Source organism: Methylophaga sp. F7 (assembly GCF_056863975.1).
This window is the reverse complement of the sequence record NZ_CM166511.1, coordinates 2,430,245-2,660,930: the sequence shown is the minus strand read 5'-3', so window position 1 is coordinate 2,660,930 and position 230,686 is coordinate 2,430,245. Positions and strand designations below refer to the sequence as shown.

At 45.3% G+C, this 230,686-nt stretch carries 232 protein-coding genes, 1 tRNA gene, 7 pseudogenes and 1 riboswitch (2 of these 241 cut by a window edge); of the genes and pseudogenes, 167 read left to right on the top strand and 73 right to left on the bottom strand.

The annotated features are described in order from the left end of the window. Positions 1-401, top strand: the end of a protein-coding gene (locus AC08OG_RS13385) for a DUF4340 domain-containing protein (RefSeq protein WP_482929726.1). Its footprint begins 712 nt before the window's first position; the window shows 401 of its 1,113 coding nt (coding positions 713-1,113); its start codon lies off the left edge, out of view; it ends in the stop codon at positions 399-401. Between the two features lie 62 nt (positions 402-463). Here AC08OG_RS13385 and AC08OG_RS13380 read toward each other — a convergent pair whose 3' ends face one another. Next, positions 464-1,417: a chemotaxis protein CheV gene (locus tag AC08OG_RS13380; RefSeq protein ID WP_292356400.1), complete on the bottom strand. Its 954-nt coding sequence runs from the start codon at positions 1,415-1,417 to the stop codon at positions 464-466. Positions 1,418-1,544: 127 nt separating this feature from the next. Here AC08OG_RS13380 and flgA point away from each other — a divergent pair, with 127 nt between their 5' ends. The 3 genes from flgA to AC08OG_RS13365 all read left to right on the top strand — a co-directional run bounded on the left by flgA (position 1,545) and on the right by AC08OG_RS13365 (position 3,154). After that, positions 1,545-2,249 (top strand): flagellar basal body P-ring formation chaperone FlgA, encoded by a 705-nt coding sequence (flgA, locus tag AC08OG_RS13375; RefSeq protein ID WP_292356398.1) that lies wholly within the window; start codon positions 1,545-1,547, stop codon positions 2,247-2,249. An 86-nt stretch (positions 2,250-2,335) separates the two neighbouring features. After that, a complete protein-coding gene (flgM, locus tag AC08OG_RS13370) occupies positions 2,336-2,650 on the top strand; it encodes a flagellar biosynthesis anti-sigma factor FlgM (RefSeq protein WP_292356397.1) in 315 nt (104 codons plus the stop codon). Positions 2,651-2,665: 15 nt separating this feature from the next. Beyond that, positions 2,666-3,154: a flagella synthesis protein FlgN gene (locus tag AC08OG_RS13365; protein ID WP_292356395.1), complete on the top strand. Its 489-nt coding sequence runs from the start codon at positions 2,666-2,668 to the stop codon at positions 3,152-3,154. Between the two features lie 30 nt (positions 3,155-3,184). Here AC08OG_RS13365 and hemH read toward each other — a convergent pair whose 3' ends face one another. Next, entirely contained in the window at positions 3,185-4,198 is a 1,014-nt protein-coding gene (hemH, locus tag AC08OG_RS13360) for a ferrochelatase (RefSeq protein WP_292356393.1), read from the bottom strand. Between the two features lie 8 nt (positions 4,199-4,206). After that, positions 4,207-5,121: a TIGR01777 family oxidoreductase gene (locus AC08OG_RS13355; protein ID WP_482929725.1), complete on the bottom strand. Its 915-nt coding sequence runs from the start codon at positions 5,119-5,121 to the stop codon at positions 4,207-4,209. A 271-nt stretch (positions 5,122-5,392) separates the two neighbouring features. Between AC08OG_RS13355 and AC08OG_RS13350 the strand changes: the two genes are divergently transcribed. The 3 genes from AC08OG_RS13350 (at position 5,393) to AC08OG_RS13340 (ending at position 8,506) form a co-directional block, all read left to right on the top strand. Beyond that, positions 5,393-6,337, top strand: coding sequence for a YbgA family protein (locus AC08OG_RS13350; RefSeq protein WP_439504180.1), 945 nt, complete (start codon positions 5,393-5,395; stop codon positions 6,335-6,337). A 183-nt stretch (positions 6,338-6,520) separates the two neighbouring features. After that, positions 6,521-7,510, top strand: coding sequence for a histone deacetylase family protein (locus AC08OG_RS13345; protein WP_439504181.1), 990 nt, complete (start codon positions 6,521-6,523; stop codon positions 7,508-7,510). A 105-nt stretch (positions 7,511-7,615) separates the two neighbouring features. Further along, a complete protein-coding gene (locus AC08OG_RS13340) occupies positions 7,616-8,506 on the top strand; it encodes a crotonase/enoyl-CoA hydratase family protein (RefSeq protein ID WP_439504182.1) in 891 nt (296 codons plus the stop codon). 140 nt (positions 8,507-8,646) lie between these two features. On the opposite strand, the gene AC08OG_RS13335 is transcribed toward AC08OG_RS13340, so the two are convergent. Together AC08OG_RS13335 and AC08OG_RS13330 are read right to left on the bottom strand one after the other, a co-directional pair. After that, the gene (locus AC08OG_RS13335; RefSeq protein WP_482929724.1) at positions 8,647-11,223 is read right to left on the bottom strand and encodes an ATP-binding protein; all 2,577 of its coding nucleotides are present in this window, start codon (positions 11,221-11,223) and stop codon (positions 8,647-8,649) included. Next, entirely contained in the window at positions 11,213-12,328 is a 1,116-nt protein-coding gene (locus AC08OG_RS13330; RefSeq protein WP_292356381.1) for an HD domain-containing phosphohydrolase, read from the bottom strand. The genes AC08OG_RS13335 and AC08OG_RS13330 overlap by 11 nt, the downstream gene beginning before the upstream one ends. A gap of 316 nt (positions 12,329-12,644) precedes the next feature. On the opposite strand from AC08OG_RS13330, the gene AC08OG_RS13325 reads away from it, so the two are divergent. Continuing rightward, on the top strand, positions 12,645-13,013 hold the full coding sequence (locus AC08OG_RS13325; protein WP_292356379.1) for a sirohydrochlorin chelatase: 369 nt from the start codon (positions 12,645-12,647) through the stop codon (positions 13,011-13,013). A 50-nt stretch (positions 13,014-13,063) separates the two neighbouring features. On the opposite strand, the gene AC08OG_RS13320 is transcribed toward AC08OG_RS13325, so the two are convergent. Further along, on the bottom strand, positions 13,064-13,282 hold the full coding sequence (locus AC08OG_RS13320; protein ID WP_292356377.1) for a hypothetical protein: 219 nt from the start codon (positions 13,280-13,282) through the stop codon (positions 13,064-13,066). Between the two features lie 657 nt (positions 13,283-13,939). On the opposite strand from AC08OG_RS13320, the gene AC08OG_RS13315 reads away from it, so the two are divergent. From AC08OG_RS13315 to AC08OG_RS13295, 5 genes are all read left to right on the top strand, one after another. Beyond that, positions 13,940-14,296, top strand: a complete 357-nt coding sequence (locus AC08OG_RS13315; protein ID WP_439504186.1) for a hypothetical protein — start codon at positions 13,940-13,942, stop codon at positions 14,294-14,296. Positions 14,297-14,520: 224 nt separating this feature from the next. After that, positions 14,521-15,138 (top strand): hypothetical protein, encoded by a 618-nt coding sequence (locus tag AC08OG_RS13310; protein WP_482929723.1) that lies wholly within the window; start codon positions 14,521-14,523, stop codon positions 15,136-15,138. 224 nt (positions 15,139-15,362) lie between these two features. After that, entirely contained in the window at positions 15,363-15,992 is a 630-nt protein-coding gene (locus AC08OG_RS13305; protein ID WP_482929722.1) for a single stranded DNA-binding domain-containing protein, read from the top strand. A 261-nt stretch (positions 15,993-16,253) separates the two neighbouring features. Next, complete coding sequence (locus tag AC08OG_RS13300; RefSeq protein ID WP_482929721.1) at positions 16,254-16,865, top strand: hypothetical protein; 612 nt, start codon at positions 16,254-16,256, stop codon at positions 16,863-16,865. Positions 16,866-17,011: 146 nt separating this feature from the next. Further along, on the top strand, positions 17,012-17,995 hold the full coding sequence (locus tag AC08OG_RS13295; protein WP_482929720.1) for a kinetochore Spc7 family protein: 984 nt from the start codon (positions 17,012-17,014) through the stop codon (positions 17,993-17,995). A gap of 163 nt (positions 17,996-18,158) precedes the next feature. Here the strand turns inward: AC08OG_RS13295 and ilvD are convergent. Next, positions 18,159-19,831: pseudogene (gene ilvD / locus AC08OG_RS13290) on the bottom strand (dihydroxy-acid dehydratase). A 385-nt stretch (positions 19,832-20,216) separates the two neighbouring features. On the opposite strand from ilvD, the gene AC08OG_RS13285 reads away from it, so the two are divergent. From AC08OG_RS13285 to AC08OG_RS13275, 3 genes and pseudogenes are all read left to right on the top strand, one after another. Further along, on the top strand, positions 20,217-20,516 hold the full coding sequence (locus tag AC08OG_RS13285; protein WP_482929719.1) for a hypothetical protein: 300 nt from the start codon (positions 20,217-20,219) through the stop codon (positions 20,514-20,516). A gap of 5 nt (positions 20,517-20,521) precedes the next feature. Beyond that, positions 20,522-21,235, top strand: coding sequence for a fatty acid desaturase (locus AC08OG_RS13280; RefSeq protein WP_482929718.1), 714 nt, complete (start codon positions 20,522-20,524; stop codon positions 21,233-21,235). Between the two features lie 511 nt (positions 21,236-21,746). Continuing rightward, positions 21,747-23,276 (top strand): annotated as a pseudogene (locus tag AC08OG_RS13275) (PAS domain-containing protein); the annotation flags it as partial. Between the two features lie 321 nt (positions 23,277-23,597). Here the strand turns inward: AC08OG_RS13275 and AC08OG_RS13270 are convergent. Continuing rightward, positions 23,598-23,870 carry a winged helix-turn-helix transcriptional regulator gene (locus tag AC08OG_RS13270; RefSeq protein ID WP_292356362.1) on the bottom strand — a complete coding sequence of 91 codons (273 nt, stop codon included), beginning with the start codon at positions 23,868-23,870 and terminating at the stop codon, positions 23,598-23,600. A 138-nt stretch (positions 23,871-24,008) separates the two neighbouring features. Here AC08OG_RS13270 and AC08OG_RS13265 point away from each other — a divergent pair, with 138 nt between their 5' ends. The 3 genes from AC08OG_RS13265 to AC08OG_RS13255 all read left to right on the top strand — a co-directional run bounded on the left by AC08OG_RS13265 (position 24,009) and on the right by AC08OG_RS13255 (position 26,275). Further along, positions 24,009-25,019, top strand: a complete 1,011-nt coding sequence (locus tag AC08OG_RS13265) for a zinc-dependent alcohol dehydrogenase family protein (protein WP_482929717.1) — start codon at positions 24,009-24,011, stop codon at positions 25,017-25,019. A gap of 293 nt (positions 25,020-25,312) precedes the next feature. Then, a riboswitch (cyclic di-GMP riboswitch) is annotated at positions 25,313-25,399 on the top strand. A gap of 16 nt (positions 25,400-25,415) precedes the next feature. After that, a complete protein-coding gene (locus tag AC08OG_RS13260; RefSeq protein WP_482929716.1) occupies positions 25,416-26,066 on the top strand; it encodes a hypothetical protein in 651 nt (216 codons plus the stop codon). Positions 26,067-26,198: 132 nt separating this feature from the next. Further along, positions 26,199-26,275 (top strand) — tRNA-Arg (locus tag AC08OG_RS13255). Positions 26,276-26,510: 235 nt separating this feature from the next. On the opposite strand, the gene AC08OG_RS13250 is transcribed toward AC08OG_RS13255, so the two are convergent. From AC08OG_RS13250 to AC08OG_RS13240, 3 genes are read right to left on the bottom strand one after another with little or no spacing between them, the layout of a single operon-like run. After that, positions 26,511-27,134, bottom strand: a complete 624-nt coding sequence (locus AC08OG_RS13250; RefSeq protein ID WP_292356356.1) for a DUF502 domain-containing protein — start codon at positions 27,132-27,134, stop codon at positions 26,511-26,513. A 34-nt stretch (positions 27,135-27,168) separates the two neighbouring features. Then, on the bottom strand, positions 27,169-27,633 hold the full coding sequence (gene dsrE2 / locus AC08OG_RS13245; RefSeq protein WP_292356354.1) for a sulfur carrier protein DsrE2: 465 nt from the start codon (positions 27,631-27,633) through the stop codon (positions 27,169-27,171). 4 nt (positions 27,634-27,637) lie between these two features. Continuing rightward, positions 27,638-27,871 (bottom strand): sulfurtransferase TusA family protein, encoded by a 234-nt coding sequence (locus tag AC08OG_RS13240; protein ID WP_318989422.1) that lies wholly within the window; start codon positions 27,869-27,871, stop codon positions 27,638-27,640. 96 nt (positions 27,872-27,967) lie between these two features. On the opposite strand from AC08OG_RS13240, the gene AC08OG_RS13235 reads away from it, so the two are divergent. The 19 genes from AC08OG_RS13235 to AC08OG_RS13145 all read left to right on the top strand — a co-directional run bounded on the left by AC08OG_RS13235 (position 27,968) and on the right by AC08OG_RS13145 (position 45,205). Beyond that, a complete protein-coding gene (locus AC08OG_RS13235; protein ID WP_292356352.1) occupies positions 27,968-29,416 on the top strand; it encodes a beta-barrel assembly-enhancing protease in 1,449 nt (482 codons plus the stop codon). Further along, positions 29,413-29,901, top strand: a complete 489-nt coding sequence (locus AC08OG_RS13230) for a thiosulfate oxidation carrier protein SoxY (RefSeq protein WP_482929715.1) — start codon at positions 29,413-29,415, stop codon at positions 29,899-29,901. Before AC08OG_RS13235 ends, AC08OG_RS13230 begins: the two co-directional genes overlap by 4 nt. Then, positions 29,901-30,218 carry a thiosulfate oxidation carrier complex protein SoxZ gene (gene soxZ, locus AC08OG_RS13225; RefSeq protein WP_292356348.1) on the top strand — a complete coding sequence of 106 codons (318 nt, stop codon included), beginning with the start codon at positions 29,901-29,903 and terminating at the stop codon, positions 30,216-30,218. Before AC08OG_RS13230 ends, soxZ begins: the two co-directional genes overlap by 1 nt. Beyond that, positions 30,215-31,930 carry a histidine kinase gene (locus AC08OG_RS13220; RefSeq protein WP_292401112.1) on the top strand — a complete coding sequence of 572 codons (1,716 nt, stop codon included), beginning with the start codon at positions 30,215-30,217 and terminating at the stop codon, positions 31,928-31,930. Before soxZ ends, AC08OG_RS13220 begins: the two co-directional genes overlap by 4 nt. Then, positions 31,920-32,564 carry a response regulator gene (locus AC08OG_RS13215; RefSeq protein WP_292356344.1) on the top strand — a complete coding sequence of 215 codons (645 nt, stop codon included), beginning with the start codon at positions 31,920-31,922 and terminating at the stop codon, positions 32,562-32,564. Before AC08OG_RS13220 ends, AC08OG_RS13215 begins: the two co-directional genes overlap by 11 nt. Positions 32,565-32,823: 259 nt before the next feature. After that, positions 32,824-34,179, top strand: coding sequence for a sensor histidine kinase (locus AC08OG_RS13210; RefSeq protein WP_292356342.1), 1,356 nt, complete (start codon positions 32,824-32,826; stop codon positions 34,177-34,179). Next, entirely contained in the window at positions 34,176-34,820 is a 645-nt protein-coding gene (locus AC08OG_RS13205) for a response regulator (protein WP_292356340.1), read from the top strand. The genes AC08OG_RS13210 and AC08OG_RS13205 overlap by 4 nt, the downstream gene beginning before the upstream one ends. A 187-nt stretch (positions 34,821-35,007) precedes the next feature. Continuing rightward, positions 35,008-36,786 (top strand): methanol/ethanol family PQQ-dependent dehydrogenase, encoded by a 1,779-nt coding sequence (locus AC08OG_RS13200; protein WP_339640203.1) that lies wholly within the window; start codon positions 35,008-35,010, stop codon positions 36,784-36,786. Between the two features lie 290 nt (positions 36,787-37,076). Next, complete coding sequence (gene pqqA, locus AC08OG_RS13195) at positions 37,077-37,148, top strand: pyrroloquinoline quinone precursor peptide PqqA (protein WP_081443609.1); 72 nt, start codon at positions 37,077-37,079, stop codon at positions 37,146-37,148. Positions 37,149-37,287: 139 nt separating this feature from the next. Then, positions 37,288-38,202 (top strand): pyrroloquinoline quinone biosynthesis protein PqqB, encoded by a 915-nt coding sequence (gene pqqB / locus AC08OG_RS13190; protein WP_292400490.1) that lies wholly within the window; start codon positions 37,288-37,290, stop codon positions 38,200-38,202. Positions 38,203-38,222: 20 nt separating this feature from the next. Next, on the top strand, positions 38,223-38,951 hold the full coding sequence (gene pqqC, locus AC08OG_RS13185; protein WP_292353450.1) for a pyrroloquinoline-quinone synthase PqqC: 729 nt from the start codon (positions 38,223-38,225) through the stop codon (positions 38,949-38,951). Then, on the top strand, positions 38,948-39,232 hold the full coding sequence (gene pqqD / locus AC08OG_RS13180; protein WP_292353451.1) for a pyrroloquinoline quinone biosynthesis peptide chaperone PqqD: 285 nt from the start codon (positions 38,948-38,950) through the stop codon (positions 39,230-39,232). The genes pqqC and pqqD overlap by 4 nt, the downstream gene beginning before the upstream one ends. Next, a complete protein-coding gene (gene pqqE / locus AC08OG_RS13175; protein WP_292353452.1) occupies positions 39,204-40,397 on the top strand; it encodes a pyrroloquinoline quinone biosynthesis protein PqqE in 1,194 nt (397 codons plus the stop codon). Before pqqD ends, pqqE begins: the two co-directional genes overlap by 29 nt. Next, the gene (locus AC08OG_RS13170) at positions 40,387-41,319 is read left to right on the top strand and encodes an ABC transporter ATP-binding protein (protein ID WP_292353453.1); all 933 of its coding nucleotides are present in this window, start codon (positions 40,387-40,389) and stop codon (positions 41,317-41,319) included. The genes pqqE and AC08OG_RS13170 overlap by 11 nt, the downstream gene beginning before the upstream one ends. After that, on the top strand, positions 41,316-42,101 hold the full coding sequence (locus AC08OG_RS13165) for an ABC transporter permease (protein ID WP_292353454.1): 786 nt from the start codon (positions 41,316-41,318) through the stop codon (positions 42,099-42,101). The genes AC08OG_RS13170 and AC08OG_RS13165 overlap by 4 nt, the downstream gene beginning before the upstream one ends. 203 nt (positions 42,102-42,304) lie before the next feature. After that, a complete protein-coding gene (locus AC08OG_RS13160; RefSeq protein ID WP_439504057.1) occupies positions 42,305-42,964 on the top strand; it encodes a protein-L-isoaspartate O-methyltransferase family protein in 660 nt (219 codons plus the stop codon). A 15-nt stretch (positions 42,965-42,979) separates the two neighbouring features. Then, a complete protein-coding gene (locus AC08OG_RS13155; RefSeq protein ID WP_292353456.1) occupies positions 42,980-43,306 on the top strand; it encodes a rhodanese-like domain-containing protein in 327 nt (108 codons plus the stop codon). A 9-nt stretch (positions 43,307-43,315) separates the two neighbouring features. After that, a complete protein-coding gene (locus AC08OG_RS13150; RefSeq protein ID WP_482929714.1) occupies positions 43,316-44,632 on the top strand; it encodes a TolC family outer membrane protein in 1,317 nt (438 codons plus the stop codon). A gap of 21 nt (positions 44,633-44,653) precedes the next feature. Further along, positions 44,654-45,205, top strand: a complete 552-nt coding sequence (locus AC08OG_RS13145) for a hydrolase (RefSeq protein ID WP_439504059.1) — start codon at positions 44,654-44,656, stop codon at positions 45,203-45,205. Here AC08OG_RS13145 and AC08OG_RS13140 read toward each other — a convergent pair. The 5 genes from AC08OG_RS13140 to hemL all read right to left on the bottom strand — a co-directional run bounded on the left by AC08OG_RS13140 (position 45,202) and on the right by hemL (position 50,547). Continuing rightward, positions 45,202-45,402: a DUF1289 domain-containing protein gene (locus tag AC08OG_RS13140; RefSeq protein ID WP_482929713.1), complete on the bottom strand. Its 201-nt coding sequence runs from the start codon at positions 45,400-45,402 to the stop codon at positions 45,202-45,204. The two genes, AC08OG_RS13145 and AC08OG_RS13140, sit on opposite strands and share 4 nt — an antisense overlap. A 308-nt stretch (positions 45,403-45,710) precedes the next feature. Next, positions 45,711-46,232 (bottom strand): hypothetical protein, encoded by a 522-nt coding sequence (locus AC08OG_RS13135; RefSeq protein ID WP_482929712.1) that lies wholly within the window; start codon positions 46,230-46,232, stop codon positions 45,711-45,713. Positions 46,233-46,268: 36 nt separating this feature from the next. Then, entirely contained in the window at positions 46,269-47,780 is a 1,512-nt protein-coding gene (locus tag AC08OG_RS13130) for a B12-binding domain-containing radical SAM protein (RefSeq protein ID WP_439504060.1), read from the bottom strand. A 28-nt stretch (positions 47,781-47,808) separates the two neighbouring features. Then, positions 47,809-49,260 carry an exodeoxyribonuclease I gene (sbcB, locus tag AC08OG_RS13125; protein WP_439504061.1) on the bottom strand — a complete coding sequence of 484 codons (1,452 nt, stop codon included), beginning with the start codon at positions 49,258-49,260 and terminating at the stop codon, positions 47,809-47,811. After that, the gene (gene hemL, locus AC08OG_RS13120) at positions 49,261-50,547 is read right to left on the bottom strand and encodes a glutamate-1-semialdehyde 2,1-aminomutase (RefSeq protein WP_292353461.1); all 1,287 of its coding nucleotides are present in this window, start codon (positions 50,545-50,547) and stop codon (positions 49,261-49,263) included. It abuts the gene before it with no gap. A 129-nt stretch (positions 50,548-50,676) separates the two neighbouring features. Between hemL and AC08OG_RS13115 the strand changes: the two genes are divergently transcribed. The 12 genes from AC08OG_RS13115 to AC08OG_RS13060 all read left to right on the top strand — a co-directional run bounded on the left by AC08OG_RS13115 (position 50,677) and on the right by AC08OG_RS13060 (position 62,141). Next, the gene (locus AC08OG_RS13115; protein WP_292353462.1) at positions 50,677-52,014 is read left to right on the top strand and encodes an ATP-binding protein; all 1,338 of its coding nucleotides are present in this window, start codon (positions 50,677-50,679) and stop codon (positions 52,012-52,014) included. Further along, positions 52,011-52,646 carry a response regulator gene (locus tag AC08OG_RS13110; RefSeq protein WP_292353463.1) on the top strand — a complete coding sequence of 212 codons (636 nt, stop codon included), beginning with the start codon at positions 52,011-52,013 and terminating at the stop codon, positions 52,644-52,646. Before AC08OG_RS13115 ends, AC08OG_RS13110 begins: the two co-directional genes overlap by 4 nt. 332 nt (positions 52,647-52,978) lie before the next feature. After that, positions 52,979-53,746, top strand: a complete 768-nt coding sequence (locus AC08OG_RS13105; protein ID WP_292400459.1) for a DUF3450 domain-containing protein — start codon at positions 52,979-52,981, stop codon at positions 53,744-53,746. Positions 53,747-53,751: 5 nt separating this feature from the next. Further along, a complete protein-coding gene (locus AC08OG_RS13100) occupies positions 53,752-55,104 on the top strand; it encodes a MotA/TolQ/ExbB proton channel family protein (protein ID WP_439504063.1) in 1,353 nt (450 codons plus the stop codon). Beyond that, a complete protein-coding gene (locus AC08OG_RS13095; RefSeq protein ID WP_292353466.1) occupies positions 55,097-55,609 on the top strand; it encodes a MotA/TolQ/ExbB proton channel family protein in 513 nt (170 codons plus the stop codon). Before AC08OG_RS13100 ends, AC08OG_RS13095 begins: the two co-directional genes overlap by 8 nt. An 8-nt stretch (positions 55,610-55,617) precedes the next feature. Next, a complete protein-coding gene (locus tag AC08OG_RS13090) occupies positions 55,618-56,025 on the top strand; it encodes an ExbD/TolR family protein (RefSeq protein ID WP_226074860.1) in 408 nt (135 codons plus the stop codon). Beyond that, complete coding sequence (locus tag AC08OG_RS13085; RefSeq protein ID WP_292353467.1) at positions 55,997-56,704, top strand: energy transducer TonB; 708 nt, start codon at positions 55,997-55,999, stop codon at positions 56,702-56,704. Before AC08OG_RS13090 ends, AC08OG_RS13085 begins: the two co-directional genes overlap by 29 nt. Positions 56,705-56,706: 2 nt before the next feature. Continuing rightward, on the top strand, positions 56,707-57,930 hold the full coding sequence (locus tag AC08OG_RS13080) for a tetratricopeptide repeat protein (RefSeq protein WP_482929711.1): 1,224 nt from the start codon (positions 56,707-56,709) through the stop codon (positions 57,928-57,930). Next, entirely contained in the window at positions 57,923-58,489 is a 567-nt protein-coding gene (locus AC08OG_RS13075) for a class II aldolase/adducin family protein (RefSeq protein ID WP_292353469.1), read from the top strand. Before AC08OG_RS13080 ends, AC08OG_RS13075 begins: the two co-directional genes overlap by 8 nt. Before the next feature lie 80 nt (positions 58,490-58,569). Beyond that, a complete protein-coding gene (gene ovoA, locus AC08OG_RS13070; RefSeq protein WP_482929710.1) occupies positions 58,570-60,717 on the top strand; it encodes a 5-histidylcysteine sulfoxide synthase in 2,148 nt (715 codons plus the stop codon). Beyond that, complete coding sequence (locus AC08OG_RS13065; RefSeq protein WP_318989466.1) at positions 60,704-61,876, top strand: MalY/PatB family protein; 1,173 nt, start codon at positions 60,704-60,706, stop codon at positions 61,874-61,876. The genes ovoA and AC08OG_RS13065 overlap by 14 nt, the downstream gene beginning before the upstream one ends. Positions 61,877-61,937: 61 nt before the next feature. Beyond that, positions 61,938-62,141, top strand: a complete 204-nt coding sequence (locus AC08OG_RS13060) for a winged helix-turn-helix domain-containing protein (protein WP_292400443.1) — start codon at positions 61,938-61,940, stop codon at positions 62,139-62,141. Here AC08OG_RS13060 and AC08OG_RS13055 read toward each other — a convergent pair. After that, a complete protein-coding gene (locus tag AC08OG_RS13055; protein ID WP_482929709.1) occupies positions 62,138-62,710 on the bottom strand; it encodes a Tll0287-like domain-containing protein in 573 nt (190 codons plus the stop codon). The genes AC08OG_RS13060 and AC08OG_RS13055 overlap by 4 nt on opposite strands. Before the next feature lie 345 nt (positions 62,711-63,055). On the opposite strand from AC08OG_RS13055, the pseudogene parE reads away from it, so the two are divergent. The 20 genes and pseudogenes from parE (at position 63,056) to lysS (ending at position 85,900) form a co-directional block, all read left to right on the top strand. After that, a pseudogene (gene parE, locus AC08OG_RS13050) lies at positions 63,056-64,953 on the top strand (DNA topoisomerase IV subunit B). A 14-nt stretch (positions 64,954-64,967) separates the two neighbouring features. Continuing rightward, positions 64,968-67,208, top strand: a complete 2,241-nt coding sequence (gene parC, locus AC08OG_RS13045) for a DNA topoisomerase IV subunit A (RefSeq protein ID WP_482929708.1) — start codon at positions 64,968-64,970, stop codon at positions 67,206-67,208. 53 nt (positions 67,209-67,261) lie between these two features. Next, complete coding sequence (locus AC08OG_RS13040; RefSeq protein ID WP_292400438.1) at positions 67,262-67,732, top strand: DUF3305 domain-containing protein; 471 nt, start codon at positions 67,262-67,264, stop codon at positions 67,730-67,732. Then, positions 67,729-68,190, top strand: a complete 462-nt coding sequence (locus AC08OG_RS13035) for a DUF3306 domain-containing protein (RefSeq protein WP_482929707.1) — start codon at positions 67,729-67,731, stop codon at positions 68,188-68,190. The genes AC08OG_RS13040 and AC08OG_RS13035 overlap by 4 nt, the downstream gene beginning before the upstream one ends. 1 nt (position 68,191) lies before the next feature. Beyond that, the gene (locus AC08OG_RS13030) at positions 68,192-69,727 is read left to right on the top strand and encodes a 4Fe-4S binding protein (RefSeq protein ID WP_482930555.1); all 1,536 of its coding nucleotides are present in this window, start codon (positions 68,192-68,194) and stop codon (positions 69,725-69,727) included. 5 nt (positions 69,728-69,732) lie between these two features. Beyond that, the gene (locus AC08OG_RS13025; RefSeq protein WP_482929706.1) at positions 69,733-70,308 is read left to right on the top strand and encodes a TorD/DmsD family molecular chaperone; all 576 of its coding nucleotides are present in this window, start codon (positions 69,733-69,735) and stop codon (positions 70,306-70,308) included. Between the two features lie 131 nt (positions 70,309-70,439). Continuing rightward, the gene (locus AC08OG_RS13020) at positions 70,440-70,649 is read left to right on the top strand and encodes a Tat pathway signal protein (RefSeq protein WP_292353479.1); all 210 of its coding nucleotides are present in this window, start codon (positions 70,440-70,442) and stop codon (positions 70,647-70,649) included. Between the two features lie 12 nt (positions 70,650-70,661). Continuing rightward, positions 70,662-73,538, top strand: coding sequence for a formate dehydrogenase subunit alpha (locus AC08OG_RS13015; RefSeq protein WP_292353480.1), 2,877 nt, complete (start codon positions 70,662-70,664; stop codon positions 73,536-73,538). A 16-nt stretch (positions 73,539-73,554) separates the two neighbouring features. Then, positions 73,555-74,139 carry a formate dehydrogenase FDH3 subunit beta gene (gene fdh3B / locus AC08OG_RS13010; protein ID WP_292353481.1) on the top strand — a complete coding sequence of 195 codons (585 nt, stop codon included), beginning with the start codon at positions 73,555-73,557 and terminating at the stop codon, positions 74,137-74,139. A gap of 2 nt (positions 74,140-74,141) precedes the next feature. Continuing rightward, on the top strand, positions 74,142-74,321 hold the full coding sequence (locus tag AC08OG_RS13005; protein WP_439504071.1) for a hypothetical protein: 180 nt from the start codon (positions 74,142-74,144) through the stop codon (positions 74,319-74,321). Positions 74,322-74,331: 10 nt separating this feature from the next. Continuing rightward, a complete protein-coding gene (locus AC08OG_RS13000) occupies positions 74,332-75,339 on the top strand; it encodes a formate dehydrogenase subunit gamma (RefSeq protein WP_292400423.1) in 1,008 nt (335 codons plus the stop codon). Positions 75,340-75,672: 333 nt separating this feature from the next. Then, positions 75,673-77,370, top strand: coding sequence for an NAD(P)H-dependent oxidoreductase subunit E (locus AC08OG_RS12995; protein WP_292353484.1), 1,698 nt, complete (start codon positions 75,673-75,675; stop codon positions 77,368-77,370). After that, positions 77,370-79,453, top strand: a pseudogene (locus AC08OG_RS12990) (molybdopterin-dependent oxidoreductase); the annotation flags it as partial. The gene AC08OG_RS12995 and the pseudogene AC08OG_RS12990, both read left to right, overlap by 1 nt. Before the next feature lie 132 nt (positions 79,454-79,585). Then, positions 79,586-80,170, top strand: a complete 585-nt coding sequence (locus tag AC08OG_RS12985; protein ID WP_482930554.1) for a molybdopterin oxidoreductase family protein — start codon at positions 79,586-79,588, stop codon at positions 80,168-80,170. Between the two features lie 240 nt (positions 80,171-80,410). Beyond that, entirely contained in the window at positions 80,411-81,163 is a 753-nt protein-coding gene (surE, locus tag AC08OG_RS12980) for a 5'/3'-nucleotidase SurE (RefSeq protein ID WP_041354362.1), read from the top strand. Beyond that, positions 81,160-81,822, top strand: coding sequence for a protein-L-isoaspartate(D-aspartate) O-methyltransferase (locus AC08OG_RS12975; RefSeq protein ID WP_292400600.1), 663 nt, complete (start codon positions 81,160-81,162; stop codon positions 81,820-81,822). The genes surE and AC08OG_RS12975 overlap by 4 nt, the downstream gene beginning before the upstream one ends. Further along, a complete protein-coding gene (locus AC08OG_RS12970; RefSeq protein ID WP_482929705.1) occupies positions 81,819-82,394 on the top strand; it encodes a YqaA family protein in 576 nt (191 codons plus the stop codon). Before AC08OG_RS12975 ends, AC08OG_RS12970 begins: the two co-directional genes overlap by 4 nt. Position 82,395: 1 nt before the next feature. Then, complete coding sequence (locus tag AC08OG_RS12965; protein WP_292353488.1) at positions 82,396-83,229, top strand: peptidoglycan DD-metalloendopeptidase family protein; 834 nt, start codon at positions 82,396-82,398, stop codon at positions 83,227-83,229. A gap of 88 nt (positions 83,230-83,317) precedes the next feature. Next, positions 83,318-84,395, top strand: a protein-coding gene (gene prfB / locus AC08OG_RS12960; protein ID WP_318989408.1) for a peptide chain release factor 2 whose coding sequence is annotated in 2 segments (ribosomal slippage) — positions 83,318-83,371 and positions 83,373-84,395 — 1,077 coding nt in all. Because the reading frame shifts where the segments join, the coding sequence is not laid out codon by codon here. An 11-nt stretch (positions 84,396-84,406) separates the two neighbouring features. Beyond that, positions 84,407-85,900: a lysine--tRNA ligase gene (gene lysS / locus AC08OG_RS12955; protein ID WP_482929704.1), complete on the top strand. Its 1,494-nt coding sequence runs from the start codon at positions 84,407-84,409 to the stop codon at positions 85,898-85,900. A 689-nt stretch (positions 85,901-86,589) separates the two neighbouring features. Here lysS and AC08OG_RS12950 read toward each other — a convergent pair. After that, a protein-coding gene (locus AC08OG_RS12950; RefSeq protein ID WP_300497071.1) for an IS3 family transposase occupies positions 86,590-87,746 on the bottom strand; the annotation gives its coding sequence in 2 pieces (ribosomal slippage) (positions 86,590-87,506 and positions 87,506-87,746; 1,158 coding nt in all). 487 nt (positions 87,747-88,233) lie between these two features. Here AC08OG_RS12950 and AC08OG_RS12945 point away from each other — a divergent pair. The 5 genes from AC08OG_RS12945 (at position 88,234) to AC08OG_RS12925 (ending at position 91,283) form a co-directional block, all read left to right on the top strand. Next, entirely contained in the window at positions 88,234-88,407 is a 174-nt protein-coding gene (locus AC08OG_RS12945; RefSeq protein WP_482929703.1) for a hypothetical protein, read from the top strand. Between the two features lie 378 nt (positions 88,408-88,785). Continuing rightward, positions 88,786-89,550: an ATP-binding protein gene (locus AC08OG_RS12940; protein WP_482929702.1), complete on the top strand. Its 765-nt coding sequence runs from the start codon at positions 88,786-88,788 to the stop codon at positions 89,548-89,550. A 367-nt stretch (positions 89,551-89,917) separates the two neighbouring features. Continuing rightward, positions 89,918-90,577, top strand: a complete 660-nt coding sequence (locus AC08OG_RS12935) for a DNA-methyltransferase (protein WP_482929701.1) — start codon at positions 89,918-89,920, stop codon at positions 90,575-90,577. Between the two features lie 287 nt (positions 90,578-90,864). Continuing rightward, positions 90,865-91,071 (top strand): transposase, encoded by a 207-nt coding sequence (locus AC08OG_RS12930; RefSeq protein ID WP_482929700.1) that lies wholly within the window; start codon positions 90,865-90,867, stop codon positions 91,069-91,071. Next, on the top strand, positions 91,068-91,283 hold the full coding sequence (locus AC08OG_RS12925) for a TIGR02450 family Trp-rich protein (RefSeq protein WP_482929699.1): 216 nt from the start codon (positions 91,068-91,070) through the stop codon (positions 91,281-91,283). Before AC08OG_RS12930 ends, AC08OG_RS12925 begins: the two co-directional genes overlap by 4 nt. A gap of 91 nt (positions 91,284-91,374) precedes the next feature. On the opposite strand, the gene AC08OG_RS12920 is transcribed toward AC08OG_RS12925, so the two are convergent. Continuing rightward, complete coding sequence (locus AC08OG_RS12920; RefSeq protein ID WP_482930553.1) at positions 91,375-91,461, bottom strand: small membrane protein YohP; 87 nt, start codon at positions 91,459-91,461, stop codon at positions 91,375-91,377. Between the two features lie 412 nt (positions 91,462-91,873). Here AC08OG_RS12920 and AC08OG_RS12915 point away from each other — a divergent pair, with 412 nt between their 5' ends. From AC08OG_RS12915 to AC08OG_RS12900, 4 genes are all read left to right on the top strand, one after another. Further along, positions 91,874-92,206 carry a thioredoxin family protein gene (locus tag AC08OG_RS12915; RefSeq protein WP_482929698.1) on the top strand — a complete coding sequence of 111 codons (333 nt, stop codon included), beginning with the start codon at positions 91,874-91,876 and terminating at the stop codon, positions 92,204-92,206. Positions 92,207-92,534: 328 nt separating this feature from the next. Beyond that, the gene (locus AC08OG_RS12910; RefSeq protein WP_482929697.1) at positions 92,535-93,248 is read left to right on the top strand and encodes a hypothetical protein; all 714 of its coding nucleotides are present in this window, start codon (positions 92,535-92,537) and stop codon (positions 93,246-93,248) included. Continuing rightward, complete coding sequence (locus tag AC08OG_RS12905) at positions 93,215-93,919, top strand: hypothetical protein (protein WP_482929696.1); 705 nt, start codon at positions 93,215-93,217, stop codon at positions 93,917-93,919. The genes AC08OG_RS12910 and AC08OG_RS12905 overlap by 34 nt, the downstream gene beginning before the upstream one ends. Continuing rightward, entirely contained in the window at positions 93,916-94,380 is a 465-nt protein-coding gene (locus AC08OG_RS12900) for a lytic transglycosylase domain-containing protein (RefSeq protein WP_482929695.1), read from the top strand. Before AC08OG_RS12905 ends, AC08OG_RS12900 begins: the two co-directional genes overlap by 4 nt. Before the next feature lie 144 nt (positions 94,381-94,524). On the opposite strand, the gene AC08OG_RS12895 is transcribed toward AC08OG_RS12900, so the two are convergent. Then, positions 94,525-94,986 (bottom strand): DUF3144 domain-containing protein, encoded by a 462-nt coding sequence (locus AC08OG_RS12895; RefSeq protein WP_482929694.1) that lies wholly within the window; start codon positions 94,984-94,986, stop codon positions 94,525-94,527. Between the two features lie 62 nt (positions 94,987-95,048). On the opposite strand from AC08OG_RS12895, the gene AC08OG_RS12890 reads away from it, so the two are divergent. Then, positions 95,049-95,390 (top strand): Fis family transcriptional regulator, encoded by a 342-nt coding sequence (locus tag AC08OG_RS12890; RefSeq protein ID WP_482929693.1) that lies wholly within the window; start codon positions 95,049-95,051, stop codon positions 95,388-95,390. 137 nt (positions 95,391-95,527) lie between these two features. After that, positions 95,528-96,379, top strand: a complete 852-nt coding sequence (locus AC08OG_RS12885) for a PA4780 family RIO1-like protein kinase (protein ID WP_482929692.1) — start codon at positions 95,528-95,530, stop codon at positions 96,377-96,379. Positions 96,380-96,407: 28 nt separating this feature from the next. Here the strand turns inward: AC08OG_RS12885 and AC08OG_RS12880 are convergent. Continuing rightward, positions 96,408-97,753: pseudogene (locus tag AC08OG_RS12880) on the bottom strand (alanine/glycine:cation symporter family protein). A gap of 453 nt (positions 97,754-98,206) precedes the next feature. Here AC08OG_RS12880 and AC08OG_RS12875 point away from each other — a divergent pair. The 4 genes from AC08OG_RS12875 (at position 98,207) to AC08OG_RS12860 (ending at position 102,175) form a co-directional block, all read left to right on the top strand. Further along, positions 98,207-98,782 carry a CatB-related O-acetyltransferase gene (locus AC08OG_RS12875; RefSeq protein WP_292353505.1) on the top strand — a complete coding sequence of 192 codons (576 nt, stop codon included), beginning with the start codon at positions 98,207-98,209 and terminating at the stop codon, positions 98,780-98,782. Positions 98,783-99,071: 289 nt separating this feature from the next. Continuing rightward, positions 99,072-99,749: a methyl-accepting chemotaxis protein gene (locus AC08OG_RS12870; protein ID WP_292400374.1), complete on the top strand. Its 678-nt coding sequence runs from the start codon at positions 99,072-99,074 to the stop codon at positions 99,747-99,749. A gap of 39 nt (positions 99,750-99,788) precedes the next feature. Next, complete coding sequence (locus AC08OG_RS12865; RefSeq protein WP_482929691.1) at positions 99,789-100,487, top strand: class I SAM-dependent methyltransferase; 699 nt, start codon at positions 99,789-99,791, stop codon at positions 100,485-100,487. Positions 100,488-100,702: 215 nt separating this feature from the next. Next, the gene (locus tag AC08OG_RS12860; RefSeq protein ID WP_482929690.1) at positions 100,703-102,175 is read left to right on the top strand and encodes a hypothetical protein; all 1,473 of its coding nucleotides are present in this window, start codon (positions 100,703-100,705) and stop codon (positions 102,173-102,175) included. 139 nt (positions 102,176-102,314) lie between these two features. Here the strand turns inward: AC08OG_RS12860 and AC08OG_RS12855 are convergent, their stop codons facing one another. Next, a complete protein-coding gene (locus tag AC08OG_RS12855) occupies positions 102,315-103,061 on the bottom strand; it encodes a glutaredoxin family protein (RefSeq protein WP_292400367.1) in 747 nt (248 codons plus the stop codon). A 285-nt stretch (positions 103,062-103,346) separates the two neighbouring features. Here AC08OG_RS12855 and AC08OG_RS12850 point away from each other — a divergent pair, with 285 nt between their 5' ends. From AC08OG_RS12850 to AC08OG_RS12840, 3 genes are all read left to right on the top strand, one after another. Continuing rightward, positions 103,347-104,312 carry a zinc-binding metallopeptidase family protein gene (locus AC08OG_RS12850; RefSeq protein WP_482929689.1) on the top strand — a complete coding sequence of 322 codons (966 nt, stop codon included), beginning with the start codon at positions 103,347-103,349 and terminating at the stop codon, positions 104,310-104,312. A 251-nt stretch (positions 104,313-104,563) separates the two neighbouring features. Next, positions 104,564-105,871, top strand: coding sequence for an ATP-grasp domain-containing protein (locus tag AC08OG_RS12845; RefSeq protein WP_482929688.1), 1,308 nt, complete (start codon positions 104,564-104,566; stop codon positions 105,869-105,871). A 245-nt stretch (positions 105,872-106,116) separates the two neighbouring features. Further along, positions 106,117-106,635 (top strand): DUF2141 domain-containing protein, encoded by a 519-nt coding sequence (locus AC08OG_RS12840; protein WP_292353512.1) that lies wholly within the window; start codon positions 106,117-106,119, stop codon positions 106,633-106,635. Positions 106,636-106,820: 185 nt separating this feature from the next. Here AC08OG_RS12840 and AC08OG_RS12835 read toward each other — a convergent pair whose 3' ends face one another. Beyond that, positions 106,821-107,129: a hypothetical protein gene (locus AC08OG_RS12835; protein ID WP_482929687.1), complete on the bottom strand. Its 309-nt coding sequence runs from the start codon at positions 107,127-107,129 to the stop codon at positions 106,821-106,823. 377 nt (positions 107,130-107,506) lie between these two features. Between AC08OG_RS12835 and AC08OG_RS12830 the strand changes: the two genes are divergently transcribed. The 11 genes from AC08OG_RS12830 to AC08OG_RS12780 all read left to right on the top strand — a co-directional run bounded on the left by AC08OG_RS12830 (position 107,507) and on the right by AC08OG_RS12780 (position 117,542). Continuing rightward, entirely contained in the window at positions 107,507-108,493 is a 987-nt protein-coding gene (locus AC08OG_RS12830) for a GGDEF domain-containing protein (protein WP_482929686.1), read from the top strand. A 146-nt stretch (positions 108,494-108,639) separates the two neighbouring features. Beyond that, positions 108,640-109,782, top strand: a complete 1,143-nt coding sequence (locus AC08OG_RS12825) for an endonuclease/exonuclease/phosphatase family protein (RefSeq protein ID WP_292353515.1) — start codon at positions 108,640-108,642, stop codon at positions 109,780-109,782. A gap of 89 nt (positions 109,783-109,871) precedes the next feature. Further along, a complete protein-coding gene (locus AC08OG_RS12820) occupies positions 109,872-110,567 on the top strand; it encodes an NAD(P)H-binding protein (protein WP_482929685.1) in 696 nt (231 codons plus the stop codon). 128 nt (positions 110,568-110,695) lie between these two features. Next, on the top strand, positions 110,696-110,902 hold the full coding sequence (locus tag AC08OG_RS12815) for a ParD-like family protein (RefSeq protein WP_482929684.1): 207 nt from the start codon (positions 110,696-110,698) through the stop codon (positions 110,900-110,902). Beyond that, positions 110,895-111,668, top strand: a complete 774-nt coding sequence (gene map / locus AC08OG_RS12810; RefSeq protein WP_482929683.1) for a type I methionyl aminopeptidase — start codon at positions 110,895-110,897, stop codon at positions 111,666-111,668. Before AC08OG_RS12815 ends, map begins: the two co-directional genes overlap by 8 nt. Positions 111,669-111,708: 40 nt before the next feature. Then, positions 111,709-112,647, top strand: a complete 939-nt coding sequence (locus AC08OG_RS12805; protein ID WP_482929682.1) for a DMT family transporter — start codon at positions 111,709-111,711, stop codon at positions 112,645-112,647. A 300-nt stretch (positions 112,648-112,947) separates the two neighbouring features. Next, positions 112,948-113,523 (top strand): phosphatidylglycerophosphatase A family protein, encoded by a 576-nt coding sequence (locus tag AC08OG_RS12800; protein WP_292353521.1) that lies wholly within the window; start codon positions 112,948-112,950, stop codon positions 113,521-113,523. Positions 113,524-113,641: 118 nt separating this feature from the next. Continuing rightward, complete coding sequence (locus AC08OG_RS12795) at positions 113,642-114,433, top strand: outer membrane protein (protein WP_292353522.1); 792 nt, start codon at positions 113,642-113,644, stop codon at positions 114,431-114,433. 230 nt (positions 114,434-114,663) lie between these two features. Beyond that, on the top strand, positions 114,664-115,977 hold the full coding sequence (locus AC08OG_RS12790) for a diguanylate cyclase domain-containing protein (protein ID WP_482929681.1): 1,314 nt from the start codon (positions 114,664-114,666) through the stop codon (positions 115,975-115,977). A gap of 68 nt (positions 115,978-116,045) precedes the next feature. Continuing rightward, entirely contained in the window at positions 116,046-116,990 is a 945-nt protein-coding gene (locus AC08OG_RS12785) for a CHAD domain-containing protein (protein WP_292353524.1), read from the top strand. Positions 116,991-117,119: 129 nt separating this feature from the next. Continuing rightward, a complete protein-coding gene (locus tag AC08OG_RS12780; protein ID WP_482929680.1) occupies positions 117,120-117,542 on the top strand; it encodes a GFA family protein in 423 nt (140 codons plus the stop codon). Between the two features lie 103 nt (positions 117,543-117,645). On the opposite strand, the gene fabG is transcribed toward AC08OG_RS12780, so the two are convergent. After that, positions 117,646-118,425: a 3-oxoacyl-ACP reductase FabG gene (gene fabG / locus AC08OG_RS12775; protein WP_482929679.1), complete on the bottom strand. Its 780-nt coding sequence runs from the start codon at positions 118,423-118,425 to the stop codon at positions 117,646-117,648. Between the two features lie 135 nt (positions 118,426-118,560). Here fabG and AC08OG_RS12770 point away from each other — a divergent pair. After that, a pseudogene (locus AC08OG_RS12770) lies at positions 118,561-120,875 on the top strand (aminotransferase class III-fold pyridoxal phosphate-dependent enzyme). 19 nt (positions 120,876-120,894) lie between these two features. Here the strand turns inward: AC08OG_RS12770 and AC08OG_RS12765 are convergent. Both AC08OG_RS12765 and AC08OG_RS12760 read right to left on the bottom strand, forming a co-directional pair. Then, positions 120,895-121,722: a DeoR/GlpR family DNA-binding transcription regulator gene (locus AC08OG_RS12765; protein WP_482929678.1), complete on the bottom strand. Its 828-nt coding sequence runs from the start codon at positions 121,720-121,722 to the stop codon at positions 120,895-120,897. Positions 121,723-121,781: 59 nt separating this feature from the next. Beyond that, positions 121,782-123,011, bottom strand: a complete 1,230-nt coding sequence (locus AC08OG_RS12760; RefSeq protein WP_292400330.1) for an APC family permease — start codon at positions 123,009-123,011, stop codon at positions 121,782-121,784. Between the two features lie 246 nt (positions 123,012-123,257). Between AC08OG_RS12760 and AC08OG_RS12755 the strand changes: the two genes are divergently transcribed. The 5 genes from AC08OG_RS12755 (at position 123,258) to AC08OG_RS12735 (ending at position 127,032) form a co-directional block, all read left to right on the top strand. Then, positions 123,258-123,566: a DUF3144 domain-containing protein gene (locus AC08OG_RS12755; protein WP_292353530.1), complete on the top strand. Its 309-nt coding sequence runs from the start codon at positions 123,258-123,260 to the stop codon at positions 123,564-123,566. Positions 123,567-123,874: 308 nt separating this feature from the next. Next, positions 123,875-124,237 (top strand): putative periplasmic lipoprotein, encoded by a 363-nt coding sequence (locus tag AC08OG_RS12750; protein ID WP_482929677.1) that lies wholly within the window; start codon positions 123,875-123,877, stop codon positions 124,235-124,237. A 53-nt stretch (positions 124,238-124,290) separates the two neighbouring features. Next, positions 124,291-125,154: a hypothetical protein gene (locus tag AC08OG_RS12745; RefSeq protein ID WP_482929676.1), complete on the top strand. Its 864-nt coding sequence runs from the start codon at positions 124,291-124,293 to the stop codon at positions 125,152-125,154. 190 nt (positions 125,155-125,344) lie between these two features. Further along, the gene (locus tag AC08OG_RS12740; protein WP_292411465.1) at positions 125,345-126,274 is read left to right on the top strand and encodes an ABC transporter ATP-binding protein; all 930 of its coding nucleotides are present in this window, start codon (positions 125,345-125,347) and stop codon (positions 126,272-126,274) included. Further along, positions 126,271-127,032, top strand: a complete 762-nt coding sequence (locus AC08OG_RS12735; protein WP_439504092.1) for an ABC transporter permease — start codon at positions 126,271-126,273, stop codon at positions 127,030-127,032. Before AC08OG_RS12740 ends, AC08OG_RS12735 begins: the two co-directional genes overlap by 4 nt. 59 nt (positions 127,033-127,091) lie before the next feature. Here the strand turns inward: AC08OG_RS12735 and AC08OG_RS12730 are convergent, their stop codons facing one another. After that, positions 127,092-128,303 carry a cyclic di-GMP phosphodiesterase gene (locus AC08OG_RS12730; protein WP_482929675.1) on the bottom strand — a complete coding sequence of 404 codons (1,212 nt, stop codon included), beginning with the start codon at positions 128,301-128,303 and terminating at the stop codon, positions 127,092-127,094. 422 nt (positions 128,304-128,725) lie between these two features. Between AC08OG_RS12730 and AC08OG_RS12725 the strand changes: the two genes are divergently transcribed. Next, on the top strand, positions 128,726-129,571 hold the full coding sequence (locus AC08OG_RS12725) for an HDOD domain-containing protein (protein WP_292400313.1): 846 nt from the start codon (positions 128,726-128,728) through the stop codon (positions 129,569-129,571). Here the strand turns inward: AC08OG_RS12725 and AC08OG_RS12720 are convergent. Genes AC08OG_RS12720 through AC08OG_RS12710 form a run of 3 tightly spaced genes read right to left on the bottom strand, consistent with a single transcriptional unit; the run spans position 129,568 to position 131,058 of the window. Further along, positions 129,568-130,104: a gamma carbonic anhydrase family protein gene (locus AC08OG_RS12720; RefSeq protein WP_439504094.1), complete on the bottom strand. Its 537-nt coding sequence runs from the start codon at positions 130,102-130,104 to the stop codon at positions 129,568-129,570. The two genes, AC08OG_RS12725 and AC08OG_RS12720, sit on opposite strands and share 4 nt — an antisense overlap. A 4-nt stretch (positions 130,105-130,108) precedes the next feature. Beyond that, complete coding sequence (locus AC08OG_RS12715; protein ID WP_292353538.1) at positions 130,109-130,534, bottom strand: MAPEG family protein; 426 nt, start codon at positions 130,532-130,534, stop codon at positions 130,109-130,111. A 47-nt stretch (positions 130,535-130,581) separates the two neighbouring features. Further along, positions 130,582-131,058 carry a DUF3617 domain-containing protein gene (locus AC08OG_RS12710; RefSeq protein WP_292400306.1) on the bottom strand — a complete coding sequence of 159 codons (477 nt, stop codon included), beginning with the start codon at positions 131,056-131,058 and terminating at the stop codon, positions 130,582-130,584. Positions 131,059-131,399: 341 nt separating this feature from the next. Between AC08OG_RS12710 and AC08OG_RS12705 the strand changes: the two genes are divergently transcribed. After that, positions 131,400-133,463 (top strand): protein-L-isoaspartate(D-aspartate) O-methyltransferase, encoded by a 2,064-nt coding sequence (locus AC08OG_RS12705; protein ID WP_482929674.1) that lies wholly within the window; start codon positions 131,400-131,402, stop codon positions 133,461-133,463. Positions 133,464-133,617: 154 nt separating this feature from the next. Then, the gene (locus AC08OG_RS12700) at positions 133,618-133,977 is read left to right on the top strand and encodes a DUF1622 domain-containing protein (RefSeq protein ID WP_292353541.1); all 360 of its coding nucleotides are present in this window, start codon (positions 133,618-133,620) and stop codon (positions 133,975-133,977) included. 10 nt (positions 133,978-133,987) lie between these two features. Here the strand turns inward: AC08OG_RS12700 and AC08OG_RS12695 are convergent, their stop codons facing one another. Then, positions 133,988-134,341 carry an NlpC/P60 family protein gene (locus AC08OG_RS12695; RefSeq protein ID WP_292353542.1) on the bottom strand — a complete coding sequence of 118 codons (354 nt, stop codon included), beginning with the start codon at positions 134,339-134,341 and terminating at the stop codon, positions 133,988-133,990. 517 nt (positions 134,342-134,858) lie between these two features. Here AC08OG_RS12695 and AC08OG_RS12690 point away from each other — a divergent pair. The 6 genes from AC08OG_RS12690 to AC08OG_RS12665 all read left to right on the top strand — a co-directional run bounded on the left by AC08OG_RS12690 (position 134,859) and on the right by AC08OG_RS12665 (position 139,604). Further along, positions 134,859-135,428 carry a methyltransferase gene (locus AC08OG_RS12690; RefSeq protein WP_439504096.1) on the top strand — a complete coding sequence of 190 codons (570 nt, stop codon included), beginning with the start codon at positions 134,859-134,861 and terminating at the stop codon, positions 135,426-135,428. Between the two features lie 75 nt (positions 135,429-135,503). After that, on the top strand, positions 135,504-136,166 hold the full coding sequence (locus AC08OG_RS12685; RefSeq protein ID WP_292353544.1) for a BUD32 family EKC/KEOPS complex subunit: 663 nt from the start codon (positions 135,504-135,506) through the stop codon (positions 136,164-136,166). Between the two features lie 59 nt (positions 136,167-136,225). Then, positions 136,226-137,422: a BaiN/RdsA family NAD(P)/FAD-dependent oxidoreductase gene (locus AC08OG_RS12680; RefSeq protein ID WP_439504098.1), complete on the top strand. Its 1,197-nt coding sequence runs from the start codon at positions 136,226-136,228 to the stop codon at positions 137,420-137,422. Positions 137,423-137,547: 125 nt separating this feature from the next. Continuing rightward, entirely contained in the window at positions 137,548-138,018 is a 471-nt protein-coding gene (locus AC08OG_RS12675) for an ion channel (protein WP_292353546.1), read from the top strand. Positions 138,019-138,497: 479 nt separating this feature from the next. Next, the gene (locus tag AC08OG_RS12670) at positions 138,498-139,244 is read left to right on the top strand and encodes a hypothetical protein (RefSeq protein WP_482929673.1); all 747 of its coding nucleotides are present in this window, start codon (positions 138,498-138,500) and stop codon (positions 139,242-139,244) included. Between the two features lie 39 nt (positions 139,245-139,283). Then, the gene (locus tag AC08OG_RS12665) at positions 139,284-139,604 is read left to right on the top strand and encodes a hypothetical protein (protein WP_439504100.1); all 321 of its coding nucleotides are present in this window, start codon (positions 139,284-139,286) and stop codon (positions 139,602-139,604) included. A gap of 36 nt (positions 139,605-139,640) precedes the next feature. Here AC08OG_RS12665 and AC08OG_RS12660 read toward each other — a convergent pair whose 3' ends face one another. Then, positions 139,641-140,768, bottom strand: a complete 1,128-nt coding sequence (locus AC08OG_RS12660; protein WP_482929672.1) for a YbfB/YjiJ family MFS transporter — start codon at positions 140,766-140,768, stop codon at positions 139,641-139,643. Positions 140,769-141,033: 265 nt separating this feature from the next. On the opposite strand from AC08OG_RS12660, the gene dsbG reads away from it, so the two are divergent. The 11 genes and pseudogenes from dsbG to AC08OG_RS12605 all read left to right on the top strand — a co-directional run bounded on the left by dsbG (position 141,034) and on the right by AC08OG_RS12605 (position 148,448). Further along, positions 141,034-141,795, top strand: a complete 762-nt coding sequence (gene dsbG / locus AC08OG_RS12655) for a thiol:disulfide interchange protein DsbG (RefSeq protein ID WP_482929671.1) — start codon at positions 141,034-141,036, stop codon at positions 141,793-141,795. 130 nt (positions 141,796-141,925) lie between these two features. After that, positions 141,926-142,594, top strand: a complete 669-nt coding sequence (locus AC08OG_RS12650) for a TlpA family protein disulfide reductase (RefSeq protein ID WP_482929670.1) — start codon at positions 141,926-141,928, stop codon at positions 142,592-142,594. Positions 142,595-142,644: 50 nt separating this feature from the next. Further along, complete coding sequence (locus AC08OG_RS12645; RefSeq protein WP_292353552.1) at positions 142,645-143,436, top strand: SDR family NAD(P)-dependent oxidoreductase; 792 nt, start codon at positions 142,645-142,647, stop codon at positions 143,434-143,436. A gap of 79 nt (positions 143,437-143,515) precedes the next feature. Then, a pseudogene (locus AC08OG_RS12640) lies at positions 143,516-144,618 on the top strand (NADH:flavin oxidoreductase/NADH oxidase). Positions 144,619-144,643: 25 nt separating this feature from the next. Continuing rightward, complete coding sequence (locus AC08OG_RS12635; RefSeq protein WP_482929669.1) at positions 144,644-145,057, top strand: GFA family protein; 414 nt, start codon at positions 144,644-144,646, stop codon at positions 145,055-145,057. Positions 145,058-145,137: 80 nt separating this feature from the next. Then, complete coding sequence (locus AC08OG_RS12630) at positions 145,138-145,974, top strand: 23S rRNA (adenine(2030)-N(6))-methyltransferase RlmJ (protein WP_482929668.1); 837 nt, start codon at positions 145,138-145,140, stop codon at positions 145,972-145,974. A 102-nt stretch (positions 145,975-146,076) separates the two neighbouring features. Beyond that, positions 146,077-146,508: a hypothetical protein gene (locus AC08OG_RS12625; protein WP_482929667.1), complete on the top strand. Its 432-nt coding sequence runs from the start codon at positions 146,077-146,079 to the stop codon at positions 146,506-146,508. After that, positions 146,505-147,062 carry a hypothetical protein gene (locus tag AC08OG_RS12620; protein ID WP_482929666.1) on the top strand — a complete coding sequence of 186 codons (558 nt, stop codon included), beginning with the start codon at positions 146,505-146,507 and terminating at the stop codon, positions 147,060-147,062. Before AC08OG_RS12625 ends, AC08OG_RS12620 begins: the two co-directional genes overlap by 4 nt. Before the next feature lie 165 nt (positions 147,063-147,227). Continuing rightward, positions 147,228-147,623, top strand: coding sequence for a DoxX family protein (locus tag AC08OG_RS12615; protein ID WP_482929665.1), 396 nt, complete (start codon positions 147,228-147,230; stop codon positions 147,621-147,623). An 85-nt stretch (positions 147,624-147,708) separates the two neighbouring features. Continuing rightward, entirely contained in the window at positions 147,709-148,011 is a 303-nt protein-coding gene (locus tag AC08OG_RS12610; RefSeq protein WP_292353558.1) for an MGMT family protein, read from the top strand. A gap of 23 nt (positions 148,012-148,034) precedes the next feature. Beyond that, the gene (locus tag AC08OG_RS12605) at positions 148,035-148,448 is read left to right on the top strand and encodes a VOC family protein (RefSeq protein WP_482929664.1); all 414 of its coding nucleotides are present in this window, start codon (positions 148,035-148,037) and stop codon (positions 148,446-148,448) included. Positions 148,449-148,498: 50 nt separating this feature from the next. Here the strand turns inward: AC08OG_RS12605 and AC08OG_RS12600 are convergent, their stop codons facing one another. Continuing rightward, positions 148,499-149,341: an HDOD domain-containing protein gene (locus tag AC08OG_RS12600; protein ID WP_292353560.1), complete on the bottom strand. Its 843-nt coding sequence runs from the start codon at positions 149,339-149,341 to the stop codon at positions 148,499-148,501. 94 nt (positions 149,342-149,435) lie between these two features. Here AC08OG_RS12600 and alaC point away from each other — a divergent pair, with 94 nt between their 5' ends. Genes alaC through AC08OG_RS12580 form a run of 4 tightly spaced genes read left to right on the top strand, consistent with a single transcriptional unit; the run spans position 149,436 to position 153,616 of the window. Next, the gene (gene alaC, locus AC08OG_RS12595) at positions 149,436-150,614 is read left to right on the top strand and encodes an alanine transaminase (protein ID WP_292353561.1); all 1,179 of its coding nucleotides are present in this window, start codon (positions 149,436-149,438) and stop codon (positions 150,612-150,614) included. A 9-nt stretch (positions 150,615-150,623) separates the two neighbouring features. Then, a complete protein-coding gene (locus AC08OG_RS12590; RefSeq protein WP_292400258.1) occupies positions 150,624-151,934 on the top strand; it encodes a homoserine dehydrogenase in 1,311 nt (436 codons plus the stop codon). Positions 151,935-151,970: 36 nt separating this feature from the next. Beyond that, positions 151,971-153,116: a threonine synthase gene (gene thrC / locus AC08OG_RS12585; protein WP_292353563.1), complete on the top strand. Its 1,146-nt coding sequence runs from the start codon at positions 151,971-151,973 to the stop codon at positions 153,114-153,116. Between the two features lie 2 nt (positions 153,117-153,118). Continuing rightward, positions 153,119-153,616 carry a hypothetical protein gene (locus tag AC08OG_RS12580; protein WP_439504106.1) on the top strand — a complete coding sequence of 166 codons (498 nt, stop codon included), beginning with the start codon at positions 153,119-153,121 and terminating at the stop codon, positions 153,614-153,616. Positions 153,617-153,628: 12 nt separating this feature from the next. Here the strand turns inward: AC08OG_RS12580 and AC08OG_RS12575 are convergent, their stop codons facing one another. The 4 genes from AC08OG_RS12575 to rph are packed head-to-tail and all read right to left on the bottom strand — an operon-like array spanning position 153,629 to position 156,481. Continuing rightward, positions 153,629-153,925: a hypothetical protein gene (locus AC08OG_RS12575; RefSeq protein ID WP_292353565.1), complete on the bottom strand. Its 297-nt coding sequence runs from the start codon at positions 153,923-153,925 to the stop codon at positions 153,629-153,631. Positions 153,926-153,959: 34 nt separating this feature from the next. Beyond that, positions 153,960-155,120 carry a radical SAM family heme chaperone HemW gene (hemW, locus tag AC08OG_RS12570; protein ID WP_482929663.1) on the bottom strand — a complete coding sequence of 387 codons (1,161 nt, stop codon included), beginning with the start codon at positions 155,118-155,120 and terminating at the stop codon, positions 153,960-153,962. Positions 155,121-155,159: 39 nt separating this feature from the next. Beyond that, on the bottom strand, positions 155,160-155,765 hold the full coding sequence (gene rdgB / locus AC08OG_RS12565; RefSeq protein ID WP_292400249.1) for an RdgB/HAM1 family non-canonical purine NTP pyrophosphatase: 606 nt from the start codon (positions 155,763-155,765) through the stop codon (positions 155,160-155,162). Further along, entirely contained in the window at positions 155,765-156,481 is a 717-nt protein-coding gene (gene rph, locus AC08OG_RS12560) for a ribonuclease PH (RefSeq protein WP_292353568.1), read from the bottom strand. Before rph ends, rdgB begins: the two co-directional genes overlap by 1 nt. A gap of 115 nt (positions 156,482-156,596) precedes the next feature. Between rph and AC08OG_RS12555 the strand changes: the two genes are divergently transcribed. Next, positions 156,597-157,460: a YicC/YloC family endoribonuclease gene (locus AC08OG_RS12555; RefSeq protein ID WP_482929662.1), complete on the top strand. Its 864-nt coding sequence runs from the start codon at positions 156,597-156,599 to the stop codon at positions 157,458-157,460. Positions 157,461-157,662: 202 nt separating this feature from the next. After that, positions 157,663-158,913: an OmpP1/FadL family transporter gene (locus tag AC08OG_RS12550; protein WP_482929661.1), complete on the top strand. Its 1,251-nt coding sequence runs from the start codon at positions 157,663-157,665 to the stop codon at positions 158,911-158,913. Positions 158,914-158,989: 76 nt separating this feature from the next. On the opposite strand, the gene AC08OG_RS12545 is transcribed toward AC08OG_RS12550, so the two are convergent. The 7 genes from AC08OG_RS12545 to AC08OG_RS12515 all read right to left on the bottom strand — a co-directional run bounded on the left by AC08OG_RS12545 (position 158,990) and on the right by AC08OG_RS12515 (position 166,903). Beyond that, positions 158,990-160,609: a GGDEF domain-containing protein gene (locus AC08OG_RS12545; RefSeq protein ID WP_482929660.1), complete on the bottom strand. Its 1,620-nt coding sequence runs from the start codon at positions 160,607-160,609 to the stop codon at positions 158,990-158,992. A 325-nt stretch (positions 160,610-160,934) separates the two neighbouring features. After that, positions 160,935-161,228: a hypothetical protein gene (locus tag AC08OG_RS12540; protein WP_482929659.1), complete on the bottom strand. Its 294-nt coding sequence runs from the start codon at positions 161,226-161,228 to the stop codon at positions 160,935-160,937. A 341-nt stretch (positions 161,229-161,569) separates the two neighbouring features. Then, a complete protein-coding gene (locus tag AC08OG_RS12535) occupies positions 161,570-162,124 on the bottom strand; it encodes a VPLPA-CTERM sorting domain-containing protein (RefSeq protein WP_482929658.1) in 555 nt (184 codons plus the stop codon). Positions 162,125-162,411: 287 nt separating this feature from the next. Continuing rightward, positions 162,412-162,963, bottom strand: coding sequence for a VPLPA-CTERM sorting domain-containing protein (locus AC08OG_RS12530; protein ID WP_482929657.1), 552 nt, complete (start codon positions 162,961-162,963; stop codon positions 162,412-162,414). Positions 162,964-163,082: 119 nt separating this feature from the next. Then, positions 163,083-164,156 (bottom strand): ABC transporter ATP-binding protein, encoded by a 1,074-nt coding sequence (locus AC08OG_RS12525; protein ID WP_482929656.1) that lies wholly within the window; start codon positions 164,154-164,156, stop codon positions 163,083-163,085. Continuing rightward, positions 164,146-165,804, bottom strand: a complete 1,659-nt coding sequence (locus AC08OG_RS12520) for an ABC transporter permease (RefSeq protein WP_482929655.1) — start codon at positions 165,802-165,804, stop codon at positions 164,146-164,148. Before AC08OG_RS12520 ends, AC08OG_RS12525 begins: the two co-directional genes overlap by 11 nt. Positions 165,805-165,862: 58 nt before the next feature. After that, a complete protein-coding gene (locus AC08OG_RS12515) occupies positions 165,863-166,903 on the bottom strand; it encodes a Fe(3+) ABC transporter substrate-binding protein (protein ID WP_292400233.1) in 1,041 nt (346 codons plus the stop codon). A 242-nt stretch (positions 166,904-167,145) separates the two neighbouring features. Between AC08OG_RS12515 and gmk the strand changes: the two genes are divergently transcribed. From gmk to AC08OG_RS12475, 8 genes are read left to right on the top strand one after another with little or no spacing between them, the layout of a single operon-like run. Then, the gene (gene gmk / locus AC08OG_RS12510; protein WP_292353576.1) at positions 167,146-167,757 is read left to right on the top strand and encodes a guanylate kinase; all 612 of its coding nucleotides are present in this window, start codon (positions 167,146-167,148) and stop codon (positions 167,755-167,757) included. Positions 167,758-167,807: 50 nt separating this feature from the next. Continuing rightward, entirely contained in the window at positions 167,808-168,068 is a 261-nt protein-coding gene (gene rpoZ, locus AC08OG_RS12505; protein ID WP_292353577.1) for a DNA-directed RNA polymerase subunit omega, read from the top strand. A 6-nt stretch (positions 168,069-168,074) separates the two neighbouring features. Further along, complete coding sequence (locus AC08OG_RS12500; RefSeq protein ID WP_482929654.1) at positions 168,075-170,234, top strand: RelA/SpoT family protein; 2,160 nt, start codon at positions 168,075-168,077, stop codon at positions 170,232-170,234. 44 nt (positions 170,235-170,278) lie between these two features. Beyond that, positions 170,279-170,665 carry a RidA family protein gene (locus AC08OG_RS12495; RefSeq protein WP_292353579.1) on the top strand — a complete coding sequence of 129 codons (387 nt, stop codon included), beginning with the start codon at positions 170,279-170,281 and terminating at the stop codon, positions 170,663-170,665. Positions 170,666-170,692: 27 nt separating this feature from the next. Beyond that, on the top strand, positions 170,693-172,774 hold the full coding sequence (gene recG / locus AC08OG_RS12490; protein ID WP_482929653.1) for an ATP-dependent DNA helicase RecG: 2,082 nt from the start codon (positions 170,693-170,695) through the stop codon (positions 172,772-172,774). A 13-nt stretch (positions 172,775-172,787) separates the two neighbouring features. Further along, positions 172,788-173,339 (top strand): chorismate--pyruvate lyase family protein, encoded by a 552-nt coding sequence (locus AC08OG_RS12485; protein WP_292353581.1) that lies wholly within the window; start codon positions 172,788-172,790, stop codon positions 173,337-173,339. After that, positions 173,339-174,205, top strand: coding sequence for a 4-hydroxybenzoate octaprenyltransferase (ubiA, locus tag AC08OG_RS12480; RefSeq protein ID WP_292400225.1), 867 nt, complete (start codon positions 173,339-173,341; stop codon positions 174,203-174,205). Before AC08OG_RS12485 ends, ubiA begins: the two co-directional genes overlap by 1 nt. Before the next feature lies 1 nt (position 174,206). Beyond that, on the top strand, positions 174,207-175,040 hold the full coding sequence (locus AC08OG_RS12475) for a thermonuclease family protein (RefSeq protein WP_482929652.1): 834 nt from the start codon (positions 174,207-174,209) through the stop codon (positions 175,038-175,040). 4 nt (positions 175,041-175,044) lie between these two features. Here AC08OG_RS12475 and AC08OG_RS12470 read toward each other — a convergent pair whose 3' ends face one another. From AC08OG_RS12470 to AC08OG_RS12450, 5 genes are read right to left on the bottom strand one after another with little or no spacing between them, the layout of a single operon-like run. Then, positions 175,045-175,434, bottom strand: a complete 390-nt coding sequence (locus tag AC08OG_RS12470; protein WP_292353584.1) for a CBS domain-containing protein — start codon at positions 175,432-175,434, stop codon at positions 175,045-175,047. Between the two features lie 18 nt (positions 175,435-175,452). Next, a complete protein-coding gene (locus AC08OG_RS12465) occupies positions 175,453-175,803 on the bottom strand; it encodes a P-II family nitrogen regulator (RefSeq protein WP_292353585.1) in 351 nt (116 codons plus the stop codon). Then, positions 175,800-177,290, bottom strand: coding sequence for a DUF1538 domain-containing protein (locus tag AC08OG_RS12460; RefSeq protein ID WP_439504117.1), 1,491 nt, complete (start codon positions 177,288-177,290; stop codon positions 175,800-175,802). The genes AC08OG_RS12465 and AC08OG_RS12460 overlap by 4 nt, the downstream gene beginning before the upstream one ends. A 45-nt stretch (positions 177,291-177,335) precedes the next feature. Further along, positions 177,336-178,409 (bottom strand): DUF484 family protein, encoded by a 1,074-nt coding sequence (locus AC08OG_RS12455; protein ID WP_292751782.1) that lies wholly within the window; start codon positions 178,407-178,409, stop codon positions 177,336-177,338. A 37-nt stretch (positions 178,410-178,446) separates the two neighbouring features. After that, entirely contained in the window at positions 178,447-179,172 is a 726-nt protein-coding gene (locus tag AC08OG_RS12450) for a ComF family protein (RefSeq protein ID WP_482929651.1), read from the bottom strand. A gap of 33 nt (positions 179,173-179,205) precedes the next feature. Between AC08OG_RS12450 and bioB the strand changes: the two genes are divergently transcribed. From bioB to bioD, 5 genes are all read left to right on the top strand, one after another. Beyond that, the gene (gene bioB / locus AC08OG_RS12445) at positions 179,206-180,219 is read left to right on the top strand and encodes a biotin synthase BioB (RefSeq protein ID WP_482929650.1); all 1,014 of its coding nucleotides are present in this window, start codon (positions 179,206-179,208) and stop codon (positions 180,217-180,219) included. A gap of 109 nt (positions 180,220-180,328) precedes the next feature. Further along, on the top strand, positions 180,329-181,501 hold the full coding sequence (gene bioF / locus AC08OG_RS12440) for an 8-amino-7-oxononanoate synthase (protein WP_292353590.1): 1,173 nt from the start codon (positions 180,329-180,331) through the stop codon (positions 181,499-181,501). Further along, a complete protein-coding gene (gene bioH / locus AC08OG_RS12435) occupies positions 181,491-182,249 on the top strand; it encodes a pimeloyl-ACP methyl ester esterase BioH (RefSeq protein ID WP_292353591.1) in 759 nt (252 codons plus the stop codon). Before bioF ends, bioH begins: the two co-directional genes overlap by 11 nt. A gap of 69 nt (positions 182,250-182,318) precedes the next feature. Next, complete coding sequence (gene bioC, locus AC08OG_RS12430) at positions 182,319-183,140, top strand: malonyl-ACP O-methyltransferase BioC (protein WP_482929649.1); 822 nt, start codon at positions 182,319-182,321, stop codon at positions 183,138-183,140. Then, a complete protein-coding gene (gene bioD, locus AC08OG_RS12425) occupies positions 183,140-183,796 on the top strand; it encodes a dethiobiotin synthase (protein WP_482929648.1) in 657 nt (218 codons plus the stop codon). Before bioC ends, bioD begins: the two co-directional genes overlap by 1 nt. A 3-nt stretch (positions 183,797-183,799) precedes the next feature. Here bioD and AC08OG_RS12420 read toward each other — a convergent pair whose 3' ends face one another. From AC08OG_RS12420 to AC08OG_RS12410, 3 genes are all read right to left on the bottom strand, one after another. Beyond that, positions 183,800-184,459: a glutathione S-transferase gene (locus AC08OG_RS12420; protein WP_292400203.1), complete on the bottom strand. Its 660-nt coding sequence runs from the start codon at positions 184,457-184,459 to the stop codon at positions 183,800-183,802. Positions 184,460-184,545: 86 nt separating this feature from the next. Next, a complete protein-coding gene (locus tag AC08OG_RS12415; RefSeq protein ID WP_292400200.1) occupies positions 184,546-185,145 on the bottom strand; it encodes a PilZ domain-containing protein in 600 nt (199 codons plus the stop codon). Positions 185,146-185,279: 134 nt separating this feature from the next. Further along, positions 185,280-186,689, bottom strand: coding sequence for a PhoH family protein (locus tag AC08OG_RS12410; RefSeq protein WP_292353596.1), 1,410 nt, complete (start codon positions 186,687-186,689; stop codon positions 185,280-185,282). Positions 186,690-187,014: 325 nt separating this feature from the next. On the opposite strand from AC08OG_RS12410, the gene AC08OG_RS12405 reads away from it, so the two are divergent. Continuing rightward, the gene (locus AC08OG_RS12405) at positions 187,015-187,902 is read left to right on the top strand and encodes a mechanosensitive ion channel domain-containing protein (protein ID WP_292353597.1); all 888 of its coding nucleotides are present in this window, start codon (positions 187,015-187,017) and stop codon (positions 187,900-187,902) included. A gap of 34 nt (positions 187,903-187,936) precedes the next feature. Here AC08OG_RS12405 and AC08OG_RS12400 read toward each other — a convergent pair whose 3' ends face one another. Beyond that, complete coding sequence (locus AC08OG_RS12400; protein WP_292353598.1) at positions 187,937-188,194, bottom strand: hypothetical protein; 258 nt, start codon at positions 188,192-188,194, stop codon at positions 187,937-187,939. Positions 188,195-188,325: 131 nt separating this feature from the next. Between AC08OG_RS12400 and AC08OG_RS12395 the strand changes: the two genes are divergently transcribed. From AC08OG_RS12395 to AC08OG_RS12385, 3 genes are all read left to right on the top strand, one after another. Further along, a complete protein-coding gene (locus AC08OG_RS12395; protein WP_292353599.1) occupies positions 188,326-189,279 on the top strand; it encodes an arsenic resistance protein in 954 nt (317 codons plus the stop codon). A 14-nt stretch (positions 189,280-189,293) separates the two neighbouring features. Further along, on the top strand, positions 189,294-189,893 hold the full coding sequence (locus tag AC08OG_RS12390) for an exopolysaccharide biosynthesis protein (RefSeq protein ID WP_482929647.1): 600 nt from the start codon (positions 189,294-189,296) through the stop codon (positions 189,891-189,893). A gap of 90 nt (positions 189,894-189,983) precedes the next feature. Next, a complete protein-coding gene (locus AC08OG_RS12385) occupies positions 189,984-192,206 on the top strand; it encodes a glycosyltransferase (RefSeq protein WP_482929646.1) in 2,223 nt (740 codons plus the stop codon). On the opposite strand, the gene AC08OG_RS12380 is transcribed toward AC08OG_RS12385, so the two are convergent. Further along, on the bottom strand, positions 192,203-192,886 hold the full coding sequence (locus tag AC08OG_RS12380) for a TVP38/TMEM64 family protein (RefSeq protein ID WP_482929645.1): 684 nt from the start codon (positions 192,884-192,886) through the stop codon (positions 192,203-192,205). The genes AC08OG_RS12385 and AC08OG_RS12380 overlap by 4 nt on opposite strands. 85 nt (positions 192,887-192,971) lie before the next feature. Next, positions 192,972-194,036 carry a Vgb family protein gene (locus AC08OG_RS12375; RefSeq protein WP_482929644.1) on the bottom strand — a complete coding sequence of 355 codons (1,065 nt, stop codon included), beginning with the start codon at positions 194,034-194,036 and terminating at the stop codon, positions 192,972-192,974. Positions 194,037-194,411: 375 nt separating this feature from the next. On the opposite strand from AC08OG_RS12375, the gene AC08OG_RS12370 reads away from it, so the two are divergent. From AC08OG_RS12370 to AC08OG_RS12345, 6 genes are all read left to right on the top strand, one after another. Next, positions 194,412-195,134: a ZIP family metal transporter gene (locus AC08OG_RS12370; protein ID WP_482929643.1), complete on the top strand. Its 723-nt coding sequence runs from the start codon at positions 194,412-194,414 to the stop codon at positions 195,132-195,134. 370 nt (positions 195,135-195,504) lie between these two features. Next, entirely contained in the window at positions 195,505-196,359 is an 855-nt protein-coding gene (locus AC08OG_RS12365) for a hypothetical protein (RefSeq protein WP_482929642.1), read from the top strand. Positions 196,360-196,657: 298 nt separating this feature from the next. Beyond that, positions 196,658-197,968, top strand: a complete 1,311-nt coding sequence (egtB, locus tag AC08OG_RS12360) for an ergothioneine biosynthesis protein EgtB (protein WP_482929641.1) — start codon at positions 196,658-196,660, stop codon at positions 197,966-197,968. Next, a complete protein-coding gene (egtD, locus tag AC08OG_RS12355) occupies positions 197,968-198,981 on the top strand; it encodes an L-histidine N(alpha)-methyltransferase (protein WP_292353607.1) in 1,014 nt (337 codons plus the stop codon). Before egtB ends, egtD begins: the two co-directional genes overlap by 1 nt. A gap of 78 nt (positions 198,982-199,059) precedes the next feature. Beyond that, positions 199,060-199,683 carry a polyphosphate kinase 2 family protein gene (locus tag AC08OG_RS12350; protein ID WP_482929640.1) on the top strand — a complete coding sequence of 208 codons (624 nt, stop codon included), beginning with the start codon at positions 199,060-199,062 and terminating at the stop codon, positions 199,681-199,683. After that, positions 199,572-199,934 carry a polyphosphate kinase 2 family protein gene (locus AC08OG_RS12345; protein WP_482929639.1) on the top strand — a complete coding sequence of 121 codons (363 nt, stop codon included), beginning with the start codon at positions 199,572-199,574 and terminating at the stop codon, positions 199,932-199,934. The genes AC08OG_RS12350 and AC08OG_RS12345 overlap by 112 nt, the downstream gene beginning before the upstream one ends. A 24-nt stretch (positions 199,935-199,958) precedes the next feature. On the opposite strand, the gene AC08OG_RS12340 is transcribed toward AC08OG_RS12345, so the two are convergent. Next, positions 199,959-200,429: an Lrp/AsnC family transcriptional regulator gene (locus tag AC08OG_RS12340; protein ID WP_292353609.1), complete on the bottom strand. Its 471-nt coding sequence runs from the start codon at positions 200,427-200,429 to the stop codon at positions 199,959-199,961. A gap of 332 nt (positions 200,430-200,761) precedes the next feature. Here AC08OG_RS12340 and leuA point away from each other — a divergent pair, with 332 nt between their 5' ends. From leuA to AC08OG_RS12315, 5 genes are all read left to right on the top strand, one after another. Next, positions 200,762-202,438, top strand: a complete 1,677-nt coding sequence (gene leuA / locus AC08OG_RS12335) for a 2-isopropylmalate synthase (RefSeq protein WP_482929638.1) — start codon at positions 200,762-200,764, stop codon at positions 202,436-202,438. Between the two features lie 239 nt (positions 202,439-202,677). Next, positions 202,678-203,049, top strand: a complete 372-nt coding sequence (locus AC08OG_RS12330; protein ID WP_482929637.1) for a hypothetical protein — start codon at positions 202,678-202,680, stop codon at positions 203,047-203,049. Between the two features lie 131 nt (positions 203,050-203,180). After that, the gene (locus AC08OG_RS12325) at positions 203,181-203,651 is read left to right on the top strand and encodes an LEA/WHy family protein (protein WP_482929636.1); all 471 of its coding nucleotides are present in this window, start codon (positions 203,181-203,183) and stop codon (positions 203,649-203,651) included. A 126-nt stretch (positions 203,652-203,777) separates the two neighbouring features. Next, a complete protein-coding gene (locus AC08OG_RS12320) occupies positions 203,778-204,068 on the top strand; it encodes a hypothetical protein (RefSeq protein WP_482929635.1) in 291 nt (96 codons plus the stop codon). 476 nt (positions 204,069-204,544) lie between these two features. After that, on the top strand, positions 204,545-206,653 hold the full coding sequence (locus AC08OG_RS12315; RefSeq protein ID WP_482929634.1) for a methyl-accepting chemotaxis protein: 2,109 nt from the start codon (positions 204,545-204,547) through the stop codon (positions 206,651-206,653). 26 nt (positions 206,654-206,679) lie between these two features. On the opposite strand, the gene AC08OG_RS12310 is transcribed toward AC08OG_RS12315, so the two are convergent. Next, a complete protein-coding gene (locus AC08OG_RS12310; protein ID WP_482929633.1) occupies positions 206,680-207,567 on the bottom strand; it encodes an SDR family oxidoreductase in 888 nt (295 codons plus the stop codon). A gap of 548 nt (positions 207,568-208,115) precedes the next feature. On the opposite strand from AC08OG_RS12310, the gene AC08OG_RS12305 reads away from it, so the two are divergent. From AC08OG_RS12305 to AC08OG_RS12280, 6 genes are all read left to right on the top strand, one after another. Further along, complete coding sequence (locus AC08OG_RS12305) at positions 208,116-208,577, top strand: ferritin-like domain-containing protein (protein WP_439503973.1); 462 nt, start codon at positions 208,116-208,118, stop codon at positions 208,575-208,577. A gap of 88 nt (positions 208,578-208,665) precedes the next feature. After that, positions 208,666-209,049, top strand: coding sequence for a hypothetical protein (locus AC08OG_RS12300; RefSeq protein ID WP_292353616.1), 384 nt, complete (start codon positions 208,666-208,668; stop codon positions 209,047-209,049). Positions 209,050-209,323: 274 nt separating this feature from the next. Continuing rightward, the gene (locus tag AC08OG_RS12295; protein WP_292353617.1) at positions 209,324-209,908 is read left to right on the top strand and encodes a hypothetical protein; all 585 of its coding nucleotides are present in this window, start codon (positions 209,324-209,326) and stop codon (positions 209,906-209,908) included. A 199-nt stretch (positions 209,909-210,107) separates the two neighbouring features. Then, entirely contained in the window at positions 210,108-213,806 is a 3,699-nt protein-coding gene (gene metH / locus AC08OG_RS12290; protein ID WP_439503972.1) for a methionine synthase, read from the top strand. A 74-nt stretch (positions 213,807-213,880) separates the two neighbouring features. After that, positions 213,881-214,084 carry a SlyX family protein gene (locus tag AC08OG_RS12285; protein ID WP_292353619.1) on the top strand — a complete coding sequence of 68 codons (204 nt, stop codon included), beginning with the start codon at positions 213,881-213,883 and terminating at the stop codon, positions 214,082-214,084. Between the two features lie 45 nt (positions 214,085-214,129). Next, a complete protein-coding gene (locus AC08OG_RS12280; protein WP_482929632.1) occupies positions 214,130-216,130 on the top strand; it encodes a tRNA(Met) cytidine acetyltransferase TmcA in 2,001 nt (666 codons plus the stop codon). A gap of 289 nt (positions 216,131-216,419) precedes the next feature. Here the strand turns inward: AC08OG_RS12280 and AC08OG_RS12275 are convergent, their stop codons facing one another. The 10 genes from AC08OG_RS12275 to rluC are packed head-to-tail and all read right to left on the bottom strand — an operon-like array spanning position 216,420 to position 223,199. Continuing rightward, positions 216,420-216,881 (bottom strand): permease, encoded by a 462-nt coding sequence (locus AC08OG_RS12275; protein WP_482929631.1) that lies wholly within the window; start codon positions 216,879-216,881, stop codon positions 216,420-216,422. Then, positions 216,821-217,621 (bottom strand): permease, encoded by an 801-nt coding sequence (locus tag AC08OG_RS12270; protein ID WP_482929630.1) that lies wholly within the window; start codon positions 217,619-217,621, stop codon positions 216,821-216,823. Before AC08OG_RS12270 ends, AC08OG_RS12275 begins: the two co-directional genes overlap by 61 nt. Positions 217,622-217,656: 35 nt before the next feature. Next, a complete protein-coding gene (locus AC08OG_RS12265) occupies positions 217,657-218,004 on the bottom strand; it encodes a Rieske (2Fe-2S) protein (RefSeq protein WP_292400166.1) in 348 nt (115 codons plus the stop codon). Positions 218,005-218,006: 2 nt separating this feature from the next. Continuing rightward, positions 218,007-218,861 carry a PfkB family carbohydrate kinase gene (locus AC08OG_RS12260; protein WP_482929629.1) on the bottom strand — a complete coding sequence of 285 codons (855 nt, stop codon included), beginning with the start codon at positions 218,859-218,861 and terminating at the stop codon, positions 218,007-218,009. Between the two features lie 12 nt (positions 218,862-218,873). Next, on the bottom strand, positions 218,874-219,521 hold the full coding sequence (locus AC08OG_RS12255) for an adenylate kinase (RefSeq protein WP_292353624.1): 648 nt from the start codon (positions 219,519-219,521) through the stop codon (positions 218,874-218,876). A gap of 41 nt (positions 219,522-219,562) precedes the next feature. Beyond that, complete coding sequence (locus AC08OG_RS12250) at positions 219,563-220,402, bottom strand: HDOD domain-containing protein (RefSeq protein ID WP_292353625.1); 840 nt, start codon at positions 220,400-220,402, stop codon at positions 219,563-219,565. Continuing rightward, entirely contained in the window at positions 220,393-220,554 is a 162-nt protein-coding gene (locus AC08OG_RS12245; RefSeq protein WP_292353626.1) for a hypothetical protein, read from the bottom strand. The genes AC08OG_RS12250 and AC08OG_RS12245 overlap by 10 nt, the downstream gene beginning before the upstream one ends. After that, complete coding sequence (locus AC08OG_RS12240; RefSeq protein ID WP_482929628.1) at positions 220,554-221,537, bottom strand: S49 family peptidase; 984 nt, start codon at positions 221,535-221,537, stop codon at positions 220,554-220,556. Before AC08OG_RS12240 ends, AC08OG_RS12245 begins: the two co-directional genes overlap by 1 nt. Positions 221,538-221,580: 43 nt before the next feature. Continuing rightward, on the bottom strand, positions 221,581-222,243 hold the full coding sequence (locus AC08OG_RS12235; protein ID WP_292353628.1) for an HAD-IA family hydrolase: 663 nt from the start codon (positions 222,241-222,243) through the stop codon (positions 221,581-221,583). Further along, entirely contained in the window at positions 222,243-223,199 is a 957-nt protein-coding gene (gene rluC, locus AC08OG_RS12230) for a 23S rRNA pseudouridine(955/2504/2580) synthase RluC (protein WP_292353629.1), read from the bottom strand. Before rluC ends, AC08OG_RS12235 begins: the two co-directional genes overlap by 1 nt. A gap of 544 nt (positions 223,200-223,743) precedes the next feature. Here rluC and AC08OG_RS12225 point away from each other — a divergent pair. Both AC08OG_RS12225 and AC08OG_RS12220 read left to right on the top strand, forming a co-directional pair. After that, entirely contained in the window at positions 223,744-226,164 is a 2,421-nt protein-coding gene (locus tag AC08OG_RS12225; protein ID WP_292353630.1) for an Rne/Rng family ribonuclease, read from the top strand. Between the two features lie 16 nt (positions 226,165-226,180). Further along, positions 226,181-226,441 (top strand): hypothetical protein, encoded by a 261-nt coding sequence (locus AC08OG_RS12220; protein WP_014708114.1) that lies wholly within the window; start codon positions 226,181-226,183, stop codon positions 226,439-226,441. On the opposite strand, the gene kdsB is transcribed toward AC08OG_RS12220, so the two are convergent. The 6 genes in view from kdsB to AC08OG_RS12190 are tightly spaced (each overlapping or abutting the next) and all read right to left on the bottom strand, a layout consistent with a single transcriptional unit that may run on beyond the window. Beyond that, entirely contained in the window at positions 226,409-227,167 is a 759-nt protein-coding gene (gene kdsB / locus AC08OG_RS12215; protein ID WP_439503966.1) for a 3-deoxy-manno-octulosonate cytidylyltransferase, read from the bottom strand. The genes AC08OG_RS12220 and kdsB overlap by 33 nt on opposite strands. Continuing rightward, on the bottom strand, positions 227,167-227,346 hold the full coding sequence (locus AC08OG_RS12210; RefSeq protein WP_292353632.1) for a Trm112 family protein: 180 nt from the start codon (positions 227,344-227,346) through the stop codon (positions 227,167-227,169). Before AC08OG_RS12210 ends, kdsB begins: the two co-directional genes overlap by 1 nt. Continuing rightward, positions 227,347-228,327, bottom strand: a complete 981-nt coding sequence (lpxK, locus tag AC08OG_RS12205) for a tetraacyldisaccharide 4'-kinase (RefSeq protein ID WP_482929627.1) — start codon at positions 228,325-228,327, stop codon at positions 227,347-227,349. Further along, positions 228,327-230,081, bottom strand: a complete 1,755-nt coding sequence (msbA, locus tag AC08OG_RS12200) for a lipid A export permease/ATP-binding protein MsbA (protein WP_292353634.1) — start codon at positions 230,079-230,081, stop codon at positions 228,327-228,329. Before msbA ends, lpxK begins: the two co-directional genes overlap by 1 nt. After that, positions 230,078-230,503 (bottom strand): ExbD/TolR family protein, encoded by a 426-nt coding sequence (locus AC08OG_RS12195; RefSeq protein ID WP_292353635.1) that lies wholly within the window; start codon positions 230,501-230,503, stop codon positions 230,078-230,080. Before AC08OG_RS12195 ends, msbA begins: the two co-directional genes overlap by 4 nt. Next, positions 230,500-230,686 carry the 3' portion of a MotA/TolQ/ExbB proton channel family protein gene (locus tag AC08OG_RS12190; protein ID WP_014708108.1) on the bottom strand. It continues 449 nt past the right edge of the window, so only the last 187 of its 636 coding nucleotides appear in the window; the start codon falls outside the window, past its right edge; it ends in the stop codon at positions 230,500-230,502. The genes AC08OG_RS12195 and AC08OG_RS12190 overlap by 4 nt, the downstream gene beginning before the upstream one ends.

The window sequence follows — 230,686 nt, the reverse complement described above, 5'->3', positions numbered from 1 at the left end:
ATATTGCCGGGTCATTATTCCAAATGCGTCTGGAAGATGTTCAGCCAGTTGATGACTTTTCCCGTGGTGATGCTGAGATTGTTAGAGCAGAATTTCTTACTTATGATGGCTTAAAGGTGATTGCTCAGACATCGTTTAATGATGGTTTTTACTTTTCCACGTTCAAAGCTGAATATGCCCCGGATGCTGTGCCTGAAGTACCGGAAGCCATAGCCAGCCTTGATGTGTTAAAAACGCCTGAGCAAGTACAGCAGGAAGTCGCAGAAATTAATGACAAAGTTGAACCCTGGGTTTATCGCTTGGGTGGGTTTGTTGGCAACAACCTGATGCGTGCCAAGGCCGATATGGTGACCGAAAAGGATCAGGTTATTCCAATGCCTGCCAGTGGTTTTGGTCCGTAAGCCGCTATTTTGGAAGTCATAAAAAGCCCCTTAAACGGGGCTTTTTTTATATGTGTATAACCTTACTCTGCTGCGGCCTTATCCTTATCCCGCCATTCTTCCAGTAAGGCTTGAACGGTGATTGCGAGATCATCGGGGGCGAATTTGGCAATAAATTTATCGGCGCCAACCTTTTCAACTAATGCATTGTTAAAGGTGCCACTCATTGAGGTATGCAGCAAAATACGAATATCTTTCAGATTTGGGTCTTGGCGGATAGCCGTTGTAAGGGTGTAACCATCCATTTCTGGCATTTCAATATCGGAAATCAACATAGCGATATGCTTGCTGACATCAATGCCCTCGGCCGCCCATGCTTTTAATTGATCCAATGCCTGTTTGCCATCATTTACGATGGTACAACTGACTCCAATCTGCTCCATGGTGCGACGTATCTGATTGCGGGCAACACTGGAGTCATCTGCCACAAGAATGTGATGTTTATGGTCAGCATTGGCTTCTGCAAAACGAGTCACCAAATCAGCTGAAACCGTGTCATCAATGCCCAATACTTCTGACATGACTTTTTCTACGTCAATTATCTGGATCAGTTCATTGTCAATTTTGGTGACTGCAGTCATGTAATGCGATGAACCTGAAGCACTGGGAGGAGGCAAGATATCTTTCCAACTGACGTTGACGATGCGATCCACCTCACTGACAAGAAAGCCCTGCACGTTGCGATTATATTCAGTGATAATGACAAAATGCTCATGAGGATTCACGACGGGCCTTTTGCCTATACCCTGAGATAAATCAAAGATACTGATGGTTTTATCACGGATGCGCGCGGCACCCCGAACGACTGGGTGTGAATGTGGCATTTGCGTTAACGGAGGACAAGCAATAGCCTCGCGGACCTTAAATACATTTATACCGTAACGCTGGGTGCCTCCCAGCTTGAACAATAAGAGCTCTAACCGGTTCTGACCGGCTAGTTGAGTGCGTTGGTCAATACCATCGATCATGCTTGCCATAAATTTCTCCTGATTACTGCAAGAGTATAACGGCAGTAACGTTCATTTCTGAACCGTAATTATCGGAATGAAATTTGCAGGTCATCAAAGTGAGTTCATTTGCCGTGCATATTGCCGGAGGATTTTGATGTATAAATTATTATGTAGTGTATGTTTAGTGTTAAGTGTCAATTTGTTGACACTTACTGCCCAGGCTGACAATTTACAATCTTTGGCTGATGTGGAGCACACCGCATTCACTTATACTTTAGCCCAGGCGCAGACACGATTTAACAATCCCCAGGTTAGTGTGACACCATTAGATAAACGGTTACGCTTGCAGCATTGTGAAAAAGGGCTGGAGGCATTCAGTAATCGCAATATTGCAACTGCCGGTAATGTGACCGTGGGTGTGCGTTGTCAGGAGCCTGTGGCTTGGACAGTTTATATCCCCTTGCAAATCAAAGTAATGCGACCCATGGTGGTGATTGCCCGGCCCGTTTCAGCGAACCATGTTTTAACAGAACAGGATTTGCGGATTGAACAGCATGATATTGGCAAGCTTCGGCAAGGCTATATGGCAAATATTGCCGCTGTGGTGGGACAGCAAGCGAAATATTCACTGGGCTTGGGCACCGTTATTCAGAAAAATCATTTGCGGCCGCTGAATATCGTAAAAAGAGGTGAGTCAATTGTCCTGGTGGCTAGTGCAGGAACAATGGAAGTCAGAATGCAGGGCACAGCGATGTCTGATGCCAGCCTGGGGGATCGCGTTCGTGTGAAAAACCTCTCCTCAGAGAGAGTGGTCGAAGGTGTAGTAGATGGTCCAGGGGTGGTACGCGTTACAATGTGAAGAAAACTCTGGATCGAATCACATTATATTAAAGTTTTTTCAATTCGATCCGATAAACATTATAGAACCAATATGGAGACATTTTTATGTCGGATATTAATAATATAAAACCACCAACACAGGGTGGTGGAATCAACTCGACGCGAAACGTCAATGTTGAAGATAAACGTACAGAAAACGTATCAAATCAGGTCAAATCGAGTGGTAATAGCTCAACAGACAAGATCAGTTTGACAACCACGGCAACACAACTGCAATCTCTGCAACAGGAAATTGCCGCTTTGCCTGTGGTGGATGAACAAAAAGTGGCTGCTTTACGTGCGGCTATTGAAGATGGAAGCTATCAGGTTGATAGTCAAAAGTTGGCACGGAACATGATTGATTTTGAGGGTAACCTATAAAAAAGGAACCCTCCCATGGCTATGTCACCCGGACAACAATTGCACAGCGTTTTACAGTCTGAACTCAATATTGCCAAACAGTTAGCCGAGTTACTAGTCGCGGAGCGTCAAGCCCTTGCTCTATCGGATATCGTGACCATTACCGATATCAACAATAAAAAACAGCCGTTAATCATGAAGCTCGAACAGTTTAGCCGTCAACGTGATGCGGTATTAATTTCTACAGGCTTCCCTACCGGTAAACAAGGCCTTGAAGCGTTCATTGATAATCAAACGGAAGATGACGCATTGGCGTTAACGCTGTTGATAAAAAATCTAAAAGCAGTTGCCAAAGTCTGCCAGCAAAAAAATCAGGTAAATGGCGGCATCGTCAGTATTAACCGTCAGTATCTGCAGCGCGCTATCTCCGTTCTTCGAGGACGTGATCCAGAGTCGAGTGCTTATGGTCCGGGTGGTGAATATACCAGTGCAGTTGTTCGTCAACCACTAATTGGACGTGTCTGATCCTAGGTGGATATGAAAAATTAATAAGCCCTAAGGCGTTTCACACCACTGGGCTAACAGATCAACCCATACTGGATCATCGTTAAGGCATGGTATCAATTTTAATGAACGACCACCTGCCTCGATAAACACTTCCTCAGCTCTAATCGCAATTTCTTCAAGCGTTTCCAGGCAGTCCGTCACAAATGCAGGACACATGACCAGCACGTTTTTTGTGCCGTTTTGTGCCAGTTCAATCAAACGATCTTCAGTGTTAGGCCCCAGCCATTTGGCTCGGCCCAGTCGGGACTGAAAAGCGACTGAGTAATTGTCCGGATTGAGTTGGGCTTTTTCGGCAAAAGCAGCTGTGGTCGTCATAACCTGATGTCGGTAACAAGTGGCATGAGCCACATGTGGCTTACTGCAACAATCAGCCTGTTGCAGACAATGTTGGCCACTAGGGTCACGTTTCAAAATGTGCGATTCTGGTAAGCCATGATAGCTGAAGAGCAAATGGTCATGTTCTTCCATCAAATAAGGACGGGTTTGCTCAACCAATGCATTGATATAACCTTCTTCCTGATAGAAAGGTGGTTTGATCGTTAAGACAATATCCAGTTTATGCTTGGCGATGACCTGTTTGGCCATTTCAATACAGGTGGTTACGGTGCTATCAGCAAAATGCGGATACAAAGGAACGAAGAAAATCTCTTTAACGCCATCAATCCTGGCAAGTTTTAGCAAACCCGCTTCAATACTGGGGTTTCCATATCGCATAGCCAGCTCTACCGGCATATCAACCTGCTGTTGAACAGCTTTATGTAATTTTTCAGATAATACAATCAACGGTGAGCCGGTATCGGTCCATACACTCCGATAAGCTTCAGCAGAGGCTTTTGGGCGGCTAGGCAGAACAAAGGCACTGACAATAAAGCGCCTTAGCAACCAGGGTAGTTGAATAACATAGGGGTCCATCAGAAACTGATTTAAGTAGCGCCTTACGGAGGGTGTATCAGGCTGATCCGGTGAACCTAGATTTACTAATAAAACGGCACGTTGCGTCATAATAATTATTATTTTGAGTCAGAAGATTTAAGTACGTCGTTAAGCGCACTCTGGATATCAGTATAGAGAAATTCAAAGCCGGCAGCTTGAGCTTTTTCCGGGATTGCACGTTGCCCGCCCAGTAATAAATCAGCCATTTCTCCCATAGATGCTTTCAAAACACAGGACGGCACTCGAAAGAAAGCCGGACGGTTTAGCGCTTGGGCAAGTGCTTTGCTGAATTGCTGATTGGTAACAGGTCGAGGAGCTGCGCCATTATAAACACCTGTAAGCGAACGATTTTCAGCCAGAAATAAAAATAACCGACAGATATCATCGAGATGAATCCATGGCATATATTGCTGGCCGTCACTTATTGGTCCACCCAATCCCATTTTGAAGGGCAGCGTCATTTTGCTCAGAAAACCACCATTTGGTGCCACTACTAATCCAGTGCGAACGATAGCGACCCGGATTCCAAGAGATTCTGCAGACAAAGCGGCTTGTTCCCATTGTTCGCATAATTCATGACTGAACTCTGGTTTGAAACTACTACTTTCGGTAACAATCGTATCGTCTTGGTTTCCATACCAGCCTACTGCTGAGCCACTGATAAAACTATGGGGGAGGCTGGAGCGTTTGGACAATTTATCTATCAGGTCTCGTGTATAGTCGACCCGGCTTTTCAGTAATATTTGCTTACGGGCATCGGTCCAGCGTTTATCAACAATCGGTGCACCGGCCAGATTAATGACTACATCGATATGATGATCTAGCGGTATTGAATCGACGGATTCGAAACACTGCACCTGGGAACCAAGTATTTTAGCTGCTTTCTGACAATTACGACTTAATGCAAAAACAGTCTCGCCATTGTTTAAAAGTCTTTGACACAGCGCTTGGCCGATGAGTCCTGTTGCACCGGTTATTAAAAAAGCCGCCATGATAAATTCCTTTGAATAGTTATGATTATTCCTTGTATAGAGTCATAACAGCTGGCAAAGTTTACCAAGGGCCTGTTGATTTTTCATAACCACCACTGCTGGAGGCTATTTTTTTCGGCCAACAAGGCGGAAATGATGCGATGTAGTTGTTCTACATAAGTCATTTCCAACACCGTAGGGCGGAAAAATAGTCACAACCCAAAGGGCTGGGAAACATCGACAGACCCTGAGTAAAGATAAAACCAAATATTAAGTATTTAACGAGTAATTGATGGGAATTAAAGTCGGAATCAGTAGCTGTTTACTGGGGGAATCCGTGCGATTTGATGGCGGACATAAACATATGCGTTTATGTACCGACAGTTTGTCGCGTTTTTTTGATTTTGTTGCGGAATGTCCTGAAGTGGGTATTGGTATGGGAATTCCTCGCAAACCCATTCGTCTGGTTGGTGATGTGGATGCACCACAGGCAGTAGCCGTGCATGATTATAATTTGAATTACACAGAAAAGTTGACGGCCTTTGGCCAGCAAAAAGCCCATGAACACAATGATTTATGTGGTTATATTTTTATGAAAAACTCACCGAGTTGTGGGTTGTTTCGAGTCAAGGTGTATCAGGATAATGGTTATCCGGCGGCTGAAACAGGACGAGGGTTATATGCTGATGCATTAAAGAAAGCCCATCCATTGATGCCAATGGAAGAATCCGGCAGATTGAATGATCCATTATTACGCGAAAATTTTATCACTCGGGTGTTCGCCTATTATGACTGGCAGCAACTGGTTCGCAGTGGGTTAACCCACCATAAATTGATCAGCTTTCATTCACGTTATAAATATTCCTTAATGGCTCATTCACCGACACACTATGCCGAACTTGGACGGATGCTGGCGGATGCTGGAAATCATGAAATCGAAACTCTGGGAGAACGTTATTTCACTGAGCTTATGACGGTTTTATCAAAAATAGCCTCCCGGAAAACACATACAAATGTATTAATGCATTTGCAAGGCTATCTAAAGAAAAAGCTCTCAAGCTCTGAGAAGCAGGAACTTGCCGACATTATTAACCGTTACCGTACGGCAGAGTTACCACTGATAGTGCCGATCACATTATTAAAACATCATTTCAATAATCATCCAGATGCATATATTGCCAAACAGGCCTATCTGCAGCCATATCCTGATGCGTTGAGTCTGAGAAATACGATATAAATTGTGTACGGAAACTGGAAATCACAGTAAATTGAAATGATTACATGTCATTAATGATAGCGTCGTAAATCCGGTATTAGAAAAAACGCTTTTAAAAGAAGTAGCAGTAGGAATGTATGGTGAAGCGAAGTTGTATCATTTTCTAAAAATAGCTGAGATTGAAGCCAGTTCGGGATATCAGATATGCAGCGTAGGGATTTATTAAAACTCGGTTTATTAAGTACCGTTAGCAGCAAAACTTCAGCAATAAGCCAAACGGCATTGACGGGGCTGGTGTTGGATCCTGGTTTTGCCAAACATCATATTATGCCTCAACACCCAGAGTCTCCTGCAAGATATGAGCGTTTGCGGGATGAGCTGGAAGTCAGTGAGCTGCTATCCAAGGTCACATTGTTAAAACCCAAAAGCAATATTGAATCTGAATTATCGCTTATTCATTCAGCCAATCATGTAGCGTCAATAAAACGTCACGATCCCGAAGCGCATCAAGCTGCAATGTTGGCCACAGGAGGCGTACTGGTAGCGGTTGACGCGGTCTGTAAAGGTTTGCTGGATAATGCTTTTTGTGCTTCAAGGCCACCAGGGCATCACGCAACCAACACCGGAAAGGAAGAAGGGTTCTGCTATTACAATCATGTTGCTATAGCGGCAAAATATGCTCAAAAACGCTATAAGTTAAAACGAATTTTAATTGTGGACTGGGATTATCACCATGGAAATGGCACTGAATGGGCTTTTTATCATGATCCCTCGGTATTGTTTTTTTCAACGCATGACGCCGAAGCTTATCCTGGTACGGGGTCACCAGAGAAAACCGGCACTGGTTCCGGCAAGGGCTTTAATATAAATGTGCATTTGCCCTGTGGTTCCGGGGATGCAGAAATCATCGCTGCATTCGAAGAAAAACTGATTCCAGCGGTAACTGAATTTAACCCCGATTTGATTCTGATATCAGCCGGGTTTGATAGTCGGGAAGACGATTTGTTGGGATGTTATAAAGTTTCCGATCAGGGCTTTATCCAACTGACGGAGATCATGATGCAACTTGCCAAAAAGCACTGTGATGGCAGACTCGTTTCGGTACTGGAAGGGGGCTACAACCTGACAGGTAATGCCAAGGCCAGTGTGGCGCATTTAAAAACCTTGATGCAGATAGTTTCATCTGCTGAATAATTTTTGTGATTAACGGCACAGTTCGTGCTAATCCTTAATTGAAACATTTTAGTGACAAATATCAGTCACTTGTTGATTGGCAGCCCAAGCCCTTTTAAGGAGAAAATGATGAACGCTGTTGTTAAACTCAGAGATGAGAACGAGGCTGGTCTTGACCAGAATCAAGGAAAGCAATATCAACATCTGAATACCTATTATGACCCGACCTATAAGATTGGCTGGTTCATGATGAATGCCGCTCCCAGGCCATGTTTTACCCCTACCTTGCTGAATGAACTTTCGGATTATCTGGCGAATGTAAAAGCTGAGATGCAACAGAGTAATCATGAAAAATATGATTATCTGGTCGTTGGTTCCAGTGTTGATGGTGTGTTTAATCTGGGTGGTGATTTAAACCTGTTTACCTCACTAATTGAAAAACGTGACCGTGAAGCATTGCTGGCCTATGCCATTCATTGTGTTGATATCCTCTACGACAATATGTTCCATTTTGATTGTGACCTGACCACCGTCAGTCTGATTCAGGGTGATGCATTGGGAGGTGGGTTTGAAGCGGCCTTATCGAGTAATATTATTATTGCTGAGCGAGGCGTGAAGTTGGGTCTGCCAGAAGTGTTGTTTAATCTGTTCCCGGGAATGGGGGCTTATACATTGTTATCCCGAAAAGTCGGGGCGGCCAATGCTGAAAAAATGATTTTGTCGGGTGCTTTATATACCGCAGAAGAGCTTTATGAAATGGGCGCGATCGATATTCTGGCCGAAAAAGGTGAAGGTGAGCTGGCTTTATACAAATACATTAAAGCCGCCAAAAAATCTCCAAACAGCTATAAAGCGATGTCACGTATTAAAGATTTATGTAACACCGTGAGCTATGAAGAGCTTGTAGCAATAGCCAATATCTGGGCGGATGCGGCTTTAAATCTGACCAGTAAGGATATCCGGATGATGACGCGATTGGTGAATCGTCAGACTGCCAAATCAAACAGCGAAGTGTAACCTGACTTCACCATCACTGCTGTTTGGCGAGATACATCGAGGTGTCTCGTTGCTTTAAGTTTGCTTCAAAAAACGATTAGTAAGCTATCAGTCATTACTCAGGCTGGGAACACAGCCTAGTGATGAAAAATAAACAGGTCTTAATGATCCGCTTTTTGTGATTGCCCTTGAAGCTTAAGGGCAACTTCTAATTCGGTTAGCGTTTGTGTAAAAGCATGCTCCAGTTTTTCGGTCAGGCGAAGTAATTCAGCTGAGCCAATATCGAAAGGTTTAAATGATTCTCCCTGACGACAAAGCTCAGCAACTTTATTCGCACCTAATTCAGAAGATGAACCTTTCAAAGCATGCAGGCTTTCACGATAGGTCAGATAATCATCATGTGCTGATTGAAGAATCAATTGCAGGTGTTTGGTACCGTCTTCTTTATAACCATTTAGCAGAAGCTGTAAAAAGGCTTCACCGCCCCCTAGCTCAGAAAGTTCGAGCAAAACCTGATGGTCACACCATTGTTCTGATGAAACGGTCGATCGACCGTTAACTTTGCCGGGTTTTACATTGATTTGATGCTCCAGAGCCAGACGGGCAATGGATTCCAGCAATGAACGGGAATCTATTGGTTTGGTCAGAAACTCATTTGCTCCGGCTTCCAGACAACGTTGTTTAGCCTGAGGTGTTGCATCAGCTGTCAGAATGATAATAGGGATATCATGTCCAGTATCCATATAGCGCATGGCGCGGATAACTTCGGTTCCGCTGTAATCTGGCATATTCATATCCAGAATCAGCATTTCAATACTGTCAATTTGTTGACTTAGAACATCCAGCGCCTGTTCGCCACTACTGGCCAGAATTACCTGATGTCCTGCATGGCGAAGTATACCCTCCAACACCTGCTGATTGACCAGGTTATCTTCGGCGATAAGAATATTTAAAGATTTAGCATAGGATTGAGCTGCATAATGTTGAGCCAGGGTGATGACTTTTTCATCCTGAATGGCATGATTGCTCTGTGCTGCGTGGATGGCATTAAATAGAACAGGTTTTTCCTTAACATCATGCACAATCGAAATAAAGTGATGACGCAGTCTTGGATCCTGTTTACTGAAGTCTGATGGATTCAACAGGATCAGCGCGGTATTGGCGAGTAAAGGTTCACCATGGATCATATTGGCAAATTGAATCGGATCGATTTCATGCATACAATCCTGATCAATCATCACGGTTTGATAAGGCGATTGATTCTCTGCTGCTCGAATCAATACTGAAAATGCTTTGGCGGTGGTGTCGACATGTTGGTAATTCACTGACCAGTCATTGATAACAGGTTTAATAAGGTCATGCAGTGAATCGGTGCTTAAAATCAGCATAGGGCTCTCAGATAAAGTTAATTCATTTGGCTCATTGGCAGTGAAGGGCATTTCAAACCAGAACAGGGTTCCTTCACCCACTTCGCTGGTTACCCCAATTTCACCTCCCATCAACTCAACCAGCTCTTTGGCGATAGTAGTGCCTAAACCGGTTCCGCCTTTATTTAATGTATCAGGTGAGATCTGCGTAAAGTCATCAAAGATTCGTTGCAGAGCTTCCTGTGGAATCCCTATCCCGGTATCACTTACTTCAAAGCGAATCCACAAATTTTGATTTGATTTGCGAGTGATTGGTTGAGCTGAAAGTTTAACGGCACCCTGATCAGTAAATTTAATACTATTACCGATAAGATTGATTAAAACTTGGCGTAGATGTTGTAAATCACCATTTATCGAAAAGGGCAGAGCGGGGTCAATATAGCAATTAATGTGTAAGCCTTTACTGATTGCCATTGGCTTTTGCATGCCAATCACACTGTTTAACAGTTGGTGTAAATCAAAACTTTTATCGCTGATTAAAATCTTACCAGCTTCGATTTTGGAGATATCCAAAACATTTTCAATCAGGCTGAGCAGCGTATGTGCTGACGTTTTCATGATTTTAACAAAATCATGTTGTTGTTTATCCAGCTGGGTCTCCGCCATCAGATCTGCAATACCAATTACACCGTTAAGTGGCGTACGTAATTCGTGAGACATATTGGCCAGAAATCGACTTTTTGCTTCATTTGCCTGCTTTGACAAAGCAATTGCAACATGCAGTTTTTTGATCAGAAAAGCTGAATAAAGCGGAATGATAAGTAACAAAAACATCAGACTGTAACCAAATGGTTCATGCTGAGAGTGCTGCCAGTATTCACCATTGATAATGGCAAAGGAAAAACCGATGATGCCCACTATGAGGGAGATGTATAGGTAATTCACGCCATAACGGAAACCATTACCCAAAATCACCCAGAGATATAAAACGAACAAAAAGACACTCTGCTCACCCGCGATCAACATAACAATTGATAGCGCAGTCAAATCCAGCAAAATACCACAGACCCTTCTGATGGGGGATGGCCTCGGGTTGAGAATCAAAGCTACTGCAATGACGACTGCCAGTAAGTAATAGGCCAACGTAATCAGACTTGGCAGGCTGACAATATTATCTGAGAAGGTTCTGTCAGCGCCCCATGGCAAACAAAAATAAATTAATAAAGCGATACCCAGAGTGAGTCGGATTTTGATCGCTTGTTCCGGTTCGCTGTCACCCGTTTTGGGTATTTTATCTAAAAATCGCCCAAGCAGATTTCTTTCCTGTGGCTGTGCATAACGATCATTCATTGCTGGAGATTTAATCAGCATACTCGGCTTGAATTTGCTGGATTGCCTCTATCCGATCAAAAAACGCCTGAACACATCTTGGGTCGAGTTGTGTACCCGCACTTTGCTCAATGTAACGACAGGCATCTTCGTTTGACCAGGCTTTTTTATAGGGCCGTTCCGAAACCAATGCATCATAGATATCGGCGACAGAAACGACTCTGGCAATAAGTGGAATTTCTTCGCCCTTTAACTGAGAAGGATAGCCTTTTCCGTCATAACGTTCGTGATGGTGCAATGCGATGATTGCACCAATATGCATGTATTTCGATTGACTATCAGAGAGTATTTCATGACCGATAGTGGTGTGCGTTTTCATGACTTCCCATTCTTCCGGATCCAGCTTGCCAGGCTTTAGCAGAATGTTATCAGGAATCCCGATTTTACCGATGTCATGCATGGGAGCGGCATATTCAAGATCTTCGCATTGCTGTTCATCGAAAACGCCTAATGCTTCAGCAATAAAACGGGAGTATTTCGCCATACGAATAACGTGATTCCCCGTCCCTTCATCACGGTATTCACCCGCCTTGGCCAGACGAATAATGGTCTCTTTTTCACGCAGAATAATCTGTTCAGTGGCAATTTCTACCTGACGTGCCAACCAATTGGCACGGTCTTCAATGATCAGGTGTTGCTCGTGCATCTGTAAAAGATTACGACAACTGGTACGACATTCAATTTGATCAATGGGGCGGGTTAGGAAGGCAGTAGCCCCGGCATCCAGTGCGTCATAACGCACGGCTTTTTCGCTGACGACGGTAATCATCATGATGGGAACGCTTTGCAAAGCAGGCATCTGGCGCACACGACGAATAAATTCGATGCCATCAATTTCCGGCATACGATAATCCGTTACAATTAAATCGGCCTCATGTTGACTCAGCCATTCAAGTGCCTCAGTAGAGTTACTTAACGCCGTGACGTGAATATTTTCACCAATTTGCTGGACTATCTTTTCTAAAATAGTTCTGCCGGTTGATTGATCATCAATGATCAATACCTCTTTGGTCTTCTTAAGAATGCTCAGTCTCCTTGCTGATTCATAAGGTTTTAAATTGCCAGGACGACCATATTGGTTTGCCAAGACACTTTCCTCATCAAGCTTGCCCTTCCGTCACATCCCTGCTTTGGCAGTTTTATTAACAGAAGTCATATCCTTGAATCCGTGTCTGTTATTTTGTTTAAATACAATCGTTTCTTATTTCCGCATTATGCTGACAGAGTTCGTAGCTGTCCATTCTATTTACGTTTCGAGCGTTCTTAAATGCTTTTTGATGCTCCTCAACAACGACTGGATAGTGTTTTGAATGACGCTCAATTAATTTCAAAGATAATTAATTCTGGCGAGACCGTTTAAACTTTTCACGCATAATTCACATTCAAAAACGGACTATATGTTGATGAAAGCATTATTACTTATTGCCCATGGCAGTCGACGCCAGCGTTCAAATGATGAAGTTATTGCGCTGGCTGAAAAACTAAAAACGGAATGTGCCGAACATTACGATATCGTGCAAGCCGCATTTCTGGAACTTGCCGATACATTGATAGCGGATGGGATTGAAAACTGCGTGCGTGATGGCGCCAGCCAGATAACCGTCTTACCTTATTTTCTAAATTCCGGACGTCATGTAACCGAAGACATTCCTCATGATGTAGATGCAGTTCGTGCTGACTTTCCGAATGTAGACATTCAAATTGCTCAACATATTGGCGCATCAACGGCCATGATCGATATGTTAAAAACTGCTGCGGTAAATCGAGTCTGATATTAGCTAACGTAATGAGGATAAAGCTTTGCCTGAGTTATCTATGGCAATCAAGGTTTTAAGAACCTGGAAGCAATAATCATCGAATCTTCAGATCTCTCACGCTCAACCTGCCAGCCTTGAGCCAGAATATAGTCCAATGCCTGCTGATGACTAGCAAACTGCTTATCTAACGTCTGCCGTTCACCATCAATATTCTGATGAATGATAAAAAAAGGTTCGCTTTCAGAACCAGCTCTTTCAATGCGGCATTGTGGAATGGATGACATGTTATCGCTCCAGTACTCGTCATAATTAAAATCAGTGATCACATTAATATTCTATGAGAACCAGTATAGGCTTTCTGCAAAACTGGTACATCAGCCTTTCTTGTAAACACAAAAGCCCATTCAAAGGGGGCTTTATGTTAAAGCGGATGGCGATTAGTGAGTGCAAACACACACATCACTTCAAAGCCGCAACGCATAGCTAAATTGTCGGGTTGGGTCCACATGTTAATAATTCTTTAGGTGAAAAAAGTGATTATTACACTACGCATCCTACTCTGCGCTCATACTATTCAATAGTGAATCATGCTCTTAGAATCTCGGTATTTTCCTTGTTTATGAGATATTGCATAGGGTCAATTAATAAAAGTTGTTTGTCGTTTTTTGGCTGGTGCTAAAGCATGAATTTTTTTTAATTTCTTTTGAAATAATTACAAAAATGATTAGTAAGGTCATTTTCGATACTCTGTTTTTATAAAGGAAGGCATCAAACTTATATAAGTAACGTATTGAATTTTAAGTATAAAAGTTTTTAAAAATAAATCTTTATCAGCTTGGTATAGTACTTGCGTTATCTACAGTGAAGTACATTGAAACGTTAAAACGTTTTAATTTGAGCTAATTTATTAGCCGAACTTGGATAGATAAAAGGAGAATGAAATGTTTAAAAAACTATTTCTTTCAACTGCTATTGTCACTGCATTTGCTGCAGCTCCTGTTCTAGCAGGTAATCAAAATGATACTAACCCGAATGATCCTGAATGGGAGAGAAAGGGCGACCGAGTCGTCAATACTAATCGGGATCAGAATGGAACCAATCAAAAAAATAATGATAAACACAACAAACAAGATGGAACCACCAAAAATTATGATGATGTCAGTCATGGTGATAAAAAGGTGACCCCTGATCGCAAAGCGTATGACAAAGAAAACCACAATAAAGATAGTATTAAAAATCAGCAGCACCCTGCACATGAAATGGGTGAAGGGGACGAAACTCCCTATGAAGGTCAGTGATTCAAATCTGACCTTGTCCAAATTAAGAAACAATCTTTCAGAAAAATAAGATTAAGCCCAAGGATTACGATTTATCGATTTTCCCTTATTTCAAAGGAATTTCGATATTTATAACGCCTTAAAAGTGCGCTGCAATGGCGAACATGGTTAGGCTTATCATTGCCGTTAACAGCGTTACTTTCTATATTTTTGAGTTTTTCTGATGTATATCCTGGAGGTATTCGATGAAAAATATAAATTTCCTAACATTCACAGCTTTTTCTTTATTGGCAACTCCTGTCATCGCAGAAAACCCTTATGCCAAAGACGACAATAGTTGGATCAGTATTAATGGGGAGGTAACTTCTGTTTCGGCGGATGAGTTTGAGCTGGATTATGGTGATGGAACGATTACGGTCGAAATGGATGATGGTGACCGAGATGCTGATGGCTACAAGCTTTTAAGAGGTGATAAGGTCAGGGTTTCAGGACTTATCGAGGATAGCTTCTTTGAAACTACGACTATAGATGCCAGTAGCGTTTACGTAAAAAATATTGATACGTATTTCTATGCCAGTGCTATTGATGATGAATATTACGGTTATGACGTGGTATCGCCGCTAACCACCGACACCTTTGTTGAAGGTACTATCACCAGCGTAAGCGTTGATGATGAACAATTTACTTTAGACACGGGCCTTCAGATGTTGACCGTTGAGGTAGATGAACTTCTTTCCAACCCACTAGATACTGAAGGTTATCAGCAATTAGAAATAGGTGACAGAGTCAGGGTCAACGGTGAGATTGATTATGACTTTTTCCAAGGCCGTGTTTTTGAAGCAGATTATGTCACTAACATTTAATTGAATCCTTCTTTAAAAATTAAAAATACGAAGGTTGGATTGTCATAACAATGTTGTGGCAATCCTCTTCGTCACTACCTTATAGACTTTTCTTATATTTTTAATTTTAAAAACTATTACCCATCACAGTATTAAATACTGTCGAAAAGAATAGTGTTATTACTTTAAATATTTAAAGCATTTTATATCTTGAAAAACAGAAATTAATTTAAAGGAGTTAGCTTATGAAAATTTCAAATAAACTAACATTTATTGCGTTTACCTTGTTTTCAGCTTCCGCTTTCGCTCAAAATCCGTATGCAAAACCAGATAATAGCTGGATTAGTATTCATGGTACGGTCACATCGGTATCTGCAGATGAATTTGAGCTGGATTACGGCGATGGACTGATTTCAGTAGAAATGGATGATGGCGATCGTGATGCTGATGGCTACAAGCTGCTTAAAGGTGATGAGGTAAGAGTTTCAGGCACAATTGATGATGACTTCTACAAGCTCACCACGATCGAAGCTGGCAGCGTATATGTCAAAAATATCGATACGTACTTTTATGCCAGTCCGATTAATGAAGAAAACTTTGGCTATGATGTGATTTCACCTAGCGTTAAAGACACGGTTATTAAAGGCACTATTACCAGTGTCGACGTAGGTGGTGATGAGTTTATGCTTGATACCGGTCTTCAGGAATTAACTGTAGAAGTTGATGAGCTAGTCTTGAATCCTCTTGATGACGAGGGATATCGTCAACTAGACGTCGGTGACCGAGTGAGTGTGAACGGTCAAATTGATAACGACTTATTTGAAGGACGGGTATTCGAAGCCGATTATGTAACCACACTTCAAAGCGCTTCATAACCCCCCTTCCATTACTGGGATTGTCATTATGACAATCCCTTTTTAGATGTAATTTGCTATTTAGTTCATTGTTATTGATCACAGTAGATTCAGAGGCTGAGTAAAAGAATCTCATCGTATATGTAAATTTTGGAAACGATAGAATTTTTCAAAGTCTGCTGAAAGCGAGAAATGTCCTGTTTTGCAGCGAAATGATTAAGAGGCTAAAAGAATTAAGCACTTATTTAGAAAATATTTGAATGAATATCACGGGGAGATTTTATGCGAAATACTCACATTATGACTCTCGCAGTCTTTGCTCTATTCAGTGCTTCGGCTGTTGCGGAAAATCCATATGCAAAAGAAAATAATAGTTGGATCAGTATTAACGGAGAAGTGGATTCGGTTTCTACCGATCAATTTGAGCTTGATTATGGTGAGGGTAACATCACAGTAGTAATGGAGGATGATGACCGAAAAGGTTATCAGCTTAAAAAAGGGGACGAAGTCAGAGTATCGGGTCTTATGGATGATAATTTCTATAACGAATCTGTTATCGAAGCGGGCAGTGTGCACGTCAAAAGTGCGAATACCTATTTTTATGCTGGAGCAATGGATGAACAAGACATCGATTTCACAGTTATGTCTCCTAAAGTCAAGGATACCGTTATAAAAGGTCACATTACCAGCGTAAACCCGGAGGAAGAGAAGTTTACTATTGATGTTGGAATTCAAATGTTTACGGTGGAAGTGGATGAACTCCGGAACAATCCATTAGATAAAAAGGGATATCCTCAATTAAATATCGGTGACAAAGTAAGTGTTAACGGCAACATGGATAACGATTTATTTGAAGGTCGAGTATTTGAAGCGGTTTCCGTAACTAAAATTTAATTTTTCAGCCGTAGATTGCTGATGTGTTACTCAGTTTAACTGGATATTTATTAGCTATTCTGCCCAATCAAATGGATAAAGCTGATGGGTAGAAAAGAACCAATAACTTGAATTAATGATCTATTTCAAAAAATAAGGAGTTACTTATGACAGACACTACTCTTAATACTGGACCTTATGTCTCCAACCATTCCACCTTGACAGCCATCATTGCTGGCACCGTGGTGGCACTTGGACTAATGGTAATGTTTACGCTTCTCGGCCTGTCAATAGGCATTGCTAGTCTAGAGGCGATTGGAGATGGCCTGGGAATTGGCGCAGCAATTTATATTGTTGTGACCCAACTAATTTCGCTGGCTGTTGGTGGGTTTGCAGCAGCCCGCTTTATGACAACATTTGATATAAATTCAGCTGCATTGGCCGGCTTGGCGGTTTGGGCGTTAACCACGCTTACGGTCGCGTATATGGGCCTCAATGCTGGTACATCAGCCATCAGCACGTCCTCATCTCTTGTGGCGCAGACAGCTAAAACATCAGCTGGGGCCGTGAAAGCTATAACACCGGAAGATATTTCGCTACCAGATATGTCAGAGATATCCGGTTCAATCTCTATGGCCGATTTGCCACCTCAGCTTCAGCAAGCGCTGCAGGAAGCTGGCGTGACTCCCTCGCAACTTCGTGCTGAGGCACGAGAAGCCTTCCGAAATGTGATTAGTCAGCAGGAAATGAACCGGGCGCGATCGCTGGTCACTGCCACACTGTCTGATATCGTGGCGCAGCCCTACACATTCTCGGAAGAAATGAACAATTTATTAGATCGGTTAGTGATTGGTGAAAATGCCGTATTCAACGAAGAAGATCTAAACCAAGCTCAAAACACGTTGGAAACGCGTCTCGGGATCACACCTGCCCAAGCCCAAGAATTAGTAAACGAAGTGCAGGATGTTTTTAACTCAGCTGTGGAAACTTTGCGTCAAACTGTTTCTGAATTACAGGAACAAATAATTGCCGAGGCTAAAGATATTCAGGATGCGGTCGCTGCGGCTGCACTGTGGCTTTTTATTGCCTCTCTTCTCGGTCTTGGAGCGGCAACTGCTGCCGGTGTGTTTGGTCGCCGTTCAGTAGTATAAAATTATGTCACGTTAACTATTTTAAAGATTTGCTGTGACACCAAAATGGCGAATGCAGAATAGTTAGTCAGATCCTTTCTAACCCACTGCACAAATGTGCAGTGGGTTTTGTTTTTCTAGCGGTTTAGAAATTTCGGTTCATGGTTTTCGAATAGAACCCAACTCATAAATTTTTATCGGTAACTGCCCCTTCAGATGCTGAAGAGACGGTTTTGGCATATTTAGCTAAAACTCCGCGGGTATAGCGGGGGGAATTGGTTTCCATGCCAAGCGTCTTTTTTCGATATCGCTATCACTCAAATGAAGGATGATTTCAGCCGTTTCTGCATCAATGGTAATTTGATCACCGTTTTCAATCAGCGCAATCGGGCCGCCATCAAAAGCTTCAGGAGTTATGTGTCCGACTACAAAGCCGTGACTTCCACCGGAGAAACGACCATCAGTTATTAAGGCAACATCATTACCAAGACCTTTGCCGATAACGGCTGAAGTAGGGCTAAGCATTTCCCGCATGCCGGGACCGCCTTTCGGGCCCTCATAACGGATAACGATGACATCTCCTTTCACCACGGTGCCATTCAAAATATCCTGCTGTGCCTCCTCTTCAGAATGAAACACCCGGGCTTTACCGGTAAAACGTAACCCTTCCTTACCGGTGATTTTAGCGACAGCACCCTCTGGGGCTAAATTACCTTTAAGAATGACCAGATGGCTGTCTTTTTTGATGGGCCGGTCAAATGGGCGGATGATGTCCTGACCGGCAGGATAGGGCGCTACATCAGCCAGATTTTCCGCCAGGGTTTTACCTGTTACGGTCAAGCAATCGCCATGTAACAAGCCACGATCCAAAAGCTCTTTCATCAACGGCTGAATTCCCCCGATGGCAATCAGTTCGGACATCATGTATTTGCCGCTTGGGCGCAGGTCAGCCAGTACCGGGACTTGACTGCCGATCCGGGCGAAATCATCTAATGTGAGCTCAACATCCACCGCATGGGCCATCGCCAACATATGTAAAACGGCATTTGTCGAACCTCCCAGCGCAATAAGTGTAGTAATGGCATTTTCGAAGGCCTGGCGGGTCATGATGTCGGTGGGTTTAATGTCGTGTTCGAGCATATACATCACTGCAGCGCCTGCCCGGCGGCAATCCTCTGTTTTGGACAGAGACACAGCTTCTTGTGCCGAACTGTTTGGCAGGCTCATACCCAATGCTTCAATTGCTGAAGCCATGGTGTTGGCCGTGTACATACCGCCACATGAACCCGCACCGGGAATAGCCGTTTTTTCAACTTGCTGCAATTCAGCAGACGTCATATCTCCCCGGGCATGTTGCCCAACTGCCTCAAATACAGAAACAATATCGGTATGACCAGCACCGGGTTGTATCGTACCACCATAGACAAATACTGCCGGTCGATTGAGGCGAGCAAGGCCAATCAGACAGCCCGGCATGTTTTTATCGCAACCGCCAATTGCGATCAGTCCATCAAATCCCTGGCAGCCAGCGACGGCTTCGATCGAATCAGCAATAACTTCACGGGAAACCAATGAATATTTCATGCCAATAGTGCCATTAGCAATGCCATCAGAAATGGTAATGGTGTTGAATATAACCCCTTTACCGCCTGCTTCGTCCGCTCCCTGGCAGGCAAAATCGGCCAGTTGATTAATGTGCATATTGCAGGGCGTGACCATGCTCCAGGTGGAGGCGATACCTATCTGTGGTTTTTTGAAGTCCGCATCATTGAAACCCACGGCACGTAACATCGCTCTGGCAGGAGATTTGCCAGTACCGTCTACCACTATTGATGAATATTTGCGTGTATCTGTCATTGCCTGACCTTTTAAAACGGTTAATAGATAAAACTGACTCTCATCCAATATGAGGAGAGCCCATCACGGAAAATGAAATCCACTTTCATATGATTCAACTTAGCGAAAGACCTTATCAGTTCCTGCTCTAAACAGACAGTTAGAAACTATTCAGATTCACAATGAAGCCATCACTCAACTCCGCATCAAAGCATAGCCAATATTAAGAGAAATGAACTTAGGTTAACAAAAAGGTGGGCGCAAATTACATTGTCAGTGTGCGAAAGCGCACAGACACTTCACCATGAATAAGAGCATGCTGATTCGTGCTTCGAACGTCCAAGCAAGCACCACGTCGAGGCCGCAGCACCCGGTATGTTAAGCCGGACGAGACAGGAACCTGAAAATGAAATCTACAATGAAAAATAACGAGATCTCCAGCGAACCGCGCACCATTATGCGGACCTTGAAAGACTATCGCACACCACGTATCGCCCGCAGTATCATTGAACTGCTGGTTACATTGGTCCCTTTTGCTCTTCTCTGGACGCTATCCTGGGCGACACTGAGTGCCGGACACTGGCTTGGTCTTCTGATCACTATTCCTGCCGCGGGATTTCTTGTTAGGTTATTCATGATCAAACATGACTGCAGCCACGGTGCCTTTTTTCTTCAAAAAGGGCCAATGAATGGGTTGGACGGATAATCGGCGTGTTGAACCTGACTCCCTTCGACTTCTGGCGTCACACCCACAGGCACCATCATGCGCATTCCGGTAATCTCGATCGTCCGCGTATTGGTGGCATCGATACCCTAACGGTTGAGGAATTTCGAGCTTTGCCTCGCAACAAGCGACAACGTTACCGATTCTATCGTCATCCTTTGGTGCTGTTCGCTCTCGGCCCAGCGTATCTATTTCTGCTCGACAATCGACTGCCAGTAGGTTTCATGCGTGCAGGGTGGATGCCATGGCTGAGTACCATGACCACCAATGTGGCGATTCTGGTCATTGTTGCCACGATGATGTGGCTGGTTGGTATCGGCCCCTTCCTCATGGTGCAGTTGCCAATCACGCTGATTGCAGCAACGATAGGCGTCTGGCTCTTCTATGTTCAGCACCAATTCGAGCACACCTACTGGGAGCACGAATCCAACTGGACTTTACAAGAGGCCGCACTGCACGGTAGTTCACACTACGATCTGCCTCGCATTCTGCGCTGGTTCACTGCCAACATCGGGATTCACCATATTCATCACCTCAGCAGTCGAATTCCCTTCTATCGTCTGCCCGAAGTCCTCCGTGATTATCCCGAACTGCGTGAAATGGGTCGTATTACCCTTAAGCAGAGCTTCGCTGCTGTGCGTCTGGTCCTGTGGGACGAGGAGAAGCAGCGACTTGTCAGCTTCAGAGAGGCAAAGGCCTAATCTGACGGGAATACGCTTTGCGCGTAGGGTAAATATGTTAGGTTCGAACTTGCATTTAGGCGTGGTCGGGCTTCGAGTTTATTGGATATTCTCCTATCATATTTCTGCCACCGAAATATTGCTATAAAGCTTTAACCTAAGCGTTAAAGCCAAATCTAAGGTTTATACTGGAAGTGCCCCTGTTATAATTGCTGCCAATTTCCCTATAGCTCAGATGGATAGAGCGTCCCACCTCCTCCAAAAAATATTCCGCTTCATGTCTATGGTGCCGTTATGCATCGTAAAACTATAAAGTTATTAGGTGCTTAGCGTAAAGTCCAGCTAGACTGCTTGAATGACTGATCATAGTTCAACAACACACTTAATTTCCTGCGCTAACAAAAACTCAGAAAACGAACGCAATGAAATACAAACTTTTGAATACATGTATGTGTCTGTCACTTGGTTGTGTGATCTAATTGCGTGTAACCAACGTTAATAGGATACGATTAATCTTTAAGTAGGAGCCATTATGTGGTTTAGTTCGAAAGTAAATCGAAAAGAGTTGGCAGAACAATTAGTTATCACACATCAAACAGCCGCTGTTGTGGTTGATAGTGATCGTAATCTTATCGCTTCCAATCCGGCATTTAGCGAAATAGGCCGTAAACTTAACGGTTTAGACCGCAATGGTGTCTTAAAGTCCTTGATTGATCATTATGATAAAGCTAATAAAACCATTGCTTTTGATGATTTTCATCTACGCCAGCATATTTTCTCGTTGACAATTAAAGGTCTCGAGTCTTGCTCACTTTATCTTTTTGAACCTTTACCTGAGAAACTCTTAGGTGAACAAGCTTGGCAACAACTATTAGCTTTTAGTGAAAATATTTATGCTGTTTTTGATAATCACAATAATTTAGTCACATCCAATATAGATTCGGTTGATGCTGATGAGATGTATTCTGTTTTCGATAGTCCGCAATTGTTGAAGGCTTTGCAAAACGCCATCAAGATTACAGATCGAAAACTTCGCTTATCTGAGAATGATGATTTTTATTATCAAGTAACCCACTCCACTCTTGATTCTGATAGCGGCCCGTTATCAGCTTTCTTATTATCTAAACAAACGCAACTTGCTGACTACAAGCAGTTCGAAATGTTATCCAAAGTAGTAAGTAACACAAGTACAAGTGTATTGATCACTGATAAAAATGGGTTTGTCGAATATGTTAATCCCGGTTTTGAAAAGCTTTCAGGATTAACACTTGCAGAAGTAAAAGGTAAAAAGCCTGGAGTTTTATTACAGCGTGAACAAACTGATACAGACACAATTAAGCGGATTTCTAAAAAACTTAAAGCACGAGAGCCGTTTTATGAAGAGATCTTAAACTTTACCAAAGAGGGTGTGCCCTATTGGATTGTGTTGTCAGTGAACCCAATTTTCAATGAAAAGGGGGAACATACTGGGTTTGTTGGCGTGAGTTCTGATGTCCGTGAAATTAAACGTCTGGTCTTAGAGCAAATCAACCAAAAAGATGCTATTAGCAGTCATTCGGCGGTGATGGAGTTTAATCAAAGTGGGCAGTTCATTTCAGCTAATCAGTTTACTTATGAACAATTAAACATTGTCGACGAAGTGCAAGTGCAGTCATTACTGGGAAATTTGAAAGATCATTTGGACGAGCCTCGCAAACAATTGATCGAAAAAGGTGAACCCACCGCGGTGATGATTAAACTGGCTCATCAAGGTGGTGAAGTAATTTTAGAGTGCATAATCTCAGCAATAACAGATTTAAACGGCAATATTTCTAAGTACATTGTGTTTGGTAGCAATGTCTCTTCTCGAAATAAGCTGGTGGCTGAAACTCATCTTTCTATGTCGAATGTGTTAAGTAAAATTCAAGCCACAGTAAAGACAATAAATGCAGTAGCCGATCAAACTAATCTGTTAGCGCTTAATGCAGCCATTGAGGCAGCAAGAGCTGGTGAAGCTGGACGAGGATTTGCGGTAGTGGCGGATGAAGTGCGCAACCTTTCGAAAAAATCGAATGAAGCAGCGGTTCAAATTGGTCAACTGATTAACGAAACTCAGTCGCATGTTGACGAGCTGGCTTCTTTTTTAAGTGAGTAATGTTTCTATACCGAAGAATATTGGTAGCGTCAGCGCAAAGTTTATTCATTCTCAGCTCAAATGCTTGTCCGACCCGTTAAGCAGGTGATCAAACACTCTAACGCTAGTGCAAATGACGTTTCAATTCAGATTAGGAAATCTCAAAAGCTATACCTAAATCCCTAATACTAATAGTTGAAACCCTGACGATTATAATTGCCGACAATGACCCTTTAGCTCAGATGGATAGAGTGTACTCAAGCCGATTAGCTAAAGATCATTTTCAAGGGTCCAGTTTTTTAGTTCTTCAAGTATTGTCAGGGCATTCAATCCTCTAGCCGCAATTTTGTATTGGACCGCGACAGGTTTGCTTGAGATCACATCTCTGGTGATCAGTTTATTTTCTTCCATTGCCTTCAACCTCTCTGCCAGGACTTTTTTACTGGCCCCGGCAAGTTGTCTCGCAATTTCATTAAAACGCATGGGCTGATCTTTCAGGTGCCACAAAATGGAGCCTGTCCATTTATTACCGATAATTCTCATTCCCCTCTCAACTGGGCAGGGTTTATAACAAGTCTGGTGGTTTTCTCTCATAGTTATTTGTAGGTTACAAAAAGTTAACTGGTTGACTATTGTAACCTGAATGTTAGTTTGTATGTTTAGACAAACTAGAGAGCAGACATGAAAGGTAAATCAATTTTCGTCGAAGCGGGTGGTGGCTTTGATAAAGTTAGCGTAGAAGAAACAGAAACAATCTCGCCAGGTGACAGCGAAATTCTGGTCAGACTTCATGCTAACTCGCTTAATTATCACGATTATGCGGTCGTCAAGGGGCTCTGGCCTGCATCAGAGAAAAGAATACCTATGGCTGATGGTGCCGGTGAAGTAATAGAGGTGGGACCAAACGTGACCGAATTTAAGGTCGGTGATAGCGTTGTGAGTACGTTTTTCCCTTCTTGGTTAAACGGTGAACCAGTCGTTGATGGTTTCTCAACTGTTCCTGGCGATGGAGTAGATGGTTACGCAAGAGAATATGTCACGGCAAAGGCTGAAGCTTTCACCAAGTCACCCTCAGGTTGGTCTCATACAGAATCTGCGACGTTGACTACAGCAGCCTTGACAGCATGGCGGGCTTTGTTCGATTTTAATCAGCTCAAATCAGGTGATACCGTTCTTCTTCAAGGGACTGGTGGTGTATCCATCTTCGCTTTACAGTTTGCCAAAATGGCAGGCGCCAAAGTGATTGCCACTTCATCCAGTGATCAAAAACTCACTAGGTTGAAGGAGCTGGGAGCAGATCATGTGATCAATTATAAAAAAGAACCTAACTGGGGCTTTTTAGCCAGAGAACTCAATGATGGAAAAGGTGTTGACCACGTCGTTGAAATTGGTGGTGCTGAAACATTGGAGCAATCTCTAAACGCTGTACGTATCGCTGGCCAAATTTCGTTAATTGGTATTCTTTCTGGACAGACTTGCGATATAAATATTGTGAAGACTTTTGTGAAACAGGTTAGGCTTCAGGGCGTTCTTGTTGGTAGCAGAGTCCATCAGCAGGAGATGATTAAAGCTATCGAGGCTAATCAGCTAAAACCAATTATTGATCGTACTTTTGCTTTAAAGGATATTGTCAAAGCATTTGAGTACCAAGAAACGAATCAGCATTTTGGTAAAATTTGTTTAGAGTTTTAAATGAAATAAAAAAGCCCTTGAGGTGGGGCTTTTTTAATTTATTAGCCTCTCAACCACCGATAGAATGTTTCAGAATTCGTCGGTCTAAAATAGCCCTGTTATAATTACGGCCGATGTCCCTGTAGCTCAGATGGATAGAGCGTTAAACATTTATCTGTCCAAATTGAGAAGGATAGGGCTGGGATTACATTATTAGCTCTAATAATTAACATCAAAGATTTATTAATTAGTACTAAAGTACAATACTTTTTAATAAAATTTAGTGTAAGTTCGAAAGAGTGATCTAATCACGCTATTTATTATGCCAAACTTGGCGTGAGCCTTGGACGGAAAATTACAGCTGTGCTTTTAAGTAAAGGTATCAGGGCTGGGTTGCATACTTTAAGGAGTTCACCGATGAATAAGATGATAGCTACGATAATCTTCTCATTATTTTCTTTTTCTGCTTTTGCCGCTACAGTCGACATTGATTTGAGTGGGGCTACCACTTCCACCCTTATTGATGCTGATGGAGCAAGTTTCTCACAAACTTTCACAGGTCAGACTGCATCTGGCTCAGCAATTTCAGGTTCCCCTATAGGGCCATTATCACTAACACCAAGTGGAACAATAAGAGTTGTCTCTTTTGATCCAGGTTGCACAGGTTGTGATTCTGGCAATTCACTTCTTACACCCTCAAGTTTTCAGGGCCCATTGTCGATTTTGTTTGATTTTAATGCCGACAGTTTTTCATGGGTGATGGGAAGCTCTGTTGCAGGATCCAATGTTGCTGCAGATTTATTTTCAAATAGTGGTAGTTTAATCAACACAGTACTAATCAGCATGCTGGAAGGGTACAACAAATACTCTATCTCAGGCTTGGGTGCTTTTGCAGGAATTACTTTTAGAGACAATAACGACCCAGCTGGAGTACGTTACATGGACATGTCTTACAATAGTGTTGTCGGAGTCTCTGAAGTTCCAATCCCTGCCGCCGCTTTCATGTTTGCACCGGCATTACTTGGACTCATGGGATTACGTCGAAGAGCAAAAAATAAAGTCGCTTAACTTTATTTCTTTCAGAAAGCCGTGATGATTAATTTCATCACGGCTTTTTTATTTGTATAACTGCCGTTCAACCGACGACTGGTTTGTTTCGAAGTGAAGCCGATCAGCTTGACTGATATAATTGCGGCCGATGTCCCTGTAGCTCAGATGGATAGAGCGTCCCCCTCCTAAGGGGAAGGCCACAGGTTCGACTCCTGTCAGGGACACCAATAATAATCAATAGATTATTTTTGACTGGAAATGAATAATAGCGGGATAGTCATTCGCATACTCCCCATCAACTTTTAGAACCTTCATTTTTTCTATAACAAATTTATCGATTTGTATTAGGTTTATCAGATTCAGAAAGTTGAGGTTGGGAAAGGAATAAATATCCCACTGGGTAATGGATACGGCGCAACTAAGAAAGTAATGACAATTCTTTACCAGTTGCCTTGTGAAAAATTATTTTTCAACAATGATTTTTGGTTGATGGCTTTCTGTTTCACTATCTGAAAGTCCTGCGGTCAGGATCCAGCGCATCGTGTCTTCATTCGACATTTCCAAAGACCGAACCTGATCTCGTGAAACGCAAATTGTATAGCCACCAACTTGATAGCTCATTGGCAGGTATATGGCGACCAGATTATTTTCCTGATCCTCCATGCCTAAAACATGGCTAACGTTATCCTTCACCAGAAAGCCAATCAGCTGAACCCCACCGATGGTGACAGCAACAGCATTGCTGAGACTTTCCTGCTGTTTCTCGCGAGAGAAAAAACGCGTGAAATCTCGTAATGCACCATGAATCGATTTCACCAGCGGAATGCGATCCAGGATGGATTCACCCATATCAAACAGTCGTTTGACCAGCCAGGCATTAACGGCAATTCCAATCACAAAAATCAACCCTATAGCCGCTAATAACCCAAGCCCTGGCCAATAAAAATCATAGGGTAAAATGGCAATCATTATCGGACGTAATGCACGCTCTGCTGTAACAGCCAACCAATAAATAAGATAAAGCGTCAGGGTGACGGGTAACGCTGTCGCCAAACCTTTTAAAAAAGTCTTCCAGACAAATTGCATAAAGCTGTTCCTATTCCAAACCGAATACGGTTATTCAGATGTATAAAGTTATATCGGCTTCGCTGGCAAATTCCAGAAAGGTGGCAGCGCCTCCATGACTGATTCCATCGATAAAATCTGAATTTTTAAAATCAAACAAATCGACAGTCATTTGGCAGGCAATTAATTCAACATCTGACTCCAGACAAATCTCACGTAATTCAGCAACACTGGCAACACCTTTCTTTTTCAATTTGCGTTGCATCATCCAGGTAGCAAAGGCTTCAAGCCCTGGAATAATTTGCACGATACTGGGGACCGGAACAGGCATGGGCATAGCAGGGTTGCCTAAAGGAGAGACTTTAAGAGACATATCTTTCTTAAGCAATTGCAAACCGTAAAAGGTAAAAAATATTTTGGCTTCAAACCCTAGCGCCGCTGCTGTGGAGGCCAGTAGAAATGGTGGATATGCACCATCTAAAGTACCTTTACTTGCAATTATGGCGAGTTTTTTGGCCATGCAGTCATGCCCCTTTTTCGATGATGAAATACAATTTTCCGTCGACTTCTTCACTACTGAGTAGCGGATTACCAGTCATTTTGCAGAAGGCCGGAATATCTTTTAGCGCGCCAGTATCGGTACATATGAGTCGCAATCGCTGAGAGGCTGACATTTCATTGAGCATCTTACGCGCTTTAAGCACTGGAAGTGGACAGTTTAAACCTGATGTATCAATTTCTGTATCAAAATCTGACATACTGATTTCCTTTAAAATATCCGTTCACATGATAAACGCAAGCGGCGTTTTTGTCTTTGCGGAACCGGTCTTAATGAGCCAAGGTCTATAGGCGTTATGAAATATCTTATCGCTACAGTTATATTTTTGATGAGCAATCAAGGCATTGCCCAGGCAAACCTGGATATTGCGTTGCCAGAAATGGGGGACAGTGCGGGTGCTCTGGTTTCGCCTGTGGAAGAATATCAGGTCGGCCAGTCTTTTTACTGGAGCCTGCAGCAATCAGTGACCCTGGTTGATGACCCGGAAGTGAATAGTTATATCAACTCACTTGGACATCGTCTGGTGACCAATAGTGATGATCCCGGTCGTTCTTTCACTTTTTTTGTGGTGCCTGACAATTCTGTTAACGCTTTTGCCGCGCCAGGCGGTTTTATTGGCATTCATACCGGACTGATGCTGACAAGTGAAGCAGAAAGTGAGCTGGCATCGGTCATGGCGCATGAGATAGCGCACGTTACCCAACGGCATATTCTGCGTAATTTCGAACGTTCTAAACGCATGAGTATTCCGATGACCGCTGCGATGATTGCTGCGGCTTTATTGGGGGTGGCTGACCCGAGTGCAGGTTCGGCTGCCATCATGGCGGTACAGGCTGGGAATGTGCAAATGCAACTGGATTACAGTCGGGCACATGAAGCTGAAGCCGATAATTTGGGCATGCAAACTCTGGTAAATGCAGGCTTTGACCCAAATGCGATGCCACGTTTTTTTGAGCGGTTGCAGATTGCAGGTCGCTTCTACGGTGGCGACCAGATTCCGGAATTTCTCAGAACTCACCCAATCACCGTGTCCCGTATTGCAGATGCCCGTGGACGTGCTGCCAATCTTGAACCACGGCCCCAGATAAGAGATACCAAAAAGTTTTATCTGATGCGTGAAAAAGTGCGTGTCATGACATCTGCAAATCTGCGTGAATTGATCAAAACCTATGAAGATAAGCTGAAAGAAAATACAACGGAAGATCAGTCTGTCACTCGATATGGTTATGCCCTGGCATTATTGAAAAATAGCAACTATACCCAGGCTCGTGATGAAATTAATGACTTAATCGATTTGGATGATAATCAGTTAAGCTATCATCTGGTGCTGGCGGATATCGAAATTGCGTTGGGAAGAATGGATGCAGCACTGGCAATTTATAATGATTTTCAGCGGGTTTATCCGGATGATTGGGCGCTTTCTATCAAGCAAGTTCAAGCCTTGTTGAGAGCCAATGAACCGCGTAAAGCGATTACTATTTTGCAACGTCAATTAGATGTCGGTGAATCTTCTGCGGATTTATACAGATTATTGGCCAAAGCTTATGGTGATATGGGACAGAAAAGTAAATCTCATGTCTGGCTGGCTGAGCATTATCATAGTTCTGGTCAGTTGATGCAGGCTGCAGATCAGCTCAGAATTGCAGCAGACTATGCCCGAGGAGATGAATTTGAACTCGCTAAAATCAGCTCACGTTTGAGACAAGTTGAAACGGATATCGCAATGATGGAAGAAATTCGATGAATGATAATTTAGATGAATATCGTCGAAAATTACTAAAGCAATCCATCTCTGCTTCAACGCTGGCTTTGGTAGCGGCTAGTGGTTTAATGGCTCCAAGAATTCTATTAGCACATTGGCCTCAGGATGCTTTCAATGCAGAAACATTGGAAGATGCGATATTAACGTTTCTGGGAGAGGCAGAAGAGGTTAATGAAGAAGCCATTCAATTCACGATTGGTTCTCCTCCTACCTATGCTGTGAATGGAGCCAGTGTTCCGGTTGAAATCAGCAGCAGTCTTGAAAATATTCAACGAGTGGCATTATTGGTGGAGAAAAACCCTTTTCCTCTGGCAATGGCCCTTGAACCCACTTCTGTAGTCAGCTTTCCCTTTAAAACAATGCTTAAAGTCGCCGAAGATTCGGAGATAATTGCCATGGTCAAGGCGGATGGTAAGCTTTACCGAACCAGTCGTTATGTGGAAATTGATATTGGTGGGTGTGCCTGATGACAACAAATTCCAGAGATAGAATACGGGCCAAATTGCTAGAGGGTAATACGCTAATCAGAATTTTACTGTCCCATCCAATGCATACAGGGCGGGGTAAAAACGAGCAGGAAGAGCTGATTCCGGCTGAATTCATTCAGGACATTCGCTGCTGGCGTAACCAGGAAGAAGTGTTAACGGTGAAATGTGGTACGGCAACTTCACGTAATCCTTACTTTGCCTTTCAACTCAAAGGAGGGGAAATCGGAGATACGATCAGTCTTCGCTGGGTGGATAATCTTGGTGGCAAGGGAACAACGGAAACCAAAGTGGTATGAGCCTGAAACTTCGCGCCAATTTATTTTTTGCCATCTTGCTACTATTATCCATGCTGGGCAGTGCCGTAATTCTTATAACCAACGCTAAACGTTCTGTTGAAGCAGAAGTTATCTCAACCATGGATGCAACAGCACACATTATCACCGTCACGCTGGCGGGCGGTACGCTTACTCGCAATACCAGTGTCAGTGAGCACATGCATGAATTAGTGCGTGCATTAAGTGAAATTCGCAGTCTGCATATTTTGTTGTTTGATCGCCAAGGACTGCTTTTTGAAGGCACACCGGAAAAAGAGTTGTCAGTCCAGCCTCCTGCCTGGTTTGTAAAGTTATTGTTCCCAGATCTCACGCCACTTTCCAAACGTTTTGGTACCGGCCATATGGTTATCTATCCTGCTCCCATGCAGGAAATCAGTGAACGCTGGCAGGATATTCGCGCCATTATGGCGCTGGGTATGATTATTTTTGTGGTGGTTGCCTTTTTCATTTATTGGGGTGTGGGCTGGGTAATCAGGCCATTACAACGATTGTTGGATGCATTGGCTGGGTTTGAGCGCGGTGATCTGCACATGCGATTACCCCGTTTTTCGCTGAAAGAAATGGATCAGATTAGCCAAAACTTTAATCGGGTCGGCGATGCTTTGGAACAAAGCACTAACGAAAATCGCCGCTTAGCGATGCTGGTGAAACAATCCGGTGATGCGATACTTTCCTTGGATCATGCCGGTTACATCACTTTTTGTAATGCTGCAGCCGAAAGGCTATTTGCTGATGTACCAAATTTATTGGGTGAATCATTGGCCTCCATGCCCTTTCAGCAAGATCGAAACAGTATTATTGCTGTTTTTAACGGCTTTCAATCAGTGGAAAACCTGGAAACGACACTTAAGCGGCGTGATGGTGAACAGCTTTCACTATTAATATCGACCGTACCATTAACCGAAAATGATGGTTGTGTCGCCGGTATGATTTGTACATTGCGTGATATTACGGAGCATAAACAGGCTGAAAAAGCCCGTGCCCAACTTTATGAAACTCGGCTATTAACCAAGCACATGGATCAGGTGCAGGAAGCTGAACGACGGCATTTAGCCCGTGAACTGCATGACGAACTGGGACAATGTTTGACGGCAATTAAAACCGATGCGGTATTAATTCGTAACCGCTCGGAAGAAACAGATAGGAAAATTTATCAAAGTGCCCAGGCAATTATAGATACCGCCAGTCATATATACGATGTGGTTCATAACATGATAACGCGTCTGCGGCCGAGTCCGTTGGATGATCTAGGGCTGGTGGCTACCTTGCAGGAGAGCATCAGCAAATGGCAACAGCGTCAGCCCGAGATTGCCTTTAATCTAATTACTGAAGGCCAGTTAAATGGCTTTGATGAAGCAACAAATATGACGGTGTTCCGTGTCGTGCAGGAAGCATTGACTAATGCCGTTCGGCACGCTGACGCAGAAAATATTATGGTGAAAGTCATACGCGATAAAACCGAAAATTCAGATCAGTTAAAGATTAATATTCGCGATGATGGAAAAGGCATGGTCGTCAATGATTTTCATTCTGACGTCGATTTTGGCTTGCTAGGCATGCGGGAAAGAGCGCAAAGTCTGGGAGGAAGTTTTGATTTGGAAAGTCAGTTAGGTGCAGGAGTCAACCTGACTATTACCATACCACTGGGGGTAAACGTTCACCATGAGTCTTAATAAAATAACGGTTTTATTGGTTGATGATCATGAATTGGTTCGCGCAGGTTTTCGTCGTTTACTTGAAGATGGTGACAAATTTGACGTAGTAGCTGAAGCGGGTTCCGGGGAACAGGCGGTTCAGGATTTTGCCAAATATCACCCGAATGTGGTGGTAATGGATATTTCCATGCCGGGCATTGGCGGTGTCGGTGCAATTGAACGGATTATTGCCCGTGAACCTTCAGCCAAAATTCTGGTGCTTAGCGTACATGAAGATAGTGTATTTACCACTCGTGCCATGCAGGCCGGTGCATTAGGATTTATCCCTAAACGCAGCGCGCCTGAAGCCATGTTAAAAGCTGTTGAAATGGTTTCTATGGGTAGAACCTGTATTGCTCCGGAAATTGCTCAACAACTGGCAATGCAAAAGTTAACCGGATCAGAAAATCCTCTGGATGTTCTCAGCCAGCGCGAGTTCGAGGTCTTTCGCCTATTAGCCGAAGGTAAGACTGTTAACGAAATTGCCGATATTTTGAATCTAAGCCCTAAAACAGTGGGAACTCACCACACCAATATTAAACAAAAACTCAATGTTTCAAACTCTGCCGAATTAGCCAGACTGGCTATTCGTAGTGGGTTGCTGGAAGCCTGACTGACCGCATTCATTAGACTTATTGCTCACCAATCTGCTGTCGATGAAATAGCGTCTGGATGCTTAATATATCAATTCAGACAGTGCGTTATGAGTTCTCTGTCACATCAATAATGAGTTTTAGGCTGCAGTTCGTTGCCCGCATACTATAATCTTATGGTCTGATGATCTTTCATAGCCTCCAGCAGTGATGGCTCTGAATGATCAACAGAATATTTTCTGTGGTTTTAACGAAGCATTATTATATGGACTTTAGCTTGTGAACCTGATTCTCCAGGTGAATCTCATCATTGTGATGGTATTTGTCATAATGTGCAGTATTGGTGTCAAAAGTACACTTGATGACCTTCGCCTGAGAGTTGACCATGAACTTGAAGTGTCCAATGAGGTTGCAAAATATGCAATAGATGCACAGCTTGCCCGTTTGGAAGCGGACTTATCACAGAAAAACATTCCAATCTCACAATGGACTTCACGGTTTCATTTGGAAGATCTCAAACAATTACAGCACGTCGATATTGAATTAATCGCAAGTGATGGCGAATTACTTGATTCAAACCACCCCCTCACCAGTAATTTACTAACCGGTTTACCTTTATGGCTGGAAAACAGCCTGAAAGATTATCTTGGGCATACTGAAATCATCACGACGCCGATTATGTTTGCTAAGCAGCATATCGGGGATATTGTTATTCGGCCTAATTTCAGTGCCGAATGGGATGATATTAGAACCTATATCAGGAAGTCATTAATGCCATTAATTCTGACTTTTTTGGTTGGAAGTATACTCATTGCAATAATTGCTTCGATAATCCTATTGCCTGTTTCAGAAATGTTGCCTAAGAAAAATAAACAGGCACAACCGTCACGAAGACCATTTGCTTTGCTTCGATTAAATCAATTATTGGCCGTTAATAAGCAACTGAAACTTTTAAAACAACGTTATCTGGATACCGATCAAAAAATTGATGTGTTGAATCAACAGTTAATCACAATTCAAGAAGCTGAACGAAAGCGGTTATCGGCTGAATTACATGATGAGATAGGCCAACATTTGACTGCTATCCAATTCGATTTAAATACGATTAAACACTCTGCTTCTCTGGATGAAGCAAAAAACAGTGCAGCAGCCATTGATTCCGTTCACCGTCGGATGACAACTATTGTTCGTTCGATGTTGCAACGTTTACGGCCACCGGAATTAACGGCTTTAGGGATACATGGTGCTATTTCAGAGTTATTTAATGATTGGGTGATTCGCCATCCACAGCATCATGCGAAACTCAGTATAGAAGGGAATTTCAATGAGCTTGATGAAACCCGGCAATTGACCATATATCGTATTGTTCAGGAATGTTTAACCAATATTAGTCGTCACGCCGGAGCTGAAAATGTTGAAGTAAAAGTCAGTTTAAGTTGCAATAACGATTTAATAGATATAAGTGTAAATGATAACGGAAACGGTTATCATCCGAATAGTTCGAATAAAGGTTATGGTTTAACTGGAATGCGAGAACGAGTAGAAGCGTTGTCAGGAAGTTTTCATATTACGTCAGCACATGGTGATGGATTTACGCTTTCTGCGACTTTTCCAACCCAAGGTAATGCTGAATGAAGAACGAGATCCGAGTTTTACTGGCAGATGATCACGAAGTAGTTAGGTCTGGCCTTGCAAGAATGCTTGAGCGTAATGATGATATGCACATTGTTGGTGAAGCAACCAGCGGTGAACAGGCCTATCAAATGTACACGGAACTTGATCCTGATATCCTTATTATGGATATGAGCATGCCGGGAATTGGTGGTTTGGAAGCGCTTAGACGTATTCTGGTGCGTTATACCAAAGCAAAAGTGATAATGTTTTCCATGCATGAAAACGTTACATTGGCGGTTCAGTCGATGAGTGCTGGAGCTGCAGCTTATTTAGCCAAATCGGGTGACTCTGAGGATATCGTTAAAGCAATTCGCCAGGTGATGGATGGGAAAAGTTACCTAAGTTCAGAAATGGCACAACGTATTGCGCTGCAAAGTGTTTCCGGTTCAGAAGACCCGATACAGCGTTTGACAGTAAGAGAATTTGAAGTATTCCGGTTACTGGCGGAGGGCCATGCATTGGAATATATTGCGGAAACGTTGAATTTAGGTCAGAAAACTGTCGCGAATTATCAAACGATGCTAAAACAGAAGCTCGGATTTCATTCATCTGTAGAGTTAGTGCGGCTTGCAATCAAGTATAACGTCATAAAAAGTCATTAAATTTTCAGTCCTCTACAGGCACTAAACTGAGGAATAATGGGAAGAACTTCCCTGTTCGGGAAAAAATCCCGATATCAGAGTGACTGCTTCCTAATGATTCTCAGGCAAAATCGGCATAAAGTCACAACCTCATGAAAGAACAGCGACGCTGACATCATGAACGATAAAAACTATAGAGGACAACTTTATGAAGCTGAAAACATTATCAATCGCAATGATGGGTTTAGTAGCACCAGGTCTGGTCGCTGCTGATGAACTCATCGATATGCAGAAAAATGCTAATAACTGGGTTATGCCAGCAGGTAACTATGCTAACCAACGTTACAGCGAACTGACTCAAATCACGAAAGACAACGTCAAAGATTTGAACATGGCTTGGTCTTTCTCAACAGGTGTTTTACGTGGCCACGAAGGTAATGCTTTGGTCATGGACGGCACTATGTACGTTCATACAGCGTTCCCAAACATCGTTTTCGCACTGGATTTGAACAACGATGGCGCCATCAAATGGAAATATGAGCCAAAACAAAACTACGATGAAACTGTACCAGTCATGTGCTGTGATACCGTTAACCGTGGTCTGTCTTATGGCGATGGCAAAATCTTCCTGAACCAAGCTGATACCACTCTGGTGGCATTGGACATGGAAACAGGTGAAGTTGTTTGGTCTGACAAACGTGACGATCCAAAAGTAGGTGCAACCAGCACAGCTGCTGCCCACGTTTTTGATGACAAAATCATTGTCGGTATTTCAGGCGGTGAATTTGGTGTTCGTGGTTACGTTCAAGCATATGACTTAGATGGTAACGTGCAGTACAAAGCGTACAGCACCGGTCCTGACGAAGAAATGTTAGTTGACCCAGAAAAAACCACTTCCATGCTGAAACCAGTTGGCAAAGATTCTTCTTTGAAAACTTGGCAGGGTGATCAATGGAAAATCGGTGGTGGTACTACTTGGGGTTGGTATTCATATGACCCTGACCTGAACATGTTCTATTACGGTAACGGTAACCCATCTACCTGGAACCCAGTACAACGTCCAGGCGATAACAAGTGGACAATGTCTCTTTGGGGTCGTGATTTAGACACCGGTATGGCGAAATGGGTTTACCAAATGACGCCTTACGATGAGTGGGATTATGACGGCGTTAACGAAGTTATCCTGGCTGACCAAAAAGTTAATGGCAAAATGCGTAAAACTGCCGTTCACTTTGACCGTAACGGTTTTGGTTACACCATGGATCGCGTCACAGGTGAATTGCTGGTTGCACAAAAATATGACCCAGCGGTTAACTGGTCAAACGGCGTTAACCTGAAAACCGGTCTGCATGATCGTGTAGCGAAATACTCAACTGCACGTAACGGTGAAGACGTTAACACCACTGGTATCTGCCCAGCAGCTTTGGGTTCAAAAGATCAACAGCCAGCGGCTTATTCACCACGTACCGGTCTGTTCTATGTCCCAACCAACCATGTTTGCATGGACTACGAACCATTCGAAGTTGAATACGTAGCCGGTCAGCCATACGTTGGTGCGACATTGAGCATGTACCCACCAGAAGGTGATACACACTTGGGTAACTTCATTGCCTGGGATGCTCGTGAAGGTAAAATCGTCTGGTCAAACCCAGAGCGCTTCTCAGTCTGGTCAGGTGCTTTGGCAACTGCCTCTGATGTTGTGTTCTACGGAACGCTGGAAGGTTACCTGAAAGCAGTTGATGCCCAATCAGGTCGTGAACTGTGGAGATTCAAAACTCCATCAGGCATTATCGGTAACGTTAATACCTACAAACACAACAACAAACAGTATATTTCTATCCTGTCTGGTGTAGGTGGTTGGGCTGGTATCGGTATGGCTATCCCAAGTTTGGAAAATGATTCAGACGGTCTGGGCGCAGTTGGTGCTTACAAAGCACTGTCTAGCTGGACTAACCTGGGTGGTGTTCTGAGCGTATTTAGCCTGTAATACAGCTAGCAAAAGTCTATAGTTAATAAATAGACAGTTAAGTAAAATTAAGAACCCGGCATCGTTGATGTCGGGTTTTTTTTTGCCTGAAACAAAGTTATCTTACTTTAAAAATCTAAAGTCACTTCCATCAAACAAAATCAGGCTATTTTTCCTGGCACCCATTCAGGAAAATCCTGAACCCCAAGGCGTCAATTGCTGACGCTACTTATTCCACATCACCGTAACATTCACCTACCGTGTGAATAGTTCAGACGGTTTTACTTACAATTAATAGAGAGGAAATTATTATGTGGACTAAACCAGAATATTCAGACATGCGTTTCGGTTTTGAAGTAACCATGTATATCTGCAACCGTTAAGATTTAACGACCAGATATGTGTCCGGGGTTTATCCCCCGGGCATCTTCAACCGACCAGCAAATCAGACTGCTTTACGTTACGATGACTATCTTTAATAAATCAGTGTGATTTGCTGAATAGTCGACAGGAAAGAGAAATATGCACATACATGTCATGGGATCAGGAGCCGGCGGAGGCTTTCCACAATGGAATTGCAACTGCAATAACTGTAAAGGTGTGCGTGAAGGAACAGTAAAAGCAAGCAGACGTACACAATCCTCAATTGCCATCAGCTCAGATGGTGTGGATTGGATTTTGTTTAATGCCTCACCGGATATCAAAAAACAGATGGATGATTTTCCGGCACTGCAGCCGGCAAGAGAAGTTCGTGATACCGCTATCAAAGCCATATTGATTACTGATGCTCAGATTGACCATGTAACTGGTCTGTTGACATTACGTGAACATAATAAACCATGGGATATCTACTGCACTGAAGCAGTACATGATGATCTGACTACAGGGTTTCCGGTATTTAATATTCTTGGTCATTTTCGTGGCATAAACTGGCATGAAATAAAAACTGATTTAGAATCATTTACCATCCCGGCAGCACCAGGCCTGATATTTACTGCAGTGCCTTTAAAGAGTGAAGCGCCCCCTTACTCACCGCATCGCCATAACACCGTGCCAGGAGACAATGTAGGCATTCGGGTTGAAGATACCCGTACTGGTAAAAATGTATTTTATGCGCCGGGTCTTGGGGTAGTTGAAGATCACGTACTTGAATTTATGCGTAATGCTGATGTAGTTCTGGTGGATGGCACGGTATGGACCGATGACGAGATGTCAAAAGAAGGCATCAGTGATAAACGGGCTCAGGAAATGGGCCATATTAATCAGTCTGAAGATGGCGGCACCATCAGTTTTTTAAATTCGATGGAACGTCCCCGCAAGATTTTGATTCATATTAATAACACTAATCCGATCCTTAATGAAGAATCGGCAGAACGTCAGGTGCTGAACAACGCAGGAATTGAGTTGGCATATGATGGTATGGATATTGAGCTATAACAATCGGGAAAGGGCAAACGATGGCTGACAACACACCTTGGTCAAAAGAAGAATTCGAACAAAAGCTGCGTGATAAAGAGCAGTTCTATCACATCAATCATCCGTTCCATAAATTGATGCATACGGGTAAGTTGAATCAGAAACAGGTTCAGGGTTGGGTAGCAAACCGCTTTTATTACCAAACCGCGATTCCTATTAAGGATGCGGCGATTATGGCCAACTGTGAAGATGCCGAGGTACGTAAACACTGGGTACAACGCATTCTGGATCACGATGGTTTTGAAGGCCAGGAAGGTGGTATTGAAGCTTGGTTGCAACTGGGAGAAGCCGTAGGCCTGACGCGTCAGGAACTGACTTCCTATGAACATGTTTTACCGGGTGTGCGTTTCGCAATTGATGCCTATGTCAATTTTGCTCGCCGTGCACCTTGGCAGGAAGCTGCCGGCTCTTCTTTAACCGAATTGTTTGCACCAAAAATTCATCAGGCACGTTTGGACAATTGGCCGGAAATGTATCCGTGGATAGATGAGCGCGGTTACCGTTATTTCCGTAAACGGTTAAGTGAAGCGCGTCGTGATGTAGAACACGGCCTGCAAATCACGCTGGATTATTGTGATACACGCGAGAAACAACAGCGTGCGCTGGATCTGTTGCAGTTCAAGCTGGATATCTTGTGGACCATGTTGGATGCAATGTGGATGGCGTATATTGAAGATCGCCCACCTTATTGTATGGATGTTGAAAAATGACAAATCGCGTATTTAACGCAGACAGTGTGCCGGTACTGGCACTAGGTTACCGCTTTCAATGGGAGCCCATGCAGGATTGTTATGTTTTATTGTATCCCGAAGGTATGGTCAAACTGAATCCTGCGGCTGGTGAAATATTGAAACGCATCAGTGAGAAAAAACAAACCGTCAGCGAATTAATTGCTGAACTTAAAGTCGCCTTTGATGGCGCAGATTTAGACGATGATGTCTATCAGTTTTTGGAGGAAGCACATGGCAACGACTGGATCAGAGCAGAATAAAGCACCCGGCAGCACCGGTGGTGCTCTGGGGATGAATGTACGTGATGCTATCCGACAGCCTTTATGGCTATTGGCAGAGCTGACTTATGCTTGCCCTTTGCAGTGCCCGTATTGTTCAAACCCGATGGATTTCGCCAAAATCAAAAGCGAATTGACCACCGAAGAATGGATTGATGTATTCAAACAAGCTCGGGCAATGGGGGCAACACAGCTGGGATTATCCGGAGGTGAACCTTTGGTTCGTCCCGATATCATCGAATTGATTCGTGCAGCACGGGATTTAGGTTTTTACACCAACCTGATTACTTCCGGTATCGGGCTGGATGCCAGCAAAGCAAAAGCATTTAAAGAGGCGGGACTGGATCATATCCAGGTCAGTTTCCAAGCGAGCTCAGAAGATTTGAATAACCTGATTGCGGGTACTGATGCCTTTCAACATAAAATTGAAATGGCCAAAGCGGTTAAAGCGGCGGGTTATCCGATGGTTCTGTGTTTTGTTACCCATCGGCAGAATATAGATAAAATCGACGAAATCCTGGATCTGGCAATCAATCTGGATGCAGATTATGTCGAGCTGGCCACCACTCAATATTACGGCTGGGCGATGCATAACCGTGATCAATTATTGCCTTTGAAAGAGCAGCTGGTTCGTGCTGAGCGCATTGCGCATGAGTATCAGGAACAGCAAAAAGGCAACATGAAGATCTATTATGTTGTGCCAGACTATTATGAAGACCGTCCGAAAGCCTGTATGAATGGCTGGGGCAATGTATTCTTGACGGTCACTCCAGATGGTACTGCATTACCTTGCCATGCGGCACGTGAGCTACCTGGGATGACATTGCCAAATGTTCGCGATACTAGCGTGAAGGAAATTTGGGAAGATTCAAATGACTTTAATCGCTTCCGTGGTTTTGACTGGATGAAAGAGCCTTGCCGCAGCTGTGATGAGAAAGTAAAAGACTTTGGTGGCTGTCGTTGTCAGGCGTATATGCTGACAGGCGATCCCGCGATGGCTGATCCTGTTTGCAGTAAGTCACCTGATCGTCATGTGGTTGATGAAGCAATTGAACGTGGTCGCAGGGAGTCTGAAAAATCAACTGAAGTTGCCAAGCCATTGGTGTTCCGTAACCCGAAAAACTCGAAACAAATCAGTGGGTTCTGAGTTTGCGATAAAAACCAGCGGCCTGACCAAACAATATGGTCAGGCCGTTGTCGTTAATGGACTGGATCTGCAGGTCAAAGCGGGTCAATGTTATGGCTTGTTAGGCCCGAATGGCGCTGGCAAAAGTACTACCATCCATATGCTCACCACTATGACTTCTCCATCAGCTGGTGAAGCCTGGATTGCCAATCAGTCCATCTCGGCTGATCCGGTGGCAATTCGGGGGTTGGTCGGTTTAGTGTTTCAGGATTCTGCTTTGGATCGCACCATGACGGTGGATGAAAATCTGCAATTTGCTGCAGCGTTGTATGGCATGACTAAAAAACAGGCCAACGAACGTATCGAAGAATTACTTGCCGTCTTTAATTTAGGTTCACGTCGTAATGCCAAATTGCTGGCGCTTTCCGGTGGACAGCGTCGAGCCGTGGATATTGCCCGCGGTGTATTGCATCAGCCGCAAGTATTATTCCTTGATGAACCAACCATTGGTCTGGATCTGCCGAATCGACGTTCTATTTGGCGATTTGTCGAACAGTTGCGCAGAGATCACGGCATGACAGTCTTTTTAACTACCCATTACCTTGAAGAAGCCGTAGCCTGTGATCATGTTGATTTCATTCAGCGGGGCGTATTACAAAAAGGGGGGAAACCAGTTGATTTGATGCGTCAGTTGGCGGCTTATGTACTGGAAATTGAAACTGTGGATATTGAGCCGGTGGTTACCAAACTAACACCACAGTTTGGCAAACCCATTATTGAGGATGAACAGTTAAGCTTTCTCATAAAGGATGCCGAGACAGATCTTCACTCTTTACAACAATCCTTGGGAGACAGCATTACGGCGATGCGTTGGCGTAAACCCAATCTCAATGATGTGTATCTGTGGAAAGTCTGTCCCCCCGAACAGGAGCAGTCAGCATGAGTTGGTTACCAGTTAAAGCTGTTGTAGGTCGAGAGCTGACAAAATTATTTCGTCAAAAAGCCCGCTTATTCAGCTCAATGGTACGTCCGATGATCTGGTTACTGGTGATTGGTTCGGGTGTTGGCAGCATGCTTAGTGGTGCGCAGCAGGAGGGCTATCTACAGTTTCTGGTGCCTGGCGTATTGGCCATGACGTTATTATTTGCGGCATTGCTATCGGCCTTAACTTTGGTCTATGACAAAGAATTTGGTGTGATGCGAATGATGATGATCGCACCGGTTGCACATTACTGGATCGTATTATCCAAACTGATTGCTGCGACAATTACTGCCATGGTGCAGGCTTTATTACTGTTAATTATTCTATTACTGATCGGCTTGATTGATTTACAGATTGCCCTATTATTAATTCCACCTGCTTTACTAACAGCAGTGGCCTGTGCGTCGATGGGCGGTTTGATTGCAGTATTTTCCAAAACATTGGATAACTTTGCGGTCATCATGAATTTCTTTATCTTCCCGGTGTTTTTCCTGAGCGGGGCGTTGTATCCAGTGAGTCAGCTGCCTGATTTCCTGCGCTATGTGGTGCTGGTTAATCCGTTCAGTTATGGCGTAGATCTTTTAAAACATGCCGTTCCCGGAGCCCAGTCTGATTTTTCGATTTGGACAGATATGACGGTTCTTGTTACATTTTCTGCGGCTGCGATTGCCATTGCCTGCTGGCGCTTTTCACGAGAATCAGTTCATGAACCGTTATTTCATCGGGCGACCAAGCGCAGTTAAAGTTAATACTCCAGCACTTCTTTTGCTTATAAACTTCGTTATCCATGAACAATCAAATTCTGCTTCGTATACCTTGCATACAGCAGTGGTCAGATAGCAATTAGCAGCGGGCATCTTCAATGCAGATGCGGTTGCACCGCTTTTGGAAAGGTCATATCCTAGCCGATTGATAAAAACAAGCGGCAACCACTTAGGAATTATCCATGACATTCACCATGAATTCAGCGCATTCCAATATGGTCTGGCAGCAAGTGCGGCCCAATGAAGTTTCCAATCCTGAAGTTTTGAAGGCATTACAGCAAATTGATCGGGCACAGTTTGTCTCGGATGATTACAAAGCGCTGGCGTATTCAGACACAAGATTACCAATTGGCTGTGGTCAGTTTATGTGGACACCGCTGGAAGAGGGGCGAATATTGCAATTTCTGCAATTAAAACCATCTGATTCGGTGCTGGAAGTCGGTACCGGCAGTGGATTTTTTACAGCATTGATTGCACAACTGTCATTAAACGTCATTAGTATTGAATATTTTGCAGAATTGTCCACTTTGGCGGGTTCACGATTGGAAGCTGCAGGCTTACAAAATGTAAACTTGCAGTGTGGTGATGCCAGTCACGGCTGGAAATTGGCAGATCGCATTGATGTTATTGTCCTGACAGCCAGCTGTCAGCAGGTACCGGAAGATTACCTCCATGCACTCAAAGTCGGTGGCCATTTAGTCGCTATCACCGGGCAGGCACCTGCAATGCATGTGCAACGCATTACTCGCACAGGCGAGTGGCAATGGCAAACAGAGAATTTATTTGAAACGGTGGTCGCACCATTGGTGCATGCTGAAACCAAACCAGAATTTAACTTTTAACCCAGAGAGCTTGTTATGAAACAAATGTCAGCAACTCAATTAAATGAGTTTTTGCAGGAAAACGCACAGGAAGCGATTCTGATTGATGTGCGTGAAGCACACGAACTTGCCAATGGCATGCTGGAAAATGCGAAACATATGCCAATGAACAGTATTCCGGTACATGTTGAAGAACTTGAATCTGAAAAAGACAGTCCGATTGTGTTGATTTGTCGTTCAGGCCAACGCAGCGCACAAGTCGGTCAATATTTAGAACAATTGGGTTTTACCGACGTCATAAATCTCGAAGGTGGCATGAATGCCTGGGCAGCGCAGATCGACAAAAATATGAGAGTTTATTAAGGATAGATAATGAAAACGCTGTTTATTGCAGTTTTTTTCGCAGCAGTATTTTCCAGGCCGGCATGGGCGGTTCAGGATCTGGTCGATATATATAATTTATCTGTCCAGAGCGATCCGATATTAATGGCACAGGCAGCGTCGCTTCTTGCCACGAGTGAATTAGAAGATCAAGCTGATGCAGCCTTTTTGCCCCAAGTGGATATGGTCGCTAACAACAGTAAAGTATGGACAGACAGCTCTTCCCAACGTTTTGGTGGCTCCAGCGAATATAACGATCATGGTTATACACTGAGTCTGGTGCAGCCGATTTATCGACGTAACAACTTTGTACAATCACGGCAGGCAACTATTGCGATTGAAGGCGCTACAGCGGATTATCAATTTGTCGAGCAGGATTTGATTGTTCGTGTGGCTGAGCGCTACTTCGCTGTTTTGGGTGCCGAAGATGATTTAAGCTTTGCATTGGCAGAACTTGAAGCCATTGAAAAACAACTTGAGCAAGCTGAGCAGCGATTTGAAGTTGGCTTGGCTACTATTATTGATGTCACCGAAGCCCGGGCGGCTTATGATCTGGCAACTGCCGCCGTTATTGAAGCTGAAAACTTATTGGCAAATGCTCGCGAGGCTTTACGGGAAACCGCCGGTCAATATCCCAGTGAACTGGCTGAATTAAAGGAAGAAACCCCTCTGGTCAAGCCTGAGCCAGAAAATATTGATGAGTGGAGTGAGCAGGCAATCGTCATGAATCCGGTATTACTCTCTGCCAATAGTAATGTTGGACTGGCCAAGGAAAATATAGAATTTGAACGTAGTGGTCATTACCCAACGCTGGATTTGGTCGCGCAGAAGGGTTACACCTCTCAAAGTGACAGCAATTTGAGTGGTAGCAATAAAACGTATCAGAAAATTCTGGGGTTGCAGATCAATATTCCTATCTATGCAGGTGGTGTTGTTAATTCAAGGACTCGCGAAGCCAGTTTCAGGTTGGATGAAGCCATGCAAAATGAAGAAGAACAGCGGCGAGCAATTATACGTCAGACCCGTGCCGCCTATAACAGCGTCATGTCAGGCGTTAGCCGGGTCAATGCGCTGCAGCAGGCGGTATATTCCAATCAAAAGGCACTGGAGTCGACTGAAGCGGGTTTTGATGTCGGCACAAGGACAACCGTAGATGTTTTGAATGCGCGTCGAGAATTATTCAGCGCATTACGTGATTACTCCCGCTCCCGCTATGAATATGTCGTCAATACGTTAAGACTCAAACAAGCTGCTGGTATTGTCAGCGTGAATGATATCGAGCAAATTAACCAATGGCTGGTACCCTGAACCTGAGGAGTGGTTATTGCCATGATGGCAAATTCTGAAAACAGTGTTTTAGTGATAATTGATGTTCAACTGAAATTAGCTCAGGCCATGCCTGATGGAGTACGTGAGCGCCTTATTAAACAGATTAGAATTTTACTTTCTGCCGCCAAGGTGCTGAATATTCCGGTTATTGTGACGGAACAATACCCCAAAGGACTTGGACCTACAGAGTCAGATTTACAGAATAATTTGCCCTTAGGCACCAAAACGATTGAGAAAACCTGTTTTTCCTGCCTGCAATCTGAGGATTTCCGCTTTCAACTGGCTGCAACTAACCGTCAGCAGGTTATTCTGGTGGGAATGGAAACGCATATATGTGTACTGCAAACTGCTTTAGCGTTACAGGCTGAAAACTTCAGTGTTCATGTGGCGGAAGATGGCGTCTGCTCCCGTTCAAAATCCAATCAATACAATGCTATTCAACGCATGCGCCATGCCGGCGTGGTCATTAGTAATGTGGAATCGCTGCTGTTTGAATGGCTTGGCGATGCCAGCCATGCAGAATTTAAAACACTGGCCAAATTGATTGTCTAACGGTTGCGCTGTGCGTTAGCTCTACGCTGCCGCCTTTCTTTACAGTTGATTACCGTTAGCTGCCTGTCCGCTTCACTCATATTTTCCCAGCGTAATATCTCATCCATCGTCCGAAAACATCCCCGACAGATATCCTGTGTATCAAGACCGCATTTGCCAATGCAGGGGCTGGGAGTGAATGATTTATCTGAGTTCATAGTGCGGTAGTTTAATTCATTTTATGATGTTTAATGTGAGTTGCGAGGCTTGGTGTATGGCGTTGAGTTTGCGAATAAATAACCTAAAGCTGACTTTTTCGACTTAACGTCGAGTTCATTTTCTTTGAATGCCCAAAGAAAACGAACCAAAAGAAAAGGCACCCCTTGTGCTGGCCTGCGGCTTCACTGCGTTGCTCGCTTTGTCTGGCGTCCAGCCAAACTCGCTGCGCTCAAACAGTGGCTGTCCGTGATCCAGACAAAACTGTACTACTCGTCAGCACAACAGGGGGGGTAAGTTCTTGAAGCAATTACCCAGAGATTCTTTTGTTTCGAGCCTGCTTCAACTTGTAGGCTAGACCTTCAGTATTATCATTTTTTATTTTAACGATAAGAATTTCAGAAATGTTGGACAAAGGAATGTTTCCTTTATAACCAGCCTCTACATATGGGACAACTCTTTCTGCAATCCATTCATGTTTTGCTTCTTCCCACCGAATTAAATTAGCATTTGCTTCTTCTGTCAAAAATAAGAATGCAAGAGCATCTTTATCCGGCCCAAGAGGGTTGCATTTCCACATATGTTCCATCCATTTTTCCTCTGTAGAGGATTCGTAGTCAAAGACAGAAACGCATCCTTTTTTTCTGAAAAATGAATTCTGAGAATTCCCGAAAGTTGTTGTCAAATTACAATCAAGATTTACTAAGATATAACCCGTTTGTTTGATTTTTTCGAGATTTTTAGCATAAGTTACATGGAAGATACGGCCTCTTAATTTTTTGCAAAACTTTGTTTTGTCTAAATCTTCAATCTCGATTGTAGATTCTTTCATGAGTGATCAACTGTATTTTTATCAATGTTTCCAAGCTCAAGCATGAAACCGCTGGCGTTTATTGGCCATACCGACTTTGGCAGGTTTGTTTAACGTTGGCAGCGCTTCATAATCCGGCTGGCCTTTAAGACCGGCACGGGCATAATCCAGCCGCAGATGATCTTTGACCAATTCAACCGGTTGATGCATATCTTCTGTCAGCACAACATAAATCAGTTCAAAAAGACGTTTCAAGGCAATTTTGGCAGTTTGACCAGTACGCTGATAAATCTGATCTGACAAGGTCATGAAATGCCAGAACGGTTGATCATCAAGCAGCAACGGCAGGGTATTGATGAAGCGTCCTGAGTTACCGATCAAATCCCAGTAACGAGCAAAACGATTGACCCGTTGCATAGTGATAAAGTCGATTTCACGGCTGCTGAGCAGGTTATACGGCGGCAGAGGATTAAAGCGTAAATCACTGGGTTCATTATGCCGGTTCAATGGCGCGCCGCGCAGACGTTTGAGAATGCCGACCTGAATTTCATGAGGATTCAATGCGATTAATTGATCAAAGCTGTCAGCAAAATTTTCCAGAGTATCGCCGGGCAAACCGAAGATCAGATCGGTGTGTAAATGTGCACCGCTATGTTCACGCAACCAGCGAATATTGTCTTTGCTCTTATCGTTGTTCTGCTTGCGGCTGATTCGTTCCTGGATTTCGCTGTCAAAGGTCTGAATACCAATTTCAAATTGCAGGCTGTTGGGCGGAAATTTCTGTAACACCGATTTCAATTTATCCGGTAGGTTATCCGGCACCACTTCAAAATGCAGATATAAATCATCGCTCATGCGTTCCAGGAAAAACTCCAGAATGGCAATGCTGGTGGTGATTTTCAGATTAAAGGTACGGTCTATAAATTTAAAATTTCGCACACCACGCTGCCACAGCTGATCTATTTCAGCGAGAAATTCATCGAGTGGAAAGGCCGTCGCGGTTTTATCCAAAGCCGATAAACAAAACTCACATTTAAATGGACAGCCACGGGAAGCTTCAACGTAGATCAACCGGTTACGAATATCCTCATCATTGTAAAAACGATAAGGCAGAATCAACTGTTCCAGTGGTGTTGCTCGGCCATCAATATATTTAGTTGCAGGATTATCATTGGTCAGTAATTTTTCGCAAAGCTCACGAAAATCCTGTTCACCGGGTCCGGCAATCACATAATCAGCCAGCTCACAAACTTTTGGCAAATCAGGTGAATGACTGACTTCCGGGCCACCGAGAATAATGCGAATTTCAGGCTTAATCGATTTTAATAAGGCAACAACGGCTTCAATTTCACTGACATTCCATATATACACACTGAAACCGATAACCTCAGGCTGATAACTAAGCAATTTTTCAGCAATGCTCAGCGGTTGTTCCTGAATAGTGAATTCGATCAGTTCGGCGGCGGATTGATGCTCACCCAGATTGGCATATAAATAACGCAAACCAAATGCCGAGTGCATATAACGGGCATTCAGGGTGGTGAGCAGGATTTTGGCAGTAGTTGACATGTGCACATTGTAAATCAAACGCGGCTGTTCAATTAGAACTGTTCATTCCTAATGCGATTTGTTGCTCAGTGACATAACGTTGCAAGTCGTCCAAAGTTTGCTGTTGGGTTGCGGTGAGCTCTTGCTGCCGACACTCCGCTAAAGCAGCATTAAATTTTTCAAATGTAAGTCCAGGCGATGCAGTTGCAGTTAATTTGGTCCGACAGAATTGCTGCCATTGTTCTGCTTCACTTTCATTTAATGATTCGGGCCAGTTACGCGCTCGGTAGCGAAACAGCATTTCCGGTAATCGCGAATCGTTAAAAGGTATCGATAACGTGCCCAATTGATCAGGAGCCGCTTCGCGGATCAGGGTCATTTTGTTTTTATCGCTGTCATCAAAGAAACCGCCGCCATATAAGCTGGCATCAACATCGTCTATCTCATCAAATGATTTCTGACTGAAAACTTTCTGCAATTTTTGCTGTAATGATTCACCAGCCTCACGTAGAAGTTGCAGATGTTTATGACTTAATTCCCGATCAATCTGCAGCCTCTCGGCAGCAGCATCATCCAGCGTAGCTGCAGGAACAATGACCGGACATTTATTGATATGCACGGTTTTGATTGCCGGACGCGAAATACCCTCGGGGAGATCTTTGGTTGGGGTAAATAACCATTGCCGAATGGTATCGGCATCCTGCTCCAGTAAAGCCGAAGGATCATGGCGCAGATCATAAACAATCACCCCATTATTGTTGTTTGGTTCTTTGGCTAGTGGCACTACCAGTGCCGTATTGCAATATTCAGAAGGGTACATGCGTGAGGTATGCAATACCGGATCCGCCTGATGCAGGTTCAATAACGGAGCGAGCTGCTGTTTTCGGCGTAACTGATAAATATAGTCATACAGTTTTGGCTGACGATCTTTAATTAGTTTTGCCAACGCGATTGTGGCATACACATCCACTAACGCATCATGCGCGCCCTGATGTTCAATACCGTTTGCAGCAGTTAAGGCTTCCAGACGAAAACTGGGCTGGCCGTCTTCACGATTAGGCCACTCGATTCCATCCGGACGAAGAGCCCGGGTGAGACGCACCATATCAATAATGTCCCAGCGTGAATTACCGTTTTGCCATTCGCGGGCATAGGCATCGTAAAAATTACGAAACAGGGCGAAGCGGGTAAATTCATCATCAAATCGCAAACTGTTATAGCCCACACCGCAGGTACCTGGCTGTGACAGTTCATCATGAATTTGTTTAATGAATTCGGCCTCAGTCAGGCCTTCCTGTTGTGCTTTCTGTGGCGTGATGCCCGTTATTAAACTCGCCATTGGATGCGGTAATACATCGGCTGCCGGTTTGCAGTAAATCATCAATGGTTCACCGATGATATTCAGATCTTCATCGGTGCGCACGCCGGCGAACTGTAGTGGCCGATCAAATCGTGGATCGGTGCCAGTCGTCTCATAATCGTGCCAGTACAGCGTATTCATTTATAAGCTCGCCAAAACCAGCTCTGCTGCTGCCAGAGTGGCTTCAATTTCATCATCACCATGTGCAGCAGAGACAAAGCCTGCTTCAAATGCTGAAGGTGCAAGATAGACCCCACGATCCAGCATGCCGTGATAAAACTTTTTAAAACGTTCCTGATCACATTGGGTGACCTGCTCAAAAAACTCAATGTTGGCTTCTTCGGTAAAGAAAAAGCCAAACATGCCACCCACATAATTGATACTCATCGGAATACCGGCCGCATCGGCTTTTTGTTTCAAGCCATTAGCTAATTTAGCTGTCTGTTGACTGAGGTGATCATGAAAGCCGGGTTGTTGTACCAGCTTCAAAGTTGCAAGGCCAGCTGCCATTGCTACTGGATTCCCTGATAATGTACCTGCCTGATATACCGGACCAAGCGGTGCAATAGAATGCATCACATCTTTACGTCCACCAAAAGCTCCAACCGGTAAACCACCACCGACTACTTTACCCAGCGTAGTGAGATCAGGCTTGATTCCATAATGTTGCTGCGCACCGCCCAAAGCGACCCGGAAACCGGTCATGACTTCATCAAAAATCAGCAGACTGCCGTATTGATCACAGACTTCGCGCAAACCTTTGAGAAATCCCGGAATCGGTGGAATACAGTTCATATTTCCGGCAACCGGCTCGACAATAATGCAGGCAACCTGATCACCGATTTCAGCAAAACATTGTTTGACTGAATCCATATCGTTGTAGCGTAAGGTAATGGTGTGCTCGGCAATCGCTTTAGGCACTCCAGCAGAAGAAGGTTCTCCTAGGGTTAATGCACCACTGCCAGCTTTGACTAATAACGAGTCTGCGTGACCGTGGTAACAGCCTTCAAACTTAACGATTTTGTCACGACCGGTATGGCCGCGAGCCAGACGAATGGCACTCATGGTCGCTTCAGTACCGGAGCTGACCATACGCACCATTTCCATTGAAGGCACTAATTCACAGAGTAAATCCGCCATTTCAGTTTCAATTGCTGTGGGCGCGCCATATCCCAGACCGTTTGCACACATTAGCTGAACGGCCTCAATAACTTGCGGATGCGCATGACCGGCAATCATTGGTCCCCATGAGCCGATATAATCAATATAATTTTTACCTTCAACATCGGTAAGCCAGGCGCCTTTTGCGCTGCTGAAAAATACCGGATCACCGCCGACACCTTTGAATGCACGGACGGGTGAATTGACGCCACCCGGGATATGTTTTTGAGCCTGAAGGAAAAGTTGTTGATTGCTTTGCGCTTGCATTTACAGAGTCCTGATTTGATGATGTGCGATAATTGTAGGTCAATTTGATTCCTCATAGTCACAACAAACAATGTCGGCTATGAAAGTTCAATAGGCCTTAGCCTATCACAGCGAGATAACTGACCCGACATGAGCCTGAAACTGCGTTTATTGATCATTGTAACCTTGATCCTGGTATTCAACTTTGTCGCCGCTGGCTATTTTATGATTCAGAATGCCCGTCAGGCAGTCGCGGCCGAAATGGCATCCAGTACTCAGTTAGCACGTGGATTATTGATCAATGCCTTGCCGACCTTACGTTTTTCCAACGACTTGAGCGAGCGGGTAACCCTGATTGTTGACAGTGTGCGTCATACAAGACACATCCGCGCCTGGTTTGAAGACATGAACGGCCAACCGTTAATCGGCCATGAAGAGGGAGTACCGTTTACCAACCGGCCGGATGCGCCGGACTGGTTTATCCGTTTGATGGAACCTGAAGCGGTGGCGTTCCGACGACTTATTACCCGTGGCAGTCAATCGTATGGTTATCTGGTGGTTGAGGCCGATCCAAGTGATGAAGTCACTGAAGTATGGCGGGATATGGAAACCCTGCTATTGCTGGGACTGTTTTTTCTGACGGTAATATCCACTCTTATTTATATGGCGTTATTACACGGTTTAAGGCCGTTGCAGCAATTAGCCGATGCATTGGGCAGGCTTGAGAAAGGTGATTTTCATGCGCGCGTTGATACAGGAGGCGCCAAGGAGTTAAAGCCGATTCAGATTCGTTTCAATCATATGGCTGATGTGTTGGATACCACAATGGCTGAAAACCATGCTTTGGCGGGCAATATGCTGACCTTGCAGGAATCTGAACGGCGTGATCTGGCGCGTGAACTGCACGATGAGTTGGCCCCATGTCTGTTTGGTATTCGAGTGGATCTTGCAGAAATTGAACGCATTGCCATTGAAAACAAATTGCCGGACGTCGAAGAAAAAGTCAGCTCGGTCAAATTAATTACCAGCCATATTCAGTCTTTGGTTCGTAAAATGCTCAGCCGCTTGCGGCCCATGACGCTTGATGATCTGGGGCTGGCAGAAGCCTTACGTGATATGTTGCACAACTGGCGGGATCGTCAGCCTGAAATTGATTGGGAATGGGATTTTATTGGAGATTTCACGGGACTCCCAGACACTCTGCAAGTGACGGTTTATCGAGTGGTGCAGGAATGTACCACCAACTGTGTCCGCCATGCTGAAGCCAGCCATGTGCGGGTTGAAGTGAAGCGTGAGAAACAACATATAAAAGTAACGGTTACCGATGATGGTAAGGGTTTGGATACTTCTGCAGTCAAAGGTTTTGGTTTAATCGGAATGCGTGAAAGGGTCTCGGCATTAGGTGGTAAGATTGCGTTTGATACTGCCGAAGGCCAGGGTTTGCAGGTACGGGTAATGATCCCTTTGAAGAGTGAAAATAAAAAATGAAACAGAACATCACAATCCTAGTGGTAGACGATCATCCGATTGTCAGAGCGGGCTGTCGGCAATTGATTCAGCAAATTCCATCGGCCAAAGTTGTAGAAGCTGAAACTGGAGAAGAAGGCTACCGACTGTTTCAGGAGTTGTATCCCGATATGGTATTACTGGATATCACACTTCCTGGTGTCGGTGGCTTGGAAGTATTACGCCGCATCCGGGCCAATCGCGACACGGCCAAGGTGTTAATGTTCAGCATGCATGAAGATCCGGTTTTTGCTTCCCGTGCCATGCAGGCTGGAGCACGCGGTTATATCACCAAGAACAATGCCGCTGATCATCTGGTCGAAGCGGTCAGTAAAGTGCTGGAAGGTAAAATTTATCTGAGCCCTGATATGGCGCAGCAGCTGGCGATGTTGAATATTGATGCCGGTACCAGTGCCTTAAGTGATCTTTCCCGTCGTGAACTGGAGATATTACGTTTACTGGGTGAAGGTAAAAGTATGAATGAAATTTCCGACGTGTTAGGTATTAGTTATAAAACTGTCGCAAATAACCTGACACAGATTAAAGGTAAGCTGGATATCAACAAAACAGCTGAGTTAATGCGCTTTGCAATAAGCCATGGTTTATCGTCGTAAAGCCCTGCTTTTGCTTGTATGTTTTTGAAAAGGAACATATTCCCGTTTTAATAGGAGAAGTCGCTCATGGCGAATGGTCTTGCGTTCAGTACTATTTGTAACAAGTCCATAGGAATGTTCAGCTTCTATAGTCTTATATTTCTCTCTCCTTCTATGAAGGTTTTAGCCAGACCCTTGGGTCTGGCTTTTTTTTGCCTGTCATTTGCACTTTTTTCCAACTTATTCGTCTAAATGATAAGAGATCGCATTTAGGCTTCCCACTGTGCGTATTCTCTTGATAAGATGTCGCTTTCATTTCCACCGCCGACATCCGGTAACACAAGGAAAATTTTATGCAATTTAATTTCAGCCGACTATGCTGCCTGCTGGGCATCTGGTTGGTGCCTTCATTCACCTATGCTGGCGCATTGGATCAAGCTGTTGACCAACAGGTTCAGACTGATATTGCCGCCCAGCGTACTCAGCAGCAAATTGATAGTCTTGATGATGAAACCCGTGAACTGCTGGCGGAATATCGCAGTGTGCTCAATCAGAAAGAGAGTCTGGCGGCTTATAACAGCCAACTTGAACAGCTGGTTTCTTCTCAACAGGACGAACTGGTATTAATCGAAGAGCAGTTAGCGAATATTGATACCACCCAACGTGATATCACGCCGTTGATGATTAAAATGGTCGAAGTGCTTGAACAATTCGTGGAATTGGATACGCCATTTTTACCTGAAGAACGTAACAGCCGCGTAGCACAGTTGAAAGAGATGATGGATCGCGCGGATGTGAATCTGTCAGAAAAATACCGCCGTATTCTGGAAGCCTATCAGGTGGAGACAGAATATGGTCGTACCCTTGAAGCCTATCAAGGTGAACTGGATACCGAAGATCGAAATCGTACCGTGGATTTTCTCAGAGTTGGCCGTGTCGGCTTGTATTACCTGACATTGGATCAAATGGAAGCCGGTATGTGGGATCAGGAAACTCAAAGCTGGCAGCAGCTTCCACGTGATTCTGTTCAATCTGTTATTCAGGGTCTGAAAGTGGCACGTAAACAATTGCCACCTGATTTATTAACCCTGCCGGTCAAAACGCCAGAGGCAAACCAATGAGAAGCATGTCTATTTTTATTATTTCCTTAATGGCCTTGCCTCTTACTGTCATGGCCGCTGATAAACCAGCCAATCTCGATCAGTTGCTGGAACAGGTCAAGCGTGAACGTGTAATAGAACAGGAACAGAATCGCATTCGTGAAACAGAATTTCTTGAAGCACGTGATCGTCAGGCCGAGTTGTTGCAACAAGCCAAAGCAGACTTAGCTGCCGAAGAACGTCGTACCGAAACATTGAATGAACAGTTTGAAGAAAACGAATTCAAATTAGCGGAACAGGAGTCCTTATTACAAGAACGTTCCGGCTCACTGGGTGAGTTGTTTGGTACGGTTCGTCAAATGGCCAATGACAGTCGTGCAGTGATTGAATCTTCAATGACCAGTGTGCAATATCCAGAACGAATCGCTTTTTTGACGGAATTAAGTGAACGTAAACAACAGCCTAGTATCGATGAGTTACGTGAGCTGTGGTTAGTGTTGCAACATGAAATGACGCATTCGGGCAAAGTAGTACAGTTTCCCGCTCAGGTGATCACGGCAAATGGTGAAGTTGCTGATCGTAATGTGACTCGGATAGGTGTGTTTACTGCCTTCAGTGATGGCAAGTTTCTGCGTTATATGCCAGAAAATCGTAATCTGGTGGAATTAGCCAGACAACCAGTTGAGCGCCTTCGCGATCTTATGGAAGAGTTTGAAACTAGTGAAGCCGGAGCTTTAAAAACTGCTGTAGTAGACCCGACGCGGGGTGCGATCATGGCCTTGCTGGTGCAAACACCTAATTTGCAAGAACGCATTAAACAAGGCGGCTGGATTGGTTACATCATTCTGATCCTGGGAGCAATTGGGTTGTTGATTGCACTGATTCGTTTCGTAACGTTGATGCGTATGGAACGGGGGGTCAGTAAACAACAGAAGACCCAGGAATTGAATATGAAAAACCCACTGGGACGGATCCTGTCGGTTTACAGTGACAAGATTGCTCAGGATGTGGAAACTCTTTCACTTAAGCTGGATGAAGCTATCCTCAGAGAAACGCCAAGTATCGAGCGTGGCCTGATTACCTTGGCGATTTTGGCCGCAGTCGCGCCGATGCTGGGTTTATTGGGTACAGTTTCCGGCATGATTGAAACCTTCCAGTCGATTACGCTGTTTGGTACCGGTGATCCGAAACTGATGTCTGGTGGTATTTCACAGGCTCTGGTCACCACGGAACTTGGTTTGGCCGTTGCGATTCCTATTCTATTAATTCATAGCGCTTTATCGAGCAAAAGTAATCGTTTGATTCAGATCCTTGATGAAGAAAGTGCAGCAATCGTTGCTCGTAACGCTGAAACAAAAACTTTGCAACGCGATGGATAATCTATTTCAGATACAACTGCTGATGGAAAGCGGCGGCACCGTGCTGTGGCTTATTCTGCTGGCGTCTATTCTGATGTGGACGTTGATTATCGAGCGCTATGTGTTTATTTGGTTTCTGCATCCGCGTGAAGTTCGCAAGATGATGGATGAGTGGCATCAGCGAGATGATCTGGCCAGTTGGTATGCCCAGCAAATCCGTCAGGGCATGATTGCTGAAAGTCAGGTGATGCTGGAGCGTTTTCTGATTCTGATTCGTACCCTGACAGTGGCGTTACCGATGCTGGGATTGCTGGGCACGGTAAATGGCATGATTCAGACCTTTGATGTCATGACTGTATTTGGAACCGGCAACACACGTGGTATGGCCGGTGGTATTTCAGTGGCATTAATAACAACGATGGGTGGTTTGCTGACCGCTTTATCAGGGCTCTATTTCATTACTCAGCTGGAACAGCGTGTTGCCAGAGAAGTAAATAACGTGGCTGACGCCCTACGCAGAGATTAGGAAAGTTTATGCGAAAACGACATTCCCGCCGTCAAAGTGGCGGTATAGCTGAAATCAACATGACACCATTAATTGATATGGTGTTTATCCTGTTGATCTTTTTTATTGTGACCACTTCTTTTGTGAAAGAAACCGGGGTGGATGTAAACCGCCCATCGGCAAAAACAGCAGTGGAGAAAGAACGCGCTAATATCCTGATATCGATACGTGAAAATGATGAAATCTGGATGGATCAACGACAGATAGATCGTCGTGCAGTGCGTGCCAATGTAGAGCGTATGTACGCGGAAAACCCGGAAGGTTCAGTCATTATTCTGGCTGATGAAGAAGCCAAAACCGGCTTATTGATTGAAGTCATGGATCAGGCACGTTTGGCGGGAGTTGCGAATGTCTCAATTGCTGCTGAACGAGACTAGTCGCGGAGAATCACCTTCTATGCGTATCTTTATTGGGTTATTGCTGGCGATTTTGGTCAATTATGGCTTGTTCACCTTGATGAAAGAAATGACCACATCAGATAGCAGTCTTTATCGGGATGATAATGAAATACTGGTGCTGGACTTTGTGCGTTTGAAACAGGAAGAAACCCAACCTGAAACAATCAAGCGTGAAATCCCCAAAAAACCACCACCGCCGGAAGAGCCGCCACCACCAACGCCGACTACTGCTCCTAAAATGACGCAGCCGGATGTGCAACAACCGCAGATGGATATGCCAAAAATTGATGTCCCATTGAATATTGCCGGTCAGCCTTATCTGGGGGATTTCAGTGCTGAACCGGCACCCGCGCCGTCTCCTACGCCGGTGCAGGGACCGCAGATGGATGATGAGGTCGTGCCACTGGTTCGAATTCCGCCGAACTATCCACGTGTCGCGCAGCGGCGGGGTATTGAAGGCGTGGTGACAGTAGTATTCACCATCACCCGTGATGGCCGGGTAAAAGATCCTGAAGTGGTTTCTGCCAGTCCTGAGAATGTATTTGATAATGCAGCGAAGACGGCTATTCTCAAATGGAAATTCAAGCCTAAAGTTGTCGATGGTGAGCCGGTTGAACGCCGAGCAACCCAGGAAATCGAATTTAAGTTGGCCAGGTAAACATGAAGAAACTTACGCAAAAATTCGCTTTGATGACGCTGGTTGCCTGTCTTGCATTGCCATTAACCTCAATGGCTGAAGATGAATACCTGCTCAGTGAAGCTACCTACAAATCGCTTAATGCTGCTCAGGAAAAAATGGAACAGCAGCAATATCGTCAGGCAGAAGCGGATTTGAAAAAGCTGGTCGGTGAAACCGATGCAGGAAGTTACGAAAGAGCAGTCGTTTTGCAAACTCTGGGGTATTTATACTCTGAAACCGAAGAGTACCAACTGGCAGCAGAACAGTTTGAAGATGCCCTCGCACTGAATGCACTGCCGGAGGATGTCACCCACAATCTGCGCTATAACCTTGCCCAGTTATTAATCAGCGATGGTGCGTATCAGAAAGGCATCGACCTGCTGACACAATGGTTGAACAAAGAACCTCAGGCGAACAGCAGTGCCTATGTGTTACTGGCAACGGCCTATTACCAGATAAATCAGTTTACCAATGCCGTTGAGGCCATTCGTACTGCTATTCAGCGTGATAATTCCCCGAAAGAAAATTGGTACCGACTGCAATTGTCTGCACATATGGAAATGCAGCAATACAACCAAGCCATTAATGTACTGGAGATTCTGATTGAACGTTTTCCAGTCAATAAAACTTATTGGGACCAATTGGCAGCTCTCTATGCCCAACAGGAAAAACGGCTGACCTCGCTGGCCGTACAGATGCTGGCCAAGCGGCTGAATCTTGGTGACAACGACACCGTATTGCGCCTGGCAAATATGTATCGCTATCTGAATATCCCTTATAAATCGGCCCAGTTACTGCAGAAATCTATGGATGATGGGGTGATAGAGCGTAATTTTAAAAATCTTGAATCACTGGCTGACAGTTGGTTAGCTGCCAGAGAAAATGAAAATGCCACTCAGGTGTTAGCCCAAATGCAATCAATGGATTCCTCAGGCGAAACCGACCTGAAACTGGCCAGAGTATTTATCAGCATGGAACAGTGGGATGAAGCTGCTGGACCGCTTCAGCAAAGTCTGGAAAAATTACCTGAAGCAAAACGCGGCCAGGCCTGGATGCTCTCTGGTATGGTCAACTACCATTTGGGCAATATGCAGCAGTCAGAGCAACATCTTAATCGTGCACTGGCTTACACCGAAGTCCGTAATCAGGCTTCGCAATGGTTAAGACATCTGCAAAATACCCGTAAAGATAACGAAGATGCCTGAAACTTCATTGGCCGAACTCAAAACCCAACTGGTTCAACATTACCGTTGGCTGCGTCAATACGGTTGCAACGATTCACATAGTGGCAATGCTTCTTTTCGCTGGCATAATCAGATTTGGGTGACGCCTACAGGCTGTTGTGCCGATACCTTGACACCGGAAATGCTGGTGCCCTGTGATATTGACGGCCAATGCGGGGAAGGCGCCTCACTGGATGCTCCGCTGCACCTGGCAACTTATCAGCATAATCCCAATACTCGAGCCGTTATTCATAGTCATGGGCCGCATGCGATTGCGATGACGATGAATGGTGAAGATTTTATCCCGGTGGATTTTGAAGGGCAGTATTATTTTTCGACCATCCCGGTTATTTCAATTGACTATGCCGAGTACATAGAGAAATCACCAATGGCAGTGGCGCAGGGGCTGGCCCGTCATAAAGTTGTCATTGTTCGGGGGCATGGTGTTTATGCCTGCGCGGAAACCATCAATTTGGCCTATAAATGGAGCTGCTCGGTAGAGCTTTCTGCCAAAACGGCCTGGCTTGCTGCCCAGCTATAATCTGCTTTAACGCGAAACCTATTTGTCCAAAACAAGTCAGATTAAATTCTTACAGCTATCCTCAAAGGGATTTTTGACCAATGACTGCCGAAAAAGCCGTATCTTTTTCCCACTCAGAACATAGATATTTACGTACACCACGATTGAATGCAAAAGAGCCGGAAGCTATTCGCAACGAACTCGCTGCCTATTTCAATGCAAATTTTGAGCGTTATGAATCGCTGTTTGACAACTTGAAATCAGAAGAAGGCTATTATCAGAAAAGTATTCCGCTTCGCCATCCGTTAATTTTTTATTTCGGCCATACGGCGACTTTTTTTGTTAATAAGCTTTTATTAGCCGGGTTATTGACTCAACGCATCAATCCTCGTTTTGAATCAATGTTCGCGGTTGGTGTGGATGAAATGAGCTGGGATGATCTTAATGATGATCATTATGACTGGCCTTCAGTAGCGGAAGTAAAAGCCTATCGGCAACAAGTGAAAAAAGTCGTTAATCAGCTTATTCAAAAAGCCCCTCTGCAATTACCTATCAACTGGGACAACCCATGGTGGGCCATCATGATGGGGATTGAACATGAACAGATCCATCTGGAAACTTCATCAGTATTAATTCGTCAGCAGCAATTACAGTGGGTACAACCGCATTCGGCGTGGCCGGCATGTGATATTTCCGGATCAGCTCCTGAGAACACAGTTTTGCCAGTGGATGCTGGTCAGGTAAAACTGGGCAAGTCCTTTGATGATGAGTATTACGGCTGGGATAATGAATATGGTCAACATCAGGCAGAAGTACCAGCCTTTCAATCTGCCAAATATCTGGTCAGTAATCATGAGTTTTTAGCCTTTGTTGAAGCGGGCGGATACCAGCAGTCACAATACTGGCAGCAGGAAGGGCTGCAATGGCGGGAATTTACACAAGCTGAATATCCCACATTCTGGCTAAAAACCGATCAGGGCTGGCAATTGCGGTTAATGGCTGAGGTTGTGCCAATGCGCTGGGATTGGCCTGCAGAAGTAAACTATCATGAAGCCAAGGCATTCTGTGCATGGAAGTCTGAACAAACCGGTGAAACTGTACGCCTGCCTACCGAGGATGAATGGTATCGTCTGGTTGATGTTGCTGGTATCGAAGAACTGGACGAGAATGCAGCCCCCGCCAATATTCATTTGGATCATTTTGCCTCCTCCTGTCCGGTAAATCATTTTGCGCAGGGCGATTTTTATGACGTCAGAGGCAATGTCTGGCAATGGACTGAAACGCCGATTTATCCATTCGATGGATCACAGGTTCACCGCCTGTATGATGATTTCACCACGCCGACATATGATGGAAAACATAATCTGATAAAAGGTGGCAGCTGGATTTCCTGTGGCAATGAAAGCCGTTTATCATCCCGTTATGCGTTCAGACGTCACTTTTTTCAGCATGCAGGATTCCGTTATGTGGTATCGGATGCGCCAGTGGTGAATCTGGATTCTAACTATGAAACCGACAAAATGTTGTCGGAATATGCTGAATTCCACTACGGTGAAAGTTATTTTGATGTGCCTAACTTTCAAAAAGCCATCGCCCGGATGGCTATTGAGAAGATGGGGGATAAACCCGCAAGACACGCGCTTGATCTTGGCTGTGCGGTTGGTCGTGCCAGTTTCGAATTAGCCAGGCATTTTGATCGGGTCACAGGGGTTGATTTCTCGGCACGGCTGATCAATCTCGGTGTCCAGCTCAAGCGTGATGGCGTCATTCGTTATGCCATAGCCGATGAAGGTGATTTATTACTGTATCGCGAACAACGGTTGGAAAACTTTGGTTTGGAAGATACCGCGCATAAAGTTGATTTTATGCAGGGCGATGCCTGTAATTTAAAAGCGGTCTACCAAGGCTATGATTTGATTTTAGCGGCTAATTTACTAGACCGCTTGTATGACCCGATATTATTTTTAAAACACATACATGAACGAATTAATGTGGGGGGCTTGTTAGTGTTAGCCTCGCCCTATACATGGCTGGAAGAACACACGGATAAAGCCAATTGGCTGGGTGGATTCAAAAAAGACGGAGAAAGCTTTTCCACACTTGATGGCATCAAAAGCGTGTTGGAAAATCACTTTCAATTAATTGATGGGCCATTTTCGCAACCATTCGTACTCCGTGAAACCCGACGTAAATTCCAGCATACTCTGTCAGAGGTGACTATCTGGGAACGTCGAAATGTCGAAGATTGATTTTGATCAGCAAATAGATCGCAGCGGCACGTATAGCCTTAAATACGATGCCCGCCAGCGATTGTTTGGCCGCGAAGATGCCATTCCGTTATGGGTGGCAGATATGGATTTTGCTGCCCCTGAGTCGGTAACAAAAGCGTTGACTGTCAGGGCCCAGCATCCACTTTATGGCTACAGTGAATATCCTGAAGCGTTGTATCAGGCCACCCAGGAGTGGTTTTTACGACGTCATCATTGGCATATTGACGCTGAACATATCCTGATTTGTCCGGGAGTCGTGCCATCATTGCATGCCACCATCATGGCGCTAACCGAAAAGCATGATCAGGTCATAGCCCAGCCACCGGTATATTTTCCCTTTTTCTCGGCGGTGACTGAGACCCAGCGGAATCTGCTATTAAATCCATTGCAGCTGGTGGATGATTATTATCAGATTAACTTTGCTGAGTTGGCCGAACAGGCTGCAGCAGGGGCCAAAATGCTGTTGCTTTGCTCACCACATAACCCGGGTGGTCGGGTGTGGAGCGAGTCTGAACTGCAACAGCTGCTGGATATTGCCAGGCAATATCAATTGATTATTGTCAGTGATGAAATTCATGCCGATCTGGTCTTATCGGGTCAGAAGCATATTCCGTTGGCAACACTGGCGGATGATGTGCCCATGGTGACCGCTGTATCGGCCAGCAAAACATTTAATATTGCCGGGCTTGGGATGTCGATGTTGATAGTCCCTGATAATCAGCATAAAAAAGCGATTGAATCGGTGTTTAACTCCTGGCATGTCAGTGCTGCCAATCCGTTCAGTATTGAAGCAACGATAGCCGCCTACCGGCATGGAGAACAGTGGCTGGATGAACTGTTGTTGTATCTGCAGCAAACCTACCACTGGGTACAGCAATTTTTTGCTGAAAAGCTACCGAAGATACGAATATTGGATTTACAATCAACCTATTTATTATGGCTTGATTGCCGTGAACTAATGCTTAATGACAAACAACTCAGAAGCTTTTTTGTTCAACAGGCGGGTGTGGCGATGAACCCCGGTGTGATGTTTGGCGATGCCGGCAGTGGTTTTATGCGAATGAATATTGCCGCGCCAAGGGCAATGATTGAACAAGCCTGTCAGCAAATCGTTTCTGCCTGGGAAAGCGCGAAATGAAGCTTTACTAAGAACAGTAGAACTTAACAAAAGATTTTACTTCAACGCGATGAGGTTTGTGATGCAACAGACTATTGGGGATGCCGCAGGCAAAATCTGGCAATATTTACAAAAAAATGGGGCGACCAGCATTACCAAGCTGGCTACTGAGTGTGGTCTTGATATCAAAATGGTACAAAGAGCCATTGGCTGGCTGGCGAGGGAAGATAAACTGATCTCAGTGCAAAAAGGCCGTAGCGAAATTATCAGTCTTAAAGAAAGTTAATTATCCGTCAGGTTCTGTTTGACACTGAATGCGCCACGAACGCTACCCACGCTAAATCCCGTGGCCTGATCATCAGGATAGTGTTTTTTCAACTTGGCCTGGATAGGCTCCGGTATCTTTTCACCGTGGCAGGTGACGCAGACTAAATCGGTACCAATCGCTTTCATCATGCGCCATTGTTTAACGCCGTCTGTTTCCACCTGCTCACTGAAACTGAGCTTTTTAATGATTTCACCTTTTTCCAGGCGTTTTTCAAAACTTCTTAAAACAGTTTTTTCCCATTCATCAGGCTGATTCTCAGGGTTACGGATCTTCAGAGCGGTACGACTGACATCAAGATTGTATTTGGTGGAAACCTGTTCGGCCACTCTGGGAGCAATATCTTTACAAACAGCAATAGTTTTCACTGAACCATCTGTTTGCATGGATAACATCAATGCTGATTTGAGTGTTTCGGCAAATTCTTTTATCGCCGCATTGGCCTGGGTTTCAAACTGTTTAGCGTTATCAGCCTGAACTGAAAAGGCACACAACAAGATTGTGATAAAAAAAACTGGCCGAATATTCATCTTCGTGCTCCACACTGAGTCGATAAAATAGATGTCCTTGGATAACGATAACTTTCTCCTCCATGGCGGGAGAAGAAAACCTTGTTCGCGAGGTTCAGAGAATCAAGATGCTTTTTGTCAGTGAACCATAGCCATTATTTAATATGCAACATTGATCATCCCTTCAGGCATTCATAACGACACTTTATTTAGCCCTAAATTGAAAATGATAAGTAAGGTTAAATATTAGCATCTAATTATATGTGATGGGGGCTGCGTTATTTTGTTCCAATCGCCAGGATGCTTGTACATCCTGCTTTTATCCTGCTAACCTTCGGGCAACTTGATTTTTTTGACTAAGAGAAAATGACCAATATCTACGACGCTTCGGCAATTGAGGTTCTAACGGGATTGGATCCGGTCAGAAAACGACCCGGCATGTATACCGATACCACAAGGCCGAATCACCTGGCTCAGGAAGTCATTGATAACAGTGTCGATGAAGCCATTGCCGGTCACGCAACAAATATTGAAGTCATCCTGCATCCCGATAACTCGCTTGAAGTCATTGATGATGGACGGGGGATGCCGGTGGATATCCACCCTGAAGAAGGTGTGCCTGGGGTTGAGGTAATTCTGACCCGGCTGCATGCCGGGGGTAAATTTTCCAATAAAAATTATCGTTTCTCAGGTGGTTTGCATGGCGTCGGTGTCTCTGTCGTCAATGCCTTATCCAAACGACTGGAAGTGAATATCCGTCGTGATGGCATCAGCTACAGCATTGCTTTTGAAAATGGTCTGTTAGTTGAGCCTTTAACTGAAACCGGGACAGTCGGCAAAAAAAATACCGGTACCAGCGTCAGGTTCTGGCCAGATACCAGTTTCTTTGATGCACCAAAGTTTCTGGTCTCGCGTCTGCGCCATGTTTTGCGAGCCAAAGCGGTATTATGCCCCGGTTTAGTGGTTACCTTTGAAGATTTAAGTGGTGCCGAAAAACAAAATGATCGCTGGTGTTATGAAGATGGCCTGAACAGTTATCTCGCCAATGCGATGACCGATGTGCCCTGCGTCCCAGCCAAACCGTTTGTTGGCCATTTTGCCGATGAAGATCAGGAAGTCGACTGGGCCCTGATGTGGCAGCTTGAACCGGCAGAGGTGATTGCAGAAAGTTACGTCAATCTTATCCCGACCGCACAGGGGGGACGCATGTAAACGGATTACGCTCAGGTCTGCTCGATGCTTTGCGTGAGTTTTGCGAGTTTCGCAGCCTGTTGCCACGCGGCGTAAAACTATCGGCCGAAGATATCTGGGAACGCTGCAGTTACGTATTATCAGTCAAATTGCAGGATCCCCAGTTTTCCGGCCAGACGAAAGAACGTCTGTCTTCCAGGCAATGTGCCGGGTTTGTTGCCGGTGCAGTAAAAGATTCGTTCAGCTTATGGCTCAACCATCATATTGAAGATGGTGAAAAAATAGCCGAGCTGGCCATTAACAATGCCCAATCACGTTTAAAACAGGCAAAAAAAGTTGTACGTAAACGGGTGCAATCCGGTCCGGCACTTCCCGGTAAACTGGCGGACTGTACTTCTCAGGATCCATCTCGCACTGAACTGTTTCTGGTGGAAGGGGATTCTGCTGGTGGCAGTGCCAAACAGGGCCGAGACCGTGTATTTCAGGCTATCATGCCGTTACGCGGTAAGATTCTGAATACCTGGGAAGTCGAAGCCTCACAGGTGTTGGCTTCACAGGAAGTTCATGACATCGCTGTTGCAGTAGGTGTTGATCCTGGTTCGGATGATCTTACCGGACTGCGTTACGGCAAAATCTGTATTCTTGCCGATGCTGACTCGGATGGTGCGCATATCGCCACATTGTTATGTGCGTTATTTGTCCGACATTTCCGGCCACTGGTCGAAGCCGGACATATCTGTGTGGCGATGCCACCGCTGTATCGGATTGATGTCGGCAAACAGGTGTTTTACGCACTGGATGATGAAGAGCGACAAATCATTCTGGACCGTATCGAACGAGATAAAATTAAAGGCAAAGTCAGTACCCAGCGTTTTAAAGGTCTGGGCGAGATGAATCCTTTGCAATTACGTGAAACTACCATGGCTCCCGATACACGCCGGCTGATTCGACTCACCATTGACGCCGATGATGATACGTTTATGACGCTTGATAAACTGCTGGCCAAGAAACGTGCTGGTGATCGAAAAGTCTGGCTGGAACAGCATGGCGATTTAGCTGATGGTTTAATCTGAACTGAGAATTTTGAATGAGCACTATAGTTGACGATCTGGAACAGCAACCGCTTCGGGATTTTACCGAAAAGGCCTATCTGGGATATTCCATGTACGTCATTCTGGATCGTGCCTTGCCGCATCTGGCTGATGGTCTTAAACCGGTCCAGCGACGCATTGTTTATGCGATGTCCGAGTTAGGCCTCAGTGCTGTATCCAAACATAAAAAATCCGCTCGTACCGTCGGTGACGTATTAGGTAAGTATCATCCGCATGGTGATTCGGCCTGTTATGAAGCCATGGTGCTAATGGCTCAGCCATTCTCCTATCGTTATACCCTGATTGACGGTCAGGGTAACTGGGGCTCAATGGATGATCCCAAATCGTTTGCTGCCATGCGTTATACCGAAGCACGTCTGGCACCTTACGCCCAAACATTATTAACTGAGCTGGGGCAGGGCACGGTCGAATGGATGCCCAATTTTGATGGCACCATGGATGAGCCACAGCTGTTGCCTGCACGACTCCCTAATGTATTGTTGAATGGGGCCACCGGTATTGCCGTGGGCATGGCAACCGATATCCTGCCGCACAACCTGCGGGAAGTGGTAAATGCCTGCCTGTTACTGCTCAAATCACCGAAAAGTACGCTGGATGATCTGTTAACTGAAATTCAGGGACCGGATTTCCCCACCGGCGGTGAAATCGTCTCGCCTCAAGTTGAAATCCGTCGCATCTACGAGACTGGTCATGGTTCGATTCGCCAGCGTGCTGCTTATAAAGTCGAAGACAACGAAGTTGTGATTCATGCGCTGCCATATCAGACTTCCGGTGCCAAAGTGCTGGAGCAGATCGCCGCACAGATGAATAACAAAAAGCTGCCAATGGTTGCGGATTTACGCGATGAATCTGATCACGAACAGGCAGTGCGTCTGGTGATTGTGCCGCGTTCCAATCGGGTGGATATTGAAAGTCTGATGTCGCATCTGTTTGCCACTACTGATCTGGAACGCAGCTACCGCGTCAATATGAACATGATCGGCCTTGATGGTCGGCCGCAGGTGAAAAACCTGCTGCAGATGCTCAGCGAATGGTTAACCTACCGGATCCAAACGGTACGCCGCCGCTTGCAGTATCGTCTGGATAAAGTGCTGGATCGCATGCATGTGCTGGAAGGCCTGCTGGTTGCTTATCTGAATATAGATGAAGTCATTGCCATTATCCGTTATGAGGATGATCCCAAAGCCGAGTTAATGGCCCGATTCAGTCTTAGTGATCGCCAGGCCGAATCGATTCTCGAATTGCGTTTACGTCATTTGGCCAAACTGGAAGAAATGAAGCTCAAAGGCGAAATGGATGAGCTCAGCAAGGAACGTAAATCTCTGGAATTATTACTGAGTTCGGAAACCCGTTTGAAATCGTTGATCCGCAAGGAACTGACAGCTGATGCCGAAAAATATGGTGATGACCGTCGTAGCGAAATCAAACAGCGTGATGCGGCCAAAGCACTCAGCGAAACCGAGTTATTACCCACAGAACCCCTGACAATTGTGTTATCGGCCAGTGGCTGGGTGCGGGCGGCTAAAGGCCATGATGTGGATCCGGGATCATTAAATTACCGAACCGGCGATCGCTACCTGGCATCGGTAAAAACCCGAAGTAACCAGCAGGTCGTGTTCCTGGATGAAAGTGGCCGTAGTTATTCACTGGCGGCGCATACCTTGCCATCAGCAAGAGGCCAGGGAGAACCGCTCAGTGGTCGATTGCAATCCGCGCCGGAAGTACGCTTTATTGCGGTGATTGCGGCTGAGAATGATCAGATGGTGTTGTTATCCAATACTGCTGGTTATGGTTTTGTCACTCGCTTTGATAACTTACTGGCTAAAAACAAAGCCGGTAAAGCTTTATTCAATCTGCCGGAAAAAGCGGCGTTATTACCACCATTGGTGGTCGATACAAAAATGCCGCAACAACTGGCGGTTGCTGCGGGCGATGGTCGGTTATTAGTCTTCCCAATCAGTGAAGTGCCAGAACTCAATAAAGGCAAAGGCGTCCGTTTGATCAATATTCCGCAGGCACGTTTCACCAGTGGTCAGGAATGGTTGCAATCGGTCACGCTGGTTCCGGAAAATCACAGTCTGACGCTGCACGCCGGACGTCGTCATCTCACGCTGAAAACCGCTGATTTGCAACACTATGCCGGAGAGCGCGGTAAACGCGGACATAAGCTACCCAGAGGATTGCAAAAAGTCAGTTCCGTTGAAGTAGCCGAGTAAAAAGCTCGGTTACTTGGTATCCTATTAGGCTGAATTCACAATGCCTGATAGAGATGCTGGATATACCTTCTGATCATTTTTCCGTTACCGCTGTATTGCTGAAAAAAGTCAGTCAACACCGCTGGGCCAGACATTCCTGGTCTTTGCTGGGTGTCATTCCTGGTCTCAGCGAAACACAATTGTCCAATGCGCAGACCGAAGGTGAGCTGCATTATTATCCCGATCTGCATCTGCGTTTATTTCGGCATTATTGTGATAGCTATTATCAAAATCTGATGTCAGAACAGGCCAAGATTTATTTTATCGGCCGCTTGGAAAATGATCTGTTCACCCCGGTTTTACTAACCGTGGATTTCGATGAAGCCGCTTCCTATATGGAAGCTGGCGATCACGTGATGGAAGCAGCTTTGCCAGATGAATTATGTGTCTGGCTGGAACGCTTTCTGATCTATCACTATGCACCGGAAGCTCCCAAAAAGCGCCGTCGTGAACGGTGGAAAGATAATGATGGAGGCGCTCGATGAAAGAAAAATCGGCATCCGAAAATTTTTTATCGCGCTGGTCCCGCCGTAAACAGCAAACCAATATTGAAGAAGAAACGGCAACTGAAAAATCAGCGCCTACCGAAAAAAAACGGACAGATGAACCTGCACCAGCCAAAGAGTCAGCTGATTTGCCCCTTTGGCAACGTGAGAATGTTGATCCGGAAACCAAAAAACAGGCATTACGCGATTTATTTCGTAAACCGGGCTTTAATCAGACTGATGGGCTTGAAGAATACGAAAATGACTATAACTATCATGCTTTTGCTGGATTGGGTTCTGTAGTAACCCATGAAATGAAACGGATGCTGGAACGTCAGCTGGCGCCAGATGAAACAGCTGAACAGCCAGCAGCGGCTGATCCTGCAGAAGATTCTGAACAGAATAACGACACAAAACCGCGAAATAATCGCGACGAGGAGGATAACCCCATTGCATAACGTGGTTTTGGAAGCAGGCCGAATTGAAATTCATCCGGTGCAATTGATTGAGTTTGAATCCCGTGGTCGTTTACTGATTATTGGCAGTGCCGAGGCTGTTTCTGCCGTGGCAGCACATTGTCAGCCATTAACTATCAGTGCATGTGTGACCGACTCATCAACTGTTACAAGCGATGATGTGACCTTGCTAGCAGGTGAACTGGATAGCTTAACCGGCTGGCTGGGTGAATTTGATGCCGTAATTGCAGGGCAAACATTACGCTTTGATTTGGTATTGGATTTAACTGATTCGCCAATTCTCAAACAAAAAGTTTCGCCTTTAGGTTATTTCGCCCCCGGTGAAAATCAACAAGCTCTGGCCGAAGCCATACAGCAATTGCCCGATCTGATTGGTATTTTTGATAAACCGCGGTATTTCCAATACAAACCGAATATCTGTGCCCATTCGCGCCGTGGTATTCAAGGCTGTAATCAATGTCTTGAAGCCTGTCCCGCTGAAGCAATAAGCCATGCCGGTGACGAAGTTCGGGTAGATCCCAATTTATGCCAGGGCTGTGGCAGCTGTGTGGCCGTTTGCCCATCCGGTGCAATGAATTATGCGTTGCCATCGCTGGACGTTAGCCTTGAACGGTTACGTTCAATGATGCAGCAATATGACGAACTGGAAACCCAGCCACCGCATATTCTGATTCATGATGAATCCAATGCTCAAACCTTGTTGGAAATGCGCGGTCATGAACTCACTGACAATGTGATTACCTTCTCGATTGAAGAAATTGGCGCATTGAGTATGCCATTCTGGCTGGCGGCGATGGCCTATGGCGCTGCTGGTGTCACGGTTTGGGATGCGCTGACCCATAGTGATCATGATTGGCAGGAATTGCAGCAGCAAATAACCTTAACCAACGAATTATTGAACGGCATGGGCTATTCAACCGCCATTCACTGGCATCAAGGCAATGATTTTACGGCCTTAAAATCCCACATCCAGCAGTTACCCAAAACAGAGGCTGCCACTCCAAGCCGCTTTGCCGGTATGGATAACAAGCGGCGGGTCAGTACCATGGCTTTGTCGCATCTGTATGAAAATGCCCCCTCACCTCAGGCAGAAATCAAACTGGAAAAACCGGCTCCCTTTGGGGAGATTCTGGTCGATAAACAAGCCTGTACATTATGTATGTCTTGCGTATCGGTCTGCCCGGTTGGGGCGTTGGTTGATGGCGTCGATAAACCGCAACTCAATTTTATTGAAGATTTATGTGTGCAATGCGGTATTTGTGAAACGGCCTGCCCTGAAAATGCCATCAGTCTGGCACCACGTTATTTGTATCAACGGGATCAGGCACGGCAAAAGCGTATTTTGCATGAAGAGGCGATTTTTCATTGCATCAGTTGTGCAAAACCGTTTGCCACTCAGAAAATGATCGACACGATTACCGCAAAATTAAAAGATCATCATATGTTTCAGGGCGCGGCGCTGGAACAGCTGAAGATGTGTGAGGATTGTCGTGTCAAAGCCATGTTCAAAAAAGGTTAACAAACGTGGAAGAAATTGAAGAAACTCAGTGGCGCGCCCAAACCTATGCGCTTTTAGCCAATTTGCTGGCAACGCCACCAGAGCAGGACTTGCTTGATAATATCAGCCGTTTGCAAGTCACTGAACCGGAAAGTCCTCTTGGTCAGGGCTGGCAGGCTTTGATCGATGCGGCAGCACACAACAGTGCTGAACAAATCGCCGATGAATATCAATTATTGTTTATCGGACTGGCTCAGGGAGAGGTGATTCCATACGGTTCTTATTACCAAAGCGGTTTTTTAAATGAAAAACCCCTGGCAAGATTACGTGTTGATCTCGGAAAACTGGGGCTGGAGCGGCAAGAGGATAAAGCTGAACCCGAAGATCATATCGCCGGTGAGTGTGATGTGATGCGACTTATCCTGTCAGCCAATGGCATCCCGGTCATTGACGATAAAGCCTTTTTTAATGCGCATTTACGCCCCTGGGCAGCCAAGTTCTTTACGGATTTGGCCAAGGCAAAAAGTGCTGTTTTTTATACAGCCGTCGCATTATTGGGCAAACATTTCATAGAAGCGGAACTTCAACGACTCGAACAATGACAGATAGTTTGAATTTGCAGGCGAATCTCCTTGAACAGTAACCTCGTCTGCGCGATAATTAGGGCTCAATTTGTTGTCAACGTTGACAACCCCTTGCGTGTCACTGCACTGAATTTCATTCGGAGAAATCCATGACTGCAAAGCCATCAAATAGCCGCAGAGAATTTCTGCACAAATTGACCGCCACAATTGGTGGCACGGCAACGTTGGCTTTAACAGCAAATACGTTGCAAGCTGCTCCGCAAAAAATTGTACAAACTCCCGCCGAACCCGCTCCTGCTGCAAAAGGTTATCAACATACTGAGCATGTTGAAACTTACTACCAGCGTGCTGACTTTTAAAAGACTGACGTTATGAAACTGACTAAACGTGATCCGGCAGCCATTATCAGTGGTATCTCTGGCGTAAATCGTAGAACCTTTCTGAAAGGTTCAGGTATCGCGGCAGGTGGCGCAGCCTTTATGAGTTTGCTGCCTAATGCAATGATTCAGAAAGCCGAGGCAGCTGAAGGGCGGCAACCTGCATACGATGAAGGTGAAATCACCCGGGTTCGCAGTGTTTGCAGTCATTGCAGTGTAGGCTGCGGTGTCACCGCTGAAGTACAAAATGGCGTGTGGATTGGTCAGGAACCCAGCTTTGATCATCCTTTCAACCTTGGCTCGCATTGTGCCAAAGGTGCTTCGGTTCGTGAACATGGTCATGGTGACAAACGACTCAAATATCCAATGAAAAAAGTCGATGGCAAATGGCAGCGTGTGTCATGGGAACAAGCCATTGATGAAATCGGCACCCAGATGCTGAACATTCGCGAAACATCTGGTCCGGACTCAGTTTACTGGCTGGGGTCAGCAAAATTCAGCAATGAACAGGCTTATCTGTTCCGCAAATTTGCCGCGTTCTGGGGCACCAATAACGTTGATCATCAGGCGCGGATCTGTCATTCCACCACAGTTGCCGGTGTTGCAAACACCTGGGGCTACGGGGCAATGACTAATTCCTATAACGATATTCATAATTCCAAAGCAATTTTTATTATCGGTGCTAACCCGGCCGAGGCACACCCTGTTTCATTACAGCATATTTTCCGCGGTAAAGAGCGTGGTGCACCGGTTATCGTGGTTGATCCGCGTTTCAGTCGTACTGCTGCCCACGCCGATCAATTTATTCGTATTCGTAGTGGTTCGGATATTCCGTTTGTCTGGGGCATGCTCTGGCATATTTTTGAAAATGGCTGGGAAGATAAAACGTTTATCGAACAGCGTGTTTACGGAATGGACGAAATCCGTAAGGAAGTGGCTAACTGGCCACCTGCTGAAGTTGAAAAGGTTTCCGGAGCCAAAGAAGCCGATGTTTATCAGGCGGCTAAAACCATGGCCGAACATCGTCCCGGCACTGTCATCTGGTGCATGGGCATAACCCAGCATACCGTTGGTAACAGCAATACCCGTGCTTTATGTATCCTGCAACTGGCGCTCGGTAATATGGGTGTTTCCGGTGGTGGGACCAATATTTTCCGTGGTCATGATAACGTTCAGGGTGCCACTGATTTTGGTGTGGTTTCTAATAGTCTTCCGGGTTATTACGGACTGGCTGAAGGTGCCTGGCAGCATTGGGCTCGTGTCTGGGATGTTGAGCTGGACTGGCTGAAACAAAAATTTGATCAGAGTAAATACGAAGAAATCGATGGCACGGCAGTGTCACCAATGTATACCAACGGTATAACAGTCTCTCGCTGGATCGATGGGGTGTTGGAAAACAAAGATAACATCGATCAGAATGATGCCATTAAAGCCATGGTGTTATGGGGACACGCACCCAACAGTCAGACGCGTGGCCCTGAAATGAAAAAAGCCATGGAAAAACTGGATCTGCTGGTAGTGGTTGATCCGTATCCTACTGTTTCAGCGGTAATGAACGATCGTACCGACGGTGTATACCTGTTACCGGCTGCAACACAGTTTGAAACTTATGGTTCATTGACGTCATCAAACCGCTCAGTGCAATGGCGTTTCCAGATTATCAAACCGCTGTTTGAGTCTTTGCCTGATCATACGATCATGTATAAATTCGCCAAAAAATTCGGTTTTGAAAAAGAGCTTTGTAATCAGATTACCGTGAATGGTGAAGAGCCATTAATTGAAGATATCACCCGTGAATACAACAGAGGCATGTGGGCAGTTGGGTACACCGGTCAATCACCAGAACGTCTCAAACTGCAATCGGAAAACCTGCATACCTTCAATACCACCACTTTGAAAGCTGAAGGCGGACCCTGTGATGGTGAGATTTATGGTCTTCCATGGCCATGCTGGGGACCACCGGAAATGAAACATCCTGGCAGCCATATTCTGTATGACAACTCGACACCGGTAGCAGAGGGTGGTGGTCCATTCCGTGCCCGCTTTGGTGTGGAACGTGATGGCGTTAATCTGTTATCCGAAGAAGGTTCCAGTACTGTGGGCGCTGAGCTTACCGATGGTTACCCTGAATTTACCGATGCGATGCTCAAAGAGCTGGGCTGGTGGGATGACCTGACCGCTGAGGAAAAAGCTGAAGCTGAGGGTAGAAACTGGAAAACTGATTTATCCGGTGGTATTCAGCGTGTAGCGATCAAACATGGCTGTGCACCCTATGGAAATGCCAAAGCGCGTGCCATCGTCTGGCAGTTCCCGGATCCAGTACCGATTCACCGCGAACCGCTTTATACAACACGTCGTGATTTGGTAGAGAAATATCCTACTTACGAAGATCGCCGCAGCTTCTATCGTCTGCCGACTCGCTATGGATCAATTCAAGCGACGGATTTTAGCAAAGACTTCCCATTGATTATGACCAGTGGTCGTTTGGTTGAATACGAAGGTGGTGGTGAAGAAACCCGCTCCAATCCATGGCTGGCTGAATTGCAGCAGGATATGTTTATTGAAATCAACCCGGTTGATGCGAACAATGCAGGTATCAGAAATGGTGAACAGGTTTGGGTCGATGGACCTGAAGGTGGCTCCATTAAAGTAATGGCCATGGTGACTGAACGTGTTGAACGGGGCGTTGTGTTTATGCCGTTCCACTTTGGTGGTCATTATCAGGGCAAGGATTTGATTGATAACTATCCTGAAGGCACTGTGCCACATGTTCGAGGTGAATCGTGTAACACCGTATTCACGTATGGTTATGACTCCGTAACGGCAATGCAGGAAACCAAAGTTTCTCTCTGTCGTGTCCGTGCTGCCTAATTAAGGGGATTGCTAAATGGCTCGAATGAAGTTTTTGTGTGATGCCGAGCGTTGTATTGAATGCAATGCCTGTGTCACTGCCTGTAAAAATGAACATGAAGTACCCTGGGGAATTAATCGTCGTCGTGTCGTCACCATTGATGATGGTATTCCAGGTGAAAAATCTATCTCAGTCGCCTGCATGCATTGTACCGATGCACCTTGTCAGGCGGTCTGTCCGGTTGATTGTTTCTACACCACCGATGATGGGGTGGTATTGCATGACAAAGATATCTGCATCGGCTGTGGTTACTGCTTTTATGCCTGCCCGTTTGGCGCGCCGCAATATCCACAGGAAGGTGCCTTTGGTGCACGTGGCAAAATGGACAAATGTACTTTTTGTGCTGGTGGTCCTGAAGAAGATAATTCGGCTGAAGAAGTTGAAAAATATGGGCGTAATCGTTTAGCCGAAGGTAAATTACCATTGTGTGCTGAGATGTGTTCGACCAAAGCATTGATTGCTGGTGATGGTGATATCGTCGCTGATCTGTTCCGCAGCCGCGTTGTTCGTCGTGGTGGCCGTCCGGATAACTGGGGTTGGGCAACAGCCTACAAGGATTAATCATGAGACTGCTTGTTTTAATGCTTGGCGCCTTACTACTGACCGCTTGTTATGAAGATACTGACGTAACCATGCATCAAGCTGGCGTGTATAAAGGTAGTGAGGACAATCATGCTCTATCAGCAGAAGAACGCGCAGAAATATTGAAGCAGCGTTTCAACAGCGTACAAACGGATCGCTAACGGAGAAGGCATGTCTGCAACTGCTGCTATGAATAATCGTAAAAAAACATCGCTCTGGGCGATGTTGATCATTGTGCTGGCAATCCTGATATTGCCGTTAACCGGTTATCTGTATGTCAGTATGACGGACCAACCGGCAGCAGATGAGCAGACCAACCCTCGTTCTGATACCTGGCGACAAGTGCGTGAAAATCAAGAAGGTTATAGCGCTGTTAAAGGTCAGGAAACCAATGAACTGATCCAGGGAGCAGGTCAAAACTGGCGTCAGCTGCGCAATGGTCCGATTGCGACCTATGGTGCATGGTTGCTCAGTGGTGTGCTGGTTATTCTTGCTGCATTTTATTTGTGGCGAGGCGAGATCAAATTAACCCATCCGCGTACCGGTAAAACGGTACAGCGCTGGACGTTGAACGAACGTCGACTGCATTGGACAACAGCCACCTTATTTATCTTGCTGGCCATTACTGGGCTCAGCCTTTTGTATGGGCGTTTTGCCTTAATTCCATTACTGGGGTATCCGGGCTTTTCAGCCTACGCTACTGCAGCCAAATGGATACATAACGTACTTGGACCGGTGTTCATGGTGGCGTTATTTATTATTCTCATCAAATGGTTCAAAAATAATCTGTTTACCAAAGTTGATATTGAATGGTTTAAAGCCTTTGGCGGCATGGTAGGGGATAAACATCCTTCTGCAGGCAAGTTCAATGGTGGTGAAAAAGCCTGGTTCTGGACGTTGGCCACAGCCGGTGTGGCATTGTGTTTCTCAGGCCTGGTTTTGGATTTCCCCAATTTTGGACAGGAACGTGAAGTCATCATTGGCGCGCATCTGATCCATATCCTGACCGCGATGTTACTGATGGCATTTTCACTGGGCCATATCTATATCGGTACCCTCGGAACCGAAGGTGCTCTGGAAGGCATGACCACCGGTCATGTTGATGTTGCCTGGGCCGAACAGCATCACGACCTTTGGCTAAAAGAAGTCGAGGAACAACAGCAAAATACGCCTCAGTAATTTGCGCAAATCAGATACCTGTTATCAGCCAACTCGCAAAAACGGGTTGGCTGTTGTTTTTTTGATGCCTTAGAAAAAAATTTTCATGATCCATATTGGATCATTTTTCCTTTATGTAATGCACGAGAAACGTGCCGGCTCAGGCAATGTGCATTTATTTAGTGCATTTTTGAACTCTCGCAAAAGCTCCCCATCTTATCTTTAAACAAAAGCTTGATTTCGCTTTGATTTTTGCTCGTCATCAGGCTTCACATCGGCCGTTAGCCATGATAGTTTTGACTGGATTTTTATTATAAAAAGCCAAAGCAGGCTACGAAGTGAGAGAGGCAGTTCATGACCGAGCAAACCATCAATGCTCAAGCAATTGGAAAAAAGACCAAGCGATCACGTATTACCAGTAAAGGTAGACAGATTGAGCCGAAAGCACTGGCAGAAGTGCGTGAATTACTCGGTAATGCATCCAGACAAAAAGATTTACTGATAGAGCATCTACATAAAATCCAGGATTTCTACAAACATATCTCAGCAGCACATTTAGTCGCGCTGGCGTATGAAATGAAACTGTCTCGCGCTGAAGTCTATGAGGTTGCCACTTTTTACCATCATTTTGATGTGATTAAAGAAGGTGATGCTGTTCCAGCCGATTTAACCGTTCGCGTCTGTGACTCAATGAGTTGTGAAATGGCCGGAGCTGAAGACCTGATTGGTTCTCTTGAAACCGCCATGGGCGAAAAAGTCCGTGTTCAGCGGGTTCCCTGTATTGGTCGCTGTGATAAAGCACCGGTTGCAGTTGTAGGTATGCATCCTGTCGAATTCGCTGATGTTCAAAAAGTCGACAATCTGGTCGAACAAGGTATCACCGAACCGGAAACCCTTGCACCGATTTTGTTTGAGCAATACGTAGCTAACGGTGGTTATTCTATTTATCAACAATGTATGGCCGGCCAGCATAATGTCGATAAAGTGCTCGACATGATGGATGACTCAGGACTACGTGGCCTGGGCGGCGCGGGGTTCCCGGTGGGACGGAAATGGCGAATTGTTCGTGATCAACCTGCCCCAAGATTAATGGCCGTCAATATCGATGAAGGCGAGCCGGGTACATTTAAAGACAAATATTATCTGGATCGCGATCCCCACTGTTTTCTGGAAGGTATGCTGATTGCTGCCTGGGCCGTAGATATCAATGAAATTTATATTTATCTGCGTGATGAATATGCCGCCATCCGTGTGATGCTGGAACAGGAGCTTGCTAAATTGCGCTCCCACCCTCCGGTAACCAATCTGCCGACGATTCATTTGCGTCGTGGTGCCGGTGCCTATATTTGTGGCGAAGAGTCGGCGATGATTGAGTCCATTGAAGGTAAACGTGGCATGCCACGCTTGCGACCACCATTTGTTGCTCAAGTGGGTTTATTCGGACGGCCGACTCTCGAACATAATATGGAATCGCTCTATTGGGTTCGCGATATTCTTGAAAAAGGCCCAGAGTGTTTTACCGATCATGGACGTCACGGCCGTAAAGGTCTGCGTTCATTTTCCGTTAGTGGCCGTGTCAATAATCCGGGAGTGCATCTGGCACCTGCAGGTATCACCATGCGTGAACTGATTGATGAATATTGTGGCGGCATGCTCGAAGGGCATAAGTTTTATGGCTATTTCCCCGGCGGTGCATCAGGCGGGATTTTGCCCGCGTCGTTAGGTGATGTGCCATTGGATTTCGACACCTTGCATGAATATGGCAGTTTTATCGGCTCGGCTGCAGTGATTGTTTTTTCCGATAAAGACAGAGCACGCGATTTGGCTGTTAATGCTATGCGTTTCTTTGAGGATGAGTCCTGTGGCCAATGTACGCCATGTCGTGTCGGTACCGCCAAAGCGGTTACCTTAATGAAACAATCTAAATGGGACGAACCATTGCTCGAAGAGTTGTCTCAAGTAATGGTAGATGCGTCGATTTGTGGTCTGGGGCAGGCTGCTCCAAATCCGCTGCGTAGCGTCGTCAAGTATTTCCCTGAGGAGTTGAAATAATGGCCACTCAATTACAAGATAGCGTTGAAATGGTCGAATTTACGCTTAACGGCCAGAAAATCAGTGCCCGTGCCGATGAAACTATTTTAAAAATTGCCGAGCGCGAAGGCATTGAAATCCCGCATTTATGTTATTCCGAACGTGAAGGGCAGGATGGAAACTGCCGCTCATGCATGGTGGAAGTTGAAGGTGAGCGTGTTTTAGCACCTTCATGCTGCCGTTATCCCGGCAATGATATGAAAGTGCAGACCAATAGCGAACGTGCTTTGCATTCGCAAAAAATGGTACTGGAACTGCTCAAATCTGATGTTTCCGAAAAGCCGCATACCCTGCATTCCGAACTCGATTACTGGGCAGGTAAACTTAAAATTAGTACGCCAAGATTTCAGCCTCGCAAACAAGTTGCTCCGGATCTTTCGCATCCCGGTATTGCCGTCAATATGGATGCCTGTATCCAATGTACCCGTTGTGTTCGTGCCTGTCGTGATGAACAGAATAACGATGTAATTGGTCTGGCAATGCGCGGCAGCCACACCGAAATTGTCTTTGATCTTGACGACCCGATGGGTGAAAGCACCTGCGTCGCCTGTGGCGAATGTGTGCAGGCTTGCCCAACCGGTGCATTGATGCCTGCCAATGAAGTGGGCATGGTGGAACCGGACCGTCAGGTTGAATCGGTTTGTCCTTATTGTGGCGTGGGTTGTCAGCTTACCTACAATATTAAAGACGATAAAATTCTCTACGTTGAAGGCCGTGATGGCCCGGCGAACCATGGTCGTTTGTGTGTGAAAGGCCGTTATGGGTTTGATTATGTTCATCATCCACATCGCCTGACCAAACCGCTTATCCGCCGTGAAGGTGCACCGAAAAACGGTGAATTTACGATGGAACCCAACGATATCGACAAAATCTTCCGTGAAGCCACCTGGGAAGAGGCATTGGATATGGCCGCTCAGGGGTTTTTGAAGATCCGCGATCAAAAAGGCCCCAATGCATTAGCCGGTTTTGGCAGTGCCAAAGGCAGCAACGAAGAAGCTTATCTGTTCCAGAAACTGGTTCGGACCGGCTTTAAAACCAACAATGTCGATCACTGTACGCGTCTTTGCCATGCCTCATCGGTTGTGGCCTTGCTTGAATGTCTCGGCTCAGGTGCCGTATCCAACCCGGTTGCAGACGTCGATAAAGCAGATGTAATTGTATTGATCGGTGCAAATCCGACAGTGAATCATCCGGTCGGTGCGACGTGGATGAAAAATGCGTTGCGTTCCGGCACCAAATTGATTCTGCTGGATCCACGTACTACTGAACTTTCTCGTGAAGCTACGCATCATCTGGCCTTTAAGCCAGGCAGTGACGTGCCAATGCTCAATGCCATCATGCATGTCATTGTCGAAGAGAATCTGGTCGATCAAAGCTTTGTTGCCGAGCGTACGCAAGGCTTCGAAGATATGAAAAAACACCTGCAGAAATATACGCCGGAATTGATGGAACCGATTTGTGGCATTCCTGCACAAACCTTAAGAGAAGTCGCGCGGCTCTATGCTAAAGCTGATGCGGCGATGATTCTGTGGGGCATGGGTGTTTCGCAACATGTTCATGGTACTGATAATGCCCGTTGCCTGATTTCACTGGCATTAATGACGGGTCAGATTGGCCGTCCGGGTACCGGTCTGCATCCACTGCGTGGACAGAATAATGTTCAGGGTGCATCAGATATGGGGCTTATCCCAATGCGTCTACCGGATTATTACAAAGTAACGGATGATGATGCCCGGCATAATCTTGAACAGTTATGGGGCTCGGAGATTGATTCAAAACCGGGGCTCACCGTTGTAGAAATCATGGATGCCATTCATGCCGGTAATTTGAACGGCCTGTATATCATGGGGGAAAACCCTGCGATGTCGGATCCGGATGCCAATCATGCCCGTGAGGCTTTGTCTGAGCTCGATATTCTGGTGGTACAGGATATCTTCCTGACCGAAACCGCCTATCTGGCAGATGTTATTTTGCCTGCATCAGGCTTCCCGGAAAAACCGGTACCTTTACCAATACGGATCGATTGGTACAAATGGGACGTAAAGCGATTCCAATGCCGGGAGATGCCCGTCAGGATTTATGGATCATTCAGCAGATTGCCCAGAGAATGGGGCTGGATTGGCATTATGATGGCCCGAAAGAAGTCTTTGACGAAATTCGTAAAGCGGTTCCTTCCATGGGGGGAATCACCTGGGAACGTCTGGAACGCGAACATGGCGTGGTTTATCCCTGTGAACAGGAAGGAGATCCGGGCGAACCGATTATTTTCACCGATCGTTTCCCGACAACGGATGGGCGCGGTCTGTTTGTACCAGCGGATATTGTCGAACCGGATGAACGTCCTGACGAAGAATATCCGTACATCTTAATCACTGGCCGTATGCTGGAACATTGGCATACCGGTTCAATGACCCGTCGTTCCAATGTGCTGGATGCACTGGAACCTGAAGCGGTGGCCACCATTCATCCACTGACACTGGATGAAATGAATGTCAGACCGGGTGAGATGGTGACATTATCAACCCGTCGCGGGGAAGTCTCTGTGGTAGCAAGGGTTGATGAAGCGGTGCCGACCGGAGCAATATTTATGGCCTTCTGTTATTACGAAGCGGCGGTAAACAAACTCTCCAACGCCGCTCTGGATCCGGCAGCAAAAATTCCAGAGTTCAAATATTGCGCGGTGAAAGTCACGCCAGGTGGAGAACCCTTGAAGTTTCATAGTTACGGTGGTGGTCAAGCTGTTAACAAACTCAAGATGTGATGGAAATTAGGGGCTATTGTTTCGTCCATCTGTGTTGGAAATGATGTAGGCAAATTAATGATATCTCATCATTACCGCATTGTTGGACGAAATACATCTTTAGCCGGGGTGAAGATGGAAGATCAACAGCTACTTGAATCACAAAAGGGCATGTTTTCATGCCCTTTTTTATGTCATAAGCGCGCATTCTTGCTAAGATAGCGGCGAATAATCTCTTGACGCAACAGGTCAAAAAAATAAATGAAAATCCTCATAAGTAACGACGACGGCTACATGGCAAAGGGTATCCGTACGCTGGCACGCTCGCTTGCCGGTCTGGGGGAAATCACAGTGGTTGCGCCAGATCGTAACCGCAGTGGTGCCAGTAACTCGCTGACATTGGAAAATCCCTTACGACTGGACCGAATGGAAGACGGTGTTTATCGCGTAGAAGGTACGCCGACAGACTGTGTACATCTGGCCATTACCGGTTTACTGGAAGATGAACCCGACATGGTGGTTTCAGGCATTAATGCGGGAGCCAATCTGGGTGATGATGTGCTGTATTCAGGCACCGTGGCTGCCGCGATGGAAGGACGCTTTCTGGGATTGCCCGCGATTGCTATTTCGCTGGCTAGCTTCGAAGGCAAACACTACGAAACAGCTGGCTGGGTGGCACAACAGTTAGTCGAAAGACTTAAATCTGTAGCATTACCCGCTGATACTATTCTGAATGTGAATGTGCCCGATCTGCCAATTGAAGAAATTATCGGTTTTGAAAGCACCCGTCTTGGTCATCGGCATAAAGCCGAACCCGTGATCAAAGAAATGGATCCGCGTGGCAGACCCATGTATTGGATTGGTCCCGCCGGAGCAGAGCAGGATGCGGGGCCCGGAACCGATTTTGATGCGATTCGCCGTGGTGCAGTATCGGTGACACCATTGCAAATTGATTTAACTCGATACGATGCGATTGATGGCGTCTCAAGATGGTTGGAAAGCACTTTGCCATGATCGCCGATCCACGTGGAATAGGAATGACTTCGCAAAGGACTCGGGATCGACTGATCCAGCGTCTGCAGGAGCGTGGTATCCAGAATATTCAACTGTTAACGGTAATGAGACAGTGTCCTCGGCATTTATTTGTCGACGAGGCTTTAGCCAGCAGAGCATACGAAGACACGGCATTGCCAATCGGTCTGGGCCAGACCATTTCGCAACCATACATTGTGGCGCGAATGACCGAAATTCTGTTGCAGGGTGGCCCCAGAAACAAAGTATTGGAAATCGGCACTGGCTCTGGCTATCAGACGGCAGTGCTGTCTGCATTAGTGCCAAGAGTCTTCAGTGTTGAGCGTATTGCACCATTACTCAAGCAGGCGAGAGAACGTTTTTATCTGTTAAAGCTTAATAATATTCGCCTCAAACACAGTGATGGCAATTGGGGTTGGCCGGAAAATGGCCCCTATGACGGCATTATTGTCACCTGTGGTGCAGAACACATACCGCCCACGTTGTTGGAACAACTTGCACCCGGTGGACGATTGGTCATTCCAGTCGGTGGCAGCAAGGGACAGATCCTGAAAGTGATAGATCGGGTCGGTGGTAAATTTGAAGAGACGGAATGGGACGCCGTCAGTTTTGTCCCGCTTTTAACTGGACAGATTGGATGAAATTATTTTCAGGGCTTTACGCAAAAGTCATGCAATGGGCCAGGCATAAACACGCCACCTATTGGCTGGCATTAGTCAGCTTTACCGAATCATCCTTTTTCCTGATACCACCCGATGTGATGCTGGCACCAATGTCGCTGGCAAGACCCGATAATGCCTGGTTTTATGCCGGATTAACCACGATAGCTTCCGTGTTAGGCGGTTTATTGGGCTACATTATTGGGGTGTTTGCTTTACAGATGGTTGAGCCCTTGATTATTCAGTTTGGCTATACTGAAGCCTATGAAACTGCCCAGCAATGGTTTGCCGATTATGGTTTCTGGGCCATCTTTTTAGCGGGCTTTACACCGATACCGTACAAGATCTTTACCATTGCTTCCGGTGCGGTGGGGATGTTGTTATTACCCTTTATTCTGGGTTCTTTGATTGGTCGTGGTATGCGGTTTTTCCTGGTCGCCGGTTTAATGAAATGGGGTGGTCAGCCGTTTGAAGAAAAATTACATCTGTGGGTGGATCGACTCGGCTGGATCACGGTCGGTCTGTTGGTTTTGGCTTATTTGATATTTGTCTGATATGAAACGGCTGTTCATTGTGCTGATGGTTACGTTGACTGCTTGCAGCGGTAACAATGCGTTAGCGCCGATCGGCAGGGAAGATTCGGGTAGATATCAGCAACGTCCTGCCCCGGCGCCAGCACCCAACAGCTATACCGTCAGAAAAGGCGATACGCTGTATTCCATCAGCTTCCGCTATGGCATGGATTATCGTGATGTTGCACGTATCAACGGCATTCGGCCGCCATATACCATTTATGTCGGACAAAAAATCAAATTTGATGGTCAGCGTGTTACTACCGCATCCACCACCCGTCCGGGGACTGTAACACCAAGCCCTAGCAGACCTTCATCACCGTCGGTCACGCGTCCTTCAACCACCACTCAACCGTCACGGCCTTCAACCGCCACCCAAACACCGCAGGTGAAACCATCCACGCCTAAACCAACGTCATCACCAGCGTTGACCTCAGGCAGTGAAAGCCTTATCTGGCGTTGGCCGACTGAGGGCAGGGTGGTATCGACATTTTCAGAATCTGCCGCGGGTCGCAAAGGAATTAACATTATCGGCAAACCCGGACAGCCGATTTTGGCAGCAGCTGATGGCAAGGTGGTCTACAGCGGTGATGGCTTGCCGCGCTATGGTAATCTGCTGATCATCAAACATAATGATGTCTATTTAAGCGCCTATGCCCACAATGATACGTTGCTGGTGAAAGAGGGCGATACAGTGAAAAGTGGTCAGCGTATTGCCACACTGGGTCGGTCCGGCACCCAGGTCGAACAATTGCATTTCGAAATTCGTCGAAACGGTAAACCCGTCGATCCAATCCGCTTTCTGCCTAAACAATAAGCGGCATTATCCGTTACAATAACGGGTTTGCTGCGGCAGCTTTATCAACTAATTTCAATGAGGTACTAGCGTGGAACTCGGCGCGACGATGCAACGAATTAAAACTCTCCGTGATCGCAGTGACGATCTCAGGGGGTATCTTTGACTTCGATACTAAAGCAGAACGCTTAGTCGAAGTCACCCGTGAGCTGGAAGATCCCAATGTCTGGAATGATCCGGAAAACGCCCAAAAATTAGGCCAGGAACGTTCAAGCCTGGAGCGTATTGTCAAAACCCTGTCATCGCACAGTGAAGTTTTAGACGATGCCAAAGACTTGCTCGAACTCGCTGTTGAAGAAAACGATGAAGACACTTTCAATGCTGTAAATGCCGATTTGGATGCATTGGAAAAAGGTCTGGAAAAACTCGAATTCCAGCGCATGTTCTCCGGCAAGCTCGACGCCAACAGCGCCTATCTGGATATCCAATCGGGTTCTGGCGGAACCGAAGCACAGGATTGGGCCAACATTATTTTGCGCATGTATCTGCGTTGGGGCGAAGCCCAGGGCTACAAAGTCACGCTGATGGAAGTCTCCGAAGGTGAGGTTGCTGGTATCAAGAGCGCCACCGTGCGTTTTGAAGGCGAATACGCCTTTGGTATGTTGCGTACCGAAACCGGTGTACATCGTCTGGTACGTAAATCACCATTTGATTCCGGTGCCCGTCGTCATACCTCATTTGCCTCGGTGTTTGTGTATCCGGAAGTGGATGACACCATCGAAATCGATATTAATCCGTCTGATTTACGTATTGATACCTACCGCTCAAGCGGTGCCGGTGGTCAGCACGTTAACACCACTGATTCAGCGGTACGTATTACCCACGTACCGACCAACACCGTGGTGCAATGTCAGATGGAACGCTCACAGCATAAAAACCGTGACCAGGCGATGAGCCAGTTACGCGCCAAACTGTATGAGCTGGAATTACAAAAGCAAAACGAAGTCAAACAAGCCGCCGAAGAATCCAAATCGGATATCGGCTGGGGCAGTCAAATCCGCTCCTATGTACTCGATCAATCACGCATCAAAGATTTACGTACCGGTGTCGAAACCGGAAACACGCAGGCTGTTCTGGATGGCGATCTGGATCAATTCATTGAAGCCTCACTCAAATCAGGTTTATAAGCGAATCCAACATGACCCAAGAAACAGAATTTGACGAAAACCGACTGATTGCCCAACGTCGTGAAAAACTGGCCACCATTCGTGAGCAAGGCAACGCCTTCCCCAATGACTTCCGTCGCAATGTGATGAACGGCGAGTTGCAAACTGAATATGCCGAGTGGGATGGTGATCAACTCAAAGCTACACCACGCCGCGTCGCAATCGCCGGTCGAATGATGACCAAACGGGTGATGGGTAAAGCCAGCTTTGCTACTGTGCGTGATATGTCCGGTGATATCCAGCTTTATGTCGCGCGTGATGAATTACCGGAAGGTGTCTATCCACAATTCAAAACCTGGGATAACGGCGATATCATCGCGGCCGAAGGTACCTTATTCCGTACCCAAAAGGGCGAATTGTCGGTACATGTCGAAACCATCAAATTACTGACCAAATCACTGCGTCCATTGCCAGAAAAATTCCACGGTCTGTCAGATATGGAAACCCGCTATCGCCAGCGTTATGTCGATCTGATCATGAACGAAGCCAGCCGTGAAACCTTCCGTATTCGTACCAAAGTCATTGATGGCGTGCGTCGTTACCTGATGGATAAAGACTACCTCGAAGTCGAAACCCCAATGATGCAAGCTATTCCCGGTGGTGCCACTGCCAGACCGTTCACCACCTATCACAATGCATTGGATATGGACTTGTTCCTGCGTATCGCCCCGGAACTGTATCTGAAACGACTGATTGTCGGCGGCTTTGAACGCGTGTTTGAAATCAACCGTAATTTCCGTAACGAAGGTCTGTCCACCCGTCATAATCCAGAATTCACCATGGTCGAGTTTTATCAGGCCTATGCCGATTTTAATGATCTGATGGATCTCACCGAAGATATGCTGCGTACTGTGACCCAAAATGTACTCGGCAGCAGTCAGGTGCATTATCAAGGTCTGGATATTGATTTTGCCCAGCCATTTGATCGCATGACCGTTAAAGATTCCATCCTGCATTTCAACCCGGATCTGAAAGCCGAACAACTCGACAGCATCGAAGCGGCCAGAGAAGTTGCTCAAGGCTTGGGCATTCCACTGAAAGACAGCTATGGTCTTGGCAAAGTGCAAATCGAAATCTTCGAAAAAACCGTCGAACATCGTCTGATGCAACCGACCTTTATTACTGCCTACCCAACCGAAGTATCACCCTTGGCAAGACGCAGTGATAACGACCCATTTGTCACCGACCGTTTTGAATTCTTCGTCGGTGGCCGTGAAATCGCTAACGGCTTCTCGGAATTAAACGACGCCGAAGACCAGGCCGAACGCTTTAAAGCCCAGGTCGCCGAAAAAGATGCCGGTGATATCGAAGCCATGCACTACGACGCTGACTATATCCGTGCACTGGAATACGGTATGCCACCAACAGCAGGAGAGGGGATTGGTATTGATCGGTTGGTGATGTTGTTGACTGACTCACCGTCGATTAGAGATGTATTGCTGTTTCCGCATATGCGGCCTGAGTAAAACGAAATTTATAAACAAACGGGCTTTGAGCCCGTTTGTAAGCTAAAGCACTCTTATATCAAAATTTGCTTTATGCAATCTGAGTGCACCCTTGCCACTCATCCATAATGAGTCTATGGTTAAGAAATATTAAACGGAAGTTACTAAAGAATGGAAGTTCCACATCAATCATCCCTCAATCTTACTCGCAAATTAAAGTTCAATGATGTGTAGAACTTTCTTTAAATGGCTGTTTAACAACTGCTATGTTGCTAAGATTATTAATAACCATATTGTTCAAATTGGTTTGCCGGTAATAACTGGTACTTACATTACACTAGTTGAAATTGATCTTGAGTTTTTAAGGCAATTTCCACACGCAAAAGAAAACTTACTGCTGCTTTTATTAGCGCTGACTTTAATCGTTAGTTTTTATGGTGCAATTGCAAAGGCTTTAGTCTCTAAGTCTGATGAGAATTACAAGCAGTTCCTTGAAAACTTTATGGTGGCGATTTCAAAAGTTGTAACTACTAAACTTGATAGATTTAAACGAAAAGCACCTCATCTTCCAAAGACAGGGAACATTTTCAAAGAAATAACTCAACCAAAGGCTCAAATAGAACAAATACACAAAGAAGCTGTTTCTTTATTAATGAGTACTTTTCAGCTTAAAGATGATGAAGTTTGTATAACGATAATGCATATGGGTTCTACCCCGATTCCACGGACGGTTTTAAAACACTCGCAAACATCACATCTCGCTGAGCAACCCTTCTTCTCATTCGAGGATTATGGAATCGCTCAATATAGTCAAATAAATCCGCTTTGGCAGAATCCAAGGTTGGGTAACGCATTCGGTTTGTCCGTTCTCTTTTGAGAACACCAAAAAAGCCTTCACAGGCCGCATTATCGCCACAATGACCGACCGCGCTCATGGAACTCATCAATGTGTTTTTACTAAGCAATCGCTGGTAATCGCCGCTTCTGAATTGGCTGCCTCGATCAGAATGTAAAATCACAGGCTCACTTCCCTGACGCTGCCACACGGCCATTTCGACAGCGCGTAATACCATTTGTCGATCTTGTCGATGATGCATTGACCAGCCAATGACGAGTTTGCTGAACAAATCGAGAACAACGCACAAATACAGCTTGCCTTCACCTGTTTTGAACTCTGTGATGTCGGTGACCCACTTGGTCTCTGGTTCCAGGGCCATGAAGTCCCGCTCCAATAAATTACTTACCCCAGGTGGCGTTAATAAGGGCGGTTTCTTCTGTCCACGCTTCTTCTTTCTCGGCCACCCTTGCAGTCCGGCAACCGACATTAAACGTGCTATCCGGTTTTTGCTGGCTGTTTCACCTTCAATCGTCAGATCTTCATGCATGCGCGGTGCACCCAAAATACCGCCACTATCTGCGTGAAGTTCACGAATGCGCTTCAGCAATCGATTGTTATCAATCTTTCGTTCGCTCGGTAAACGTGATTCCCAGCCGTAATAACCACTAGCGGAAACTTCCAGACAACGACACATTAAGCGCACGGGAAACTCGACGCGACAACGTTGGATCGCCTGATATTTCAGGACGACTCCCTGGCAAAGAACGTCGCCGCTTCGCGTAAAAAATCCCGCTCCTTCTTCACCCGCGCCAGTTCACGTTTCAGGCGGGCGACTTCTTCATCGCGAGGGCTACCCGTGCCAGTAAAGGCCTGTGGGCCATTCTGATCTGCTTCACGTCGCCACCTTGTTAGCAGATTTGGGGCAAGGCCCAGTTCTTGAGCAATCTGAGCACAGCTAACACCGGGCTGCCGGGTTTGTTCAACAGCACCATGTTTGAACTCGGGACTGTATTTTCTTCTCTTTGACATAAACACTCCTTTTGCCCATTATCAGGCTTCTTTGAAGTGTCCGCAAAATCAGGGTAGAACCCTATTGATGATGCAGAAGATAAACAATATTTTGCATTCAACACTCAGCCAGTTTGGATTCACACAAAGGCCAAGAAGCTTTTGAGCAATAAATCATCTGCTGCTATTTGTTTAGAAAGGGGGAATCAGTTTTCCATCCTAGTAAAAAGAAAGCTGCAAAGTGTGGTGAGTATATTTTATCGGAAAGAGATGAACGTAAAGGTGATGGGAGTATATTCTGCTTTCCTGTAGTCACAGAGTGTGCGGATTACATTGATAGATACGTTATTTCAATCGTTTCCTATGGTAAACGTGTATGCGAACCAGGGGATAACTCCGCTGAAGCTATCGCAAGAATATTTTTCACAGAAATTTGCAAAAGACTCGATATTGAACTTACACTTAATAGCATTAAGTCATGGCAGGAATCTAACTCAAGGAGAGTTAAGTGATGACCAACACGACTCAAAAATCTATGTCTAAAGACAGAACATCTCATTTTATCGGTGATAACAAAGCAAGGTTAATGGATCTGGCATTGAGGCTCGATAATATTAACTCATCTGTATCAAACCAGAAAAAACACCAACATGTAGATGACAGAGTTTTAAAGGCGAAATAACCACACCTTTCGATATCATACGAATTACAGAGATGCGCCATTTAATTTAGGTATGCATATTAAAGTGAATCGTATTCTCTATGAAAAAGGAAGCTAAGCCTAATATGAGTATATAATCTTGATTATTACCGCAAGTAATTAGTTTTTCTTTTAAGGCAACTTATCTTTCGACGAAAGGTGTCTCTCTTTAAATTTTTGAAGTGGTTGGAAATAATCAATGAGTCAGCCAGCTTTATTCATAACTTCAAACACTCTATAAGTGCATTACAAAACATACCTGCTGGTTTAAAAATCCTTTATTAATGGATTCCTGCTTTAGGAATACCGTCTTGTCAAAAATCTTGAATCCTTAAGCATCATCATTTGATGGAGCCACATTTGATAATCAATAAAAGCTGGAATTTGCAAAGTGCTTTTGATGCAATCAATGATGCTTATTATCCAGGTGGGTTACAAAGTGGACCTCAACGTAATAGGCAAATTGAAACTTGGGGACAATTGGTAGGTAAAACCAAGGCACTTTCTGAGTTGAACTCAATGATTAAAGAGTATGGTTCAATTAACAAAATGTCAAAAGCTATTCGAATGAGTCCAAGCACTATTAAGCAGTTGAGAGCGTTCTTTGAATCATTGCCTGATGAACTTGAAGCGATTGTTAGCCCAAGAGTTTATGAGTTCACTGAAGGACAGAAGTGCTTACTTGAAGAAGATTTAACTCACGAATTTAAAGAAATTAAGGGAAATAACCCTGCCAAGTCAATTCAAAACCTTGTCACAGAATATGTAATCGCTTTCTTAAATAGCTCGGGTGGCAGCATTTTTTGGGGTATATGCGATGATGGAACTGTAAAAAGTATTCAACTAACTTTAAGCCAAAAAGACGATATTAATAAAGTAATAAATACAAAAATTAATACCCTCGAACCATCAATTGATCCAACCAAAATTAAAGTGGTATTTCATAGTGTTGCACAGACTGAAAATGGATATGTACTAGAAGTAAATGTGCCAAAATCCAATACAATAGGACTATTTTTTAATTCATCTGGTCAAACTTGGGTAAGAGTTAATGGCTGTAAGCAAAAATTACAAGGTATAGCTTTGCAGGATTACATTGTGGAGCGTCTCCAAAAAAACAGCTAATAATTTAGCGAAATTTGGTCCCAATGGTCGAGAATTTGGTTATTATCCTATTTTGAAAACAATAGAGAGGAAGACCAGATGGCTTGCACCTGTTGTAGTAATAAACTTAATAGTGGAATGATTCATAAATTCGATCCCAAAACTAACGAGGAATATAAATCTTGTCCGCATTGTTCTGATGCGAATGGAATACAGCATGTATTTCATCCATACCCCTCTTCATTTGGCAATACAACAGCCCGTACAACAGTTCATAATCCCGATGGAGATCAAAGTTATTGCGTAGAATGTCGTAGCCTAAAGAGAGGAGTACCTTCTCGTGTCCATCAAAATGGCCGAATATGTAGTAGTTTGATATAGAGGTAAAATGCAAATTTTTCGTAGTGATGCAGTAGATTGGCTATCAACCCTTGCAGATGCCAGCGTTGATCTTTTAATAACAGATCCACCATACGAGTCACTTGAGAAACATAGGAAGATTGGTACAACCACGAGGCTAAAGGTAAGCAAAGCATCAAGTAATCTTTGGTTTGATATATTTCCAAATAAGCGTTTTGAAATCTTGCTAAAAGAGGTATATCGCGTTCTAAAAAATAACTCACACTTTTATTTATTTTGTGATCAAGAAACTATGTTTGCAATTAAACCAATTGCAGAGAAAGTGGGGTTTAAATTTTGGAAGCCGATTATCTGGGATAAGGTAAGTATTGGCATGGGCTATCATTACAGGGCTAGACATGAGTACATACTTTTCTTTGAAAAAGGTAAAAGAAAACTAAACGATTTGGGTATGCCCGATATTCTTGAATGTAAAAGAGTTCACAGGGGATACCCAACCGAAAAACCAGTTCAGCTGATTGAGCACCTTATATCCCAGAGTAGTTCAATAGGAGAATTAGTTGTAGATCCTTTTTTTGGGTCTGGTTCTACCCTATTGGCAGCAAAAAATTTAAACAGAATATACCTTGGATCTGATATTTCAGAAGTAGCTCATGAACATTTCAAAAACAGGTTAAGCGAAACATAATTATCAAGTTGACTGTCCGCTTGAGCTTAACCACTTTTGTCATCCGGTGATACTAGGTGTTAGGCAAATATAGGAACACGCATGCAAGAAAAGAACGGCTGTGAATTTTGCCTTCCCGCATTTTTTCATTCATCGTCGATGCATGAGGGACATCATAAGGAGACAGAAAACGCGACTGTGACATTTGTTAAATACGAATCAAGGGGTCAGCCAACTTGATTTGGTTTAATTCCGTAAACTGATGTTATAAAGTAACCAAAATCTTATCGCTACAAGGATGTAACGACATGGCAAGACTTCCTCGATTGCTACTACCCGATCAGCCTCTGCATATCATGCATCGCGGCAATAACCGTCAAAACATATTGGAAAATAAAGAGTGTGTGGCTCGTATTCTCAATGATATTGCAGAGTCACTGGCTAAAACCGACTGCCAGCTTCACAAAATCAATGGGGTCAGAATGTTTGATTTTTGTCGCCAGGCATTGCCATGAATCGAATAAACCCATCTAAGCTACATAACAGTAAATGGACAGCGGTGAATCCGATAAATCGAGAAAAGCATTTCCTGGTATCAGACATCGCGTTTAACGAAGATGGCTCAGTTATCTCATGCAAATTGGAAGCGATTATTTCAAAGAAGCTTTATTCAATTGACTGGATGGAACTCAAAAACCAAGACAAATGGATTCAGGGTTGGAAATAGCTATTAGCAGTGGCGGAACCAAAAGGGGTAGAGTATTTGGTTTTGAGATACTTTCCCCCTTGATAACGTGAAAGCCGAGAATAAAACAGAGTTAAAAAATCAACGCAAAAAGGCCGATCACGACAAGCAATCCGATAATAAAAATAATACCTACTACACTGCCTAAAAATTTAAACATGAATATCCCCTCGTTGTTTTCAATGGATGTGGGCCGATTATGTCTGGCCCACGGACAACCCATATTTGCATTCTTCTCACATAGTGAGCAATAACATCAGTTAACTTGTACCTTCCACAATGAGTAAGGATCTACTTCGTTTTTATGGGCTGTTTGGCGAGATGCAGTCAAAAGAAATTAGTAGGGCCAGTTTCTTATTAATAGTAATTTTTTAATTAGTAAAAATTACTTTTTTCATACTGTGAAAACGCCTTGACGACCAAGACTGGATATCTGCATACGTGATTTTTTCTGGATATAAACTACAAATTATTTTTGTGGTAGAAGATGATTATCTTTTTAGCTTGAGCTTCTTTCTGAAGCGACATCAAAATATAGCTGAAGTAGTCACTCATAGTGGGGAGTAAATGTGATGAATGATATTGGTTCTAACGCTGAGTACGCAGAAGAAGCATTTACCTTTGCACAAATTAGCGAGTTGTCCGGTGACACTTTATTGGAGTTTGGCGCACCCTGGTGTGGACACTGTCAGGCGGCAAGTTCGGCGATAAACGAAGTCGTATCTGAACATTCAGAACTTCGTCATATTAAAATCTATGACGGAAAGGGCAAACGACTGGGCCGTGCGTTCAAGGTAAAGCTTTGGCCGACGTTGATACTTCTGCACGATGGGACTGAAGTGGCTCGTCTCGTGAGGCCATTACGTTCTGACGAGGTTCGCGAATTAATGTCGAAACTCAACTAAAAGCGGCTAATAGGTTAAGGCATCTGACGCACTCAACGTTGTCGCTTCTAAGAACATCCCCTTTCGCTGCTCTTAAACGCAAAACCTTCGAAATCCCTTTTTGGAATAATCTTAAAGACCTGGAACAGCCGAATTGAAATGGCTGGATATCGCGAAAAACTGACTTCAAATTTGATGAGCGACGGCAGCCTGGCAACGCCATTAGCCTTGATGACCGATCGTTTTAATTCATAACATTTGTCTAAAAAGATCGGCATAATATTGCACGCCAGTATTAGGATCGGGGCCCTGAACCGGAATCACGTCGCTTTAACCTTTGGAACATCGCATGAAACATATTGGATGGCTGCTTTTCGTCTTGTACAGTTCGAACGCGCTGTCTGCGGGCGAAGTTGAAATCCCTTTGCTGGCTGAAACTGCGCATCTCCAGACAGCGATCAGTCGCGTCCTTGAATTCGATGAGAATGGCCAGAGCACCATTAGCAACGACCCATGCAATCGGGTTGAATTGTCCGATATGGTGGTGGTTACCGAAGATGCCCAATTGTCTGTCGGCATGGCCTTGACTGCCACGACAGGAGCTTACGTGCTCGGTGCTTGTCGGGGCCCAAAACCGTGGCAGGGTCGTCTTGCGTTGAAACTGACCCCACAGGTGATGGATTCAGGACTGGGCATAGAGTTTCTGCCTGATTCGATCGAGTTATCTCGCCCGGATAGCACCCCCGGCCTTTTGAGTAAACCGGTTCAGCTCATTGCCGATACACTGGTACTGCCGCGCATGAAGCGGGTGCAAATTGACCTGGCCGGGCCGCTGAACAGCCTTGATGGATTAATCGTGCAAATGATGGGGGCGGGGAGAGAGCAAGGTGGTGAGCAGTCCCTGCTTCAGCGAACTCATATTACCCGCCTTCAAACGGAAGAAACAGGCGTCAGAGCCTGGCTGGCGTTTCAGGTTCGCCCCCTGAACCAGCCGAACAAGCAGTTGAACCAACATTTGACGACAGTGAGTTGGCTCAATGGCAAACGCTTGAAGATGAGTTAGATGGCTTTCTGACGACCATTATTTCGGCGCTGGCCTACTCGACGGAGTCTCGTGCCTTACGTCTGGAATTACTCGCCGTGCTGCTGGACGCGCGACACGCGATTGCTGAAGCGCTGACGGTCGATGATCCTGCATATGATCCGGTTCGAGAACTTTTCCTGACGACATGGGAGCGGTTGCGGCCACTGATGAGCGAACTGGAAGGCCTGAAGACACCGGGACTGGAAGTGGATTTCAAGCTTGCCGCGTTTATAGCGGGTGGTGACGCGCTGCGAGCACTTGACGCCCTCGGGCCGGAGTATGGTTTTGAAATTACCCGTGACGGACTGCGCCGGCTTGCCCGCTTGCTGCTCGCCGAAGCGGTGCCTCCGAGTTTTACACCTTTGCCATTGGAGGTTGATCCAGAGTTTCGTGATTTGTTTGGGTTTAATGCCAAAGACGAGGCCGTATTTACACCAGCAGAATTGACGGGACAAATCTCCGGTGGTTTTGGCTGGATAGGGTCTTGGCTGATGTCGAACGCTCATGCTGAAAGTATCCAACCAGCCGAGGCTCTAAAGGGGTGGTCCCGCGACCGGATAACCTTAATGATTACCTTGAGCTGGTCGACAGCTTACTGGAGGAAGAAGCCAGTGCATGGCTGGCTGAAAATGATAGCGTACCTGAGATGATGGCGGAGCGACTGGATCCTTTGGTTCGTGCCACAGCATGGAAAGAATCCTGCTGGCGCCACCTAGTAATTGCGAGTGGCGAGCCTCAAGTGTTGCGTTCAGCCGGAGGGGCGGTGGGCATGATGCAGATCAACGGTCGGGTCTGGCGCAAGGTCTACGATCTGGACCGTCTCGTGGATGAGGTTGATTACAATGTGAACGCCGGTATCGATATTTTGACCCATTACATGCTTGATTATGCGATCCGTAAAGGCGAGCACGAACAGCCCGGCGGTGCTGACAATTTGGTAAAGGCAACCTACGCCGCTTATAACGGTGGTCCTGGGCAATTGGCACGATACCGTCGCGAAGACACCTCAGCCCAATTGAAGGCCATCGACAATGCATTCTGGCAACATTACACGACCATCAAGGACCATAAATGGCCGGACATCTCAAGCTGCTACTCGGTCGGTGGTTGACACCAGAGTTCAAGGTTTCAGTCAGATTGATTTTGCTTTTCTCAGAGCGGTGCCTTTACTGCAGTAAACTCTGAGCACCTTCAATCAAAATAAAGCCCTGTTTACAGAGAACAGGGCTTTATGTCCTAGCATTTTATTGATTGATTATTTCTGTCTAAAGCTATCAAAACGTGCAATATGTTCTTCCAGATTTTGGTTGAGCATTTCTGCGTAGCGTTGAGTGAAGTATTCAATGGCGGCTTGTTTTTCGGCTTGTAGATTTTCTGCACTTTCAACCGAACGGGCGACACTGAAGGCATTAAAGCGTGCAGCTGAAAATAGAATAGATGTATTGGCGTCGTCTACACTGCTGTCTGCTGCTTGTTGATTAGCAAGGGCAATGAATTCATCGACACGTTGTTGAAATGTTTTTGTTGGTGAATTTTCACTCATTCTTTCTCTCTCATTAATGTTATGGGTTTGAAATTTGATAGCAGTCGTGATGAGGTTGTTGTTGGCTATGTAAGCCGATTGAACGCAACACATAATATCAGATAGAAAAACCTGAGCAGTTTTAGGTTCACTAAAGACAGTAAAAAGCAACAGAGTTTTTGGACTAGCACTCATCAATTAACTCGATCTGTCCTCCTTAAGAGTCCTCTATTAAATCATTAGACTGAATATGAACTATGCGTAAAACTGATAAAAAAATTGATAACGAACTTCGGCTAAAATTGACCGATGTATGTGAACAAGGATTAAAAGATATCGCTGGTTTCCAGTGGCTAACGCACTTGGTGAACTATGATGATTATCCAAATAGCTTAATGGTTGTTTGTGTATTTGATACCAACGAGAATTTGAAAAATTACCTCCAATCAGATGACAGCCAAGCATTGATATCTCTAATTGAAGCTGAATTTAAAACGATGGATATCAAGCTCAAATGCCTTGGTGATCATATCGCATACGATTCTGAAGAGAACTGTAATCAATACCACAATGGTAATTGGGCACTTAGGTTGGGTTAACCAATATCAATCAACTCTTACCTCTATTTATTAGACAAACAAGCAAGCATCAGTCATCAACTGATTTAAACAAGCGGCTGTAGTTTATACTGCATGGTATCTTTTACTGGATACGTTTGAGCGATAAAAACCGAATAATGAAAATACCAAAACAAATTCAGCCGCTTGTTGATGATGGCCTTGTGGATGAAGTGATTAGTCGCTTAATGAGCGGCAAAGAAGCCGATGTCTATGTCGTGAGATGTGGTGATGAAATACGCTGTGCCAAGGTCTATAAAGATGCGGTCAAGCGTAGCTTTAAAAAAGCCGTTCAATACCAGGAAGGACGAAAAGTACGCAATAGTCGCCGGGGCCGGGCGATGGAAAAAGGCTCTAAATTTGGTCGTCAGCAGCAGGAAGAAACCTGGCAGAATGCCGAAGTCGATGCACTGTATTTGCTTGCCAGTGCCGGAGTGAAAGTACCTCAACCCTATGACTGCCTGAATGGCGTGTTATTGATGGAATTGATTACGGATGAGGAGGGTAATGTCGCGCCGCGCCTCAACGATGTCTCCATGTCTGCCGAGCAAGCCATCGAAGACCACATGATGGTCATGCATTCTGTGAAAAAAATGCTTTGTGCTGGCTTAGTTCATGGCGATTTGTCAGAGTTTAATGTTCTGGTCGATGCGCATGGCCCGGTGATTATCGATCTGCCACAAGCGGTGAATGCGGTGGCCAATAATAATGCACAAGCCATGTTAACGCGTGATGTGCAAAATATGACCCGTTACTATGCTCAATTCGCACCCGAACTTCGTAAAACGCATTTCGAAAAAGAAATATGGTCGTTATTCGAAAATGGCGACTTACTGCCGGATACGGAACTCACGGGCCAATTTGAAGAAGATACTCAAGCCGCTGATGTGGATGGGGTGATGCTTGAAATCAAAGCGATCCTGGAAGAAGAACAAGAAAGGCAATTGTGGTTACGTGATAAGGATGATTAAGGTTTAACCGTATTATTTTTAGAAAACATCAAGTTGGCTGATCCTCTGACTGCTTCCCATGCCGCTGAAAATAGTCCCGCGCAGCCCGGTTGACCTTAGGGGCGAGCAGCAGTGCGGAAATCATGGTCGGTATCGCCATGGTCGCATAGAGTCCGTCAATGAGGCCGATGATGGCCGGCAGACTGGTCACGCTGCCAAAAACCACCAGTGCGGCGTAAATCCAGACGTAATGGTGCTGATGTCGCGCCCCAATCAGAAAGCCCAGACACTTGCTGCCGTAATACCAGAAGGTAAAAATGGTGCTCAGCGACAGCAGCGCCACGACAACGGTAAGCAGATAGGCACCGATACCGGGGAAGGCGGTTTCAAATGCTTGTGATGTCAGGGTCACACCATCGATGTCGCCATCAACTTGCCAGCTACCGGTCACCAGAATGGCCAGAGCAGTACAGGTACATACCAACAGGGTATCGATAACTGGCCCCATCATAGCAACCAGACCCTCACGAATGGGTTCATTGGTACGTGCCGCACCATGGGCCATTGCCTCGGTACCAATTCCAGCTTCGTTGGAAAAAGCCCCGCGGCGCACGCCCATCAGAATGACGGTGCCAATAGCGCCCCCGCGACGGCGTCACCGGAAAAGGCATCGCTAATAATCAGCTGAAAAGCGGCCGGAATTTCGCTGGCGAAACGCATCAACAGCAGGGCGGTCATCCCCAGATAAAGCAATACCATAACCGGTACCATGCGTAACGTAACGCGGCCAACGCGTTGGATATGGCCTGTCGTCACCAACAATACCAGGGCGGCAATGAGTACCCCCATCACCAGATCAAATGTGAAATGGCTTTGTGACGTGGTCCAGCCGGCAGGTTCAGCCACCACTTCACGGACAATTTGTACCAACTGGTTAACCTGAAAGGCGGGCATGGTGCCCATCAGCCCGGCGACTGCAAACAGCGCGGCCAGTGGCCACCAGCGCTTGCCAAGACCTTCGCGAACAACATACATAGGACCACCCTGAAGGTTGCCCTCACTGTCTTTGCCGCGAAACATTACACTCAGGGAGCAGGTATAAAACTTGGTGGCGACACCGATGACGGCTGTCACCCACATCCAGAATATGGCGCCCGGGCCGCCCATGGTAATTGCCAGCGCTACACCGGCAATATTGCCCAGTCCCAGCGTCCCGGACAGGGCAGTGCTCAGTGCCTGAGTATGGGGTATATCACCTTCATCGCCTTCACGATCAAAGCGTCCTGTCAGGATTTGTAAGGCATGTCTGAAATGGCGATAAGGCAGGCCACCCGAATACACCACAAAAAACAGCCCACCACCTACCAGCAATATAACCAGCGGCAGGCCCCACATAAAATTGGCGAAGGCGGTAAAAAGCGCTTCCATGTTGTTATCCTGATTGTGTTCAGGCTGTTACCCTAGCGCTTTGCCGGTACAGATTCAAAAGACATTCGACAAGATTGGGGACGCTTCCCTTTAATTGGTTAATATTCTAGTCTATTGCTATGCTCGAAATAGCCGACATCTATTTCCAAATTCCATACCTCTTACCCAGTTAGATAATTGACGTGATGATGTATTTTTTCTTGATGATGTCAAGCAACGCTATTTAGAGTGCAACACTTACATTTGTTAAAACATCAGGTAACGTTTTTTGGCATATTCCTTGATGGATAATAAAAGGGAATCTTCCCTTTTTCGACTGAGAATGAATATAAACAATGCTCTTAGATTATTCATTATGTATGCCTTAATTTCAGCGCATGTTATTTGAATGGCCAGAATATCTACAGGATAAAAATTATTATGGCGAGTTTGGATACTCAGCAGGGGATTATTGAAAACAGTAAGGTCACAATTGGACCATGTACCTATGGTTATGAGTACTTGCAAGTATTCGGCTCGGAAGGCGTTTCGTTGACAATAGGCAGTTTCTGTTCAATTGCAATGAAAACCACTATATTTCTTGGCTCAAACCATCGAACTGATTGGATCACTACCTTTCCATTTGGTCATCAAATGGCTGATGAGTTAGGAGGCCGGGAAATAAAAGGCCATCCAGCTAGTAATGGTGACGTCGTCATCGGCCATGATGTTTGGATTGGCTATGGCTCAACTATTGTATCTGGCGTAACAATTGGAAGCGGAGCTGTTATTGCTGCCAACGCTCACGTTGTTAAGGATGTTGCTCCCTATGAAATTGTCGGTGGAAACCCTGCAAAACACATTCGATATAGGTTCGATGAGGAAATAAGAGCGTTACTTTTGGAGTTAAGATGGTGGGATTTGCCTATCAGCGTAATAAAAGAGCTGAGCCAAACCTTATCTTCAGAGCCGACGGTTGATTTACTGAAGTCACTCGTTGCTTCGTTTAGAGCCTGATTACGTTTGATGTGCATTGCAATTTAAAACCTACTGTTCTGATATAAGGATGCTTTGGTTTGGCGAGAAATTAAGTGGCAGACATCTAACTTACTGGTTATGCGGGGGAAGTTTCTTTCTTTATCAACTTCATCTATTGTTTACTTTGCTTTATAAACGGGGTGAGGTCACTGGACGTCTAGTGGATTCCTTCATCCGAATAAATGCAACATAACGCGTCAAAGGCGACGCTCATAACTCGCACGCTTTAATGCGAGTGTTATCAACCTCTATTAATGGAAGAGAGACCATGAGCATCATTGAAGCCTTTCCCAACGGAACGCCAATAGATAATCAAAACATCTTTGAAAGTATTTCCAGCCGCATGTCTGGCTTTTTGTATCGTTGCCGCATGGACAATGACTACACCATGCTGAACATGTTCGGCAATGTCCAGGAGCTGACCGGTTATAAACATCAGGAGTTAATTGGCAACAAACTTACTTCCTACGTGAATCTGATCCACGAGGAGGATGCACAGGCTGTCGATGATGCAGTGGCGGCAGCTATTGAAGAGCGTAAGAACTGGGATGTGGATTACCGCTTAAAATGCAAAACGGGTGACCCCATTTGGGTGAATGAAAAGGGCGGCCCGGTATTTGACGACAATAATCAAGTGGCGTTTCTTGAGGGGGTGGTGACCACGATACAAGCCAGGAAATTGCAGGAACTGGAGCGTCAATCCAGAATGGATGAAGTGGAAAGCCATAGCGCGGACATCATCAAGCAAACCCATACCATTTTGGATATGTTGAAAACCCTCCGCCTGCTTAGCTTGAATGCCAGTATTGAGGCCGCACGTGCTGGAGACGCGGGTCGAGGTTTTGCTGTAGTTGCATCCGAGGTAAAAAAACTGGCCGAGAACACGGGGCATGCCACTACCGAAATCACCCGATTAACCAAAGAGCTCGACGCACTGCTTAAGTAATTATTTATCCAGGCGACCAGATAAAGGCAAAGCCATAACATGCAACCCGAAGAAATTAAGGAAATTTTCGATCAGCAAGCTTCAGGCTACGATCAGCAATGGGCCAGAATGGCGTCCATCAATAATGGTTTATATTTTTTGCTGGAATCTGTTTTTGCGGGGTTAGCTGAAGATGCTCACATTCTTTGTGTGGGAGCTGGCACAGGCAAAGAGTTGATTCATCTTGCCAGGAAATTTCCCAATTGGCAGTTTACGGCGGTAGAGCCTTCAGGTGCCATGCTTGCTGTCTGTCGTCAAAAGGTTGAAGAGGAAGGGATGACGAGTCGCTGTCATTTTCATGAAGGCTATCTTGACTCTTTACCTGACAAACAGCTTTATGACGCAGCAACCTGCTTTCTGGTTTCCCAGTTTATTCTGGATCAACAGCTGCGCACAAAGCTGTTTGGTGAAATTGCTCAAAGACTGAAACAGGGTGGAATTTTGGCAAGTGCCGATTTAGCTTCACAATTAGGATCGGATGAATATGAAGCCTTATTGCATACATGGATGACAATGATGGCGGGGGCTGGCATTACAGCTGAAAAACAAACCCAGATAAGAGATGCCTATGCCAAAGATGTAGCGGTTCTGCCTCCCAACAAGGTCGCTGACATCATTAAATCAGCAGGTTTTTGTGTACCTGTGCAATTCTTTCAAGCAGGATTGATTCATGCCTGGTTTGCCAAATTGCAAACGTAAAAAATAACTAAAATAGCAGCGTCCTCTTATACAAAAATCTGAGTACAGACAGCTTCAGTCTGTAAGTAAATAAAATCAAGTTGCTAAACCATTCAGCTATCACATCTTCAGTTTTCATTTAGCGTCCTGGTTCACATTAATTGCAACATTCATAGAGTTGTCACAATAAATCACTATCTTCAGTCCCGATGTTCATTATCTGACTTGGAGGTAACGTGAAAAATACGCAAAAATTAGTACTCGCTTCAATACTGGCAGCTCTGTATAACGTGCCAGCAATGGCGGCAACCTGTATTCCTGGTGGCACGAGTGATTCACCGACGCTGATCTGCACCCCAACAGACAGCGGCAATATCAATGACAACAGAGACAACCTGTCAGTGACCGTTGAAAGCGGTGCACAGATTGTCCGTGCAACTGGACGTCCGGTGCAATTGGAAGGATCCAACCAGACGCTGAATAATCAGGGCCTGATTGAAAGTGGCGATGATGATGCGATTCGTGGCAAGGGTGTAAACCTGACAATCGACAATTCCGGCACTATACGTGGCGGTGACCGGGGTATCCGTCTTCAGGATGACGCCGATAATTTCACACTGATCAACCGTGAAACTGGAAAAATCTTCGCGGAAAACCAGGCCGTCAGATTAGACAATGATGCCGAACTGGAAAACGCACATATTACAAATTATGGCCTGATTCAAAGTACTGATGGTCGCGCCATTCAGAGCCGCGGACCAGGTGGCACTGTGATTAACTACGGTACGCTGCTTGGCGGTGAGGAAGTGATTGAAGCGAGAGAGAATTTCACGCTTGAAAACCACGGCACTATCGCGTTGAACGGGTTGTCATGGGATGCGAGCACGCAGACCTGGATGAATACCGGTGCCACTGACGATGAAGACGGTGTGCAATTTGCCAGCGGGGAAGCCAATAACTACGGTGTGATCCTCGGTAGCGATGATGGAATCGACATCGATGAGGGTAAGGTGCACAACCACGCCTCGGGCGTCATTGTCTCCACCGGATCGGCGAGTAATCCATTGGAAGGCGGTAATGGCATCGACGTAGATTCATTGTACGAGCCTACGCAAGGTGAGGTTCGCACTGCAGGTCCACTGACCGTCATAAACGAAGGCTATATCGAAGGCGTCCACGCGATTGGTACGGATGTGGCCAGCACCTCTGAGATCACCATTGAGAACAGCGGTACCTTGGTTGGCCGGTCAGGTACTGCAATCCAGTTTGCACCCAATCAGGGTAATAGTAGCTTGCAACTGAGTGGCAACAGCGAGATTATCGGTGATGTTATCTTTGGCGCTGGCGATGACATGCTGATTGTGGATGGGCTTACTTCAACTTCAGGTATGCTGAGTACCGGCATTTTTGATGGCGGCTTGGGAGAGAATAGTGTTTTCTTTAATGATTTTTCACTGTCTAATATTTTGTCATTTGATATCACCGACACGTTGATATACATGTCCTTCGGTATCGCGAGTGATGAACTGTTCTCAGGAAAATTCACTAACTTCTCATCATGGACATTTGGTGCTGATGGCTCTTTCTCGACAGAAGCGCTTGCAAGACAGTTTATGAATCCAAGTGCGGTGCCACTACCTGCGGCATTACCGCTTTTCGCTTTCGGCCTTTTCGGACTTTGGGCTGGCCGAGCACGTCTTTTGAAATAATCATCGACGTAGGGGCAACCCTCATTGCGTCGAGCCAATGTCTTTTGGATCAAAAGGGTCAGAGTCTGACACTGACCCTTTTGATTCAGCTGTTTTTACACCCGATTTAAGCTACGTTTTGCATTAGGATTTTATTGTCCTAGAAGTATCTGAACATCCACAGCCCCATCGCGATCATCATCAGGTTTTCGGTGAGCGATACAAATCCCAGTGGTACATTGCTGCCACCACCTACGCAGGCGCATTTGAGTTCGCGTTTGTCTATATACACTGCCTTGAGCACTGATACCGCGCCGACCGTGCCGATAAATAATGCGACAGGGATAGCCAACCACAGCATTGCTCCTGCCACCATGAGAACGCCTGCCAGCAATTCACCAAAAGGATACACATAGGAGTAGGGCACCACCCGACGTGCCAACAGGTCATAGTTGAGAAACATGGTTGAGAAGCTTTCAACATCCTGTAATTTGAGCAGCGCCAGAATGCTCATGCTAATGGCGATAAACAGCTCGGCAGTACGGATGCTCAGCAGACCTTCGCCCAACATCCAGCTTATCGCCAGAGCCAACAGGGCGGCAACGCCGAATACTGCCAATACAGGCTGATAACTGGTTTCGTCCTTGGCTTTTACCTTCTTGCCGAAGTGCTGCCGCAACGCGTCATATCCACCAATACGGGTTTCGTTGATAAATGTCTGGGGTGTCGTTTCCACATCATGCTGCTCTTTGAACGCATCGGTTTGTTCGCGTGAAGTCAGCCATTTATCTTCCACTTCATAACCTTCACGTTTAAGCAGATCCAGGGATTTCAGGCCAAACGGACAAACATGCTTGTCCATGACCATACGATAGAGCGTTGCTTGTTTTGTTGGATCAGATGACATCGAATTCTTCTCCTTGTTTTTATAAATGGCTTTATCTTTTGGGGGGCTTGCAGAGCGAAGAAGTTCCTTTCGCTACTTGCCCTTTACTATACGGTAAGACTTCTTTGATTGTTTTTTCAAATTAATACCATCCTGTCGGCTCTGATTTTATTAGCGATATTCACTGGAGGGATTAACGGATATCTGTTTCAGGATAGTTGGTTATTGTTTCAAAAGGGTATAGGTTAACTTTTACACAAGAATACTATTTGCGTATTTGGTCGTTAGCCAGGAGCTTTATTTTATATGTTGGCATTCTCAAATCCGGTTGGCTCAGGAACCCTTTGGTTCCACAATCTGACCACTGCCGAAGGTACACCCGTAGCCTATGATCCCCAGGCGCGGGCATTCCTGCCCATGCCGCCATTCTGTGCAAACCGTGAGATTATTGGTTGCAACTGGATAGCACCCGAAGAAGGTGCTTTTTGCCGGTCATGTGCGATGACTGCGTTGGCGCCGGATCCGGAAATTCCCAACGCTATCTCAAATTGGGCAGAAACCGAAGCAGCAAAACGCTGGGTACTCGATAACCTTGGCCGCTGGCACTGGTTCCGGCCGGAAGATCCCGGAACGCGGCCGGTTTTTCATATGCTTGCTGATGGACATACGCTTGCTGCTATGGGGCATGGCAATGGCGTCGTAACCATTAGCGTATCCGAGGCCGATCCAGTAGTGCGGGTTACCCGCAGAGAAGCCCTGGACGAGCCTTACCGAACGATGATCGGCCACATGCGCCATGAAATTGCACACATGCTTTGGTGGCGACTGAGCCTGCGTGAAGACTTTCTGCAGGCGTTTCGGGTGATGTTTGGTGATGAGCGAGAGGACTACACAGCGGCACTTCAGCGACATTACCAGCAAGGTGCACCACAAGACTGGGAGCTGTTTTACCTGACCAGCTACGCCTCGGCGCATCCTCACGAAGACTGGGCTGAAACGACGGCACATTTGTTACATCTGACAGATATTACCGACAGTTTTGTGGCAACTGGCCTAAGTTCTCCAGAACTACCTCACCATAGCTGGGATCCCTATTCAGAGCCTGACTCTGTTTTGCTAATCAACGTTGCTACCGCCCTCGCGACACGCATCAACCACATTAACCGCTCAATGGGGTTATCAGACGTCTATCCATTTGTTCTATCAGAAACTGGCCGGCGCAAGCTTGCATTCGTACACGACTGGTTGCGACGCGGGGCTCAGGGGCGCTGATCTGCTGCTTTTTCGTTACGAATGGCGGGGATACTACCAAACGCTTTTGTCTTTTTGTGTTATGTTTGAACTGACAGTTAGTGGTCAGTTGTAATGAAGCCGACTAGCTCAATTCTGAAATTAGGAAGCTGATAAAGCCTCCCTATCAATGATTTATTCAATCTCCTCTAAACAATACTGACAAGCTCAGTTCATTTTGTGTGCTTTTTCCAGTAAGGCTTCTCTGAGGAGGCTCAACAGGAGAATGTTCTATGTCGATTACCAGTGAAACTGAATTATCTGAAGAAGTATTATCCTGGCGCGATCCCAATATGGACTCCGTTCGCGGAACAGAAACCCCCAAAGATCCGAACAAAGGCTACATCGCACTGCTTGGCTGGAGTGTCAATGCAATAAAAGCTGCGCAGCAGTTTGACCGCCACTATATCGTTGTTGCGCCTGAATGGGCTGCAGATTTTTGTACCGCTAACAACATACCTTTCATCTCATGGGATTTTATCCGTCTCAATGATAGGTCCCTGGAAATTGCCGAAAAACTGAAGGCGGAAGGAGTCGATGTAGCTATACCGTTATTCGAGGAAACCGTTGAATGGTCCGGTGCCATCAATTCTGTTCTGCTGAATAATCCGCGCATGTACGGTCAGTCTATTCTGTTCCGTGACAAGGCGTTGATGAAGCGTCGTGCTCAGCTTGGTGGTATTCGCGTGGGGATTTTCGAAGAAGCGCATGAGAAAGAAGATATTGTTCGCTTTATGAAACGCGTTAATCAGACGCTGCTCAAACTTGATGGTGATCCGGATGATCCGATTCACGTTAAGGCATTCGACAAGGCCGGTTGCCTCGGTCACCGAATGATCCGCACGATAGATGAAATCGATAACATTCCGGCCGAAGAGTACCCGTTGCTGATGGAAAGTCACCTGGATGGCTGGGAGTTTGCGGTTGAGGCCTGGATCCACGATGGCAAAATCCAATTCCTCAACATTTCTGAATATGTCACCTTGGGTTACTCTGTATTTGTACCGGCTACCGCGGAACTTGAAAGCTGGCGGAATGCGATCACCAAACAGATCGAATTGCTGATCAAAACCTTCGACATCCAGTTTGGCCTGATTCACCCTGAGTACTTCGTTACGGCTGATGGCGAAATGTACTTTGGCGAAGTTGCCTATCGTCCGCCCGGCTTTAAAGCTTTTGAGCTGATCGAGAGAGCCTACGGATTCAATGCTTATCAGGCTTCGATGCTGGTATTCGATCCGAAAAGCACCAAAGAGGAAGTGGCTGCATTCTTCCCCAAAGAAGTGGTCGATGCCAAGGGGTACGCTGGCTGCTTCGGCGTCTACCCACGTCGTCGAGTGGTCAGCAAGCTGGAAATGCCCAAAGAAACCATTGAGCATCCTTATTTTGAGTCACATGAACTGGTGGCACCGGCAGAAGAAACCGTTCCTGACCGGGCGGCTTTTGGTACGCATTGGGGCCTGATCTTCTTCTTTGGTGATGATCCCATCAAAATGCGCGATTTGCTGAAAGCGCAGGAGGAGTTGGACTTCTACGTCTAATTTCATATGCATAGCGACCTGCCTGCGAGGGTAGGTCGCTATGACTTTTTAGGGTTTGACGGTAAGTTGGGCTCTCCATTACAAAATAGCTGCTTTTCTAAGCAGAGGATAATTGTTTAAACTCAGGATTAACCTATAACAAACTTCACGGACGATATACGGTGCCTGCCCCTCAGTAAGCCGTTAGGCCTTTGATGGCAGTCAGATTCGATTAATCTACGCAGATCAAAACTGTGAGGAAGATTATGAATGAATCAACTAATCGTAAGACCGTTTCTCTTTCATCGATCAAATATTTGTTGACGCAGATCCATATGGACCTCCGAGGTTTAATTTGGTGTGCGCTGCTGATATTTTCGTACCTTCCCACCGTTGCTTTTGCTCAAACTCCATGTCCTGGAATTCATGTGAAGATTCTCGATATCAGAAATAGCAAAGGAGCTGTCGCGTGCGCGCTTTTCGAGGCGCCAAATGGTTTCCCTACTGAGTTTCTGCGCTATGCAACCAATATTATGATGATAAAAATTCGGGATACAAAGGCACGTTGTGACTTTTTAGATATTCCGCCTGGAACGTATGCCTTGGCTGTTATTCATGATGAAAATATGGACGGCGAGCTTCGTACTAACTGGCTGGGGGTGCCCAAAGAAGGCTACGGTTTTTCAAACGATGCAAAAGCCTCAATGAGTGCGCCTTCATTTGAGGCTGCCAGTTTTACTTACGATGGCCAAAAACTGGATTTGACGATCAAGTTGAATTATTGAGCGATCGTTGAATAAATTCGACCAGAAAATGGATTGAGTTTAATCCTGTGAAAAACCAAGCTTCAGTAGCTGGTATCTTGATGCAGCCTTTGGCCGAAAACCTCAGGAAAGCAGTCGTTCGTTTCAGCAAACGACTGCTTTTGTTTTAAAACTGCAATGCAGGAGTTACCGGGTAGGTGTCGAATCTATTCGTCATTTCCCCAGAATTTCCACCACCTTCTCCGATGCTCTTCTTGTGATTTCTGGCCCTGCTCCGAACCTTTGCCTTGCTGCTTCCGTTCTTGTTCCATTGTACGTTGCCGATCCATGTCTTCCGGATCGTGTTCCCGCTTGCGTTCACGTGTTTGTTCACCTTCGCCGCCATATTGCTGCATCTGTTCTTGCTGCTTTTTGCCTTTACCGTCACCTTGCCCTTGCCCGTGCCCACCGGCAAAGTTAGTTGTCGAGAAAGCTGTTAAGGTCATCAGGGATAGAATTAAAATTAACTTTTTCATGACTTCATACCTCATAAAGATGGAATATGTATGACAGTTAACTTCCTGTTTACTGGATATTTAGTATATGGCTTGGAAATAAACTTACATTGAGCCAGATCAAAGATACGGTTTACAAAATTCTGTCCTAGGGCTAAAAAAAGTAAAAGGGGCGGAGTCAATTGAAAATTTAAGCAAAAAGCACAGATTATTTCTGGATTAAAAGATTTGTCTCCAGTTGCCACGTGCTTTATTCCATTTTGAGAGCTAGTATGCTCTGGAGTCATAAATTTTTATTTAATACTAGTTCGTTATGAAATTCATTCTGTTCTGTTGATTAACTGTTGTTCCTCATTTTGCTATTAATAGCTCAAAGTGCTTTGTAATCGGAGATTTGGATGGATACAGTCGATAAATTGTTTAATGGCAGCTTTATGCCCCATGGCCATTGTTTGCAATGGCTACCGGATCTCCTGTTCCTTCACGTTAGTGGTGATCTATTAACCTCTATTGCTTATTTTGTTATTCCTATTGCCCTTGTCTATTTAGTTAAAAAAAGAACTGATCTCGCTTTTAACTGGATATTTATTATGTTTGCCGCCTTTATTTTTCTGTGTGGTGTTACCCATCTCACTGGTTTAATAAATATCTGGCAGGGTTTTTATTACATTGAGGGGCTTGCTAAGTTTGCAACAGGTTTAGTCTCTATCCTGACCGCAGTTATGATTTGGCGATTAATACCAAAAGCCTTGGCTATTCCAAGCAATGATGAATTTCGAAATAAAAATGCAGCCTTACAGCAAGCTCAACGAGAGTTATTGGAATCCAACCAGTTACTCGAACGACGAGTGTTAGAACGTACCAAAGAGCTTGAACGCTTAACGACAACGGATCCGCTCACGGGTGTGATGAATCGTCGTGGGCTTATAGACAATTTGACAGCAGAAATTGATCGGGCAGAGCGTTACCATCACCACTTAAGTTTATTAATGGTCGACATGGATCACTTTAAAGACGTGAATGATAAATTTGGTCACCTTTCTGGCGATGCCGTTTTAATAGAAGTGGCCAATATTTTGTCTGATACCTGCAGAACCAGTGACTTTCTGGGCCGCTATGGTGGGGAAGAGTTTCTTTTGTTACTTCCCGAAACCGATACTGAAGAAGCCAGTCAGCTTGCAGAACGTATCAGGGCCGCTATTGAACAGCATCGTTTTTGCCAGGATGATGGCGTCGATATCTCTCTGACATGCAGTATTGGCGTTACAGAGTTTCGAGTTAACCAAACCCAAACCAGCTTGCTTCAAAGCGTTGATCGCATGTTGTATAGCGCCAAAGAGTCCGGTAGAAACAGAGTAGTGGTAAATGATAACTCAGAAAGTTAACCGATAAATGAGCAGCTCTCTCAATCTGCCCAGACGTTCAATATTATTTCCGTCGGAAATAATATTGAGACGAAAACTGAATATAAATATTAAAAGTTTATTTACTTGATACCACTTATCTTATTGCCACATACTCAGTTCTTATCATGACAATAAAACCTTCAGAAAGAGTACTGAATCGCATTTGCCGCATTGCGCTAGCCTTGTTTTCGTTAGCGTTGGTTTGTAGTACCGCAATTCCTTTAATACATACCGATCAATGGTGGATACGAATATTCGATTTTCCTCGCGTACAAATTTCCGTATTGATGGGTTTGGCTTTAGCCGCCTATGTGGCTCTGAGTTTTTGGCGTCGGATGCGGATATGGGAATATGCGCTTGCTGCGATGGTCGTCCTGTCATTGATCTGGCAGCTTATAGCCATTGCTCCATACACCGCGTTTTATCCCAAGGAAATGTCTGAAAGCCGACAGGATAATGATTCCAATCGGATATCGTTACTGATTTATAACGTGCGTTACGATAATCGTGAAGTGAAAGCGCTGCTGAAACTGATACGTGATAACGATCCCGATATAATTTTATTAAGCGAAACGACCAAATGGTGGTTAGAACAACTGGAGGGTCTGGAAGACGACTATCCTTTTACATTATTCCAGCCGCAAGATAATCATTACGGTATGTTGCTTTTCTCCCGACAAGAGCTGGTGAATCCAGAGATCCGCTTTTTAATTGAGTCAGAAATTCCATCAATTCGCACCCAGGTTCGGCTTCCATCGGGAAAACTTGTAACCCTTTATGGTGTGCATCCACGACCTCCGGGTCTTGATCTTTCTGAAGAAGAGGAGGCTGAAGCGGATGGAGATGAACGCGCAGACTCCGATATGCGGGATGCCGAATTGATGTTGGTTGCCAAAGAGGTTAAAGAGTTAGGAGAGGTTCCGGTCATCGTGGCTGGCGATTTTAATGATGTGGCTTGGTCACATACCACACATCTTTTTCAGCGAACGGGTGGTTTACTCGATCCGCGTGTAGGGCGTGGCTTAATGAATACTTTTGATACCAGAAGTCGCCTGTTACGCTATCCACTGGATCATGCTTTCGCCTCAGAACATTTCCTTCTCGTTGAGCTACGACGTCTTCCCGATATCGGATCTGATCACTTTCCCCTATTTGTTGTGCTCGATTACGATCCTGATGCGTCCATTGAAAATGAAGAGCCCCAGTCTGATGCGGATGATGAACAAGAAGCTGAGGAGGCCATCGATAAAGGCAAGAATAGTGAATGAAAGAGTAGCCTTAAGACGTTCTTGAAAAGTTCAGTAACAGCAGATTTGATAGCTATCGTAGTCAGTCATACCAAAATCTGTGGGGATAGATGATGAAGCATGCAACTGCAATTGTTTTAGGGGCGACAGGCGCTGTGGGTAAGCAGTTAGTCAATCAATTAAGCCGACGAGAAGATGTCGTTAATATCATTTTGATTTCGCGTCGCGAATTAGACATATTGAGAGATTTTCCCGATGCGATTGCTTCAAAAATAAACAATCAGGTTGTGGACTTTGAACAGTTGGAACAACAGGTAACTTCCCTGATTCCGCCAAAATCTGTTGCTTTTATTGCATTGGGAACAACGCAAAAACAGGCGGGTAGTAAGGCGGCCTTTCGTCATATTGATCATGATTTGGTGATCGCGTTTGCACGAGCATGTAAATCTGCTGATGTTTGCAGACTCGGTGTTGTCACTGCACATGGGGCCAATGTGGATTCTGCTAGTTTTTATAATCGTGTCAAAGGTGAGGTTGAGCGGGATATTAAATTACTGGGTTTACCAAGTGTGTTTTTTGCCCATCCTTCACTACTGTTAGGCCGACCGGATGATGGTCGTTTTGCCGAGAAACTGGGTGAAAGTTTGCTCGCTCCCATATCCTCATTTATTCCCAAAGCTGTGCGTCCAATTTCAACAAAATGCGTGGCAGCGGCGATGATTAAAGCAGCCTACGATGCTGAAAATAAAAGCTCGTCTTTTGTGCTGTCGAATGCTGATATGCATCAGCTTCAGATTATTGAGTAATGGTTCGATCCTCCAAAGATTGACCATTAAAAGGCGATCCTTATTTTAGAAACCGCTTCAATTTCGTGGTTGCTACATTAATAGTCAGAATATATGATCTGTATACGTTTCGTATATTAGGATCTGTTATGGGTATTGTAAAAATAAGTGATGATTTGCATGAGGAAATTCGAAAGTCCAGCTCGGTTATGGTCCGTTCGATCAATGCTCAGGCTGAGTATTGGATAAAAATAGGTATGCTGGCCGAGGCCAACCCGAGTATGTCTTTTTCGGAAATTATCAGTGCCCAGATGAAACATGCCGACGTTGAAATAAAGAAAATTGTCGGTGGCTAGGGTAACACTCAAAACCACGGACGAATTACAGGTGATGCGTGAAGCCGGAAGACTGCTCGCATCCGTTTTCAGCTATATTGATAAGTATGTAACAGTTGGCATATCCACGATGGATATCAACAATCTGGTTGAACGATATATTGTTGATCAACTGGGTGCCCACCCTGCAAGTAAAGGGCAATATGGTTACCAGTATGTGCTCAATACCTCAGTCAATCATGTGGTTTGTCATGGTGTTCCTGCAGACAATCAGAAACTGAAGTCGGGTGATATCATCAATGTAGATATCACGCTGGAGAAAGGTGGCTATATCGCTGATTCCAGCAAAATGTATCTGATCGGTGAAGTCACACCACTGGCAATACGTTTAGTCGATAAAACCTACGAAGCGATGTGGCAGGGGATTCGGGCCGTGAAGCCAGGAGCGACCCTGGGCGATATTGGTTACGCGATTCAACATTATGCTGAGAAACATGGATATTCTGTGGTTCGTGAATACTGTGGTCACGGCATTGGTCGGGAAATGCACGAAGAACCTGCAGTTTTACATTTTGGTCAACCAGGAAATGGACTGGTATTACAGGAAGGAATGACCTTCACCATCGAGCCTATGATCAATCAGGGGAAGGCCAAGGTGAAACAAAAGAAAGATGGCTGGACCGTGGTAACCAGTGATAAAAAGTTATCTGCACAATGGGAACACACCATTGCGGTTACTTCGAATGGTTACGAAGTGCTTACGCTCAGGGAAGAGGAACGTAACTGACCTTCGGATCACCTGAACAACTCTCTAAAGGCTATTTAGAATGTTGCACAAATCGCTAATGTCATCCAACAAACATGTAAGTCCGGGCACGTTATTTGTGGTGCTGGCGGCAATGTGTTGGGGACTTGCAGGTGGGATTGGTGGCATCCTCACGGCAGAAGGCTGGAGCTCATTAGTGGTGTCTTTCTATCGAGGCATTATAGGACTGCTGTTCGTTCTGATCTGGCTAGCGTTGCGACCCCATAACAGTGGATTAGGAAATTGGCGATTATGGGGTTGGTCGATTCTTGCTGGGGTGGGCGTCGCTGGCAACTTCGCTTTTTATTTCAGGAGTATTGCCGAAGGAAGCGTTGCAGTAGCTGTAACGCTGATGTATTGCGCACCTGTGTTCGTTTTTCTAATTTCTTTTGTACTCAAACTTGAAAGAGCTTCTTTATTTAAATGGTGCGCCATGGCAATGGTCATTATGGGGGTGATGTTACTAACGGGGCTATATGATATTGATACCGATGATGTCACACCTGTCGCCGCTGGAGCCGGCCTGCTCTCCGGCCTTTCCTATGCGATATTCATTTTTGGTTTCAAATATGCAGTTCCACACGGTAGCCCGCAGGCGATTCTGTTTATAGCCTTTGGGGTTCTGGTCAGTATACTCATCGGGTTTGTAGATATTGAACAGACAGTGTCAGTATTGAGCTCACCAAATTGGTTTCTGTTTGTGCTGTTGGGAGTGCTTGGCGCAGGGATCTCATTCATTCTCTATATCGTCGGACTGAAATACACCGCGCCAACATTGGTCGCTATTGTGGCTATGGTCGAACCGGTAACAGCATCTCTATTCGGGATAGTGGTGTTAGATGAAAACTTATCGGCACTACAGTTTTTCGGTATGGGACTGATAATTGTGACTGTTACAGTACTGAGCAGATATACAAGCTCGCAGAATGAGCCATCTGAAACAGGCGATCAGCCAACTTAATTTAAACTCACATTTACGTTAAAACAGAAAAGAGAAGACGGGTTTCTTAAGGACATTGAATTTGCCCGGGCCTTTGAAATTAGCGGTGATAACGGCAGGCCGTTACCAGCATCGTCGTCAGGACATCTCTACTTTCCATGCTTCACCTCCGGTTGGGGAATGGTTTGCTCGCTGGAATTTAATAGGGATATTAGTTGTGCATTGGGGCGTTCTGAATGAGAGAAACTAGCTATCCCACAAACGTTAAAGGGATAGATTGTTGTAATCTGAAGTTAACACTACACGTCTTTTGGGTGAGGAATGAATCGACGGCTTGGCAAAAAAGCGATTATTTGGCTGGTCCTATTGTGTATTGCTGTAGCTAGCATTGGTTGGTATTTAGCTTTATCCAATCAAACCTTGTGCGGTGCCAGCACTGAAGACGCTATGGTGATGCTTTCCATTGGTTTGGGGCTGGGGTGTGTGCCGTTTATTCCCGGTACAGCAGGTGCTCTTGGGGGCGTTATACTCAGTTTATTGATTAGTCGACTTAGCACCATAAAACAGTTGGTGGTCATCGCTTTGCTGATTCTTGTCGCTATTCCAATAAGTGAACATGGTGAAAGATTTTTTGCTAGCAAAGATGCTTCAGTTATCGTAGCGGATGAACTGCTTACCTTTCCACTGGCAACTATTGGTCTTCCCGTTCATCAACATCCAGTAATGCTGGCCGGTATTTTTATGACTAACCGCATTGTTGACTGGACCAAGCCACCACCGGCTCGGGCGGCTGAATCCATACCTGGAGGCGTGGGGATAGTGCTTGATGATGTGGTGGCAAGCTTGTGGACATTGCTTATATTCACTATTGGTTGGCGGTGGTATCGTCGACAATAAAAGACGGTTTTAGTAAGGTTGAAAATAAAAACAGCCTATTTATTAAATTGTTTTTATATAATCAGAAAACAACATAAACATTAAAACGTTTAGCTTTACGCTATAAGGAAATTCAAAAGTGTTGAAGAATCGCTCTAATTATTCGCTTGCCGCTGTTGGCCTTATGGTGGCCTTAGGTACAATTACTGCCGCACATGCTCAGCCACAGGACTATGATTGGTCTGGAACATATATAGGTGTAAGTCTTGGGGCGGCTCATAGTCGTGCCTCATTTGATGCTTCAACTTCTGATGGTTTTCCGGGGTCTTATTTTACGACGCCCGATCCTGAGCAAATTGCCGAAGCGGCTGATAAAAGTGCTTCGCAATCCGAGCTAAGTGCGGGTTTGTTCGGGGGCTATGGTCAGCAATTTGATCGTTTATATCTCGGGGTGGAGGCTGGCGTGAACAGTTTAAGCTTTGATGACTCCTCTTCATCAGGCGGCATTTATGAGTCGGCTCCAATAGCGACCTATAACAATAAAATCTCCGTGAAGGCTGACTGGCAAGCATCACTTCGTGCTCGTGTAGGTTGGGCCGAGAAACGCTGGCTTGCCTACCTTACCGGTGGTGTAGCAGCGACTAAAATCAGAATGGATGCAACATTTTCTGATGACTTGTCCGGGACAGGCGCTTTTGGTCGTGATTCAGATAATGAAACCAAACTAGGATGGGTTATCGGTCTGGGTGGGGAATATGCTCTTAGCGAAAGTTGGACAATTCGAGGAGAGTATCTCTACGCGGATTATGGAAAAGCTGATACAACAGCATTGGTCACCAATCCAGCTTTTCCGACGCTTGCGAATGACTTGAAAAGCTCTGTCGAACTTAAAACCCAGATTCTTTCAGTGGGTGTTTCTTATCGTTTCTAATGGTTTGGTAGCTCAGCCTTTGACAGCATAGAATGCCTTGAGGACTCTTTAACAAGCGCTAAGCCCATTATTTCGGTTAGTTATTTACAGGAATGCGTCGGATTCAAACTGTAAATATCGGATGCTATGGCACAAAATGTGAGAAACTCCTTTTATTGCCCGAAGTAAATTGTTGGCATCTTCCTCCCTATTTTCCTACCCGAACGTGAGCCCAAATATGCAGATGAATAATGCGATTAGCTGATTTTATCCGAGCAGAAATAGAGCCGATTCTGCAGGATTGGGAAGCGTTTGCCAAAACACTGCTGAGTGGCAAACATATGAGCAAATCTGGGCTGCGTGATCATGCCAGAGATATGCTGTTGGCGATTGCAGACGATCTTGATACCCCACAGAGCGAAACAGAACAGACTGCCAAATCGAAAGGGCATGAACCTGAAGATGAAGGAGAATCTTGGGCAGAAGTGCATGGTGGTGACCGCCATATCAGCGGTTTCAGCGTGATGGAGACGGTTTCAGAGTTCAGGGCGCTTCGGGCCAGTGTGGTTTCACAGTGGACTAAAGCATATAAAACTACTCAAAACCATGATCTCGAAGATCTCACCCGGTTTCATGAAGCGATTGACCAGGCCGTTGCTGAGTCCCTCGAACATTATGCTACTGCAAAAGAGATGGAAACCCGATTATTTGGTGCCATTCTGTTAGCATCGCCTGATCCGATTTATGTGCTCGATCTCGGAGGCAAATTTATCTATGCAAACAAAGCCACCGCGGATCTTTTCGCGTTGGCACCAAAGGAGATCATTGGCAAATCTACTTTTGATCTTGGGTTTCCGTTTGCATCTGATTTTCAGCACAATTTGGAAAAGGTGATAGCGGATCAGTCAACCTATCGTGGAAAGTTTGTGCATAGGTTTAGCTCTGGTCATGGTGAAAGATTTGAGTATCTTCTGGCACCCGTACTGGATGAACAACAAAATACTGAAGCCACTGTATGCATTGCCCGGGATATCACCGAACAAGCGCTGGCTGAAGAAAAAATATGGCACAACGCTCATCATGACTTACTAACCGGGTTGCCCAATCGACGTCTTTTTCTGGATCGTCTGGAACAAGAGGTCAAACATGCAAAGCGTAGCAAAATTCCCTTAGCTGTACTGTTTATGGATCTTGATGGCTTTAAAGAGGTAAACGACACACTTGGTCACGAAGCGGGGGACCGCGTATTAGAGCTTGTTGCTGAGCGGCTGATTAAATGTGTCCGAGAGGAAGATACCGTGGCCCGGCTTGGTGGAGATGAATTTACCGTCATTCTCACCGGTGCTCAGCAACAAAAAGATATTGAGTTGGTGGCGCAATCGATAATTGACGCGATTGCGGTGCCGTTCAATCTTGTGCAAATGCCCGTTCAGATTTCTGCCAGCATAGGGATCTCAACATTTACTGATATGACGATTTCTTCTATTGCTATGCTGGAAGCCGCCGACCATGCCATGTATAAAGCCAAAAAATCCGGTTCAAACCGTATTTATTTTCACGAATAATTAGATTAAACAGACATATAATTGGACTAGATTTGTTGAGCTTATATGGCGACCACTGCTGATTTTGTATGAGTAAAAAACGCAAGAAAATAAAAAATGAATCGATAGTCGATAGCGATAATGTCTTGCTAAAACCAGCGGGAAAGGTGCTGGCAGAGCTGATTCTGGAAAAAGAAGCGGCGTTTCTTGCTTCCTGGATGCATTTTAAAACGGCAGAAAATGATCTGGATGCATTACATAATATGCGTGTTGATCTGCGACGATTACGGGTGTGGGTAAAACTGACACGCGATGAAGTTAAAACCAATCAAAAAGCTAATAAACAGCTCAAGGCCCTGGCAAAGGCGAGTAACCCCTTACGAGATCATGAAGTGATGCTTAGTTGGTTAGCTTTGGCAAAAAATCAGATTGGAGGGGTGTCCGCCCTCGATAACCTGATTGAATATGGCAAACAGGCTTATAAACAACAGTCAACGCAACTGATTTTTTCTACTAAGCAGTCACTTGCACCACAACCCAAACAAAAAATCAGTGTCGGTTTAGAGCAATGGCTTGAAAAAACCGTGGAGCAGCGTATTAAGTTGATTGATCAACTTTTACATACGGGGATGGGGGACGCTCACCTCGCGCGAATTGAAATCAAATATTTACGCTATCTGCTCGAACCCTTCAGTAGTAGCGTTAAAAACTCAAAAGAGCTGGTAAGCTGGTGCAAAGAGGTACAAGAAATATTGGGTGATTTTCACGATTTGCAGGTTTTTCGAAGCCACCTGCCGGATTTTGCTCGATGGGTCATCGACCATGAGTTGGTAGAAGTTACTTTATCATCTGGAAAACAGAGCAGAGCTATTACAAAGGTTTTTGCGAATGCTCGCGAATCAATAATTGCTCTATCCGGCTGGCAGGATCAGGAACTCTCTCGTCAATGGTTTAAATGGCTGGACCGGCGGGATAATTATCTACTTCTGCTACAAACGCTTCGAAAAAATCAAAATTCAACCCACTTGGTTTGAGCTTTAAAAATGTGTCCAATAAAGTTTTTACTGTAACCCATCAAGTGTAGCCTGGATCTGAGTTCAGGCAATTTCCGATAAAAATAGTAATTCACTTGATTATCAAAATAGATTTGCTAGGAGAAAACCATGGATCCCTTACCTGAAAATAGCGGCAGTTGCCTTTGCGGTTCTGTAAAAATCAGTGCAAAACCAAAAAGTAATCATGTTGGGGCCTGTCATTGTGATATGTGTCGGAAGTGGGGTGGCGGACCATTTTTAGTGGTTGAATGTGAAGACGATGTGCATTTTGAAAGTGACAGGGATATCGGTGTTTACAGTTCATCCGATTGGGCCGAGCGGGGCTTTTGTCAGCAATGTGGCACACACCTGTTTTACCGCTTCAAGCAAGGTGGTTTTTATGCCATTCCAGTAGGATTGTTTGATGAAAAGGAAAAATGGCAATTGGCTGAACAAGTTTTTATTGATAATAAACCCGGTTATTACTCGTTTGCCGAAAAGACCAGAAACTTCACCGAAGCAGAGATTATTGCTCAATTCAGTGACAAGTGACTGAGCAATAAATCCTCTGCTTTTATTAAACAACCGGTTGTTCTGACGTTTGTAAAATACTCATCCAGATTTTCCACTGATATTGCATTTTGTTTTAGTCATACTATATTTCGTCTACAGCTTCGACACACTCCGGTAAGGTTTGTCCACCATCCACTACCATTTGCTGGCCAGTGATATAGGCCGCTTCATCGGAAGCAAAAAACAATGCCGCATTGGCGATATCTTCTACGGCACCAAGTCGTTTTAATGGAATCGCTGCGGCCATGCTGTTGAGATAATCTTCTCCCAGACTGGCTAAACCTTCAGTAACAATATTGCCGGGCATAACGGCATTAATGGTGGTGTTGTAACGGGCCAGTTCCATCGCTGCAGTTTTCATAAAGCCTAGTTGACCCGCTTTGGTCGCGCCATAATGTGCCCAACCCGGGTAACCGGTAATGGGGCCTGTTATCGATGAGGTGACCACAACGCGACCTTTACCCAGTTTTTCAAAGTGTGAGATACAGGCTTTGACACACAGAAAGGTGCTTTTCAGATTGGTCGACATGATGTCATCCCACTCTTCGGGGGAGAGGTCGACAATTTTCTTTTGCGGGAAGGTGCCGGCATTGGCGCAGAGAATATCGACAAGTCCAAACGTGTTTGCTGTGTGTTCAACCAGTGCCTGAACCTGATCCCAGTTTGAGACATCACATAAATAATATTCAGCGTTGCCACCCGCTGCTTTGATTTCTTCGACGGCCTCTTTTGCTGCGCTCTCGCCACGGGCAGCAATCATCACGTTGGCTCCTTGCTTAGCAAATACACTGGCAATCCCTTTACCAATCCCTTTTGAGCCACCAGTAACAATAACCGTCTTGTCTTGAATGGATGTGAGCATGTAATACCTCCAGAAGTTGATTGAATCAATTAAAGGTATTTTTAGCATAAATCTTTTTCTTTGCAACAAAAATATTGCAAGTCGGACATTTTGGCGTTATAAATAATTTCACCACTGTTTATCTGGGTTTGAGTTATGACCGGTTTATATAACAACGATTATCTGCAGCAATTGACTGGGGAGGTCGAAAAATTACTGGGGCATTGGAATATCAATGAAACCGCTAATATCTCGCTGCTGACGGTTTCTGAAAATGCCACCTTTATGGTGACCGATGAAAAAAACGATCAACGTTTTATTATTCGTGTACATCGCCCTGAATATCATTCCAAAAATGAAATTCTTTCCGAATTACGCTGGATTCAATCGCTACGTGAGCAAGCATTGCTCAACACCCCAGAACCGTTAACCCGTCGTGATGGCTCAATGGTGGCTTCATTCAATGATGATGGAGTGGAACGTTATGTGGTGGCTTTCGAGTTTATGCCCGGTAAACAGCCGAATGAAGATGAATCACTGATCGAGGGTTTCGAGATATTGGGGGCAACCTCGGCCAGATTGCATCAACATGCAAGACAATGGTCTTTACCGGAAGGTTTTACCCGTAAAAAATGGAATTTTGACAGTGCTTTCGGAGCAAATCCTTTATGGGGAGACTGGCGTGATGCACCGGGGCTAAACAAAGAAGGGCAAGCGGTATTAGAACAGTTATACGAAGTGCTGGAAGCAAAATTACAGCACTATGGTGAAAGCCCGGATCGCTTTGGTCTGGTGCACGCCGATCTACGATTAGCGAATTTGCTGGTCGATGATAAACAGCTAAGTGTGATTGATTTTGATGATTGCGGGTTTAGCTGGTTTATTTATGATTATGCTTCAGCCGTTTCTTTTCTGGAAACCTCACCTTTATTGCCAGAGTTGGAACGTGCCTGGGTACGTGGTTATAAATTGATAGCGCCGTTATCTGCCGAAGATGAAGCGATGATTTCAACCTTTGTGATGTTTCGGAGATTGTTGCTGACCGCCTGGGTGGCAAGTCACCCTGAAACAGAAACCGCTGCTGAAGCCGGTTATGAACAATTCACCTTCGGCACCATTGAACTGGCAAAAAAATATCTGCAGCAACAGACTGAAGATCGTAATGGATTAACTGAAAAACGCATTCTGGATATGAATGCCTTTGAAGCCAATCAGGGCAAACATCAGCAAAATGTGACGCGGCGTTTGAATAATCTGGGAGCTGCCTCAGTGTTGTTTTACCAGGAGCCTATTGAAATGGTTTCGGCTCAGGGAGCCTGGATGCAGGCTTCTGATGGCAAAAATTACCTCGATTTTTACAATAATGTGCCATGTCTGGGCCATTGTCATCCCAGGGTGGTTGAGGCGGTCTCAAAGCAAATTGCTACGCTAAATGTGCATACCCGCTACCTGATTTCGGTAGTGGATGATTATCTTGAATCGTTAAAGGCCACTTTGCCTGACTCTATTACCAATATTGTAATGACCTGCTCGGGCAGTGAGGCCAATGATCTGGCTATGCGTCTGGCAAAACAGGCTTCAGGTGGTGAAGGTTTTATTGTCACTGAAGATGCCTATCACGGTAATACCAGTTTGGTCACCGAGGTGTCACCGTCAATTATCAAACAGGGTAAGTTGCCGGATCATGTTGTGGCAATACCGGCCCCATCTGTTGAGGTATATGGTGACGATATTGAAGCCGGCTTTGCTGCAAAAGTCACTGAATCCATTGAGCTTTTATGGGAACGAGGATATAGAGTCGCGGCTTTATTAGTCGATACCATTTTTTCATCAGACGGTATCTATACCGAGCCCAGAGGTTTTTTAAAAAAGCTGTGGATGTGGTGCATAACGCTGGTGGCGTATTTATCGCCGATGAAGTGCAGCCTGGCTTTGCCAGATTAGGTGAAACCTTCTGGGGCTTTGAATTCCACGGGGTAACACCGGATATTGTGACGATGGGAAAACCGATGGGTAATGGTTTTCCAATGGCGGCGGTTGCCACTAGATCAGAATATCTTGATAGTTTTTGTGCTGATGTCGGTTACTTTAATACCTTTGGGGGGAATCCGGTTGCCGCTGCTGCCGGACAGGCTGTTCTCGATACAATCAAACAAGAGAACCTGCAGGAAAATGCCCGGAAAATGGGGCTTTATTTAAAAACGCAGTTGAGCTCTATCATTAAACAATCCGCTTACGTTAATGAAGTGAGAGGGCAGGGACTGTTTCTGGGAATCGATATCGGCAAACGAGATAATAAACACGTTCCCGATCCTGTTAAAACCAAACAGGTAATTAATGATTTAAAAACGGCAGGTGTTTTGATTGGAGCGGCAGGACGATTTGGTGCCACCTTGAAATTAAGACCATTGTTAACCCTGAGGCAATCAGAAGCCGATTTCTTTTTGGAGGCGTTTTCCCAGCAGGTTTAATATGCATCGGCAACAAGCATTATTGGAGCGGCGCCTCAATAATTTTAACCTGTTCGCTGGATAATGCTTTTTTCAATGGCCCACTGGGTTTTTGATCAGTGACTAAATGGTCAATTTCATTCCACTTTGCATACCTTGCCGTTGCCATGCGATCGAATTTGCTGTGATCAGCGACAACCATGTTGTGACTGCTTTGCCGAATCATCTGTTGATAGACATCTGCCGCATCAACTATCGCATCTGTTGGGCCGGTAGGTGCTAGACCACTAGCCCCCAAAATCGCCCAGTCAGCAGTGTAATTTGCCAGAAACTGACAAGTCACCGAACCATGGGTAGCGCCTTCTTCTGCATGATAAACACCTGGCGCCATGATCACCTTAATGGTCGGATTAAATGACAACACCGTGGCGACGCCAAAAGAATGGGTAATAACCGTAATATTGCTCATTTCATAAGCGATACGTTTGGCAACTTCAACCGTGGTTACCCCTGAACCTATCATGAGTACTTTGGCATCTTTTAAGAGTGGAGCCGCTTTTTTTCCAATCGCTGCCCGTTCAGCCAGGTTGGTTTTATGCCGTTCATTGAGTACCGGCTCAACCGCCTGACGCAATAAGGCTCCACCATAAGTGCGGCTGATCAGATTTTGTTCGGCCAATTCTTCGAGGTCACGCCGAATGGTTTCTGTGGTCACGTGTAATGCCGAAGCTAATTCACTAACGCGCATTGATGGATGAATTGTCAGTTCATCAATAATTGATTTATGGCGCGCAGCTTTTTTCGTGACATGACTGGTACTCATTGTTGATGGCTGAAAGGTACCATATTCGTCAGTGATTTCGTACATTCACCGCTGCGGCAATAGCTGTTATTTACGAAGATCACTCGCACAATAAATGCCCTTATCTAATGCGAGGCATTAGCAACAAAAAACTGACCTGTGATCATTAGAATACAAAGCGTGGCACCAACATAAGGTACCCATAATGGAACACTGAAACCGTTATGGGTTGGTCGCTGCTTTTTAAGGCGAATCAGCGCGAAATTTGATAAGGCAAATACTATCAGGATAATGAATGATGTGGCTTGTGCTAATTTTTCGGTTGGCAGAAACGTTACTAGTAAAATGATAATAAAAACAATGAGTAATGTGGCCATTAATGGTGTATGGGTATGATGGTTGATGCGTGACAGCCACTTTGGAACCCCATTGAGATGCCTGCCCATATCATGAAACACTCTTGAAGCCATCACAATCTGAGCCAGTGCACCATTAACAATAATAAATAACGAAAGTGCGCCCAAAATATTTCCTGAATAACCTTCTGCTTTCATGACATCAACCAATGGTGCTTTAGAGTCAGCAAGTGCTTCAGCAGATAAGGTCAGTACTGCGCCCATCGAGACAGTAATATAAAAGAATAAAGAGACAATCAAAGCAAACAAAATGGCCAAAGGCATGGCTTTACTGACATTTTTAGCTTCTTCGGAGACGTGAACAATATCTTCAAAACCAATATAGGCATAAAAAGCGAGAAAAGCCCCCAGAACAATACCACTCAAAGCAGTGGTGCTGGATAAAGGTTGTGCTTCAGAAAGTCGACCCGGCAATTCCGAAAAATTACCAGCGGTTACCACGAGTATGATGATTAACCCCGACAGGCCTGCAACAGTGGTGATCCCCATAAACCATGCCGTCCCCTTCATGCCAACAGCGGCAATAGCACCGAGTAACAGAACCAGGCCAATCATCAATGGAAGCTCCGGCCATGATAGAAAAATCTGGAAATATCCCGCAAAACCTGTAGTGATAGTGGCCGCTGAAACAATGCCGGTAGCGGCAATCATCCAACCCGTGGTTATTGAAAGCCATCTAGAGCCAAAAGCGGTACTTACATAGGCAACCGGACCACCACTTCTGGGCACTCGAACAGCCAGTTCAGCAAAAGAAAAGGCAGTAAACGCCGCCACTATGGATGCAACTAAAAAAGTGAGCGGGGCATAGATTCCGGCTTTACCAGCAATCTCGCCTATCAATACATAAATTCCAGCGCCCAATATGGTTCCCAGACCATATAAAGCAAGAAGCGGTGCGGGGACGTTTCGCTTTAATTCTGCATCAGTAGTTTTGTTCATCTAATAGTTTTCCAACAAGAAATGAGTTGAGTCTGGGGGGGATAGGCAGATCTCAGCTAAGCGTTTATGGATGTTCAAGAACCTATCATGAGTAAAACCGGTTAGCAAAATGGCTAAAAAGCAATAAATGATATTTTCCTGTTATTTATTATGTTTTATTCCGTATTCATATGTAGTGATGGAGGTTTATTCTGCAAGACCTTTACTGGCTGATTGCCCAACTTGAAATAAAAAAGTGAAACCTTTATGAGTGAGAGAGATAAGGCCTTTTTTGATAGAGCAGATGCTTTTATCAAACTGGCTAATGAGCAAATGGAGAAAAGCGTAGAGGCCGGTGAAGTAAGTGCATCGTTTATGTATGGATTAGCCAGGTACAGTGCGTGGTTTAGCGCATCTGGCTGGACCAATGCCAGGGATATGGCGGATGCACGTGATGAAACTGTCGATTTTTTTGTGAATGAATATCGGCGGATGTTGGAATTGAATATGGATGATTATATTCAGAATTTCAACAATTACGTTCAGGCCTCTGAACAATTGCAAAACAAAGGGTAAGTGTTCGCTTACCCTTTTTATTATGACCCAGCTGAGGTCAGTTTTCACCATGGCTTTGACCGCCCTTTACGGTCTGCACTCATAACTGAGTTTTACTCCAGCTCGTTATTTTTATGCGTTAATCAGCGATATACCGTGTTCGGGAAAACCGGGCAGAGTTCGGTTAATTTAAAACCTTGAGTTCATCGCCTCAGACTTTTCAGATGAATTCTCATCATCGACCAAATCGTTGTAGTATTCAGTTTCATCCACGCGATCATTTCATAGATGATTTACCTTGTTTTGGGCGAATAACGTAAGGTCTGACCATGAGAATATATTTATCTTTTTGCACTGCATTGGTTTTACTTAGTGGTTGTGATGCTGCTGAGCCGGTAATGGTTTATGAGAGTCGCAATGCGCTGCAATGTGAAACCACAGGAATCTCACCCGCCGACAGTGCAGCGAAATTAGCAGCCGAAAACATTGCGGTGACTGAAACATATTGTGGACGGAGAACCGGTGTTGTCTATCCAGCAGCTTGTGGGATGGGAACAGGCACTATCCTGATTCATCAGATAGCTGAAGCAGAACTGGTTACGGCGAGAAATATTGGCTTTCAGGAAGTATCTGAACTGGTAGATCTCGACGCAGGTACTGGCTATGAATTCGTGGATTGTGAAGATGAATAAAGGCCCACTGCAAATTCGTTAACAGTTTTTGTCAGCAACTAAAAAGTAAATCGATGCCAAACCGAATTACACCTATATTTTATCTTTTATTGATACTGCTGTTACTGGTGGCAGGTATCGTAATGCTGACGAAGATCGAAGAGGTGCCGGATTCAGCACCATCTGTTGCTGATACCAGCACCACAGAGGTAATTGAGCAGTCAAGATCGATGCCGAATATTTACATCGATCAGATTATTGCGCCTGCTAACGCTGAAAACCGCAAGGAGTTGTATGCCGATTTACTGACTATCTGCCAGGAAGAGGGCGTTTCAATCAAGGCACTGACGGATACTGAAATGTCACAACTGGGTACGATTCGTTTGCAACGCTGGATAGATGAAAACAGAACAGCCTATCGTCTGGAATCATGGGATTATCAGCTGGAAGAACCACAACAGCAACCGCATTGCCACTTTCAGCTGATCAGTAGTGGTCGTCATGTCATGATAGATGCGGAGGGACTGACAGGGATCAATCTGAATGATAATCAGCCTTATGAGATTGCGCCACTAACCAATATGGATGCCAGTTTGTTGTTACGTTCTCCAGCGCGACAAGACAAAATATCGACTGGTCAACTGAGAGAAGTCGCTGGTCAGCCATGTGTTGAATCCACTATTGCCGATTATGAAGAAGCGATAACATGTACATGGACTGGAGGTGTTGCATGGGGTTTTGAACCGGAATCAGATGGTATCGAGTCGGTTTCAGATACGCATCACTATGCCTTATTCAGATCGATTGTTCTGCAGCAGGATCCGGCTGGAAATGTGTTGGATAAAATCAGTACGGTGACTTTCAACATTGGTGACAAACTTGATGAGGCAGCGATGCAACCTGTCCCTGCAACAGCGTCTCCTGCTGAGCAGCCGTAACCCTGAATCTTCCTGCTGTTAACACTTTTTTAACGTGGCACTGTCAAGATGAGACTATTTTGACATATTGGGCGATTCAGTTATTTCGCTGTCGTTTTATGTTTAAATGCATTCGGTTTCAAACCTTGTCGAAAAATGACACTCTATAACGACTATGTCTTTACAAAACGTAGTGAAGGAAACGCAAGTGATGGAAAATCACATCATTGATGTGCGCAATCTGAGTAAAAAATATCCTTCCGGATTTCACGCTTTAAAGCAGGTCAATCTGCAAATCAAACGTGGTGAAATATTTGCCTTGTTAGGTCCTAATGGCGCAGGTAAAACCACGCTGATTAGTATTATCTGTGGCCTGGTCAATGTGGACGAAGGACAGGTAGTGGTAGGTGGCTTTGATGTGGTTAAGCAATATCGGCAGGCGCGTAAACAAATTGGTCTGGTGCCACAGGAATTAGCGATTGATGTGTTTGCCTTTGTCTGGAATACCATGGTGTTCAGCCGTGGTGTGTTTGGTAAGCCGCGTGATGACGCCTATCTGGAAGAAATTTTAAAGGCATTGTCGTTATGGGATAAACGCCATGCCAAAATTCAATTTCTGTCCGGTGGTATGAAACGTCGTGTGTTAATTGCCAAGGCCTTGGCACATGAGCCGGAAGTTTTATTTCTCGATGAACCGACCGCTGGTGTCGATGTGGAGTTACGCCGTGATATGTGGCGTCTGGTGGAAAAGCTACGCCAGCGAGGCACCACTATTATCCTTACTACCCATTACATTGAAGAAGCCGAAGAAATTGCTGATCGGATTGGCATTATTAATCATGGTGAAATTCTGCTGGTGGAAAACAAGCAGGATTTAATGAAAAAACTGGGACGCAAGCAACTTATCCTGCAATTACAGCACCCGATTACACAGCTCCCAGATGAGCTTAACGGGTTTGTTCTGCAACTCGGTGAGAATGGAAAAACGCTCACTTATGACTATGTCGATAATCAACCGACCAATCATGTGACGGAGGTGCTGGCGGCGATCCATCGCTCAGGCATCGAGCTAAGTGATGTGCAAACCAAACAAAGTACACTGGAACAGATTTTTGTCAGCTTGGTGGAGGATACAAAATGAATTGGTATGCCATTAAAGCCATTTATTTATCCGAGCTTCATCGCAGCTGGCGTACCCCGTTACAAAGTATTGCCTCACCTGTTTTATCTACCTCGCTTTATTTCATTGTGTTTGGTTCAGCAATAGGTTCGGCGATGACTGAAATTGGTGGCGTCAGTTATGGTGCCTTTATTATTCCGGGTTTAATCATGCTGATGGTATTAACTGAATCCACTTCCAATGCTTCATTTGGTATTTATATGCCCAAGTGGTCTGGTGCTATCTATGAAGTTTTGTCCGCCCCGGTGTCAGCTTTTGAGATTGTAGTGGGATATGTCGGTGCGGCAGCCACCAAATCGATTATTCTGGCAATGTTGATTTTGCTCACCGCCAAATTATTTGTGGATTACTCGATTCTGCATCCGTTATGGATGCTGCTGTTTCTGGTATTGACCTGCATTACCTTCAGTATGCTGGGCTTTATCCTGGGTGTGGTGGCGGATGGTTTTGAAAAATTACAGGTCATTCCATTGATGGTCGTTACCCCGCTGGCGTTTTTGGGCGGTACATTTTATTCAATCAGTATGTTGCCGGAGTTCTGGCAGAAAGTGACCCTGTTTAATCCTGTGGTCTATCTGGTAAGCGGATTTCGCTGGAGTTTTTATGGCACGGCAGATGTCAGCATGACATTGAGCCTGGTGATGATTTCCACTTTTCTGATTATGTTTATGGTGTTTATCTGGTGGATATTTAAAACCGGTTATAAGGTAAAAGTCTGATAAATGGTTTGAATTCATTTCTTTACAGCTAGTTGAATTAGTTTATAGCGCCTTAACCTTCACTGCCATAGCTGGTCCAGATGTTTGAAATGCCATTTTGAGGGATCTTCTGGACCCTCAATGGTGTCCTTACAACTGGGCAAAGCGAGATCGATGACCTGTATTTGAATGGGCGCTTTTGAACGTAATGAAAAAAAGACTTTCACTTTGGGTTTTACCAGTGATGTCACGCCAGGTTCAATCACCACGGCCAACCTCTGGGAGGCGAGACGTACTAATGATCCAACAGGATAAATGCCCACCATCTTTACAAAAATATTGAAAATTTGTTTATCAAAATGACCTTCCCATTTTGCCATTTCCCGAATGGTTCCAGCAGGATCCCAGGCTTGTTTATAAGCGCGTTCAGACGTAACGGCATCATAGACATCACAAATGGCTGCCATACGGGAAAACAATGAGATTTCCTCACCTAAAAGTCTATTCGGGTAGCCCATACCGTTGATTTTCTCGTGATGATGTAAAGCGATATCGATGATCTCTGGTGCGGCACCTGAGTTTTCTAATAGCTTGGCTCCGGCAGCTGGATGCTTTTTCATGATGTTGTATTCTGCGTCAGAAAGCTTTCCAGGTTTGTTCAGTATTTCCAATGGCATCAGGGATTTACCCAAATCGTGCATTAAGCCGCCTACACCAGCCAGCTTAACCTGATCTTCCTCCAAGTTGAGTTGGCGAGACAACGATATCATCAATGCACAAACAGCTAATGAATGCATGTAGGTATAGTCATCATGGGTTTTCAGACGAGCGACACTGAGTATGGCCGCTGAGTTTCGCTGTACCATTAAATCAATTTCATTCACTAGCGGTAAAGTTGTCTGCGGATCAATTGCTTTGCCGAGCCGGGCATCTTTATACATTGCCATAACCTGTGGTTTAGCATCATTAAAGAGTCGACGTGCGCGATTAATATCGTCTTCCATTGAAGATTCAACGACGCTTTGATTTTCAGTGGCTTGGGATGTTTCTATAGGATTCTCTGGGGATTCTTGCGTAGGGGATGGCATTAAGGTAACTGTATTTTGTAAAGCGTCACCTTTTTCCTCATCGATCCAGACATCTGTAATGCCTGCTTCAAGAATGCTTTTAATATCTTCGGAATTGGTTAATAAAAAACTGCTGCGAAAAAATGGATGCTTTAACCATGAACCACCCAGTTTTTGTATATACATGCCCAGTCGGAGATCAGTTGAGGCAATGCGTCTAATCAAAGTTTAATACCTTTCTTGTGTTCATTTTTGAGCGCATTGTATATAGCTTATATGTGAAAAAAATGTGTTTTATCACCAATTTTTTTGTTTTAGCGGTAATTTCAGGAAAATCCCTGGCACCATGATTCGGTATCCTGGATCAAGGATGACCATCAGTGGGGGGATGGTATCACTTTGAACGTTTTGTGAGAGCATTCTGAATGACTATTTTAGATGCTGTCGTTGTAAGACTGAATTCAGCAGTTTACAACGTTAGAATAGACGCAGAGAAATGATGGTGCTACTTTGGGAATGCAATACAAGGCAGGTTTTATCTATGTCGCCACGACTCTGGCAAATATTTATTGCTAAGCAGTCTGAATGATGAAAAGTTGTATTAATACAAACATAACAATAGATATTAATTACCGATGGATAGAGAGATGCAAAAAGATAGTCAACACAGCGAAACGGAATTGGAAAATCTCTTAAAGCAATCAATCGCGGAAGGATTTGTAGAGGTTCCTATCCTGCCGGAAATTGCGAATAAAGCTTTTATGCTGGCCAATAATAAAGAGTCAGATGCTAGTCAGATGGCCCAGTTAATTCAAAGTGATCCCTCACTGGCCGGTCATGTGATGCGTATTGCCAATTCCGCAGCTTATACGCCGATGGCCAATCTGACTTCGTTGCAACAGGCCATTGCCCGACTGGGCATGACAACTATCAGTGAAATCGCCATTAGCGCCGTCATCAATGCAAAATTATTTAATACTCCGGGGTATGAGGACTATGCAGACCTTATTTGGCAACAGTCACTGGCGACATCACTGTGGGCTAAGGAGGTTGCCAGCCATTGCAACGTGAATGTTGAAGTGGCTTTTCTTGCGGGATTGATTCATTCAATTGGTCGCCCAGCCGTACTCCAAACGCTGATTGATCTTGCCGAGCAACGCAATTTGCCTTTGAACGATGAAATTGTTCATCAGCTGGAAGATAACTATTGGCTGATAGTTTCGCAGATGATCGTTATTCGCTGGCGTATGCCGGCTTTGGTCATTGAGACAATTCAGCATATTGAAACACCATCGACTGACAAAGAGGCAGGTCAATTGGCAGCAGTTGTAAACATGGCAAGATATGCTGCTGATGCTATGCTGAATGATGAGTTGGCGGATAATTTTCCTCAGGCAGCCATCGATATTGTTGAATTTGAGTCAGCAGATATTCAGAAATTATTAACCAAGAAGGAACAGATCAGCGAACGACTCACACAGCTGATGGCTTAATCATTGTGATTTCGGTATTCGTTTTTTAACGCCACATAATTCTGGCAAGCATAGTGAAAATAGTTCAGTTCGTCTTCAGTTAGCGGTCGAATTTGTTTAACTGGCGAGCCCAGATAAAGATATCCGGATTCAAGTTTTTTCCCCGGTGGCACTAAGGAGCCGGCACCGATAACCACTTTGTCTTCCACGACAACACCATCCAAAATGGTCGACGACATACCCACCAATACCTGATCACCGATTGTGCAGCCATGCAGCATCACCAGATGACCGATGGTGACATCATTGCCAATAATAAGTGGATGGCCTTCGGGATTAAACTCACTGGCATGTGTAATATGCAGACAGGAATTATCCTGAATACTGGTGCGAGCACCTATTCTGATACGATGCATATCGCCACGAATCGACACAAGCGGCCAGACTGAGCTGTCATCGCCAATTTCAATATCGCCAATCAGTGAGGCCGTATCATCAATCCAGACCCGTTGACCCAGTTTGGGACTGTTGCCTCGAAATGCTTTGATGACCATCAGACTAACTCAGCAGGGTTATACCGCATAACACCAGTAACGCGACATTCGCCAACAGGCCAATCATGAAAAACCAGGTTCTGGGGCTGGGGTTTTGTTCTGTGGCAATTGCGTAATAAAGGACCATGTGAAGAATACGGGCGATGGCAAATACCCAGACGAAAATACCCGTCCAAAAGCTATTGGCTCCGATAAGAACCGCCATAAAAGTCGTACCGAGCATCAGTGGAAGATTTTCCAGTGAGTTCATAAACGTGCGATGTGCTCTGAACACAAAGGATTCATGGCTGAGGTTTTCCGGAATTTTGCCTGGAATAGCACCAGCTTGGGAAGCTTTGGTTTTACTGGCAACAAACCATTGAATCAGCAACGTGAGCAAAATGATAAACAAGCCAAGAAAAGTCAGATAATAAATAACCCCCATAGTCATTCTTTGCCTCGTAAGTTAGTTTTGAGATTATCGGCTTCAGTTGGAATTTATTTTCCCTGACAATCGCCGACCCGTTCCGCTTTATAATCTGTTTTCATGATCATCGGACCTATCGGCGTATTCATTTCACTGGTCATCTTGCCTTCCAGGTGGGTGCCATGAAACGTAGCGTAACCTTTAAATACTGTCGTCATGCCTTCAACATTACAATTTGCGGCGAAATCCACTCTCTCCCGGGTGATATCTGTTTGCGTCACATCACAGCTCTTCGGAATATTCAGTACACTAATACCTTTATCTAACTGTGATTGGGTTAAACACTCCTGATTGTTACTGGTTTGAGGCGGGACATTCATTGGTCCTTCCATTGTCGAAATACTTTTGTATGACCATAAACCGGGTTTTAAATTTGGGGTTTCAGCCAAAGCGGGCAAAGCCAGGGCTGCAGTGATACATAAGGTTGAAAAATAAATGAAATAACGCACAGTGGTGTTCCCCTGATGTTTTGCTATGGTGGTCGTCATAAACTATGCCGATATTAAAGAATCTTGCCTGTGAGTGAGGGAGAGCGCAATAGCCTTAACAGGATCCAGATACTTATCCGTCTATTGGAATCAGTAGAATAATGCTGCTAGAGTGAAAATTATGCGTTTTACTGAAAGTAGTGTTGGTGTATTTTTTAATTATGTGTATACGCTTTTTTATACTTTCGAATATGCTGACGTCATTGAAAATAAGTCTTCCAGCTTGATAATGACTAAAGCTAAAAACAAGCGTCGCTAATATCGATTCGATTTTACATTGCTCAGGATTTGTTCTCGTATGATTGCATGATGATCTAAAACACAGAAGGGAGATAATTATTATGTCCTCGAAATATGTTTTAACTGATTTTCAACATTTACGTGATGAAATGGTTCGCAAGCAATTAATTAATCGAGATATAAGTTCTTCAAAAGTTCTTGAGGCCATGAGCGCTGTACCCCGCGAGCAATTTTTACCACTTGAAATGCGGGGATTTGCCTACGAGGATTCCCCTTTACCTATCGCTGAAGGTCAGACTATTTCCCAACCGTATATCGTGGCGCTAATGATAGACGCACTCAATTTGCAAGGTGGTGAACGGGTGCTGGAGATAGGTGTCGGCAGTGGCTATGCTTCGGCCGTCCTCGCTGAAATTGCCGATCAGGTTATCGGCATTGAGCGAATACCAACCTTGTCTGACCAGGCCAAAACAGTGCTTAAGCAGTTGGGTTATAACAATATTAAGATTATCAATGCGAACGGCACTATCGGCTATGTTGAAGCAGCTCCTTATGATGCGATTCTGGTCTCTGCTGGCGGGCCGGAAATCCCCACAACATTAAAAAAACAATTAAAAATAGGTGGTCGACTGGTCATTCCGATAGGAAACCGTCTGTATCAGCGGTTATTGCGAGTGACACGTATTGATGAAAACCAGTTTGATGAAGAGGTGATTAGTCAGGTTCACTTTGTGCCGCTGATCGGGCAGGAAGGCTGGAGTGATGATCTGAACACTTCCTCAACAAAGCGCAGCTCCAGCGCTAGTCTGTCTGCGGGCAAGGATCAGTCGGAAAATGCTGTTCGTCATAAAACGCAAACAATTGAAGCCTTAATTGCTGAGGCAGCACAACCAATCGATACAATCGAAACGGTGGATCTCAGTCCACTACTCGATCGAATTGGTGAGTCTCGTCTGGTGTTATTAGGGGAAGCCACCCATGGGACATCTGAATTCTATCGGTTCCGTGCCCGCCTTACCCAACAATTGATAGAGCAAAAAGGCTTTAATATGGTGGCAGTTGAGGCCGATTGGCCAGATGCTGCCCGTATCGATCATTATGTTCGTGAACATTCGACACCTCCTTCAGAATGGCGGGCATTTGCGCGTTTTCCGACGTGGATGTGGCGCAATACGGATATGCAGGAATTTGTCGAATGGCTGCGTCGACATAATGCCATGCAAGCTAAACCAAATTTAAAAGTGGGTTTTTACGGACTCGATCTGTACAGCATGTTTTCATCAATTGATGAGGTGATTAACTATCTTGAAGCAGTGGATCCCCAGGCTGCAGAAATTGCTCGTGAACGTTATGGTTGTTTAACACCATGGCAATCGGATCCAGCCACTTATGGCCGAGCAGCTGCTTCGGGAGAATATAACAAGTGTGAAGATTCCGTGGTGGATATGCTGGTGAGCATAATGGAAAAACAGGCCGAATATATGGCAAACGATGGGGAGAGCTTTCTGGATGCGATGCAGAATGCCCGATTGGTGGCCAATGCCGAAGCTTACTATCGCAGCATGTATAAAGGTTATACCTCTTCCTGGAATATGCGCGACAGCCACATGTTTGACACCATCTGCTCCCTGTTGGATTTCAAACAGCAACATGATGAGAAGCCGGCGAAAATAGTGATCTGGGAACATAATTCTCATATTGGCGATGCCCGTGCTACCTCAATGTCAGCGAGAGGCGAGCATAATGTGGGGCAGTTATGCCGCAGTAAATTTGGCGACGACGCTTACCTGATCGGTTTTGGTACGCACGGGGGAACTGTGGCGGCTGCTGATAACTGGGGTGAATCAATGCAAGTAAAAACCATTCGTCCATCAATGGAAGGCAGTTGGGAACGTGTTTGCCATGACACCGACATTCCAGCCTTTATGCTCGGTCTGCGTAAACCTGAATCCAAGGAATTGAAAAAACACCTGCTTGAAGAGCGACCAGAGCGGGCTATTGGAGTGATTTACCGCCCACAAACCGAATTAACCAGCCATTATTTTCAAGCACGTCTCAGAAAACAGTTTGACGAATATATTTGGTTTGATCAGACTGAGGCCGTTACTCCACTGGATTATGAAGCGATGCAGGGTATGCCTGATACCTATCCTTTCGGTTTATAAAACATCTGCTCATACTGACAGATCGGGGTGGAGCCAAGGTGCCAGTGCATTGCTTCATGTAGACGACGACTTACAGACAGGCCACCTTTACAGGAGTACCCGTTTGCAATTGTAGGGATTCAGGTTCTAAAAAAACCAATTAATGGAGGGGGCAATGAGTGAGTTTGTTAAACCCGCAGCTGAATGGATAGCAGCGATTATCGAATTGTTGGGCGTGAGCATAATACTCGTTCTCGCTGTTTATGCTCTGACATCAGCCATTTATCAGCTGACACGGAAAAAAAATGAAATTGAATTCATCTACCGTCAAACACGACAGCGTCTTGGACGAGGTATTCTGCTGGGACTCGAGTTTCTAGTAGCTGCCGATATTATTCATACCGTGGCGGTTGAGCTAACCTTTAAAACAGTAGGAGTTTTAGCCATTATCGTCGTTATTCGGACATTTTTAAGCTTTACGTTAGAAGTTGAGCTTACGGGAAAATGGCCGTGGCAGGAAAACGGTAACAAATAACTTTACGGTATTAATGTCGAATGCTTAAAGCTTGCCAATAATGCCGTGACCAATAGGTATTTTTAAGGCTGGAAATCATTACGCCCCGGGTAGTCGATGCATGTAAAAATTTATGGTCTTCCAGATAAATACCGACATGACGACCATTACGGAAAAATACCAGATCACCAGAACGTAGTTCAGCCCTGGGTATCTTTCGCCCGCTACGAATTTGCTGGTCGGTACTTCTGGGTAAATCGATACCAAACAGATCACGAAAAGTGATTTGTACAAAGGCAGAGCAATCGATCCCTGAGCGACTTATGCCTCCCATGCGATATGGTGTGCCATGCCATTCGTTATGCTGTTGATATAGCAGCAACATCGCCTGAATTTCATCATAATATTGAGCATCAGTCTCAGTTTGAAAAATGTGAGCTCTGTCTGGTGATTTGCTCGAAAATTTGGGGGCCGTTCCACAGCCCGAAAGCATGACAAACATTGGCAAAAAAACTATGCAAAATCGCCAATGTAACGTCATAAAAAATTTGTAATGTATTCTGATCATTAAATGTATGGCTTCAAATTCTTAACTATTCACATAGATTAAAAACCATATAGTTCTATATTTACAGGATATTTTCATGTTTTTTGGCTAAATAACGGAAAAAGGGGGAGGATGTCTATTGAAAATATGATTAATTCTCTTCTAACACAATGTTAATCTCTCAAAATGAATGGCTGTTGTGTCGGCTTCACAAGACAAATTTTACTATGTTTAGGCAGAAATTTTAGCGCTGTCATAATTTTGCCATGAACTATCAGTAGGTTTTAACTACCAACACTCTATTTGCTGCACAGACAAATCTGTTTATATTTAGTGACTTGAAAAAGGTAATTGAATGACGGATAAATTTGCTGAATTAACGCTGCTAATCCTCATAGTTGGAGCAGCTCTTGCCTTATTTTCCAACATGAGTAAGCGATCTTTTTTAAATGATAATCATTGGAATGGTGAAATTGTTGCACTGACAATTATTACGCTGATCAGTATGGTTAGTTTTCCACTGATTGATGCCACGTTGCCCTGGCTGGAATTTGCAGATCTGCGATATTATAATGAAATAGCATGGCTAGGCCTTATAAAGGGCATTTTAGGATTATGGCTACTACATAGAGCTGTTCGTGATTACAGTGATATAGGCGAACCGCAGAAAAAATTTGTGGCTAAAGGAATTTATCGATTTATACGCTATCCGTTTTATTCTGCGCTTTTAGCCTTGGTTCTTGCCCAGCTTCTGTTAACACAGAATTGGCTGGCCGGCTTGGCCGGTTTAATCACATTCGCTTTGGTTTATTGCTTAAGAGTGCCACGTCAAGAAGAAGATGGGCTTGAGAAATATGGACATCATTATCTTGAATATATGTCGCAAACGGGGGATATCTGGCCAAGGCTCCCTTTTAAACACTAAAGTTGGGATAATATTTTCTTCAGCCTGGATGGCTATAGAAACCAATGAATTTAAAAACTGTTATGGAAAACAGTAATGCTTAATATTCGTCCGCTCTCTAGGGAGCGTTTAGCTTCCCTGATGGAAAATGCGACTGTCATTGAAGCGGACAAAAAAGGTATTAAAGTGGCAGTTTTGCCTGATGGGCAATACTTAAAATTTTTTTACCGCAAACGCTTTCTAAGTAGAGAGCTACTTGCACCAGCAGCAGTTAAGTTTGCCCGCAATGCTTATCATCTGACACAACTCGACATTCCTACATTGCAAGTAAAGGCTTTGCATCGCATTATCGGCGAAGCCCACACTGTAGCTATATACTCTCCCTTACCCGGACGTACCTTACGAGACATTGTTAACTCCAATGAAGCGGATGCAAATTTGATGTATCGCCTGGGAGTGTTTTTGGCGAGGGTACAGCGTCAAGGGATATATTTTCGTTCAATTCATCCGGGAAATATTATTGTAAACGGGATGGATTTTGGGCTTATCGATATTCTTGATATGCGTGTCCATTGGTGGTCTTTAAGTCGCTGGGCGAGACGTCGAAACTGGCGACATTTTTTCCGCTATCCTCATGAGTGGGAAAATCATGGAGACTTGATCCAAGCGCTTATCAAGGGCTATCGGCATTCTGCCGATCTGCCTTTGCGCGAGCTGAATTGGTTAGAACGAATTATTGGTAAACTTATTTCTATCTGATTTTTAGCCCTAACCAACTTATCGGTCAGATAAGGCATTTTTGCGTAAAATGCCCACACATGACGATCCTAAATAAAGCTTCCAACGAATATGATGTAATCATCATCGGTGCCGGTGCGGCTGGATTGATGTGCGCTATTGCTGCTGGTCAGCGTGGCCGGCGTGTGCTGGTAATTGATCATGCCAATAAAGTCGGCAAGAAGATCCTGATGTCTGGTGGCGGACGCTGTAACTTCACCAATATGTACTCCGCTCCGGAAAACTTTATTTGCAGCAACCCTCACTTCGTTAAATCGGCATTGAGTCGGTATACACCCTGGCATTTTATTGAATTGGTCGAGAAACATCAGATTGCATATCACGAGAAAAAACTGGGGCAGTTGTTTTGTGATGAGTCATCGAAAGAAATCGTACAGATGTTGCTGGCAGAGTGTGCATCGACTGGGGTGAAAATTATGACTGATACGCCGGTTAAGGTGGTTGAAACCGGTGGTCAAAAATTGCTAGAAACCCCTCAGGGTAAATTACAGTGTGTATCGCTGGTGATTGCAACCGGAGGATTGTCGATTCCCAAAATGGGAGCAACCGGTTTCGGTTTTGAATTAGCCAGAAAACTTGATATCCCGGTGTTGCCCACACGAGCAGGGCTGGTACCAGTGGTGTTGGATGATCATAAACTCAAACCGCTTGCGGAGCTTAGTGGTATTTCATTGGATACCATCACAGAGGCTAATCAAAATTCATTTCACGAGAATATTCTGTTTACTCATCGTGGTTTGAGCGGTCCTGCCATATTACAGGCATCAAGCTATTGGCAGCCTGGCGAGACACTGAAAATCGATATGTTTCCTGGAATTGAATTGGCCGGTTATTTAGCTGAAATGCGTGTTGAAAAATCCAAAACAGCCCTGAAAACCATTCTTGCCGAAAAACTGACCCGCCGGGTAGCCCAGCTTTGGTGTGATCAGTGGCTTGAAGATAAACCGGTCGGTCAGCTTTCCGATGCAGATATCGAACATGTTGTATCACAGTGCCAGCCCTGGACATTGAAGCCATCCGGTACTGAAGGTTATCGAACGGCTGAAGTGACATTGGGCGGTATTGATACTGATGCATTATCTTCCAAAACGATGGAGTGCCGTAATCATCCGGGACTATATTTTATTGGGGAAGTGGTCGATGTTACCGGTCATTTGGGAGGGCACAATTTTCAATGGGCCTGGGCTTCAGGCTATGCCGCTGGACAGTTTGTCTGAAGAATATTGTCAGAAGTTTGAGACCCTATCTAAAAAAAGTTAATGTTCTATAACGAAAAGTTGCTTTCAACAGTGATTGAAATCGTTTATCACTATCACACTTATTCAATTGCAGGAGAGCACCATTGCTGGAATTTCTGACAGACGCTCAGGTTGTTACCGTGTTAGTGACCGCACTGGTGGTGGGACTGGTTGTGGTTTTTCATTATGAAGTGATTCAGCAATTGAATCGTTGGTGTCCGAATCATCCTTCCAGGACTGCAAAGCACCGTCACCGGCCGATTATATTGGCTACTATGTTTGTTTTGTTATTTGCACATATCATTGAAATCTGGTTATTTGGCGTGGCCTTTTGGGGTTTACTGAGTCAAACGGGGTATGGGTACATCAGTGGCTATGAGCATATTAGCCTGTTAGATAGCGTGTATTTCTCTGCCGCCACCTATACCACGGTTGGTTGGGGCGATTTGGCCGCTACCGGTCATATTCGATTTCTCGCCGGTACAGAAGCCTTAGTGGGCTTTATGATGATTACCTGGTCAGCTTCTTTCAGCTATCTTATTATGGCGCGGGCCTGGGGGAGTGAAAACGATTAAAATTAGCTAGAAAAATTAAGTATGTTATTTCAACTGTTCTGAAGAATAGTAATTTTTAAGGTGGTCGCTTTCTTTTCCTGCATAATTCTATTTGCTTACGTAGAAAGCTTCAGGAAGCTGATTTATTTTCACCTAAAACAAGCAAGGCTGTTTTGTCTGGATAATGATGGGTGGCCTTAGATAAGATTCTGTTCCGATTGATAATTTAGAATACGACAAAGATAAATTAAGGCTTGCGATACGCTTAAAACTGTGAAATATTTCACAAAAAAGTTTTAAGGATGCGACTGATGCGTATCGAACTTTTCCTATCAGATGTTGCTGGACCCTGATGGTTCATCACACATCATTTTGGCTGAGTAGCCTGCTTTCAACGCATTGGCTATGCCGTCGTTACACACACCCATTTCACCCCATTGTCTGTCAGGACAATCCATCTATTGCGTTTTTTCCCTATTCTTTGAAAAGGAGTTCTATAAATGAACCCTAGAAAGCTCTACGTGATTCTGATGCTGGCGGGTATGGCATTGCTGTTGTTATCCCTGGTGTGGTTTTTTGTAGCCTATGCTTCCACTTTAGATACCATGAGCCGTTATGGTGATAAGGATGTCACTTTACAGTTGATGGCTTGCATCTATTCCACACCGCCGATTTGTCAGGGAGCAGCATTTTTAGGTGATGGTCCGGCTTATAGTCCCATGTTGTTTTGGCTGGGGCTGCTTTTGTTTATTGCTGGTGTGATTGTATTTTTTGCGTTGAATAAACAGATAAACCAAACGTCTTTTGACCCTAAAACAGGGCAAAGCATTACCAGTGACAAACTCTTGGGATTTATCGCGAGAGAAAAATACACCTACTACACTTATATTCTTTTTCTGGTGGGGGCCGGCGGTGGGTTGTTATTACCGCCTCTGGCCATAGCGGCATTACTTGGTTTTGTATTGGCAGTGTTAGGTTATTTTCTCTATCCACAACAGTTAACCAGTTTGGATAAAAACCATCTCGCCGCGCTAAGTGTGGTGTATCTCGCATCGACCTTTTTGCTTTTCCTGACTATTGGCAGTGCTTTATTTATTCTGATCGCGCTGGCACAACTTGTTTTGTATTACATCGGTTTTAATAGTTATCGGCTTGGCCACTTTATCAATATGAATAACCTTAAAGAAGAAGCCATCCTTGCATTTAAACCGATACGTGAGCGTTTTTCCTCTGGCGAGAAAGGCTAATTTTGTCGTTTTTAATGATCGAGTATTAGAGGTAGCTTTATGAAAACTTTAAAAAGCGTATTGCAACCATTCAATTCCACACGTCTAATCCCTTTGCTATTGGCGATAACACTCACGGCCTGTGGTTCTGATTTTCAAGAAGGCGCCTATGTTGATCCACAATATGGCACAGGCTATGAATTTAATGCGGAAGGTCAGGGCCAGTTGATTGGTGGCGTTCCGGGCTCATATAGCTTTACTTATAAAGTGGATAGCGATGAAGTAGTAACGTCTGGTGATATCAATCTCACCTTTAAACGCATTGATGCTAAAACCCTGGAACGACCTGATGGCACCCGGCTAATCCTAAAAGAAGATTAAGTCTCATGGAGGTCAGCATGGAAGCTGTTATTCAAATCACAGGTTTGCTGATTTGAGCTGGGTTTTTTCTTCAAATCGTTGGATCCGCCAGACGAAGAAAATGCCAGTGACCATGACCGCTGCTGCCATCCATAATGCTGAAAGATAATTACCGGTCAGCGTGGATAAATACCCCGCCAAAGCGGGGGCGATAAGTTGAGCGATGCCATAACTTATCGTCAGTTTGGCCATGGCTTTAGCGGGGTTATGTGGAAATTTATGCCCGACATAGACCAGCATCAGGCTGACAATTCCAGCAAAGGTGGCACCAAATAACAACGCGCCAATCACATTGAATAGCAGCGATTCACTGAATAAGGGAATCAGGATAGAAAGCAATATAATCGAATAAGCGGCGATGATGGCACTTGTCTCACCAATGCGCTCAGCCACTTTGTCCCAGATTATGCAGGATGGAATGGCGGCTACCCCCAGCATTATCCAGATAAGATTGCCATGTCCCGACAAACTGGGCATCTCTTCCAGAATCGCAACAATAAATGTCGCACTGATAACATACCCCACGCCAGCACAGGCATAAGCTGCGATCATTAATCGCATCCATTTATTGTTGGGCGCTGCAAAATCAGCAGTGGGAGCCTGTTGCGTTGCAGGTGCCGGCATCAGAAACCAGGCGGGCAGGAAAAATAAAATACCGAAAAGCCCCATGATCAGCCATTGCTCAGCCCAATTGAAATAGGGCGTTATCAGAACAATAACGATCCCAGGTATCGCAATACCGAACCCTAAACCGGAAAAATGAATACCTAATGCTGATTTGTAACCATTTTGTTTGAGCCAGCCCATCACAAATCCTGCTGCCAGAATTATTCCCGCAGTACTGGTCAGGCCACCAATAAAGCGCAAAATACTCCATAAAACAATATCCGTGGTAACAGCCATTAAGACCGTACTTAACACCGCCAGAATCAGGTTGATTCGGTAGAACAGGAACTTGATTTTGAGGCTGGTTAAAAATGAGATCAACACCACGCCTGACAGGTAACCAATGTAATTAAATGTGGCCAGCCAACCTCCGCTTAATGTGTCCAGTGAGGTTTCATTTAACATGATAGGCAAAAAAGGCGTGTAGGCAAAACGGGCAATGCCGACGGTTAAAATCAAAGCACAGATCCCAGCCAGAATGACCTGATGTCGGGGGAGAGTGGAAATCGATTTGTGCTCATAACCAGAATATTACCTGCGGTAAGTTAATGCCCTACCTTTTTTACCATAAGTCTTTATTGGATGTGTTGTCGTGATAATTTCAAATAGCGATGTATAAATAAATACAGAGCATTTTTAATTGAAAGATTGTCATCTGCACTATTAATCCCCACTTAATCCTTCTGAGTTACAGTTTCAACGCAAATGCCTTCCGGAGTTATGAATGAAGAAAATTATCGTCACTATAGTGTTATTGGTTATCGGATTTGGCAGTTATTTTGCCCTGGCAGAACAACAGGAACCTGAGGTCATCAGCTACATCAAACAGCAGGGAGTGACCATCATTGACAGTTTTGAAACCCCTGCAGGATTGACTGGGTATGCCGCCAGTGTAGAAGGGCAGCCGCTGAGTATTTATCTGACAGAAGATAAAAAATATGCGGTGATTGGAAACCTGATTAACGCTCAAGGAGACGATTTGGGTCAGGAAGCACTTTATGAACTGGTCAGTGCTCCTCAGAATGAAAAGATTTGGCAGCAACTCGACACGGCTAAGTGGGTATTGGATGGTGATAAAGATGCAAAACGAATTATTTATACCTTTACCGATCCCTATTGCCCGTATTGCCAGAAATTACGTGAAATCGCTGATCCTTACATTGCCAAGGGTGAGGTGCAGTTGCGCCACATTATGGTGGGAATTCTGCAGGAGGACAGTATCAAAAAAGCGGCTGCTATTTTAGGGGCTGATTCACCTGAAAAGGCTTTGCAACAACATATCCAACCTGCCGATAACCCTACAGAAAATATAAATGAAGAGGCGTTAGCAAACGGATCATTGCTGGTAGAGGAAAATAACCTGCTGATGGAACAGCTTGGGTTTATGGCAACACCGACCAGCATTTACAAGGATGAAAAAGGTCATGTGCGGCTGATTGAAGGTATGCCGATGCGTGATGATATCGACAAGCTGTTTGAACAGTGATGTCGATTAATCTCGGACCCTTCGCTTTACCTCTCGAGCCGTTATTGTTATTTGGCTGTGCTCTTTTGGGGATATTGGTGGCATCTGTTCTGGCCAGAAAAAAGCAGGCTCGGTCACCGATCCATTATTGATGATGCTGTTATTCGGTCTGGTTATCGGACGCATCGTGTTTGTCATTAAATTTGCCGATCAATACGACTCTTTCTGGCAGATGCTCGATTTTCGCGATCGTGGGGTGGACTGGGTGTCCGGCACGATAGCAATGGCACTGTTTCTGTTATGGCAAATCAAACGCCTGCCACAGCAACGTGTTGCCTTGTTCGGTGGAGCCTTATCGATTTTGCTGTTTTTTTCGCTAACGTCCTTATTAATGAATGCAGGTCGGGAACAGGTTTCAATACCCGATATTGCCTTAGAGCAATTGGACGGCGAGCAGATTTCACTGGTTCAAGTGGCTGAAAATAACATTACCGTGGTGAATTTATGGGCAAGTTGGTGCCCACCTTGTCAACGTGAAATGCCTGCCTTTGAAAAGTCAGCACAACAGTATCCTGATATTCGTTTTGTCATGCTCAATCAACAAGAGTCAGCTGTAAAAGTGAATGACTTTCTGGCTGAGAATAAGCTGACATTTGAACACGTGCTGCTTGATAAAACCGGCAAAGTTGCCGATAAATTTGATGCCTATGGCTTGCCGGTGACGCTGTATTTTGATCAACAGGGCTCCTTGGTTGAGAGCCATATGGGAGAAGTCTCCGCGGCATCGTTAAGCGCTACATTAGAACGGCTTTCACAGTAATCAGCAAGCAATGAATATCTTGTTTAATTAACGGTCTTAGGGGAGTTTTTATGGATCTGCAACTGAAAAATAAAACGGCTTTTATAAGTGGCAGCACGGCGGGCATTGGTTTTTCCATTGCCAAATCACTGGCCGATGAAGGAGCGAATGTTATCGTCAATGGGCGTTCTGAAGCTTCAGTTAAACAGGCTATTGAATCCCTTAAATCGACAGCTAAAGGCAACGTAGATGGATTTGCAGGGGATCTTTCGATAGCGGCTGAAGCCGAGAAACTGACAAAGCAGTTCCCCGAAGTCGATATTCTGATTAATAATCTGGGTATCTTCGAGCCAGTGCCGTTTGAAGAGATAGCGGATGAAGACTGGCGACGTTTTTTTGATGTAAATGTGCTCAGTGGCGTGCGTTTGACGCGAGCCTATCTGCCAGCGATGAAACAACAAAACTGGGGTCGGGTGATTTTCATCTCCAGTGAAAGCGGGGTGCAGATCCCCCATGAGATGATTCATTACGGCATGACCAAGGCGGCTCAGATTGCTATTGCTCGTGGTCTGGCTGAGCAGGTTGCCGGTACCAATATTACGGTCAATTCAGTCTTGCCAGGCCCAACCAGCTCAAGAGGTGTTGAAACTTTCGTCAGTGATCTGGCAGAAAAAGAAGGCCAAAGCATCGAAGCGTTTGAAAAAGACTTTTTTGAACACGTCAGACCAACTTCTTTGATCAAGCGTTTTGCCACCACCGATGAAGTTGCCTCAATGGTCTGTTATCTCTCCAGCCCATTAGCCTCAGCCACAACCGGTGCGGCAGTTAGAGTGGATGGCGGGGTTATCAAAAGCGCTTTTTAAAAATTTATCCGATTTCTCACAGTTTCAAAATCCAGCCCTAGAAATATTTTTGAATTTTATTCTTTAACAAGAGATTTTTATGACAGCATTGTTTACTGAGTTTTCACTGAAAGATATAACGTTACGCAATCGTATTGCGGTTCCACCGATGTGCCAATACAGTGCCGATGACGGCCATACCAATGATTGGCATCTGGCGCATTACACTCAATTAGCACGTGGTGGTGCGGGTCTGGTAATTGTTGAAGCTACGGCAGTCAGCCCTGAAGGAAGAATTACTCCAGGATGTACTGGCATATGGAATGACGAGCAGGCTGAAGGCATGGCAAAAATTGCTTCGGCTATTAAAAAAGCCGGTGCCTGTGCCGGGATTCAGATTGCACATGCTGGTCGTAAAGCCAGCGCCAACCGTCCTTGGGAAGGCGATGATCATCTTGCTGACAGTGATCCACAAAGTTGGCAAACCATAGCGCCTTCTGCTGTGGCATTTGGTGCTAATTTGCCGAAAGTACCTCAGGCTATGACGCTGGAAGATATAGAACGGGTTAAAGCTGACTTTGTCGCTGCTGCCAAACGTGCCAAAAAAGCCGGATTTGAATGGCTGGAACTGCATTTTGCTCATGGCTATCTGGCACAAAGCTTTTTTCAATCCATTCTAATAAACGTGATGATCAATACGGTGGCGATTTGGCTGGTCGTAGCCGATTTTTACTGGAAACTTTACAAGCCGTGCGCGAAGTCTGGCCGGAAAATCTGCCCTTAACAGCCCGCTTTGGAGTGATTGAATATGATGGTCGTGATGAAGAAACATTAAGTGAGTCGATTCATCTGACCCGGCAATTCAAACAATCCGGTCTGGATATGCTTAGCGTCAGCATGGGGTTTTCAACTCCCGATGCGGATATTCCGTGGGGACCAGCTTTATTAGCACCGATTGCTGAACGTGTGCGTCGTGAAGCTGACATTCCAGTTGCTTCTGCCTGGGGAATTGATGAACCTAACACGGTGAACCAGGTTATTGCTGATCAACAAATGGATTTGGTCATGGTGGGACGTGCGCATTTAGCTAATCCTCACTGGCCGTACCATGCAGCTAAAACCTTAAAAATTAAAGATCCAGCCTGGGTGTTACCTGCACCTTATGCACATTGGTTATCGCGTTATCATGCTCCAGATAGTTAAACATTAAACAAGTGCCAGCAATGCAATGATCACTAAAATAGGAAATACCCAAATTCAGCCTCACCATAAAGGCAGTTGCCATTGTGGTGAAGTTGAGTTTGTCGTGCATTTGCCAAACGGAATAAATGATCCTCGTCGCTGTGATTGTTCCATGTGCCGGAGAAAGGGCGCCATTGCGGCTTATGTTCCGCTTGCTAACCTGAAAATCACCAAAGGCGCCGATAAGCTTACTCTCTATCAGTTCAATACCATCACTGCTAAGCATTATTTTTGTTCAGTTTGTGGGATTTATACGCATCATCAAACCAGAGCGAATCCTGAACTCTATGGCTTTAATCTGGCCTGTCTGGAAGGTGTAAACCCTTTTGATTTAGGTGAGGTGAGAGTGAATGATGGAATCAATCACATTTCGGATCAGCAGACTGAATTAAAGCCTTAAGAAAATTGTTTTGCCAAAGTGGCTAGCTAAGCGTAATTTGCTGCTACTTAATTTACTCTCTCCACTAATCAGGATTTATCTTGTTAAGCTACCGCCACTCATTTCATGCCGGCAATTTTGCCGATGTGCTTAAACATATTGTGCTGATTGAGATTTTGCAGCATCTGGCTAAAAAAGATAAAGCCTTTGATTACATAGACACCCATGCTGGTGCGGGACTTTATCATCTGGCTTCGGCTCATGCAGAAAAACTGCAGGAATATCAAAATGGTATTGCTAAATTAAACCGTTCTGACTGGCCGGAACTGGCTGCATATTTTGCTGTAATTGACGCAGTTAATACTGGAAAACCGCTGGAATATTATCCGGGTTCCCCATTTATTGCCATGCACTGTATGCGGCGTCAGGATCGAGCCTGGTTATATGAGTTACATCCGGATGATGCGGGTCTGTTACTGCAAAATACCCAGAAGGTTAAGCGGGTTCGGGTTATGCGTGAGGATGGTTTAAAAGGCCTATTGTCGTTATTACCGCCTGTATCAAGACGTGGACTGGTGTTGATTGATCCATCTTACGAAATCAAATCAGATTATGATTTAGTGTTTCAGACCGTTGAAAAAGCCTATGCCAAATTTCCTACCGGTACTTATGCCATCTGGTATCCGGTAGTGGAACGCAGCAGAATTAGCCGATTGGAAAAACACTTTATCAAGAGTGGCATCAAAAATATTCAACGTTTCGAGCTGGCCATTACCGCGGATTCAGCTGAACGCGGTATGACTTCATCGGGCATGATAGTCATTAATCCGCCCTGGCAACTAATCGATACCATGAGCCAGTTACTGCCTAAATTGGTTAATGCATTAGCGGTTGATAGTGGGGCTTTTTATAAAAGTGAAGTATTGGTAGCCCAATAAGTTATAGCCGCTGACCAGGCTGACATAATCTGCATTAAAGTCATAAGTCATCATCTCATGCCATGATAGCGCCGAATTTCGTCTTACGGATGTGGAGTTATTATGAGCAATCCGGTCATTTACAGAAAACCCCATGGCAAAACGTTCAGTTATTGTTATGCCAATGGCAAAACTGTTAAAAATGCTGCTTTAAAACGTTGGATAAAAAGTCTGGCCATTCCGCCGGCATGGCGGGAAGTGGAAATCCAGCAGGATCGTGATGCCAAGGTACTGGTGACCGGCCGGGATAAAGAAGGTCGCAAACAATATATCTACAACCCGGACTGGGTTGAAACTGCCAGTGAGCAAAAATTCAAACGCATTTTACGTTTTGCTGAACAGCTGGAAACCATGCGGCGGGTAACCGGCCAACATATTCAACGAAGACCAATTGATCAGACCTCTGTTTTAGCCTGCATGACACGTATGTTGGATGACGCTTTTTTCGTCCCGGCAGTGCCAGCTATACCCGACAGAATCAGACATACGGTTTGACGACGTTACGGGCCAAGCATATGACCATTAAGGATGATCGTGTGGAGTTCGACTATGAAGGTAAAAGTCATCAGCAGCAGTTTCGCACAGTGACTGATGAACAGGTACGTGAGGTGCTGATAGCGCTGGAGAATATGTCCGGTTATGAATTATTTGATATTACCCTGCCCGATAAAAGCCGTAAAAAAATAACGGCACAGGATTTGAACCAGTACATCTCCGATGTGATGGGGGAGGATTTTAGTGCCAAGGATTTTCGTACCTGGGCAGGAACAGTTTTGATGGCAGTAGCTCTGGATAAATTGGGGCCAGCTGACAATGAAAAGCTCAGCAAAAGTAATATTGTCGAAGCAGTGAAAAACGTTGCTGAGAGGCTTGGCAATACACCTGCCGTATGTCGCAGTAATTACATCCATCCGCAAGTGATTTTGCAGTATGAGAGTGGTCGTACACTGGATTATTTTCGCCGTCAGTTCAAACGCTATCGAGGCAAATATCTCAGCCTGGATGAAAAAGCCACGATGAAGCTGTTAACAGTGTTGATTAAACATTAAAACCGCTAAGCCAGTCGATTATAAATACTGTTTATAGACTTCGGCTCGCTGTGTATTTTGTCAGAATTACTGCTAACATCCTCTGAGTTCTGTCGAAGAACTATTAAACGTTTTATACCTATAATCAATAATTTAACTATTAATTCAGTCTAAGGAGAGAGAGCAATGGAAAACTTTTTTATAGCGTGGCAACCACGTGTGTTGAGCATCTTACGCATCGTCACAGCTTTTATGTTTATGCAGCATGGTGGTCAAAAGTTATTTGGTTACCCAGCCCCACAGCGGAATGAGTTTGATTTATTTACCCTGTCCGGTGTGGCCGGCGTGCTTGAACTTGTCGGTGGTTTTTTAATCCTTATTGGCTTGTTCACCAGACCGGTAGCCTTTATTTTGTCAGGCCAGATGGCGGTAGCGTATTTTATCGCTCATGCCCCTCAGGGATTTTGGCCTTTATTAAATAATGGTGAATTAGCCGCTTTGTTCAGCTTTATCTTTTTATATCTGTTTGTTGCGGGTGGCGGTGCATGGAGTGTTGATAATCTCGTCAAGCGTAACCCTTAACATCCATTATTATCGCGATAACAACATTTTCACATTCATCGGCTTGAAAAGCCGATGGTTGTGAAGATGGCTATGTAGAAAATGCATGTCTGAACTGGATGAAATAATTTGGCAAGTGGTTGCTGCCATCCCCATAGGCAAAGTGATGACCTATGGACAGATAGCCAAACAATGCGGTTATCCTGGTTATGCGCGCTATGTGGGCAGTAGCTTAAAAAAATTACCAGAGGATTCCTCTTTACCATGGCACCGGGTAATCAATGCGCAAGGGGAAATTTCTTTTCCGCCGGACAGCGAAGCTTATCAGCAGCAGAAAGCTTTACTGCAATATGAAGGTGTTCAGTTTCAGGGAAAACGAATCAGATTATCGGTTTATGGTTGGAAATGATTAAGCGCCAAAGGAGCAGATAGATGAAGCCCTATATTTCAATGATTACACTGGGAGTTGATGATTTACACCGATCCATCAGGTTTTACCAGGACGGCATGGGGCTGCATACCGAAGGCATTATTGGGGAAGAGTTTGCCCAGGGTACGGTGGCATTTTTTGATTTGCAGCCAGGTTTGAAACTTGCTTTATGGCCGCGACAAAGTCTGGCGGCAGATGCCGGATTACCGTTAACTGCAACAGCGACAGCGATGAGTCTTGCTCACAATGTTCTTAATGAAACTGATGTGGATGCCATCATGCAGCAGGCATCTATGGCGGGTGCCACGATAGTAAAGTCCCCACGAAAAACATTTTGGGGTGGTTATGCCGGTTATTTTCAGGATCCGGATAGCCATTTATGGGAAATTGTATGGAATCCAGATTTTTTGCCTTAAAAAAAGCTATCCGAAGATAGCCTTTTTAATAATCTACTGCAGATTTGTTTTTACATATTCTGGAAAAGTGCCAGAGCAGCGGCATATTCTTCACTGTTTTCATCCAGTTCAACCACACTGATACCCGTATCAATATTCAGTTTACGGAAAGCGAGAACCTTGTCGCGCGTGTTGGGATCCAAAGCTTTGCTGGTATTAAAGTAGCTTTGTAAATTGGCTACCTGAACTACGTCAGTCAGATCGGGGCCGTTTTGACTATTACGATTAAGGTTTGCATGTTCAGCGGCGACGGTTATCAGATTTTCCGGAAAATCCCAGCTGCGCAAAATAGCTTCGCCGATTTTTGGATAAAGGTTGTCAATGAGTGTGTCCAGACGACGGGTATCTTCCAACAACTCAGGAGTGTCGGCGGCTTTCATCAGAATAGGCAGCGCACCTATCTCATGTATTAACCCCGCCAGCATTGCTTCATCGTTCGCAATATTAGGCTGCTTGGAAGCAATGACCTGACTTGCGGCAGCGACCTCGATACTATGTTGCCAGAGGTCTCTCATACGTTTTTCCAGCTTTTTATTGGTCGGACGGAACATCTGTTCCATCACCAGACTGGTCACCAGGTTACGAACCATCGGAATACCCAGTCGAGAGACCGCCGTCTGCACCGATTCGACCTCAACCCTGCCTCTATATAGAGGACTGTTGGCGACTTTTATCAAACGGGTTGATAAGGCCGCATCGGTCGTAATGACCTCAGCAAGCTGCGCTGCAGAGACATCCGGATTGTTGGCAACTTCACGAACCTTGAGGGCAACCTCAGGCAATGTGGGCAGTACCAGTTTTCCTTTTTGGAGATCATTAATGATCGTCGTGTACAATTGGTCTTGTTGACTCATATTAATCCACTATATTAAATCAATTTGAAGTGTGAATGATTTTCAGTTATTTTGCTTGGTTTGCCAACCGTTTTAGCTAATAGCAGGTGCTCAGTTGAACGACGAATTTCCCAGAATCAAGCGTCTTCCGCCATACGTTTTCAACATTGTAAATGATTTGAAGGCAAAAGCGCGTGCGCGCGGCGAAGATATTATCGACTTTGGCATGGGGAATCCGGATAAACCGGCACCAGCGCACATTGTGGAAAAACTCGTCGAAGCGGCACAGCGTCCTGATACCCACCGATATTCTGTTTCCAGAGGTATTCCACGTCTGCGAAAAGCGATTTGTGACTGGTATCAGCGTAAATATGATGTGACATTGGATCCTGACTCAGAAACGATAGTCACTATTGGTTCAAAAGAGGGCCTGGCGCATTTGGCGCTGGCAACGGTGGGCCCGGGCGATGCGGTTTTAGTGCCAAACCCGGCTTATCCGATTCATCCTTATGGTTTTGTGATTGCCGGTGCGGATATTCGTCATGTACCGCTAACCCCGGACGTTGATTTTTTTGCCGAGCTGGAAAAGTCGGTTAAAGATTCATGGCCAAAACCTAAAATGCTGGTGTTGAATTTCCCAGGCAATCCAACCACCCAGTGCGTTGATCTGGATTTCTTCCAGCGGGTTGTTGATTTTGCCAAAGAGCATCAGATTTGGGTTATTCATGATTTGGCGTATGGTGAGATCACCTTTGATGGTTATAAAGCACCGTCAATTTTGCAAATCCCTGGCGCAAAAGACGTTGCGGTTGAGTTTTATACCTTATCCAAAACCTACAATATGCCAGGCTGGCGCGTAGGTTTTATGTCAGGCAATCCGACATTGGTTGCGGCATTGGCCCGAATGAAATCCTATCTGGATTACGGCATGTTTACCCCGATTCAGGTAGCCGCCATTACGGCTCTGGATGGTCCACAGGAATGTGTGGCAGAAATTGTCGAAACCTATAAACAACGTCGTGACGTGTTGTGTGACGGGCTAAATGCGATTGGCTGGCCAGTGGAAAAACCCAAAGCGACCATGTTTGTCTGGGCCAGAATTCCTGAGCAATTCCGTGAAATGGGTTCGCTGGAGTTCAGTAAGAAATTGCTTAAAGAAGCTAAAGTAGCTGTATCGCCAGGCATCGGTTTTGGTGAATATGGCGATGACTATGTGCGTTTCGGACTGATTGAGAATCAGCACCGTACCCGGCAGGCAATCCGTGGTATCCGTGACATGATGAAAAAAGGGTAGGGGGCAAAAGTGCAATCAGTCAAAATTGGTATTCTTGGCTTAGGCACTGTTGGTAGTGGTACTGTCAGTGTTTTAAAGCGAAACTCAAAAGAAATAAGCCGCCGTGCAGGCCGTGGAATTGAAATTTTGCGCGCCGCGGATAAAAATCTGGATTCAGCTAAAAGCTGTGATTTGAACGGCATTGATTTAACGGATGATGCGTTTTCAGTGGTCAATGACCCGGAAATTCAAATCATTGTTGAGTTAATTGGTGGTACCGGTATCGCCCGAGATTTAGTGATGCAGGCAATTGAAAACGGTAAACACGTCGTCACTGCCAACAAAGCCTTAATCGCAATGCATGGCAACGAATTATTTGCCAAGGCGCAGGAAAAAGGCGTCACGATTGCTTTTGAAGCCGCCGTTGCTGGTGGCATCCCGATTATCAAGGCTATCCGTGAAGGTCTGGCCGCTAATCGTATTGAGTGGCTGGCAGGCATTATTAACGGAACTGGTAACTTTATCCTGACGGAAATGCGTGATAAAGGCCGTAACTTTGCCGATGTTCTGGCTGAAGCTCAGGCTTTGGGCTATGCCGAAGCCGATCCGACATTTGATGTGGAAGGCATTGATGCAGCACACAAGCTGACCATCATGGCGTCGATTGCATTTGGTATTCCTTTACAGTTTTATAAAGCCTATACCGAAGGCATCAGCAAAATTTCCCAGGAAGATGTGCAGTACGCAGAAGAATTGGGATACCACATCAAACATTTGGGGATTGCCCGGAAAACACCTCAAGGTGTTGAACTACGAGTTCATCCGACATTAATTCCAAAACGTCGTCTGATTGCCAACGTCAATGGGGTAATGAATGCCATCGTCGTGAAAGGCGATGCAGTTGGGCCAACCTTGTATTATGGTGCTGGAGCAGGAGCTGAACCGACTGCTTCTGCGGTAGTAGCCGATATTGTTGATATTGTTCGTGCGCTGACTACTGACCCGGAAAATCGGGTGCCACATCTGGCCTTCCAGCCTGATTCATTGAAAGATACACCGATTTTACCGATGTCTGAGGTCATTACCTCTTATTATTTGCGGATTAACACAGAAGATAAGCCGGGTGTGTTAGCCGACATTACTCGTATTTTCAGTGAGCAGGACATCAATATTGAAGCGATCCTGCAAAAACAACCGGAAGAAGAAGAGGGCACAGTGCCCATCATTATGCTGACCCAGCCGGTGGTTGAAAAAAATATGGATGAAGCGATTGCCCAAATCGAAGCATTGGATACTGTCAAACACGCGATCATGCGTATCCGCATGGAATCGCTGGGCTGAAAAAACGCCCGTTAAAGAATTAAAGAGGAACTACTTATGCCATTTCGTCCACGTTATACCGGCCTGATTGACCGTTATCGTGACCGTTTGCCGGTTAATGATGACACCAGACTGATCAGCCTTGGTGAAGGTAATACACCATTATTGAAATTGAACAATATCCCTAAGTTAATTGGCAAAGATGTTGATATCTACGTCAAATATGAGGGATTGAATCCGACGGGGTCTTTCAAAGATCGTGGTATGACCATGGCCGTGACCAAAGCTGTTGAAGAGGGTAGTAAAGCCATTATTTGTGCTTCTACCGGTAATACGTCAGCAGCAGCGGCTGCTTATGCTGCACGTGCTGGTATCACTGCTTTTGTTATTATTCCTGATGGCAAAATTGCCCAGGGTAAACTCGCTCAGGCTATGATGCATAACGCAGTGGTTATCCAAATCAAAGGAAACTTTGATGAGGGGATGCAACTGGTTAAAGACGTTGCAGAGCATGCTCCGGTCACCATTGTAAATTCAATTAATCCTTATCGTTTGCAAGGTCAGAAAACTGCTGCGTTTGAGATCATTGAAGAGTTAGGTCGTGCTCCGGATTATCACTGCCTGCCAGTCGGTAACGCCGGTAATATCACCGCCCATTGGATTGGCTACTGTGAGTATTCATCAGCCAGTGGCGATCATGTCACTGAAGCCTGCGCTTACTGTCATGGCAATTGTAAATATGCAGGTGGCGCGATTGTCGGTAATCGTCCGAAAATGGTAGGGTATCAAGCTAATGGCAGTGCGCCGTTTATGCGGGGTGCGATGGTAGATGATCCTGAAACTGTGGCTACTGCGATTCGTATTGGTCATCCGCAAAGCTGGGATATGGCCTGGAAAGTGAAAGAAGAATCACAGGGCTGGTTTGATGAATGCTCTGATGACGAAATCTTGGCTGCCCAGAAATTACTGGCCGAAAAGGAAGGTATTTTCTGCGAACCGGCTTCCGCAACTTCAGTCGCCGGCGCATTGCGTGATATTCAATCTGGCAAGATTCCTGAAGGCAGTACCGTTGTTTGTACGTTGACAGGTCACGGTCTGAAAGACCCGGACATTGCTATCAAACAAAGTAGTTCACCAGTCATTACTGTAAATGCTACATTGGACTCAGTACGCGAGGCGATTATCAACAACTTGGCCAGATAAATATGACAGAAATGACGGCACCACAGGATCAAGAAAGGGCGGCAGCCAGAATGCCGCACGATATCTTTTTAACGAACCTGATTGCGAATCATATCCTGTTGTTCACGGCGATTGCTGCAACAGGGAAGAGTTATTTTGAGTTTATCGTATTGGTGCCGTTGTTATCATTTTCGTTTGTTGGGTATACCTTTATTCGCTCCAGCAGAATCAAACGTGAAGACAGTGAGTTTGTCTATATTCACTGGCAAATCGCCCGCCGCTGGAGTTTCTTCTTTGCCATAGTGTTATCCGTCGTGGTGACTGTGGCAATATTAGGCTGGTTAAGTTACACCTACTTAGGACTGATGAAAGAAGCCGCTTTTGCCTTGGTAGGTGGACTAAGCTTTTTACCGACCCTGGTCAGTGTTTTGATATTGATCGTGATTGAAATGGAATCACTGCATCATGCCAGAGTGGGCACCTTACCAGAGTGGGCAAAACGGCGATTTCAAGGAGTTTAAGCTATCCTTGTGTTACTCGGATTTCCGCTGAACCACCGAGTGGATCACCAGCTGATTTTCAAAATACACATCAAACTGTGGATATTGCCAGCGAGTAATTGCCGGTGTGCCTTTTGGCGCGTATTTCTGCTCTGCTATCCCATATTTTTGTTCAACCTGTTGCATTGTCATGCCCCGAGTAGGACGCAAGATACCTGACTCACTGTTAGGCGTTTTATAAGTCGGTTCGGCAATTGATAAAGTGTCCGCCTGTATTGGCAAGACCATAAATAAAGACAATCCAGTTGCCAGGAGATGGCGTTTCAACATGATGGTAGCTCCCTTAACGACCTGCGCCAGCATATTATTGCGGCAAAAATAATTCAATTAAACTGTTTAAATACCGTTGACCCAACTCGGTAGGTCTAATCCACTTAACCGAATAATCAATCAATCCGCGTTCCTCGGCTTCAGCTAATGGTTTTTTAATGGTCGCCAGCGGTACACCACACTGCTGCATAAATAACGATGTTGCAAAACCGTCCGTTAAACGTAAGGCATTAAGCATAAACTCAAAACCGATTTCATTAATGCCAACCGGTTCCTGTTTCATAACACGTTGTGCACTATTGACCTTGTCCAGGTAAGCTTGAGGCTGTTTTTGTTTAACCAGCCGCTCAATCGACTGCGTGGCGGCACTGGTTAATTTACTATGAGCCCCGGCCCCAATACCCAGATAATCACCAAACTGCCAGTAGTTGAGATTATGGCGGCTCTGACGACCATTTTTTGCATAGGCAGAGACTTCATATTGCAGATAACCGGCCTCGGCCAGACGTTGTTGATTAGCAATCTGCCAGTTATCAATCGGTTCGTCATCAGGTAATTGTGGGGGAGACTGATGAAACAACGTATTAGGTTCAATGGTGAGCTGATAATACGAAATATGTGTTGGTTCTAGGGCGATGGCTGTTTCTACATCTTTTCTGGCGAGTTCAGCCGTTTGTTTGGGCAAACCAAACATCAGATCCAGGTTGAAATTATCAAACCCCGCCTGGTGGGCAATTTCGGCTGCTCGAATGGCTTGCTTTCCATCATGAATCCGGCCTAATGCGGTTAATGAATCACCATCAAAGCTTTGTATGCCAATCGATAGCCGATTAATGCCAACCGCACGGTAGTCTGTAAAACGTGCTGCTTCAAAAGTACCTGGATTGGCTTCCAGGGTGATTTCTGCATCGGCACGGATAGGTAATAACGCACGTAAGGCAGAAAATAAACGGTCATATGCTTCTGCACTGAACAGGCTGGGGGTGCCACCACCAATAAAGATAGTCTGGATAGTGCGTCCCCAGACCAACGGCAGATCCTGTTCGAGATCCCGGATCAGTGCATCGATATAGGCCTGTTCAGGGATCTCATCACCGGCCTGATGTGAATTAAAGTCACAATAGGGGCATTTGCGTACGCACCATGGCACATGGATATACAGGCTTAATGGTGGCAGAGCAGTAAAATTAAACATGGTTGTACCAGTTTGGAAGGGGTTAAATATCAACAACCGTCAGGGTTGATGGCGGGTATATTTAAATTCTTCCATAAATTGACGCATGGCTTTGCCGCGATGGCTGATTGCATGCTTTTGTTCAGGCGAGAGCTCGGCCGCTGTACAGTCTGTTTCAGACACCCAAAACACTGGATCATAACCAAATCCTTCATCGCCGAGCGGTGATTGCAGGATTTGTCCCTGCCAGCTGCCCTGACAAATCAGTGGGGTCGGATCTTCTGCATGACGCATAAATACCACTACACATTGAAATCGGGCTGTACGTTCTGTTTCCGGAACGTCTTTCATCGCTTCCAGCAGGGCCTCAATATTGTCAGTATCGGAGGCATCCGGTCCGGCATAACGTGAAGAATAAATTCCCGGTGCACCATGCAAAGCATCGACTTCAATGCCTGAATCATCAGCTATTGCTGGTAAACCAGTGAATAAAGCGGCATTGCGGGCTTTGATAATGGCATTTTCCACGAAGCTGAGACCGGTTTCCTCAGCCTCAGCAACATTCAGATCAGATTGCGCAATAAGCTCCAGACCAAGTGGACTGAGGATCTGCGATAATTCACGCAGTTTTCCGATATTACCGCTGGCCAGAACGATTTTAGACATCAGTCTGCCAATGCCTCGCGTTGTTTGATCATCAATTGTTCAATCCCAATAGCAGCCAAATCCAGCATGGATTGTAATTCATCTGCTCTGAAGGCATGGCCTTCCGCAGTCCCCTGTAGTTCAATATATGCGCCTGCATCATTCATGACAACATTCATATCGGTTTCAGCCGTTGAATCTTCAGCATAATCCAGATCCAGTACGGCTGTACCATTGTGAATCCCAACAGAAACAGAAGCGACCTGACCATGTAACGGGCTTTTTTTGATTTTACGTTTTTTAATCAGATAATCGATCGCATCCTGCAGCGCTACAAAGGCGCCGGTGATGGAGGCCGTGCGAGTGCCGCCATCGGCCTGAATAACATCACAATCAATGGTAATCGTGCGTTCACCCAGCGCCTTTAGATCAATTGCTGCCCGTAAAGAACGACCGATTAAACGCTGGATTTCCATGGTACGGCCACCTTGTTTACCGCGGCTGGATTCACGTTGCATACGTGAGCCGGTAGAGCGTGGCAGCATGCCATATTCGGCCGTGATCCAGCCTTCGCCCATCCCCCGTAAAAAGGGTGGAATACGCTCTTCAACAGAAGCAGTACATAGCACTTTTGTGTCACCAAACTCGACCAGTACGGAGCCTTCCGCATGTTTTGTGTAATTGCGGGTGATGGTGATCTCACGAAGTTGATCAGGTTGTCGGCCACTTGGACGCATCTGTTCTATCCTTTACTAAAAATACGATGATTATACTGATGCATCTCAATTCCCGCGTGCTTTTTACCTGTGGTTTTCGTTAATATGGGGGCTTAATAGCTATAGGAAAACCATTGTGATACGAAGCATGACCGCCTTTGCCCGCCATGAGCAAGTAACTGAACTCGGCACTCTGATCTGGGAAGTCAGATCGGTTAATCATCGTTATTTAGAACTCGCTTTGCGACTGGAAGAATCATTTCGACCTCTGGAAATGGACATCCGCAAAATTTTTGCCGAGCGTATGGCACGTGGCAAGATCGAAGCTAGCCTGCGATATCATCCTTCCCAACAGCAAAACGCATTACATATCGATGAGAACCTGGCGCAATCAGTGATAGATGCCTGTGAGCAATTAACCCAAATGGCCAAACAAGCTTTGCCGATTGATCCTTTGCGACTGTTGCAATGGCCTGGTGTGGCAGATAGTGAACAGGTCGATTTAACCGCACTGAAGCAACAGGCCATGGATGCTCTTGATATGACGCTTGCAGACTTTATCAGTGGCAGAGAAAGAGAAGGGCAGGCCTTGTCTGATATGATCCTGCAGCGTTGTGAAGAAATATTGCAAATTGCTGAAGCGGTGAAACTTCGTATGCCCGAGATTCTCGAACAACAACGGCAACGTCTGTTACAAAAAGCTGCTGAACTGGAAGTGACTCTGGAACCGGAACGACTGGAACAGGAAATTGTGTTGATCGCCCAGAAAAGCGATGTGGCTGAAGAGCTGGATCGCTTACAAAGTCATGTAGATGAGGTCAAACGTGTACTGCAGCGTGATGAACCTGTCGGTCGCAGGCTCGACTTTCTGATGCAGGAGCTTAATCGAGAAGCCAATACCCTCGGTTCGAAATCCATTGATACCGACACCACACGTTATTCAGTTGATCTGAAAGTACTAATAGAACAGATGCGAGAACAAATCCAGAATATTGAATGATTCACAATGTGAACGAACTCTCCTGGCAGTTAACTGGCCGCCAGGGTTTTTGTCATTGTTGGATTAATAGCATTATCCCCCCTAAAGAAACCATGCTTTCGGCCGTTACGGACGTGTATCTTCAGAACGCTCATGATGAGGTTTTGCCTGCAAAAGGGCTCAAAGGGATGAATGAAACGAGCACCTGTTCTATGAGCATCGAATGAAAAAAATAACTGTTTGCTTCCTGGGTCTTTTTGCTGGCACCAGCCATGCTACGAATGGTATCAATCTGATTGGATTTGGCGCCGAATCTACATTAATGGCTGGGGCAGATATTGCTGTGGCACGTGATACCACTGCGCTCAATACCAATCCGGCCGGACTGACTCAAATTAAAACCAAACGTTTTGATGCGTATGGTTCATTACTGCGGATTACTGATTTGTCGCATGAAGATCAGTTTGGTAATGATAGACATGCAAGTAACCTCTATACCGGATTAGGCGGCATGGGGTATGCACAAAAACTGGAAAATGTGGCATGTACGGTGGGGGGCGGACTGTTTGCACAAGGCGGTTCTGGTGGCGTATTTGAAAATATGCAAACCGCTTTTGCAACAGAGGATGAATATTCGGGTTTGTTTGCTGTGGGCAAACTTACCGGTGGTGTAGGCTGTGAAGTCAACAATAAATGGTCAGTCGGCGGCAGTTTTGGCTTGGTCTATGCGCAGGCTGAACAGAAGATCTTCCCGGATACCTCAGCACCGCCTGCATTTGCGGGAATTGAGATAGATGACGCGACCAGTTTACGCACCAGCTTTAAATTGGGTATTCAGTATCGGGCAACTCCCAAGCTTACGCTGGCAGCCAGTTATACCGGTAAAACAGAGCTGCCGTTAACCGATGGTGAACTTAAACTTAATATGACAGGTGCTGGTCTGGGGGTAGTCAAGTACGATGATGTTTCGTTGAAAGGTCTGGCCTTGCCTGAAGAAATCGGGGTGGGCGCCGCCTATCAGATGAATGAAAAACTGTTACTTTCGTTAAAAGTTAACTGGTTGAACTGGTCTGACGCGATGAAAAAAACCGAGTTACGAGCGACCGATCCCTCTGTTGCCGGTTTACCGGATATTAACAGTACCTCAACTATGAACTGGAATAACCAACTGGTGTTTGCCACGGGCATGGCCTATCGCTATAACGACAAACTGACTTTATATAGCGGCTATAACTATGGGAAAAACCCGATCCCAAAAGAACATACCAATCCTGTTGTGGCGGGGATCTTTGATCATCACCTCACTTTTGGCGGCAGTTATCAATACAATTCAGAATGGATTATTTATGGTGGTATTGAATACGATTTCCGTAAAAAAGTGGATTACACCAATAGCGAGCTGCCGTTTGGTAACGATTCACAATTGCGTAATGAAGCCGTATGGCTGCATATGATGGTCAGCCGACAATGGTAATTGTTCGCTGGTTATTCACCATTCTGCAGCGTTAATTCTGCTCAGAGTGATAGCAGCCAAAATGCTTATGATGTCTTTAAGCCCATTGGCGGTTATCGTTGGTGCGTTTTTGGTGATACATACGTTCGTCAGCCAAAATTCTCAATTCATTTATATTGATGGTTTCGACCATATTAGCTGAACCATGACTGACACCGGCTTTTTCAAATCCGTTCTGTCGCATGTATTGTATGGTTTGTGAGATGACTTCTCTGATATTTTCTGCGTAGGTAATACTGTCGCTGGTGATGGCAAATTCATCACCGCCCATCCGGTGAAGTACGCCGAGATCCCCAAGTTTCGCTGACAGGACTCTGGCAAACATCTGCAGCATTTCATCACCTTTTTGATGCCCATAGGTGTCGTTATAAAGCTTGAGGTTATCCATATCTAACAGCGTTAACATACCGTCAGCCGGTAACTCTTCCATGGAAATATCCAGGGCATAACGATTGGGCAGGCCTGTAAGTGCATCATGATGGGCAATTTGCAAACTCTGCTGGACCAGCACCAGATTATGTTCTTTTTCCCGGTAAACCTCGGCAAACTGATATCCCAGAACCAGACCGATAAGTAATACTTCAACCGTGACGGCTAACAAGCCGATATGCTCGATATAGATGGTGTATACACCATCCAGATCCTTGCTGGAAATTGCTATCGAGCCAATCACAAAAAAAGCAGCGATTGCCACCAGATAAAAATAGGCAATTTTATAGCCTTCAAATGCTCTTACCAGAGCCGCAATCAATGCATAGAGCATCATCAGACCAACACCATAACGGGCGCATTCTATGATCAGATTTTTATTGAAAATGGCCACAACGAATAATACTGCCAACATCATTAAAAACAGTTTTGCCAGCTTATCCAGCCTGGGATGCGTTTCGGGGTGGATCTGTAATAAATGCTTGGCAAACAGAATGTAGGCAAAGTTACTCAGCAGAATGGGACCGCCGACAAAGTAAAACCAGTGGATATTGAACAGATCCGGGGTAATTAACAGCGCCGTACCGTTGTAAAGCACATTCATCATGATAAAAAAGGTGTACATGATTTCGGTGGTACGCCGTCTGACCAAAGCCAGAATGGCGTAATACACGCCAAGACTTATCAGAATGCCCATACTGACCAAGGTAATAACAGTGCCCCATTTTATGGCTTCACGGTAATGCGGCAAGCTGTCCCAATAAGGCTGAGGCTGGGCAATAAAATAGTGTGAAACCAGTTGGGTGGTGAGCTGATACTGACCCGGAGGCAATCTGAATTCGCGTCCATGACGCATAAAAAAAGTGTTTTTGACCTCTGATTCAATTCCACCCCGGGCTTCTGCAATGAAATTACCGGAAATGTCAGTTATATAGTGATGAAAATGTCCTAATACGCTGCCATTTTTAAAATCAATAACGATTGTTTCATCAGCATCAGTGATATCAAATACGGATTGAAAGACGTAATGCCCGCCAGTTAAAGACGGAGCATTGACAGTGGTTTCAGGCGGATCTGGAAAGCTCCAGTTGGCACTGACTTCATACCACTGACCAACAAATGATTGTTGTGCAAAACTGGTAATGGGAAGAAGAAAAAGAACAAAACATAATGCATATCTGAGCAGATACAACGATCGATCCGCCCCAAATTGTTGAAGCCGCAGCATGTTCAGTTAATTTCCATACTGAAAAGCTCCATTATTTTCATATGATTACGTATCTTTATTATTATTGGCAATTAGCAGGGAATTTAGCATATTTACCTTGTGATTGTAACAATAAGATAGCGCAAGTATCAGGTGTGGGGTGGGGGGTAACAACACCTTCCAGGTAGAAGTTCTTTAAAAGTACGTAGGGAAATTAAGTTGTCTGTCCAGGGCTTGTTGATCTTTCATATCCCCCTCTGTTTTGAGCTGAAAAACCGTCAATCAAGGCAAGAGGAGCGCCTTTTGTGAGATACATCCATGTATCTCACCCCATTGGGGCTTATGCTCAAAAACGCTCCCGGCGTTTTTGTGGTTGTTCTAAATAAGCGACGAGCAAAGCTTCTGCATCCTGCTCACGCCCCTGACTTACATCCATGCAGGCCAAGCAGACCGGCGCGCGCCTCCCTGGCGCGCCGGCATACAGTCCATCCGTGGACATAAGTGATGCTTTTTCAGTCACAACCCGAAGGGCTGGGACTTTTTTGCGTCCGCCTGCGTTGTATGAAATACATCCCTGTATTTCACCGCTACGCGGCCAGCAAAGCTGTTCAAATGAGTTCCAGACTAATTTGTCAATCACTTATGTAGAAAGACTACACTGCGTGCTTTCCACCTTGTCGGACACAAAAATAGCCTCCAGCAGAGGAGGATATGAAAGATCAACAAGCCCTAACAATATTATTAGGTAATTATTAGGATCGAAATAGCTTCCTGCCCATTCATTTAAATGCTTTTATGCTCATTTTTTTCATTGTTTGTTCAACAAGCAGATTATTTTTTTTGAATATGCATTTCTTTATCAGCCAGCTGAGATAATGCGTTTGCTGTAGTTCCCGGGAAGTCTTGCTTTATGGATAGCAAATTGCAGGCAAAAAAAGCCGTGCTGAGCACGGCTTTTGATAAAAATCCTGATTGGAATTTTTATTTAGTCATACGACGTCTGAAACCAAGGAATCCGATCAGAGCCGGAGCAAATAACCACAATGCGGCTGGAAGTGGAACTTCTGAAGTATTGAGATAGGCAATATGTGATACATCCTGACCAGTGTGGGTGGTATAACTCAATTGAGTGATAGGAGAATCAAATAAGCCGACCATAGTGAAAGTCGCATATTTCATTAAAAAGCCCTGAAATGCTATTCCAAGTGGTGAAGAATCAAATACGTTGCCTACTGGAGGTGGTTGAATTTTTGTAAAATCAGTCACTGTAAATCCGGCACCTGCAGCATTTAATGCTGTTTGGAGCTGACCCGCATCAACTGCTTGAGGCTGAGCATCTTCAATTAAATAGCCTGTAGACGCACCAGGCATATAGTCATTGATGTTCACTACAGTTGAAATCGTCCCCTCATTGCCAGGAGGTCCTGCAGGTGTCAAATAGTTGACAGGATTTATAAGATTTATTGGTGCGGCGTTGACTGCAAATGACAAGGTTGCCAGACCAGCCACGAATAGTAATTTAATGTAATTTTTCATAAAATGCCCCCCCAGGTTTTTTTATTAATGTGACCTACGTCTCATAACCTAGGCGTGCCTGTAAATTTTTCATATTGTACTTTGGTACTAATACCTGTTTTTTGTGGGAAGAACTCCTTACCTATTTTTGCTTTTGACATTATCTAGGTTACTGACCGAGATGATTGCAGGTAGGTTTGATCTGCACCAGCTGGTAATAAAATCGAGAAATAGCTTAAGTTCACTGCAAAAAGTACTAAAAAAAGCCGTGATAAACACGGCCTTTTTGTTTGAACCAAAGTTTGTGTTTATTTATTCATGCGACGTCTAAAGCCCAGAAATCCGATCAAGGCGGGAGCAAATAACCATAATGCAGCAGGTAAAGGTACTTCAGAAACAGACGTATTGAAATAGGCGATATGTGAAACGTCTTTTCCATTATGGGGTAAGAAATCCAGGCTGGAGATCGGCGAGTTGAACAGACCTATTAGTGTGGTTGTACCATATTTCATCAGGAAACCACTGAATGAAAGGCCCAAAGGGGCTGTATTCAAAGTGTTGCTGGCAGGACTGTTGATTTTGAAAAAATCCGTAACCACAAAACTTGATCCGATAGCAGATAAGGCCGTTTGAACATGTGCCGCACTCATGGCTGTTGGATTAGGTTTTGGAACATAAAAACCTACTGACGCATCTGGTATGAAACTATTAATATTAAGAATCTCAGAAATAGACCCTTTAAAGCCATTGGCATTGTAGGAAGTTGTACCCGCCAAAGATAATGTTGCTGCCTGAATAGAAAAGCTAAATGATGCCGCTAATAGGACTAACAAGCTTTTAATAAAGGTAATTTTTTTCATACAGAAGTGCGCCTCCAGAGGTGCGAAAGACATAATTAAAACCTACGTTACGTAATATAAAGATAAAACTCGCCAGCGCCTATAGTACCTTGGTACTACTTCCTGTTATTTGTTGGGAATTATTCCTGAAAATCTGAAAATACCGCCAGATGGTCAGCTTCTAGCCTTATTCCAAGGTATTCACCCACCTCATGTTGATGATGACTCTGCACTAAACACAGTATGTGTTGCCCACTTTGTAGCCTCAAAGTATAGAGATAAACTGCTCCCCTGAACGCCCTGGCAACAATTTCGGCTTTCAGCGGGCTATTATCGTCATGAATAATGTCATCCGGTCTCAGTAATAAGTTTACTTGTTGACCAGTACTCGCATTTGTCGTCATTTTGCCGCTGACAATGCCCAGCTCAGTGCTGATTTTATTATTTGCAATAATTTCGCCAGGGATCAATACACCTTGCCCGATGAAATCCGCGACAAATCGACTGCTCGGTCGGTGATACAAATCATAACCGTTACCCCACTGCAGCAATTTTCCTTGGCCTAACACACCAATCTGATCGGCCATGGCAAAGGCTTCATGTTGATCATGGGTCACCATAATCGCTGTTACCCCATCGCGACGCAGTAAATGACGTACCTCCCGGGCAAGTTGTTCGCGCAAGTCGGAATCCATACTGGAAAATGGCTCGTCCAACAACAGGATATCGGGACGTGGCGCCATCGCTCGTGCCAGGGCAACACGCTGCTGCTGCCCACCGGAAAGTTGATGCGGATACTGATTTTGGGCTCCCGTTAATTCAACTAATTCAAGTAATTCAGCTACGCGTTGCTGCTGTTGTTTTCGTGGAAGTTTTTGTAAACCGAAACCAATATTTTTGGCGACTGTCAGGTGTGGGAACAAGGCAAAGTCCTGAAACACCATACCGATATGGCGTTTTTCCGGAGGCAGGGAAAACTCAGCAACGCTGACGGTTTTACCGTGCAACACGATGCTGCCCTGCATTAATGGTTCAAATCCGGCAATAGCACGCAAGACTGAGGTTTTCCCACATCCTGACGGGCCAAGTAAGCAGGCAATTTCACCCTCTTTTAAGTTAAAGGAAATACCTTCAACGACTGGCCTGCCAGCATAACCAATGCTGATATTGTCGACGAGTAATTGTGGAAGTTGCATAGTGCTATCAGTTTTCATCAATCGCCAATTTTAACTTGCGGGATCGGGTAATGGTCTTACTTAACAGAATAACCGGAATAATGCCGGCAATCACAATAGCCAATGCTGCCGGAGCGGCTTCGGCCAAACGTTCATCAGATGCCAGTTCGTAGGCTTTTACGGCTAAGGTATTAAAATTAAAAGGACGTAAAATAAGCGTCGCGGGGAGCTCTTTTAATACATCGACAAATACCAGTAATAATGCCGTCATCAATGATGCACTTAACATCGGTATATGGATCTGTCTCAGTATCTGTAATGGTCGAAATCCAAACGAACGACCTGCTTCATCCATCGAATGGGTGATGCGTGTTAAGCCACTGTCTACGGTTTGTAATGACACAGCAAGAAAACGGGTCAGATAGGCAAATGTGACTGCGACCAATGTGCCACTCAATAATAGTCCAGTGGAATAATTAAACTGACTCCGCGCCAAATCATCAATGGTGTTATCAATCCAGGCAAAAGGGATCATCACACCAACGGCAATAACAGCGCCAGGTACGGCATACCCCATTCCTGCCACTTGAACAGCTGCGCTCACCAGTTTGCCTGGATAAAGTCGCTGGGCATAAGCCATAACAAGCGCCAGTAACAGAGCGAGTACGGCAGCAAACGCGGCAAGAGACAGGCTGTTGACCAGTAATCTTAGAAACTCTGCATCAATCACGGTATCCGCTACATGGATGGTCCAGCTAAGCAGTTGCAATGCCGGTAATAAAAAACCCAGTCCAAGGATAAACAGGCAAAACAGGAATGCCAGAAATGCCCGGCCACCGGTCAGTGGGAAACGACGCAGATCCTGATGACGACGACTGGTGTGGTGATAGCGGGCTTTACGACGGGAATAACGTTCGATCAGAACCAAGGCAAAGACAAATACCATCAGTCCAGCGGCGAGTTGAGCTGCTGCCGCAGCACTGCCCATACCGAACCAGGTTCGGAAAATGCCGGTGGTAAAAGTGCTGACGCCAAAGAATTGAACGGTACCGTAATCGGCTAAGGTTTCCATCAATGCTAATGATAAACCGGCAATGATTGCTGGACGAGCCAGCGGAAGCGCTACCTTCCAGAACGTTTTCCATGGCCCATTACCTAAGGTCCGACTGACATCCAGCACACAGATTGATTGATTCAGAAACGCCGCGCGGCTAAGCAAATAGACATAGGGATAAAGCACCAGAGTCAGCATAGCAACTGCGCCGTTTAGCGAGCGGATCTGAGGGAACCAGTAATCTCCGTATTGCCAGCCAAACCATTCACGCAGGCTGGTTTGTAACGGACCGGCAAAATCCAGCATTCCGGTATAGGTATAGGCAATGATATAGGCAGGCATTGCCATCGGCAGCAACAAGGCCCACTCGAACACACTGCGACCTGGAAATTGACACATTGTGGTGAGCCAGGCCGTTGTGACACCGATTAACAGCGTACCCATAGCGACGCCAAGCATTAACAGCAGAGAATTACGAATATAGTCGGGAAGCACAGTACTGCTTAAGTGCTGCCAGATATCACCACTGGGAACAAAAACATGCGCCAAAACCACTGCCACAGGCATTGACAGGGCCACTGCCAGTACAAAAATGAATGCCGGGTAGGGGCGAAATTGGTTTATGAAGGACATGTAATTGTAAAGTTGGCAGTTGATAGGGCAAAACTGCCAACTTTACGCATGCAATTGCTTATTGCCAACCCGCACGGTCCATCAGCCGCAACGCATCGGCGTTAAATTCACCTAATTTATCCATGTCCAGTGAATCGGCACGGAAGTCTCCCCACTGTTCAAGTACTTTGCCTCTTTCAATATCGTCTCGAACTGGATATTCACCATTGGTTTCTGCATACCATTGCTGAGCAGTATCGCTGGTCAGAAACTCCAGCAGTTCAATAGCATTGTCACGATGTTTGGCATCTTTAATAATGCCCGCTCCGGATACATTAATATGCACACCACGGTCATCCTGATTTGGCCAGAAAACCGCTAACTTTTCTGCTGCTGCTTTTTCATCAGCATCGTTGCTGGTCAACATACCTGCCAGATAATACGTATTGGCAATAACAATATCGCACTGGCCCGCCGCTGCAGCACTGATCTGATCGCGATCTCCGCCTTGTGGCGAACGGGCGAAATTGGCGACCAGTCCTTTTGCCCATTCTTCCGTTGCAGCTTCACCATTGGCCACAATCATTGAAGCAACCATTGACTGGTTATAAATGTTACTTGATGAACGAACACAGATTCGGTTGTTCCATCGTGGTTCAACCAGCGCTTCATAGGTTGAAAGTTCTGCAGGATCGACACGATCTTTCACATACATAATAGGACGAGCACGCAGCGACAAACCAAACCAGTAACCTTCCGGATGACGATAGGAAGAGGGGATGCGTTGCTGCAGAATTTCAGAGTCAACGGGTTGTAACAAGTCTTCTTCCATAGCACGGTGTAAACGACCCGCGTCTGTGGTTAACAGCATATCGGCGGGAGTATTGCGACCTTCATTCTGCAGACGTTGCAATAGCTCATCTGCGTTACCAGTGACCAGATTGACTTTAATTCCGGTTTCTTCAGTGAATTCATCCAGTAAAGGTTTGATCAGCGATTCAATTCGGGCGGAATACAGATTGACTTCTTTTATCTCGTTTTCAGATTCATTGCTACATCCCGAGATAAACAACAGACTTAAACCCAAACAAACACTCAGAAAAATACCTGCTTTGCGCATAGAACACTCCATGGTTGATGACATTAACAATGATAATGAGATTTATTTTTGTTTGGAATAGGAAGAATTAAAGTTTTCTTGGGTTATTAACAGGAAGAATCATAATATGACGGTAGTTAGCTCGCACAGAGCCTGCTTTTAGCTTTGCAAAAAACTGGCACAAAAAAGCGTAAACCAGTATTGTTTTCACAAACGAAATTCAGGTTTCAAAACTGAAACTGCGCAATCTGCAAGGTATCAAAATGTCTGGAAGTTTATTTATTGTGGCGGCACCCTCCGGTGCAGGGAAAACCAGTCTGGTTCGAGCATTGGTCAAACAGGACCCGCATGTTCGCTTATCGGTATCCCATACAACCCGTGCTGCCAGAGCGGGAGAGGCTGACGGCGAAGATTACTTTTTTGTCAGTCAGGATATCTTCAGCAAGATGCGTGATGCAGGAGATTTTCTTGAATCCGCAACAGTATTTGATAACAGTTATGGTACTTCAGCTGCAGCGGTGCATCACCAGTTACATGCCGGAAATGATGTGATTCTGGAAATTGACTGGCAGGGGGCTCAGCAGGTCAGAAAAAACTTTCCCGACAGCAGCAGTATTTTTATTTTGCCGCCATCCAAACAGGCACTTGAACAGCGTTTGAGAGGCCGCGGACAGGATGATGAAGCAACGATTTCGCGCAGAATGCGAGACGCAGAGAGTGAAATGTCACATTACGTTGAATTTGATTATCTGATTGTGAATGATGACTTTGATCATGCGCTCGCCAGCCTGACTGCGATTGTGGTCGCGAGTCGGCACAAACTGGCTGTTCAACAGTCAAATTACAGTACCTTGTTAGCGGACTTACTGGCTTAAGCTGCGTATCTCTCGTAAAATTACATCTTTTAACCACAGGACAAATTAACATGGCACGTACTACCGTTGAAGATTGCCTCGAAAATGTAGATAACCGTTTTCAATTAGTGCTGGTTGCGGCAAAACGCGCTCGTCAGATTGCCATGGGTGATGATGCAATGGTGCCGGTCGATAACGACAAACCTACTGTTCTGGCACTGCGTGAAATTGCCGCAGGTCTGGTTGATCGCACTATTCTTACTAAAACCTCAGCTCGTCAACATGCCGAAGAAAGCATGGTCAGCGATGAAGAGCTGCAAAGCGAAATCTAATTTACCGTGAGTGCAAAACCATCTGTTGCGTCTGAACTTGACTTCATCCAGGAGTCCGAGCCCAAACTCACGATAGATGATCTGTGTTTTGCCACTTCAAATTATTTAGAAAACAATCAGGTCGAGTCGATTCGGCGAGCTTATCACTTTGCCGAGCAATGCCATGAAGGGCAGACCCGACGCAGTGGTGAGCGCTATATCACGCATCCGCTAGCGGTAGCGCATGTACTGGCGATGATGCATATGGATTATGAATGCATCATGGCCGGTTTGCTGCACGACGTTATCGAAGACACGGAAATGTCCAAACGTGACGTAATCGCCGAATTTGGTGAACCCGTTGCCGAGCTGGTAGAAGGTGTCACCAAGCTGGCGCAGGCGGCATTTGAAACCAGACAACACGCCCAGGCTGAAAATCTGCGAAAAATGTTGCTGGCGATGTCCCGTGATATACGGGTTATTATCGTCAAGCTTGCTGATCGTTTGCACAATATGCGTACTCTGGGTCACCTGCGACCGGAAAAACGCCGCCGCATTGCCCATGAAACCCTCGAAATCTATGCTCCTATTGCCCAGCGTCTGGGAATGAATCTGATGCGCTGTGAACTGGAAGATCTTGGCTTTCACGTTCTTTACCCTATTCGTTATCGTGTGTTGGGTGACGCCGTGCGTAAAGCGCGGGGCAATCGCAAGGAAATCGTCAGTCAAATCACCGCTTCCATCCTCAATAGAATGGAGCAGGAAGGCCTTAACGCCGATATTCAGGGCCGTGAGAAAAATCTCTATAGCATTTACAAAAAAATGGTTAGCAAACAGCTATCATTTTCTGAAGTCATGGATGTGTATGCCTTCAGGATTATTGTCGACGATGTGGATGCCTGTTATCGAATGCTGGGTGTAGTGCATAACTTATACAAACCAGTGCAGGGTAAATTCAAAGACTATATAGCGATTCCCAAAGCGAATGGTTATCAATCATTGCATACCGTTTTATTTGGTCCCTATGGTGTTCCGATAGAAGTCCAGATCCGTTCTCGCGATATGGATCAATTGGCTGAAGCGGGTGTGGCCGCTCATTGGCTCTATAAAACCGGTGAAGTTGCTGGCAATACGCTGGCGCACCGTAAAGCCAGGCAATGGTTGCATGGCATTCTGGAAATGCAGAAAAGCTCTGGTGACTCGATGGAGTTTCTGGAAAATCTACGTATCGATTTATTCCCGGATGAGATTTATGTTTCAACGCCTAAAGGAGAGATCCTCACCTTACCGAGAGGATCCTCAGCAGTGGATTTTGCCTATGCAGTTCATTCTGATGTCGGTAACAGTTGCGTAGCAGCCAGAGTTGGCCGCCATCTGGTGCCATTAAGTTCACCACTGGAAACCGGCCAGTCAGTTGAAATCATTACCTCGCCGACCTCGCATCCCAATCCGGCCTGGCTTAATTTTGTCGTGACGCCAAAAGCGCGGACCAATATTCGTAATTACCTCAAGCATCTGCAAGGCGAAGAGGCAATTCAGCTTGGATTGCGACTGCTGAACAAACATCTGACAGCCTTTTCAACAGCATTGGAAAATATTCCAACCAAGCGAATTACGGCACTTTTGAAAGAGTATGAGCTGGAAAACTTTGATGAATTATTGAGCGATCTGGGTCTGGGCAACATATCTGCCTTACTGGTCGCACAAAAATTGCTACAGGAAGAAACCCCTGATAAAGAGCCACAGGCACTGCTGATTGCCGGAACTGAGGGCATGGTGGTGAATTTTGCCCGCTGCTGTCATCCGATTCCGGGAGATCCAATACACGGATTTGTCAGTGCCGGACGCGGTATCATTATTCATCAGCGCAGCTGTAAAAATACCACCCATTTACGCGAGCAAAATGAAAAGTGGCTGGATGTAGCCTGGGCGAAAGAGATCAATCGTGATTTCCCTGTAGATTTGATGATGCATCTGCGTAATCAACGTGGTGCACTGGCGACAATTGCTTCGGTGATTTCTGAAGCTGAATCGAATATTGATAATGTTATCGTTGATGAGCGCGATGGTGGCTATACCAATCTGCGACTGACAATTGAAGTCACTGATCGTCAGCATCTTGCTCGCATTATCCGCCGTTTACGCCAACTGGAAATGGTCGAACGGATTAACCGTATTAATAACTGATTTGTTTAATCTGTCGTCTACTGGGCGACTTAGCCGGAGTTTTTATGTCCCGAGAAATTATCCATACCAGCAATGCTCCTGAAGCTATTGGTACCTATTCACAAGCCGTAAAAGTTGGTGATGTTGTTTATCTTTCTGGTCAAATCCCACTGGTACCGGAAACCATGACAGTGATTGAAGGCGATTTTGCTACTCAGGTTCGCCGGGTATTTGATAACTTGTCAGCGGTTGCTGCGGCATCAGGTGGCAGTTTGCAGGATGTGGTTAAACTGAATATTTATCTCACCGATTTAGCCCATTTCGGCACCGTCAATGAAATCATGGCCGATTACTTCCAGCAGCCCTATCCAGCTCGTGCAGCAATTGGCGTAGCCTCTTTACCCAAAGATGTGCCGGTAGAAATGGATGCTATTTTGCATCTAGGCGCTTAAACCCGACTATATTAGTGGCCGTAGCAGGTGACTGAACTGGCCATAACTGATCCGGTCACCTCACTCAAAGGTGTCGGTGAAAAACTGGCTGAAAAGCTGGAGAAACTGGGGATCCGCTATATTCAGGATCTCCTGTTTCATCTGCCTCTGCGTTACCAGGACCGCACGCGTTTAATGCCAATTGGCAGTTTGCGACCACAACAGGAAAAACTGATTGAAGGGGTTATTCAGCTCAGTCAGGTTAAGTTCGGTCGGCGTCGTTCATTGCTATGCCATGTCAGTGATGGCACCGGTTCACTGGTATTACGCTTCTTTCATTTTTCCAAAACCCAGCAACAGCAACTCGCTCGTGGGCAACGTATTCGTTGCTTTGGCGAAGTGCGCAGTGGTCCATCAGCGCTAGAAATGGTGCATCCTGAATATCAGATAATTCAGGGTGAGGCGCCATTTGCTGTGGATGAAGTCTTAACGCCGGTGTATCCGACAACAGAAGGGCTGCATCAATTATCTTGGCGGAAACTGTTGAATCAGGCAATCAAATTGCTGGAACAGCAAGCCATGCCATCCTATTTACCAGAAGCATTGTTAGATCCCAGAGTGGCTCATTTTGATCTGACGCAAGCCTTGAAATACGTTCACTTACCTCCGCCCGATAGTGATGTCGGTCAGTTAATCGCTCGTGAACATCCGGCACAGAAACGCCTGGCATTTGAAGAATTACTGGCTCAGCAGCTCAGTATGCGTCAAATCCGCTATCGCACTCAGCAACATACAGCGCCTATGTTTGAAGCCGATAGTTTCAGTGAAACGTTTTTACAACGGCTACCATTCCCGTTAACCGGTGCTCAGCAACGGGTTATCACAGAGATCCGTAACGACCTGCAACAGAATATTCCGATGCAGCGGCTGGTGCAGGGGGATGTCGGATCAGGTAAAACAGTGGTAGCTGCTTTATCAGCATTAATGGCAGTATCAAGTGGCTATCAGGCAGTGATGATGGCGCCCACCGAATTACTCGCAGAGCAACATTATCAGACCTTTCGTAATTGGCTTGAGCCGTTAGGCATCGAGGTTGGCTGGTGTGCTGGCAAGCAAACAACAGCACAGCGTCGACAGGTTATTGCTGCGCTGGCTGCAGGCGAAATCAATATTGCCGTTGGCACCCATGCGTTATTTCAGGATGAAGTGACGTTTAATCGGTTGGGTCTGGTGATAATTGATGAGCAGCACCGGTTTGGCGTGCATCAGCGTATGGCGCTACGCGATAAAGGTAAAGCGGTGGATATCCTGCCACATCAATTGGTGATGACCGCTACCCCTATTCCCCGAACATTAGCAATGACAGCATATGCTGATTTGAATGTATCAATAATTGATGAACTGCCGCCTGGCAGGCAACCGGTAACCACCGTGGTGGTGGCCGATAACCGTCGCCAGGAAGTAATTGAGCGCATTCATGTGGCCTGTCAGCAAAAACGTCAGGTTTACTGGGTATGCACCTTGATTGAAGAGTCTGAGCATTTACAATGTCAGGCAGCGGAAGATACTGCTGAACAATTGCAACAGGCGTTGCCTGACTTACGGATTGCACTGGTGCATGGCCGAATGAAGTCAGCTGAAAAAGAACAGGTGATGCAGGCGTTCAAACAGGGTGAAATTGATTTGCTGGTGGCGACTACGGTGATTGAAGTTGGGGTTGATGTGCCCAATGCCAGTTTAATGGTGATTGAAAATGCTGAACGTCTGGGGCTGGCACAATTACATCAATTACGTGGCCGGGTAGGGCGTGGCACGGTGCAGAGTCATTGTGTGTTGATGTACCATCCTCCGCTGTCGGAAAATGGTTTGGCACGGCTGGCCTGTTTACGCGAAAGCAATGACGGATTTGTTATTGCCCAGCGCGATTTGGAAATTCGTGGTCCTGGCGAAGTGTTGGGAACAAGGCAGACCGGTTTGCCCCAGTTTCGGGTGGCCGATTTACTGGCTGATCAGGATTTGTTGCCAGCGGTCAGCAAAGCGGCTGAGACTTTAATAAAGCACTATCCGGAAAACGTCACACCTTTAATTCGACGCTGGTTTGGTACCAAACTGAACTTCGGACAAGTATGAGTCACCAGAATCAATGTTAAAAAGCCAAACACACTGGCATCCCGCGCCAACTGCAAAACTACCAGGCGAACTGGCTGGATGGTTAACGGACAAAGGATCGTTAACGCTGCGTCTGCAACAGACCAGTCAGCAGCAATTCAAAGTGGATCTGCAGCAAACCGGTTGGCAAAAACCTCTGACAGAAGAAGCTTTGAAGCTTGAACAGCCGTTATATGAACATGCCTATTGCCGAGAGGTGATATTACGCGATGGTGATCAGCCACGCGTATTTGCCCGCACCATTGTGCCGCGCGCCAGTTATCAGGCATTGCAGGCACACCTGCATATTCATCACCTGGGTAATCGCTCTCTGGGTGAAATCTTGTTTACTGACCCGGCGATTAAACGCGGCCCACTGGAAGTGGCCAGTCTGCGTTCAGGACAAAGCCTGTTCGAATTGGCAAAACACAGTAGTAATGAGCTCAACGATAGTTCAATAATGTGGGCAAGACGGTCATGTTTTTATTTTGCTGAGAATAGTTTACTGGTCTGTGAAATATTTTTACCGAATCAGGACTGGTCTTGATGACAAATTTAGCCACACAACTACGCCCTTACTGGCAATTGACCAGAATGAATCGGCCTATTGGCATTTTATTGTTGCTCTGGCCCACCTTGACAGCATTATGGATTGCAGCTGGCGGCTTGCCGGATATTAAGATCCTGCTGATTTTCATCGCTGGTGTTGTGCTGATGCGTGCGGCTGGCTGTGCAATTAATGATTTTGCCGACAGGCATATTGATGGTCAGGTGTGGCGTACTGAGAATCGTCCGCTGGCAACCGGTGCATTATCGGCAAAACAGGCAGTACTGACGTTTGTGGTATTAGCCTTATTCGCGTTTATGCTGGTGTTGTTGCTTAATCCTTTCACGATAGCGCTATCGCTGGTGGCGGTATTACTGGCCGCGGTCTATCCGTTTATGAAACGTTTTACCTACCTGCCGCAGCTGGTATTAGGCATGGCATTTGGCTGGGCCATTCCGATGGCATTTGCGGCCCAGACCAACGCATTGCCGGCTATTGTCTGGTGGTTGTTTGTGGCCAATATTATCTGGACAACAATGTATGACACCTTCTATGCCATGGCTGACCGTGAGGATGATCTGCAAGCAGGTGTGAAATCCACTGCCATTCTGTTTGGACAGAAAGATTTATTAATACAAGGTATGTTACAAATCGGGTATCTGTTGATCCTGTTGTTCATTGGATTGCAGTTGCAGTTTGGAATGCTGTTTTATATTGGGTTAGCAATCGCTGCGGTGTTATTTGTTTACCAGTTATGGCTTAGTAAAGATCGTGAACGCCATGCCTGTTTAAAAGCCTTTCTGAACAATAATTGGGTGGGAGCAGTTATTTTTATCAGCATCGTTTTGCATTACAGCTTGAGCTGACATGGCAAGATATTTATCTTCTGTTTTTTTACTGTTTTGGCTAATTGGTACCGTAAGCGCCACAGAAATTTATCAGTGGACAGATGACCATGGACGACAGATATTTTCTGATCAACCTGCTGATCCAGCAGCGGAAACCGTTGAGTTAACCCCCAACTCAAATCGCTATTTATTTAATGTTAAACGGGTCTATGACGGCGATACTTTGGTTTTGGAAAATAATCAGCGGGTCAGATTACTCAGTATAAATACCCCGGAAATAAGTTCTCGTTATCGCGAAGCCGAACCAGGCGGCATTGAAGCGAGGGATTGGTTAAAAAAACAGTTATCAGAAAACCAGGTCTATCTGCAGTACGATACCGAAAAACGCGATCGTTATGATCGGTTGCTCGCGTATGCATGGACACCGGACGGTGACTTTATCAATGAAAAATTGTTACAAAAGGGATTGGCCGCACTGACTCTAAAGCCACCCAATCTGCAGTATGCAGATCAATTGATTGCCGCCCAACAACAGGCAATAAACCAACAGCAGGGTATTTGGAGGGATAAACATTATCAGCCTCGTAAGGTCACTACCATCACTGAAACAGCCTATCGTGGCTGGCAACGATGGCTTCTAACTGCTAAATCACGCTCACAGACCAGGGATTATTGGATATTAAAAGTTAATGACAAAGCGAGTCTGAGGATAGCGAAGAAACAGCAGGATTTGTTCCCGCCATTGGGGTCGTATTTGAATAAGTCACTGGAAGTCCGTGGCTGGATGTCCAAACGAGGAGATCAATATAGTCTGTTTGTGCAGCATCCCAGCGCCATCACGTTATTGGATTAAGTTTTTATTCTATTTCGCTTAACAATTTTTCCATGATGTCGTTCATCGCCACCATACCAACCAAATCATTGTTATGAACTACCAGGAGTCGTTTCACCCGATGCGTTGTCATCAACGTGGCAACGTGTTGAATCGCTAATTCTTCCCCAACGGCTATAACCGGTTTGGCGCAGATGTCATACACATTCAGCAAATCAATATCGCCTTCCTCAGCAATAACCGTTTTCAGAATATCCGAGTAGGTAATTAACCCAAAGGCATCGTGTTGATTCTGCTTATCCACGACCAGCGATTTTATTTTATGGCGCTTCATCAGGCTTAATGCTTCACGCATTTTGGCAAAGGGTGAAATGGTGACTACATCAGTAATCATGACATCTTTAACTAATCGCATTGGTGGCATCCTTGAGGGTTAGAAAGAATCTCGTAAATGTTGCTGGAATTGTTCAACCTGAGAGGTATCGATACCTGCCAGATGCTCCAGTGGCAGAGTAAATACCAGACCTTTGGAGTCCTGATTATCCGGCATCAGAATTTTTTGAATGGCTTTGAGCACCTGTAATGACAGGCCTTTTTCCAATACCATCAGCAACACACTTTGACTGCCATCGTAACTCAGACCAAAAAAGGTTTTTTTGACGTTATTACTGATTCCCCGGGCTGACATGACGGTTATGCCACCGGCACCGAGATCTTTGGCGGTATCAATCGCAGCCTGTTCATTTTCTTCGGGAACAATTGCAACAAGAACAGAAAACTTCATGGGTTTACCCTTTGCAATGACGTCATGAAATGCATCGTAATAGCATAGAGCATGACGGTAATGATTGGAAAGATTGAGGCAAAGGCTATTAAGCCAAAGCCATCCATCAGAATGTTTCGACCTTCAATATGGGTTGCAAGGCCGATACCCAGTGCCGTCACCAAAGGCACTGTGACTTCTGAGGTTGTCACACCACCTAAGTCATATGCCAGCGGCACAATATATTTGGGGGCGATTAAGGTGAGTACGATAACGATTAAATATCCGCCGATAATATAATGGTGAATTGAGTCGCCGGATATAATACGGTGGACGCCGATAGTGATGCCTACTGCCACACCCACTGCCACCAGAAGCCTGATGACGTTACCATTTATCCTTCCCGAAGCGGCTTCTTCTGCCTGTTGGCCGATAGCAATCAAGGCTGGTTCCGCCATGGTAGTCGCAAAACCAATCGCAAAAGCGAACAGATAGACATAGACAATATGCTGATTTTTTATCAGTTGTTCAGCCATGCTGCTACCGATGGGGAATAACCCCATTTTTAAGCCTACAACAAATGCATACAACCCGAATAACACCATGGCAAAACCTAAAATCACTTTGCGTGGGTTCGTTAACGGTCGTTTTAACACCAGATACTGGAAAAACAGGATAGTGATAATGATAGGAAGCACATCTCCCATCATCCCCAACAAATCCATCAGCATGGCCATCGGGCCAGAGATTGCTTCTTTCTGCGCAGTGTCGATACTGAGATCTGCTGCGGGAGCAGTTTCAGACCCACTGAAGACGACAATCCCATACAGCTGAACTGTTATCATCGGTACCATCACTGCCATGGCTACAATACCAAAGCCATCAATAAGTGGGTTACGGCCACGAATGGATGAGGCTAAACCAATACCTAAGGCTGCTATCAATGGAACAGTCACAATATTGGTGGTAACACCGCCTGAATCATAAGCCAGTCCGACGATTTCAGCCGGTGTGAAAAATGTGATCACCACGACAATCAGGTAACCAATAATCATGAACCAGTGTAGCGGGTAACCAAACAGGATTCGAAATACACCGAGGGCAACCACAAAGCCAACAGAAACGGCCACCAGAAAGCGTAGGATCAATGCATCGATTCGGCCTTCACTGATCTCCTGAGCTTGTTCGGCCACGGCAATTAACGCCGGTTCGGCAATCACCGCCGAAAAGCCTAATGCAAAACCAAATGCGAGCAAAATCGATAACGAACCCCGTCGAGTAAACTGATTAGAGAGACTTTTACCGACCGGAAAGATACTTAATTCAAGGCCCCGCAGAAATAGGGCGACTCCGATGGCAACGACAAACAGACCGAGACTGATGCTCAGACTGTTTTCCGGGACGCGTTGCAATACAAAAGCTTGAAAAATAACCACAACGACAACGATTGGCAGCAGGTTTTTCAACGCGTGTAAAAATGCAGCTGAAAAAGCTTTCAGTTGATTCACTGTGGCCTCTTTATTGTCGGTTAAAGGTTACGGGCTTCAGTATTTTCAGGCCTCAGCGCTGACTTTTACCTGATTGCGTCCGGATAGTTTGGCGCCATACACAGCCTGATCAGCTGATTGTAACAGACGCTTGACGGTCATTTTACTGCCTGGCTCCAGAGTAGAAACACCCACCGACAGGGTGACCTGTAATGTCTTGCCTGTTGGCGAGGTGAAATGGGTTTCAGCAACAGTTTTTCGCATACGTTCTGCAATATCCGCCGCCACAGAGCGCGTCGCATCGGCCAGTAAAACCACAAATTCTTCCCCACCATAGCGTGCTAATACATCCCCTTGTCGCAAACTGTCATTGAGCAGCTGTGCAACATGTTTGAGTACCTGATCGCCTGTCTGATGGCCATGACTGTCGTTGATGCGTTTAAAGTAGTCCAGATCGACAAACAAACAGGACAAGGGGGTAGCATTCCGATTAGCGCGGCTGAATTCTTCAATGATGCGTTGATCGAAAAAGCGGCGGTTATTTACCCCGGTAAGCGGATCTCGTAAGCCAACCAGTTTCACTTCCTCATGTAGCCGGGCATTTTCGATACAGGCTGATACTACCGCCGCCAGATGTTGCAAAAACTGCGTCCCGATGTTGGATTGAAAGCGATTAGGGTTTCGGCTGCCCAGATTGAGACTGCCTATCAATTGATTTTGACGAATCAGAGGGAGTAACGCGACGGAGCCTAATTCATTATAGGAGGGAAACAGTTGTTGGTGTTGATGAGAAGAAAATCTGGTGAGCCGGGGTATCCGTCGTAAACTGAAAAACTGTTCCAGACGTTGTACAGACTCAGTAAACAATAAATTTTTCTGCCAAAGTTCGGTTTCCGATAACGAATCCAGCAGGCGTTGGAATTCATATTCCGGATCATGCAGCATCAAAGTGACTGCCGTCAGTTGAAAACGATGTTTATGTTCTTCCAGGATCAGTTTCAGTAACGGTTCTAAACCGCTGCTGTTGAGCAAGCTTAATTCATATTGCTGAAAGTTGAGCTGTTTTCGCTCATTACTTTTGGCAATACGAATCAGATCATCCAAACGATCTTGAAGCGTCGTCACGTCTTTTTGAGGCATGCAACAGCCTTGAGCACTGAAATTATGTGTGGTGGCCCTAATAATGGCGCATTGCGCGGGCAATTGTCCATACTTCTACTGTATCGACACCATTTTGCTGCAAACAGCGAGTTGCTTCTGCTACGGTATGTCCCGTGGTATAGACATCATCTATCAATGCCACATGGTTATATGATGTCGCCATTCTTATAGCAAAAGCTTGTTTCAAATTACGTTTGCGTTGTTTGCCACTCAAGCCTGTTTGGGGAGAAGTATTGCGCTGTCGAATAAAACTGGTTTTATCCACCGCAATATCAAGCTGATTTCCCAGAGCGTCCGCTAACTGAGCAGACTGATTATATCCACGACTGCGCATGCGGCTTGGATGTAAAGGAATGGGAATCAGCACTTCGGGTAAAGCATTATTCCGTTGTCTGGTTTTATCAGCCAGCAGCCTGGCATATAGTTTGGTAAAGACCAGTTGCTGATGATATTTGAATGTAGCAATGCAATGATTGACAGGCGTTTCATAACGAAATAATGCCAGACTCAATTGCTGAGGTGGGGGTTGCTGCAGGCATTGTCCGCAAATTCCTGCCTCATTCAGTGGCAGTGCACATCGCTGACAACAATGGCCCAACCATGGCAGGTCGTTGATACAAGCTTTGCAAAGTGCATCCTGCTGACTAAACTCGCCACAGAGGAAGCAGGGAATCGGTAACAGTTTGCTGTATAATTCCGCCAAACGATGCGTCAATACGGCACTAAAGTTTCTGGCCATCATGTTATTAATCCATTAAATCTGATGAAGAAGCCCATGACTGAAAATATAGCAGAAAAGACCGCACCGCTTCGCCATGACTGGCAGCAGGCGGAAATTGAAGCCTTGTTTGATTTGCCATTTGCGGATCTGATGTACAAAGCTCAAACCATTCACCGGCAGAATTTTGATGCCAATGCTGTGCAAATCAGTACATTGTTAAGCATCAAAACGGGTGGCTGTGCTGAGGATTGTGGTTACTGTCCCCAAAGCGCACATCATCCATCGGCAGTAAAAGCTGAACCGTTAATGCCTCTGGATAAAGTACTTGAATCCGCTGCTCAGGCTAAATCCACTGGGGCCAGCCGTTTTTGTATGGGTGCCGCCTGGCGTAACCTGAAAGATCGTGATGTAGATCGTGTCGTCGCGATGATTGAAGGCGTTAAAGATATGGGGCTGGAAACCTGTGTCACGCTGGGCATGCTGGAAAATCATCAGGCCAAACGTCTGAAAGATGCCGGTCTGGATTATTACAATCATAATCTTGATACCTCTCCGGAATTCTATGGTGAAATCATCTCTACCCGTACTTATCAGGATCGTCTGGATACCTTAAGTCACGTTCGCGAAGCGGGTATTCATGTCTGCAGTGGCGGCATTGTCGGCATGGGTGAAAGCCGTAAGGATCGGGCCGGTCTGTTAATCAGTCTGGCCAATTTGCCAAGCCATCCTGAGAGCGTACCAATTAATCTATTGGTTCAAGTCGAAGGCACACCACTTGATGGCATCAACAACCTGGATCCATTTGAATTTGTTCGTACCATCGCGGTAGCGCGAATTATGATGCCACAGTCTTTTGTCAGACTTTCAGCCGGCCGTGAAAACATGTCCGATGAATTACAGGCAATGAGCTTCCTGGCTGGTGCCAATTCGATTTTCTATGGTGAAAAACTGCTGACGACAGACAATCCGGATACTGACCATGATCAGCGTCTATTCAATCGTCTGGGTATTACACCGTTACAGGTCGGACAGCAACAATCGGAAGATAAACACTGTTCAGCGGCCTGAAGGTTAAATTAAAGATAATGCTCTGTGTGATGCTATCGCACAGAGCATTTCTGTTAATAAAGTCTGTCGGTTCCATCGCTCAAGATTACTGATTTCTCGAGGCGCTTTAGTGTCACAACTTCCCTGGCATTCACAACTCCAACAAACATTAACCGATCGTAAAGCCGCCGGCTTGTATCGTCGCACACGGTTGCGTGATGGTGAACAGGGCGTTGAGGTCGTGTTGGATGGTCGTAAAATGCTGTCTTTCAGCAGCAATGATTACCTGGGACTAGCTGCACATCCAGCATTAAAAAAGGCCTTTATCGACTCGCTGGAGCAGGAAGGCGTCGGCAGTGGCGCAGCGCATTTACTAACCGGTCACAGCCGTTATCATCATCAGCTTGAAGAAGCCCTGGCAGAATTTACTGGCCAGCAACGCGTTCTTTTGTTTTCCACCGGTTATATGGCCAATATCGGGGTAATTGATGGACTGTTGGGTAAAACGGATGTGGTGGTACAGGATAAATTGAATCACGCCTCCTTACTGGATGGCGGACGCCTCAGCGAAGCGCAGCAATTACGCTATCCCCATGCTGATATGGCTTTACTGCATCAACGACTACACACAGCCGCCAACTCCCGAAACAAACTGATTGTCAGTGATGGTGTGTTTAGTATGGACGGCGATGTTGCGCCATTAACAGAAATCATGGCATTGGCCGAACAGCACAAAGCTGGCGTATTAATAGATGATGCACACGGTCTTGGTGTGCTTGGTCAAAACGGCGGCGGTGTGATTGAGCATTTTGAATTAACACAGCAAAAACCGATTTTAGTCGGTACCTTTGGCAAAGCCTTTGGCACTGCAGGGGCATTTGTTGCAGCTGATGAAGTGGTGATTGAAACTCTGGTGCAACAGGCTCGCAGTTTTATCTACACCACTGCCCAGCCCCCGGCGATTGCAGCAGCAACGCTGGCAAGTTTAAAACTGGTGCAACAGGAAACCTGGCGGCGTGACAAATTACAAAAACTTATCAAACAGTTTCGTGATGGGGCGGATCAACTGGGATTACCTCTAATGCCATCGCAAACGGCGATTCAACCGCTGTTGATCGGTGATGATAAAAAAGCCCTTAAATTAGGACAGGATCTGGAACAGCACGGCATTCTAGTCGGCATTATTCGGCCACCGACTGTGCCGAAAAATACCGCCAGATTACGTATTACGCTTTCTACAGCTCACGATGCCGAACATATAAATAAATTGCTTGGTGCTCTGGAGGCCAGTTATGGACATTAAACAAATGGGCCAGGGACCTGATTTGGTTTTACTGCATGGCTGGAGCATGCATAGTGGCGTCTGGCAGCCGCTGGCTGAATTACTGGCGGAAAAATTCACCTTACACCTTGTTGATTTACCAGGACATGGTACTTCTGAATGGCATTCCGACGCACTGCAGATCAACAATATCCTGGATGAATTAGAACGCAATGTTCCAGAAACTGCTTTTTGGCTGGGCTGGTCGTTGGGTGGTCAATTAAGTCTGGCATTTGCCGCAAGGTTTCCCCAGCGGGTCAGCAAACTTATCCTGATGGCGGCAAATCCGAAATTTGTGACGGCGGATGATTGGTCAGAGGCGATGGATGAAGCTGTGTTTTCGGTATTTTCTGGTCAACTTGATCAAAATCAACGGGAAACCCTGAAACGCTTTGTGATGTTACAGGCCCGTGGGGCGGAAGGCAGTCGGGAAACTATTCAGCTACTGGCTGAACAAACTGCGGATAATGTGGCGCATCCCGAGGCGTTAAAGGCTGGACTGGAATTACTGGAAATCCTTGATTTACGTCTGGCGCTCAGTCAATTGAGCCAGCCGGTACAGTGCATTCTTGGGGAGCGTGATCAACTGGTCCCCATTTCACTGGCTGAACGTTTGTCAGAGTTAAATTCCAATATCGTGATTGAACGTATTGCCGGTGCAGGTCATGCGCCTTTTATCTCGCAACCACAACTTTGTGCGAACCACATATACGGATTTCTGCATGACTGACCAGGCATCAGGACCGGAAAAAATCGTGTAGCACGCAGCTTTGGCAAAGCCGCCGTCAGTTATGATGATGTGGCGATATTGCAGCGCGATACCGCAGATGAAATGCTGGAGCGTCTGGATCTGGTCAAAATCAATCCACAGCATATTCTGGACTTGGGAACCGGCACAGGACGCAATCTGCATTTGCTGCAGCAGCGGTATCCGGCTGCCCGGCAAGTGGCAGTTGATATTGCACCGGCGATGCTTAACCAGGCCAGACAGCGTTATCTTAAAGATCAAGGTTTACGTCGCTGGTTACCGGGGCAAAAATCACCTTTATTTATTGCCGGTGATGCTGAGCAATTACCCTTGGCCGATAATAGCGTGGATTTAGTGTATGCCAACCTTGCTTTGCAATGGTGTGATCTGACATCAGTATTCGCAGAGATACAACGCGTTTTGCGCCCCGGTGGTTTACTGATGTTCAGTACGCTGGGACCTGATACCTTGCAGGAGCTACGTCAAAGTTGGGCGGCAGTAGATAATTATCCGCATATCAATGTATTTCTGGATATGCATGATGTGGCGGAAGCCATGTTTACGGCCGGGCTTGCTGATCCGGTTTTGGATAGTGATCGGCATACATTGCAATATCCCGATCTGGTCAGCATGATGCGTGATCTGCAGCAATTGGGAGCGCGCAATGTCAATCATGGACGGCGCCGTGGCTTAACGGGTAAAAACACTTTGAAAAAAGTAACCCATGCCAGTGAACAATTCCGGATCAATGGGCAACTTCCAGCCACTTATGAAGTAATATACGGACATGCCTGGGCAGGGGAGAATTCACTGCAGATGACCGAAGATGGCTGTGTGGCAGTCAGTCTCGACCAATTGAGAAGCAAGCTCTGATGGCTCAGCATATATTTGTTACCGGCACCGATACCGAAGTCGGTAAAACCCGTATCAGTGTCGGACTGATCAAAGTTTTACAACAGCAGGGCCTGAGAGTCGCGGCAATGAAACCGGTCGCCAGTGGCTGTGAGTGGCGGGATGGGCAATTGCAAAATGAGGATGCACTGGCCCTCAGCCAGCAGGCAGATATCAAGTTACCGTATTCGCAGGTCAATCCTTATGCCTTTGAACCGGCGATTGCCCCACATCTTGCAGCGGAACAGGTAGGCGAAACCATTTCACTGACGGTTATTGAAAGCCAATTTGCTGCGATGCGGTTACAGGCAGATGCCGTCGTGGTCGAAGGGGCAGGTGGCTGGCTGGTGCCATTAAATGATCAGCAAACAATTGCCGATTTGGCGAAAGCATTGAAATTACCAGTAGTGCTGGTGGTGGCGATAAAGCTGGGCTGCATTAACCATGCTCTGCTGACGGTTCAGGCGATTGCCGACTCCGGTCTCAATCTGGTGGGTTGGGTCGCCAATGATTTTCTTGATGATTCACAGTCAACCGCGATTATCCAAAGTCTGAAGCAACGTATCACGGCGCCCTGTCTGGGGATTGTGCCCAGACTAGACCAAGATGAAGATGCCAGCGCATATCTGACTTTATAACGTTTATTGTTGCTGCGTTACCGGGAAAACAGTGATTTCATCTCCTGTCTGCCATTGCGGATATTTATGCATCACTAGCTTGAACAGGTCGGACTGAAGAAAGCCATTCAGCCAGTTCTGCAGTTTTGGATAATTCGCATGGCTAAACCATTCCCAATCCACCAGAGCAAATTGTCTGATAAAAGGCAACAGAGCAAAATCTACTAACGTAAGAGAATCAGTCATTAAGCCGGTTTGCTGGTGGAGACGCTTTTCCAGTTTGGCTAAAAACTGTTCGCCTTGTTCGCGGTAGTAACGCTCACTATGTTCTGGATAACGATCGGCGTATTTGTAGCGATCCAGCATCTGTTTGAAACTGACGTCATTTTCTTCAATTAACATTAACGCTTCCTTACGTTGCTGTTCATCCAAAGATTGCCATATGGCATGATGTGCAGCAGCCCAAAGCATAATGTCGAGACTTTCCTCTATGACATTATTATTGCTGTCCAACAGTACCGGCACCGTGGCTTTTGGTGAGATTTCCAGCAATTCAGCTGGTTTATCTTTTAATACGACTTCCCGTATTTCTACTTCACAACCGGCAATGGCAATGGCCAGACGCGCACGCATTGCGTACGGGCAACGGCGAAAACTATAGAGAATTGGGCGTTTGATTGACATATCACGCTCTTGCTAAATTGGGCTGCCTGTTAGGCAGTCATCAGGCAGGCGGTGCGTTGTACAAGATATTTGCGTGAACAGTAACGCTAAGCTTGTTTGCTGTTCCGCAGTTCTTCTGCCTGACGGTTTAACGTATGTTTGACCAGAATGTTGCGATCGGTTTCACTCATATGGGTAAAGGCTACCCGCAGATAAAAACTTTTCCCGCCAGTACTTTCAATCATTTGATCACAGCCAATGACTTTGGCAATTGCCCGGATATGCAAACCACCAGGTAATAGTTGCATTCTGATTTCGAGTGGTGACCGGGCTTCAAATACGGTATCTGTCATCAAAGCCAGTCCGCCTGCACTGAGATTCACTTCATTGGCGGTTTCCGGGTTTAGCGGTGTGTGTAATAACTGGACATTCTGAGCCAGCAGATTCACCTTATCATCAAGCATTCGCAGGGCTCTGGCGATATCTCTGTCAGAATGACCGATTTGATCGGTCAGGTGATTAAAACTTTTCTGGATGGTTGAAAGTTGCTGTGTCAACTGTCCGGCCTCAGGTGTGGCATCAATAATAGACTGACCAATGTGTTCTGCTTCTGCTTCAGTTAATGGAATGAGGGACAGGACAAGTCGATCATTAATGCGGAAAAATGCGCGACGATCGGCGCCTGTAGCGGTGGTTTCGTTCATCATTTGCTTTCCTGTCTGCCCATGATTCATTTAATGAATCACTGCCATTACCTGTTAAAAGTCGAATCAGTTTAAAACATGTACGGCACAGAAAGCATATTTTCTCTGTGCCGTACATGTCACTTTTGTTAAACAGATTACAAGTTTTCTGAAGCAAAGTCAGCCAGACGTGATCGTTCCCCTCTCAACAGGGTGATATGCCCGCTATGTGGCCAGTTTTTAAAATGATCCACCACATAAGTCAGGCCCGAAGTGGTCTCACTCAAATACGGCGTATCAATTTGCGAAATATTACCCAGGCAGACAATCTTGGTGCCTGGACCCGCCCTAGTAATCAGGGTTTTCATTTGTTTCGAGGTCAGATTCTGCGCTTCATCAATAATGATAAAGCGATTGAGGAAAGTACGGCCACGCATAAAGTTCAATGAGCGAATTTTAATCCAGCGCTGCAGTAAATCATTTGTTGCCTGACGACCCCAGTCGCCACCATCAGTTTTGTTGAGCACTTCCAGGTTATCCATTAATGCGCCCATCCATGGTGTCATTTTTTCTTCTTCAGTACCGGGCAGAAAGCCGATATCTTCACCCACTGGCACCGTGACCCGGGTCATGATGATCTCACCATAACGTTTGTGTTCGATGCATTGGGTTAACGCAGCGGCCAGCGTCAGCAGGGTTTTACCGGTACCGGCCTGACCCAGCAGGGTGACAAAATCGATTTCCGGATCCATTAATAAGTTCAAGGCAAAATTCTGTTCGCGGTTGCGAGCGGTAATGCCCCAGACCGAATGATTTTCCCGGCGATAATCATGGATTAATTCGATATCGGCGGTGGTTTCATTGTTATTACGCACTACTGCTTCAATCGCCCGTTCTTCACCGGGTGAATAAATCAATTGGTTGGGGTACCAGTCTTTGACGACTTCGCCTTCCACTTGATAGAAAGTACGGCCATCTTCCGTCCATGATTCGAGGCGGTTCAGGTCTTCCCAGAAGTCGGCTTTAAGTTCGCTGGACCCGCGATATAACAGATCCACATCATCCAGCACTTTATCGTTGTAATAATCTTCGGCGCAAATACCTAATACCGTGGCTTTGATACGCAGATTAATATCTTTGGAAACCAGAATAACGTTGGTATCAACCTGAGCCTGTTGCAGATTGATTGCAACAGCCAGAATGGCATTATCAGCGATTTGGCCGGGTAACTCTTTAGGTAACTCGCCGGACATTTGTCGGGTCTGGAAAAACAAGCGGCCACTGGCCTGAGGCACATCACTATTGGTTACACTGGGTAACGGAATGCCCAGGTTTATGGCATCGTTGTCTGCGGCCTGTTCCAGTAGATCATCCAGAAAACGACTGACCTGGCGTACATTGCGTGATACCTCGGATAGACCTTTTTTACCTCTGTCGAGCTCTTCGAGCACCACCATTGGCAGAAAAATATCATGTTCATCAAAACGGAAGAGAGCAGTGGGGTCGTGCATCAGCACATTGGTATCAAGTACAAACAGACGTTTTGTCGCGTCGGGTCGTTTAATCATTCGGAAGAGATCCTCTTGTTATAGTGACGTACCTGCATTTGATTATGATCGAAGAATACGCATCTGCAAAGAGGCTCCAGAGGGTTTTCTACAGGGAAACTAAATAGGTCATTGAAACCACTGTAAATAATGCTTTGTAATGGAGGTATTGCGAATGATTTTGCTAAAAGTGATTGAGCTTCAGCAAGGGATGAACAATTTGTCTGGCGACATTATTTGTCGACCCAATGTAAACTCATTATTGAGAGGTCTAATTTTTATCGATAATGTTAATTACAGCAAATCAAGTTATAACGCATCCCGCCATCTGAAACAGGCTATTTGAATGAACGAAAAACTTGGAATTTCACAGGAAACCTTTGCGTTTTTTTTGCCAATCATCAGTTTGTTTGGCAGCACTGTTATCCTGTTGCTTGTGGTGCTGGTTTTAAACTCCCTTGCGTCGCGATTTATTCGCCGGACTGTCGACTCCAGTGAATTACGGCGAAAATGGCTGGTGCAGACCCGCAATGGCATTATTCTCATCTTCATTCTGGGATTGATCTTAATCTGGGGAGAAGAGCTCAGAACCCTGGCGTTATCCGTTGTAGCGATTGCCGTGGCATTTGTGGTGGCGACTAAAGAACTGATCCTTTGTGTGACAGGATCACTACTGAAAACCGGTGCAGGCTCTTTTGATATTGGTGACAGGATTCAAATCAGGGATTTTCGTGGTGATGTTATCGATCAAACCTTGTTGGCCACTACTATACTGGAGGTTGGCCCCGGTAAATTGACCCATCAACGCACCGGGCGTATGGCGGTAATTCCCAATGCTTTATTTGTCTCAGAACCCGTTATCAATGAAAGCTATACCCGACAATACGTTTTGCATGTATTCACGGTGCCGTTTAAAAGAACGGATAAGTGGCAGGCTGCTCAGCAAGCTTTATTGGTAGCTGCTTCCAAGCACTGTCTGCCCTATCTTGAGAATGCCCGGTTATATATGCAGAGACTCAGTGATGAACGGGGACTGGATGCAAGTTCAGTGGATCCCCGCGTTACCATTCAAGTCCCAACCGCGGCGGAGATTCATCTGGTGGTACGTTTTCCGGTGAGAGCGTCGCAACGCAGTTATATCGAACAGTTGATTCTTTCAGAGGTATTTACGGAAGATTATTCCGGTAAAGGTAAAAGCACTGACGAAGAGGAAGCAGAGAAAGAGGAAAATTAATTTTCCTCCAGATCGCAGCTAATAGCTGACACAACTATTCTTCATACTTTGGTTTATCCGTGTTGTCGTCTTCGTCATTTCTTCTTTCATCATTGACAAGATCATCGGTGATAGCCGACCCCGCCCCGGATTGATCGCCGGTTTGAGATTCTTCAATAGTGACGGATTCTTTACCGTTTTCACTGTCGATGATGACTTGTTTGCCTTCACCATCATCCTCAGCAAACGCCATGGTCATAAAACCTGACGAAAGTACGATGGCAATAATGGGTTTAGTAAAAAAATTTTGCATAAAGTGGATCCTTGTTCGAAGGAAAAGATCTGATTAACGTGCTGGCTTGCTATTTTATTAGCACTATTAGTAAATGATAAAGCTTCATGATGCGTTAACTTCAGTTAATCGACTTTGGGGAAATCTCAGCTTTGACTCGGCTACAGTTAGAAAAAAATCAGCTGTTCATTTATCTGGTGGCGATATCACTGGGCTTGATATCAGGTGTAATGTATCCGCATCTAAGCAGCTATGTGGAGGTTTTAGTCTGGCCATTATTAGGGTTGCTGTTATTTTCAACTTTTACCCAGGTATCGTTAACGCATCTGCGTGAGACGTCCTTCAATCCCCGGTTTTTGATTGCAGCCATAGTGGGTAATTTTTTGTTCATTCCAGTTGTTGTGGCTGGTTTGTTGATGTTGGCTCCAGATGATCCGGCGGTACGGCTGGGAATTTTGCTAGTGTTATTAGTGCCCTGTACCGACTGGTTTATTACCTTTACTCAGCTTGCTGGCGGCGATACCCGGCAGGCCATCACTTTCGCGCCGATTAGCTTGTTGTTGCAAGTTATATTGTTACCATTTTATCTGTATGTTTTTCTGGGCAATGAATTCACTGTCAGTCTGGCGCACAGTGAGATGCTATGGGTTTTTATCGGCTTAATTGTCGTGCCATTGATATTGGCCTGGGCAACACAGAAATTTGCCGAACAGCATCCATCAGGCGAGCAGTTCATAAACTATCTGGCATGGTTCCCCGTCACCGTCCTGGCATTGGTTATGTTTATTATCGCCAGCTCACAAGTGGCAATTGTTCTGGGTTCGTTAGCGCTGCTGCCCGGTTTGTTGCTGGTGTTTGTTTTATTTCTGCTGATTGTCGCTCTGATGGCCAGAGTTTTATCGAGGTTATTACATCTGTCATCTGCACAGGGTAGAGTGTTGGCATTTAGTTTTGGAACCCGCAATTCATTTGTCATGCTGCCATTGGCTTTGGCTTTACCAGCGAATTACGAGCTAGCAGTGGTGGTAATTGTGTTTCAGTCACTGGTCGAGTTGATTGGCATGATGGTGTTTTTATGGTGGGTACCGAAGCAGCTTTTTCCTTAGACAGGTAAATATCAATGGCTAAGCATCAACAACTAACCAATCTTGAGCAATTGTTTGACTGCATTGGGGAAGCTGCTGAGCAAAAACGCAATGAAAAGGTTTCCATCGATAGCATTATGGATATGATTGGCCGCCGTTCATTTGGACCGTTATTGCTGTTGGCAGGCCTGATTATATTGGCACCAGTGATAGGGGATATTCCGGGTGTTCCCACTATTATGGGGTTGTTTATTTTATTAGTTGCTGTTCAGTTAGTTATTGGTCAGGAACATTTCTGGTTGCCCAAATGGCTATTACAACGCGCTTTACCCAGTGAAAAATTACTCAAAGCGGTTGAGTGGTTACGTAAACCTGCACACTTTATCGATAAACTGATTCGCCCAAGATTATTGATCTTCGTCAATGGAACAGCCAAATATGTCATTGCCATTGTCTGTATTTTCATCGCATTGATGTTACCGTTTATGGAGGTCGTACCTTTCAGCGCCAATGCAGGAGGTCTTGCAATAGTGGCATTTGGTCTGGCACTGATTGCCAGCGATGGGTTGCTATCGTTATTTTCGTTTATTCTGACTGGTCTGACGGCATGGCTTATCATCGCTAATCTGTTTTGAGTTGGACAGATAAGATTTTTGACTGCTCATTTTGCTTTAGCGAGACAAATTTTCCTTGATAGCTGTATTACATGAAGGTTTGAGCTAAAGATGCAGCGACGCACAAAATTAAGAATTATCTATTATCTCAATGTGGCTTTGATTCTGCTGCTGGTGGGCTATCAGTTTTATTTGCATCTATCTGAAACAGACTTTAAATCGCTCCATTCCGAGCAAGTCAGCAGAATTAAAACTATTGCTCAACAGGAGCAGTTTAATTTTGCAGTGGTGGGGAACATCAATAATTCGACGCATATTTTTCAAAAACAGCTCATTCCTTTGATCAATGCTTCTGATAACCGCTTTCTAATTTCTGCCGGAAATGCCGTCAGTAGTGGGGCAGAAGAAAATTATCGTTCATTGTTCAAACTGCTACATGAACTGGATATTCCTTGGCTGCTTACATACGGAGAAAATGAGGAAAGTGATTTTGGTGATGTCAGGTTTTATAAACATTTAGGGCCACATTTCTTTTCATTTATTGCTGGTGAAAATCATTTCTTATTTGTTGATAACACCGGAAATTCACCTTTGCAATGGCAGCTGGATTGGCTGGATCGGGAACTGGAATCATCTAAACAAGCTAACCGATTTGTGTTTATCGGTCTGCCACTGCATCAGGCTTTGGAGGAAACTCCAGCTTTTGAATCAGAAAATTACTTTGGTGATAGCATTGTCCGTAAAGCATTCATAGAACTTTTCGAGCGACATAAAGTTGATGTGGTGTTTTCAGCCAATTTGTCACTGTTTCATCAACAGCTGAAAAATGGCGTGCGTTATGTCACAACAGGGGGGGCAGGCGGTTTGATAGTAAATGATGAAGACAGCTTTCATCATTACGTTCAAGTGACTGTAAATGGTGATGAGATTGGCATAAGTCCAGTAAGGTTGGATATCAGTAGCTATTCAATACTTAACACGCTGGACAGCGTTTGGTCGGCGATTTATACATTTATTTATGTAAGCTTTGGTCGGTTTTTGTTTGTAGTAAGCCTGATGGTGTTGATTGGGTTGAAACTGCGCGAATTTATTTATCAAGAGCGTGATTACTACACCCAATTTAATATTGATGACAGTGCCTATCGCGATAAACCAAAACGTATTGCCATGTTTACTAATAACTATTTTCCGTTTATTTCTGGAGTCACGATGTCGATCGAACGTCTGGCTCGCGGTTTGACAATGCTGCATCACACGGTGCAGGTTTTTGCCCCGGATTATGAGGCAGTTACTGAATTACAGCCTGAATGTGAACGTGTTAAAACCCTTCTAGCATTCGGTCATAAGCGTGAATTTCGTTTAACGAATCCTTTACAGTTTTCTATTCGCAAGCGTTTTAGAGAATTTAAACCAGATCTGGTGCATTTGCATCACCCATTCTGGCTGGGATCGGTGGGGCATTGGTTGGCAAAGCGACACAATTTACCTACTGTCTACACTTATCACACTCGTTTGGAAATGTACGCCCATTATGTGCCTTTGCCAGGGGTGTTTTTCCGAAATGTTATCTCCCATGCCATGATCAGACGTTTCTGCAATCGTTGTGACGGGGTAATTGTACCCACCTTTTCTACAGAAGAATATTTACGTCTGATTGGAGTGAAATCAAGGATATGTGTCCAGCCTACTGGAGTGGATTTTGACAGATTTAATCAACCACATGCTATCGGTTCTGAGAGTTTGCGAAAAAATCTGGGATTACAGCACGATGATATTGTCCTCCTCAGTGTGTCAAGGTTGGGCAGGGAAAAAAATATCAAATTTTTACTGGATGCACTGGAAACCTTACCAAGATTTATTCAGCAAGAGGTCAAATTGATCCTGGTTGGAGAAGGTGATGATCGAGAGTATCTAGAAAATCGTATTGTACACAAAGCCTTGTCAGGAAAAGTGCAACTTATAGGTGAAATTAATCCTGATAATATTCCTGCTTACTATCAGATGGCGGATATTTTTGTGTTCGCATCAAAATCTGAAACCCAGGGAATGGTTATATTGGAAGCCATGTCGGCAGGGTTACCGGTTGTAGCGATTCGTTCCAGTGGTATTGATGATGTGATTGAACATGGTAAAACCGGGTATAAAACATTGGATGATGTTGAGGTATGGACTAAGAAACTTGCAGATCTAATTAGTGATACAGCTCTGCGTGAACAGTTTTCTCACAATGCGATCATTTTCGCCAAACAACACGATATCGGCGAATATGCTGAAAAAATCGATTTGTTTTACAGCGAAATTTTAGCTACGCATGCCCAGCAAGAACGACACTAATCATCAACATGTTCTTTTTTCTTTACCCAACGAATAATTGCCATCAACACACTAATTAAGGTCACAGCAATTACAAGTTCGCCCCAAAATTGTTGGTTATCGGTAGCCGAAACAATTTTATTTAATTGTCCCCCCAGAAGGGTGACTACTATGAGACCAGGGATGATGCCAATCGCAGAACCAATCATATAGCGAGAAAATTTTAGCTGGAATGCTCCAGCCATCATATTAGTCATGGTAAACGGTGCGATAGGTAGTAAATTAATAACCACCATGCTATGAACACTATTTTCCTGCATAAACCGACTTACAACACGCAGGTAATGGCTGCTATGTTTTTCAATGGTGCTGCGTCCTAGCACATGACCAATCCAATAACTCAATGCAGAGGAACATAAAGTCGCTACTGTTGCGTAAAAAATCGCCCACCAAGGACTGAACAAAAAACCAGTCACAACGACCAGTATGGTTAACGGGAACATGACCGTCAGTAGTAATAAATAACTTAGAAGAATGGCTGGAAATAACCAAGGGACGTGTTTGATTTGGGCTACATGAGTTAATAGCTTTTCGATTCTTGAAGTGGTGATAAAACCGCTCTCAATTAAGTAGCGCCAGGACAAAGCTAACATTATCATTAGGCCTGCAAATAGCAAAAGCTGAATCACTGGACGAGGCACGTTGGTTCCTTACTTTTTATCGAATTAAAGTATTAAGTTTTGATATTGAAATGGTCTTAGGTCTTGGTAGTAATGCATTTCAGCTTTAGTCTGGAACTACTGCTCGGCCAATGGTATTGGCGTCAGTGCCAAACCATAAGGCGTTGGTACCATCATCGAACACCATATTTCTGACTGTTAATCCACCAGATGGTACTTCATCTATTGCAATAAATTGTTCTTTTTTGCTATCAAAACCGATAAAACGATTTGGCTGCAGCCCTGTTTCGACATACCATATACGATCCTGACTATCGACAGCCATGGCATATAATCCGGCGGCTTCACCACCCGGGGTCTGCCATTGCTGCATGGATTTATCCTGCGGATTATAAACACCGAGATAGCCCATACCTGCATCTACCCACCAGACCCGGTTATCGGACGTCAGTCCGATCCTGCGAATAATGCTTTCTTCGCGTGGAGTGGAGATGATTTCCAATTGCATTGAATCTGGATCAATTGTGCCAATCGCGTTGCTGCCCATAAAGGCAATCCAGGGACGATCCTGATTATCGACCACCAGTCCATAAGGACGCATGTGGTTCCCTGGTACCTCAACGATTTGCACTTCACCCGAATCAGTAGCCAATTTTCCAATAAAACCGGCTTTTCCCGAACGCTGTACGGTGAACCAGATATTTCCGTCCGATGTCCAGGCCATTGTATGAGGATCATTGACGCCCTCGGGCATCTCAAAACGAGTCACATTGCCAGTTTCAGGATCAAGGCGGCCAATATGTTGGTCTTTATTACCTGCATACCATGGATAACCCTCGTCATCGACAATGACTGTATGTGGGCCGGCTTCGGGAATAGCATAGCGTTGCATATCGCCTGACTGGGGATCCAGCCTCGCAATATAATCTCCTACCTGACCTACAAACCAGACCTGACCATCCGGACTGATATAGGGATCACGAGGTCGGCTGTTTTGCCATTCGACTTTCCATTCGGTGAATTCCAGAGAGACCATTTTGTCAGGACTCGCCTTGTTTTCACTTTTAGATTTATCAGCTGTAGCGTGACTGATGAACAGCATGCAGCTGAAGACGAATAGGCAACTGGTCTGAATAAAATGTTTAGCAGAGAACGGTTTAGTACTTGTCATATTTACCCTACAGGGTTGCTTTTGGGAATCAGTAAGGTGTTGACTATAGAGAAACCCAAAAGTGCTGGTGAACTAAAGATAAAGAAGCCCTAGGGCTTGTTTATCTCTCATATCCACCACTGCTGGCGGCTATTTTTGTGTCCGACAAGGCGGAAAGCACGCCGTGTAGCCTTCCTACATAAGTGATTGACAACGCAGGCGGGCGCAAAAATAGTCCCAGCCCTTCGGGGGGTGACTGAAAAAGCGCCACTCTGCGTTGCTCGTCACTTATTTAGAACAACTAAAAAGCGCTCCTCGTGCCTTGATTGACGCTTTTTCAGCTCACAACAGAGGCGGAAATGAAAGATAAACAAGCCCTAGAAGAAAGAGGAAAAAATGGATAGTGAATCCGTGTTGAAAATTATTTTACTGACAACCGCTGCAGGAATTTGTATTCCGATAGGTGGCTGGGTTGCCTCATTTGAGCGGGTGCATTCTCAGTGGCTGGAAAGAGAATTAAGACATTTCATCATTGCTTTCGGTGGTGGGATTTTATTGGGCGCAGTAACGATAGTGCTGGTCCCGGAAGGTATCAATAATATGCATGACTCGCTCTGGAGTATTCCGGTTATTTTGTCAGGTGGCCTGATTTTTTTCGGTGTGGAACGGTTAATGGGAAGCCATAATAACGAATCTCCTCAACTTATGGGCATGATATTGGATTACATTCCTGAGGCTATCGCGCTGGGAGGTTTGATGGCCTTAAATCCTGCCTCCGGGCCTTTGCTGGCATTATTAATCGGGTTACAAAATTTACCTGAAGGGTTTAATGCCTACCGAGAACTAAAACAGCACAATAAACACGATAACGTGCTGCTCAAAATGGCAGGGTTAGTGATACTTGGCCCGATTGCTGGGTTGGCAGGATATTGGTTTTTATCAGAACATCAATCGTTACTGGGTGCCATTATGTTGTTTGCCTCAGGTGGGATTTTATATCTCATTTTTCAGGATATTGCCCCCCAGTCGAAATTGGAAAAGCACTGGGCTCCACCGTTAGGGGCGGTATTGGGTTTTTGTCTGGCCTTGTTTGGACATTTACTGATGGCAACGCATTAAGTAATTACATTCAATTTGCTTCTCAATCAAAAATAGCAAGTGACTATTTGTTCAAACTTTAACCTATGTAATATCAGTTGGCAGATTAGCTTGCTACCTTAAACTCACTAGTGTCATAAACAGTCATTTCAACGTAGGCACTACGGTGTTTTTTTCCATGTTGGTACATGGCGAGAAGTATCCGTTGGGATTCTGATTTATTCATCAGTGGCTGTTGATCTTTCATAGCCGCCTCTGAAAGATCAACAGCCCCTAGGCCGGGATTAAATCCGGCCACATACGTAAACGATATTTCCCTGGTAGTCATACCAAAATACTTTACTTACAAAAAACAAATCCGGATTTGAAAGCTAATTATAAGGAACGCAATATGGAAACTCTCTCAGCAAATAATAGCAGCGTGTCATGGGCAGCCATTTTCGCTGGTGCTGTCAGTGCAGCGGCCATGACGTTAATCATGTTAATACTTGGTTTCGGTCTGGGCTTTTCAGTTATTTCACCTTGGCAGAATGAAGGCGTCACAATGGAAACCATTGGATGGTCGACCATTACCTGGTTAACCATCACACAAATTGTGGCAGCAGGTTTAGGTGGCTATATCGCTGGACGACTCCGAACCCGATGGACTGATATCAATATTGATGAAATTTATTTTCGTGATACCGCGCACGGCCTGATCAGTTGGGCTGTGGCAACGCTGTTGGTCGCACTTTTAATTCTCTCAAGTGTGGGTGCTGTTATCAGTGGTACAACCAAGGCAGGTGCCTCTCTGGTACAAGGCGCATCTTCAGTAACCCCTGCCATTAGTGAAGCGGCATCTGAATCCTCTGATTATTTTACCGATGCACTATTACGTACAGCGCCAGGGACTGAAATTGCTCAACGTGCTGATGGCAATGTTCGTGATGAATTATCCACCATATTGGTTCAAGCCTTGCGTGACGGCGAGCTAAACGAAGAAGATAAACAATATGTCGTTGGATTGGTGGCGAACTATACCGAATTAGATGAATCCGAAGCAGAGCAACGTGTTGATAATGTCATCGAACGTGCAGAGCAAGCGTTAGCGGATGCTGAGCAGACTGCTCGTGAAGCAGCCGATACTGCTTTGGAAGGCGCTACCTTCGCATCATTATGGATATTTGTCGCGTTATTGATTGGCGCATATATCGCCAGCTTTATGGCGACAGTTGGTGGTCGCCAACGCGATTCCATCATTCATTAATTGTAGTGGCATGATGACAAATATTTTTAAGGAGAAATAACATGCGATCCATTCTTTTATGGTTTTTAGGTGTGCCAATTCCCATCATTATTTTATTGGCGATCCTGCTTTAAATTTAACAGCAAAAAAGTTAGCGGAGTCGCTAATACGACTCTGCTAACAGTTCTAAATGAACAAGGTTTATCGCCGATGCAAGCCGCAGGTGTTTGCTATTGAGCTCTTCGGCTCTTAAGTTAACCAGCTTATCGCGACTTAAAAAGGTCAGGTGGTTGATAAAACCCAATATGGAGTTGAATCAATGACAAGAAAAAATAGTGCAATAGACCCAACTGTATTTGGGCAAGTAAATGAAGAACTCGAAACTTCTTTACAGGAAGCGTTTATAGAAGTCCGCCAACAAACGGAAAAGATTTGTGCCAATTTGGAAATTGAAGATCTGGTCGTACAGCCAGCCGCTTATGTCAGTCCACCAAAATGGCATTTGGCCCATACATCCTGGTTTTTTGATTGTTTTGTTTTAGCACCACTTCAGCTAGCGCAAACCAGCAAATCGCCTCAATATCATTTTTTATTCAACTCGTATTACAAAAGTCAGGGTGCCCATTGGCAGCAGTCCAATCGTGGTCAACTGTCTCGGCCGACAGTGAAAGAAATCATGCTTTATCGACAGCAGATTACCGAGGCGATTGTTGAGCTTTTTGAATCGCACGCTCTGTCTGAACAACAACTGGAAATAATTGCCACCGGAATACAACACGAGCAGCAGCATCAGGAATTGTTGTTAATGGATATCAAATTCATTCTGGGTAATCAGCCTTGGCCTGCTGCCTATGAACAGACTGCTGATGCCGATGATATTTTATTACCTGCCAGAGCCCTGGGCTGGTTGGAATGGACAGAAAATATCTCTCTGTTTGGTGCGCGTTTGGATGAGTTCTCCTATGACAATGAACGTCCCCGCCATCGGCGCTGGATTAGTGGTTTTCAGTTGGCTGATCGGCTGATTAACAATGGCGAATATATGGATTTTATGACCGATGGTGGCTATCGTCGTCCAGAGTTATGGTTAAGTGATGGCTGGGACTGGGTGCAGCAAAACCAAATGACCCATCCGCTATACTGGCGTAAACAAAACCATCACTGGGATGAATATCATCTCCGCGGTCTGCAACCTTTAAACCCGAATTTACCGGTGAGTCATATCAGTTTTTATGAAGCCGATGCCTATGCGCGATGGATGGGGGCACGACTGCCTACTGAGTTTGAACTGGAGTCGTATACTTCTCGTAACAGACAGTTGTTTGAGGCTGAAAACGCTTTCTGGGATCCGGAACAATCAATTTATCCTTCTCCTGACAGGGCATGTGATGAATTTGATACTGGTCTGCTCTGGCAATGGACTAACAGTGCTTATTCACCCTATCCTGGATACAGAACATCTAATACGTCGCTCGGCGAATATAACGGTAAGTTCATGGCGAATCAGTATGTTTTGAAAGGTGGTTGTGTGGCAACGCCTAAACATCACATGCGTGCCAGTTATCGAAATTTTTACCGCCCATATGATCGCTGGGCTTTTACCGGTATTCGTTTGGCAAAGGATTTGTAATGACCTATCTGGTTCTGGATTCAATTCGAAATCAAACGCAAGATGCCCTTAAAGAGCAATTTGCTTTTGATGTTTTAATGGGATTCTCAGCACCCACCAAATATCTGCCAAGTAAATATTTTTATGATGCCAAAGGCAGTAAGTTATTTGAACAGATCACCGAGTTGGAGGAATATTATCCAACACGTTGTGAATTTGAAATCCTTAGTAAGGTTGGATCTGAACTTGCTGGATTTATCCAGGATAAGCCATTTGAAATTGTCGAGTTGGGCGCCGGGGATGGCTGTAAGACTAAAGTTTTGCTGAGCAAACTATTAGAATCCACTGATGCGTTTTCTTACATACCCATCGATATTTCTGAATCGGCGATGGCAGATCTGATCAGTTCATTAAATCAATCTCATCCGACGCTAACTACTCACGGTATTGTCGGTGATTATTTTGCCAGTATCCGCCACCTTGAAAACACATCTGACAGTCGCAAACTGGTGCTGTTGCTGGGCTCCAATATCGGCAACTTTGACTTTCCAAGTGCCAAACGGTTTTTACACAGTATCTGGAAGTGTCTGAATCATAATGATTTATTGTTAATTGGTTTTGATCTGAAAAAAGATATTGATGTACTAACCCGAGCTTATAACGACAAAAAAGGCATTACCCGCGCTTTTAATTTGAATGTATTAACCCGTATTAATAATGAGCTGGATGGTGAGTTTGATTTAAACCGATTTTCGCATCATGGAATGTATAATCCGCGGCATGGGGCGATGGAGAGTTATTTAGTCTCGCTGGAGCAACAGGAAGTACATATCGGGGCGCTGGAGAAAACCTTTGAATTTAACCCCTATGAAGCCATCCATCTTGAGCTGTCACATAAATACCTGCTATCAGATATGCATAAAATGGCCAATGAAACCGGCTTTAATGTGTTGAAAAACTGGCAAGATTCCCAAGGCTATTTTGCTGATGGGCTTTGGCAGGTTAATAAGGATTTCCCCGAATCATCATTATAGGAAATTTGTCCTTTGAGATTTTCAAGCGTCTAATAAGCGAAAATACATCCCGACAGATTCATACCTTCAAAGGCAATAATGATGAAGCTCAATATCAGCGATTTTCAGGCCTTGCCAGACAGCAAGATTAATCTGAAGAAATGGCCTACTCTGATTGATCCTTTATATACCTCAAAAAAACACTACCAAAAAATACTGAAACAGAATGTTGAGGCATTAAGTGAGTTGCAGCATATGCTTTATGCCGATAATCATTATTCGATACTGCTGATTTTTCAGGGCATGGATGCCGCGGGAAAGGATGGCGCTATACGGCATGTGATGTCAGGTATTAATCCACAGGGTTTTCAGGTATTCAGCTTTAAACAGCCCAGTGCAAACGAACTGGAACATGATTTTCTGTGGCGAACGGCACGTTGCCTGCCTGAACGGGGACGGATCGGTATTTTTAATCGCTCCTATTATGAAGAGGTGCTGATTGTTAAAGTGCATCCTGAGTTTCTGGTGTCACAGCGCTTACCCGATAAACTGCCCCCCAAAAAAGCTTCTGGCAGAACCGTTACCGTTCCATTCTGGAACATGAAGCACATTTGCATCGAAGTGGCACCCGAATCATTAAGTTCTTTTTACATCAATCCAAAGATGAGCAGGCCAGACGTTTTATGCAGAGAATCGATGACCCCGATAAAAACTGGAAACTGACTACTGCAGATATTGAACAACGTGAATTCTGGGATGACTATACCAAAGCGTACGAAGAGTGCATTAATGCTTCAACAACGAAAGAGGCACCGTGGTACATCATCCCTGCCGATGATAAAAAGAATGCCCGGTTAATTATTTCGGAAATCTTTTTAAACACATTGAGTGCGTTGCCATTGGCCTATCCTCAGGCGACTGATGCCCATCGACTTGAATTACAGTCTATTCGTGAGCATTTAGAGAAATCCTGACAGTAAAGCGACCTGAACGGAGCATTAATCTAATGGTAATGCCGTCGATTTTATTGGGGATTTCATCACAAACGACGTATGCACACCGGTCACTCCTTCAATTCGAGTGAGTTTCTGCAACAGAAACTGCTGATAGGCATCCATGTCCTTGACGATCACTTTGAGCAAGTAATCTGCTGATTGACCGGTAATCAAGTGACATTCCAATACTTCCGGGTAACTGGCGAGCTTTTCTTCCAGACCACTAAAGCGTTCCGGGGTATGTTTATCCATACTAATGCCGATAAAAGCCATCAGTGTCAGCCCAAGCTTACGTGCATTTAATAACGCCACATAACCATCGATCAAACCATTCTCTTCCATCTGTTTGACACGTCGAAGTGTAGGGGAGGGAGATAGGTTAATCGCTTCGGCCAGTTCCTGATTGGAAATGCGGCCCTGCTTTTGCAGAATATCGAGAATCATATGATCATATCGATCCAGTTTTTCAGTCATGATTTACTCCAATAAAATACATTAAAAGCATTTTATGCTTAAAAATTAACTTTATCAGCAATTATGTTTGCATTAGTGACGTTTTCATGAAACTTTAGCAATTTAATTCTGCAGCTGTCTCTTTATACTATTCCACATGCCTGAACCGGTAGTGTTATGAGCCACAAGCTTTGTTTAACGCAGTTCTCTCAAGTTCATCACAAGTGAATGGCGGAAACTGAAAAAGATTGGTTACCCTCCAATCCTTGTTAAATAAACCTGCCGGAAGCGTCCCTAAAAAAACTACGCTCTCAGGCACTCTATTTTGCTTATCCAGACTCAGGAGTCAGAAGATGATTGCCAATCCCGCTCAAAAATATCGTCGCTTTGAGCCAATTCAATTACCGGATCGCCAATGGCCGAATCAGGTGATTGAAAAGCCGCCTATCTGGATGAGCACCGATCTGCGTGATGGCAATCAGGCATTGATTGATCCGATGTCGATCGAAACCAAAATGCGTTATTTCAAAGCCTTGGTGGAAATGGGCTTTAAGGAAATCGAGGTCGGATTTCCGTCTGCCTCGGAAACTGACTTTAATCTGGTCCGTCGTCTGATCGAAGAAAATGTGATCCCGGAGGATGTCACTATTGAAGTATTGACCCAGGCCCGTCAGGATTTAATTGAACGCACTGTAGAGTCACTTAAAGGGGCTCGTCGGGCCATTTTACATATGTACAATCCGATTGCTCCGGCGTTTCGCAAAATCGTTTACAACACCGATAAAGCCGGCGTGAAAGAGATTGCCGAACGCGGCACGCGCTGGGTTAAGGCGTTAACAGAACAACACCCGGAAACCGAATGGGTTTACCAATATTCACCTGAAGTGTTCTCCAGCACGGAGGTGGATTTTGCCAAAGAAGTTTGTGATGCCGTGTCAGCCATCTGGCAGCCAACGCCAGAGAAAAAGATGATATTCAATTTGCCGGCAACGGTTGAAATGTCGACACCCAATACCTATGCCGACCAGATTGAATGGATGCATCGTAATTTAAACAATCGAGACAGCATTATTCTTAGTGTGCACCCGCATAATGATCGCGGTACTGCTGTTGCAGCTGCTGAGTTGGCAGTGATGGCTGGCGCTGATCGGGTGGAAGGCTGTTTGTTTGGTAATGGCGAGCGTACCGGCAATGTCGATTTGGTAACGCTGGCGTTGAATTTATATTCTCAAGGTATCCATCCCGGTTTGGATTTCAGCCAGATAGATCAGGTTCGTCAATTGGCCGAAGAGTGCACCCAGTTACCGGTGCATCCTCGTCATCCCTATGCCGGTGAATTGGTGTTTACCGCGTTTTCGGGATCCCATCAGGATGCCATTAAAAAAGGCTTGGCCAAACAGGATCCGGAAGGTTTCTGGGAAGTACCGTATTTGCCAATTGATCCGGCGGATTTACATCGAAGTTACGATGCGGTGGTCAGGGTGAATAGCCAATCGGGTAAAGGCGGGGTGAGCTTCCTGTTACAACAAAATGCTGGATTTGAGTTGCCGCGTCGCTTGCAGATTGAATTCAGTAAAATTGTGCAACAACACAGTGACAGTAGTGGCAAGGAAATTAATGCTGCAACTATAGCGCAATTGTTTGATGAAGCTTATCTCGCTGTCAACACGCCTTACCGTTTCAGAAGCAGTAGCGTAGTGGATGATTCACAAGATATTGCCAGCGCTGAGATTCAATTGGATCACGGGACAACACCCTTCACGCTTCAGGCCAAAGGGACCGGACCAGTCGATGCGGTTGCAAAGGCCTTGTCTGAACATATTCAGCAGGATATTTCTGTTGTTGATTACCATGAACACGGCATTGGAAGCGGTTCAGAAGCCATAGCGGTGAGTTATGTTGAAATGAAAGTGGGTAATGCTCAACCGGTATTTGGTGTCGGACAGGATAAAAATATCAGCCGGGCCGCCATTAAAGCGCTAATCAATGGGGTAAATCGTTTTCTCACAATGCAGCGTGAAGCAGCATAATGCATTGAAAGTAATGAAAAATGGTTGATAAGCAAAGGTAAGGAAGTTTTTCACCTTATCTATGGTTAGAATACTGAATTTGGCCTAAATTAGCAGATAGGATGTTGATTTAAAAGGGTTTTGTTATATTTTTCGTCAGTTTGATGTGAGTGGTGATATTCGTTAGGGTGTATGTAACAGTAAATGGTTAGCAGCCATTTTATTTAAGCTGTTTTTAACCACTATAAAAGGAGGCCGCCATGTTAAAACAATGTTTTTACACAGTCGCCCTGACAACTCTTTTTGCCAGCACCTCTGCGTTTTCTGCCAATGAAAATACTAGCAAGCATCCTGCTCATAAAATGGATAACTCCGTCTCGCCGACAGCTGCGGAAATAGATCAGCAGGCCGATTATCAATGGGAAAAAGATAAAGCCGCCAATAGTTCGGCAGATAAATCGTCGGATGGTAATCATCCAGCCCATGATATGGGCGAGTCTGCTGAACGTATTAATAAAGAATCTAAAGATGCGTATCAGGAAAATCGTTTAAATGCTGTAGAAGAAGATAATGCGATGCATCCTGCTCATGAAATGGATGAGGTAGAACCTGTTCAGAAGCGCGGGCAATAACACTTTTATCAGTCCATTTTTAATCAAGCGGCAGTTCTGTTGAGTAAGCTCAATGGTCTGTCGCTTTTTTGTTTGAACCAATAATATCTGTATGGTTTAGACTTACTTTTTAACGCCAGAATGGAAATGATATGTCACTGCTAAGAACGGTTTGTCTGATAACCATAGCTTTCTTATCTGGTTGTGCCAGTTGGTCGCCCAACTATGAACAGCCACAGGTCAATATCACCTCATTTTCATTTGCACCTGAATCGAATGGTCTGGCGCCGAGATTTATTATTGGATTGCAGATCATTAATCCAAACCGGAATGCCTTACCGTTGCAAGGCATGAGTTATTCTGTTGAAGTGGAAAATAATCGGGTTTTAAGCGGTGCGACACCGGATTTACCGCGTGTTCCAGCCTATGGTATGGCTGATTTTACCATTGAAGCCAGTCCAGATTTACTGGGTAGCGCCCGCTTACTGAATCGATTGTTTTCAGGGCAGGCAAAAAGCCTTGATTACCGCTTCAAGGCAAAACTGGATATGGGAAGGTTCGTGCCTTATCTAAACATAGAAGAGAGCGGCCAGTTTGACTTGTCGAACACTGCGGGAAATTAGTTTTTGCCAGGGCTGTTGTTCTTTCATATCCACCACTGCTGGAGGCTATTTTTGTGTCCGACAAGGCGGAAAGCACGCAGTGTAGTCTGCCTACAAAAGTGATTGAAAAATGAGTCTGGAACTCATTTGAACAGCTTAGCTGGCCGCGTAGCGGTGAAATACAGGGATGTATTTCATACAACGCAGGCGGCCGCAAAAATAGTCCCAGCCCTTCGGGTTGTGACTGAAAAAGCATCACTTATGTCCACGGATGGACAGGCCGCTATCGCTATCCCTGCTATCGCGGCATTTGGGCATCCTTGCCCATCATATGCCGGCGCGCCAGGGAGGCGCGCGCCGGTCTGCGTGGCCTACATGGATGTAGGTCAGGGGCGTGAGCAGGATGCGGAAGCTTTGCTCGTCACTTATTTAGAATAACTACAAAAACGTCAGGACAAGCAATGTTCCAGACATTGCTTTTGCATACACTCCATCCATGGAGATAAACGTTTTTGAGCGCAAGCCCCAATGGGGTGAGATACATGGATGTATCTCACAAAAGGCGCTCCTCGTGCCTTGATTGACGCTTTTTCAGTCACAACAGAGGCGGAGATGAAAGATCTACAAGCCCAAAAATTAGGCATATTTCTGTTATCAGGATTGCGCGGCCGAAAAAAATCTGGCAAAGTCTGCGCGGTCTTGTCATCACGACAAGCACATCAGGCCTATTCCAAGCCTTATAGCTAATCAGCTTAATTGGGATGTTATCACCGGACAGGGGTAAAGTCGGAATGCGTTGCCATCGTGGGTAACTTTTCGACTGTTCAGTGAATACGATTATTGTGGCTTGAATTATCAATCTGCAAATTTAATGGTATGCCGGTCAGCACCGGTCCCTGACAACGGAGATAAAAATGCACCTTTCCATTCAACAGCGTTTTAGTATTTGGGCCGGACTAAGTCTATTGACTGTGGTGGTGGTAACGGCACTGATTAGTGTTTGGCAATTCGGTTCGATAAAACAGACGCTTTCTGAGCAGGGCCGTGATGTCAGCCAGCAACAGGCACAGCAATATTTACAGATATTAGCTCAGGACACAGCGGCGCAGTTGCGCATTCCTCTGGAAACAGCATTACATACAGCCCAGGCTAATGCCGCGGTGATGCAGGCTGTTGTCGCCGATTCATCCATTACAGACAAGCGCGGTCTTGCCGTCAGAACGCTGGAACAGACTTTGACACTGAATGATGATTTCCTGGGTGCTTACGTGGCATTTGAACCAAATACTGTGGACGGCAGTGATTTCATTCAGCGTAACAGCTTAGGCAGTGATGCCCGTGGGCGTTTCCTGCCCTATGTGGTGCGTTCCGATAAAAACAGCTTTGTGGTGGAAAATCTGGAAGGGTTGGAAGATGCTACGCCGGATGAAAATGGCGTAAGAGCAGGTGAATACTATCTTTGTTCCAAAGATCGGAAAAGCAGTTGCGTCATTGACCCTTACCTTTATCCAATTGACGGTGAGCAAGTGCTATTGACCAGTCTGGTTGCTCCGATAATGCGTGACGGTCGGTTTATTGGCATAAGTGGTATTGATATCTCTGCTGCTTTTTTGCAATCGGTTATCAAGGATGTCGCGGCAGAGCTTTATAAGGGAATGGGGCAGACCTTATTGATCAGTCCACGGGGTGTCATAGTTGGACACAGTCAGCAACCTGAGCTGATTGGTCAGAATCTCAATGCGTTGGATAATGACCTCAGAGAAGCATTACGCAGTGTCAGCGAGGAAGGCCAAAGCCGGATTTTGCAGCAACAGCAACAATTTATCGTGCTTAGCCCATTCAACCTGCCAGGAAGTGATCAGGGCTGGGTAACCTATCTGGCGGTTCCAGAAGCCGAGGTACTGGCAGCCGTCGCCAAACAGGAGCAATTTCTTCATCGTGCTCAAACCACCTTTGTGACCACAACCAGTCTGCTGGGTTTGCTTTTAGCCATTATTGGTGTCGGTGTGGTCTGGCTGGTGGCGCGTAGCAGTATCAAGCCATTGTCAGAAATGACTACACTGGTAGCTTCTATCGCTGAGGGCGAGGGCGATCTGACGCAGCAGCTTGATATCAAACGCCAGGATGAGACGGGTAAATTATCCGGTTTTCTGAACACCTTTATTGGCAAGCTTCGCAGGCTGATTCAGCAATTAATTCCGCTTGGCGACAATGTCAGCAAGTTGTCTGCTGAAGGTCGTCAAATCAGCGAGCAAACGCGAACACAGATGGATCAGCAGCAGCAGTTGCTTGAAGAAATGGTTTCTGCGGTAACAGAAATGGCTGCTTCAGCCCAGCAGATTGCCGGAAATGCCGATCGCACATCACAATTTGTCAGTAATGCCAATGAGTCATCACAGTCTGGTGCTGGACTGGTGCAACGTACCTCAGAGTCAATTCACCAGGTCAGTAATAGTGTGCAGGAATCTCAATCAGCGATGTTGGAGCTGGAAAAAAACAGTGAGGCGATTGTCAGCATTTTGTCAGTGATCCAGGGAATTGCTGAACAGACCAATTTGTTGGCACTTAATGCCGCAATTGAAGCAGCGCGGGCCGGGGAGAAAGGTCGTGGTTTTGCTGTAGTAGCAGATGAAGTAAGAGCTCTGGCAAGTAGGACTCAGGTAGCCACTGTTGATATTCAGGAAAAGCTCAATGTATTGCAAAAAGGCAGTCGACAGGCAGCCGCCAAAATGCAGCAAAGTGGGCAGCAAGTGACTGAAACTGTTGATCTGGCTCGTGCAGCAGAATCTGCATTGCAGGATATTCAGAAAGCTATCATGGAAGTCACCGAAATGACGTTTCAGATTGCTTCAGCGACCGAAGAACAAAGTGCGGTATGTGAGGATGTCAGTAAAAATCTGACAAAAATTTCGCAACTGGTCGAACATACAACCGAGGGCGCTCGCCAGCTGAATCAGGTAGGGAATCAGCTGGACGAAGCTGCTAACAGCCTTAAACTTCAGTTAGGTTCGTTCAAGGTCTGACCTGGACTTTATGGCAACCCGGGGGTTCACATTTGGATACGGCCACCGGTGACGCCATAAATTTCCCCAGTCACATAGCTGGCATCTGCTGAGGCCAGAAAGACATAAACCGGTGCCAGTTCAGCCGGCTGGGCCGGGCGGCCAAATAAGGTATTGGCACCGAAGTTTTTCACTTTTTCATCAGGCATGGTGGTCGGGATTAACGGAGTCCAAACCGGCCCCGGTGCTACCCCATTTACTCTGATGCCCTGGTTGATGGCTTCAGAAGCTAGTGACAGGGTGAAGTTGGCAATCGCCGCTTTGGTCGCTGCATAGGGAGCAAGATTGCTGCTGGGTTCAAATGCCTGAATAGAGGTGGTGTTAATAATGGATCCACCTGGTGGAATATGGTTTAAAGCCGCCCGTGAAAAATGGAAAAAGGCTTCAATATTGGTTTGAAATGCATAACTGATTTCCTCATCGGGAATATCCTGTATCGATTCATAGGTTTGCTGAAAAGCGGCGTTATTGACCAGAATATCCAGTCGGCCAAATTCTTCGATACATACTTCCACGGCTCTATCACAGGCCGGTCGATTATTTGACTGATCCATTTTTATTGAAATAACTTCTCGACCAGCTTCCCGTACCAGGCGTTCAGTCTCATGTGCATCCACTTCTTCGCTGAGATAGGTAAATACAATATTTGCCCCCTCACGAGCATAGGCCAAAGCCACCGCCATCCCAATGCCACTGTCACCACCGGTAATCAAAGCCACTTTCCCGGCTAATCGATCATGTCCCTGATAGCTGGTTTCACCATGATCCGGCACGGGGTTCATTTTGCTTTCCTGACCGGGCAATTTCTGTGGCTGCGTTTCAAATTCGGGACGAGGGTAACAATTTCTTGGATCCGTGAAGGTGTTTTGCGTCATGGCTGAAATCCTCCTAAATCATTAATTGAAAAACACTTAATGAATAACTCAATTGCAAAAGCTATTCCGATCACGATTCAACGAGAAAACAATCAGTGATGATGAGCTGCTAATGCGTAATTAGATGTATTTACAGGAACAATGCCCGGGTAAAAATTACTGGTGATAGGAATTTTTTATACAGGTAACCCTTTATTTTGCTGATTTAATTTAAACAGAATTCCGGGCCAGACATTGTGCATCCTTGTTTCACGGTGAAAAAAGATCTCTGGCATACAGATTGCGATAGTGTTGATTAGCTTTTGGCTAAGGTCAGTACATGATGCATTGCAGTATATGTACGCTAAGTAACGAACAGAGTGAGATGTTTGGGAGAGAATCAAAAATATCCAAGACATCATGAATCCGGAAATCGAAATGGTCAGTGTTACGACCCGCGTTAAAGATGAGTACCGAAAATGGCTGCGTTAGTGGCTGTAGTAAATGGAGGGGCAGGTTTAAAAAATGAATAAGCAATTAATATTTAATAAAAAATTTAAAGGCACACGATGGAAGTAATTAATGAGAGTGATGTCATGGAGACTGAAGATATCATCAGCAAGCTTAATGATTTGGTTGCATTGGAATTTAATGCTATTGAGACTTACGAAGTGGCAATCGAACGGCTGGAAAATCTCGACTATCGGGCAAAAATGACGGAGTTTCTTGGCGAACACGAGCGCCACTTGATGGACTTATGTGACGCGATTATCGAGGAAGGTGGAACTCCACTAGAGGGAGGAGATTACAAACAATTCCTCACAAAGGGACCCGTGATCATCGCGGGTATTGGTGGGGATAAATCTGTTTTGAAAGCCATGCTGCTTAATGAGGGGCTGACCAACAAGCTTTATAAAAATGCTAATGATGAAATATATCCTGGTTATATCCAATTAATGCTGAAGCAGGCCCTGGGAGATGTTCGTCATCATCGGGTCTGGATTGAATCGGCGATACAAGAGCTTGATTAAAACAGACGAAAAATATCACACCAGGCATGCAACATTTACTTATATAGAACTGTCTTTTTAAAAGATAGCTTAATGAAGGACTAAAGAAATGTATAAAAAATTATTTCTTTCAGCAACCGTTTCGGCTTTCTTAACCGTTACTTCAGTAATGGCAGAGGATTTAAATCAACCTCAGGACCACCGTTCAACCATTAACCAGAAACAGGAAAATCAGGTTGGACTACCCATCGATAATCGAGTTGATAGTCAGATAAAACAGAATCAACAAAACACAACGGTCAATCCTCCTGAAACTGAACCATTGCCGACAACTCCTCCTTCAAGATCGGTTATCACACCTGAACCACCGCCACCACCTTCGCGCATAAACCCGAAAAGTAACGATCCGACTCTTCCCGAAAACCAGTCTCCACAGGGTATTGCGCCAGATGTGCCGGATTCAGCCTATCCGGATGATAGCCCGACGCCATAACGTTGAAATGAGGGTGAAACATTAAATGACGAGAATCGAACTTAACTGCTCAACTTGGTTGAGCTTGCGGTGTTAAAGAGCCAGTTTGGATAACATCGCTAATATAAACAAAGCTTCTACAGGGTCAAACAGATAAAAGGATGCTGCCATGCCACACGCTAGAAAGTTAGATAATCAGCCCATACCGAGACACCATACCCGGTTTTCAAAAACACTCACGGATGATGAAAAGACAAACACGAGCTCTTCTTCTGAAAAAAACAGAGCTAAAATCATGCTTCATCCTGAACTTGATATGGATGAGATGGATTTTGAAGTTTTAAGTAAATCCGTTCCTGATGGAGCCGTTGGTGACATCAAGAAAGTGCATCAACACAACACTGAATTGTTGCTGCATAAACTAGGTCAGCGACTTGCATTTGAACGCGCCAGCGTCAGATTATATGAAGCGCTGATATTCAAATGTCTGGCAATGCGAAATGGCAGAAAAACTGTAGTTTCCGTTGACCTGTTAAGACAATTCCGTGATGAAGAAGTAGAACATAGTCGGTTACTGAAGACGGCCATCGAGACATTAGGATTTGACTCTGATGAATGGATTCCCGATGCGGATTCCAATTTACAGTCCAGCCTGCAAATACCCAAAGTCTTCACCAAGAAAACGACATCCGTGCTGCAATGCCTGGAATCGGTATTGATCTTTGCTACTAATGACAATGCAGAATGGCATACACTGCACGGTTTGTTTACCAACATGGGGTTACAGGACCTGGCGAATGAGTTTAATCAGGCCCTCGAAGAAGACAGCCGGCAGCTGGAAACTATCTCACGCTGGATATATCAGCTCTCTCACGCCTGAGACGCTTCAATCCTGCTGAAATCAAAACTGGGAGGAGAAACATTTCTCCTCCCATATTCTTTTTGTCAGTTTAAATCCATTAAAGATATATTTTCGACTGAGCTCAAAACAGAAGCGCTAACATGCCTAAAGCGATACGAGTATCTGTTATAATCAAGCGTTTTTTCTATACCTCTAACAGCCTGACAGGAAAACCGTTTTGACCACAGCTTCTCATCAAATCCGCAGTCTGCTTGAACAAAAGATCCTAATCCTTGATGGCGGCATGGGCACCATGCTGCAAAGTTACAAATTGAGTGAAGCAGATTTTCGCGGTGAACGTTTTGCCAATCATCCTTGTGATGTCAAAGGTAACAACGATTTACTGTCGCTGACTCAGCCGCAGATCATTCGCGATATTCATCGGGCCTATTTTGAAGCCGGTGCCGATATAGTTGAAACCAATACCTTTAATGGTACGTCGATCGCGATGGCCGACTACCAGATGGAAGATCTGGTTTATGAGCTGAATAAAGTCTCGGCACAACTGGCCCGCGAGGTAGCCGATGAATTTACCGCCAGCAATCCTGACAAACCGCGTTTTGTCACCGGCGTATTGGGACCTACCAATCGAACTGCCAGTATTTCTCCGGATGTAAACAATCCAGGTTTTCGTAACGTTAATTTTGACCAGTTAGTGGAAGCCTATCTGGAGGCTATTCGCGGTTTGGTCGATGGCGGCAGTGATCTGCTGCTAGTGGAAACCGTTTTTGATACGTTGAATGCCAAGGCTGCAGTATTTGCCATTGAGCAGTATTTTGAACAGCATGATGTGCATTTGCCGGTGATGATTTCCGGCACTATTACCGATGCCAGTGGCCGTACGCTCTCCGGCCAGACTGCTGAAGCGTTCTGGAACTCACTGTCACATGTACAACCGTTATCCATTGGTTTGAACTGTGCTTTAGGTGCAGAGCAATTACGTCAGTATGTTGAAGAGCTGTCGAATATTTCCACCAGTTATGTCAGTGCCCATCCCAATGCCGGTTTGCCAAATGAGTTTGGTGAATATGATGAATCACCGGAAGCCATGGCGATTCATATCAAGGAATGGGCCGAAGCCGGTTTCCTGAATATTATCGGTGGTTGCTGTGGTACGACGCCGGCACATATCAAAGCCATTGCCGAAGCCGTCGAAGGTGTTAAACCACGCCAGCGGATTGAAAACAAGCATTATTGCCGCTTGAGCGGCCTGGAACCCCTGACTATCACACCGGACAGTCTGTTTGTGAATATTGGTGAGCGGACCAATGTGACCGGTTCATTACGGTTTGCCAAACTGATCAAGGAAGGTGATTACGATACAGCTTTAGAGGTTGCCAGACAGCAGGTTGAAAACGGCGCACAAATCATCGATATCAATATGGATGAAGGCATGCTCGATTCGCAGGATGCGATGGTGACTTTCCTCAATCTGGTTGCTGCCGAACCGGATATCAGCCGCGTTCCGATTATGATTGACTCCTCCAAATGGGAAATCATTGAAGCCGGTCTCAAATGTATTCAGGGCAAGGGCATCGTCAACTCGATCAGTCTCAAGGAAGGTGAGGAAAAATTCATCGAACAGGCCAAGCTGGTACGCCGTTATGGCGCAGCCGTTATCGTCATGGCGTTTGATGAAGATGGGCAGGCCGATACCCGTGAACGGAAACGCGAAATCTGTACCCGCAGTTATGAGATTCTCACTGAAAAAGTGCATTTTCCGGCCGAAGATATCATCTTTGATCCGAATATTTTTGCCGTGGCGACCGGCATTGATGAGCATAACAATTATGCCGTCGACTTTATTGAAGCCACCCGTGATATCAAGCAAAGCCTGCCACATGCGATGATCAGTGGCGGCGTATCCAACGTATCATTTTCATTCCGTGGTAATAATCCAGTACGTGAAGCGATTCATGCGGTGTTTCTCTATCACACCATCAAAGCCGGAATGGACATGGGTATCGTCAACGCCGGACAGCTGGCGATCTATGATGATTTACCCGAAGAGTTACGTGAGCGGGTTGAAGACGTTATCTTAAACCGCCGTAACGATGCCACTGATCGCTTGCTGGAAATTGCTGATAAATACAAAGGCGATGGCAGCGTTGAGAAAAAAGAAGATTTGGAATGGCGCAGTCTACCGGTGGTTAAACGGCTGGAATATGCATTAGTCAAAGGTATCGCGGACTTTGTCGAAGAAGATACCGAGCTGGCTCGTCATGAATATGCCAAACCACTAGAGGTCATCGAAGGACCGTTAATGGACGGCATGAATGTGGTCGGCGATTTATTCGGTGAAGGCAAAATGTTTTTACCACAGGTGGTTAAGTCCGCCCGGGTAATGAAAAAAGCCGTGGCCTATCTGATGCCGTTCATCGAACTGGAAAAAGACGACAGCACGGTCAGTAGCAGTAACGGTAAGATCCTGATGGCCACGGTAAAAGGCGATGTTCACGATATCGGCAAGAATATTGTCGGAGTGGTATTGCAATGTAACAACTTCGAGATCATTGATCTTGGCGTGATGGTGCCTGCAGCGACAATTCTGGAAACCGCACGCAAGGAAAATGTCGATATTATCGGTTTGTCAGGTTTAATTACGCCTTCGCTGGAAGAAATGGCGCATATGGCCAAGGAAATGGAGCGTCTGGGGTTTGATATTCCGTTAATGATCGGTGGTGCAACGACTTCGCTGATTCATACCGCTGTCAAAATTGATCCAAATTATCATGGTCCGGTGATTTACGTAAAAGACGCATCACGAGCCGTTGGCGTGGCACAAAATCTGGTCAGTAAAATCACCCGTGAAGATTTTGTCGACAAAATCAAAACCGATTATCAAACTAAACGCGATCAGCATAAAGGCCGTAAATCTACCCGACGTTTGCTGACACTGAAACAAGCCCGGGCCAATAAAACCAAAATCGACTGGCCGGCATATCAAGCGGTAAAACCTGCTCAGACCGGAATTCAGGTGTTTGATGACTACCCACTACAAGAATTGGTGGATCGCATCGACTGGACACCATTTTTCCAGTCATGGGAATTAGCTGGCAGATATCCCCGTATTTTGACCGATGAAATCGTCGGTGAGCATGCCACGCATTTGTTTGAAGATGCGAAAAAAATGCTCAAACAAATTGTTGATGAAAAATGGCTAACAGCACGCGCGGTGATTGGTTTGTTTCCAGCCAATAGTGTCGGCGATGACGATATCGAAATTTATACTGATGACAGTCGTCAGCAGGTATTAATGAAATTGCATTCATTGCGACAGCAAGCCGAGAAACCACCAGGTCGGCCTAATGCTGCATTAGCAGACTTTCTGGCCCCCAAAGACAGTGGGGTGGAAGATTATATCGGCGCCTTTGCTGTAACTGCCGGAATTGGCATAGATGAGCATATTGAACGTTTTGAAGCTGATCATGATGACTACCATAGCATTATGGTCAAAGCGCTGGCCGACCGGCTGGCAGAAGCCTTTGCTGAGCGTATGCATGAACGGGTTCGCAAGGAATTCTGGGGCTATAAAAAAGATGAACAATTAGCCAATGAAGATCTGATTGACGAAAAATATCAGGGTATTCGTCCGGCACCGGGATATCCAGCATGTCCAGATCATACCGAAAAAGGTCTGTTATGGGATTTGCTGGATGTAGAAAAACGCATTGGCATGACTTTAACCGAAAGTTTTGCCATGTTGCCAACAGCGGCGGTCAGCGGTTTCTATTTTGCGCATCCTGAATCACGTTATTTTGGTCTGGGTAAAATTAGTGAAGATCAGGTTAAGGATTATGCAAAACGCAAAAACTGGACGCTTGATTATGCTGAACGTTGGTTGGCACCGGCATTATCCTATGATGGTGATGATTGATGACGGATCAAAAACAAGCCCATTCTTAAAACTGTGTTTAAACCCATTAACTATAAGAAAGGGGAAGTTTAGCTATGCATGAAGACATCGTAGATTTACAAACCCGCATGGCGTTTCAGGATGGTGTGATTGAACAACTCAACCAGGTGGTCACCGATCAGCAACAGCAGATAGATCGACTGGAACGTCGAATGGAAAAATTGCTGGGTCAGGTGGAAGCACTTCAGGCAGATCAGTTGATCCAACAGGCGAATGAACCGCCACCACCGCATTATTAATTCTGTCCAGCGTCTATGAAGTTGAATAAACCGCCCAGGCGATGTTTGCTGATTAAAGAAGCGGTTGAGCTTGCTCATCAAACTGCTGAAGCCTTGCTGGCATTCTGGCAGCCCGATTCTCATATCTGGCTCACTGACGCTTCACAGGCCTCAGCGGATAAAAAAATTCAAAAACAGGCACGCCAATTTCTCGGGCAAGAATTTGATGTAGTGGTTTTTGACGCGACTCAGGAATTTAACGCCGACAGCTTTGCAGCCATTATTGGCACTATCCGCGCAGGTGGTATATTGCTAATGCTGCTGCCTGAAAAAAGTCCTTCTTCCAACTGGTATCAACGGTTTGAGCAGGTTATTGAGCGTTATCAAGCTGACTTTGTAGAGTTTCATCAATGGCTACCGGATAGAATCCTGCCAGGTGATTTTCGTCCTGAACAAAACCCGGATAAAGCGTTTCAACTGACGCCTGATCAGCAAAATGCATTAAGTCTTATCCACAAAACAGCTTTTGGTCATCGGCGCCGACCCTTATTGATTACATCTGATAGAGGTCGTGGCAAAACAGCCTTGCTGGGAATCGCGGCAGCGGAGTTGATTCGCCAGGGAAAACAAAAGATTTTAGTCACAGCGCCCAGCTATGCCAGTGTGGAAACTTTATTTAAACATGCTGCCAGCGAATTAAAAAACGCCCAGCTTGGTCACGGGCAGTTATTCAGCGATGGTTGCGAGATTCAGTTTGTGGCACCGGATGCTCTGCTGGAGAATGAGCTGGATGCTGATGTATTGCTGGTTGATGAAGCCGCTGCATTGACCTTACCCATGCTCAAGCTGATGTTGCAACGCTATCCGAGGATTATTTTTGCGACGACTTTACATGGTTACGAGGGCAGTGGCCGTGGTTTTAAATTGCAGTTCCAGCAAGTCCTTGATCAGCAAACACCAGATTGGCGACAGATTGAATTAACGCAACCGGTTCGCTGGAATTTAGGCGATGTATTGGAACAATTCAGCTTTGAACTCTGTTTGCTGGATGCCGAACCTGTCGCTGAACAATTGATTGTGGATCTGGGGATAGAAAAGCTTCAGGTTAAAAAACTGACTGCAGCAGAGTTATTAAAGGACGAAGCGTTGTTAAGACAATGCTTTGGTCTGATGGTAACGGCGCATTACCGAACTCGGCCATCTGATCTGCAAATGCTGTTGGATCGTGATGATATGTGGTTAGTTGGTGTCTTTAATCAGCAGCAGCTGGTTGCTAGTGCATGGTTAGTAGCCGAAGGACCGATTAATCCGCGATTGGCCGCCGCAATATTTGCTGGTGAACGACGTCTAAATGGTCATCTATTGCCGCAGACATTGTTAGCCCATTCAGGCATTAGTATTGCCGGTGAATATCATTATCAGAGAATCGTGCGGATTGCTGTACATCCTGCCCTGCAAAGTCGTGGCATAGGACAGTATTTAGTAAATGCTTTGGTAAATCATTTACCAGAAAACACCGATATATTAGGTTGCAGCTTTGCTGCCAGTGAAGCATTGGTGCGCTTCTGGCAAAACAGCGATTATCGATTAATGCGAGTGGGCGCTCATAGTGATCATATCAGTGGTCGTCATGCAGTCATTCTGGCAAAACCCATCAGTTTGGCTGGTCAGCAACTGGTTGAGCTAACCCAGCAACGATTGAGTCAACAGTGGCCAGATTTACTCAATAGCCAGCTATCTCATCTGGAAGCCGGTTTGATCCCATTATTGATGCAGCTTTTACCGGAAGCGGAGTTGCCAATAACGGCTGCTGATGAAGAGGAAATCACTGCTTTTGCCTTTCAAAAACGGCATTATGATGCTTGCCAGATAGCCATCAGAAAATTTGTGTTGAACTGCGTAGCACAGCAGCGGTTCCTATCAATTTCAACATTACTGCAATCTATCTGTTTAATTTTTGTATTACAGCAGCAGCCAATAGCCACTGTTTGCAGACAGTTAAATTTGAAAGGGAAGCAGGATTTGATAGGGCAGTTGCGGGAAGCGATCAGAGTTCTATTGTTGTGAGGTCAGTAATAAATAATCTGTAGAACAATTTTTTGCAGTGCTTCCCACAAGCTATGCTTCATTAAAATGCAATATAGTTGTCATCTTTTCGCCTAACATTGGCTTGATCGAAACCTACGGAACAAACTTCTGTAATTAAGCTTAGTAGCAGGTAAGTTAAATAACTAGCACTAACAGCAAATGAAATAATCACAACAGAGAAAAGTTGGGAGGGAAACGAACAAGCAATTCCTGCTGGATTATAAATACTCTTGGTTCAAATGCGTCAGGCAGCAGAAGACTGTTCTTCTCAAAACAAACTCAGAACCACGCCCAACACCAGCCAAATAACAGCAATTACACAAAGACTATTGATAATCGGTTGGCTACTACCTCCACCGTGATGGTGATGTTTGCTATCCTCATTTTGGCGTTTCCATTTCAATAACATCCATACTGAAGCCACTATGGATATGACATTGAGCCAGAACTGATAATTAAGCTGAAAATGATCGCGATCAGCTGGGGATGACCACTGGCTCTGATCCGGCAACGAGTTAAATAACTGCAGCCCATAATGCATCAGCAAGGAAGTGGCTATTAGGCAGGTAAATAGCATAAGCATAATGTACAGAGCCATTTTCCAGCCATAATATTGGGCATTAATACGCAGCACTGGCAACACAATTAAATCAGAGAAGATGAAGGCCATCACGCCAGCAAAAGCGACCCCTTCACCAAACAGAACTGCTGCCAAAGGAATATTGCCCATTGAGCCGATAAATGTAAAAAATGCGGCAACGGGTCCAACCATCGCCTGTTGCAATAAGGCCCAGAAACCCGGGTCGCTGGTACCGGCACCGATAAACAGCCACTCAAAAAAGCCGTTGGCGCAAAAGCGGAAATAATGCCGGCGACAGTAAAGCCAATCAGTACGTCTTTCCATACCATCTGCCATTCCATGGCATATTTCTGACTAATAGCGGACCAGATTTCTTTATCCAGAATACGTGACCACGGATGACCGTCGTTTTCATGGTCATGATCACTATTTGATTTTTTTTGCCGCGCTTTTTTGATTAATTCGGCCGGATTAGTCAGCTTTATGAATAGCCAGGCTAAAAGGATCAGAATAATTCCACCAATATATTCTCCGACCACAAACTGCCAGCCCAAAAACAGGGCGATAACAAAACCCAGCTCGATAACAAGATTGGTGGAAGCAAGCAGAAATGCTATAGAGGGGGCGAAATTGGCGCCTTTTTGAAACAAAGCACGGCTGGTTGCAAGTGCAGCAAAGCTACATGAGCTGGAGATAAAGCCAAATGCACTGCCCAGCGTCATAGATTTCAGACTATCATCACCCATTAATTTGCGCATTTCACTACGGGAGACCATGACCTGGATAATACTGCTGATAAGATAACCCAGCACAAATGCCCAAAGAGCCATCCAGAAAAATCCCAAGCTGGTGAGGGCGGCCTCGGACCATTTATCGAGCAAAGAATCCATCGCAATTCCTTTCAGCTGAAGTAATTAAAACCCTATCAGCCTTGAGAGATGAGGTAAACCTCCCCTTGCTCAGTGATTTCAATATTGAGCGGAGTCAGACTTTGCCCGCGACATGGACCGGAAATACAATAACCTTCTTCCAGCGTAAACAACGCGCCATGTGTTGAGCATTGAATATGTGTTTCTTCCAGCGAGAGAAATTTGTCTGGCTGCCAGTTCAAGGGGATGCCCAGATGTGGACAATGATTGAGATAGGCGCGGATATGTTTGCCCTGACGTAGCACGACAATATCGAGCTCATTTTCTGCTGCTAACGGGATCTGAAATCCATAGCTTTGATGGTCTTTCAGGTCTTTGGTATGGCAAACAAATTTTTTCATCATAATTAAACGAGATTTTCAAAACCATATTGTTGGCATTTTCGAGCAGCGAGTTCACTGGCAAATTGCAGACTATCCTGTAGCGAATTTTCCGCTACCAGACTGTGGATCATTCCGGCATTAAAGGTATCACCGGCACCCAAGGTATCAACAACGTGATCGATCTTGGTTGCTGGAATATACATAACTTTTCCATTGTGCCAGCCATAAGCACCTTCTGCACCCCAGGTAAGCGTTGCCTGATAGGTCACTGGCAGCGAAGCCAGCATATCCTCTGCAGATTGAAAACCTCTCGCCTCGGCATATTGGCTGGAGAAAAACAGCCAGTCAGCCCAATCAAATAAGCTCTCAATATCTTCGCGAGGTTTCTCTATTTCCAATGATATAGGCACATTTGGTGCCTTTTGCCGACAATATTTGAGTATTTTCTGTAATTCAGAAATATTACGGGCTTCAAAATGTAACCAGTCAAATTGTGATAAATCGATGTGCTGGAATGCGGCAAAACTCAATTCGGGACAATCTCGGTGATGCACAATCGTACGACTGCCAGTTTGCCGGTTTAACGTGATATAGGATGTTGGCATTTTGCCCTCATTCAATCGAGGGCAAAACTGTGTATTGATGTGATAGCGATTTAGATCGGCTTCGATAACCTGACCATCGGCCTCATTAATCAGTGTAGCAGCCAAATAACTTTGATGGCCCAGCTGACTTAACACGCAAAGGGTATTGCTGGCATTACCACCACGGCGAATGCTCTGTGATAAAGCCCGAACTTCTGCATCTTCTTCAGGATAGCTGGCAACTTCATTAATAATATCCAGCGTCGCAATGCCGGTGGCCAGAATGCGTGCCATCAGTAAAACAAATCAGATGTCGTCGAAAATGGCACCGACTGCATCAGTAATGGCATCAATATCGCCGGTACCTTTTATCGTGTGAAGTTTATTCTGTTGCTGATAGAAGCCGACTAATGGCGCCGTTTGTTCTTCATAGACTTTCAGGCGATTTTCGATAGTGGCTTCGTTATCGTCCTGCCGTTGAAATAATTCTCCACCACAATTATCACAGATACCTTCCTGCTTGGGTGGAGACAAATGTACATTAAAAATGGCGCCACAGTCCTTACAGGTACGGCGACCGGTTAAGCGTTGCATCAATTCATTAAAGGGTACATCTAGTAACACCACTCCCTGTAATGGTTGTCCCAGATCATCCAGCATCTGATCCAGTGCTTCGGCCTGAGCAATATTACGTGGAAAACCATCCAGAATATAACCATTCTTGGCATCATCATGTGTCAAACGTTCACGGATAAGTCCAATGACGATTTCATCAGAAACCAGTGCGCCGGCATCCATCGCAGATTTAGCCTTTTTACCCAAGTCAGAGCCGGCAGTGACCGCGGCACGAAGTAAATCCCCAGTTGAAATTTGTGGGATATTGAATTTTTTGGATAAAAATACGCCCTGAGTACCTTTACCGGAACCCGGTGCGCCAAGTAATACTGTTCTCATGTTTGCCTCTTGCTAGTTTGCTATTCGTTTAAATTAGATTTTTATAATAAGTTTGCTGCCAGATGATCTAATTGGATGGCCACTTTACGTAGCAATGCTGGAATTATTTCCGGCTGTAAACCCAATCTTTCCCAGGCCACAGGGTCCAGCGGAGGAACATGCTGATCACCGCTGTGTCCGAATGGAACTGAACTGACCATAACATCAGCGACGTGGACAATGCAGACTTCTGGCGCATAGCCTGAAGCAACCGGAGTGTGATGATGTCTGGCAACAAAACCAAGCGATTCCGGTAACCGCCATGCCTGAATTAACGCTTCTCCGGCCTCTGTGTGGTCAAAACCGAGCACCCGCTGTTCAGCCAGGTAAATGACTTCATGCCCGAATCTGGCGCTTTTTATTGCTTCGCCAGACAGTTCAGGTACTGATTGATACAGGACCAAACTGCCGATGTTATGTAACAAACCGGCAATCAGATATTGCTCACTTTGCTTATGGCCTGCTGCTTCAGCGAGTAATTTGGCACAGATGGCACAGGCCAGACTGTGTCGCCAGAAAGTGTTCATCTCTATCAGTGTTTTGGGGATGCCGGTAAAGGCATTAACCACCGATGTTGCCAGAACCAGATTGGTCAGTTCACGGGTACCAATAACAGTAATCGCACGGGAAATGGTATTTATCTGCGATGGAAAGCCATAGAAAGGGCTGTTAACGATCTTCAATAATCGTGTCGTCAATGCCGGATCGGTGTTAATGACTTTACTGATGTCATCAATGGCGCTGTCAGGATCGTGGATCAATTCATCAAGCCGGGCATAGGTACTGGGCGGTGAAACCAGTTCCAGCGATTTGTTAACTAATGATTGAGGTGTCAGAGCCATGCTTTATCCGTTTCATCAGGAGTCAGCTTGTCTATTGATGCCTCGGCAAACAGCATGGCTATTAAAGGATGATTCAGGTCTGCATAGCGGAATAATTCTTCGCGCTCGGCTAAGGCCTTGGTCTCTGATTCATTGAGATGGTTAGTTTCCATTAACGAAGATTCCAATATTGACTACTCAGCAGAATTTCACTGATTTTCACACCGAGGCTGCCGGCAAAGCGATCCAGATAGCTTGGGCGGGGTGTGTAATCGACAAGTTCTTCGGCGCCGACAATGTCTCTGGCAACGGTACTGCTATTGGCCAGTCCATCAATCAAACCTAATTCAAGCGCCTGCTCACCCGACCAGAACAATCCGGAGAAAATTTCAGCATTATCTTTTAAACGATCCCCTCGGCCGGTTTTGACGACATCAATAAACTGCTGGTGAATATTGTTGAGCATTTGATGGGCATGCTCAACATCTCTTTCTTTAAGTGGCATAAACGGATCGAGGAAAGCTTTATTTTCACCGGCTGTTAATGAACGTCGTTCCACGCCTACTTTATCCATTGCTTCGGTGAAACCAAAGCTATCCATACGAACGCCAATTGAACCAACAATACTGGCTTTATCGGCATAAATTTCATTGGCGGCCACGGCGATATAATATCCGCCTGAAGCGCAGACATCCTGAATGACAGCATAAACAGGGAAATCAGGGCGTGTTGCCCGCAAACGGGTGATTTCATCGTTGATGATTCCCGACTGAACCGGGCTGCCGCCAGGAGTATTCATGCGGAGGATTAATGCTTTGGCCTGTGGACTTTCGAAAGCTTCACGGATACCGGTGACAACCCGATCGGCACTGGCTTCCATATCCGGTGCAATAACACCACTCACATCAACTAATGCCGTATGTGGGCCTGATGGCAGATCACTCTCGCCAAAAGGCCTAGTCATCAGGAAGATAGCGACGAAATACAGTAATACCAGAAATTTGAACAGGTATCCCCAGCGGCGTGTTGCGCGCTGCTCTTTGATGGCAGCGAATGCAAGATCCTGCAGAATTTTGCGTTCCCACTGATCATTTTGCGGTGAAGTGTTCTGTGGATCTTGTTTGTGTTCTGGTGGAAAGTCGCCAAAAGTTGCCATTAGGTTTCATCCTGAACTATAAAGTTAGTGGGTCACATCATAATCAAAAGCGCACGTTGTTGCCATGCAACCAGTCATCCAACGCAAATAAGTCATCAACAATATGCAGTGGCTCGCAGGCCTGCAACCTTTCCAGAGCATGTGCCCCGTGTGTTACCGCAACACTTTTTGCTTTGGCATTATGGGCCATCAGCAAATCAAACTCGGTATCACCAATCATCATAGTGGCATCTGCTTCAACGCCACAGAAGCTTATTAATTCTTCAAGCATTTGCGGATGCGGTTTGGAATGACATTCATCAGCACAACGCGTTGCGGTAAATAAATCTGCTAAACCCGTGGCAGCGAGGACTTTGTCCAGACCGCGTCGTCCTTTACCGGTTGCCACACCGAGGAAAATATTCTGATTTGCCAGTTTGTGCAATAACTCGACAGCATTATCAAACATCGGCGACTCATGTGGATGATCCAGCCAGATTTCCCGATAAGCCATTGCCAGCCGCTGAATATCTGCATCGGTGCTGTGTGGATATAGGGTGCGGACGGCTTCTGGTAAACCCAAACCAATAATCTGACTGATTGCATTATCAGTTAATGGCGAGAGTTGCAGTTTATGAATGGCTTCGCGCATACAGAAAACGATATGGCTGGTGGAATCCATCAGGGTGCCATCCCAGTCAAAAACGATCATTTGATACTGACTCATCACTGCTTTTCCAATTGTTTTAAAACGTCTTTTAGCGTATCAGGCAGTTCTGCGTTAAAGGTTAATGGTTCATCGGTTATCGGGTGTTTGAGCGAAAGCTGCCAAGCATGCAGAAACATGCGTTTTAAACCAAATTGTCTGAGACGTTTGTTAAATTCACGATCGCCGTACTTTTCATCACCAGCTACCGGATGTGACTGGCTAGCGCTATGCACCCGGATCTGATGTGTACGTCCGGTGTAGAGTTTTGCAGCAACCAGCTGGCAGCCGGAAAACTCCTGTTTTACCTCAAATAAGGTTTTGGATTTTTTACCATTAATATCCGGCACCACCATGCGCTCGCCAGAGCTCAGCGAATTTTTTTGTAATGCCAAATCAACAATGTTTTCCTGTGCAGGCCACTTGCCTCTGGTTAAGGTAAGATAACGCTTATCGGTTTCAGAGTCTTTCATTTGCTGCTGCAGATTAAGTAGCGCGGTACGGCTTTTTGCCAGCACCAGACAACCTGAGGTGTCACGATCCAGGCGGTGTACCAATTCAACAAAGCGATTTTCAGGACGGATAATGCGCATGGCTTCAATGACGCCCAATTGGATCTGACTACCTGCATGAACCGCCAGACCTGCAGGTTTATTTATCACCAGTATGTCATCATCTTCCATGAGAATTGCGTTTTCAAGTGCATCGGTAAGTGAGTCGGATAACTCGGTAATAACAACTTTCTCACTGACCCTGAGCGGAGGAACCCTTACCTGATCACCAGCTTGTAGTCGATAGGTCTGTTTAATGCGACCTTTATTAACCCGAACCTCGCCTTTGCGCAAGGCACGATAAATCCGGCTTTTCGGAACGCCTTTTTCCAATGTAATCAAAAAATTATCAATACGTTGGCCTGCCTGATCGGCCCGAATATCGATAAATTGAACGCTTGGTGGTGCTGGTGGAGAATTCGCCATAAAATATTGTAAGGTTATTTCTTGCTGATGTGGTTGCGTACTGATATATTTTGCCGTTGGTCTGTACGTAAAATGAGGTCAGTATACCGGCTTTCTGGCGATGAGACCTAAGCAAACGTCGCTCCCCCTAGAAATGGGGTTGATGCGGCTAAGGACACGAAACGAATTTGAATACGCTGAACAGGGGTTCAGTGATGCAGGGCTCCGCATAAGGAGCTTGTTTTTAAGAATAAGATGGTTCCCACGTCTGGCTACAGCAAAACAAATAGCAAAAAATGTACAAGACAGGGCGACGAAGTAAATAATCAAACGTACTGTGACTAAAGAGAGTCACACGACGTTATGTAGCGTTGCAGAACCCTATTGCAGCCACAATGTGATGACATTGTATAAATGGACCAGTGATCTGTTGATTCGATACTGGCAGTGCCCAACTAGTTGATTATATTGCTGATAAAACGCCGTTCTGGATGTCCTGGGCAGGCTGATGCCGCCCGGCTTACTGACTGTATCTGACGCGTGGACCTCTAACTGAGGTTTATGAATGAAACGAATTTTAATTAACGCAACACACGAAGAAGAGTTGCGTGTTGCGATGGTCGATGGCCAGCGCTTGTTCGATCTAGATATCGATACTCCTTCCAGAGAACAGAAAAAAGGTAATATTTACAAAGGTAAAATCACTCGTGTAGAACCGAGTCTCGAAGCGGTTTTTGTTGAATACGGTTCTGAACGTCAAGGCTTTCTGCCACTTAAAGAAATCAGTAAAAGTTATTTCCGACAAAACAAGGATGACGGCGAAAACAACGGCCGAATCAATGTGCAGGATGTGCTTTCAGTTGGCCAGGAACTGGTCATTCAGATCGAAAAAGAAGAACGTGGTAACAAAGGCGCAGCCCTCACCACATTTATCAGCCTGGCCGGCCGTTATCTGGTTTTAATGCCTAATAGCCCACGTGCCGGTGGAATTTCACGCCGGATTGAAGGCGATGAACGTGCGGAGCTGCAAGAAGCCTTGCGCGATCTGGAAGTTCCTGATGGCATGGGCATGATTGTTCGCACTGCCGGCGTCGGAAAACAAACCGAAGAACTGCAGTGGGATCTTGAATACCTTGTCCAGCTTTGGACAGCTATTGATGTTGCCACCAAAGACCGTAATGCGCCATTTCTGGTGTATCAGGAAAGTAACATCATCATTCGTGCGTTACGTGACTATTTGCGTAAAGACATTGGTGAGATTCTGGTGGATTCTCCAGAAGTTTATCAAACTGGTTATGACTTCATGCGCATGGTCATGCCGCATGAATTGAGCAAATTCAAGCTCTACCAGGACAAAGTTCCGTTGTTTACCCGTTACCAGCTGGAAAGCCAGATCGAAAGCGCTTTCCGTCATGAAGTGCGACTGCCTTCCGGTGGCGCTCTGGTAATCGATCCCACTGAAGCGTTGATTTCAATTGACGTCAACTCGGCGCGTGCCAATAAGGGCGGCGATATCGAGGAAACGGCGCTGAATACCAATCTGGAAGCGGCTGAGGAAATTGCCCGTCAATTACGCTTGCGTGATTTGGGTGGACTGGTGGTTATCGACTTTATTGATATGGGACCTACCCGTAATCAACGTGAGGTGGAAAATCGTCTGCGTGACCATCTAAAATCAGATCGTGCTCGCGTTCAGATTGGCCGAATTTCACGGTTTGGTTTACTGGAAATGTCACGTCAGCGTTTACGGCCTGCTTTGGGAGATGCGCATCAGGAAGTCTGCCCGCGTTGTGCCGGTTTAGGCCATGTTCGTGGCGTAGAATCTTTAGGTTTAGCCGTATTAAGACTGGTTGAAGAAGAAGCGACAAAAGACAGCGTCAGCCAGCTGGTAATTCAATTACCGGTTTCTGTCGCAACTTTCATGCTGAATGAAAAACGTGCCCAGATTGATACGATTGAAAAACGTCATGGCGTGCGTTTGGTATTGATTCCTAATCCGCATCTGGAAACACCACATTACGATATCGAACGTATTAAAGATGGCAATGAAAAACAGACCAGCAGCCATCAGCTGATTACGACGCCTGAAATTGAAGCAACCGTAGTGTTAAAAGAAAAACCGGTTATGGAACAGCCTGCCGTTACCGGTATTGCCCCTATTGCTCCTGCACCGATTATTAAACCTGTAGCAGCGGCTGAACGTAAGCCAAGTCTGTTAAAACGACTGTTAGGTGTTTTAACCGGTGCTCCGGTAGAAGAACCAGATGTGAATAAACCCGCTTCTGTTGTTAAAGAGACTGATGTGGAAAAAGAAACCCGTAATCAAAATCGTCGTAGTCGAGGACGAAATAATACCAACCGACGTAATAATAATCGTCCCCGTCGGCCTGAAAATGCTGCCGGTGAAGAGGAGAAAAATATCAAACCAGCGGAAGCATCCACAAAAGTTGCCACCGCAGATGAGAAACCTGCAGTTGAGGTTGCGGGAGATGAAAAAGCGCGTAATCCCAATGCCAAACGTTCACGTCGGGGCGGACGTCGTCGTCGCGGACGTGGTGAAGGCGATGCCGCAGCGGCGGGAACAGTAGCGACTGAGAACTCTGAAACTTCTGAAAAAGTGGAACGTCCGGAAAAGGGCAATGCCATTCCGACACCTCCACCAGAAGTGAATGGTAATGCTATCCCTGAACCAGAACCGGAAATCAATGGCAATGCTATTCCAGTATCGACGGAGCCAGAAGTAGACGGCAACAAAATTCCGGCTAAATCTGCACCACGTCGTTCGCGTACCAGCACCGGAGCATCGACTAATAACCGTCGCCGCCGCGGAGCACCTGCGAAAGATAAAGAAAACCGTGAAACAAAAGAAGTAGAAAAAAATCCTGCTTCGGCTGATAATGAGACTCAGAAGGTTGAAAAACCAAAACCAGTTGAAAAACCAAAACCAACTGAAGAGAGTCCTAAAGCAGATGCCAAGGAATCATAAATTTAGCTGTGACGACTTGCTGAACCTTATTGGTCAGCAAGTCGTATACCATCATCAACGCTGTGAAATTATTGAGTTGCTGGATGGCTGTGAGCTGGTATTACAGGAGCTCAATCAGGACAGTAATATCCAGCCAACACAATACGGAGAAGGGCATCGTCCGGTTCCTGTGACCCATGTTTTACCGGTTTTTGACGGTGAAGGTGAGTTACATGCTGAATTAGTCTCAGCCGGTCTGGATCAATTACTGAGAGAGCAAGGCCTCTACGGCCAGTAAATCCTGCTCTGTATCTACCCCGTGTCCCGGATCAACCTGGGCTTCTGTCAAATGTATCCGATTGCCATGGTAAAGCGCTCGAAGCTGTTCCAGTGATTCAAATTGTTCTGGTGGTGCAGGTGGTAATTCATGATAACGATGCAAAAAATCTGCTCGATAGGCGTACATGCCAACATGCTTTAAATGCGGCATAGTGACGTTGTCGAGGGCCTGTTTGTTATTAAATTGCTCGCGTAACCATGGAATAGGAGCGCGGCTAAAATACATCGCATAACCTTTAGCATCCACCACCACTTTAACGATATTAGGATCAAATACCTGTTCAGCGTCTTCTAGCGGGCTGTAAAGCGTAGTAATGGCTGCTTCACGATGGTGGGCCAGATCCGCGGCCACCTGATTAATCAACACGGCCGGCAAACAGGGCTCATCTCCCTGAACATTCACTACTAAATCATCACCATGAAAAGCTCTTAACTGAGCCACTTCTGCCAAACGATCGGTGCCGGAAATATGATCATCCCGTGTCATGCAGACATCTGCACCAAAACTTTTTGCCGCCTCGGCAATACGCTGATCATCTGTTGCGATAATGACTTCACTGGCTTCACTTTCCAGGGCTCTTTCATAGACATGCTGAATCATCGGTTTTCCGACGATTTGACGTAAAGGCTTACCTGGCAGCCGGCTTGAAGCAAAGCGGGCCGGAATAATGATTTTAAATTGCATCAGTAGGTTTCTTCAGCCGTCAGTTCGCGTGCTTCATCAATTAACATTACCGGAATTTCATCACGAATGGGATACGCCACACGGCAGGCTTTACACACCAGTTCCTGGGATTGTTTCTGATATAAAACACTGCTCTTACAGACGGGGCAGGCGAGTATTTCCAATAAGGTTTTATCCATTTAAAGCTCTCTTAATTTTTTGTCGATTGCTGGCCCAAGTGATGGGCTGAGTTTAGCCTCCGCTGGCACATACCACATGTTTTCTGTGGCAAAGCCCTGACATTTTACCGCATCTTTTTCAGTCATCAGTATGGGATAGGCCTCTGCAAACCGAAAATCCGCTTCAGTATAGGCATGATGATCAGTAAATGCATGGGGAATGATGGTTAAACCGAGTTGTTGCAACTGGTCAAAAAAACGTTGCGGATGACCGATCCCGGCGATAGCATAAACAGGGGTTTCAGCAAATTCAGTTAATGCTGTGTGGCGGTTATTATTTTTTAACTGGATTGCCTGCTGGAGTTGCAGTTGCATGGTGAGCCGTTGTGAATCTGACTCACCATGAAAAATAGTAAAATCAACGGTTTCAAGGCGGGACAGTGGTTCACGCAATGGTCCCGCTGGTAAACATAATTGATTGCCCAGACCTCGTTTGGCATCAATAATAACGATTTCCATATCACGCTCTAGCCGGTAATGCTGCAGTCCATCGTCGGTGATAATCACATTACAGGAATTTTCCGCTAACAATTGTTGCCCCGCGGCTACCCGATCCGGTGCCACCACCACTGGACAGTGAGTGCGCTGATGAATTAACAAGGGCTCATCACCGACTTCGGCAGCCAAACTGTTCAGCTGAACGCTGCACGGATAATGATCTGCCTTGCCGCCATAACCACGACTGATAATGCCTGGTTGCCAGCCCTGATTCTGTAAGTATTGCGCCAGCCAGATCACAAAAGGGGTTTTACCACTGCCACCAACACTGATATTGCCCACTACAATGACGGGCACTGGAAGTGATAGTTGTTCGAACAGGCCTTTTCGGTATGCCTGACGTCTTAGACTGATAATGAGTCGATATAACCAGCTGACTGGACGTAACAGCAGTGAGACTAACGAGGGGCGATACCAGTTATTAGTTAGCCAATCCGTCTTCATTATTGTTGTTGAAACTGCAGTCGATGAAGTTCTGCGTAATGATCACCTTTACTGATCAATTGTTGATGAGTACCGGTTTCAACAATTCGCCCATCATGCATCACCACAATAAGATCGGCTTTTTCGATAGTGGATAATCGATGTGCTATAACCAATGTGGTTCGGCTTTGCATCAGATTTTCCAATGCTGACTGAATATGTCGTTCGGCTTCCGAATCCAGTGAGGCGGTGGCTTCATCAAGAATCAGAATGGGCGTGTCACGTAATAACGCCCGGGCAATAGCCAGTCGTTGTCGCTGTCCACCAGACAATAAGACACCATTCTGGCCGACTTCAGTCTGCAAGCCTTCCGGTAGTTTCTGAATGAATTCCCAGGCATGAGCTGCTTTGGCTGCCGCAATAATACGTTCTTCAGCCACAACTTCTTTTTGACCATAGGTAATATTATTGGCAATCGTATCGTTAAACAGAATAACCTGCTGATTAACCAGGGAAATCTGTTGACGTAAATCCAGCAACTTGAGATCGCTGATATCCGTTTCATCAATGAATATCTGACCTTCTGTAGGTGAATAAAATCGAGGTAACAGACTAACCAATGTGGTTTTTCCACTTCCGGAATGTCCTACAAATGCAATGGTTTGACCGGCTTTTACCTCAAAGCTGATATTGTCCAGAACCTTTCGTGAGTTTGGATTGTATTGAAAGCCCACCTGTTGAAAGCGAATATCGCCTCTGGCACGTTCCAGTTGCTTTGTACCGGTGTCTGCTTCCGGTTGTTGGTCCAGCATAGTAAATACACTATCGGCGGCTGCGATACCGGCCTGAAGTTTGGAATTGAGTTTAGTGAGGCGTTTTAGCGGTGTCAGGATCATAAACATCGCCGTGATAAACGAGATAAAGGTGCCCACGGTGATCTGCTCAAGCATTTGCGGCAGGGTGGCCAGATAAATCACCACAGCCAGTCCTAGCACGGCAATTAATTCGATAATGGGCTGACTGGTCGCTTCGGTAGCGATCTTTTTCATTCGTTGACGACGATTCAGCTGATTGACCTTATCAAAACGTTTGGCTTCATATTGTTGGCTGCCAAACGTTTTCACCTCACGGTGGCCTTCAATCACTTCACTGGAGGTATGGCTGACATCGCCCATTGAATCCTGAATGGTCTTACTGATGCGTCTGAAACGTGAACTGATTTTGTAGACCAGCAGGCCAATAAACGGCACCGTCAGTAAAATAATTAACGAAAGCAAGCCATTCAGATAAATCATCCAGGCAAGCAGGCCAACAATCGTCAAGGTGTCCCGAACTAATACCAGAATGGCGTCCGTCGCAGCATCAGCTACCTGCTCAACGTCATACAGTAGTTTGGACATCAGCTGCCCGGAAGTGCTTTTATCGTAAAAGCTGGCAGGTAATGTCAGCAAGCGATCAAACATTTCGGATCGCAAGGTCATGATCACATTACGGGCGATCCAGCCTAAACCATAGGTGGTTAGAAAGTTGGCGACACCACGAATCAGAAAAATAGCGATTAACGCAATGGGGATCCATTTAATAATAAACGGATCTTTTTCGACAAAACTGCCGTCCATTAACGGTTTCATCAAAGCAGCCATCGCGGTTTCACTGCCGGCATAAACCAGCATGGACAAAATAACGGCGCCAAACACCAGCCAATAGGGTTTTACATAAGTCAGCAGGCGCTTATACAGTTGGACAGCGCTCATTTCATTGGCTATTTGTTTCATGGAGTCTCAGCAGTTTTTTGGCGTGTTGCCAGTGTCAAACGGGTAAAACCAAGTAATTGCGCGGCATCCATCGCTGTAACGATATGTTGATATTCGGCATTGGCATCGGCGCTGATAATGATATGTGGATCAGCATTATCGCCTGCAGTGGTTTTCAGTAAATCCCTTAAGGCATCGCGGGTGGCAACGGCTATTGGTGTTTCATTAACCAACACTTCTCCATTTGCCCGGATAATAATGTCGATCGGTGTTTCCTCTTCCGTCAGTGCCTGACCGCTGGCTTCAGGTAAATCCACTTTTAAAGAACTTTCCCGAATAAAGCTGGTAGAGACCATAAAAAACAGCAGCAACAGAAACACCACATCAATCATCGGCGTCAGATTGACATCAGGCTCTTCAGAATTACGTGGCAACAATTTCATTGCGAACGTGCCTCATCAGGGTCAAACTCACGTTCGCCATGTAACATTTCAATTAACTGCATGGCTTGTTCTTCCATACTGACCACCAGTTGATTGATTTTCCCACGGAAATAACGATAGAAAATCACACTGGGAATGGCCACGACCAAACCGGCTGCAGTGGTCAGTAATGCTTCAGAAATA

Coding starts and splice junctions, on each gene's coding strand:
- AC08OG_RS13380 (WP_292356400.1), bottom strand. CDS start 1,417: ATGGCAAGCATGATCGATGGTATTGACCAACGCACTCAACTAGCCGGT.
- flgA (WP_292356398.1), top strand. CDS start 1,545: ATGTATAAATTATTATGTAGTGTATGTTTAGTGTTAAGTGTCAATTTG.
- flgM (WP_292356397.1), top strand. CDS start 2,336: ATGTCGGATATTAATAATATAAAACCACCAACACAGGGTGGTGGAATC.
- AC08OG_RS13365 (WP_292356395.1), top strand. CDS start 2,666: ATGGCTATGTCACCCGGACAACAATTGCACAGCGTTTTACAGTCTGAA.
- hemH (WP_292356393.1), bottom strand. CDS start 4,198: ATGACGCAACGTGCCGTTTTATTAGTAAATCTAGGTTCACCGGATCAG.
- AC08OG_RS13355 (WP_482929725.1), bottom strand. CDS start 5,121: ATGGCGGCTTTTTTAATAACCGGTGCAACAGGACTCATCGGCCAAGCG.
- AC08OG_RS13350 (WP_439504180.1), top strand. CDS start 5,393: ATGGGAATTAAAGTCGGAATCAGTAGCTGTTTACTGGGGGAATCCGTG.
- AC08OG_RS13345 (WP_439504181.1), top strand. CDS start 6,521: ATGCAGCGTAGGGATTTATTAAAACTCGGTTTATTAAGTACCGTTAGC.
- AC08OG_RS13340 (WP_439504182.1), top strand. CDS start 7,616: ATGATGAACGCTGTTGTTAAACTCAGAGATGAGAACGAGGCTGGTCTT.
- AC08OG_RS13335 (WP_482929724.1), bottom strand. CDS start 11,223: ATGCTGATTAAATCTCCAGCAATGAATGATCGTTATGCACAGCCACAG.
- AC08OG_RS13325 (WP_292356379.1), top strand. CDS start 12,645: ATGAAAGCATTATTACTTATTGCCCATGGCAGTCGACGCCAGCGTTCA.
- AC08OG_RS13320 (WP_292356377.1), bottom strand. CDS start 13,282: ATGTCATCCATTCCACAATGCCGCATTGAAAGAGCTGGTTCTGAAAGC.
- AC08OG_RS13315 (WP_439504186.1), top strand. CDS start 13,940: ATGTTTAAAAAACTATTTCTTTCAACTGCTATTGTCACTGCATTTGCT.
- AC08OG_RS13310 (WP_482929723.1), top strand. CDS start 14,521: ATGAAAAATATAAATTTCCTAACATTCACAGCTTTTTCTTTATTGGCA.
- AC08OG_RS13305 (WP_482929722.1), top strand. CDS start 15,363: ATGAAAATTTCAAATAAACTAACATTTATTGCGTTTACCTTGTTTTCA.
- AC08OG_RS13300 (WP_482929721.1), top strand. CDS start 16,254: ATGCGAAATACTCACATTATGACTCTCGCAGTCTTTGCTCTATTCAGT.
- AC08OG_RS13295 (WP_482929720.1), top strand. CDS start 17,012: ATGACAGACACTACTCTTAATACTGGACCTTATGTCTCCAACCATTCC.
- AC08OG_RS13285 (WP_482929719.1), top strand. CDS start 20,217: ATGAAATCTACAATGAAAAATAACGAGATCTCCAGCGAACCGCGCACC.
- AC08OG_RS13270 (WP_292356362.1), bottom strand. CDS start 23,870: ATGAGAATTATCGGTAATAAATGGACAGGCTCCATTTTGTGGCACCTG.
- AC08OG_RS13265 (WP_482929717.1), top strand. CDS start 24,009: ATGAAAGGTAAATCAATTTTCGTCGAAGCGGGTGGTGGCTTTGATAAA.
- AC08OG_RS13260 (WP_482929716.1), top strand. CDS start 25,416: ATGAATAAGATGATAGCTACGATAATCTTCTCATTATTTTCTTTTTCT.
- AC08OG_RS13250 (WP_292356356.1), bottom strand. CDS start 27,134: ATGCAATTTGTCTGGAAGACTTTTTTAAAAGGTTTGGCGACAGCGTTA.
- dsrE2 (WP_292356354.1), bottom strand. CDS start 27,633: ATGGCCAAAAAACTCGCCATAATTGCAAGTAAAGGTACTTTAGATGGT.
- AC08OG_RS13240 (WP_318989422.1), bottom strand. CDS start 27,871: ATGTCAGATTTTGATACAGAAATTGATACATCAGGTTTAAACTGTCCA.
- AC08OG_RS13235 (WP_292356352.1), top strand. CDS start 27,968: ATGAAATATCTTATCGCTACAGTTATATTTTTGATGAGCAATCAAGGC.
- AC08OG_RS13230 (WP_482929715.1), top strand. CDS start 29,413: ATGAATGATAATTTAGATGAATATCGTCGAAAATTACTAAAGCAATCC.
- soxZ (WP_292356348.1), top strand. CDS start 29,901: ATGACAACAAATTCCAGAGATAGAATACGGGCCAAATTGCTAGAGGGT.
- AC08OG_RS13220 (WP_292401112.1), top strand. CDS start 30,215: ATGAGCCTGAAACTTCGCGCCAATTTATTTTTTGCCATCTTGCTACTA.
- AC08OG_RS13215 (WP_292356344.1), top strand. CDS start 31,920: ATGAGTCTTAATAAAATAACGGTTTTATTGGTTGATGATCATGAATTG.
- AC08OG_RS13205 (WP_292356340.1), top strand. CDS start 34,176: ATGAAGAACGAGATCCGAGTTTTACTGGCAGATGATCACGAAGTAGTT.
- AC08OG_RS13200 (WP_339640203.1), top strand. CDS start 35,008: ATGAAGCTGAAAACATTATCAATCGCAATGATGGGTTTAGTAGCACCA.
- pqqB (WP_292400490.1), top strand. CDS start 37,288: ATGCACATACATGTCATGGGATCAGGAGCCGGCGGAGGCTTTCCACAA.
- pqqC (WP_292353450.1), top strand. CDS start 38,223: ATGGCTGACAACACACCTTGGTCAAAAGAAGAATTCGAACAAAAGCTG.
- pqqD (WP_292353451.1), top strand. CDS start 38,948: ATGACAAATCGCGTATTTAACGCAGACAGTGTGCCGGTACTGGCACTA.
- pqqE (WP_292353452.1), top strand. CDS start 39,204: ATGGCAACGACTGGATCAGAGCAGAATAAAGCACCCGGCAGCACCGGT.
- AC08OG_RS13165 (WP_292353454.1), top strand. CDS start 41,316: ATGAGTTGGTTACCAGTTAAAGCTGTTGTAGGTCGAGAGCTGACAAAA.
- AC08OG_RS13160 (WP_439504057.1), top strand. CDS start 42,305: ATGACATTCACCATGAATTCAGCGCATTCCAATATGGTCTGGCAGCAA.
- AC08OG_RS13155 (WP_292353456.1), top strand. CDS start 42,980: ATGAAACAAATGTCAGCAACTCAATTAAATGAGTTTTTGCAGGAAAAC.
- AC08OG_RS13150 (WP_482929714.1), top strand. CDS start 43,316: ATGAAAACGCTGTTTATTGCAGTTTTTTTCGCAGCAGTATTTTCCAGG.
- AC08OG_RS13145 (WP_439504059.1), top strand. CDS start 44,654: ATGATGGCAAATTCTGAAAACAGTGTTTTAGTGATAATTGATGTTCAA.
- AC08OG_RS13140 (WP_482929713.1), bottom strand. CDS start 45,402: ATGAACTCAGATAAATCATTCACTCCCAGCCCCTGCATTGGCAAATGC.
- AC08OG_RS13135 (WP_482929712.1), bottom strand. CDS start 46,232: ATGAAAGAATCTACAATCGAGATTGAAGATTTAGACAAAACAAAGTTT.
- AC08OG_RS13130 (WP_439504060.1), bottom strand. CDS start 47,780: ATGTCAACTACTGCCAAAATCCTGCTCACCACCCTGAATGCCCGTTAT.
- sbcB (WP_439504061.1), bottom strand. CDS start 49,260: ATGAATACGCTGTACTGGCACGATTATGAGACGACTGGCACCGATCCA.
- hemL (WP_292353461.1), bottom strand. CDS start 50,547: ATGCAAGCGCAAAGCAATCAACAACTTTTCCTTCAGGCTCAAAAACAT.
- AC08OG_RS13115 (WP_292353462.1), top strand. CDS start 50,677: ATGAGCCTGAAACTGCGTTTATTGATCATTGTAACCTTGATCCTGGTA.
- AC08OG_RS13110 (WP_292353463.1), top strand. CDS start 52,011: ATGAAACAGAACATCACAATCCTAGTGGTAGACGATCATCCGATTGTC.
- AC08OG_RS13105 (WP_292400459.1), top strand. CDS start 52,979: ATGCAATTTAATTTCAGCCGACTATGCTGCCTGCTGGGCATCTGGTTG.
- AC08OG_RS13100 (WP_439504063.1), top strand. CDS start 53,752: ATGTCTATTTTTATTATTTCCTTAATGGCCTTGCCTCTTACTGTCATG.
- AC08OG_RS13095 (WP_292353466.1), top strand. CDS start 55,097: ATGGATAATCTATTTCAGATACAACTGCTGATGGAAAGCGGCGGCACC.
- AC08OG_RS13090 (WP_226074860.1), top strand. CDS start 55,618: ATGCGAAAACGACATTCCCGCCGTCAAAGTGGCGGTATAGCTGAAATC.
- AC08OG_RS13085 (WP_292353467.1), top strand. CDS start 55,997: ATGTCTCAATTGCTGCTGAACGAGACTAGTCGCGGAGAATCACCTTCT.
- AC08OG_RS13080 (WP_482929711.1), top strand. CDS start 56,707: ATGAAGAAACTTACGCAAAAATTCGCTTTGATGACGCTGGTTGCCTGT.
- AC08OG_RS13075 (WP_292353469.1), top strand. CDS start 57,923: ATGCCTGAAACTTCATTGGCCGAACTCAAAACCCAACTGGTTCAACAT.
- ovoA (WP_482929710.1), top strand. CDS start 58,570: ATGACTGCCGAAAAAGCCGTATCTTTTTCCCACTCAGAACATAGATAT.
- AC08OG_RS13065 (WP_318989466.1), top strand. CDS start 60,704: ATGTCGAAGATTGATTTTGATCAGCAAATAGATCGCAGCGGCACGTAT.
- AC08OG_RS13060 (WP_292400443.1), top strand. CDS start 61,938: ATGCAACAGACTATTGGGGATGCCGCAGGCAAAATCTGGCAATATTTA.
- AC08OG_RS13055 (WP_482929709.1), bottom strand. CDS start 62,710: ATGAATATTCGGCCAGTTTTTTTTATCACAATCTTGTTGTGTGCCTTT.
- parC (WP_482929708.1), top strand. CDS start 64,968: ATGAGCACTATAGTTGACGATCTGGAACAGCAACCGCTTCGGGATTTT.
- AC08OG_RS13040 (WP_292400438.1), top strand. CDS start 67,262: ATGCTGGATATACCTTCTGATCATTTTTCCGTTACCGCTGTATTGCTG.
- AC08OG_RS13035 (WP_482929707.1), top strand. CDS start 67,729: ATGAAAGAAAAATCGGCATCCGAAAATTTTTTATCGCGCTGGTCCCGC.
- AC08OG_RS13020 (WP_292353479.1), top strand. CDS start 70,440: ATGACTGCAAAGCCATCAAATAGCCGCAGAGAATTTCTGCACAAATTG.
- AC08OG_RS13015 (WP_292353480.1), top strand. CDS start 70,662: ATGAAACTGACTAAACGTGATCCGGCAGCCATTATCAGTGGTATCTCT.
- fdh3B (WP_292353481.1), top strand. CDS start 73,555: ATGGCTCGAATGAAGTTTTTGTGTGATGCCGAGCGTTGTATTGAATGC.
- AC08OG_RS13005 (WP_439504071.1), top strand. CDS start 74,142: ATGAGACTGCTTGTTTTAATGCTTGGCGCCTTACTACTGACCGCTTGT.
- AC08OG_RS13000 (WP_292400423.1), top strand. CDS start 74,332: ATGTCTGCAACTGCTGCTATGAATAATCGTAAAAAAACATCGCTCTGG.
- AC08OG_RS12995 (WP_292353484.1), top strand. CDS start 75,673: ATGACCGAGCAAACCATCAATGCTCAAGCAATTGGAAAAAAGACCAAG.
- AC08OG_RS12985 (WP_482930554.1), top strand. CDS start 79,586: ATGGGGGGAATCACCTGGGAACGTCTGGAACGCGAACATGGCGTGGTT.
- surE (WP_041354362.1), top strand. CDS start 80,411: ATGAAAATCCTCATAAGTAACGACGACGGCTACATGGCAAAGGGTATC.
- AC08OG_RS12975 (WP_292400600.1), top strand. CDS start 81,160: ATGATCGCCGATCCACGTGGAATAGGAATGACTTCGCAAAGGACTCGG.
- AC08OG_RS12970 (WP_482929705.1), top strand. CDS start 81,819: ATGAAATTATTTTCAGGGCTTTACGCAAAAGTCATGCAATGGGCCAGG.
- AC08OG_RS12965 (WP_292353488.1), top strand. CDS start 82,396: ATGAAACGGCTGTTCATTGTGCTGATGGTTACGTTGACTGCTTGCAGC.
- lysS (WP_482929704.1), top strand. CDS start 84,407: ATGACCCAAGAAACAGAATTTGACGAAAACCGACTGATTGCCCAACGT.
- AC08OG_RS12935 (WP_482929701.1), top strand. CDS start 89,918: ATGCAAATTTTTCGTAGTGATGCAGTAGATTGGCTATCAACCCTTGCA.
- AC08OG_RS12930 (WP_482929700.1), top strand. CDS start 90,865: ATGGCAAGACTTCCTCGATTGCTACTACCCGATCAGCCTCTGCATATC.
- AC08OG_RS12925 (WP_482929699.1), top strand. CDS start 91,068: ATGAATCGAATAAACCCATCTAAGCTACATAACAGTAAATGGACAGCG.
- AC08OG_RS12920 (WP_482930553.1), bottom strand. CDS start 91,461: ATGTTTAAATTTTTAGGCAGTGTAGTAGGTATTATTTTTATTATCGGA.
- AC08OG_RS12915 (WP_482929698.1), top strand. CDS start 91,874: ATGAATGATATTGGTTCTAACGCTGAGTACGCAGAAGAAGCATTTACC.
- AC08OG_RS12910 (WP_482929697.1), top strand. CDS start 92,535: ATGAAACATATTGGATGGCTGCTTTTCGTCTTGTACAGTTCGAACGCG.
- AC08OG_RS12900 (WP_482929695.1), top strand. CDS start 93,916: ATGATGGCGGAGCGACTGGATCCTTTGGTTCGTGCCACAGCATGGAAA.
- AC08OG_RS12895 (WP_482929694.1), bottom strand. CDS start 94,986: ATGAGTGCTAGTCCAAAAACTCTGTTGCTTTTTACTGTCTTTAGTGAA.
- AC08OG_RS12890 (WP_482929693.1), top strand. CDS start 95,049: ATGCGTAAAACTGATAAAAAAATTGATAACGAACTTCGGCTAAAATTG.
- AC08OG_RS12885 (WP_482929692.1), top strand. CDS start 95,528: ATGAAAATACCAAAACAAATTCAGCCGCTTGTTGATGATGGCCTTGTG.
- AC08OG_RS12875 (WP_292353505.1), top strand. CDS start 98,207: ATGGCGAGTTTGGATACTCAGCAGGGGATTATTGAAAACAGTAAGGTC.
- AC08OG_RS12870 (WP_292400374.1), top strand. CDS start 99,072: ATGAGCATCATTGAAGCCTTTCCCAACGGAACGCCAATAGATAATCAA.
- AC08OG_RS12865 (WP_482929691.1), top strand. CDS start 99,789: ATGCAACCCGAAGAAATTAAGGAAATTTTCGATCAGCAAGCTTCAGGC.
- AC08OG_RS12855 (WP_292400367.1), bottom strand. CDS start 103,061: ATGTCATCTGATCCAACAAAACAAGCAACGCTCTATCGTATGGTCATG.
- AC08OG_RS12850 (WP_482929689.1), top strand. CDS start 103,347: ATGTTGGCATTCTCAAATCCGGTTGGCTCAGGAACCCTTTGGTTCCAC.
- AC08OG_RS12845 (WP_482929688.1), top strand. CDS start 104,564: ATGTCGATTACCAGTGAAACTGAATTATCTGAAGAAGTATTATCCTGG.
- AC08OG_RS12840 (WP_292353512.1), top strand. CDS start 106,117: ATGAATGAATCAACTAATCGTAAGACCGTTTCTCTTTCATCGATCAAA.
- AC08OG_RS12835 (WP_482929687.1), bottom strand. CDS start 107,129: ATGAAAAAGTTAATTTTAATTCTATCCCTGATGACCTTAACAGCTTTC.
- AC08OG_RS12830 (WP_482929686.1), top strand. CDS start 107,507: ATGGATACAGTCGATAAATTGTTTAATGGCAGCTTTATGCCCCATGGC.
- AC08OG_RS12825 (WP_292353515.1), top strand. CDS start 108,640: ATGACAATAAAACCTTCAGAAAGAGTACTGAATCGCATTTGCCGCATT.
- AC08OG_RS12820 (WP_482929685.1), top strand. CDS start 109,872: ATGATGAAGCATGCAACTGCAATTGTTTTAGGGGCGACAGGCGCTGTG.
- AC08OG_RS12815 (WP_482929684.1), top strand. CDS start 110,696: ATGGGTATTGTAAAAATAAGTGATGATTTGCATGAGGAAATTCGAAAG.
- AC08OG_RS12805 (WP_482929682.1), top strand. CDS start 111,709: ATGTTGCACAAATCGCTAATGTCATCCAACAAACATGTAAGTCCGGGC.
- AC08OG_RS12800 (WP_292353521.1), top strand. CDS start 112,948: ATGAATCGACGGCTTGGCAAAAAAGCGATTATTTGGCTGGTCCTATTG.
- AC08OG_RS12790 (WP_482929681.1), top strand. CDS start 114,664: ATGCGATTAGCTGATTTTATCCGAGCAGAAATAGAGCCGATTCTGCAG.
- AC08OG_RS12785 (WP_292353524.1), top strand. CDS start 116,046: ATGAGTAAAAAACGCAAGAAAATAAAAAATGAATCGATAGTCGATAGC.
- AC08OG_RS12780 (WP_482929680.1), top strand. CDS start 117,120: ATGGATCCCTTACCTGAAAATAGCGGCAGTTGCCTTTGCGGTTCTGTA.
- fabG (WP_482929679.1), bottom strand. CDS start 118,425: ATGCTCACATCCATTCAAGACAAGACGGTTATTGTTACTGGTGGCTCA.
- AC08OG_RS12765 (WP_482929678.1), bottom strand. CDS start 121,722: ATGTACGAAATCACTGACGAATATGGTACCTTTCAGCCATCAACAATG.
- AC08OG_RS12760 (WP_292400330.1), bottom strand. CDS start 123,011: ATGAACAAAACTACTGATGCAGAATTAAAGCGAAACGTCCCCGCACCG.
- AC08OG_RS12755 (WP_292353530.1), top strand. CDS start 123,258: ATGAGTGAGAGAGATAAGGCCTTTTTTGATAGAGCAGATGCTTTTATC.
- AC08OG_RS12750 (WP_482929677.1), top strand. CDS start 123,875: ATGAGAATATATTTATCTTTTTGCACTGCATTGGTTTTACTTAGTGGT.
- AC08OG_RS12745 (WP_482929676.1), top strand. CDS start 124,291: ATGCCAAACCGAATTACACCTATATTTTATCTTTTATTGATACTGCTG.
- AC08OG_RS12740 (WP_292411465.1), top strand. CDS start 125,345: ATGGAAAATCACATCATTGATGTGCGCAATCTGAGTAAAAAATATCCT.
- AC08OG_RS12735 (WP_439504092.1), top strand. CDS start 126,271: ATGAATTGGTATGCCATTAAAGCCATTTATTTATCCGAGCTTCATCGC.
- AC08OG_RS12725 (WP_292400313.1), top strand. CDS start 128,726: ATGCAAAAAGATAGTCAACACAGCGAAACGGAATTGGAAAATCTCTTA.
- AC08OG_RS12720 (WP_439504094.1), bottom strand. CDS start 130,104: ATGGTCATCAAAGCATTTCGAGGCAACAGTCCCAAACTGGGTCAACGG.
- AC08OG_RS12715 (WP_292353538.1), bottom strand. CDS start 130,534: ATGACTATGGGGGTTATTTATTATCTGACTTTTCTTGGCTTGTTTATC.
- AC08OG_RS12710 (WP_292400306.1), bottom strand. CDS start 131,058: ATGACGACCACCATAGCAAAACATCAGGGGAACACCACTGTGCGTTAT.
- AC08OG_RS12705 (WP_482929674.1), top strand. CDS start 131,400: ATGTCCTCGAAATATGTTTTAACTGATTTTCAACATTTACGTGATGAA.
- AC08OG_RS12700 (WP_292353541.1), top strand. CDS start 133,618: ATGAGTGAGTTTGTTAAACCCGCAGCTGAATGGATAGCAGCGATTATC.
- AC08OG_RS12695 (WP_292353542.1), bottom strand. CDS start 134,341: ATGTTGCTGCTATATCAACAGCATAACGAATGGCATGGCACACCATAT.
- AC08OG_RS12690 (WP_439504096.1), top strand. CDS start 134,859: ATGACGGATAAATTTGCTGAATTAACGCTGCTAATCCTCATAGTTGGA.
- AC08OG_RS12685 (WP_292353544.1), top strand. CDS start 135,504: ATGCTTAATATTCGTCCGCTCTCTAGGGAGCGTTTAGCTTCCCTGATG.
- AC08OG_RS12680 (WP_439504098.1), top strand. CDS start 136,226: ATGACGATCCTAAATAAAGCTTCCAACGAATATGATGTAATCATCATC.
- AC08OG_RS12670 (WP_482929673.1), top strand. CDS start 138,498: ATGAACCCTAGAAAGCTCTACGTGATTCTGATGCTGGCGGGTATGGCA.
- AC08OG_RS12665 (WP_439504100.1), top strand. CDS start 139,284: ATGAAAACTTTAAAAAGCGTATTGCAACCATTCAATTCCACACGTCTA.
- dsbG (WP_482929671.1), top strand. CDS start 141,034: ATGAAGAAAATTATCGTCACTATAGTGTTATTGGTTATCGGATTTGGC.
- AC08OG_RS12650 (WP_482929670.1), top strand. CDS start 141,926: ATGATGCTGTTATTCGGTCTGGTTATCGGACGCATCGTGTTTGTCATT.
- AC08OG_RS12645 (WP_292353552.1), top strand. CDS start 142,645: ATGGATCTGCAACTGAAAAATAAAACGGCTTTTATAAGTGGCAGCACG.
- AC08OG_RS12635 (WP_482929669.1), top strand. CDS start 144,644: ATGATCACTAAAATAGGAAATACCCAAATTCAGCCTCACCATAAAGGC.
- AC08OG_RS12625 (WP_482929667.1), top strand. CDS start 146,077: ATGAGCAATCCGGTCATTTACAGAAAACCCCATGGCAAAACGTTCAGT.
- AC08OG_RS12615 (WP_482929665.1), top strand. CDS start 147,228: ATGGAAAACTTTTTTATAGCGTGGCAACCACGTGTGTTGAGCATCTTA.
- AC08OG_RS12610 (WP_292353558.1), top strand. CDS start 147,709: ATGTCTGAACTGGATGAAATAATTTGGCAAGTGGTTGCTGCCATCCCC.
- AC08OG_RS12605 (WP_482929664.1), top strand. CDS start 148,035: ATGAAGCCCTATATTTCAATGATTACACTGGGAGTTGATGATTTACAC.
- AC08OG_RS12600 (WP_292353560.1), bottom strand. CDS start 149,341: ATGAGTCAACAAGACCAATTGTACACGACGATCATTAATGATCTCCAA.
- thrC (WP_292353563.1), top strand. CDS start 151,971: ATGCCATTTCGTCCACGTTATACCGGCCTGATTGACCGTTATCGTGAC.
- AC08OG_RS12580 (WP_439504106.1), top strand. CDS start 153,119: ATGACAGAAATGACGGCACCACAGGATCAAGAAAGGGCGGCAGCCAGA.
- AC08OG_RS12575 (WP_292353565.1), bottom strand. CDS start 153,925: ATGTTGAAACGCCATCTCCTGGCAACTGGATTGTCTTTATTTATGGTC.
- hemW (WP_482929663.1), bottom strand. CDS start 155,120: ATGTTTAATTTTACTGCTCTGCCACCATTAAGCCTGTATATCCATGTG.
- rdgB (WP_292400249.1), bottom strand. CDS start 155,765: ATGTCTAAAATCGTTCTGGCCAGCGGTAATATCGGAAAACTGCGTGAA.
- rph (WP_292353568.1), bottom strand. CDS start 156,481: ATGCGTCCAAGTGGCCGACAACCTGATCAACTTCGTGAGATCACCATC.
- AC08OG_RS12550 (WP_482929661.1), top strand. CDS start 157,663: ATGAAAAAAATAACTGTTTGCTTCCTGGGTCTTTTTGCTGGCACCAGC.
- AC08OG_RS12545 (WP_482929660.1), bottom strand. CDS start 160,609: ATGCTGCGGCTTCAACAATTTGGGGCGGATCGATCGTTGTATCTGCTC.
- AC08OG_RS12535 (WP_482929658.1), bottom strand. CDS start 162,124: ATGAAAAATTACATTAAATTACTATTCGTGGCTGGTCTGGCAACCTTG.
- AC08OG_RS12530 (WP_482929657.1), bottom strand. CDS start 162,963: ATGAAAAAAATTACCTTTATTAAAAGCTTGTTAGTCCTATTAGCGGCA.
- AC08OG_RS12525 (WP_482929656.1), bottom strand. CDS start 164,156: ATGAAAACTGATAGCACTATGCAACTTCCACAATTACTCGTCGACAAT.
- AC08OG_RS12520 (WP_482929655.1), bottom strand. CDS start 165,804: ATGTCCTTCATAAACCAATTTCGCCCCTACCCGGCATTCATTTTTGTA.
- AC08OG_RS12515 (WP_292400233.1), bottom strand. CDS start 166,903: ATGCGCAAAGCAGGTATTTTTCTGAGTGTTTGTTTGGGTTTAAGTCTG.
- gmk (WP_292353576.1), top strand. CDS start 167,146: ATGTCTGGAAGTTTATTTATTGTGGCGGCACCCTCCGGTGCAGGGAAA.
- rpoZ (WP_292353577.1), top strand. CDS start 167,808: ATGGCACGTACTACCGTTGAAGATTGCCTCGAAAATGTAGATAACCGT.
- AC08OG_RS12495 (WP_292353579.1), top strand. CDS start 170,279: ATGTCCCGAGAAATTATCCATACCAGCAATGCTCCTGAAGCTATTGGT.
- AC08OG_RS12485 (WP_292353581.1), top strand. CDS start 172,788: ATGTTAAAAAGCCAAACACACTGGCATCCCGCGCCAACTGCAAAACTA.
- ubiA (WP_292400225.1), top strand. CDS start 173,339: ATGACAAATTTAGCCACACAACTACGCCCTTACTGGCAATTGACCAGA.
- AC08OG_RS12475 (WP_482929652.1), top strand. CDS start 174,207: ATGGCAAGATATTTATCTTCTGTTTTTTTACTGTTTTGGCTAATTGGT.
- AC08OG_RS12470 (WP_292353584.1), bottom strand. CDS start 175,434: ATGCGATTAGTTAAAGATGTCATGATTACTGATGTAGTCACCATTTCA.
- AC08OG_RS12465 (WP_292353585.1), bottom strand. CDS start 175,803: ATGAAGTTTTCTGTTCTTGTTGCAATTGTTCCCGAAGAAAATGAACAG.
- AC08OG_RS12455 (WP_292751782.1), bottom strand. CDS start 178,409: ATGCCTCAAAAAGACGTGACGACGCTTCAAGATCGTTTGGATGATCTG.
- AC08OG_RS12450 (WP_482929651.1), bottom strand. CDS start 179,172: ATGATGGCCAGAAACTTTAGTGCCGTATTGACGCATCGTTTGGCGGAA.
- bioB (WP_482929650.1), top strand. CDS start 179,206: ATGACTGAAAATATAGCAGAAAAGACCGCACCGCTTCGCCATGACTGG.
- bioH (WP_292353591.1), top strand. CDS start 181,491: ATGGACATTAAACAAATGGGCCAGGGACCTGATTTGGTTTTACTGCAT.
- bioD (WP_482929648.1), top strand. CDS start 183,140: ATGGCTCAGCATATATTTGTTACCGGCACCGATACCGAAGTCGGTAAA.
- AC08OG_RS12420 (WP_292400203.1), bottom strand. CDS start 184,459: ATGTCAATCAAACGCCCAATTCTCTATAGTTTTCGCCGTTGCCCGTAC.
- AC08OG_RS12415 (WP_292400200.1), bottom strand. CDS start 185,145: ATGATGAACGAAACCACCGCTACAGGCGCCGATCGTCGCGCATTTTTC.
- AC08OG_RS12410 (WP_292353596.1), bottom strand. CDS start 186,689: ATGATTAAACGACCCGACGCGACAAAACGTCTGTTTGTACTTGATACC.
- AC08OG_RS12405 (WP_292353597.1), top strand. CDS start 187,015: ATGAACGAAAAACTTGGAATTTCACAGGAAACCTTTGCGTTTTTTTTG.
- AC08OG_RS12400 (WP_292353598.1), bottom strand. CDS start 188,194: ATGCAAAATTTTTTTACTAAACCCATTATTGCCATCGTACTTTCGTCA.
- AC08OG_RS12390 (WP_482929647.1), top strand. CDS start 189,294: ATGGCTAAGCATCAACAACTAACCAATCTTGAGCAATTGTTTGACTGC.
- AC08OG_RS12385 (WP_482929646.1), top strand. CDS start 189,984: ATGCAGCGACGCACAAAATTAAGAATTATCTATTATCTCAATGTGGCT.
- AC08OG_RS12375 (WP_482929644.1), bottom strand. CDS start 194,036: ATGACAAGTACTAAACCGTTCTCTGCTAAACATTTTATTCAGACCAGT.
- AC08OG_RS12370 (WP_482929643.1), top strand. CDS start 194,412: ATGGATAGTGAATCCGTGTTGAAAATTATTTTACTGACAACCGCTGCA.
- AC08OG_RS12365 (WP_482929642.1), top strand. CDS start 195,505: ATGGAAACTCTCTCAGCAAATAATAGCAGCGTGTCATGGGCAGCCATT.
- egtB (WP_482929641.1), top strand. CDS start 196,658: ATGACAAGAAAAAATAGTGCAATAGACCCAACTGTATTTGGGCAAGTA.
- egtD (WP_292353607.1), top strand. CDS start 197,968: ATGACCTATCTGGTTCTGGATTCAATTCGAAATCAAACGCAAGATGCC.
- AC08OG_RS12350 (WP_482929640.1), top strand. CDS start 199,060: ATGATGAAGCTCAATATCAGCGATTTTCAGGCCTTGCCAGACAGCAAG.
- AC08OG_RS12340 (WP_292353609.1), bottom strand. CDS start 200,429: ATGACTGAAAAACTGGATCGATATGATCATATGATTCTCGATATTCTG.
- leuA (WP_482929638.1), top strand. CDS start 200,762: ATGATTGCCAATCCCGCTCAAAAATATCGTCGCTTTGAGCCAATTCAA.
- AC08OG_RS12330 (WP_482929637.1), top strand. CDS start 202,678: ATGTTAAAACAATGTTTTTACACAGTCGCCCTGACAACTCTTTTTGCC.
- AC08OG_RS12325 (WP_482929636.1), top strand. CDS start 203,181: ATGTCACTGCTAAGAACGGTTTGTCTGATAACCATAGCTTTCTTATCT.
- AC08OG_RS12315 (WP_482929634.1), top strand. CDS start 204,545: ATGCACCTTTCCATTCAACAGCGTTTTAGTATTTGGGCCGGACTAAGT.
- AC08OG_RS12310 (WP_482929633.1), bottom strand. CDS start 207,567: ATGACGCAAAACACCTTCACGGATCCAAGAAATTGTTACCCTCGTCCC.
- AC08OG_RS12305 (WP_439503973.1), top strand. CDS start 208,116: ATGGAAGTAATTAATGAGAGTGATGTCATGGAGACTGAAGATATCATC.
- AC08OG_RS12300 (WP_292353616.1), top strand. CDS start 208,666: ATGTATAAAAAATTATTTCTTTCAGCAACCGTTTCGGCTTTCTTAACC.
- AC08OG_RS12295 (WP_292353617.1), top strand. CDS start 209,324: ATGCTTCATCCTGAACTTGATATGGATGAGATGGATTTTGAAGTTTTA.
- AC08OG_RS12285 (WP_292353619.1), top strand. CDS start 213,881: ATGCATGAAGACATCGTAGATTTACAAACCCGCATGGCGTTTCAGGAT.
- AC08OG_RS12275 (WP_482929631.1), bottom strand. CDS start 216,881: ATGGGCAATATTCCTTTGGCAGCAGTTCTGTTTGGTGAAGGGGTCGCT.
- AC08OG_RS12270 (WP_482929630.1), bottom strand. CDS start 217,621: ATGGATTCTTTGCTCGATAAATGGTCCGAGGCCGCCCTCACCAGCTTG.
- AC08OG_RS12265 (WP_292400166.1), bottom strand. CDS start 218,004: ATGATGAAAAAATTTGTTTGCCATACCAAAGACCTGAAAGACCATCAA.
- AC08OG_RS12260 (WP_482929629.1), bottom strand. CDS start 218,861: ATGGCACGCATTCTGGCCACCGGCATTGCGACGCTGGATATTATTAAT.
- AC08OG_RS12255 (WP_292353624.1), bottom strand. CDS start 219,521: ATGAGAACAGTATTACTTGGCGCACCGGGTTCCGGTAAAGGTACTCAG.
- AC08OG_RS12250 (WP_292353625.1), bottom strand. CDS start 220,402: ATGGCTCTGACACCTCAATCATTAGTTAACAAATCGCTGGAACTGGTT.
- AC08OG_RS12245 (WP_292353626.1), bottom strand. CDS start 220,554: ATGGAAACTAACCATCTCAATGAATCAGAGACCAAGGCCTTAGCCGAG.
- AC08OG_RS12240 (WP_482929628.1), bottom strand. CDS start 221,537: ATGGCAACTTTTGGCGACTTTCCACCAGAACACAAACAAGATCCACAG.
- AC08OG_RS12235 (WP_292353628.1), bottom strand. CDS start 222,243: ATGAGTCAGTATCAAATGATCGTTTTTGACTGGGATGGCACCCTGATG.
- rluC (WP_292353629.1), bottom strand. CDS start 223,199: ATGGCGAATTCTCCACCAGCACCACCAAGCGTTCAATTTATCGATATT.
- AC08OG_RS12225 (WP_292353630.1), top strand. CDS start 223,744: ATGAAACGAATTTTAATTAACGCAACACACGAAGAAGAGTTGCGTGTT.
- kdsB (WP_439503966.1), bottom strand. CDS start 227,167: ATGCAATTTAAAATCATTATTCCGGCCCGCTTTGCTTCAAGCCGGCTG.
- AC08OG_RS12210 (WP_292353632.1), bottom strand. CDS start 227,346: ATGGATAAAACCTTATTGGAAATACTCGCCTGCCCCGTCTGTAAGAGC.
- lpxK (WP_482929627.1), bottom strand. CDS start 228,327: ATGAAGACGGATTGGCTAACTAATAACTGGTATCGCCCCTCGTTAGTC.
- msbA (WP_292353634.1), bottom strand. CDS start 230,081: ATGAAACAAATAGCCAATGAAATGAGCGCTGTCCAACTGTATAAGCGC.
- AC08OG_RS12195 (WP_292353635.1), bottom strand. CDS start 230,503: ATGAAATTGTTGCCACGTAATTCTGAAGAGCCTGATGTCAATCTGACG.